The sequence below is a fragment of the Bradyrhizobium sp. CFUWI genome, from assembly GCF_056429085.1.
In genome coordinates this window covers 57,058-287,743 of sequence record NZ_JBWJZE010000003.1, presented here as the reverse complement: position 1 = coordinate 287,743, position 230,686 = coordinate 57,058, and the positions used below count along the sequence as shown (strand labels likewise).

General features: G+C 64.6%; 203 protein-coding genes and 1 tRNA gene (2 of these 204 running past the window's edge). 109 read left to right on the top strand and 95 right to left on the bottom strand.

Annotation, left to right across the window (positions count from 1 at the left end; genetic code table 11):
• The 6 genes from AC066S_RS08615 to AC066S_RS08590 all read left to right on the top strand — a co-directional run.
• Positions 1–564, top strand: partial view of a branched-chain amino acid ABC transporter permease gene (locus AC066S_RS08615; protein ID WP_126259593.1) — the 3' portion only. It extends 312 nt beyond the left edge of the window; 564 of the gene's 876 nt are visible here — the last part of the coding sequence; its start codon lies beyond the left edge, outside the window; its stop codon occupies positions 562–564.
• Positions 565–569: 5 nt separating this feature from the next.
• Positions 570–1,721, top strand: coding sequence for a branched-chain amino acid ABC transporter permease (locus tag AC066S_RS08610; protein ID WP_135171326.1), 1,152 nt, complete (start codon positions 570–572; stop codon positions 1,719–1,721).
• Positions 1,718–2,476 (top strand): ABC transporter ATP-binding protein, encoded by a 759-nt coding sequence (locus AC066S_RS08605; protein ID WP_126259595.1) that lies wholly within the window; start codon positions 1,718–1,720, stop codon positions 2,474–2,476. Before AC066S_RS08610 ends, AC066S_RS08605 begins: the two co-directional genes overlap by 4 nt.
• A 3-nt stretch (positions 2,477–2,479) precedes the next feature.
• Positions 2,480–3,268: an ABC transporter ATP-binding protein gene (locus AC066S_RS08600; RefSeq protein ID WP_126259596.1), complete on the top strand. Its 789-nt coding sequence runs from the start codon at positions 2,480–2,482 to the stop codon at positions 3,266–3,268.
• Between the two features lie 95 nt (positions 3,269–3,363).
• On the top strand, positions 3,364–5,202 hold the full coding sequence (locus tag AC066S_RS08595; protein WP_478269419.1) for an AMP-dependent synthetase/ligase: 1,839 nt from the start codon (positions 3,364–3,366) through the stop codon (positions 5,200–5,202).
• A gap of 81 nt (positions 5,203–5,283) precedes the next feature.
• Positions 5,284–6,483 (top strand): ABC transporter substrate-binding protein, encoded by a 1,200-nt coding sequence (locus AC066S_RS08590; RefSeq protein ID WP_126259598.1) that lies wholly within the window; start codon positions 5,284–5,286, stop codon positions 6,481–6,483.
• Positions 6,484–6,637: 154 nt separating this feature from the next.
• Here the strand turns inward: AC066S_RS08590 and AC066S_RS08585 are convergent, their stop codons facing one another.
• On the bottom strand, positions 6,638–7,762 hold the full coding sequence (locus AC066S_RS08585; RefSeq protein WP_126259599.1) for a lysozyme inhibitor LprI family protein: 1,125 nt from the start codon (positions 7,760–7,762) through the stop codon (positions 6,638–6,640).
• A 110-nt stretch (positions 7,763–7,872) separates the two neighbouring features.
• Positions 7,873–8,604, bottom strand: coding sequence for a transglutaminase-like cysteine peptidase (locus AC066S_RS08580; RefSeq protein ID WP_478269418.1), 732 nt, complete (start codon positions 8,602–8,604; stop codon positions 7,873–7,875).
• Between the two features lie 657 nt (positions 8,605–9,261).
• On the opposite strand from AC066S_RS08580, the gene AC066S_RS08575 reads away from it, so the two are divergent.
• Complete coding sequence (locus AC066S_RS08575) at positions 9,262–17,835, top strand: VCBS domain-containing protein (protein ID WP_478269417.1); 8,574 nt, start codon at positions 9,262–9,264, stop codon at positions 17,833–17,835.
• A gap of 143 nt (positions 17,836–17,978) precedes the next feature.
• Entirely contained in the window at positions 17,979–20,210 is a 2,232-nt protein-coding gene (locus AC066S_RS08570) for a CHASE2 domain-containing protein (RefSeq protein WP_478269416.1), read from the top strand.
• Between the two features lie 269 nt (positions 20,211–20,479).
• Here AC066S_RS08570 and AC066S_RS08565 read toward each other — a convergent pair whose 3' ends face one another.
• Entirely contained in the window at positions 20,480–22,075 is a 1,596-nt protein-coding gene (locus tag AC066S_RS08565) for an ABC transporter substrate-binding protein (RefSeq protein WP_478269415.1), read from the bottom strand.
• Positions 22,076–22,273: 198 nt separating this feature from the next.
• Here AC066S_RS08565 and AC066S_RS08560 point away from each other — a divergent pair, with 198 nt between their 5' ends.
• From AC066S_RS08560 to AC066S_RS08505, 12 genes are all read left to right on the top strand, one after another.
• Positions 22,274–23,932 (top strand): ABC transporter substrate-binding protein, encoded by a 1,659-nt coding sequence (locus AC066S_RS08560; RefSeq protein WP_126259604.1) that lies wholly within the window; start codon positions 22,274–22,276, stop codon positions 23,930–23,932.
• Between the two features lie 190 nt (positions 23,933–24,122).
• The gene (locus AC066S_RS08555; RefSeq protein WP_126259605.1) at positions 24,123–25,076 is read left to right on the top strand and encodes an ABC transporter permease; all 954 of its coding nucleotides are present in this window, start codon (positions 24,123–24,125) and stop codon (positions 25,074–25,076) included.
• 215 nt (positions 25,077–25,291) lie between these two features.
• On the top strand, positions 25,292–26,194 hold the full coding sequence (locus AC066S_RS08550; RefSeq protein WP_126259606.1) for an ABC transporter permease: 903 nt from the start codon (positions 25,292–25,294) through the stop codon (positions 26,192–26,194).
• Between the two features lie 196 nt (positions 26,195–26,390).
• On the top strand, positions 26,391–27,452 hold the full coding sequence (locus AC066S_RS08545) for an ABC transporter ATP-binding protein (protein ID WP_164718853.1): 1,062 nt from the start codon (positions 26,391–26,393) through the stop codon (positions 27,450–27,452).
• Positions 27,449–27,646 (top strand): hypothetical protein, encoded by a 198-nt coding sequence (locus tag AC066S_RS08540; protein WP_126259607.1) that lies wholly within the window; start codon positions 27,449–27,451, stop codon positions 27,644–27,646. The genes AC066S_RS08545 and AC066S_RS08540 overlap by 4 nt, the downstream gene beginning before the upstream one ends.
• Entirely contained in the window at positions 27,643–29,058 is a 1,416-nt protein-coding gene (locus AC066S_RS08535) for an amidase (protein ID WP_478269414.1), read from the top strand. Before AC066S_RS08540 ends, AC066S_RS08535 begins: the two co-directional genes overlap by 4 nt.
• Entirely contained in the window at positions 29,055–30,029 is a 975-nt protein-coding gene (locus AC066S_RS08530) for an ABC transporter ATP-binding protein (protein WP_478269413.1), read from the top strand. The genes AC066S_RS08535 and AC066S_RS08530 overlap by 4 nt, the downstream gene beginning before the upstream one ends.
• Before the next feature lie 225 nt (positions 30,030–30,254).
• The gene (locus AC066S_RS08525; RefSeq protein ID WP_126259610.1) at positions 30,255–30,524 is read left to right on the top strand and encodes a GlsB/YeaQ/YmgE family stress response membrane protein; all 270 of its coding nucleotides are present in this window, start codon (positions 30,255–30,257) and stop codon (positions 30,522–30,524) included.
• Positions 30,525–30,782: 258 nt separating this feature from the next.
• On the top strand, positions 30,783–32,531 hold the full coding sequence (locus AC066S_RS08520; RefSeq protein WP_135171319.1) for a type I secretion system permease/ATPase: 1,749 nt from the start codon (positions 30,783–30,785) through the stop codon (positions 32,529–32,531).
• A gap of 10 nt (positions 32,532–32,541) precedes the next feature.
• Positions 32,542–33,876 carry an HlyD family type I secretion periplasmic adaptor subunit gene (locus AC066S_RS08515; RefSeq protein WP_126259612.1) on the top strand — a complete coding sequence of 445 codons (1,335 nt, stop codon included), beginning with the start codon at positions 32,542–32,544 and terminating at the stop codon, positions 33,874–33,876.
• A gap of 161 nt (positions 33,877–34,037) precedes the next feature.
• Positions 34,038–35,507: an AMP nucleosidase gene (locus AC066S_RS08510; protein ID WP_126259613.1), complete on the top strand. Its 1,470-nt coding sequence runs from the start codon at positions 34,038–34,040 to the stop codon at positions 35,505–35,507.
• Between the two features lie 79 nt (positions 35,508–35,586).
• Positions 35,587–35,862, top strand: a complete 276-nt coding sequence (locus tag AC066S_RS08505; RefSeq protein WP_164718854.1) for a DUF1488 family protein — start codon at positions 35,587–35,589, stop codon at positions 35,860–35,862.
• Between the two features lie 198 nt (positions 35,863–36,060).
• Here the strand turns inward: AC066S_RS08505 and AC066S_RS08500 are convergent, their stop codons facing one another.
• Positions 36,061–36,543, bottom strand: coding sequence for a CinA family protein (locus AC066S_RS08500; protein WP_126259614.1), 483 nt, complete (start codon positions 36,541–36,543; stop codon positions 36,061–36,063).
• A gap of 144 nt (positions 36,544–36,687) precedes the next feature.
• Here AC066S_RS08500 and AC066S_RS08495 point away from each other — a divergent pair, with 144 nt between their 5' ends.
• The 3 genes from AC066S_RS08495 to AC066S_RS08485 are packed head-to-tail and all read left to right on the top strand — an operon-like array spanning position 36,688 to position 39,294.
• Entirely contained in the window at positions 36,688–37,746 is a 1,059-nt protein-coding gene (locus AC066S_RS08495; RefSeq protein ID WP_478269412.1) for an amidohydrolase family protein, read from the top strand.
• A 25-nt stretch (positions 37,747–37,771) separates the two neighbouring features.
• Positions 37,772–38,881: an amidohydrolase family protein gene (locus AC066S_RS08490; protein ID WP_126259616.1), complete on the top strand. Its 1,110-nt coding sequence runs from the start codon at positions 37,772–37,774 to the stop codon at positions 38,879–38,881.
• Complete coding sequence (locus tag AC066S_RS08485; protein WP_126259617.1) at positions 38,881–39,294, top strand: Rieske (2Fe-2S) protein; 414 nt, start codon at positions 38,881–38,883, stop codon at positions 39,292–39,294. The genes AC066S_RS08490 and AC066S_RS08485 overlap by 1 nt, the downstream gene beginning before the upstream one ends.
• 140 nt (positions 39,295–39,434) lie before the next feature.
• Here AC066S_RS08485 and AC066S_RS08480 read toward each other — a convergent pair whose 3' ends face one another.
• Complete coding sequence (locus AC066S_RS08480) at positions 39,435–40,334, bottom strand: transcriptional regulator GcvA (RefSeq protein ID WP_126259618.1); 900 nt, start codon at positions 40,332–40,334, stop codon at positions 39,435–39,437.
• A gap of 110 nt (positions 40,335–40,444) precedes the next feature.
• Here AC066S_RS08480 and AC066S_RS08475 point away from each other — a divergent pair, with 110 nt between their 5' ends.
• Positions 40,445–40,648: a DUF1127 domain-containing protein gene (locus AC066S_RS08475; protein ID WP_126259619.1), complete on the top strand. Its 204-nt coding sequence runs from the start codon at positions 40,445–40,447 to the stop codon at positions 40,646–40,648.
• Between the two features lie 68 nt (positions 40,649–40,716).
• A complete protein-coding gene (locus tag AC066S_RS08470; protein ID WP_478269411.1) occupies positions 40,717–41,340 on the top strand; it encodes an N-acetyltransferase family protein in 624 nt (207 codons plus the stop codon).
• Positions 41,341–41,531: 191 nt separating this feature from the next.
• On the opposite strand, the gene AC066S_RS08465 is transcribed toward AC066S_RS08470, so the two are convergent.
• Both AC066S_RS08465 and AC066S_RS08460 read right to left on the bottom strand, forming a co-directional pair.
• Positions 41,532–42,362: an enoyl-CoA hydratase gene (locus AC066S_RS08465; protein WP_126259621.1), complete on the bottom strand. Its 831-nt coding sequence runs from the start codon at positions 42,360–42,362 to the stop codon at positions 41,532–41,534.
• Positions 42,363–42,480: 118 nt separating this feature from the next.
• Positions 42,481–43,182 (bottom strand): SDR family NAD(P)-dependent oxidoreductase, encoded by a 702-nt coding sequence (locus tag AC066S_RS08460; protein ID WP_478269410.1) that lies wholly within the window; start codon positions 43,180–43,182, stop codon positions 42,481–42,483.
• Positions 43,183–43,413: 231 nt separating this feature from the next.
• Here AC066S_RS08460 and AC066S_RS08455 point away from each other — a divergent pair, with 231 nt between their 5' ends.
• Positions 43,414–45,198 (top strand): acyl-CoA dehydrogenase family protein, encoded by a 1,785-nt coding sequence (locus AC066S_RS08455; protein ID WP_478269409.1) that lies wholly within the window; start codon positions 43,414–43,416, stop codon positions 45,196–45,198.
• A 73-nt stretch (positions 45,199–45,271) separates the two neighbouring features.
• On the top strand, positions 45,272–46,360 hold the full coding sequence (locus AC066S_RS08450; protein WP_478269408.1) for a Zn-dependent alcohol dehydrogenase: 1,089 nt from the start codon (positions 45,272–45,274) through the stop codon (positions 46,358–46,360).
• A gap of 24 nt (positions 46,361–46,384) precedes the next feature.
• Here the strand turns inward: AC066S_RS08450 and AC066S_RS08445 are convergent, their stop codons facing one another.
• The 8 genes from AC066S_RS08445 to AC066S_RS08410 form a co-directional block, all read right to left on the bottom strand.
• On the bottom strand, positions 46,385–47,626 hold the full coding sequence (locus AC066S_RS08445) for a hypothetical protein (protein WP_478269407.1): 1,242 nt from the start codon (positions 47,624–47,626) through the stop codon (positions 46,385–46,387).
• A gap of 511 nt (positions 47,627–48,137) precedes the next feature.
• A complete protein-coding gene (locus tag AC066S_RS08440; RefSeq protein WP_478269406.1) occupies positions 48,138–49,610 on the bottom strand; it encodes an amidase in 1,473 nt (490 codons plus the stop codon).
• A 244-nt stretch (positions 49,611–49,854) separates the two neighbouring features.
• Complete coding sequence (gene mbfA, locus AC066S_RS08435; protein ID WP_126259627.1) at positions 49,855–50,826, bottom strand: iron exporter MbfA; 972 nt, start codon at positions 50,824–50,826, stop codon at positions 49,855–49,857.
• Positions 50,827–50,891: 65 nt separating this feature from the next.
• Positions 50,892–52,040, bottom strand: coding sequence for an alpha/beta hydrolase (locus AC066S_RS08430; RefSeq protein ID WP_478269405.1), 1,149 nt, complete (start codon positions 52,038–52,040; stop codon positions 50,892–50,894).
• 125 nt (positions 52,041–52,165) lie between these two features.
• On the bottom strand, positions 52,166–53,035 hold the full coding sequence (locus AC066S_RS08425; protein WP_478269404.1) for an MBL fold metallo-hydrolase: 870 nt from the start codon (positions 53,033–53,035) through the stop codon (positions 52,166–52,168).
• A 14-nt stretch (positions 53,036–53,049) separates the two neighbouring features.
• Positions 53,050–53,661: a glutathione S-transferase family protein gene (locus AC066S_RS08420; protein ID WP_126259630.1), complete on the bottom strand. Its 612-nt coding sequence runs from the start codon at positions 53,659–53,661 to the stop codon at positions 53,050–53,052.
• A gap of 136 nt (positions 53,662–53,797) precedes the next feature.
• Positions 53,798–54,640 carry a fumarylacetoacetate hydrolase family protein gene (locus tag AC066S_RS08415; RefSeq protein ID WP_128922277.1) on the bottom strand — a complete coding sequence of 281 codons (843 nt, stop codon included), beginning with the start codon at positions 54,638–54,640 and terminating at the stop codon, positions 53,798–53,800.
• A gap of 247 nt (positions 54,641–54,887) precedes the next feature.
• Positions 54,888–55,736, bottom strand: coding sequence for an MBL fold metallo-hydrolase (locus tag AC066S_RS08410; protein WP_478269403.1), 849 nt, complete (start codon positions 55,734–55,736; stop codon positions 54,888–54,890).
• Positions 55,737–55,949: 213 nt separating this feature from the next.
• Between AC066S_RS08410 and AC066S_RS08405 the strand changes: the two genes are divergently transcribed.
• Positions 55,950–56,426, top strand: a complete 477-nt coding sequence (locus AC066S_RS08405; RefSeq protein WP_126259633.1) for a DUF3775 domain-containing protein — start codon at positions 55,950–55,952, stop codon at positions 56,424–56,426.
• Positions 56,427–56,475: 49 nt separating this feature from the next.
• On the opposite strand, the gene AC066S_RS08400 is transcribed toward AC066S_RS08405, so the two are convergent.
• The 4 genes from AC066S_RS08400 to AC066S_RS08385 all read right to left on the bottom strand — a co-directional run bounded on the left by AC066S_RS08400 (position 56,476) and on the right by AC066S_RS08385 (position 61,299).
• A complete protein-coding gene (locus AC066S_RS08400; RefSeq protein ID WP_478269402.1) occupies positions 56,476–57,258 on the bottom strand; it encodes an SDR family oxidoreductase in 783 nt (260 codons plus the stop codon).
• Positions 57,259–57,382: 124 nt separating this feature from the next.
• A complete protein-coding gene (locus AC066S_RS08395) occupies positions 57,383–57,895 on the bottom strand; it encodes a CvpA family protein (RefSeq protein WP_135171305.1) in 513 nt (170 codons plus the stop codon).
• Between the two features lie 305 nt (positions 57,896–58,200).
• Positions 58,201–59,793 (bottom strand): GMC family oxidoreductase, encoded by a 1,593-nt coding sequence (locus AC066S_RS08390; RefSeq protein ID WP_478269401.1) that lies wholly within the window; start codon positions 59,791–59,793, stop codon positions 58,201–58,203.
• Between the two features lie 129 nt (positions 59,794–59,922).
• A complete protein-coding gene (locus AC066S_RS08385) occupies positions 59,923–61,299 on the bottom strand; it encodes a coniferyl aldehyde dehydrogenase (protein WP_478269597.1) in 1,377 nt (458 codons plus the stop codon).
• Between the two features lie 368 nt (positions 61,300–61,667).
• Here AC066S_RS08385 and AC066S_RS08380 point away from each other — a divergent pair.
• Positions 61,668–61,744, top strand: a tRNA-Met gene (locus AC066S_RS08380).
• Positions 61,745–61,924: 180 nt separating this feature from the next.
• Here the strand turns inward: AC066S_RS08380 and AC066S_RS08375 are convergent.
• The 3 genes from AC066S_RS08375 to AC066S_RS08365 all read right to left on the bottom strand — a co-directional run bounded on the left by AC066S_RS08375 (position 61,925) and on the right by AC066S_RS08365 (position 65,794).
• A complete protein-coding gene (locus AC066S_RS08375; RefSeq protein ID WP_135171050.1) occupies positions 61,925–63,496 on the bottom strand; it encodes an MDR family MFS transporter in 1,572 nt (523 codons plus the stop codon).
• Positions 63,493–64,659 carry an HlyD family secretion protein gene (locus tag AC066S_RS08370; protein ID WP_126259640.1) on the bottom strand — a complete coding sequence of 389 codons (1,167 nt, stop codon included), beginning with the start codon at positions 64,657–64,659 and terminating at the stop codon, positions 63,493–63,495. The genes AC066S_RS08375 and AC066S_RS08370 overlap by 4 nt, the downstream gene beginning before the upstream one ends.
• Before the next feature lie 193 nt (positions 64,660–64,852).
• Positions 64,853–65,794 carry an AraC family transcriptional regulator gene (locus AC066S_RS08365; RefSeq protein ID WP_164718856.1) on the bottom strand — a complete coding sequence of 314 codons (942 nt, stop codon included), beginning with the start codon at positions 65,792–65,794 and terminating at the stop codon, positions 64,853–64,855.
• A gap of 336 nt (positions 65,795–66,130) precedes the next feature.
• On the opposite strand from AC066S_RS08365, the gene AC066S_RS08360 reads away from it, so the two are divergent.
• Positions 66,131–68,995: an ATP-binding protein gene (locus tag AC066S_RS08360; RefSeq protein WP_478269400.1), complete on the top strand. Its 2,865-nt coding sequence runs from the start codon at positions 66,131–66,133 to the stop codon at positions 68,993–68,995.
• 143 nt (positions 68,996–69,138) lie between these two features.
• On the top strand, positions 69,139–69,891 hold the full coding sequence (locus AC066S_RS08355) for an SDR family NAD(P)-dependent oxidoreductase (protein WP_135171049.1): 753 nt from the start codon (positions 69,139–69,141) through the stop codon (positions 69,889–69,891).
• Positions 69,892–70,321: 430 nt separating this feature from the next.
• Here AC066S_RS08355 and AC066S_RS08350 read toward each other — a convergent pair whose 3' ends face one another.
• A complete protein-coding gene (locus tag AC066S_RS08350) occupies positions 70,322–70,813 on the bottom strand; it encodes a hypothetical protein (RefSeq protein ID WP_478269596.1) in 492 nt (163 codons plus the stop codon).
• Between the two features lie 285 nt (positions 70,814–71,098).
• Between AC066S_RS08350 and AC066S_RS08345 the strand changes: the two genes are divergently transcribed.
• Positions 71,099–74,152: an ATP-binding protein gene (locus tag AC066S_RS08345; RefSeq protein ID WP_478269595.1), complete on the top strand. Its 3,054-nt coding sequence runs from the start codon at positions 71,099–71,101 to the stop codon at positions 74,150–74,152.
• A gap of 138 nt (positions 74,153–74,290) precedes the next feature.
• On the opposite strand, the gene AC066S_RS08340 is transcribed toward AC066S_RS08345, so the two are convergent.
• From AC066S_RS08340 to AC066S_RS08325, 4 genes are all read right to left on the bottom strand, one after another.
• The gene (locus tag AC066S_RS08340) at positions 74,291–75,403 is read right to left on the bottom strand and encodes an ABC transporter permease (RefSeq protein ID WP_135171047.1); all 1,113 of its coding nucleotides are present in this window, start codon (positions 75,401–75,403) and stop codon (positions 74,291–74,293) included.
• Between the two features lie 2 nt (positions 75,404–75,405).
• Complete coding sequence (gene rbbA, locus AC066S_RS08335; RefSeq protein ID WP_478269399.1) at positions 75,406–78,180, bottom strand: ribosome-associated ATPase/putative transporter RbbA; 2,775 nt, start codon at positions 78,178–78,180, stop codon at positions 75,406–75,408.
• Positions 78,177–79,244 (bottom strand): HlyD family secretion protein, encoded by a 1,068-nt coding sequence (locus tag AC066S_RS08330; protein ID WP_126259646.1) that lies wholly within the window; start codon positions 79,242–79,244, stop codon positions 78,177–78,179. The genes rbbA and AC066S_RS08330 overlap by 4 nt, the downstream gene beginning before the upstream one ends.
• 260 nt (positions 79,245–79,504) lie before the next feature.
• Positions 79,505–80,710 (bottom strand): ABC transporter substrate-binding protein, encoded by a 1,206-nt coding sequence (locus AC066S_RS08325; protein ID WP_135171045.1) that lies wholly within the window; start codon positions 80,708–80,710, stop codon positions 79,505–79,507.
• Between the two features lie 155 nt (positions 80,711–80,865).
• Between AC066S_RS08325 and AC066S_RS08320 the strand changes: the two genes are divergently transcribed.
• Both AC066S_RS08320 and AC066S_RS08315 read left to right on the top strand, forming a co-directional pair.
• Positions 80,866–81,645, top strand: a complete 780-nt coding sequence (locus AC066S_RS08320; RefSeq protein WP_126259648.1) for a FadR/GntR family transcriptional regulator — start codon at positions 80,866–80,868, stop codon at positions 81,643–81,645.
• Positions 81,646–81,698: 53 nt separating this feature from the next.
• Positions 81,699–83,312: an acyl-CoA synthetase gene (locus tag AC066S_RS08315; RefSeq protein ID WP_478269398.1), complete on the top strand. Its 1,614-nt coding sequence runs from the start codon at positions 81,699–81,701 to the stop codon at positions 83,310–83,312.
• Between the two features lie 177 nt (positions 83,313–83,489).
• Here AC066S_RS08315 and AC066S_RS08310 read toward each other — a convergent pair whose 3' ends face one another.
• Together AC066S_RS08310 and AC066S_RS08305 are read right to left on the bottom strand one after the other, a co-directional pair.
• On the bottom strand, positions 83,490–84,440 hold the full coding sequence (locus AC066S_RS08310) for a helix-turn-helix transcriptional regulator (RefSeq protein ID WP_478269397.1): 951 nt from the start codon (positions 84,438–84,440) through the stop codon (positions 83,490–83,492).
• Positions 84,441–84,631: 191 nt separating this feature from the next.
• Positions 84,632–85,834 carry an MFS transporter gene (locus AC066S_RS08305; protein ID WP_478269396.1) on the bottom strand — a complete coding sequence of 401 codons (1,203 nt, stop codon included), beginning with the start codon at positions 85,832–85,834 and terminating at the stop codon, positions 84,632–84,634.
• Between the two features lie 173 nt (positions 85,835–86,007).
• Here AC066S_RS08305 and AC066S_RS08300 point away from each other — a divergent pair, with 173 nt between their 5' ends.
• The 3 genes from AC066S_RS08300 to AC066S_RS08290 all read left to right on the top strand — a co-directional run bounded on the left by AC066S_RS08300 (position 86,008) and on the right by AC066S_RS08290 (position 88,973).
• The gene (locus AC066S_RS08300) at positions 86,008–86,811 is read left to right on the top strand and encodes an MBL fold metallo-hydrolase (protein WP_478269395.1); all 804 of its coding nucleotides are present in this window, start codon (positions 86,008–86,010) and stop codon (positions 86,809–86,811) included.
• A 136-nt stretch (positions 86,812–86,947) separates the two neighbouring features.
• Positions 86,948–87,964, top strand: coding sequence for an alpha/beta fold hydrolase (locus AC066S_RS08295; protein WP_478269394.1), 1,017 nt, complete (start codon positions 86,948–86,950; stop codon positions 87,962–87,964).
• A 16-nt stretch (positions 87,965–87,980) separates the two neighbouring features.
• Positions 87,981–88,973, top strand: coding sequence for a fatty acid desaturase (locus tag AC066S_RS08290; protein ID WP_478269393.1), 993 nt, complete (start codon positions 87,981–87,983; stop codon positions 88,971–88,973).
• Positions 88,974–88,983: 10 nt separating this feature from the next.
• Here the strand turns inward: AC066S_RS08290 and AC066S_RS08285 are convergent, their stop codons facing one another.
• Together AC066S_RS08285 and AC066S_RS08280 are read right to left on the bottom strand one after the other, a co-directional pair.
• Positions 88,984–89,232 (bottom strand): hypothetical protein, encoded by a 249-nt coding sequence (locus AC066S_RS08285; protein ID WP_035997328.1) that lies wholly within the window; start codon positions 89,230–89,232, stop codon positions 88,984–88,986.
• Between the two features lie 137 nt (positions 89,233–89,369).
• On the bottom strand, positions 89,370–90,350 hold the full coding sequence (locus AC066S_RS08280; protein WP_478269392.1) for a helix-turn-helix transcriptional regulator: 981 nt from the start codon (positions 90,348–90,350) through the stop codon (positions 89,370–89,372).
• Between the two features lie 89 nt (positions 90,351–90,439).
• Here AC066S_RS08280 and AC066S_RS08275 point away from each other — a divergent pair, with 89 nt between their 5' ends.
• Positions 90,440–91,084 carry a glutathione S-transferase family protein gene (locus AC066S_RS08275; RefSeq protein WP_126259656.1) on the top strand — a complete coding sequence of 215 codons (645 nt, stop codon included), beginning with the start codon at positions 90,440–90,442 and terminating at the stop codon, positions 91,082–91,084.
• An 83-nt stretch (positions 91,085–91,167) separates the two neighbouring features.
• Here AC066S_RS08275 and AC066S_RS08270 read toward each other — a convergent pair whose 3' ends face one another.
• From AC066S_RS08270 to AC066S_RS08260, 3 genes are all read right to left on the bottom strand, one after another.
• Positions 91,168–91,953: an enoyl-CoA hydratase/isomerase family protein gene (locus AC066S_RS08270; protein WP_478269391.1), complete on the bottom strand. Its 786-nt coding sequence runs from the start codon at positions 91,951–91,953 to the stop codon at positions 91,168–91,170.
• Between the two features lie 13 nt (positions 91,954–91,966).
• On the bottom strand, positions 91,967–93,073 hold the full coding sequence (locus AC066S_RS08265; RefSeq protein ID WP_478269390.1) for a cyclic nucleotide-gated ion channel: 1,107 nt from the start codon (positions 93,071–93,073) through the stop codon (positions 91,967–91,969).
• A gap of 297 nt (positions 93,074–93,370) precedes the next feature.
• Entirely contained in the window at positions 93,371–94,816 is a 1,446-nt protein-coding gene (locus AC066S_RS08260; protein WP_478269389.1) for a TAXI family TRAP transporter solute-binding subunit, read from the bottom strand.
• A 415-nt stretch (positions 94,817–95,231) separates the two neighbouring features.
• Here AC066S_RS08260 and AC066S_RS08255 point away from each other — a divergent pair, with 415 nt between their 5' ends.
• Complete coding sequence (locus AC066S_RS08255; RefSeq protein WP_049820470.1) at positions 95,232–95,579, top strand: DUF3307 domain-containing protein; 348 nt, start codon at positions 95,232–95,234, stop codon at positions 95,577–95,579.
• 220 nt (positions 95,580–95,799) lie between these two features.
• The gene (locus tag AC066S_RS08250; RefSeq protein ID WP_164718860.1) at positions 95,800–96,198 is read left to right on the top strand and encodes a hypothetical protein; all 399 of its coding nucleotides are present in this window, start codon (positions 95,800–95,802) and stop codon (positions 96,196–96,198) included.
• On the opposite strand, the gene AC066S_RS08245 is transcribed toward AC066S_RS08250, so the two are convergent.
• The gene (locus AC066S_RS08245) at positions 96,195–96,518 is read right to left on the bottom strand and encodes a YkgJ family cysteine cluster protein (protein ID WP_164718861.1); all 324 of its coding nucleotides are present in this window, start codon (positions 96,516–96,518) and stop codon (positions 96,195–96,197) included. The genes AC066S_RS08250 and AC066S_RS08245 overlap by 4 nt on opposite strands.
• A gap of 5 nt (positions 96,519–96,523) precedes the next feature.
• Complete coding sequence (locus AC066S_RS08240; protein WP_126259662.1) at positions 96,524–97,222, bottom strand: helix-turn-helix transcriptional regulator; 699 nt, start codon at positions 97,220–97,222, stop codon at positions 96,524–96,526.
• 113 nt (positions 97,223–97,335) lie between these two features.
• Here AC066S_RS08240 and AC066S_RS08235 point away from each other — a divergent pair, with 113 nt between their 5' ends.
• Both AC066S_RS08235 and AC066S_RS08230 read left to right on the top strand, forming a co-directional pair.
• Entirely contained in the window at positions 97,336–97,596 is a 261-nt protein-coding gene (locus AC066S_RS08235) for a hypothetical protein (protein WP_126259663.1), read from the top strand.
• Positions 97,597–97,634: 38 nt separating this feature from the next.
• Positions 97,635–98,363, top strand: coding sequence for a glutathione S-transferase family protein (locus tag AC066S_RS08230; protein ID WP_126259664.1), 729 nt, complete (start codon positions 97,635–97,637; stop codon positions 98,361–98,363).
• A gap of 274 nt (positions 98,364–98,637) precedes the next feature.
• On the opposite strand, the gene AC066S_RS08225 is transcribed toward AC066S_RS08230, so the two are convergent.
• The 10 genes from AC066S_RS08225 to AC066S_RS08180 form a co-directional block, all read right to left on the bottom strand.
• A complete protein-coding gene (locus AC066S_RS08225) occupies positions 98,638–99,789 on the bottom strand; it encodes an ABC transporter substrate-binding protein (RefSeq protein WP_126259665.1) in 1,152 nt (383 codons plus the stop codon).
• A gap of 79 nt (positions 99,790–99,868) precedes the next feature.
• The gene (locus AC066S_RS08220; RefSeq protein WP_061029942.1) at positions 99,869–100,288 is read right to left on the bottom strand and encodes an acyl-CoA thioesterase; all 420 of its coding nucleotides are present in this window, start codon (positions 100,286–100,288) and stop codon (positions 99,869–99,871) included.
• 10 nt (positions 100,289–100,298) lie between these two features.
• Positions 100,299–101,060: an SDR family NAD(P)-dependent oxidoreductase gene (locus AC066S_RS08215; protein WP_126259666.1), complete on the bottom strand. Its 762-nt coding sequence runs from the start codon at positions 101,058–101,060 to the stop codon at positions 100,299–100,301.
• A gap of 234 nt (positions 101,061–101,294) precedes the next feature.
• Entirely contained in the window at positions 101,295–103,178 is a 1,884-nt protein-coding gene (locus AC066S_RS08210; protein ID WP_478269388.1) for a feruloyl-CoA synthase, read from the bottom strand.
• The gene (locus tag AC066S_RS08205; RefSeq protein ID WP_126259668.1) at positions 103,175–103,984 is read right to left on the bottom strand and encodes a crotonase/enoyl-CoA hydratase family protein; all 810 of its coding nucleotides are present in this window, start codon (positions 103,982–103,984) and stop codon (positions 103,175–103,177) included. Before AC066S_RS08205 ends, AC066S_RS08210 begins: the two co-directional genes overlap by 4 nt.
• Positions 103,985–104,112: 128 nt before the next feature.
• Positions 104,113–104,736, bottom strand: coding sequence for a DUF2270 domain-containing protein (locus AC066S_RS08200; protein WP_235884909.1), 624 nt, complete (start codon positions 104,734–104,736; stop codon positions 104,113–104,115).
• 280 nt (positions 104,737–105,016) lie between these two features.
• Positions 105,017–105,478 (bottom strand): DUF3237 domain-containing protein, encoded by a 462-nt coding sequence (locus AC066S_RS08195; RefSeq protein ID WP_126259670.1) that lies wholly within the window; start codon positions 105,476–105,478, stop codon positions 105,017–105,019.
• A 12-nt stretch (positions 105,479–105,490) separates the two neighbouring features.
• Positions 105,491–106,810, bottom strand: a complete 1,320-nt coding sequence (locus tag AC066S_RS08190; protein ID WP_126259671.1) for a TRAP transporter large permease — start codon at positions 106,808–106,810, stop codon at positions 105,491–105,493.
• A gap of 2 nt (positions 106,811–106,812) precedes the next feature.
• Positions 106,813–107,322 carry a TRAP transporter small permease gene (locus AC066S_RS08185; RefSeq protein ID WP_126259672.1) on the bottom strand — a complete coding sequence of 170 codons (510 nt, stop codon included), beginning with the start codon at positions 107,320–107,322 and terminating at the stop codon, positions 106,813–106,815.
• Positions 107,323–107,538: 216 nt separating this feature from the next.
• A complete protein-coding gene (locus tag AC066S_RS08180) occupies positions 107,539–108,555 on the bottom strand; it encodes a TRAP transporter substrate-binding protein (protein WP_126259673.1) in 1,017 nt (338 codons plus the stop codon).
• 257 nt (positions 108,556–108,812) lie between these two features.
• Here AC066S_RS08180 and pobA point away from each other — a divergent pair, with 257 nt between their 5' ends.
• Both pobA and AC066S_RS08170 read left to right on the top strand, forming a co-directional pair.
• On the top strand, positions 108,813–109,982 hold the full coding sequence (gene pobA / locus AC066S_RS08175) for a 4-hydroxybenzoate 3-monooxygenase (RefSeq protein ID WP_478269387.1): 1,170 nt from the start codon (positions 108,813–108,815) through the stop codon (positions 109,980–109,982).
• 225 nt (positions 109,983–110,207) lie between these two features.
• Positions 110,208–110,627 carry a PaaI family thioesterase gene (locus AC066S_RS08170; RefSeq protein ID WP_126259675.1) on the top strand — a complete coding sequence of 140 codons (420 nt, stop codon included), beginning with the start codon at positions 110,208–110,210 and terminating at the stop codon, positions 110,625–110,627.
• Between the two features lie 87 nt (positions 110,628–110,714).
• Here the strand turns inward: AC066S_RS08170 and AC066S_RS08165 are convergent, their stop codons facing one another.
• Positions 110,715–111,599 (bottom strand): LysR family transcriptional regulator, encoded by an 885-nt coding sequence (locus AC066S_RS08165; RefSeq protein ID WP_478269386.1) that lies wholly within the window; start codon positions 111,597–111,599, stop codon positions 110,715–110,717.
• 122 nt (positions 111,600–111,721) lie between these two features.
• Between AC066S_RS08165 and AC066S_RS08160 the strand changes: the two genes are divergently transcribed.
• Positions 111,722–112,345 (top strand): pyridoxamine 5'-phosphate oxidase family protein, encoded by a 624-nt coding sequence (locus AC066S_RS08160; RefSeq protein WP_478269385.1) that lies wholly within the window; start codon positions 111,722–111,724, stop codon positions 112,343–112,345.
• Between the two features lie 154 nt (positions 112,346–112,499).
• Here the strand turns inward: AC066S_RS08160 and AC066S_RS08155 are convergent, their stop codons facing one another.
• Genes AC066S_RS08155 through AC066S_RS08145 form a run of 3 tightly spaced genes read right to left on the bottom strand, consistent with a single transcriptional unit; the run spans position 112,500 to position 116,045 of the window.
• Positions 112,500–113,231 (bottom strand): ABC transporter ATP-binding protein, encoded by a 732-nt coding sequence (locus tag AC066S_RS08155; protein ID WP_478269384.1) that lies wholly within the window; start codon positions 113,229–113,231, stop codon positions 112,500–112,502.
• The gene (locus tag AC066S_RS08150; RefSeq protein WP_126259679.1) at positions 113,228–114,997 is read right to left on the bottom strand and encodes a branched-chain amino acid ABC transporter ATP-binding protein/permease; all 1,770 of its coding nucleotides are present in this window, start codon (positions 114,995–114,997) and stop codon (positions 113,228–113,230) included. Before AC066S_RS08150 ends, AC066S_RS08155 begins: the two co-directional genes overlap by 4 nt.
• Before the next feature lie 7 nt (positions 114,998–115,004).
• The gene (locus AC066S_RS08145) at positions 115,005–116,045 is read right to left on the bottom strand and encodes a branched-chain amino acid ABC transporter permease (protein WP_164718862.1); all 1,041 of its coding nucleotides are present in this window, start codon (positions 116,043–116,045) and stop codon (positions 115,005–115,007) included.
• A gap of 177 nt (positions 116,046–116,222) precedes the next feature.
• On the opposite strand from AC066S_RS08145, the gene AC066S_RS08140 reads away from it, so the two are divergent.
• From AC066S_RS08140 to AC066S_RS08105, 8 genes are all read left to right on the top strand, one after another.
• Entirely contained in the window at positions 116,223–116,768 is a 546-nt protein-coding gene (locus AC066S_RS08140; protein ID WP_126259680.1) for a MarR family winged helix-turn-helix transcriptional regulator, read from the top strand.
• Positions 116,769–117,070: 302 nt separating this feature from the next.
• Positions 117,071–117,343, top strand: a complete 273-nt coding sequence (locus AC066S_RS08135) for a helix-turn-helix domain-containing protein (protein WP_126259681.1) — start codon at positions 117,071–117,073, stop codon at positions 117,341–117,343.
• 13 nt (positions 117,344–117,356) lie between these two features.
• The gene (gene hyfB, locus AC066S_RS08130; RefSeq protein ID WP_126259682.1) at positions 117,357–119,357 is read left to right on the top strand and encodes a hydrogenase 4 subunit B; all 2,001 of its coding nucleotides are present in this window, start codon (positions 117,357–117,359) and stop codon (positions 119,355–119,357) included.
• Positions 119,354–120,310, top strand: coding sequence for a respiratory chain complex I subunit 1 family protein (locus AC066S_RS08125; RefSeq protein ID WP_126259683.1), 957 nt, complete (start codon positions 119,354–119,356; stop codon positions 120,308–120,310). The genes hyfB and AC066S_RS08125 overlap by 4 nt, the downstream gene beginning before the upstream one ends.
• 1 nt (position 120,311) lies before the next feature.
• Positions 120,312–120,974 carry a hydrogenase-4 component E gene (locus tag AC066S_RS08120; protein WP_028138582.1) on the top strand — a complete coding sequence of 221 codons (663 nt, stop codon included), beginning with the start codon at positions 120,312–120,314 and terminating at the stop codon, positions 120,972–120,974.
• Complete coding sequence (locus AC066S_RS08115) at positions 120,971–122,410, top strand: hydrogenase 4 subunit F (RefSeq protein WP_135171026.1); 1,440 nt, start codon at positions 120,971–120,973, stop codon at positions 122,408–122,410. Before AC066S_RS08120 ends, AC066S_RS08115 begins: the two co-directional genes overlap by 4 nt.
• 3 nt (positions 122,411–122,413) lie before the next feature.
• Complete coding sequence (locus AC066S_RS08110) at positions 122,414–123,928, top strand: hydrogenase large subunit (RefSeq protein ID WP_478269383.1); 1,515 nt, start codon at positions 122,414–122,416, stop codon at positions 123,926–123,928.
• A gap of 3 nt (positions 123,929–123,931) precedes the next feature.
• Positions 123,932–124,456 (top strand): NADH-quinone oxidoreductase subunit B family protein, encoded by a 525-nt coding sequence (locus tag AC066S_RS08105; protein ID WP_126259686.1) that lies wholly within the window; start codon positions 123,932–123,934, stop codon positions 124,454–124,456.
• Positions 124,457–124,512: 56 nt separating this feature from the next.
• Here the strand turns inward: AC066S_RS08105 and AC066S_RS08100 are convergent, their stop codons facing one another.
• From AC066S_RS08100 to AC066S_RS08085, 4 genes are all read right to left on the bottom strand, one after another.
• Positions 124,513–125,796: a glycerate kinase type-2 family protein gene (locus AC066S_RS08100; RefSeq protein WP_126259687.1), complete on the bottom strand. Its 1,284-nt coding sequence runs from the start codon at positions 125,794–125,796 to the stop codon at positions 124,513–124,515.
• Positions 125,797–126,087: 291 nt separating this feature from the next.
• Entirely contained in the window at positions 126,088–127,317 is a 1,230-nt protein-coding gene (locus tag AC066S_RS08095; RefSeq protein WP_135171023.1) for an ABC transporter substrate-binding protein, read from the bottom strand.
• A gap of 169 nt (positions 127,318–127,486) precedes the next feature.
• Positions 127,487–128,716 (bottom strand): ABC transporter substrate-binding protein, encoded by a 1,230-nt coding sequence (locus AC066S_RS08090; protein ID WP_126259689.1) that lies wholly within the window; start codon positions 128,714–128,716, stop codon positions 127,487–127,489.
• A 258-nt stretch (positions 128,717–128,974) separates the two neighbouring features.
• Positions 128,975–130,201 carry an ABC transporter substrate-binding protein gene (locus AC066S_RS08085; RefSeq protein ID WP_478269382.1) on the bottom strand — a complete coding sequence of 409 codons (1,227 nt, stop codon included), beginning with the start codon at positions 130,199–130,201 and terminating at the stop codon, positions 128,975–128,977.
• 50 nt (positions 130,202–130,251) lie between these two features.
• Between AC066S_RS08085 and AC066S_RS08080 the strand changes: the two genes are divergently transcribed.
• The gene (locus AC066S_RS08080) at positions 130,252–130,347 is read left to right on the top strand and encodes an MYXO-CTERM sorting domain-containing protein (RefSeq protein ID WP_430644599.1); all 96 of its coding nucleotides are present in this window, start codon (positions 130,252–130,254) and stop codon (positions 130,345–130,347) included.
• Here AC066S_RS08080 and AC066S_RS08075 read toward each other — a convergent pair.
• From AC066S_RS08075 to AC066S_RS08050, 6 genes are all read right to left on the bottom strand, one after another.
• Entirely contained in the window at positions 130,322–131,557 is a 1,236-nt protein-coding gene (locus AC066S_RS08075) for an ABC transporter substrate-binding protein (RefSeq protein WP_135171022.1), read from the bottom strand. The genes AC066S_RS08080 and AC066S_RS08075 overlap by 26 nt on opposite strands.
• Positions 131,558–131,595: 38 nt before the next feature.
• A complete protein-coding gene (locus AC066S_RS08070) occupies positions 131,596–132,615 on the bottom strand; it encodes a branched-chain amino acid ABC transporter permease (RefSeq protein ID WP_126259692.1) in 1,020 nt (339 codons plus the stop codon).
• Between the two features lie 2 nt (positions 132,616–132,617).
• On the bottom strand, positions 132,618–133,496 hold the full coding sequence (locus AC066S_RS08065; protein WP_126259693.1) for a branched-chain amino acid ABC transporter permease: 879 nt from the start codon (positions 133,494–133,496) through the stop codon (positions 132,618–132,620).
• Positions 133,497–133,509: 13 nt separating this feature from the next.
• Positions 133,510–134,223, bottom strand: a complete 714-nt coding sequence (locus tag AC066S_RS08060) for an ABC transporter ATP-binding protein (protein WP_035711291.1) — start codon at positions 134,221–134,223, stop codon at positions 133,510–133,512.
• Complete coding sequence (locus tag AC066S_RS08055; protein WP_478269381.1) at positions 134,220–135,017, bottom strand: ABC transporter ATP-binding protein; 798 nt, start codon at positions 135,015–135,017, stop codon at positions 134,220–134,222. Before AC066S_RS08055 ends, AC066S_RS08060 begins: the two co-directional genes overlap by 4 nt.
• Positions 135,018–135,083: 66 nt before the next feature.
• Positions 135,084–135,950, bottom strand: a complete 867-nt coding sequence (locus AC066S_RS08050; protein WP_164718863.1) for an IclR family transcriptional regulator — start codon at positions 135,948–135,950, stop codon at positions 135,084–135,086.
• Positions 135,951–136,080: 130 nt separating this feature from the next.
• On the opposite strand from AC066S_RS08050, the gene AC066S_RS08045 reads away from it, so the two are divergent.
• The 9 genes from AC066S_RS08045 (at position 136,081) to AC066S_RS08005 (ending at position 147,884) form a co-directional block, all read left to right on the top strand.
• Positions 136,081–138,177 (top strand): 3-hydroxyacyl-CoA dehydrogenase NAD-binding domain-containing protein, encoded by a 2,097-nt coding sequence (locus tag AC066S_RS08045; protein ID WP_478269380.1) that lies wholly within the window; start codon positions 136,081–136,083, stop codon positions 138,175–138,177.
• A gap of 166 nt (positions 138,178–138,343) precedes the next feature.
• Positions 138,344–140,026 (top strand): dicarboxylate--CoA ligase PimA, encoded by a 1,683-nt coding sequence (pimA, locus tag AC066S_RS08040; RefSeq protein ID WP_478269594.1) that lies wholly within the window; start codon positions 138,344–138,346, stop codon positions 140,024–140,026.
• A complete protein-coding gene (locus AC066S_RS08035; RefSeq protein ID WP_478269379.1) occupies positions 140,023–141,210 on the top strand; it encodes an acetyl-CoA C-acyltransferase in 1,188 nt (395 codons plus the stop codon). Before pimA ends, AC066S_RS08035 begins: the two co-directional genes overlap by 4 nt.
• Before the next feature lie 147 nt (positions 141,211–141,357).
• Entirely contained in the window at positions 141,358–142,548 is a 1,191-nt protein-coding gene (gene pimC / locus AC066S_RS08030; protein WP_126259698.1) for a pimeloyl-CoA dehydrogenase large subunit, read from the top strand.
• 168 nt (positions 142,549–142,716) lie between these two features.
• A complete protein-coding gene (gene pimD / locus AC066S_RS08025; RefSeq protein WP_135171016.1) occupies positions 142,717–143,859 on the top strand; it encodes a pimeloyl-CoA dehydrogenase small subunit in 1,143 nt (380 codons plus the stop codon).
• A gap of 146 nt (positions 143,860–144,005) precedes the next feature.
• Complete coding sequence (locus tag AC066S_RS08020) at positions 144,006–144,779, top strand: SDR family NAD(P)-dependent oxidoreductase (RefSeq protein ID WP_478269378.1); 774 nt, start codon at positions 144,006–144,008, stop codon at positions 144,777–144,779.
• 130 nt (positions 144,780–144,909) lie between these two features.
• Positions 144,910–145,317: an endonuclease domain-containing protein gene (locus AC066S_RS08015; RefSeq protein ID WP_135171014.1), complete on the top strand. Its 408-nt coding sequence runs from the start codon at positions 144,910–144,912 to the stop codon at positions 145,315–145,317.
• Between the two features lie 283 nt (positions 145,318–145,600).
• Positions 145,601–147,103 (top strand): glycerol kinase GlpK, encoded by a 1,503-nt coding sequence (gene glpK, locus AC066S_RS08010; RefSeq protein ID WP_478269377.1) that lies wholly within the window; start codon positions 145,601–145,603, stop codon positions 147,101–147,103.
• A gap of 187 nt (positions 147,104–147,290) precedes the next feature.
• Complete coding sequence (locus AC066S_RS08005; RefSeq protein WP_126259703.1) at positions 147,291–147,884, top strand: GNAT family N-acetyltransferase; 594 nt, start codon at positions 147,291–147,293, stop codon at positions 147,882–147,884.
• A gap of 90 nt (positions 147,885–147,974) precedes the next feature.
• Here AC066S_RS08005 and AC066S_RS08000 read toward each other — a convergent pair whose 3' ends face one another.
• Together AC066S_RS08000 and AC066S_RS07995 are read right to left on the bottom strand one after the other, a co-directional pair.
• Complete coding sequence (locus AC066S_RS08000) at positions 147,975–148,394, bottom strand: DUF6636 domain-containing protein (RefSeq protein WP_478269376.1); 420 nt, start codon at positions 148,392–148,394, stop codon at positions 147,975–147,977.
• Positions 148,395–148,405: 11 nt separating this feature from the next.
• On the bottom strand, positions 148,406–149,389 hold the full coding sequence (locus AC066S_RS07995; protein ID WP_478269375.1) for a threonine/serine dehydratase: 984 nt from the start codon (positions 149,387–149,389) through the stop codon (positions 148,406–148,408).
• Between the two features lie 27 nt (positions 149,390–149,416).
• Here AC066S_RS07995 and AC066S_RS07990 point away from each other — a divergent pair, with 27 nt between their 5' ends.
• Positions 149,417–149,719, top strand: coding sequence for an ArsR/SmtB family transcription factor (locus tag AC066S_RS07990; protein WP_247277858.1), 303 nt, complete (start codon positions 149,417–149,419; stop codon positions 149,717–149,719).
• 122 nt (positions 149,720–149,841) lie between these two features.
• Positions 149,842–150,471 carry a glutathione S-transferase family protein gene (locus AC066S_RS07985; protein WP_478269374.1) on the top strand — a complete coding sequence of 210 codons (630 nt, stop codon included), beginning with the start codon at positions 149,842–149,844 and terminating at the stop codon, positions 150,469–150,471.
• Between the two features lie 829 nt (positions 150,472–151,300).
• On the opposite strand, the gene metH is transcribed toward AC066S_RS07985, so the two are convergent.
• Positions 151,301–155,149, bottom strand: coding sequence for a methionine synthase (gene metH, locus AC066S_RS07980; protein WP_478269373.1), 3,849 nt, complete (start codon positions 155,147–155,149; stop codon positions 151,301–151,303).
• Between the two features lie 6 nt (positions 155,150–155,155).
• The gene (metF, locus tag AC066S_RS07975) at positions 155,156–156,067 is read right to left on the bottom strand and encodes a methylenetetrahydrofolate reductase [NAD(P)H] (RefSeq protein ID WP_478269372.1); all 912 of its coding nucleotides are present in this window, start codon (positions 156,065–156,067) and stop codon (positions 155,156–155,158) included.
• 375 nt (positions 156,068–156,442) lie between these two features.
• Between metF and AC066S_RS07970 the strand changes: the two genes are divergently transcribed.
• Entirely contained in the window at positions 156,443–157,459 is a 1,017-nt protein-coding gene (locus tag AC066S_RS07970; protein WP_478269371.1) for an LLM class flavin-dependent oxidoreductase, read from the top strand.
• A gap of 92 nt (positions 157,460–157,551) precedes the next feature.
• Here AC066S_RS07970 and AC066S_RS07965 read toward each other — a convergent pair whose 3' ends face one another.
• Positions 157,552–158,412, bottom strand: coding sequence for a prephenate dehydratase (locus AC066S_RS07965; protein ID WP_126259711.1), 861 nt, complete (start codon positions 158,410–158,412; stop codon positions 157,552–157,554).
• Positions 158,413–158,433: 21 nt separating this feature from the next.
• Positions 158,434–159,174, bottom strand: coding sequence for a 3-deoxy-manno-octulosonate cytidylyltransferase (locus AC066S_RS07960; protein WP_126259712.1), 741 nt, complete (start codon positions 159,172–159,174; stop codon positions 158,434–158,436).
• A gap of 233 nt (positions 159,175–159,407) precedes the next feature.
• On the opposite strand from AC066S_RS07960, the gene AC066S_RS07955 reads away from it, so the two are divergent.
• The 6 genes from AC066S_RS07955 to AC066S_RS07930 all read left to right on the top strand — a co-directional run bounded on the left by AC066S_RS07955 (position 159,408) and on the right by AC066S_RS07930 (position 167,919).
• Positions 159,408–159,959: a c-type cytochrome gene (locus tag AC066S_RS07955; RefSeq protein WP_135171005.1), complete on the top strand. Its 552-nt coding sequence runs from the start codon at positions 159,408–159,410 to the stop codon at positions 159,957–159,959.
• Between the two features lie 211 nt (positions 159,960–160,170).
• Entirely contained in the window at positions 160,171–162,087 is a 1,917-nt protein-coding gene (locus AC066S_RS07950; protein ID WP_478269370.1) for an extracellular solute-binding protein, read from the top strand.
• A 13-nt stretch (positions 162,088–162,100) separates the two neighbouring features.
• Complete coding sequence (locus AC066S_RS07945; RefSeq protein ID WP_478269369.1) at positions 162,101–163,987, top strand: extracellular solute-binding protein; 1,887 nt, start codon at positions 162,101–162,103, stop codon at positions 163,985–163,987.
• Positions 163,988–163,989: 2 nt separating this feature from the next.
• The gene (locus AC066S_RS07940) at positions 163,990–165,099 is read left to right on the top strand and encodes a microcin C ABC transporter permease YejB (RefSeq protein ID WP_126259716.1); all 1,110 of its coding nucleotides are present in this window, start codon (positions 163,990–163,992) and stop codon (positions 165,097–165,099) included.
• Complete coding sequence (locus tag AC066S_RS07935) at positions 165,099–166,277, top strand: ABC transporter permease (RefSeq protein WP_126259717.1); 1,179 nt, start codon at positions 165,099–165,101, stop codon at positions 166,275–166,277. Before AC066S_RS07940 ends, AC066S_RS07935 begins: the two co-directional genes overlap by 1 nt.
• Before the next feature lie 4 nt (positions 166,278–166,281).
• Entirely contained in the window at positions 166,282–167,919 is a 1,638-nt protein-coding gene (locus AC066S_RS07930) for an ABC transporter ATP-binding protein (protein WP_478269368.1), read from the top strand.
• Between the two features lie 6 nt (positions 167,920–167,925).
• Here the strand turns inward: AC066S_RS07930 and AC066S_RS07925 are convergent, their stop codons facing one another.
• Both AC066S_RS07925 and AC066S_RS07920 read right to left on the bottom strand, forming a co-directional pair.
• Entirely contained in the window at positions 167,926–168,768 is an 843-nt protein-coding gene (locus AC066S_RS07925; RefSeq protein WP_478269367.1) for a C40 family peptidase, read from the bottom strand.
• The gene (locus AC066S_RS07920) at positions 168,761–170,134 is read right to left on the bottom strand and encodes a leucyl aminopeptidase family protein (protein WP_478269366.1); all 1,374 of its coding nucleotides are present in this window, start codon (positions 170,132–170,134) and stop codon (positions 168,761–168,763) included. Before AC066S_RS07920 ends, AC066S_RS07925 begins: the two co-directional genes overlap by 8 nt.
• A 200-nt stretch (positions 170,135–170,334) precedes the next feature.
• Between AC066S_RS07920 and AC066S_RS07915 the strand changes: the two genes are divergently transcribed.
• Positions 170,335–170,538, top strand: a complete 204-nt coding sequence (locus tag AC066S_RS07915; RefSeq protein WP_126259720.1) for a hypothetical protein — start codon at positions 170,335–170,337, stop codon at positions 170,536–170,538.
• 189 nt (positions 170,539–170,727) lie between these two features.
• Positions 170,728–171,543 (top strand): tetratricopeptide repeat protein, encoded by an 816-nt coding sequence (locus AC066S_RS07910; RefSeq protein WP_135170999.1) that lies wholly within the window; start codon positions 170,728–170,730, stop codon positions 171,541–171,543.
• 62 nt (positions 171,544–171,605) lie between these two features.
• On the opposite strand, the gene AC066S_RS07905 is transcribed toward AC066S_RS07910, so the two are convergent.
• The 10 genes from AC066S_RS07905 to AC066S_RS07860 form a co-directional block, all read right to left on the bottom strand.
• Positions 171,606–172,580 (bottom strand): type II secretion system F family protein, encoded by a 975-nt coding sequence (locus AC066S_RS07905; RefSeq protein ID WP_126259722.1) that lies wholly within the window; start codon positions 172,578–172,580, stop codon positions 171,606–171,608.
• A 9-nt stretch (positions 172,581–172,589) separates the two neighbouring features.
• A complete protein-coding gene (locus AC066S_RS07900; RefSeq protein ID WP_135170998.1) occupies positions 172,590–173,567 on the bottom strand; it encodes a type II secretion system F family protein in 978 nt (325 codons plus the stop codon).
• A gap of 16 nt (positions 173,568–173,583) precedes the next feature.
• Entirely contained in the window at positions 173,584–175,053 is a 1,470-nt protein-coding gene (locus AC066S_RS07895) for a TadA family conjugal transfer-associated ATPase (RefSeq protein ID WP_126259724.1), read from the bottom strand.
• Positions 175,054–175,074: 21 nt separating this feature from the next.
• Positions 175,075–176,343 carry a CpaE/TadZ family protein gene (locus AC066S_RS07890; protein ID WP_126259725.1) on the bottom strand — a complete coding sequence of 423 codons (1,269 nt, stop codon included), beginning with the start codon at positions 176,341–176,343 and terminating at the stop codon, positions 175,075–175,077.
• Entirely contained in the window at positions 176,340–177,074 is a 735-nt protein-coding gene (locus tag AC066S_RS07885; protein WP_478269365.1) for a CpaD family pilus assembly protein, read from the bottom strand. The genes AC066S_RS07890 and AC066S_RS07885 overlap by 4 nt, the downstream gene beginning before the upstream one ends.
• Positions 177,075–177,094: 20 nt before the next feature.
• Complete coding sequence (locus AC066S_RS07880) at positions 177,095–178,570, bottom strand: type II and III secretion system protein family protein (protein ID WP_167767729.1); 1,476 nt, start codon at positions 178,568–178,570, stop codon at positions 177,095–177,097.
• A gap of 11 nt (positions 178,571–178,581) precedes the next feature.
• Positions 178,582–179,382 (bottom strand): Flp pilus assembly protein CpaB, encoded by an 801-nt coding sequence (gene cpaB / locus AC066S_RS07875; RefSeq protein ID WP_164718866.1) that lies wholly within the window; start codon positions 179,380–179,382, stop codon positions 178,582–178,584.
• Between the two features lie 128 nt (positions 179,383–179,510).
• Positions 179,511–180,035, bottom strand: a complete 525-nt coding sequence (locus tag AC066S_RS07870; protein WP_126259729.1) for an A24 family peptidase — start codon at positions 180,033–180,035, stop codon at positions 179,511–179,513.
• Positions 180,036–180,159: 124 nt separating this feature from the next.
• On the bottom strand, positions 180,160–180,300 hold the full coding sequence (locus AC066S_RS07865) for a hypothetical protein (protein WP_164718848.1): 141 nt from the start codon (positions 180,298–180,300) through the stop codon (positions 180,160–180,162).
• A 76-nt stretch (positions 180,301–180,376) separates the two neighbouring features.
• The gene (locus tag AC066S_RS07860) at positions 180,377–180,541 is read right to left on the bottom strand and encodes a Flp family type IVb pilin (RefSeq protein ID WP_126259730.1); all 165 of its coding nucleotides are present in this window, start codon (positions 180,539–180,541) and stop codon (positions 180,377–180,379) included.
• A 266-nt stretch (positions 180,542–180,807) separates the two neighbouring features.
• Between AC066S_RS07860 and AC066S_RS07855 the strand changes: the two genes are divergently transcribed.
• The 4 genes from AC066S_RS07855 to AC066S_RS07840 all read left to right on the top strand — a co-directional run bounded on the left by AC066S_RS07855 (position 180,808) and on the right by AC066S_RS07840 (position 183,702).
• Entirely contained in the window at positions 180,808–181,635 is an 828-nt protein-coding gene (locus tag AC066S_RS07855) for a sterol desaturase family protein (protein WP_126259731.1), read from the top strand.
• 146 nt (positions 181,636–181,781) lie between these two features.
• Entirely contained in the window at positions 181,782–182,279 is a 498-nt protein-coding gene (locus tag AC066S_RS07850) for a pilus assembly protein N-terminal domain-containing protein (RefSeq protein ID WP_135170994.1), read from the top strand.
• 207 nt (positions 182,280–182,486) lie between these two features.
• Positions 182,487–183,068, top strand: coding sequence for a TadE/TadG family type IV pilus assembly protein (locus AC066S_RS07845; protein WP_126259733.1), 582 nt, complete (start codon positions 182,487–182,489; stop codon positions 183,066–183,068).
• A gap of 28 nt (positions 183,069–183,096) precedes the next feature.
• A complete protein-coding gene (locus tag AC066S_RS07840) occupies positions 183,097–183,702 on the top strand; it encodes a TadE/TadG family type IV pilus assembly protein (RefSeq protein WP_245481458.1) in 606 nt (201 codons plus the stop codon).
• A gap of 90 nt (positions 183,703–183,792) precedes the next feature.
• Here the strand turns inward: AC066S_RS07840 and AC066S_RS07835 are convergent, their stop codons facing one another.
• The 3 genes from AC066S_RS07835 to AC066S_RS07825 form a co-directional block, all read right to left on the bottom strand.
• Complete coding sequence (locus AC066S_RS07835) at positions 183,793–184,005, bottom strand: cold-shock protein (protein WP_028138527.1); 213 nt, start codon at positions 184,003–184,005, stop codon at positions 183,793–183,795.
• Positions 184,006–184,273: 268 nt separating this feature from the next.
• A complete protein-coding gene (gene infA, locus AC066S_RS07830; RefSeq protein WP_024340539.1) occupies positions 184,274–184,561 on the bottom strand; it encodes a translation initiation factor IF-1 in 288 nt (95 codons plus the stop codon).
• 24 nt (positions 184,562–184,585) lie between these two features.
• Positions 184,586–186,172: a DEAD/DEAH box helicase gene (locus AC066S_RS07825; protein WP_478269364.1), complete on the bottom strand. Its 1,587-nt coding sequence runs from the start codon at positions 186,170–186,172 to the stop codon at positions 184,586–184,588.
• Between the two features lie 481 nt (positions 186,173–186,653).
• Here AC066S_RS07825 and urtA point away from each other — a divergent pair, with 481 nt between their 5' ends.
• The 15 genes from urtA (at position 186,654) to AC066S_RS07750 (ending at position 200,896) form a co-directional block, all read left to right on the top strand.
• A complete protein-coding gene (gene urtA, locus AC066S_RS07820; RefSeq protein ID WP_126259736.1) occupies positions 186,654–187,976 on the top strand; it encodes an urea ABC transporter substrate-binding protein in 1,323 nt (440 codons plus the stop codon).
• Positions 187,977–188,060: 84 nt separating this feature from the next.
• Positions 188,061–189,668: an urea ABC transporter permease subunit UrtB gene (urtB, locus tag AC066S_RS07815; RefSeq protein ID WP_126259737.1), complete on the top strand. Its 1,608-nt coding sequence runs from the start codon at positions 188,061–188,063 to the stop codon at positions 189,666–189,668.
• Positions 189,665–190,834 (top strand): urea ABC transporter permease subunit UrtC, encoded by a 1,170-nt coding sequence (gene urtC / locus AC066S_RS07810; protein ID WP_126259738.1) that lies wholly within the window; start codon positions 189,665–189,667, stop codon positions 190,832–190,834. Before urtB ends, urtC begins: the two co-directional genes overlap by 4 nt.
• A 4-nt stretch (positions 190,835–190,838) precedes the next feature.
• Positions 190,839–191,600, top strand: a complete 762-nt coding sequence (gene urtD / locus AC066S_RS07805) for an urea ABC transporter ATP-binding protein UrtD (RefSeq protein ID WP_126259739.1) — start codon at positions 190,839–190,841, stop codon at positions 191,598–191,600.
• Between the two features lie 3 nt (positions 191,601–191,603).
• Positions 191,604–192,299, top strand: coding sequence for an urea ABC transporter ATP-binding subunit UrtE (gene urtE, locus AC066S_RS07800; RefSeq protein WP_135170989.1), 696 nt, complete (start codon positions 191,604–191,606; stop codon positions 192,297–192,299).
• A 31-nt stretch (positions 192,300–192,330) separates the two neighbouring features.
• Positions 192,331–193,161, top strand: coding sequence for an urease accessory protein UreD (locus AC066S_RS07795; RefSeq protein ID WP_478269363.1), 831 nt, complete (start codon positions 192,331–192,333; stop codon positions 193,159–193,161).
• A gap of 37 nt (positions 193,162–193,198) precedes the next feature.
• On the top strand, positions 193,199–193,501 hold the full coding sequence (locus AC066S_RS07790; RefSeq protein ID WP_007605424.1) for an urease subunit gamma: 303 nt from the start codon (positions 193,199–193,201) through the stop codon (positions 193,499–193,501).
• A gap of 113 nt (positions 193,502–193,614) precedes the next feature.
• A complete protein-coding gene (locus tag AC066S_RS07785) occupies positions 193,615–193,920 on the top strand; it encodes an urease subunit beta (RefSeq protein WP_026202067.1) in 306 nt (101 codons plus the stop codon).
• 272 nt (positions 193,921–194,192) lie between these two features.
• The gene (locus AC066S_RS07780) at positions 194,193–194,732 is read left to right on the top strand and encodes an HD domain-containing protein (protein ID WP_478269362.1); all 540 of its coding nucleotides are present in this window, start codon (positions 194,193–194,195) and stop codon (positions 194,730–194,732) included.
• Between the two features lie 34 nt (positions 194,733–194,766).
• Positions 194,767–196,482, top strand: coding sequence for an urease subunit alpha (gene ureC, locus AC066S_RS07775; RefSeq protein WP_478269361.1), 1,716 nt, complete (start codon positions 194,767–194,769; stop codon positions 196,480–196,482).
• Positions 196,483–196,608: 126 nt separating this feature from the next.
• A complete protein-coding gene (locus tag AC066S_RS07770) occupies positions 196,609–196,908 on the top strand; it encodes a putative quinol monooxygenase (RefSeq protein WP_018318764.1) in 300 nt (99 codons plus the stop codon).
• A gap of 11 nt (positions 196,909–196,919) precedes the next feature.
• Complete coding sequence (locus AC066S_RS07765) at positions 196,920–197,564, top strand: urease accessory protein UreE (RefSeq protein WP_126259744.1); 645 nt, start codon at positions 196,920–196,922, stop codon at positions 197,562–197,564.
• A complete protein-coding gene (locus AC066S_RS07760; RefSeq protein WP_126259811.1) occupies positions 197,545–198,273 on the top strand; it encodes an urease accessory protein UreF in 729 nt (242 codons plus the stop codon). Before AC066S_RS07765 ends, AC066S_RS07760 begins: the two co-directional genes overlap by 20 nt.
• 42 nt (positions 198,274–198,315) lie before the next feature.
• Complete coding sequence (ureG, locus tag AC066S_RS07755) at positions 198,316–198,939, top strand: urease accessory protein UreG (protein WP_126259745.1); 624 nt, start codon at positions 198,316–198,318, stop codon at positions 198,937–198,939.
• Between the two features lie 295 nt (positions 198,940–199,234).
• Positions 199,235–200,896, top strand: coding sequence for a CHASE domain-containing protein (locus tag AC066S_RS07750; protein ID WP_135170984.1), 1,662 nt, complete (start codon positions 199,235–199,237; stop codon positions 200,894–200,896).
• Positions 200,897–200,993: 97 nt separating this feature from the next.
• Here AC066S_RS07750 and AC066S_RS07745 read toward each other — a convergent pair whose 3' ends face one another.
• From AC066S_RS07745 to AC066S_RS07725, 5 genes are all read right to left on the bottom strand, one after another.
• Positions 200,994–201,596, bottom strand: coding sequence for a TetR/AcrR family transcriptional regulator (locus tag AC066S_RS07745; RefSeq protein ID WP_478269360.1), 603 nt, complete (start codon positions 201,594–201,596; stop codon positions 200,994–200,996).
• A gap of 90 nt (positions 201,597–201,686) precedes the next feature.
• On the bottom strand, positions 201,687–202,829 hold the full coding sequence (locus AC066S_RS07740) for an OpgC domain-containing protein (protein WP_478269359.1): 1,143 nt from the start codon (positions 202,827–202,829) through the stop codon (positions 201,687–201,689).
• Positions 202,830–203,006: 177 nt separating this feature from the next.
• A complete protein-coding gene (locus AC066S_RS07735) occupies positions 203,007–203,462 on the bottom strand; it encodes a hypothetical protein (protein WP_135166576.1) in 456 nt (151 codons plus the stop codon).
• Positions 203,463–203,556: 94 nt separating this feature from the next.
• On the bottom strand, positions 203,557–203,928 hold the full coding sequence (locus AC066S_RS07730) for an ElaB/YgaM/YqjD family protein (RefSeq protein WP_135166575.1): 372 nt from the start codon (positions 203,926–203,928) through the stop codon (positions 203,557–203,559).
• A gap of 78 nt (positions 203,929–204,006) precedes the next feature.
• Positions 204,007–205,119, bottom strand: a complete 1,113-nt coding sequence (locus AC066S_RS07725) for an AI-2E family transporter (protein WP_126259751.1) — start codon at positions 205,117–205,119, stop codon at positions 204,007–204,009.
• A 208-nt stretch (positions 205,120–205,327) separates the two neighbouring features.
• Between AC066S_RS07725 and AC066S_RS07720 the strand changes: the two genes are divergently transcribed.
• The 3 genes from AC066S_RS07720 to AC066S_RS07710 all read left to right on the top strand — a co-directional run bounded on the left by AC066S_RS07720 (position 205,328) and on the right by AC066S_RS07710 (position 207,148).
• Complete coding sequence (locus AC066S_RS07720) at positions 205,328–206,110, top strand: L,D-transpeptidase (protein ID WP_478269358.1); 783 nt, start codon at positions 205,328–205,330, stop codon at positions 206,108–206,110.
• A 17-nt stretch (positions 206,111–206,127) separates the two neighbouring features.
• Positions 206,128–206,778 (top strand): DUF2865 domain-containing protein, encoded by a 651-nt coding sequence (locus AC066S_RS07715; protein WP_126259753.1) that lies wholly within the window; start codon positions 206,128–206,130, stop codon positions 206,776–206,778.
• A 214-nt stretch (positions 206,779–206,992) separates the two neighbouring features.
• The gene (locus tag AC066S_RS07710; protein WP_007599832.1) at positions 206,993–207,148 is read left to right on the top strand and encodes a Thivi_2564 family membrane protein; all 156 of its coding nucleotides are present in this window, start codon (positions 206,993–206,995) and stop codon (positions 207,146–207,148) included.
• A gap of 136 nt (positions 207,149–207,284) precedes the next feature.
• On the opposite strand, the gene AC066S_RS07705 is transcribed toward AC066S_RS07710, so the two are convergent.
• The 4 genes from AC066S_RS07705 to cysD all read right to left on the bottom strand — a co-directional run bounded on the left by AC066S_RS07705 (position 207,285) and on the right by cysD (position 212,964).
• Entirely contained in the window at positions 207,285–207,485 is a 201-nt protein-coding gene (locus tag AC066S_RS07705; protein WP_164718867.1) for a CsbD family protein, read from the bottom strand.
• Between the two features lie 178 nt (positions 207,486–207,663).
• Positions 207,664–209,829 (bottom strand): malate synthase G, encoded by a 2,166-nt coding sequence (locus AC066S_RS07700; RefSeq protein WP_126259755.1) that lies wholly within the window; start codon positions 209,827–209,829, stop codon positions 207,664–207,666.
• A 402-nt stretch (positions 209,830–210,231) separates the two neighbouring features.
• A complete protein-coding gene (gene cysC / locus AC066S_RS07695; RefSeq protein ID WP_478269357.1) occupies positions 210,232–212,148 on the bottom strand; it encodes an adenylyl-sulfate kinase in 1,917 nt (638 codons plus the stop codon).
• Between the two features lie 21 nt (positions 212,149–212,169).
• The gene (gene cysD / locus AC066S_RS07690) at positions 212,170–212,964 is read right to left on the bottom strand and encodes a sulfate adenylyltransferase subunit CysD (RefSeq protein WP_126259757.1); all 795 of its coding nucleotides are present in this window, start codon (positions 212,962–212,964) and stop codon (positions 212,170–212,172) included.
• A gap of 245 nt (positions 212,965–213,209) precedes the next feature.
• Between cysD and cysG the strand changes: the two genes are divergently transcribed.
• From cysG to AC066S_RS07630, 12 genes are all read left to right on the top strand, one after another.
• A complete protein-coding gene (gene cysG / locus AC066S_RS07685; RefSeq protein ID WP_478269356.1) occupies positions 213,210–214,634 on the top strand; it encodes a siroheme synthase CysG in 1,425 nt (474 codons plus the stop codon).
• The gene (locus AC066S_RS07680; RefSeq protein WP_126259759.1) at positions 214,631–214,948 is read left to right on the top strand and encodes a DUF2849 domain-containing protein; all 318 of its coding nucleotides are present in this window, start codon (positions 214,631–214,633) and stop codon (positions 214,946–214,948) included. The genes cysG and AC066S_RS07680 overlap by 4 nt, the downstream gene beginning before the upstream one ends.
• An 11-nt stretch (positions 214,949–214,959) precedes the next feature.
• Entirely contained in the window at positions 214,960–216,615 is a 1,656-nt protein-coding gene (locus AC066S_RS07675) for a nitrite/sulfite reductase (RefSeq protein WP_135171501.1), read from the top strand.
• A complete protein-coding gene (locus AC066S_RS07670) occupies positions 216,602–217,117 on the top strand; it encodes a DUF934 domain-containing protein (RefSeq protein WP_126259761.1) in 516 nt (171 codons plus the stop codon). The genes AC066S_RS07675 and AC066S_RS07670 overlap by 14 nt, the downstream gene beginning before the upstream one ends.
• On the top strand, positions 217,114–217,845 hold the full coding sequence (locus tag AC066S_RS07665) for a phosphoadenylyl-sulfate reductase (RefSeq protein ID WP_478269355.1): 732 nt from the start codon (positions 217,114–217,116) through the stop codon (positions 217,843–217,845). Before AC066S_RS07670 ends, AC066S_RS07665 begins: the two co-directional genes overlap by 4 nt.
• 120 nt (positions 217,846–217,965) lie before the next feature.
• A complete protein-coding gene (locus AC066S_RS07660) occupies positions 217,966–218,967 on the top strand; it encodes a sulfate ABC transporter substrate-binding protein (RefSeq protein WP_478269354.1) in 1,002 nt (333 codons plus the stop codon).
• 37 nt (positions 218,968–219,004) lie between these two features.
• Complete coding sequence (gene cysT / locus AC066S_RS07655; RefSeq protein ID WP_164718869.1) at positions 219,005–219,841, top strand: sulfate ABC transporter permease subunit CysT; 837 nt, start codon at positions 219,005–219,007, stop codon at positions 219,839–219,841.
• Between the two features lie 9 nt (positions 219,842–219,850).
• Positions 219,851–220,774, top strand: a complete 924-nt coding sequence (gene cysW / locus AC066S_RS07650) for a sulfate ABC transporter permease subunit CysW (protein WP_478269353.1) — start codon at positions 219,851–219,853, stop codon at positions 220,772–220,774.
• Positions 220,764–221,798, top strand: coding sequence for a sulfate/molybdate ABC transporter ATP-binding protein (locus tag AC066S_RS07645; protein ID WP_478269352.1), 1,035 nt, complete (start codon positions 220,764–220,766; stop codon positions 221,796–221,798). Before cysW ends, AC066S_RS07645 begins: the two co-directional genes overlap by 11 nt.
• A 199-nt stretch (positions 221,799–221,997) precedes the next feature.
• Positions 221,998–222,498, top strand: a complete 501-nt coding sequence (locus tag AC066S_RS07640) for a CAP domain-containing protein (RefSeq protein WP_126259767.1) — start codon at positions 221,998–222,000, stop codon at positions 222,496–222,498.
• A 78-nt stretch (positions 222,499–222,576) separates the two neighbouring features.
• Positions 222,577–223,761, top strand: coding sequence for a DUF3734 domain-containing protein (locus AC066S_RS07635; RefSeq protein WP_478269351.1), 1,185 nt, complete (start codon positions 222,577–222,579; stop codon positions 223,759–223,761).
• Positions 223,754–224,542 carry a 3-hydroxybutyrate dehydrogenase gene (locus AC066S_RS07630; RefSeq protein ID WP_478269350.1) on the top strand — a complete coding sequence of 263 codons (789 nt, stop codon included), beginning with the start codon at positions 223,754–223,756 and terminating at the stop codon, positions 224,540–224,542. Before AC066S_RS07635 ends, AC066S_RS07630 begins: the two co-directional genes overlap by 8 nt.
• 126 nt (positions 224,543–224,668) lie before the next feature.
• Here AC066S_RS07630 and AC066S_RS07625 read toward each other — a convergent pair whose 3' ends face one another.
• The 3 genes from AC066S_RS07625 to AC066S_RS07615 all read right to left on the bottom strand — a co-directional run bounded on the left by AC066S_RS07625 (position 224,669) and on the right by AC066S_RS07615 (position 228,173).
• Positions 224,669–225,493 carry a sulfite exporter TauE/SafE family protein gene (locus tag AC066S_RS07625; protein ID WP_478269349.1) on the bottom strand — a complete coding sequence of 275 codons (825 nt, stop codon included), beginning with the start codon at positions 225,491–225,493 and terminating at the stop codon, positions 224,669–224,671.
• A 196-nt stretch (positions 225,494–225,689) separates the two neighbouring features.
• The gene (locus AC066S_RS07620) at positions 225,690–227,057 is read right to left on the bottom strand and encodes an oligosaccharide flippase family protein (RefSeq protein ID WP_430644611.1); all 1,368 of its coding nucleotides are present in this window, start codon (positions 227,055–227,057) and stop codon (positions 225,690–225,692) included.
• Between the two features lie 276 nt (positions 227,058–227,333).
• Positions 227,334–228,173: a protein-disulfide reductase DsbD domain-containing protein gene (locus AC066S_RS07615; RefSeq protein ID WP_478269348.1), complete on the bottom strand. Its 840-nt coding sequence runs from the start codon at positions 228,171–228,173 to the stop codon at positions 227,334–227,336.
• Between the two features lie 142 nt (positions 228,174–228,315).
• On the opposite strand from AC066S_RS07615, the gene AC066S_RS07610 reads away from it, so the two are divergent.
• Positions 228,316–228,960 (top strand): YqgE/AlgH family protein, encoded by a 645-nt coding sequence (locus AC066S_RS07610; RefSeq protein WP_126259773.1) that lies wholly within the window; start codon positions 228,316–228,318, stop codon positions 228,958–228,960.
• Between the two features lie 159 nt (positions 228,961–229,119).
• On the opposite strand, the gene AC066S_RS07605 is transcribed toward AC066S_RS07610, so the two are convergent.
• Positions 229,120–230,007, bottom strand: a complete 888-nt coding sequence (locus AC066S_RS07605) for a TauD/TfdA dioxygenase family protein (RefSeq protein WP_478269347.1) — start codon at positions 230,005–230,007, stop codon at positions 229,120–229,122.
• A 98-nt stretch (positions 230,008–230,105) separates the two neighbouring features.
• Positions 230,106–230,686, bottom strand: the 3' portion of a protein-coding gene (locus AC066S_RS07600; protein WP_126259775.1) for an SDR family NAD(P)-dependent oxidoreductase. The gene runs 199 nt beyond the window's last position; 581 of the gene's 780 nt are visible here — the last part of the coding sequence; its start codon lies beyond the right edge, outside the window; its stop codon occupies positions 230,106–230,108.

Here is a 230,686-nt window from a genome sequence, read left to right as displayed (position 1 = left end):
TTCCTGCGCTCGATCGCCGGCATGATCTGGGGCACCGATGATCTGAAGATCGAGACCCCGTTCAGCCAGGGCGTGCTGCGGATCGGCTCGCTGGTGCTCGCCTACGACAAGCTGTCGGTGATCGCGGCGACGATGATCCTGTGCACGCTGCTGTGGCTGTTCTTCAACAAGACCACGCTCGGCACCGCGATGCGTGCCAGCTCCGAGAACATGCTCGCGGCCTACTACATGGGCATTCCGGTCAAGCGCGTGGTGTCGATCGTCTGGGCGATCAGCGCGGCGGTCGCGACCTGCGCCGGCGTGCTGCTGGCGCCGATCACCTTCATCCATTCCAATGTCGGCCTCGTGCTCGGCCTCAAGGCGTTTCCGGCCGCGGTGCTCGGCGGCTTCGGCTCGATCCCGGGCGCCGTGGTCGGCGGCGTCCTGATCGGCGTGATCGAGAGCATGGCCGGCTTCTACCTGCCCGAAGGCTGGAAGGACGTCGCGCCCTATGTCGTGCTGCTCGCGGTGCTGCTCCTGAAGCCCGAAGGCCTGTTCGGCCACCACGTCCGCAAGAAGGTCTGAACGCCATGCGCTTCCTGTTCAAGACCGACTACGAGGACGACATCAAGCTGTTCCCGCATTCGGGCTATTGGGTCTCGTACGGCGTCCTGCTCGCGCTGCTGCTGATCGCGCCCCATGTGCTCTCCAGCTATCTGATGAGCCAGCTGGTCTTCGTCTGCATCTACGCGATCGTCGGCGTCGCGCTTCTGATCCTGACTGGCTTCACCGGCCAGGCCTCGCTCGGCCACGCCGCGTTCCTCGCCATCGGGGCCTACACGGCCGCTTATTTGCAGACATACAACGTACCGTTCCCGGTCTACTTCCTCGCCGCCGGGCTCCTGACCGGCATCATCGGCGCGATGGTCGGGTTTCCCGCCCTGCGCCTGACCGGCATCTACCTCGTCATCGCCACCATCTCCTTTGCCCTGATCGTCGAGGAGATCCTGGCGCGCTGGGAAAGCGTCACCCACGGCAACGAGGGCATGCGGGTCAAGACGCTGTCGCTGCTCGGCGTCGCGGTGCCGCGCGACAGCCCGACCTTCTATTACCTCTGCCTTGCCGTGCTGGTGCTGACCATCGTCGGCACGCTCAACCTGCTGCGCTCGCCGACCGGCCGCGCCTTCGTCGCGATCCGCGACAGCGAGACCGCGGCGCGCAGCATGGGCGTCAATGTCGCGCTCTACAAGGTGAAGTCCTTTGCGATCTCGGCGGCGATCACCGGCTTTGCCGGCGTGCTGTTCGCGCACAAGCTCTCCTTCATCTCGCCGGAAATGTTCACGCTGCAGCTCTCGATCGAGTTCATCATCGTGATCCTGATCGGCGGCACCTTCAGCCTGCACGGCGCGGTGCTGGGCGCGATCTTCATCGTGATGATCGATCCGTTCCTGACTTACCTCAAGGACGACATGCCCGGCATGATCGCCGGGATCGCGGCGGCATTCGGCGCCGGCCCGGCCACCGCGGGAGATATCCAATCGAAGGTCGCGGCCTTCGCCTCGCTCAACGGCCTGAAAGGCGCGATCTACGGCATCATCATCGTGCTGTTCGTGTTGTTCGAGCCGCTCGGCCTCTACGGCCGCTGGCTGAAGATCAAGCTCTTCTTCCAGCTGTTCCCGCTCTACAAGCGCGCCACCTTCAAGCGGCAGAAGATCTACGTGAAGTCGGAGCGGAATCGATGAGCTATTTCCGCGCCGAGAACCTGTCGCTGCATTTCGGGGGCCTCAAGGCCGTCGATGCGGTATCCTTCGCGCTCGAGAAGGGCGAGATCCTGTCGATCATCGGGCCGAACGGCGCCGGCAAGAGCTCGATCTTCAACCTGATCTCGCGGATCTACCGGCCGACCTCGGGCCGGATCTTCTTCGAGGACCAGGACATCACGGAAGAGGCGCCCTACGACATCGCCAAGCTCGGCATCGCGCGCACCTTCCAGAACATCGAGCTGTTCGAGAATGCGACCGTGCTCTCCAACCTTCTGGTCGGCCGCCATCGGCACTCGACCACGCAGCTCTGGCAGGAGCTGCTGTTCCTGCCGAGCGTGCGGGCCAACGAGAAGGTTCACCGCCGCAGGGTCGAGCAGGTCATCGAATTCCTCGATCTCGAACCCTATCGCGACAAGCTGATCTCCGGCCTGCCTTACGGCGTGCGCAAGGTGATCGAGCTGGCGCGCGCCCTGTGCTCGGAGCCGAAGCTGATCCTGCTCGACGAGCCGTCCTCCGGTCTCAACGTCGAGGAGACCGACGACATGTCGTTCTGGATCCGCGACATGAAAAGCGAGCTCGGCATCACCGTGCTGATGGTCGAGCACGACATGTCGCTGGTCAATCGCGTCTCCGACCGGGTCATCGCGCTGAACTACGGCAGGGTGCTGGCGATGGGCTCGCCCGCCGAAGTGCAGCAGCACCCCGACGTCGTCGCCGCGTATCTGGGAGCCTGACGCATGGATGCTGCGGTGACACCCGATATCATCCTGAAGCTCTCCAACATCGAGAGCTATTACGGGCCGATCATGGCGATCCGCGGCATTTCGCTGGAGGTTCCGCGCGGTCGCATCGTCACGCTATTGGGGGCGAACGGCGCCGGCAAGACCACTGTACTGAAGACGATCTCGGGCATTCTCGATCCGCAGAAGGGCTCGATCGAATTCCTGGGCAAGCCGATCCAGCGCATGGAGGCCGACCGGATCGTGCGGCTCGGCCTCAGCCATGTGCCGGAGGGGCGGGAGGTGTTCCCATTCCTGTCGGTGCGCGAGAACCTGATGATGGGCGCCTATCCGCGCAAGGACCGTGACGGCGTGGCGGAGGACCTGGAGCGCGTCTACGGCTATTTCCCGCGCCTGAAGGAGCGCATCAACCAGCCGGCCGGCCAGCTCTCCGGCGGCGAGCAGCAGATGCTCGCGATCGGACGCGCCCTGATGAACCGGCCGACGCTGCTCTTGCTCGACGAGCCCTCGCTCGGCCTGTCCCCGCTGCTGGTGAAGGAGATCTTCACCATCATCCGGCGCGTCAACGAGGAGCAGGGCATGTCGATCCTGCTGGTCGAGCAGAACGCCAAGGTGGCGCTGGAGACGGCGCATTACGGCTACGTGCTGGAGATCGGCCGCATCGTGATGAACGACAGCTGCGACCGCTTGATGCATTCCCAGGACATCCAGGAGTTCTACCTTGGCGCCAAGGAAGCCGGCGCCCGCGGCGAGCGGCGCTGGAAGAAGAAGAAGACGTGGCGGTGAGGAAGAGCTGGCAGTAAGATGGGATTGCCCATCCGCAAGCAAAGACCGCCGGCAAGGCAGGCCGCGGAGGGGAGAGCGACAAGGAGGAGACGCGCATGGCCCGACCGGCGGTGCTGACGGTCGCTGATACGATCGCAAGGAGCTTTTTGCGCGCTGCGGAGACGCGGGGCGATCGGCCGGCTATCCGCGAGAAGAAGTTCGGAATCTGGCAGCCGACGAGCTGGCGCGAATGGCTGGAGATATCCAAGGACATTGCCTACGCGCTTCACGCGTCCGGCTTCAGGCCCGGTGACGTCGCCTCCATCATCGCCAACGCCGTCCCGGAGTGGGTTTATGTCGACATGGGCATCCTGTGCGCCGGCGGCGTCTCCTCGGGCATCTATCCGACCGACGCATCGTCCCAGGTCGAATACCTCGTCAACGATTCCGGGACGAAAGTCATCTTCGCCGAGGACGAGGAGCAGCTTGACAAGATTCTCGCCTGCCGTGCCCGCTGTCCGTCCCTGCAGAAGATCATCGTGTTCGACATGGAGGGTCTCAGCGGCTTCTCCGACGACATGGTGATGTCGCTCGACGAATTTCGCGCGCTCGGCCGCAATCACATGGTCGGGCGCGAGGCGCTGTGGCAGGAGATGATCGACAGCCGCAGCGTCGGCGACCTCGCCATCCTCGTTTACACGTCCGGCACGACCGGCCCGCCCAAGGGCGCGATGCACGCCAACCGCAGCGTCACGCACCAGATGCGCCACGCCAACGACTTCATCCCGGCGCGGGACGACGAGGACAGGCTGATCTTCCTGCCGCTCTGCCACGTCGCCGAGCGCATCGGCGGCTATTACATCTCGGTCGCGCTGGGCTCGGTGATGAATTTCGCGGAGAGCCCGGAGACGGTGCCGGACAATCTGCGCGAGGTGCAGCCGACCGTTTTCCTCGCGGTGCCGCGCATCTGGGAGAAATTCTACTCCGCCATCACCATCGCGCTGAAGGATGCGACGCCGCTGCAGCAATGGGTCTATCGCCGCGCCATCGGCCTCGGCTACCGCATGGTCGAGTACCGGCTCGAGGGCAAGCCGCCGCCGCTGTCGCTGCGGCTCGCAAACCGCATCGCCTACCGGGTCGCATTCCGCAACATCCGACGCATGATCGGGCTCGACCGCTGCCGCATCGCCTTCACCGGCGCAGCGCCGATCGCGCCGGAGCTGATCCGCTGGTATCTCGCGCTCGGCATCGACATGCACGAGGTCTACGGCCAGACCGAGAATTGCGGCGTCGCCACCATGATGCCGGCGGAGCGGGTCAAGCTCGGCTCGGTCGGCACCGCGGTGCCCTGGGGCGAGGTCGCGCTGTCGCCCGAGGGCGAGATCCTGATCAAGGGCGACTTCCTGTTCATGGGTTATTTGAACCAGCCGGAGAAGACCGCCGAGACCATCGATTCACGCGGCTGGCTGCATACCGGCGACGTCGGCACCATCGACAATGAAGGCTTCGTCCGGATCACCGACCGGATGAAGGACATCATCATCACCTCCGGCGGCAAGAACATCACGCCGTCCGAGATCGAGAACCAGCTCAAATTCTCGCCCTACATCTCCGATGCGGTCGTGATCGGCGACAAGCGGCCGTATCTCACTTGCCTCGTGATGATCGACCAGGAGAATGTCGAGAAGTTCGCCCAGGACCACGACATTCCCTTCACCAATTATGCCAGCCTGTGCCGGGCAGTGGAGATTCAGGACCTGATCTGGCGCGAGATCGAGCAGGTCAACGGCAATTTTGCCCGCGTCGAGACCATCAAGAGGTTCTACCTGATCGAGCGCCAGCTCACGCCCGAGGACGAGGAGCTGACGCCGACCATGAAGCTGAAGCGCGGCTTCGTGAACAAGCGCTATGCCGCCGAGATCGAAGCGATGTATCGCCAGCGCGCCGTGGCATGAGGCGCCGGACTATCTGAGAAAGCGAAGGAGCGATGGCCCCCGCCCTTCGCGTAATACGGGCCTTTAGGAGAGGAGACGTCAATGTCGAAATCGTTCAGCGCGTTCGGCCTTGCTGTGAGTGCCGTGGTGCTCACCTGTCTGCCGGCCGCGGCGCAGACCAAGGTCACCAACGAGGGCATCTCGGCAACCGAGATCGTCATCGGTACCCACCAGGACCTGTCGGGTCCGATCAAGGGCTGGGGCGTCCCGGTCGCAAACGGCATGAAGATGGCCGCCGAGGAGATCAATGCGTCCGGCGGGATCAACGGCCGCAAGATCCGGCTGGTCGTCGAGGACAGCGGCTATGACCCGAAAAAGGCCGTGCTGGCTTCGCAAAAGCTGATCGAGCGCGACAAGATCTTCGCGATGGTGGGACCGATGGGGTCGCCCACCGTGCTCGCCGCGCAGGACATCCTGTTCGACGCCGGCGTGCTGCAGCTGTTCCCGCTCACGGCGGCCGAGTTCACCTTCAAGTTCGATCCGGCCAAGCCGCAGGAGCGACTGAAGTTCAACAATCTGCTGCCCTACGTCGAGAGCACCCGAGCCGCGCTGAAATACATGATGGAATGGAAGGGCTTCAAGAAGGCCTGCATCATGCATCAGGACGACGAGTACGGTAAGAACGTGCTCGACGGCTTCAATCAGCAGCTCACCGCCATGAAGGCGCAGCCGGCTTCGATCACGAGCTACAAGCGCGGCGCCTCCGATTTCAGCGCGCAGATCGCCAAGATGAAGTCCGACGGCTGCGACCTCGTCGTGCTCGGTACCGTGCTCCGCGAGACCATCGGGGCAATGTCCGAGGCCAAGAAGCTCGGCTGGGACGTCACCTTCCTCGGTGCCACCCCCACCAACGTGATGGAGGTTCCTGCATTGGGCAAGGAAGCCGTCGAGGGTCTCTACGCCGCCAGCGGCTTCGAGATCCCTTATGAGGACACCGCCAAGGGCAAGGTGAAAGACTGGCTCGTCAACTACAAGAAGATGTTCGGCACCGACGCCAACACGCAGGCGATCATCGGCTACAATGCGATGATGACCTTCGCCTTCTACGCGCAGAAGGCGGGCAAGGATCTCACGGGCCAGAAGATGCTTGATGCACTGGAATCGGGTGAGAAATTCCTCGACATCTTCAACTCGCCGCCGACCAAGTTCTCCAAGACCGACCACCTCGCCAACACCATCACCCAGGTGCAGCAGGTCAAGGGCGGCCGCTGGGTGCTGGTGAAGGACAATCTGATGTTCTGATGCTTCTTGCTTCTCCCCGCGTGCGGGGAGAGGCCGCATCGCATTGGAGATGCGATGCGGGTGAGAGGGACTCTCCGCGAGTCCAACACTCACCGTGATCGCAGAGACAGCCCATCACCCCAACCCTCTCCCCGCGAAGAGCGGGGAGAGCAAGCTACGATCCCCCGCCCGCCGTTCCTGAATTCACCGGCGCCAGCTCATCCTCCCGGCACCGCCAGCCGTCGGCGGCTTTCACGAAAGCAAAGGTCCGCTGGATGCGCAGGCGGCGCGTCACGTTGAAGGATCCCGCCTGGCGCTCGTTGTTGGCGGCGCCTGCCTGCGGACGGCCCGTCCTTGCGTCCCAGCAGGTGCCGGTGCAGGTGGTCGCGACCTTGCTGCACATGGTGAAGGGCGCCAGCACGGCCATCTCGATCTCGCCCGTGACCTGCGCCTCCTGCTCGGTCACCTGGCTGTCGAGTGCGTAGACGCGGTTGATGCGCAGGAAGCTGCCGCAGGAATTGGCCGCATGGATCCGCGCCGCGCAGAAGTCGATCGCGTCGGTGTCGGGGAGGCGGGCCGCGACCTGCCGGCCGAACACCTTCCTGGGGTCTGCCTTCGCCGCGCGGATTTCCTCGGTCTTGCGCCTCAAATAATCGGCAAGACAGTCCTCGGCGGATTCAAGCTCCTGAAGCGGCACGTTCTCCTTGCCGACCAGATTGCATTTGCGGTCGCGCTCGCGGCTCCACCTGCCATATTCGGCGAAGGCAAAGCGCGCCGCGGTCGGGTCCAGCTTGCCGATCAGGCCGAGCACCTGGGCATTGAGCTCCGTTTCCGCCAGCGCCAGCGCTGGGTCCGCACAGATCAGCGCGCCCGCTGCGGTGTTGGCCGCCAGGCAGTCGAAGTCGGGATCGCGCACGATCGCGGCGCGCTCCTCGGTCACCTTGAGCAGGCACGCCTTCACCCGATCGAGATCGTCGGCGCGGACGGGGCTCTGCCCGACGATGCCGCAGCTGAGATTGCGCTGGCGGACCCAGATCGCATTCTCCTCGATCGCAGGCAGGCGATCGGGCAGGCGGGCGAGCCGCGCCTCGATCGCCGCGCTCAGCTTCTCGGCAGCCGCCGCAAGCGTGGCATCACCGCAGAACAATTGGTTGCCGGGGTCGCGAATCTGCTGGCAGTTGTTCTTGGCGAATAGCGGCAGCCGATCGGCGATGGAGCGGTCGGATGGCGCGGATTGCGCGAAGGCCGGGACGGCCGGCAATGCCAGTAGCGCAAGCACAGACAGCACGGTGATGCGCATTCTCGTCGTCCCCCAGCGTGGCCCCGGCCATGCTAGCGTTCCGCATGGCGCGGTGGAATGGCCTTGTGGGGAAGTCGCAGTGATGCGCAGCTATGAGGCTGCCGAACCGATCAACGTGCCTCGGCAGCGACCATCGAGAATCGCACGGGGTCGTCGACATATTTCAGCACGCCCGACTGGTAGAGTGCGAACAGCGGCTGGTAGCTCCGCGCAGCGTCGTCCTCGAGCATCGCCATGCGGCGGTTGTCGAGCATCAGCCAGTGGCCGTCGAGCTTTGCCGCGGCGACCGCATGATCTTCACCGGCCCTGACGTCGCGCACCACGACGATGCGAAGGTCTTCGGCGGCAATGCCTGCCAGCCGCAGCGCGGCCAGCTTGGCGATGGCGTAGTCCTCGCAATCGCCGGCGCCGTTCGCGAAGGTCGCAAGCGGCGAGCTCCAGACGTCGTCGATGCCGTCATTGGCGGCCCGGATGGCGAGGTTGACGGCGCGGTTGGTCTCGCCGAGCCGTGCGCGGCCGTCGCGAGTGCGGGCCTGGTCGACGATGGCGAGCAGCTTCAGGGCCGCAGGCGATGCGCAATTGTCCCGGTCGCCGTCGCACAGCGCAAGCTGCACCATGTCGTCGTCCAGCCTGTCCCTCAGCGCGAGCCATTTTTGCCGCAGGCTGCCGGACGAAATGGCGAAGGCGAACACGCCGAACGGCTCGGCGGATTTGCGCACGAGAAGGCCGGCTCCCGGCGACAGCAGCGAGCCGGCGCGAAGCTCGGCGGCCGATCCGAACAGGATCAATCCGCACAGGACAAGGATTGCGCGCCAGGCGCGCGAGCGAGCAGCGGTCTCCATCTGACATCCCCTTGCCTGGCTTCGCCGGGTCCCCCTCGACCTCGACGTGCCGGGCTTTGTTGCTTTCGGGGAGATAGTGCGAGACGGGCTGTTTTGTTCTGCTTAACGCGCCCGGCTGGGGTGGCAAAACCGGGCAACAGGCTGAAATAGACCTGCGCGAATTGCGTAAAATTTTACGATTCGCTAGCTAGAGGGTACCCGGCTGCCGCCAAACGGAGGGCAATTGCAGGTGCAGGTTGTAGGAAGGCCGAATCCGCGCGTCATGGCTAACACCCCCCAATTTCATGGGGTTCTGTTAGTTAGATCACAGATTTAACCCCGTATTTGCCGCAGGATGTGGCGGGACTTCGCGAAGGAAAGATGACGCAAGTATCTGCTCCGCAATTATACAGCAGATTACTTTGGATGACTTGAAATGAGCGCAAAAAGGCCGAATTCGACTTCGGAATATTTGATGGATTACTTCGGCTTCTCTCGCGTGGGCCGACCCGCGGGGGCTTCTGAAGCCCAAGTGATGCGAAATCACACAAGCAATAGATGGTATCGCTAAGGACTTGCTAATGCTATGCAAGCTTAGGCAATTGATACTTACTTAAATTTTAACCCTTTTACGGTGCCCGGTTGAATTACGCTGGCCAATTTGACGGCGCGATTTCCTTGGACGGCCAGGGTTCCCGCTCGCCCGGCAATGCCCATGTCGATTCCTTTACGGCGAAGGCACATGGTCACGTGCCCGAGGGCGCGTTCGTCGTTCCCGACCCCAACCTGATCTTCAACGGCGAGTTCAAGCGCACAGGCCTCGATCTCGTCTTGTCCCATGAGGGGCACGAGTTCGTCGTTCACGATTATTTCCGGGGCGACAAGCGCGCCGCGCTCGCCTCGCCCGATGGCGCCCACCTCACCGGTGAAATCGTCAGCGCGCTTACCGGCCATGTCCAGGTTGCGCAAGCCGCGCCCGGCGCTGCCGCGGCCCAGGTCATCGGGCACGTCACCAAGCTCGTGGGCAGCGCGACCGCGATCCGCAACGGCGTCTCGGTCATCCTGAACAACGGCGACAACGTCGAGAAGGGCGACGTGGTTTCGACCGGCGCCGACTCGACCCTCGGCATAACCTTCATCGACGGCACCGTGTTCGGCCTGTCCTCGAACGCGCGGATGGTGCTGAACGAAATGGTCTACGACCCCAACGGGTCGAGCAATTCCTCGTTGCTGAGCCTCGTCGCCGGCACCATCACCTTCGTCGCCGGCGAGACCGCCAAGCACGGCGACATGAAGATCGACACCCCGGTCGCCACCATGGGCATCCGCGGCACCGCGGTGCTCACCCAGATCAATTTCGTCGTTCCCGCCGGCGGCGGCGATCCGCAGCCGCAGGCGAGCTTCCAGGTGCTGGTCGAGCCGAACGGCACGACGGGCTCCTACATCCTGTTCGACAAAGTCACGCTGCTGCCGATCGCGACGGTCAACCAGGCCGGCCAGATGATCCAGATCAGCGGCGGCAACGTCTCGATCTCAAATGCGCTGATGTCGCCGGACGTGCAGAAGCTGATCACCGACGTGTTCACGCTGAAGTTCACCGACAACAACACCAACACCAAGCTGACCACGAACTTCACCGACACGCTCACGCCGATGAGCCTGGACGTGGTGTTCAAGTCGAGTTCAGGCCCCACCGCGGTCGCGACCTTCGTCAACCTCACTCCGCAGGGATCGGAAGGGCCCAGCACGCCCACGCCGCCCGTCGTGCGTATTCCCGGCCAGCCGATCGCGCAGAGCTTTGACGCCAGCGGCATTGTGAAGACGGCGTTCGCGTTGACCGAGCGTGCCGGCGCGACCGGCGACACGCATGCCGATACGATTACCGGCCTGATCAGATTCGTGGATCAAAACCTCGGCGACAAGCCGACGGTGAGCATCAGCCTCGCCGAAGCGCCGAACTATGTCTACAAGGACGCCGGCCAGCACGACGTCACCGGTTCGCTGACCGATCTGCAGAAGCACGCCATCGCAGCGACGCAGATCCAGATCAGCGTCGTCCCCGACCCCGGCAACAACAACAACGGCTCGGCGATCTGGACCTACACGCTCCCGGACCACGTCTTCGACTTCCTCGCTGCCGGCGAAACGGTGACCCTGACCTACATGGTCCGCGTCGACACCAATTTCGCTGTGAACCCCGAGTCGAAGTTCATCCCGATCACGATCACGATCACGGGGACCAACGACAAGCCGGCGATCACCACCGATGTCCCGGTCATCACCTTCGAGGGCGGCACCAGCGTGCCGGGTGGCCCGCTCACCAGCGATGTGCCGACGTCGGGTACGCTGAATTTCAACGACGTCGATCTCACCGACAAGCATACCGTGTCGGTGGCGCTGACCAGTGCGACTCTGCCTGATGGCAGCGTGCCGCCGGGTCCGCTTGCGGCGTTCCAGAGCGCGATGTCCGTCGCGATCGCGGCCGGCGCAGACAGCACCGGGGACGGCACCGGCACCATCAACTGGTCGCTGGCTGATCTGCCGGTCTATTTGGCCGATTTCATCCCCCAAGGCGCGGTGCTGACGCTGGTCTACACCGTGACGCTCACGGACTCGCAAGGCGCGGCCTCGCAGCAAACCATCACCGTCACGATCACGGGCACCGATGCGCCTGCCGTGGTGTGGATCGCGACCGACAAGCCCGGCGTTCCCTCCGGCGGGTTCTGGAAGGACGCGGGCAACTGGGCCACCGGCACGGTCCCGACCGACGAGGACGACGTCATCGTCATCACCGATCAGCTCCACGGCCTGACCCCGTCCTATCCGGTGACGATCGACGTGGCGGCCTTCGCCAAGTCGTTGACTCTCGACGACTACGACACCACGCCGGGCCACAAGGTGCCGGAGGTGATCAACGAGAGCACGCTGACCATCGGCGGCAAGCTCACCCTGAATGCCGACGCGAAGTTCACCAACTCGCTCGGAGGCCACGTCACCGTCGGCGGGGCGATCGACGTCGAAACCATCACCCGGACATCCGGCGTGGTCGTCACCAACACCAGCACGATCACGAATGAGGGCACGCTCACCCTGGAAGCAGGCGGCACGATCGATACGCTCACCGCCATCGCCAATTCCGGCCTGATCGACCTGTCCGGCGGAACGCTGGTGCTGAAGAGCGATGTCACCAATAGCGGCGGCACCATCCAGACCGATGCCGGTGCGACGCTGGTCGTCGACGGTGCGACGATCGACGGCGGCACCGTCGCCATTCTCGGCACGCTGGAATCGACCGGCATCAGCGCCATCGATGATGCCGAGATCACGATCGCCAGCACCGGCATGCTGTCCGTCACCAGCGGCACGCTGACGATCGACCCGGCTACGATCCACGCCATCACCAATCAAGGCCTGATCGAGGCGGTGACCGGCGGCACGCTGAAGCTGACGGCCGCCATCATCGCCAATACCGGCGGGACGATTTCGGTCGACAACGCCTCAAAGCTCTATCTGACCGGCGTCTCGATCAACGGCGGCAGCCTGAGCAATGCCGGCAATCTCTACAGCGTCTCGGGCTCCAACACGATCACGGCTGGTGTCACCAACACCGGCGGCACCATCAAAGTCCAGGCCGGCACGCTCAACCTCGCCGGCGGCATCATCGGCGCCGGTACGCTGATCATCGAGAATGGCGCGAAGCTCGAGCTCGGCGGTGCCGACGCGCAGAATGTCACGTTCGCCGGCGGCACCGGCACGCTGCAGCTCGACAAGGTCGCCGGCCAGAGCTTCACCGGCACCATCTCGGGCGAGCTCTCGGCCGACGGCATATTCACGATCACCGGCAACGCCGACATCACAACGTCGACGGGCGATGCGCTCGACTTTACGGTATCGCAGGCGGCGCAGGCCGGCGTCGTGCTGACGCCAACCGGCACGCTCACGGGCGCGATCAACGGCATCGACGTGACCCAGAACGGCGTCGGCGACATTACGCTGACCGCGACAGGCGACATCACCGGCCTCGCCGGCCACGGCATCTGGCTGAGCGATAGTGCGACCGGCTCCGGCGATATCACGGTCAACGATCTCACCGGCAAGGCGACCGGCACCGGCGCGAATTCGGTCGGCGTCCTCGTCGAGAATATCAACGCCGCCAATGCTGGTGACATCTCGATCACCCAGCTCGGCGGCGCCGTGGGTGGCGCATACGGTATCGACGCGCTCACGCAGGGCGACGGCGACATCACCATCGATGCCGGCGGCGCGATCACGGGCAGCTCGATCTATGGCATCCGCTCGCGCAGCTATGGCAGCGGGAACCAGACCGTCACGACAGAGGTGGGCAGCGCCATCACCTCGGGCAGTTCCGGCATCGTTGCCGTCAATCGTGCGAACTCGCTCGACGCGGCCGACCTGAGCACGATCACGGTCAACGCCTATGGCACGATCAATTCCGGCAGCAGCCTGAACCTGGCCGGCAATGCGCCGGCCGGCATCGAGGCTGGCTACACCGGTGCCACGACCGGCACCAGTGCGAACACGAGTGTCAATGCCACCGTGATCGTCAACAATCACGCCGCCATCACCGCGGTGGGCCACGGCATCAACGCCTTCAATTACGGAAATGGCGACGTCACGGTGAACAGCTTCGCCGGGACGGCGATATCGGTCTCGGGCGCCCAGAGCATCGGCATCAACGCCGCGGCCTTGAGCGGCGGCACGGGCGACGTGACGGTCACGCTCGGCGAGGATGTCACGATCTCGGGCGCGACGAGCTACGGCATAAGGGCCTACAGCCTCGATGCCGGTGACATCACGGTCACCCTTGCGGATGGCGACAATATTACCTCGGGCAGCTCGGGCATCGTCGCGGTCAACTACGCCGTCGCGATCGCGGCCGGCCTGGGCAGCACGATTTCGGTCGAGGCGCACGGCGCGATCCATTCCGGCGCGACACTGAACAACGACGGCACGACGCCGGGCGGGATCATCGCCGGCTACAAGCCGGGCGGCACCGGCACTTTCTCGAGCGCAGTCAACGGCGACGTCATCGTCGCCAGCGATGCGACGATCACAGCCGGCGCAGGTTACGGCATCGAGGCGTTCACCTGGGGCGCCGGGGACGTCACGGTCACGACCGGCGCGCTGTCGTCCATCACGGCCGCGGGCATTGCCATCGGCGCGTTCAACAATGGCGGCGGCGACGTCAGCGTCACCAACCAGGGCTCCGCCATTGGTTCGGTCGGCCTCGCCGCCGTCGCGAACGGCGCCGGCGATATCACCATCGTCAACGATGGCAGCATCACCAGCACGAATCTGGCCGGCATCAGCGTCACGCAGAACGCGGCCGGTGCGACCGGCTCGACACACATCACCAATACCGGATCGATCGCAGCTCCGACCGGCCACACCGCGATCTTCATCCAGGAGAACGCGACCGGGACGGCGACGATCGACAATTCCGGCACGATCGGTCCCGCCGTCGCTTCCAGCGTCACGTCGGCGACCTACGCCATCGTCGAGACCGGCGGCGCCGTCGAGATCAACAACACCGGCGACATCAACGGTAACATCTCGGTCGCGCGCGCCACGTTCAACAACAACGCGGGCGGCACCTGGACGGTCGCCGGGACCAGCGTCTTCGGCAACGCGTCGTCGATCATCAACCACGGCGATATCGATCTGCTCAACGGCGCGTCGATCTCCGGGACCGGGCTGAGCATCGAGAATGATGGCGATATCGACAGCTGGGGCACGGCGTCGATCTCGGGCACGATTACCAATACTGGCAACATCGAGGTCAATGGCGGGACCCTGACCCTGTTCGGCTCGCTGTCCGGCACGGGATCGGTCACCGTCGACGCCGGCGCGCTCCTGAAGCTCGAAGGCACGGTGGCGCAGACGATCACGCTCGAGGATGACGGCGCGGGCCTTCAGATCGATACCGCGACCTTTGGCGGTTCGATCGCAGGGCTGTCCGCGAACGATACGATCGACCTGTCAACCATCAATTACGGGCTCGGCACCAGCGCGGTTTATGTCGCCAATTCCGACCCCTCGACCGGCGGCGTGCTCACGGTCTCCGACTCCGACGGCCACCAGATCAGCCTGAACCTGACCGGCGCCGATTACAGCGATTTTCACTTTGCCGGAAGCAGCGATGGTCATGGCGGCACGCTGATTACGATCCACGCGAACGACGATGCGCCGACGTTCACCGCGACCGAAGCGTCTCCGACCTTGGCCTTCTCCGAGCTGGAAAATACCACGGGCTCCACGACGCTCGACCCGGTTTCGGGCGGGAGCGGTACGGTTCACTTCAAGGACATCGACCTGACCGACCGTCCGACGGCGACGATCACGCACCAGGCCACGACATGGCTGGCTGCCGATCACAGCACGGAACTGACCTTGACGTCTGGTCAGGCCGCCGCACTCGAGCAGGCCTTGGCGATCCTCGGGACCGGCAAGAACAACGGCGCGGTCGACTGGAGCTATTCGATCGTCGACAGCGCGCTGGATTTCCTTGGCGAGGGGCAGACCGCAACGGTGGTCTCGACCATCACCCTCGACGACCATCAAGGCCAGTGCACCACGGCCGATGTCACGGTGACGATCACCGGCAAGAACGACGCGCCGACGCTGAATGGCGCGACGCTCGGCGCGGTCAGCGAAGATGCCACTGCTCCCGCCGGGTCCAGCGTCGGGGCGCTCTTTGCCGCCGGATTCCACGATGCCGATGCGGGCGCGAGCTTCAAGGCCGTCGCCGTCACTGCCTCCCATGCAACCGCCGCGGAAGGCGTCTGGCAGTACCATGTTGCCGGTAGCAATCAGTGGATAGATATCGCGGGTGTCAGCGACAGCAGCGCGCTCCTGCTTGCCACCGACACGCTGGTCCGCTTCGTGCCGGCCGCGAATTTCAGCGGCGCGCCGGGTAGCCTCGACGTGCATGCCCTGGATGATACCTATGGCGGCAATGTCACGACGCCCGTCCTGATCGATATCACGTCGCCCTCGATCGGCTCCAGCGTCTCAGCGGCGGCGACGCTGAGCACGGAAGTGACCCCCGTGGCCGATGCGCCGGCGTTCAACATCGACCATACGCCGATCGCGGATGCGGGAGAGTTCCTGGTCAACACCACGACCGCGAACGACCAGACTTACAGCGCGATCGGCGCGCTCTCGGACGGCGGCTACGTTATCGCTTGGGTGTCGCAGGGGCAGGACGGCGACGGCGCCGGCATCTACGCTCAGCACTATGCCAGCTCCGGCGCAAAGATCGGGGGCGAGTTCCGTGTCAACACGGCGACCGCGGGCAGTCAGTCGAGCCCGTATGTCGTCGGGCTGGAGGGCGGAGGGTTCGTCGTGAGCTGGACCACCGGCAGCGACAACGGAGCGACCATCCACCTGCAGCGCTTTGATTCTTCGGGTTCGCCGGCAGGCGGCGAGGTCTCCGTCGCCGGATATGGCGAGAACGCGACGCTTGCCGCGCTGTCGAACGGCGGCTTCGTCATCACCTACGTCACGTCCGACGCCAGCGCGTCAGGCACTTACGGGATCGTCTACGATTCCAGCGGGGTCCCGACGTCCGGACCTTTCTTGATCAACACGACGACAGCCAGCCAGCAGCAGGGTGATTCCGTTGCCGGGACCGCCGATGGCGGCTTCGTGGCGTCTTGGCATTCCTATGGTCAGGACGAGGTATCGGGCAGCTGGGGCGTCTACTTCCAGCGGTTCGATGCGCAAGGTAACAAGCTCGGCGGAGAGGTGCAGGTCAACACCAACACCGCAGGCGATCAATATGGCGGCGAACTCGCCGTCCTGAAGGACGGGTCGATCGTCGTGTCGTACACCGACGCGAATACGCTCGTGCTGAGGCATTTCAGTTCGACCGGTGCGCCAATCGGCAACGAGGTGAGCATCTCGGATGCGACCACCGCTACCTTGCAAGCCCTGCCGGACGGCGGCTTCCTCGTCACCTATCAGGGCCATGACGCTCCCGGGAGCCTCGGACTTCTGGGTCAGCGCTTTGATGCATCGTTGCACTCGGTCGGCTCGTCGTTCGTCATCAACGAGACCACGAACGGCGACCAGCTGTTCCTGGCCGATCGCTCCAATCCGACTGCCGTGACTTCGGACGGCAAGATCGTCTCGACCTGGTTCTCCCCGGGCGACGGGGGCAACGACGTCGAAGCGCGCGTGTTCGCGCTGCCCGGATTTGGCTCCGACAGTCCGATCCAGCTGCCGGCCATCACTGCGGCGGCAGTCGATAGCGACGGGTCCGAAACGCTCCTGATCAAGCTCTCGGGCTATCCGGCTGGCGCGACCTTCTCGGTCGGTCATGCTGGAACCGGCGCTGATACCGGCCAGTGGCTGATCGGGGCGGCAGAAATCGCATCGCTGGCGACCTCGGGACTGACGATGACTGCCCCGGTCGGGTACCACGGCGAGTTCAACCTGCACGTCGGCGTCACCGTCATCGACTCCGCTAACGGCCTTGGCGGGCCGCTGACGGACACCTATACGATAACCGAGGATGTGGTCGTTAAAGCCGGCGGCGGGCCTGTCATCGATACCTCCGGCTTCCAGGTCGAGCACATCAACGAGAACAGCAACGACATCATCACCGACCTCGTCGTCATCGACACCGACCCCGGTGCTGCGACCGATACGTTCACGGTCACGCTGTCGACCGCAAATCCGGACGTTAGCCTCGCCAGCGTTTATCCGACGGCCGGCACGCTCGAGCAGATCAACGCCGGGCTCGCGGAGGGCGCGGGTATCGCCTACGATCCGATCGGCGCCGATCCCGACGCGACGCCGCCCGCGACCGACCGGATCACACTGACCGTTGCCGACTCGGCCGGCCATTACGACACCGTCAACTTCATCTTCGTCGAGGGCGCCGACAGCCAGGGCATCACTCTGGAAGGCACCAGCGGCAAGGACGTCATTTTCGCGACCGAGTCGAGCGACACCTTGACCGGTGGCGGCGCGAAAGACCAGTTCGTGTTCGCGCCGACGTCGTCGCTGGATCCGATCCAGCACGCTGTGACCGATTTCGAGACCGGGCTCGACAAAATCGACCTGCGGCAGTTCACCAACATCACGTCGTGGACGCAAGTGTCCGCGCTCGCGGAGCAGCAGGGCGCCGATACCCTGCTCACGCTCGATGCCAATGACAAGGTTCTCCTGAAGAATGTCGTTGTCGGCAATCTCCACGCCAGCGATTTCATCCTTCATGTGAGCTAGAGCGACGCCCCTGCCGGGACGCGGCTCTTCCTTGCGCCTCGACCGCGGCAAAAAATCCCTATCCTTGGCTGCCGAAGCGATGGCCATTTGCGTCCTGGCGATCCAAGATTGGGCTCCAGGCGGTTGCAGGAAGTCCGATCGAAATGAGACGTCTCAAGATCCTGCGGCGGTGGTTTGCGCGGAAGCTGGGCTTCGCGCGGCTGATGTGCCTTGCGCTGCTGGTGCTGTTCGCCGGCGCGCGGCTGTGGGATCCGCCGCCGATCCAGGAATTGCGGCTGCGCACCTTCGACATGTTCCAGCTGATCGATCCACGCCACAAGGCGGCGCGGCCGGTCGTCATCGTCGACATCGACGACAAGAGCCTCGCCAAGCTGGGCCAGTGGCCGTGGCCGCGCACGCGAATCGCCGACCTGATCCAGAACCTCACCAGCAGCGGTGCGGTCGCGATCGGCTTCGACGTGGTGTTTTCGGAGCCCGACCGGCTCAACCCGGATCTGGTTGCGGGCCAGATGCGCTATCTCGACGACGCCACGCGCGCCAAGCTGCGTGAGTTGCCGACCAACGACCAGATTCTCGCCGATGCCATCAAGCGCTCGCGTGTGGTGCTGGGCGAGACCGGGCTTCCAGAGGTCTTGTCCGAACTGGACAAATCGCTTCCGTTCACGGGGGTGGCGACGGTCGGGGAGGAGGGGGCCGAACGCTTCCTGTTCGAGTTTCCAGGCTTGCTGCGCAACGTGCCGGTGATCGAGAAGGTTGCAGCCGGCCGCGGCCTGTTTTCAATCAGGAAAGAGCGGGACGGATTCATCCGCCGCGTGCCGATGATCATGCGCGCGCAGGGCACCATCATGCCCTCGCTCAGCCTCGAGATCCTGCGCGTCGTCACGGGCACGCCGACGCTGTTGGTCCGGACCGACAAGACCGGTATCAGGTCGATCCGCATCAAGGGTGTCGAGATCCCCACCGACAAGAACGGCCAGTTCTGGGTGCACTACGCGCGTCGGGACCCCTCGATCTACGTCTCCGCCGCCGACGTGCTCGACAACAGCGCATCGCCGAGCAGGTTCGCCGGCAAGCTGGTGCTGGTCGGAACCTCTGCGGCCGGGCTCAACGACATCAAGACCACGCCGGTCTCTGCGACCATGCCGGGGGTCGAGATCCATGCCCAGGTGCTGGAGAGCGTGTTGAGCGGCGCGGTGATCTCGCAGCCGAACTACGCGCTCGGGGTCGAATTGCTCGCCGCGCTGATCATCGGCCTGCTTGTCATCATCTTCACGCCGAATCTCGGTCCCGTGCGCCTCGTGCTCGCCGGTGCGACGTTCGCGGCGATCCTGGTCGGCACGTCCTGGTTCTTCTACGCGCAGTACCGCTACCTCATCGACTTCACCTATCCGCTGCTCTCGACCACGGCGGTTTATCTGACGCTGATCTTCGCAAGCTTCGTGCGCGAGCAGCGCCAGCGCGTGCAGATCCGCGGGCAGTTCGCGCAATACATGTCGCCGGTCCTGGTCGAGCAGCTGGCGCAGTCGCCGGAAAAGCTCGTGCTCGGCGGCGAGGAGCGCGTGATGACGATCATGTTCTCGGACGTGCGCGGCTTCACCACGATCTCGGAGAGCTACAAGCACGACCCGCAAGGCCTGATCGCGCTGATGAACCGCTTCCTGACGCCGCTGACCGACGTCATCATCGAGCGGAAGGGATACATCGACAAATACATGGGCGACGCCATCATGGCGTTCTGGAACGCGCCGCTCGACGATGCCGAGCACGAGGTCAACGCCTGCGAAGCCGCGATCCGGATGCTGGAGCAGATCGACGCGGTCAACAAGGAGCGCGAGGAAGAGGCCGCCGAGGGCGGCCACGTCTACATTCCGCTCAATGTCGGCATCGGCCTCAACACCGGCATCGGCGTGGTCGGCAACATGGGCTCAGACCTGAAGAAGAACTATTCGGTGCTCGGCGACAGCGTGAACCTCGCCTCGCGCCTGGAGGGCCAGTCGAAGGAATACGGCTTTCCCATCATCGTCGGCTCCCGCACCGCGCTCGCCGCCAAGGAGAAGTTCGCGATCCTCGAGCTCGACTTCATCATGGTCAAGGGCAAGACCGAGCCTGAGGTGATCTACGCCATCGCCGGCCGCGAGGACGTGATGCATTCGGCCGCTTTCCAGCGCCTGCGCAACATCACCATCGAGATGCTCAGCTGCTATCGCGGCCGCGACTGGCAGGGCGCCCTGGATGCCATCGAGCGCGGCCGCAAGAGCGAGGACGCCGACACGCTGGAAAAGCTGTTCAGGCTCTACGAGGCGCGCATCAAGGATTTCCAGCTCAATCCGCCGCCGGAGAACTGGACCGGGGCATATGCGCTGCTGACGAAGTAGTCGACGCATCGGCGCTGCCGTAGGGTGGGCAAAGGCGCGTCAGCGCCGTGCCCACGATCTCGCGCCGCAATGTTGAAATGGTGGGCACGCTGCGCTTTGCCCACCCTACGGCAGCGGCGTTTGCCGCCCTCACTCCATCCCGATCATCGTCAGCTCTTGTAGGGTGGGCAAAGGCGCGTCAGCGCCGTGCCCACCATCTCGCGCCGCAATGTTGAAATGGTGGGCACTCTTGCGCTTTGCCCACCCTACGGCAGCTGCGTTTGCCGCCCTCACTCCGTCCCGATCGTCGTCAGATCCTGAAACCAGTGCTGGGCCTGCACGAACTGCTTCACCTTCGGCGACAGCGCGTGCGGGTTGGTGTCGTGGACGACCCAGACCAGCGTGGCGTCGTCCACGATCAGCGCGTGCGCCTGCGCCAGCAGCTCGTCCTGTTTGGTGGAATCGAACGTCTGCTTGGCCTCGTCGATCAGCGCGTCGACCTTCGGATTCTTGTAGCCGCCCCAGTTGACGCCCACCGGCGCGATCTGGCCCGAATGGAAGAAGCGGACGATGGCGTAGAGCGGGTCGGAGGTGACGTAGGCGATGTTGTTGGCGGTGATGCCTGCGTTCATCTCGTCGGCCGCGCCCTTGCGCCAATGCGTGTAGAGCGTCTCCAGCTCGACCACCTTGAAATCGATCTCGATGCCGATCTCCTTGAAGCTCTGCTGCAGGAATTCGTTCATCGGCAGCGACAGCATCTGCCCGGTGCCGCCTTGCGCGATGATGAAGGTGGCCTTCAGCGGCTTTGCCTTGGAGTAGCCGGCTTCCTCGACCAGCTTCCTGGCGGCGGCCGGATCGTATTTCAGCTCAAAGCCCGGCTTGCCGAACCACGGGCTGGACGGATCGACCTGGCCCTTGGCGGGTTTTGCGAGGCCGTTCATCAAGCCGACCACCGCGTCGCGATCGATCGCGAGGTTCAGCGCCTTGCGCAGGCGGATATCGGTCCAGGGCGAGCCCGGCAGCACGGACAGATGGTAATTCCAGACATGCGGCGTGACGTTGTCGACGAGCTTCATGCCGGCGGCCTTGAGCTGCGGCACCGCATCCGGCGCCGGCGTCTCGATCAGATCGACCTGGCCCGCGAGCAGCGCATTGGTGCGCGTCAGCGCCTCCGGCATCGGCACCAGCACGATCTTGTCGGCCTTCGGGATCCGCTTCTTGTTCCAGTAGTCGGGATTCTTGCTGAGTTCTGCGAGCTCGCGCGGCACCAGTTTCGTCAATTTGAACGGGCCGGTGCCGGAGGGCTGGCTGGCGAACTTGTCCCAATCCTTGCCGAGCTTGTCGTACTGCGCGGGGCTCGACACCAGAAACCACAGCATCTGATAGGGGAAGAAGGAATCGACCGTCTTGGTGGTGATCTCCACCGTGAAGTCGTCGATCCTGGCGTAGCTCGCGACCGAGGGCAGGCGGGTCTTCACCTGCGCGCTCTGCCGCTTGTCGAATTGCGGCGCCTTGTCGTTGAGCACCTTGTCCAGATTCCAGATCACCGCATCGGCATTGAACTCGCTGCCGTCGTGAAACTTGACGCCCTTGCGAAGCGTGAAGCGCCATTTGGTCTTGTCGGCGTCATCCACCTTCCACTCGGTCGCAAGCCCCGGCACCAGCTTGCCGGGACGATCGGCGACGTCCATCTCCCACGCCACCAGCGGATCGTAGATCGTGTAGGCCGTGAACTGGTAGGCGCCGGCGCCGCGATCGGGCTGCCCCGTGGTCAGCGGGATGTCCGCCATCGAGATGCCGTAGCGCAGCACGGTTTCGGCGCGCGCCGAGATTGCGGACGACGCCAGTGCAAGCACGGCGAGACAAATCGACAGACGAATACGCATGGTCCAGAGCTCCCAGGGATTTCGGGACCAAACTTGCAATCTTGATGCCAGAATAGGCAGCGCGACGCGCACACCGGCGTAGTGCCTACAAGGACTTGTCGTCGCAGGGCCAAATTGCAGAATAAGTTTCTCTTTGGCATAGCCATTGCATACGATTGCATCAAAAATAGTCATCGAAGCCGGAAAAGGATTGAGGCGATGCTTACTAAGAAGAACACACGCGCGGCATTGATCGCGATGCTCGCTCTAACGACGGCGGCCGCCTGGCCGCGCGTGGCCGGCGCGGAGACCGTGCTGCGCATCGGCATGACCGCTGCCGATATTCCGCGCACGCTGGGCCAGCCCGATCAGGGTTTTGAAGGCAATCGCTTCACCGGCCTCACCATGTACGACGCGCTCACCGGCTGGGACCTGTCTTCTGCCGACAAGGCAAGCGTGGTGATCCCCGGCCTTGCGACCGAGTGGAAGGTCGACGATGCCGACAAGACCAAGTGGACCTTCAAGCTGCGCCCCGGCGTGACCTTCCACGACGGCTCGCCGTTCAACGCGGACGCGGTGGTGTGGAACGTCGAGAAGGTGCTGAAGCAGGATGCGCCGCAATTCGATGCCAGCCAGGTCGGCGTCACGGCCTCGCGCATGCCGACGCTGGCGTCGGCGAAGAAGATCGACGACATGACGGTCGAGCTCACCACCAAGGAGCCCGACAGCTTCCTGCCCATCAACCTCACCAATCTGTTCATGGCGAGCCCGGCGAAGTGGCAGCACTTCTACGACAAGGCGGAAGGCGCCGATGCCAAGGCCAAATCGCAGGCGGCCTGGACCGCGTTTGCCAAGGACGCCGCGGGCACCGGTCCGTGGAAAATGGCGAGCTTCACGCCGCGCGAGCGGCTCGAGCTGGTGAAGAACGCGAGCTATTGGGACAAGGCACGCGTGCCCAAGGTCGACAAGATGGTGCTGCTGCCGATGCCGGAGGCGAACGCGCGCACCGCGGCGCTGCTCTCCGGGCAGGTCGATTGGGTCGAGGCGCCGGCGCCGGACGCGCTGCCCGAGCTCAAGCAGCGCGGCTTCAAGCTCTACGCCAACGAGCAGCCGCATGTCTGGCCGTGGCAGTTCTCGCGCGTCGAGGGCTCGCCCTGGAACGACATCCGCGTGCGCAAGGCGGCGAACCTCTGCGTCGATCGCGAAGGCCTCAAGGACGGCCTGCTCGCCGGACTGATGGTGCCGGCAACCGGCACCTTCGAGCCCGGCCATCCCTGGCGCGGCAAGCCGAGCTTCGAGATCAAATACGACAAGGCGGCCGCCCAGAAGCTGATGCAGGAAGCGGGCTTTGGCCCGAACAAGAAGCTGACGGTGAAGACGCAGACCTCGGCCTCCGGCTCCGGTCAGATGCAGCCGCTGGCGATGAACGAATATCTGCAGCAGGCGCTCGCCGAATGCTATTTCGACGTGAAGCTTGACGTCATCGAGTGGAATACGCTGTTCACCAACTGGCGCCGCGGTGCCAAGGATCCCAGCGCCAACGGCTCGAACGCCACCAACGTCACCTATGCCGCGATGGACCCGTTCTTCGCGCTGGTGCGCTTCCTGCAATCGGGCATGGCGCCGCCGGTCTCGAACAATTGGGGCTTCATCAACAATCCCAAGTTCGACGAGCTGGTGAAGAAGGCGCGGCAGACCTTCGATCCCGCCGCGCGCGACGCCGCGCTCGCCGAGCTGCACGCGGCCTCCGTCGACGACGCCGCCTTCCTCTACGTGGCCCACGACGTCGGCCCCCGCGCCATGAGCCCGAAGGTCACGGGCGTGGTGCAGCCGAAGAGCTGGTTCATCGACTTCTCGCTGGTGTCGATGAAGGAGTGAGGCGGGCACGCTGGTAGGGCTCCCCTCCCCCTTGCGGGGAGGGGTTGGGGAAGGGGGTCCACACGGGCGGTCCCTGTGTGGCCACCCCTCTCCCTAACCCTCCCCCGCAAGGGGGGAGGGAACCCTCGCATAGTGCGTCCCTTACTATCCCCAGCGCCATCAGTCGCCCGACATCACGTTAGGTAAATCAGTGCTCGCCTATATCGCCAGACGCATCGTCTATGTCGTCCCGATCGTCATCAGCGTCGCGCTGGTGTGTTTCCTGCTCGTGCATATCACGCCGGGCGATCCGCTCGTTGCCGTGCTGCCGGCCGACGCCTCGCAGGAGCTCGCCGCGCAACTGCGCACCGCCTATGGCTTTGACCGCCCGTTGCCGGTGCAGTTCGGGCTTTGGTTGCTCCGTGCCCTGCATGGCGATCTCGGCAATTCCATCGCGACGGGGCGTCCCGTGCTGGCCGAGGTCATGCGCGCGGTCGGCAACACCGTGACGCTGGCGATCGCCGCCGCCATCATCGGCTTCACCATGGGCATCCTGCTTGGCCTGATCGCCGGCTATTTCCGCGAGACCTGGATCGACAAGGTCGCGACCTCCTTCGCCATCGCCGGCGTGTCGGTGCCGCATTACTGGCTCGGCATGCTGCTCGTCATCATCTTCTCGGTGCAGCTGAACTGGTTGCCCGCCGTCGGCGCCGGGCCCAGCGGCTCCAATTCCTGGGCCTGGGACTGGGCGCATCTGAAATATCTGGTGCTCCCGGCGATCACGACGTCGGTGATTCCAATGGGTATCGTCACCCGCACCGTGCGCGCGCTCACCGGTGACATTCTCTCGCAGGATTTCGTCGAGGCCTTGCGCGCCAAGGGGCTGCACGAGCGCGGCGTATTCCGCCACGTCATCAAGAACGCCGCGCCGACCGCGCTGGCGGTCATGGGGCTTCAGCTCGGCTACATGCTCGGCGGCTCGATCCTGATCGAGACCGTGTTCTCCTGGCCGGGTTCGGGCTTCCTGCTCAACTCGGCGATCTTCCAGCGCGACCTGCCACTGCTGCAGGGCACGATCCTGATCCTGGCGCTGTTCTTCGTCTTCCTCAATCTCCTGGTCGATATCGCCCAAGCCGCGATCGACCCGCGCATCAAGCGGGGCTAGAAGATGGGATCGAACTCAGCTATCGCCGCGAAGGCAGTGCGCTCCCTCCCCCGCGAGCGGGGGAGGGTTGGGGAGAGGGTGTCTCCTCAATCGAGAGCCCCCAAGAGGAGAGAACCCTCACCCGGCGCTTCGCGCCGACCTCTCCCGCAAGCGGGAGAGGTGCGCTGCCGCCTTGGCGCGCGCCGGACACGCCAATACGCACCGGGAGCCAGCCGATGAGCGAGCTTCCGTTGTCCGCCACCGCCGATGCCGCGCTGCAGGCCGCGCCCGCGACCAAGGCGCGGGGCTATTGGGCGACCGTCGGCCGCCGCATCCGGCGCGACAAGGTCAGCATGGCCTGCGCGCTGGTGCTGCTGCTGATCTTTCTCTCGGCGATCCTCGCGCCCTGGCTTGGCCTTGAAGATCCCTACAAGGGCTCGATGATCCGCCGCCTTCGTCACATCGGCACGCCTGGCTATCCGCTCGGCACCGACGAGCTCGGCCGCGACATGCTGGCGCGCCTCATCTATGGCGGGCGGCTGTCGCTGGTGATCGGCATCCTGCCCGTGATCCTCGCCTTCGGCATCGGCACCTCGCTCGGCCTCATTGCCGGTTATGTCGGCGGCAAGCTCAACACCGCCATCATGCGCACGATCGACGTGTTCTATGCCTTTCCGTCGGTGCTGCTGGCGATCGCGATCTCCGGCGCTCTTGGGGCCGGCATCCTCAATTCCATCGTGTCGCTCACCGTCGTGTTCGTGCCGCAGATCACCCGCGTTGCCGAAAGCGTCACCACCGGCGTGCGCAACATGGACTTCGTCGAGGCGGCGCGTGCCTCCGGCGCCGGGCCCTTCACCATCATGCGCGTGCACATCCTCGGCAACGTGCTGGGCGCGATCTTCGTCTATGCCACCAGCCTCATCTCGGTCTCGATGATCCTGGCCGCCGGTCTGTCCTTCCTCGGCCTCGGCACCAAGCCGCCGGAGCCGGAATGGGGCCTGATGCTCAACACCTTGCGCACCGCGATCTACGTCAATCCCTGGGTTGCAGCCCTGCCCGGCGCCATGATCTTCGCGGTCTCGATCTGCTTCAACCTGCTTTCGGACGGCCTGCGCAGCGCCATGGACATCAGGAACTGACGATGGTGATGGAGATGCGCAATGGCGCCGTATGGACGGCCGTCATGCCCGGGCTTGTCCCGGGAATCCACGTTCTTCGTTCCGCGTGGCAAGGCGTGGATGGCCGGGACAAGCCCGGCCATGACGGCATGGAGGCTTTAGTACCAGCCATATGCGGTCGCCCTGTCTCGATGCGCAAAGGTGGGAGGCATGGGCCATGAGCGAAACTAACACCTCCGCCGCCATGCTGGAGCCGGTCGAGGACGTCGGCGGCCTCGCGCAGCCGCTGCTGCAGGTTAACGGGCTGACCAAGCATTTTCCCGTGCGGGGCGGGCTGTTCGCCGCCAAGCGCACCGTGCGTGCGGTCGACAACGTCACCTTTGCCGTCGCCAAGGGCGAGACCGTCGGCATTGTCGGCGAATCCGGCTGCGGCAAGTCGACCACCGCGCGGCTTTTGATGCATCTGATGCCGCGCGATACCGGCGACATCATCTATGACGGCATGACCGTGGGACAGTCGCTGAGCCTGCGCGAGCTGCGCCGCGGCATGCAGATGGTGTTCCAGGATTCCTACGCCTCGCTCAATCCGCGCCTGACCATCGAGGAATCGATCGCCTTCGGCCCCAAGGTCCACGGCATGGCCGATGGCGCGGCGCGCACCCTCGCGCGTGAGCTGCTCGGCAAGGTCGGACTGCGACCTGAGAACTTCGCCAACCGCTATCCGCACGAGATCTCCGGCGGCCAGCGCCAGCGGGTCAACATCGCGCGTGCCCTGGCGCTGTCGCCGCGCCTGGTGATCCTGGACGAAGCCGTCTCCGCGCTCGACAAATCCGTCGAGGCGCAGGTGCTCAATCTGCTTGTCGACCTCAAGCGCGAGTTCGGCCTGACCTATCTGTTCATCAGCCACGACCTCAACGTCGTCCGTTACATCTCGGACCGCGTCCTGGTGATGTATCTCGGCGAGGTGGTCGAGCTCGGTCCGGTCGATCAGGTCTGGGATAGCCCTGCGCATCCCTACACCCGCGCACTGCTTGCTGCGATGCCGTCCTCCGATCCCGACAGGCGCACCGAAACGCCGCCGATCACGGGCGATCCGCCCAACCCGATCGATCCGCCCTCGGGGTGCCGCTTCCACACCCGTTGCCCGTTTGCGGAGCCGCTCTGCGCAAATGCGACCCCAAAGCTCACCGCGCTCGATAGAATGGGCCACGAGGCCGCGTGTTACATGGCTATACCGGGTTCTGGCCATAGCCGCGCGCCCAGGGAGAAGACCGCATGACGAGACCGACGCCGAAAGAGATCAAGCCCATCGCGCAAATCGCCGGCGTGCCCGTGGATGACGAGATCGCGACCCGCATCTCCAGCTCCATCGGACCTGCCTTCGAAGGCTTTGCAACCATCGCCGGTACGCTGCCGTTCGATCTCGAGCCCGCGCTCTACCCGATCGTGCAGACGCAGAAGGTGTCGAAATGAGCCTTGAGCCTGCCTTGATGACGCTCACCGAGGTCGCGCGCGCGATCGCGATGAAGCAGCTGTCCTCGCATGAGGTGACGCGCGCGCTGCTCAGCCGCATCGCGCAATGGCAGCCGCATCTCAACGCCTTCATGTCGATTGAGGCAGAATCCGCGCTGAAGGCGGCCGAGGCCGCCGATGCCGAGCTCGCCGCGGGCAAGGTCCGCGGTCCGCTGCACGGCGTGCCGCTCGCGCACAAGGACATGTACTACGATGCCGGCCATGTCGCGACCTGCGGCTCGCTGATCCGCCGCGACTTCGTGCCAACCGTGACCTCCACCGCCTTGCAACGGCTCAAGGACGCCGGCCAGGTCCGCCTCGGCACGCTGCATCTGGCCGAATTCGCCTATGGCCCGACCGGCCACAACGCCCATTACGGCCCGGTCCGCAATCCCTGGAACGTCGCGCACATCACCGGCGGCTCGTCCTCGGGCTCCGGCTCGGCGGTCGCCGCGCGGCTGACCTATGCGGCGCTCGGTTCAGACACCGGCGGCTCGATCCGCATGCCCGCGCATTTCTGCGGTGTGACGGGGCTGAAGACCACGGTCGGCCGCGTCAGCCGCGCCGGTGCGATGCCGCTGTCGCAATCGCTCGACACGGTCGGCCCGCTGGCCCGCACCGCCGAGGACTGCGCGCTGCTGCTGGCACTGATGGCCGGCGCGGACCCGGCCGACTCGACCTGCAGCCACGAGCCGCTGTCGGACTACGTCGCCGCCACCAAGGGCTCGTTGAAAGGTCTCAAGATCGGCGTCCCCACCTCGTTCTACGTCGACGATCTCGACGCCGAGGTCGCGCGCGTGCTGGACGAGACCATCGCGGTGCTCAAGCGCGAGGGGGCCGACATCGTCAAGGTCGAGCTGCCGGATCAGCGGCAATTGTCCTCGGCGAGCCAGCTCGTGCTCGCCGCGGAAGCTGCCGCCTTCCACAAGCGCTGGATGATCGAGCGCCCGCAGGATTATGGCCCGCAGGTGCTGATGCGGCTTCAGAACGGCCTCGCCGTTCCCGCCATCACCTATCTGGAGGCCATGCGCTGGCGCGGGCCGGCGCTGGCCGCGCACAACGCCGCCACAGCCGGCGTCAATGCGGTGATCGCGCCGGCTTCGCCGGTGCCGGCACCGACGATCGAGGAGAGCGATGTCGGCGGCGGCCCGAACGCGCCGGCGCTGCTGCAACGGCTGACGCTGTTCACCCGCCCGGTGAACTTCCTTGGTCTGCCCTCGCTCACCGTGCCCTCGGGTTTCACCAGAAGCGGCCTGCCTGTCGGCATGCAGCTGATCGGCCGCTCCTTCGATGAAGCGACCCTGCTCACCATCGGCGCCGCCTTCCAGCGCGCCACCGACTATCACGATCGATTGCCGAAACTGCCGTCATGACCAAGCTCGTCGAGATCTCAGGCCTCAATATCCGCTTCACCGGTGAGCGCACGGTCTATGCCGTGAACGACCTCAGCCTGTCGCTGGGTGATGGCGAGGTGCTCGGCCTGCTCGGCGAGTCCGGCTCGGGCAAGAGCGTGACGCTGCGCGCGCTGATGCGGCTGTTGCCGAAGAAGCGCACGCAGATTTCGGGCAAGGTCAACGTCATGGGGCAGGACGTGCTCGCCATGAATGACGAGCAATTGTCGTCGTTCCGCGGTCAGACCGTCTCGATGATCTTCCAGGAGCCTGCGCTCGCGCTCGATCCGGTCTACACCATCGGCACGCAGATCGCGGAAAGCGTCGTGCGCCACGAAGGCAAAACCCATGCGGAGGGCAGGGCTCGTGCACTCGAGATGCTCGAGGTCGTGCGCATCCCCTCGGCGAAGCGGCGGCTGGATGCCTATCCGCACGAGATGTCGGGCGGCATGCGCCAGCGCGCAATGATCGCGCTGGCGCTGGCCTGCCGGCCCAAGATATTGCTGGCGGACGAGCCGACCACGGCGCTCGATGCCACCGTGCAGATCCAGATCCTGCTCTTGCTGCGCGAGCTGCAGCGCGAGTTCGGCATGTCCGTGATCTTCGTCACCCACGACATCGGCGTCGCCATCGAGATCTGCGACCGTGTCGCGGTGATGTATGCCGGCCAGATCGTCGAGCAGGGGACCTTGCGCGACATCGTTTGCTCGCCGGTGCATCCCTATGCCAAGGGCCTGCTTGCCTCCACCATCCACGGCGCCAGGCGGGGCCAGCGGCTGGAGACCATCCCCGGCACGCCGCCGTCGCTGGCCGAGAAGCCGCACAATTGCTCCTTTGCCCCCCGCTGCAAGCTCGCCGAGCCGCGCTGCCTGGAGCAACTGCCTGCGAATGTGGAGGTCGGTCCGGGGCGGGCGGCACGATGTGTGCTGGCAGAGCCGGTGGTCGCGACGTAGCCGATGCGGTCCTCGCCCCGCTCTTGCGGAGGAAGGTAAAGAGCCGCCGCACTCTTAACTTCAAACTTTCATCACCGACTTGTCACAGTTGAGCCGGTGCCGAGAAGCGGGCGCCCCTACCTGTGCATGGGGTTGTTTTCGAGTTTTTCATCGGCGCCCGGCATTCACACTGCATTCATCCCGGTTCCCGTTCCATGCGGCCGTTCATGGAGAGGGACCTCACCGATGCACATTTCCAACGAAGGCTTGCTCGTCATCCTGTTCGTCGGCCTGGTGGCCGGCTGGCTTGCCGGCAAGATCGTGCGGGGCGCCGGGTTCGGCCTGATCGGCGACATCGTGATCGGCATCTGCGGTGCGCTGGTGGCGAGCCTTCTGTTTCCAAAGCTCGGCATCCGCCTCGGCACGGGCCTGATCTCCGAGATCGTCTATTCCGCCATCGGCGCCGTCATCCTGCTGCTGGTGGTGCGGCTGGTGCGGGGCGGCGGCCGGCTCTAGCAGCCGCCCGGCTCGATCGATCGGAACTTGCCGCCTCTTCCAGACCTGGGGAGAGGCGGCGACGTCTGCACTAAAAAGCCGCAAAGACTGTGAAATACCGGACTTGCGTGCTCGGCCGCCAGGAGTAGATGTGGCCGATCGGGGCTCTGAATGAACCGGCCCGCGTTGGACGCCACGCCAACATGATGTTAATTCGGGGCACGTATCCTGAATTGCCCGTGAAATCAGGGGCTTTGGCCCCGCCAGAAAGAGATCAGACTGATGGCAGCCCCTGGCGCCCGCCGTTCAGAGCTCGGTGACGCCTTGCGCGCCTGTCGCACGGCGTTCGTCGGCGTCGGCCTGATGAGCTGCATGATCAACCTGCTCTATCTGACCGGGTCGATCTTCATGCTGGAGGTCTACGACCGGGTGCTGCCGAGCCGCAGCATTCCGACCCTGGTCGGCCTGATCATCCTCGCCGGCTTCCTCTACATGGCGCAAGGCGTGCTCGACATGATCCGCAACCGGATCCTGGGGCGGATCGGCACCGCGCTGGACGAGGCGCTCAACAAGCGCGTGTTCGACACCATCGTGCGCCTGCCGCTGCTGGTCGGCAGCCGCAACGAAGGTCTCCAGCCGCTGCGTGATCTCGACAACGTCCGCTCCTTCCTCGGCGGCATGGGCCCGAGCGCGTTCTTCGATCTGCCCTGGCTGCCGCTCTACCTCGCCATCTGCTTCGCCTTCCACGTCATGATCGGCGTCACCGCGTTGATCGGCGCCGTCATCCTGGTCGGCCTGACGCTGGTCACCGAATTCATGTCCCGCCAGCCGGCGAAGGAGGCGATGGGCCTTGCCGCCCAGCGCAACGATCTCGCCCAGGCCAGCCGCCGCAACGCCGAAGTCATGGTGTCGATGGGCATGGCCGGCCGGATGAACCAGCGCTGGAGCGAGGCCAACGAAAAATATCTCGCCGGCAACCAGCGCGCCAGCGATGTCGCCGGCGGTCTCGGCGCGGTCGCAAAGGTGCTGCGCATGATGCTGCAATCGGCCGTGCTCGCGGTCGGCGCCTATCTCGTCATCCACCAGGAGGCGACCGCGGGCATCATCATCGCCGGCTCGATCCTCTCCGCCCGCGCGCTCGCGCCGGTCGATCTCGCCATCGCGCACTGGAAATCCTTCGCCGCGGCGCGCCAGAGCTGGCACCGCCTCACCCGCCTGCTGGAGCAGATGCCGGCGCAGGCGACGCCGACCCAATTGCAGGCGCCCACCAGCCGGCTCTCCGTCGAAGGCGTCGCCATGGTGCCGCCCGGCGACCAGCGCCTCATCGTGCAGGACATCACCTTCACGCTCAGTGCGGGCAACGGCCTCGGCGTGATCGGCCCGAGCGGCTCCGGCAAGTCGTCGCTGATCCGCGCGCTGGTCGGGGTCTGGCAGCCGGTGCGCGGCAAGGTGCGGCTCGACGGCGCGGCGCTCGATCAATGGTCGTCCGACATGCTCGGCCGGCACATCGGCTATCTGCCGCAGGACGTCGAATTGTTCGGCGGCACCATCGCCCAGAACATCAGCCGGTTCGATCCCGAGGCGACGTCCGACGCCATCATCGCGGCGGCGAAAGAAGCCGGCGTGCACGAGATGATCATCAAGATGCGCGAGGGCTACAACACGCAAGTCGGCGAGCAGGGCACCGCACTCTCGGCAGGCCAGGCGCAGCGCGTGGCGCTGGCGCGCGCGCTCTACGGCAATCCGTTCCTGATCGTGCTGGACGAGCCCAACTCCAACCTCGACACCGAAGGCGATGAGGCGCTGACCCGCGCCGTCCGCGCTGCCCGCGAGCGCGGCGCCATCGTGGTCGTGGTGGCGCACCGCCCGATCGGCGTCGAGGCGGTCGACCAGATTCTGGTGCTGCGCGACGGCCGTATGCAGGCGTTCGGCCCGAAGGAACAGGTGCTGGCCCAGGTGCTGCAGCCGCGGGCGACGCCGCCAGCGCCGATCAAGATCGTCAGCGAAGGCGGAGTGGCCAAACCATGAGCACAAAGCCATGAGCACGATGGCCATCGGCGGCCCTAAGCCAGGCGCGAAGAAGACCGTTCGGGACTCGATCAAGTTTCACCTCCTGCTCGGACTTGGCATCGTGCTGGTGCTGGTCGTCGGTCTCGGCGGCTGGGCGTCGACCGTGCTGATCTCGGGCGCGCTGATCGCGCCGGGCCAGATCGTGGTCGAATCCAACGTCAAGAAGGTGCAGCATCCGACCGGCGGCGTGGTCGGCGAGGTGCGCGCCCGCGACGGCGATCTGGTCAAGGCCGGCGACATCGTGGTGCGGCTCGACGACACCGTCACCAAGGCGAACCTCGCCATCGTCACCAAGAATCTCGATGCCGCGCAGGCGCGCGGGGCGCGGTTGCAGGCCGAGCAGCGCGGCGTCGACAGAATCGAATTTCCGCAAACCCTGCTCGAACGCGCCAACGATCCCGACGTCAGGCTGCTGCTCTCCGCCGAAACCAAACTGTTCGACGTCCGCGTCAACGGCCGCGCCGGACAGAAGGCGCAGCTGCGCGAGCGCATCACCCAGCTCAACGAGGAGATCGCCGGTCTCAGCGCCCAGGAGAAGGCCAAGGACCAGGAGATCGCGCTGGTGCAGAACGAGCTCACCGGCGTACGCGATCTCTACGACAAGCGTCTGGTGCAGCTCTCGCGCCTGACCCAGCTCGAACGCGACTCGGCGCGTCTCAACGGCGAGCGCGCGCAGTACATCGCCGCGCGCGCCCAGGCCAAGGGCAAGATCACCGAGACCGAGTTGCAGATCATCCAGGTCGACAAGGACGTGGTGAGCGAAGTCTCCAAGGATCTGCGCGAGACCAACGACAAGATCGGCGAGCTGATCGAGCGCAAGGTCGCCGCCGAAGACCAGCTTCGCCGCATCGACATCCGCGCGCCGCAGGACGGCATGGTGCTGCAATCCAACGTGCACACGATCGGCGGCGTCGTCACCGCCGGCGACGCTCTCATGCTGATCGTGCCGCAGGCCGACGACCTCCAGGTCGAGGCCAAGGTCAATCCGGTCGACATCGACAAGCTCCAGATCGGCCAGAAGACGCTGCTGCGCCTCTCCGCGTTCAACCAGCGCACCACGCCCGAGCTCAACGGCCTCGTCAGCCGCGTCTCGCCCGACGTCACCACCGACCAGCGCACCGGCCAGAGCTACTACACCATCCGCGTCTCGATGCCGGCCGAAGAGATTGCCCGCCTCGGGGACGTCAAGATGATTCCCGGCATGCCCGTGGAAGCCTTCGTCCAGACCGGCGACCGCACCATGCTGTCCTATCTAATGAAGCCGCTGCACGACCAGCTGATGCGCGCGTTCAGGGAGAAGTGACGCGCGAAAGCGTGTCATTTTCACCCGTCATTGCGAGCGTAGCGAAGCAATCCAGTCTGTTCCCGCGGAGGGTCTCCTGGATTGCTTCGCTACGCTCGCAATGACGACTTGGCTACCAGTTTGCTATACTGCGATTGCAACAGCAACCCGGCGGTCGAACAATGCAATCTCCTCCATCTGTCGCCACCGAATCCTTCTCCGACGCGTCCCTCGCCGTCGCTCGCCTCGAAGAGATCTACGAGCGCAACACAAAGTTCCTGCGCGAGCGGTTCGAGGCCTATGTCGGCGGCGAGGCCGTCACCACGCGGGTGCGGGCCTACTATCCCTTCGTACGCATCACCACCGCGACGCATGCGCGGCTGGATTCGCGTCTCGCCTACGGCTTCGTCGCCGGGCCCGGCGTGCATGAAACCAGCGTGACGCGGCCGGATCTGTTCCGCAGCTATCTCGTCGAGCAGATCGGATTGCTGATCCAGAATCACGGCGTGCCCGTCGAGATCGGCGAATCGGCCGAGCCGATCCCGATCCATTTCGCCTATCGCCGCGACATCAATATCGAGGCCGCCATCACCACCAGCGAGAATTCGTCCGTCGCGCGATCGCTGCGCGATGCGTTCGACGTGCCTGATCTCGCCGCCATCGACGATTCCATCGCCGACGGCACGTTTGAGCTCCGGCCCGGTGCGCCCGAGCCGCTGTCGCTGTTCCGCGCCGCCCGCGTCGATTACTCGCTGCGCCGGCTCTATCACTACACCGGCACCGATCCCGAATATTTCCAGAACTTCGTGATCTTCACCAATTACCAGTTCTACGTCGACGCTTTCGCGCAGCTCTGTCAGCAGCGGCTTCAATCGGGTGAGGCCGGCCTCGATGCCTTTGTCGCGCCGGGCAATCTCATCACGCAGAGCGGCGGCGCGATCAGCGGCACCGCGCCGGCGCGAATGCCGCAGATGCCGGCCTTCCATCTGGTCGTATCGGGCTATCGCGGCATCACCCTGATCAATATCGGCACCGGCCCGTCCAATGCGCGCAACGTTACCGACCACGTTGCCGTGCTGCGCCCGCATGCCTGGCTGATGCTCGGCCATTGCGCAGGCCTGCGCAACACGCAGCGGCTCGGCGATTACGTGCTCGCGCACGGCTATGTGCGCGAGGATCACGTGCTCGACCGCGAGCTGCCGCCGTGGGTGCCGATTCCGGCGCTGGCCGAGATGCAGGTCGCGCTCGAAGAGGCGGTCGAGGACGTCACCGGCCTCGAAGGTTTCGAGCTCAAGCGCCTGATGCGCACGGGGACGGTGGCGAGCGTCGACAACCGCAATTGGGAGATCTCCGGGCCCGGGGTGATCCGCCGCCTGTCGCAATCGCGCGCCGTTGCGCTCGACATGGAATCGGCCGCGATCGCCGCCAACGGCTACCGCTTCCGCGTGCCCTACGGCACCTTGCTGTGCGTCTCCGACAAGCCGCTGCACGGCGAGATCAAGCTCGCCGGTATGGCCAGCGAATTCTACCGCCGCCGCGTCGGCCAACATCTCGAGATCGGCCTGAAGGCGCTGGAGCGGCTCAAGCAGCAGGAATCGGAGCGGCTGCATTCGCGGAAGCTTCGCAGTTTTGCCGAGGTGGCGTTCCAGTAGGGCGAAGCTGCTCTTTGCTGCTGACAATCGGAGCGATTTTCAGCATTGTCCGTCGCGGGGGCTCGACCGGGACGACTTGATGCCACTGACGCGGGACAGGATCATCGGCCACGACCGTGAACGGCTGGCCTTTCGCTTCACCATGCTGAACGACGGCGAGGTCGTGCATTGCCAGATCAGCGATGCCGCGATGGACGAGCTCGCGGGCATGCAGGGCACCGAGAGCAGCGCGCGGCAGGCGCAGTTCCTGTCGCTGCGCGAGTCCATCGAGCGGATCGCGTCGGATGTCTATGACGAAGCGCCGCGGGTGCAGGGATATGTGGTGCGGATCTTCATGCGGCATTTGGGACGGTGACGTTGAACTCGAGCAACGGTTCCTCACCGTCATCCTGAGGTGCGAGACACGAGGCGCAACGCGCCTCGTGCGGAGCCTCGAAGGATGAGCGGCCGAGGTGCAGCCGGGCCGTCGTCCTTCGAGGCTCCCCTTGCGATGCAAGGGAAGCACCTCAGGATGACGGTTCTGAAATCGTGATTGCTGCGAGCGGCACCAGCGTCACCCCTCCAGCTTCCCCAGCAACAGCTTCAGCGCGGTCGCCGCGAACATCTGCATGTTGCCGAGCCGGTCGTTGCTGCCCGTCTCCAGCGTCATCACCTCCGACACAGGCCCCGCAATCGCCATGCAGCTGTGGCCGGCGGCGTCGCCGTAGCGGTTGCCGGTGGGGCCGGCTGCGCCGGTCTCGGACAGGCCCCAGTCGCTGTTGAAGCGCGTTCGCATCTGCCCGGCCAGCAGCTGCGCGTAGGGCTCCGACGAGGAGCGAAAGCCCTTCATTCCTTCGTCCGAAATATCCATCAGCACGCGCCTGGCATCCCGGGTGTAGACCACCGCGCCGCCGAGGAAATAGGCGGACGCGCCGGGTACCGCGAGCAGGCTGGCGGCGATCAGGCCGCCGGTGGAGGATTCGGCGACGGCAATGGTCTGTTTGCGCGCGATCAGTTTGGCGGCGATCTGTTCCGCAATGCCGACGAGCTCTTTCATTCCCTGAACCTCTCGTTTCCCGCAACCGAGCTGCGCCTTCCTAGCATATGCCGGAAGCCTTGGCCGAGTTGCGGGCGACGGGCAGGCCTGCTTGAATGGCGGGGACAAAAAAGACATGCGAGGAAACGTGAGAAGGGAGACGTGATGGCGTCCCTGATCGCCGGCGGCATCGATTGCGACGTGCATCCGGCCGTGCCGCATCTGACCAGCCTGCTGCCGTACCTGAACGAATATTGGCGCGATCAGGTGACGACGCGCGGCATGGTCGACCTCATCTCGCAATCCTATCCGCAGAACTCGCCGATCACGGCGCGTCCCGACTGGCGTCCCGAGACAGGCAAACCCGGCGAGAGCCTGGAGGACATGCAGCGTCATGTGCTCGATCCCTTCAAGCTCAAGCATGCCATCTGCAATCCGCTCTACGGCGTGCAGATGGTGTTCTCCGAGGACATGCAGGCGGCCTTCTGCCGTGCGCTGAACGACTGGCTCGTGAAGCAATGGCTCGACCGCGATCCGCGGCTGCGCGGCTCGATCGTGATCCCCACGCAGAGCGTCGAGAAGGCCGTGGCCGAGATCGAGCGCTGTGCGCAGGACAAGCGCTTCGTGCAGGTGCTGATGCTGGTCATGGGCGACACGCCGCTCGGCAAGCGCGCGCTGTGGCCGATCTACGAAGCCGCGGAACGGCTGGAACTGCCCGTCGGCGTGCATGCGGGTTCCGCCTATCACAATCCGCCGACCGCCGTGGGATGGGGGTCCTACCACATCGAGGATTATGTCGGTCAGGCCCAGGCGTTCCAGACCCAGCTCACCAGCCTGATCGTCGAGGGCGTGTTCGCCAAATATCCGCGCCTGAAAATGGTGCTGCTGGAATCGGGCATCTCCTGGATCTCGCCCTATCTCTGGCGATTGCACAAGTTCTGGCGCGGGGTGCGGATGGAGACGCCGTGGGTCGATCGCGCGCCGCTCGACATTGTGCGAAGCAACATCCGCTTCTCGTTACAGCCATTTGATGCACCGCCGGACGAGGCGACATTAAATCGCCTGTTTGAGCATATGCAGTCCGACGAATTGGTCCTATTCTCCACGGACTATCCGCACTGGCAATTCGACGGCCAGGACGCGCTGCCCGAAGGGCTGTCCCCCGATCTCGTGCGCAAGATCATGATCGACAATCCGCATGCAACCTATCCCCGCCTGACGTGAGCCCGCTGCCAAAGGAGGCAAGGCGATGAATATCCAGTTCCGCGAGAAACAAGAAGCCGCTTCCCCGCTGACCGTCAAAACCGCGATTGCGGACTGCGACATCCATCCGGCACGCGCCACCCGCACCGAGCTCTATCCCTACCTCGCCAAACGCTGGCAGCATCATCTCGAGGTCTACGGCGTGCACGCCTATCAGGGCATGATGGAAGGCCCGCCTTACCCAAAGGCGCAGCCCAACGCCTCGCGTCGTGACGCCTATCCGCCGGAAGGCGGGCCGCAGGGCTCCTCGCTCTCTTTCATGCAGAAGCAGCTGCTCGATCCCAACAACGTGCAGCTGGGCGTGCTCAATCCGCTCAACACCGGGCAGGGCATCCGCAATCACGAGCTGTCGGCCGCGCTGTGCTCGGCGATCAACGACTGGCAGATCGACAAATGGACCAGCAAGGACAAGCGGCTGAAGGCCTCGATCGTCGTCGGCAATGAGGACGGCCTCTCGGCCGCCGCCGAGATCCGCGAGCGCGCCGGCGACAAGAACTTCGTGCAGGTGCTGCTGCTCAGCCGCAATGTCGAGCCGCTCGGCCAGCGCCGCTATTGGCCGATCTATCAGGCCGCGGAGGAAGCGGGGCTCCCTGTCGGCGTTCACGCCTTCGGCTTCGGCGGCAACCCGATCACGCCATCGGGCTGGCCATCCTATTACATCGAGGAGATGGTCGGGCATTCGCAGTGCCAGCAATCGGCGTTGGCGAGCCTCGTGCTGGAAGGCGTGTTCGAGCGCTTCCCGAAGCTGAAGATGGTGATGATCGAGGCCGGTTTCGGCTGGGCACCGTCGCTGGCCTGGCGGCTCGACAAGGCCTGGCAACGCCTGCGCAGCGAGGTGCCGCATGTGAAGCGGCCGCCGTCGGAATATATCCGCGAGCAGGTGTGGTGGACGACGCAGCCGATGGAAGATCCCGAAAGCCGCGAGGATCTGCTCGACGTCATCAACTGGATCGGCTGGGACCGGCTCTTGTTCGCGACCGACTATCCGCATTGGGACTATGACGAGCCCTCGCGCGTCCTGCCGGCCGGCGTCAGCGAAGCCAATCGCGAGGCGTTCTATCTCGGCAATGCGAAGAAGCTCTATGGACTAGCTTGATGGCGCGTCATGTGATTGCCGCGGTCGACGAGCTTCCGCCGGGCACGCGAAAATTCCTCGAGATCGACGGGCGGCCGATCGCGGTCTTCAACATCAAGGGCGAATATTTCGGCCTGATGAACCGCTGCCCGCATCAGGGCGCGGCGCTGTGCGAGGGCCCGCTGATCGGGCTCGCGCAGTCAAAGGACCCTGGTGAGATCGAATACACCAGGCTCGGCGAGATCATCCGCTGCCCGTGGCACGGCTGGGAGTTCGACATCCGCACCGGCCAATCCTATTGCGACCCGCGCCGCTTCCGCGTGAAGGCCTATCCGGCCCATGTCGAGCCGGGTGCCAGCGTGGTGAAGGGGCCGTATGTCGCCGAGACGATTCCGGTGAGCGTCGAGAGCGACTACGTGGTGGTGGAGCTGTAAGCCCCACTGTCATTCCGGGGCGCGCGTAGCGCGAGCCCGGAATCCATCGCGCAACAAAAGTGCTGGGAGAAATGGATTCCGGGCTCGCCTCTTCGAGGCGCCCCGGAATGACATCCCAGGGGGAAGAAGCCGCCGATTTTTCAGGCTTTATTTTGGGTGGCAGCAAGCATCCATTGGCGGAACGCGGTGAGCTTCGGCGACTCGCGGCGGCCCTCCGGGGCGACCAGGTAGAAACCGGCATCGGCCGGCAGCGCGATCTTGAAGGGCACCACGAGCCGGCCCTTGGCGATGTCGTCTTGCACATAGGAGGTCCGCCCCATCGCCACGCCAATGCCGTCGATCGCGGCCTGGATGGTCATGAAGATCATGTCGAAGGTGATGCCCGGCTGCCTTGCGATGTCCGCCGGCAGTCCCGCCGCGGTCAGCCATAGCCGCCAGTCATCGCTGTTGGCGTTCGAGGTGTGCAGCAGCGGATGGTTGCGCAGATCCTCCGGCCGGCGCAGCGGCTTGTCGCCGCGCAGCAGCGAAGGGCTGCACACCGGAAACAGCTCATCCGCCATCAGCCAGTCGGCGCGCAGGCCCGGCCACTGGCCGCGGCCGTAGCGGATCGCCGCATCGACATTGTCGCGCTGGAAGTCGACGAGGCTGGTCGAGGTGGTGATGCGGACGTCGATGCCGGGATGCTGCTCCTGGAAATCGCTCAGCCGCGGCAGCAGCCATTTCGCGGCGAGCGAAGCCAGCGTCGACACCGTCAGCACCTTGTCGTCGTCCTTGCGCAGCAACCGGTCGGTCGCAAGCCGCAGGTCGTTGAAGGCCGCGCGGACGCCAGGGAGATAGTCGCGCGCTTCCGGCGTCAGGGCCAGCGCGCGGTTCTGCCGGATGAACAGGCGGATGCCGAGCTCCTCCTCGAGCCGTCGGATCTGATGGCTGATCGCGGTCTGCGTCACGTTCAGCTCGGCGGCCGCCAACGTGAAGCTGAGATGGCGCGCGGCGGCCTCGAATGCCCGCAATCCGTTCAGGGACGGCAATCTGGCAGTCATTTGGCAGCAGGATACATGACGTTATTTCATGCGAATGGGTACAAATTGTCGTTTGTCGCAGTGCACTAGGAAGCAGATATTAGCACTCAAGTTAGCTCTAGGAGCTCAAAATGTCTACGTTGACCCACACCTCGATGACAAATCATCATGCGCCTGGCTTGATCGAGCAGATCGGCGAGACGCTTCACGTCTGGTATGAGCGCTACCGGACCAGGCGTGAGCTCACCCACTGGACCGCACGCGATCTCCAGGATGTCGGACTGTCCTGGTCCGATATCGCCTATGAGGCCGAGAAACCCTTCTGGCGGGCCTGATTGGCCGCCAGGCCGGCGCCGCCTGAGCACAGGGGCGCCGGCGGTCCCTTTCCCGGATGGCCTGTGTCATGAGCACCCTTCGCCTGGAAGAGCTGAAGCAATATTCGGACACGTTGCGCACCCGGCATGGCGAGGCGCTCAACGTCCGCTTCGTCGAGCCGCGCGACACCGAGGAGCTCCAGCACTACTTCCGCTCGCTTTCGACCCGCTCGCGATACAACCGCTTCTTCGGCGCCATCAGCGAATTGCCGGAAGGGTTGCTGCACGACTTTCTCCAGATCGGCGATCGCGAGCGCTTCACGATCGTCGCAACCGTGATGGTCGACGGCTTCGAGACGATCGTCGCCGAGGCGCGCTACGCGCTGCATCCCGAGGCCGCGACGCTCGAGTTCGGCCTGTCGGTCCACGACCGCTGGCAGGGCCACGGCATCGCCACCGTACTCATGAAGAACCTCGAATGCCGCGCCGCCGCCCTTGGCGCCGAGCACATCTTCGGCGAGACGCTGCGCTCCAACGAGACCATGGTCTCGCTCGCGCGCAAATCCGGCTTCACGTTCGTCAATCATCCCGACGATTGGAAGCTGGTGCGCTTCGACAAGGAGATCCAGGTCGCATCGAAAGACATCCCCTGCGCGAGCTGGCGCCTCGCCGCCCTTTCCCGTCAGGCCGAACGCCCCTCAGCCTCGGCCTGACATCACTGAGAAGCCCGGCCTGGTGAAGCCAGCCGGGCTTTTTTTTGCCCTCGCGATCTCTCTCCAGCGTCATTCCGGGGCGCGCGCAGCGCGAACCCGGAATCCATTTCACCGCGCGTTTCGCGGCCCGATGGATTCCGGGTTCGATGCTGCCGCATCGCCCCGGAATGACGCCGTGGACGTCGAGGCGCCTACTTCCCCGTGAACACCGCTTTCCTCTTCTCGATGAACGCCTGCACCGCCTCCTTGTGATCGGCGGTCGTGGTCAGGCGGACCAGCCGCTCGGCTTCATGGTCGCGCGCGGTCTCGAAGTCGAACAGCACGGCCTCGTCGAGATTGTCCTTCATGTAGCGCAGCGCGAGGCGCGGTCCTTCGGCGAGCGACTTTGCCAGCGCGAAGGCCTCGGTCTGCAATTTGTCGTCGGGCACGACGCGGTTGACGAGCCCGATCGCTTCGGCCCGCGCGGCATCGACGCGGTCGCCGGTGAACATCAATTCTCGCGCCCGCGCGGTGCCGACCAGCCGCGTCAGCAGCCAGGCGATGCCGTAATCGCCTGACAGCGCGATGCGGGCATAGCCGGTGGCGACGAAGGCGGATTGCGCGGCGATGCGGATGTCGCAGGCCATGGCGATGGCAAGACCAGCGCCGACCGCGGGGCCGGGCAGGGCGGCGATGGTCGGCTTGCGCACCGACACCAGCGCGCCGGTCAGCAGCCGCTGCCGCTCCTGCAGATCGGCGATCCGCTCCTCGATCGACATGTCCAGCTTCTTGGGGTCGCGATGCGCACCCATGCCCTTGACGTTGCCGCCGGCGCAGAACGCCTCGCCCGCGCCGGTGAGCAGCAGCGCGCCGACGTCGCGATCCTCGCCACAGGTCCGGATCATCGTGCGCAGCGCCGGCGTCAGCGCGTCCGACAGCGAATTGCGCGCCTCCGGCCGGTTCAGCGTGATGACAGCGACGCGGTCGCGAATGACGCAGAGCAGCTCGTTGGTGCCGGTGTCGATGGTGGTTTCGGTGGTCATTGATCCTCCCTTTCTTTCGTCATTGCGAGCGAAGCGAAGCAATCCAGTCTGCTTCCGTGGAGACATCTCTGGATTGCTTCGCTTCGCTCGCAATGACGGTTGTTGTGATGTTATCGCCTCAGAATGTCTCCACCCAGGGCCGCAGCTCGAGCTCCCAGCTCCAGGCGCTGCGCGGCTGCTGCAATACGTTCCAATAGCTCTGCGCGATCGCATCGGGATCGAGCATCGAATCCGGTCTGTCCGCCGCTTCCGTCCGCGCCGCGCTGCGGATCCCGCCGTCGATCACGAAATGGGCGACGTGAATGCCCTGCGGCGACAGCTCGCGCGCCAGGCTCTGTGCCAGTCCACGCAGCGCGAACTTGCCCATCGCGAACGAGGCCGATTGCGCATAGCCCTTGACGCTGGCCGAGGCGCCCGTGAACAGGATCGCGCCGTGCTTGTTCGGCAGCATGCGCTTTGCGGCCTGCTGCGCCACCAGGAAACCGCCATAGGCGCTGACCGCGATCGCGTTGGCGACGTCGGCCGGAACGAGGTCGACGAACGGCCCGCGCGTGCGGCCGCTGGCGTTGTAGACCACGAGGTCGGGCGTACCGATCTCGCGCTCGACGAGGCCGAACAGCCGCTCGACCTCCTCCGGATCCGCCGCGTTGCAGGCATAGGCCCTTGCGCCGGTCTCGCTGCAGAGCGCGCCAAGCTTCTCGATCTTGCGGGCGGCCAGCGCCACGCGAATATTCTGGGCGGAGAGCAGCCGCGCCAGCGAGGCGCTGAGGCCTTCGCCGGCGCCGACGATGAGGGCGATCTTGTATTTCGGATGTTCCATGGCGTGGTCTCTCAGGATGGGGAGCCGTTGATCTATGCATGCCTACGCGAACAACCAGCCGGGACGGTCACAATTCCGCAGAGCGAATTGCTCCATCATTGCGATCATGCCTCCCTGACAATTTGCGGCTTTATCGCTCTCCGCCGCTGGAGCATGATCGCCATCATCCCAAGCGGCAAGCGCCAAGTCAGCACAAAATGCCCGCACGGCGGAAACGATAGAGGAACGATCATGCACAAGCCGGCCCCAGCACAGCCGAACGACGCCGCGGCCGAGCCATCCGGCCTGCTGGCGCCCGATACCACAGGCATGAATTTCTACCGCGCCGATCCCGCGCTGACGGATCTCTTGCGCATCCATCTGCCGGAGCTCTTGTTTCGCCACATCGAGCCGCATCTCGACCGCCTCGGCGAGCTCGCCGGCGGCCGGCTCGACGAATGCGCGCGGCTCGCCGACCGGCACACGCCGGTGCTGCACCAGCGCGACAAGTTCGGCCGCGACGTGCAGTCGATCGAGTATCACCCGGCCTATCGCGAGCTGGAGAATGCCGCATTCGGCGAGTTCGGCATTCATGCCCTCTCGATCCGCAAGGGCATCATGGGCTGGCCGGACAAATACCCCGTGGTGGCCAAGCACGCCTTCACCTTCCTGTTCAACCAGACTGAATTCGGCATGGGCTGCCCGATCAACGTCACCGACGGCTGCGCCAAGCTCCTGGCAAATTTCGGCAGCGAGGCGCTCAAGTCGAAATATCTCGACGGCCTGACCACGACCGACATGAGCAAGCTGACGCAAGGCGGCCAGTTCATGACCGAGAAGGAGGGCGGCTCCGACGTCGGCACGCTGACCACCCGCGCGGTGCAGGAGGGCGATCATTGGCGGCTCTACGGCGAAAAATGGTTCTGCTCGAATGCGGATGCCAAGGTGGTGATGCTGCTGGCGCGCCCCGAAGGCGCCGGCCCCGGCACGCGCGGCGTCGGCCTGTTCCTGATGCCGCGCCTCCTCGACGACGGCGCGCAGAACCATTACCGGATCGTGCGCCTGAAGGACAAGCTCGGCACGCGTTCGATGGCCTCGGGCGAGATCAAGCTCGAAGGCGCGATTGCGTACGCGGTCGGCAAGCTCGACCGCGGCTTCGTGCAGATGGCCGAGATGGTCAACTCGTCGCGGCTCTCCAACGGCGTCAAATCCACCGCGCTGATGCGCCGCGCCTATCACGATGCCATGACGGTCGCGAAGAACCGCGTGGTGTTCGGCAGCCGCATCATCGACCTGCCGCTCGGCCGCCGGCAGATGCTGAAGATCATGCTGCCGGTCGAGCAGGCGCTGTCGATGAGCTTCCTCACCGCGGACGCGCTCGACCGCGCCGAAGCCGGCAGCCAGGATGCGGCGGCGCTGCTGCGCATCCTCACCCCGACCTTGAAATTCCGCGCCACCCGCGACGCCCGAAAGGTCTGTGGCGATGCGCTCGAGATGCGCGGCGGCATCGGCTATATCGAGGAGTTCGCCACCGCGCGCCTCTTGCGCGATGCGCATCTCGGCTCGGTCTGGGAAGGTACCGGCAACATCGTCGCGATCGACGCGCTCCGGCGCGCGGTCGGCCGCCATGGCGCCGAATCCGCGCTCGCGGCCGATCTGCATGCCCGGCTCGATGACAGCGCGTCGGTGCCGCAGGCCTGGCGCGACAAGCTGCGCGGCCTCACCGATCGCGCCGTGGATTTTGCGCGCGAGGTTGCGGGCAAGTCGGAAAACGAAGCCGACGCGCGGCGCGCCACCAGTCTGCTCTATCATGTTGCCAGCGCGGTGGCGCTCGCCTGGGAAGCGCACCGCATTCATGCCATGCGCGGCGACGCGCGCCGGCTGCTGCTGTCGCGGCTCGTCGTCGACCACAGGGTGTCGCCGAGCGATCCGTTCCGGCTGACGGAAAATGCCGCGCAAGCGAAGATCGCCGCGTTGCTGCTCGGCGATCGCGATGCCGGCATGAGCGAGGTTGGCGAACTGGTTCTGGCGGCGTAGGCTGCCTTCACCTCTTCCAAGGGGAGAGGTGAAGTCTGCGCGCAACGAGAATCATAACAACGGGGAAACACCGATGAAGGCCGCCGTCCTCCATGAAGTCAACCAGCCGCTCGTCATCGAGGATGTCAGCCTGCCGAAGCCGGGTCCGCGCGAGGTCCTGATCCGCACGGCGGTCGCCGGCCTCTGCCATTCCGATCTGCACTTCATGGAGGGGCTCTATCCGCATCCGCTGCCCGCAGTGCTCGGGCATGAATCCGCCGGTGTCGTCGAGCAGGTCGGCTCCGACGTCACCTACGTCAAGCCGGGCGATCACGTCGTCACCTGCCTGTCCGTGTTCTGCGGCACCTGCGACAATTGCACCACCGGCCGCACCGTGCTCTGCACCGACACCACGGTGAAGATGCTGCCTGGTGTCTCCAACCGGATGCAATGGTCGAAGCCCGAGAAGCTGCACCAGTTTCTCAACCTGTCCTCGTTTGCCGAGCAGATGCTGGTGCACGAGAATGCCATCGTCAAAATCCGCAAAGAAATGCCGCTCCATCTCGCCGCGCTGATCGGCTGCGGCGTCATCACCGGCTACGGCGCGGTCGTGAACACGGCGAAGGTGACGGCCGGCGAGACCGTCGCCGTGATCGGCTGCGGCGGCGTCGGCATGGCCGCGATCAACGGCGCGCAGATCGCCGGCGCCGGCCGCATCATCGCCATCGACACCAACCCGGCCAAGCTCCAGCTCGCGACCAAGCTGGGCGCCACCGATATCATCAACCCGGCGGACGGCGACGTCGTGAAGCAGGTGCGCGACCTCACCAATGGCGGCGTGCATCATTCCTTCGAGGTGCTCGGCCGCAAGGAGACCGCCGAGCAGGCGTTCGGCATGCTCGCCTCGGGCGGCACCGCGACCATCGTCGGCATGATTCCGTTCGGCCAGAAGATCGAGCTGCACGGCTTCGACTTCCTGCGCGAGCGCAGGATCCAGGGCTCGTCGATGGGCTCGAACCATTTTCGCGTCGACATGCCCCGCCTGGTGGACTTCTACCTGCGCGGCCGGCTGCACCTGGAAGACTGGATCTCGGCGAAATTGAAGCTGAACGAGATCAACGAAGGCTTTGCCAACATGAAGGCCGGCAAGACGCTGCGCAGCGTGATCGTGTTCGACAGCTAGAACGGCCGATGCCGGCGCGCCCGATCAGGCGCGCGACTCCTTTATGAGCAGCAGCGTCATGAGCGCGGCAAGGCCCGCGGCGAGCATATAGGCAGGGGATATGTTCAAGCCGGCACCTGCGAAGAGCAAATAGGAGAACAATCCTGCCGTCGACGCAATGAAGCCAAGCCAGGCCAATCTTGGAAGGCGAAATCCACGTTCGCCCTGGCGGAGATCGAGCACGAGGTAGAACACCAAAAAGGTGTTGCAGAGCGCCGCCGGCAACAGGCCCATGACGATCTCGCTCTCGAATGCAAGATAGGATAACACGCCGTCGACCTGGGCAATCACCGCGAACGGCAGATAGCGCAGGTTGAGGCAGGCTAGGGCGATGCTCGCAAGTTCGAACCCGTAGAAGTAGCGCTCGTGCATCTTGGGAAGCAGGTACGGCATCAGAATGAGCGACGCGCATGCGGCGAGCAGGACGAACTCCGGCCCGGTCCGCCTGGACTGCGCGATGAAGATCGATAGGGCAAGCCCGCTCGCTGCCGCGAGCAGGAGGCCAAGGGCGACTCCGACTGTGTAGGGCGTTCCTCCTGCGAATACCCAGACGTTCGCTGCATTCATGGTCAGGTGATGAAACGTGGCGGCTTGGCCGAGATAGATGCCGAGCACGGAGACCAGAGATCGGCCTGCAACGAGAACCGGAATGGCGAGGATCGCATAGACTCCCGGAATGGCGGCAAGCCACGCCAGGTGAATCTTGCGGCGCAAGATCATGCCGAGCACGAACGGTCCCAGGAACACGCCCTGCGCTTTCACCGAACAGCCTACGGCGAAAGGCAGAACGCCATTTCGGTTGCGCATGAACATCGATACGGACAGCAGCGTGAAGAAGGTCCAGATCGAATCGGCCTGCCCCCACATTGCTCCATTGAAGAGCACCGTCGGTGCAAGCCAAACCGAGCAGAAGGCCATGGACGCGCGCAATGGCACCTTCGTTGTACGCCAGACGATCTGTGCGACAACGATCGCGCAACCGAGCTCGAATATCGCCGAGATTGTCTTCACGAGCGAAAGTGGCTGGCCGAGCCAATCAAAAGGGGCGGCGATCAGCAGGAGGTAGCTGTAAAACGGGGCGTAGTTGGTGAAAGGCTCGGCCAGCGCACCGATGCCATGATCCCGGGCAAAGACATACCAGGGGATCAGGAACTGGAAGGCGTCGCTGTTGGTGTGCCCCCGGGCGAGGTAACGGAGTGCAAGGCCCGCAAATCCACACGTCAGCATGAGGACGATCGGAATGCGCCATCTCTTGGGCAGCGATTGGTCTGCATTGACGCGATGATAGGGCTCGCGGAGCGCGCCTATCTCGATTGTGTCATCTGTCACGCAATCACTCTTGGCTTCGAGCGGTACCCTTCGCCAGGTTCACAAGCACTTCGAACTTCGCAGCGCATTGTCGTGACGCCCGCGAGGTCCAAGCCTCCTGACGATCCTTTCGTGACTTGCAGTCTTGACGGGAGAACAATTGCTAGTTGTATAAATCTCAGATGTGCAGTTTGCACATTGCTTGGGAAAAGATTGTTTGGTTAGCGATTTCTTTACAGGCGGCCGTCGATCTCTTCCGCTGTCATTCCGGGGCGCGCGGAGCGCGAACCCGGAATCTCGACATTGTTTTACGCCGTCATCGCGAGCGACTTGTCCGCCGTCGCAAGGCGGAACCGAGCAATCCGATCTCCCAGCGCGGACGGATTTCCGGATTGCTTGGTCGCAAAGAGCGACTCGCAATGACGGGCGACTAATCGTCGAACATCTTCGGCGGCACGAACCCGCCGAACTCGCGCTCGATCAGCTCGGCAAGCTTGAGCGGCGTGCGATCCTCCAGCCACGGGCCGACGATCTGCACGCCGACAGGCAGGCCGTCCTTCGACAGGCCCAGCGGAACGGCCGTCGAAGGCAGGCCCGGCAACGTCGCGATACCCGGCCAGGCGAGCTGATCGGAATAGGGGTAATCCCTGCCGTCGATGCTGATACGCCGCAGGCTCTGGTCCGGCAAATGGTCATGCGGAAAGGCCGGCGTCGGCATGATCGGGCAGATCACCGCGTCGAAGCTCTTGAACAGCGCGCGCCATTGCGCACGCAGGCCAGCGCGGCTGCCTGCGTCGAGCACCCAGGCGCGGTGGCTTGCGGTGATGCCGCGCAGTCGCTCCGCACCGAGGCTGCGATCCTCGGGCGAAAGCTGGCTCGCCCCGGCTTGCGCATCCGCAAGCTCATCCGGCAGGAAGAACGCGCCGAGAAAGCTCAGGAGCATGCGCATGTAGAGCCGCGACGTCTCCGCGAAGTCCGGGAGCTGGCCGCTCTCGCGCGCGATCCGCGTGCCGGCCTTCGACAGATCGGTTGCGAGCCTGTCGATTGCGCCGCGGACGTTCGCGTCGGTCGGCAACAGCGGGTGGCTGTCGATCACCAGGACGCGAAAGTCCCGCAACGAATGATGCCGTGCAGCGGGCAGGTCGAGCCTGTAGGCGACACCGGCGTCCAGCGGATCCGGCCCGGCCATGACGTCGAGCAGCAGGGTGAGATCTGCTGCCGTGCGCGCCATCGGCCCGATGACGGCGAGGTCGCCCTCGCGCGGAATCGCCGGAAACGGCGGCGGGGTCTCGCCGCGGGCCGGGCAGAGATTGAGAGTCGGCTTATGCGCGAAGATGCCGCAATGAAAGGCCGGCACCCGCAGCGAGCCGCCGATGTCGGAGCCGGTGGCGAGCGCGCAATAGCCTGCGGCGAGGGCTGCCGACGATCCTCCGGACGATCCACCCGGCGTGCGGCCGAGATCATAGGGGTTGTTCGTGGTGCCGTAGATGTCGTTGTAGCTCTGCCAGTCGCCGAGGCCCACCGGCACGTTGGTCTTGCCGAGGATCACGCCGCCGGCCTGCTTGATGCGTGCCACCGGCAAGGCGTCTTCGGTAGGCTTGAAATCCCTCTGCGGCAGGAATCCCCAGGTGGTCGGCAGGCCGGCGATGTTGAAGGATTCCTTCACCGTCACGGGCAGGCCGAGCAGAGGCTTGCGCTCGCCGCGTGCCAGGGCGGCGTCCGCATCGCGGGCGGCAGCAAGGGCGCGATCGAAATCCCGGACGCAGATCGCGTTGATCTTGCCGTCGTGACGCTCGATACGGGCGATCGCGTCCTGGGTGAGCTCGACCGCGGAGACCTTCTTCGCGCTCAATGCGGCCGACAGCTCGACCGCGCTCTTGAAACTCCATTCCGATTTGGCCACCGCGCGTCTCCTGTTCCTGTTGTCGGACGATGATGTGCAGTTTGGCCGAATGCCGCAACGGCTGCTTGATCGCGATTGATGTTCGAAATCGCGGGAAGGCGGCGTCCGCCGGTGTCATCGCCCGCCTTGTGCGCACTTGCGCACTGGGGCGGGCGATCCAGTACGCCGCGGCTTCTCGGTCCGATCACAAGCTTCTCTGGAATACTGGATTCCCCGCCTTCGCGGGGAATGACACTCGGAGCGTCTACGCCGCCCCGATCAATATCCCGACCGCGAGCACGATCGCGCCGCCGAGCACGATCTGGAACACGGCCTGGAGGAACGGGGTGTCCATGTAGCGCGAGCGGATGAAGGCGATCGCCCACAATTCGAAGAACACCACGACGCAGGCGATCGCCGTTGCGATCCAGAACGCGTTGGCCCAGCTGTCGGGCACGAGATAGGGCGCGGTGTGGCCGAGCCCGCCGAGCGTGGTCATCGCGCCGCAGGTGACGCCGCGCAGCCAGGGCGAGCCGCGCCCCGTCAGCGAGCCGTCATCGGACAGCGCTTCGGCAAAGCCCATGCTGATGCCGGCGCCGATCGAGGCGGCAAGGCCGACGAGAAACGTCTGCCAGTTCTGGTGGGTGGCGAAGGCGGCGGCGAACAGCGGCGCCAGCGTCGAGACCGAGCCGTCCATCAGGCCGGCGAGGCCCGGCTGCACATATTGCAGCACGAACATCCGCCGCCGCGTGCGATCTTCCTCGGCGCGCACGTCGGGACTGAGGATCTCGTCGGTCAGTCTGGCGGCGGTGTGCTCGTGAGCCTTCTCGGCTTCGGCGAGGTCGCCGAGCAGTCGGCGCACGTTGACGTCCTCGGCCTGCTCGGCGGCCTTCGCATAGAAGCGCTCCGCCTCGAGCTCCATGGTCTCGACTTCCTTTCGGATCGTGTCGAGCGGCAGGTTCTTGGTCAGCCAGATCGGGCGACGGCGCAGAAAGCCCTTGACGTCCTCGCGGCGGATCGGCGGCAGATGCTGGCCGAAGCGCTGCTCGTACAATTCCAGCAGCATGTGGCGATGGCCGCGCTCTTCCTCGGCCATCTGCTCGAATAGCTTGGCCGAGTCCGGATAGCGTTCCTTCAGGTCCTCGGCGAAGGCCATGTAGATGCGGCTGTCTTCCTCTTCCGAGGAAATCGCGACCGCCAGCACCTCGCGCTCGGTCAGATCGGCAAAAGTCTTCACGCTGTCCTGCTTCAGTAGTTTAGAATTATTCTAAACTATATAGGAGCCATTGTTCCCGGGTCAAATCAGGCCGTGCCGGCTTTGGCGAGGAAGTCGAGCAACAGGCGGCCGACCTCGGCCGGCTGCTCCTGCTGCACCCAATGGCCGGCACCGTCGACGAGATGGCAGCCGAGCATCTGCGTGCAGGCGCGCGCCTGCATCGCCTCGAACACGCCGGGACGCTGGTAAGTGCCCCAATCCTGCTTGCCCGAGATGAAGCAGGAGGGCACGTCGATGCTGCGGCCGGAGAACAATTGCAGCTCGTTGTTCAGCATGCCTGACGTGCCGTAGCGATACCATTGCAGCCCGCCCTGGAATCCGGTGCGGCCATATTCGGCGGCGTAATAGGCGAGCTCGCTGTCCGGCAGCCATTGGTTGGCGGCGATCGCCGCGTGCGAAGGCATCTCCTTGGCAACCGTCTCCGCCATGGTCTCGTTCAGATCCATCACGTAATAGGTCGGCAGCTTTGCCAGCTCGTTCGCCGACCACGATGTCAGCGGAGCGGGCTTGTTGCCGGCCCAGTCCGCGCTCTTGTGATGGTAATAGGCGCGCAGGAAATCGTGCAGGCCCTGTGGCGCGCGGTGCATGTCAGCGTTGGCCTCACGCGTCGAGTAGTACCACTGATAATGCTTGCGTGGACGCGGCAGCGCGGCGAGCTCGCGATGAACGGGGTCATCGATCGGCGGCCTTGCCGATGTGTCGATCGTGTCGAACGGCAGCGGCGGCGCTCCGCCGAACGGCGCGCTCATCAGCGTCACCGAACGAAACACGTCGGGCCTGATCAGCGCGCACCAGGCTGCGACCGGGCTGCCGAAATCATGTCCGACCACGTCGACCTGCCTGTAGCCGAACGCCGACACCAGGGCGAGCGCGTCGCGCAGCAGGTTGAGCAGCGAGAACGGCGCGAGATCGCCGTCGTAGTCAGTGCTCCATCCCGTGGTGCGGCCATAGCCGCGCTGGTCCGGCGCGATCACGTGATAGCCGGCCGCGGCAAGCGCCGGCATCACCTTGCGCCAGGAGAAGGCGAGTTCAGGAAAGCCGTGCAACAAGAGAATACAGCGCCGCCCCCTGGTCTCGAAGCCCGCTTCCAGCACATGCATGCGCAGGCCGTTGACGTCGTCGATGGTGCGCGAGCGGATGCCGGTGGGGAGCGGGATTTCGGGGAGATCGGCCATGATGTTTCCTCGTCATGGCCGGGCTTGTCCCGGCCATCCACGTTCTTCGTTAATGTCGGATTGTAAGAGCGTGGATGCCCGGGACAAGCCCGGGCATGACGGAGCTGGAAGTCTACGGAACGTCCTTACACCGCCGTGCACACGAACGCGTTGCCCTTGCGCCGGATCTTTCCCGCCGATGGTGACGGAAAGTGCGCGGTGCAGCACAGCGTGTCGGTGTCGCAATAACGTTCGAGAAAGCCCCGGCGCGTCGTTGCCGCCTTGGCCGGATCGACGTCGAACTTGATCGACAGCTCCGGATATAGCGTTTGCAGCGGCGAGTGCATGAGATCGCCGGAGAACACCGCATCGTCCCTGCCGCGGCCCATGGTGATGGCGATATGACCCGGCGTGTGGCCGGGGGTCGGCAGGATGCGGACGTGGTCGCCGATCTCGTGGTCGTTGCCGACGAGCTCGTGCCTGTTGGCCTCGACCACCGGCAGCACGCTGTCGGCGAAGGGCGGGACTTCCGCCTTCGCGTTCTGCTCCGACCAGTGCTCGAATTCCTGCCTGGCGAAGACGTAGCGTGCCTTCGGGAAGGTCGGCACCCAGCGGCCGTTCTCCAGCCGCGTATTCCAGCCGACGTGATCGACATGCAGATGCGTGCACATCACGACGTCGATGTCGTCGACCGAGAACCCCGCGGCATCGAGTCCGCGCAGGTAGGTATCGTCCGTCTTCATGTTCCATTTCGGACGATTGGGCCGCGGCTTGTCGTTACCGATGCAGCTGTCGATCAGGATGGTATGATGCGGCGTCTTCACCACGTAGGACTGGAAGCACAGCAGCAGCACGTCCTCTTCGTCTAGCGCCTTGGCCTGCCGCATCCAGGCCCGGTTCTCGGCCAGCAGTTGCGGCGTCAGCCCAGGCAGCATCTCCAGCGCCGGGACGAACGAGGTCTCCTGCTCGATGATGCGATGGATGGTGAGATCGCCGACCGAGAATTTCAGGCTCATGAGAACTCCAGCTGTTATGCGGCCGGCGGCACCGAGATCTTCACGGAAGGGCGCTCCAGCATCTTCTGGTGGAAGGCGTCGAGCTTCGGATAGGCCTTGCGCCAGCCGCAATCGGCGAAGCGGAAATCGGCATAGCCGAGCACGCAAACGAGACCGATCTGCGAGATGTCGAACGGACCGTTCAGGACGTCGGGCATGTTCTCGAAGCGCGCCATGCCGGTCCAGGCCCTGTTCCAATGATCGTCCGACCACGCCTGCCATTGCAGGCCCTGCGGCCGCACCATCTTCTCGTAGCGGCACAGCAGCATGGAATCGAGCATGCCGTTGATCAGCGAGTGGTTGGTCTTGGCCTTCCAGCGCCGCGGGCCGTAATCCGGGATCAGGCTGCCGCCGGCCATCTCGTTGAGATATTCGACGATGACGTAGGAGTCCAAAATGACGTCGCCGTCATTGGTGATCAGCACCGGCAGCTTCTTCAGCGGCGTGATCTTCGAATAATCCTCGTTGGCCGTGCCCGGCGCGACGCTCGCCGGCGTCAGCTCGATCTTGTCGATCAGCCCGAGCTCGATCGCGGCGATGCGCACCTTGCGGGCGAAGGGCGAGGCGGGGGAGAAGGTGAGCTTCACGGGAAATGTCCTAAGCAGTATTCGGCGGTTGTTTTCGTCATTGCGAGCGAAGCGAAGCAATCCAGTCTGTCTCTGCGGAAATAGTCTGGATTGCTTCGTCGCTTCGCTCCTCGCAATGACGACGGGAGGGCACGGCTTACGCCGCGATGATCTCCTGGCGCTGCTCGCCGAGGCCTTCGATGCCGAGCGTGACGACGTCGCCGACATTGAGGAAGGTCGGCGGCTTCATGCCGAGGCCGACGCCGGGCGGGGTCCCTGTCGTGATGACGTCACCGGGCAGCAGCGTCATGAACTGCGAGACGTAGGAAATGCACTTTGCCATGGAGAAGATCATGGTCTTGGTCGAACCGGTCTGGCGGCGCTGACCGTTGACGTCGAGCCACATCGACAGGTTCTGCACGTCCTTGATCTCGTCCTTGGTCGCGAGCCAGGGGCCGAGCGGGCCGAACGTGTCGTGCGACTTGCCCTTGGTCCACTGTCCCAGGCGCTCGATCTGGAAGGCGCGCTCGGAGACGTCGTTGCAGACGCAATAGCCGGCGACATGGTTCAGCGCGTCGGCTTCCGAGACGTACTTGGCGCGGGTGCCGATGATGGCGGCGATCTCGACCTCCCAGTCGAGCTTGGTCGAGCCGCGCGGCTTCTCCACCGGATCGTTCGGGCCGGACAGCGAGGTGTTGGCCTTCATGAAGATGATCGGCTCGCTCGGGATGTCGGCGCCGGTCTCCTTGGCATGGTCGGAATAATTGAGGCCGATCGCGACGAATTTCGAGATACCGGTGACGGGGGCGCCGAACCGCGGCTTGCCGGAGACGGCGGGCAGCGAAGCGGGATCGAGGCCTGCCAGCTTCTTCAGGCTCTCCGGCGAATAGGCCTCGCCCGTGAGGTCCTTCACATGCGCCGACAGGTCGCGCAACTGGCCGGATTTGTCGATCAGGCCGGGCTTTTCCGCACCCTTCTCGCCGTAACGAACAAGCTTCATTCTCGTTTCTCCCTGGAGATTGGACCGATCGGTTAACAGCTTCATGGAACAGGGCGGCGGGAAATTCAACCGCTCAAAGCGCACCGCATTGCAGGCTTCTGGATTCGGTGGGAGCGGCAAGGTGTCGTGCCCCGGACGCTGCGCAGCGCGAAGCGGTGCGCTGCTGAGCCGGGGCCCATCCCGCGGCATCTGGGTCCCGGCTCGGCGGAGCAGCGTTGCACGCTGCACCGCGTCCGGGGCACGAGACCTAGCCCAGCGCCACGAACCGGAACGCGTCTCCGTCCCGCCTGATATGCCCAGCCGAGAAATGGCCGCCGATCACCAATGTCGGCGTGTCGGCAAAGCGGCCGAACAATTCGCGTCGTGTCCTGGCCGATTTCGCCGGGTCGGAATCGGCGGTCGAGGACCAGTCGAGGTGCGCCATCTGGCAAGGGTGATGGGCGACGTCGCCGGTGAGCAGACCCTGTTCGCCGTCCGACCGGATCAGAATGCTCATATGGCCGGGACTGTGGCCCGGCGTCGGAATCATGCTGATCTCCTCGCAGAGCCGGTGGTCGCTCGCGATCAGCTCGGCCCGGCCGGCATCGACGATCGGCTGCACGGAATCATTGAACACCGCCGCCTTGTCCGGCTCGGTGGAGTGGTCACGCCAATGCTCGTATTCGATCCTGCCGAAGACGTAGCGCGCTTTGGGAAATGTCGGCACCCATTTGCCGCCAGCCAGCTTCGTATTCCAGCCGACATGATCGACATGAAGATGCGTGCACAGCACGGTGTCGATGCTCTCGGGCGCAAAGCCGGCCGCGCTCATCGTCTCCAGAAACGGCGTCGTGCGGTTGTTCCAGGTCGGAACATTGCGGCCCTGCTTGTCGTTGCCGAGCCCGGTGTCGACCACAATGCGGCGCGAAGGCGTCTCAACCACCAGCGAATGGATCGACATCTTCAGCCGGCCTTCGACAGTGGCGAAATGCGGGATCAGCCAAGGCAGCTTCTGGATCTCCGCGTGACCGGCCAGCGGCAGGATGAAGCGGGTCGAGCCGACCGTCTCCAATTCCACCACCTTGGTGATCTTGACCCGACCGACCTTCCACTGCATCCGGCAGCTCCCCATTTCTTTTTTTGCTTCACTTCCCGTCATTCCGGGGCGATGCGCAAGCATCGAACCCGGAATCTCGAGATTCCGGGCTCGCGACTTCGTCGCGCCCCGGAATGACGGGGAAAGACGGTGGAAACATGCGCACTTCCGCATCTTGGCGCAATGGATCATCTGACGCGATACGGCGTTATCGCGGGAACCGGAGGAGGAGCCATGCCAGAGCTTGCGATTTCCGCTGACAAAGTCGCCTTCATCATCGAGAAGGCGCGCGAATTTGACGTCAAGGAGGGCGATTCCGATCCGGATTCCGGATCGAACCCGAGCGATGACGATGCGCTCGATGTCCTCGAGGACGACGGCTCCGATCCTGTCGTCCAAGAACTCGGCAGCTTCATGATCGCCCTGAACGAGGACGAGCAGCTCGATCTCGTCGCGCTGACCTGGCTCGGTCGCGGCGACGGCACGATCGACGATTGGGACGATCTGCGCGCACGCGCGGCGGAGGCCCGCACCGAATATCGCAGCCCGCGCCGCGAAACGGTGCATTATCTGCTTGGCGAGCCCATGCTCGGCGATCTGCTCGCCGACGGGCTCGACGCATTCGGCATCGACTGGAGCGACGAGCGTACGACAGCCGATTCCTCCGCTCCAAGCCAGCAGGACGAAGACGAGCCGACGAAACAACGGTGATCTTGCAAAACGCACTCTCCCCGCAGGGCGGGGAGAGTGCGAAGCAACGTTACAGCGTCCCCGGGAACGCGCCGCCGTCCAGCAGAATGTTCTGGCCGGTGATGAAGCCGGCCTTGGCGCCGCACAGGAAGGCGCAGGCATAGCCGAACTCGTCGGGCTGGCCGAAGCGGCCGGCGGGGTTGAGCTTGGCGCGCTCGGCCAGGATCTGCTGCGGCGTGACGCCTCGCTTGTCGGCTTCGCCCTTCGCGGTGCTGGTCAAGCGATCGGTCTCAAACGGGCCCGGTAGCAAGCCGTTGATGGTGACGTTGTTGATCACGGTCTTGCGCGACAGGCCGGCGATGAAGCCGGTGAGGCCGGCGCGCGCACCGTTGGAGAGGCCGAGGATGTCGATCGGCGCCTTCACCGCGGCCGAGGTGATGTTGACGATACGGCCGAACTTGCGCGCCATCATGCCGTCCACGGTCGCCTTGATCAGCTCGATCGGGGTCAGCATGTTGGCGTCGATCGCCTTGATCCAGTCGTCGCGGGTCCAGTTGCGGAAATCGCCGGGCGGCGGGCCGCCGGCATTGTTGATCAGAATGTCGGGCTCCGGGCATGCCTTCAGCACGGCCTCGCGGCCCGCCGGCGTCGTGATGTCGCCGACGATCTCGGTCACCGTCACGTCGGGATAGGCCTTCCGGACCTCGTCGGCCGTCTTCTTCAGCGCCTCGGCGCCGCGTGCGGTCAGCGTGACGTGAACGCCGGCGTCCGCCAGCGCGATGGCGCAGGCACGGCCGAGACCCTTGCTGGATGCGCAGACGATGGCGCGGCGACCTTTGATCCCAAGATCCACTGTTTCACTCCCGTAATGTCAGGCAGGTTTGGACGGCGGGCACTTTAGCCAAGTGCGGCGCCGCTGATAAGGGATGGGCTCGCACCAAAATGCATGCGCCGGGCGCTAGCGATGCAAATGCGCTCTAGATCCGCCGTTCCTGCTTGAGGCGGTCGATCGCGGAGGCCGCTTCCGGCGGCAGCGACTTGAAGCCCATCTGCCCCGCCATCGAGAACAGCGGCCGCAGATGCGAGCCGACGAGAAACGGCGGCTGGCGGTTGGCCGGCACGATCTGGTCGAACACCAGGACCAGCGTGGTGGCGACGAGGCCGACCCTGATGGCGCCGAGCGCGGCGCCGCCGAGCCGGTCGCCGATGCCGGCCTCGCCGATGGTGTCGTTCAACGCGATGCGGCCGACATGCCCGAACAGCATGCCGACCACGACGAAGATGCCGAAGAACCAGATCCAGTTCTGCAGCAGCGGTGAATTCGGGTTACCTGCAATTTGCGGCGCAATCAGCGGCAGCAGCGCGACCGCAATCGGCGCGGCGAGGAGATAGGCGAGGATGGTCATAGCGCTGCGCAGCAGGCCGGTCCTGAAACCGAAGCCGACCGCGACGGCGAGCGCGGCGTAGACGGCCAGATCGAAACTGTTCATGAGCACAACCTTGCCTTGATGGGGCAAGTCAACGCAAGTCCGGTCATTCCGGTTTCAGATCGCTAAAATCGTCTGTATTGGATGGCCCCGAAACTCCAGGGCTACCCGCAGGAAGCGTCGAGGAGGCGCCGGGGGTACATGACGGGGAGCGCTTCGCCTCTCCCCGCGTGCGGGGAGAGGCCGGAATTTGCGCGAGCAGATTCCGGGTGAGGGGGACTCTCCGCGAGTCCAGCTCCCCGCGTCCCCGCGGAGACTCCCCCTCACCCCAACCCTCTCCCCGCAAGCGGGGAGAGGGAGAAGAGATCCTACCGCAGCTCCCCCCGGATCATATCCGCCGCCTTCTCCCCGATCATGATGGTCGGCGCGTTGGTGTTGCCGCCGATCAGGGTCGGCATGATCGAGGCGTCGACCACGCGCAAGGCGTCGACGCCGTGCACCTTCAGCGCCGGATCGACCACGGCCATCGCATCCGTTCCCATCTTGCAGGTGCCGACCGGGTGATAGACGGTGTCGACGCGCTCGCGCAGGATGGCGCGGATATCGTCGTCGGTCTTCACGTTCGCCGTGAACATGTCGTGCTTCTGCAGCGCGCGCAGCGCCGGCGTTTCCATCAGCCGCCGCGTGGTCTTGAAGCCCGCGACCAGGGCCTCGAGATCGTCGTCCTCGCCGAGAAAGTTCGGATCGATCATCGGCGCGGCGAGCGGGTCGGCGCTTTTCAGCCAGACGCTGCCGCGGCTCTTCGGCCTGAGCAGGCAGACATGGCATGAGAAGCCCGCCTGCTTGTGCTTCTTGCGGCCGTGGTCGTCCAGCATCGCGATGACGAAGTGCAACTGGATGTCCGGTACGTCGAGGTCGGGCCGGGTCTTCAGGAAGCCGCCACACTCGGCGAAATTGGTGGTCATCAGGCCGCGCCGTTCGCGGCGGTATTGCTGGATGGCGCGGAGCAGGGACGGCAGCCGGCCGAGCGAGGCGTGAACGAAGTGCGGATAGTCGGAGGCGTAGACGAACACGAAATCCGGATGGTCCTGCAGGTTGTGCCCGACGCCCGGCAGATGATGCACGACGCCAATGCCGTGCGCACGGAGCGCATCGCCGTCGCCGATACCCGACAGCATCAGCAATTGCGGGGACTGGAAGGCGCCGGAGGCGAGGATCACCTCGCGGCGGGCGCGCAGCTGCCTGGTCTGCTTGCCCTGCACATATTCGATGCCGACCGCGCGGCTGCCTTCGAACAGGATTTTCGTGGCGTGCGCGCCGGTCTCGACGCGCAGATTGGCGCGCTTGTCCAGGTGGGGCTGCACATAGGCGCGCGCCGCGCTCCAGCGCTCGCCATTGTGCTGCGTCGCCTGGTAGCTGCCGAGGCCTTCATGGTCCTCGCCATTGAAGTCCTCGCAGATGCGAAACTGCGCCTCGCGCGCGGCCTGATGGAAGACGTCATGGATCGGATTGTCCGTGCGCAGCCTGTTGACATGCAGCGGGCCGCCCTTGCCGTGATATTCGCCGTCGAAATCGGTGTTGTTCTCCGAGCGCTTGAAATAGGGCAGCACGTCGGCATACGACCAGCCGACGTTGCCGAGCGAGGCCCAGTGGTCGTAGTCCCGTTTGTGGCCGCGGATGTAGACCATGGCGTTGATCGCCGAGGAGCCGCCGAGCCCCTTGCCGCGCGGCTGATAGCCGATACGGCCGTTCAATCCCTTCTGCGGCACGGTATCGAAGGCCCAGTTGGCTGCACTGTATGGCAGGGCGAGCCCGAACGGCGTGGTGATCCGCCAAGTGTCGTTGCGTCCGCCGGCATCGAGCAGAGCGACCGATGTCCCCGCATCCTCCGACAGCCGCCCCGCCACGCTGCAGCCGCCCGAGCCCGCGCCCACGACGACGAAATCGAATGTGTCGGTCAATTTAGTTCCCCCCATTGTCGTCATTCCGGGGCGATGCGGAGCATCGAACCCGGAATCCATTTGGCCGCATTGTGATTGTGAGATGGATTCCGGGCTCGCCTCTTCGAGGCGCCCCGGAATGACTGTGAGCTACGACATGAACCGCATCAATTTCTCCAGCCGCGCGACCTTGCCGCCATAGGGCGGATAGAGGTCGGCGAGGCGGTTGAACTTGGAGCGATAGAACACCGGCTTCAGCTTGCTGAAGGTGCGAAAGCCCCATTCGCCGTGATAGGCGCCGGTGCCGGACGCGCCGACGCCGCCCATCGGCTGGTTGATCTGCGTGAAGTGAAACAGGCAGTCGTTGATGGTGACGCCGCCGGAGACGGTGCGCGCCAGCACCTCGTCGCGCGCGGCACCGTCCTTGCCGAACCAGTACAGCGCCAGCGGCCGGTCGCGATGGTTGATGAAGGCGATGGCATCAGTGCGGTCGTGCGTGCCGAGAAGAGGGAGCACCGGCCCAAAAATCTCCTCCTGCATCACCGCCATCGCTGCGGTCGCGCCGACGACCAGCGTCGGCGGGAATTTGCGGTGTGCCTTCCAGTTCGGATCGTCCGCCTTCGCCGGCTGCAGGATTGTCGCGCCGCGCTGCGCCGCATCGGCGACCAGGGCTTCGAGCCGCGCATAATGCCGGTCCGAGATGATCGAGGTGTAGTCCTTGTTGGAAGGATCGGTGCCGAACATCCGCCGCATCTGGGCCCGCACCTTCTCGGCAAAGGCCTGCAGGGATGGCTCCGGCACCAGCGCGTAATCCGGCGCGATGCAGGTCTGCCCGGCATTGAGCAGCTTGCCGTAGGCGATGCGCTCGGCCGCTTCATCGAGGTCGGCCGAGGCGTCGATGATCGCCGGCGACTTGCCGCCGAGCTCGAGCGTGACCGGCGTCAGGTTGCGTCCCGCGGCCTCCGCGATCAGCCGCCCGACCCGGGTCGAGCCGGTGAAGACGAGGTGATCGAACGGCAGGCGCGCAAAGGCCTCGGCGATCTCGCCCTCGATGCCGGTGACGAGCAATTCGGTCGCATCGAACCTTGCGGCGATTGTCTGCTTCAGCAGGGCTGCGAAATGCGGCGTCAGCTCGCTCGGCTTGATGAGGACGCGGTTGCCGGCAGCGAGCGCGCCGATCGCGGGCGCGAGCGTGAGCTGGAGCGGATAATTCCACGGCGCGATGATGCCGACGACGCCGAGCGGCTGCGGCATCAGCCGGTTGCGGGCGGGGAGGAATTGCAGCGCGGTCGCCACCCGCTGCGGCGCCATCCAGCTCTTCAGGTGCTTTGTGGCATGCCGGATCTCGGAGAACAGCAGCATGGTCTCGGCGATGGTGGTCTCGACCGCCGAGCGGTGGCCGAAATCGGCCGAGATCGCCTGCCGGAAGCGCTCCTCGTTGTCGGCGACGACGCTGCGCAGCCGCGCCAGCCGGTCGAGCCGCTCGGCAAGGCCGGGTGCCGGCTCGTCCCGCGACCGCGCGACCATGGCGTGGAAGGCCTCCTCCAGCGCTCCGACCGGGTCGCCCGTCAGGGATTTGTCCACGGCGTTCCTCCCTCGAGGGCGCGTTTCAGCTTAATCTTGTTGCCGCAAGCTGACCCTTTGTGGAACTTCTGGCAAGAGCGCAGGGAATGCAGCGGAAATCGGTCGATTCCCCTGTCATAAAGTCGAAAAAAACGTCCCCGCAGCCCTTTCCAAAGCCAGCCCGCCTTGATACATACGCCCCGCACCCGATGGGCACTGCCCCGGGGTTGCCTTCCAAGGAAGCCTTTGGGACGGACTGGAAAAGCCACGCGAACAGCGCCGGCCTCAACCGACCGTCCCCGAGATTTAACCGAAGGCATGCAAGTGTTTAACGCGGGGTGGAGCAGCCCGGTAGCTCGTCAGGCTCATAACCTGAAGGTCATAGGTTCAAATCCTATCCCCGCAACCAAATAGGCCTCTGATTTGACGAGGTTTTAGAAAGCCGCCCTTCGGGGCGGCTTTCTTGCTTTTGGGGGGCTTCGAGTGCCCGACGTACGGAAGATCATCGCTTTTCGCAATCTGCTGATCCACGGCCATGCGGTGATCGACGACGGACGGGTGTGCCATAGTTTCAAATCCTATCCCCCGCTCATCCGGCAGAAGCCCGCTTGTTCATCGGCGATCTTGTGAGCGCTACGGCAAGCACTGCAGTTAGCAGCACTACCGCTATCGAATAGAACGCGTCTGAATAGGCCATGATCGTTGCCTGTTGCTTGACGAGTTCGCCGAGCAAGATCTCGGCTTGCTGATAGGAGCGCGCCGGATCTGGCACGCCATGGGGCAAGAAGTATTGTTGCATCCGGGTCAGGAAAGACTGGTCGATCGGATTGAACGAAGTCACCGCTTGTCCGATGATGTTGGAGTGGAACTGCTCGCGTTTCGTGATGACTGTGGCCAGCGCGGCCGTTCCGATCGCGCCGCCCAGACTGCGAAGCATATTGAACAGGCCAGACGCCGCCGCCGATTCATCCTGCTTTATGTGCGCCATCGCGATGCTTGATAAGGGTGCGACGAGGAGCGACTGGCCGACCGCGCGCACCAGGTTGGTCAACATCAACTGCGGCCCGGAGTCGTTGAAGCTCAGATGGGTGTTCATGACGCAGCTCGCTGCGAACACGATCAGTCCGGCGCAGACGACCACGCGCACATCGAAATACTTGAGGAGCAGCGGGACAAAAGGAATGATGACGAGCTGCGGGAAGCCTGACCAGGCGAGCACAAGCCCGATCTGTTCGGCATTATAGCCTTGGACGGAATCGAGATAGGCCGGCAACACATAGACCGATCCGAACAAGCCGAATCCGACGAGTGTGTTGGCGAGTGTGCCGAGGCCAAAATTGCGATTCGCAAGCAGGCGAAGCTGCACGGCGGGCTTGTCGCTTCTCAGCTCGATGACCGCGAACGCCGTCAACATCACGGCCGCGACGACGGCGAGATGCGTGATGTAGGGAGAGCCGAACCAGTCGTCCTTGTTGCCCTCGTCGAGCACGGTCTGAAAGCAGGCAAGCCCTATTGCCAACGAGCCTATGCCGTACCAGTCGCCGTCCTTGAGAAGGTGCAACTGCATCGGCGTGCGGTCAAGGCTCGGAAATAGCAGGGCGAGCATCACGGCGCCGGGGACAAGATTGATGAAGAAGATGTACTGCCAGCCAAAGTGCTCGGTGAGATAGCCCCCGATGGTCGGCCCAATGGCAGGACCGAAGGTGGCGGTGACCGCGAATATCGCCAGCCCGATCGGGCGTTGTCCGGAAGGGAGTTTGGTAAGCAGGATGGTAAATGCCATCGGAATCATGACGCCACCCGTGAAGCCCTGCAGCGCGCGGGTGACGATCATGGTGCCGAGGCTGTCGGCAAAGGCACAGCTGACCGAGAAAGTCAGGAACAGCGTCACGTTGGTCAGCAGGAATCGGCGGAAGCCGAACACGCGACTGAGATAGTCGGTCAGCGGAATCATGATGATCTCGCCGATCAGGTAAGACGTCGATATCCACGCGCCGTTGTCGATTCCCGTGCCGATTCCTCCTTCGATCTCCGCAAGCGATGAATTGACGATCTGGATGTCCAGCACGGCGATCAGCGCCCCGAGCATGCAGCCATAGACGGCGACCCAGGTCCGCAGTGACGCGCGCTCGGTGTTTCGATCATCGATCGCGCCGCTCATCGCTGCGATCCCTGAGGCGTGGCGCCGCGCCTTGTGTCGATCGTGGCAGTCACCGACATGCCGGGACGCAGCATGCCGGCGAGCGGGTCGCTCGGGTCAACGGCGATCTTGACCGGAATGCGTTGAACAATCTTCGTGAAATTGCCGGTGGCATTGTCGGGCGGCAGCAGAGCGAACTCCTGCCCGCTGGCAGGCGCCAGGCTGTCGACGCGGCCGCGAACTCGTTTCCCAGGAAACGCGTCGACCTCCAGCACGACGGGCTGCCCGGCGCGCACCTCGGCCAGTTGGGTTTCCTTGTAATTCGCCACAACGTAGATCTTCGCGAGCGGGACGATGGCGAGAAGCTGGGTGCCTGGCTGAACGTACTGGCCAAGCCGCAGCGTGCGATCGCCGATGACGCCATCAATCGGCGAGGTGATCGTGGTGTATCCGAGATTGATCCGTGCCTGCCGCAATGCCGCTTCGTTTCGCTCGAGCGTCGCCTTGGCCTGCGCCAGTTGAGCATTCAGGGTTTCGATCTGCTTTTTGGCGGCATCAAGCGCGGCCTGGTCCTTGGCGACGACCGCCGTCGCGGTATCGATCTGCGAGGCCGCCTGCTGTGCGTCCTGGACCGAGCCATAGCCGTCGTCTGCAAGCTTGCCGTAGCGTTGACTGTTCTCCTTCGCGAACAGCTCCTGTGCTTTGTCCGCATCGATCGTCGCCTCGACTTGGCGGATCACGGCCCGCTGCTGGGCGATCTCGGCCTCGATGGTCGCGATCCCGGCGGTGGCCTGCTCGACGCCAGCGGCCGCCTGTTCGACAACTGCCTCGTAGTCGCGTTGGTCGATGACGGCCAGAACCTGTCCGATCTTCACATGCTGGTTGTCGTCAACGAACAATGATGCGATGTTCCCGGCAACCTGTGGTGCGATCGAAACGACATCGGCTTGCACATAGGCATCGTCTGTGGCCGCTTCGAAGCGCCAATGCGCCCAATACCCCCAACCAGCATAGGTCCCGCCGCAAACCACCGCGATCGCCAGCATCACTGGCACCAAGTGTCTCGGCAACACACGCGCCCGCTCCGTTGCCGCCCTGCCCAGATGTTCGGATGCCCCAGTTGCAGCGTCTGCGGGAGGCGGGGCGCGCCCTTCCGTTTCAATGCTCGTCGCGGTGGAGGTCATTGCTCCCGAGCCCTTTCAGGATGATTCAGGCATCATTGTTCAGAGCGCCGGTGTTGCGTCCTTCTTGAGTGCGCGACCTATTGCGAGATCGCATGACGAATTCGCCGCATATCGGCCAGGTCGAATTGCGCGAGGCGCGGTCACAGCGGCGTTCGGCATTTTGGGTCACTCTCCGCTGTCGTACGGAAGTGCGCTACACGGGTCCGGAAGCGGCCCTGCTACTCGACCGCGCTCGCCAATCAGCCGGGGTCTCACCGGTGATCCCTTTGAACACGGTCGAGAAATGTGCCTGAGTGCAAAATCCGACCGCGAGCGCGACTTGGACCAGAGGCGCCTCTGTATTCAGCAGCGTCTTCGCGTGTTCGACCCGTTGAGCCAGCAGATATTCGTGGGGGCGGTATCCCGTCGCGGCCCGGAACTGTGCGGCAAAATGCATACGGGAAAGTCCGGCAACTCGAGCCAGCTCCGGAAGCCTTATCGACCGACGAAAATTCTGTTTGACGTGGTCTTGGACGCGCCGAAGCCGCCAATTTGCCAGCGCTCCGACCTTGGTGCGTGGAAATTCGAGGCGCGCGAGCCGCATCGCCAGCGTTTGTCCGATGCAGCGGGCGAACGTCTCGTCGATCGGTTCGCCGCGTCCGAGCAGCGGTCGAGTGAGCTGTCCTGCGAACATGTCGCGAAGCAGAATAAGGTCATTCAGATGCTGAGTTGGGCGATGCTGCGCAATTGGTAGCCGATCTGTGAAATATGAGTCCGGAACGTGGAAATGCAGGAAGTCGCAGGGTGCATCGAAGCGTGCGACGAGCCGCTTTGAGGGAGCGCTGACATACAGCGTGCTTTCCGGCATGACGCCCTCGAAGATTGTTCGCTGTTCTCCTGTCAACTTGATGCGCGTCGTCCTCGATGCCACGCCAATGAAGTAGCGATCACTCGGGGTGACCGCCTCCTCGGTACGAGACGCGGTTCGGAGATCGAGCCAGCGCGAAATGGTGATTTCCTGGGCCAGGGACGCACCGTTTTGTTCCGGCCTGCGCCACGCCCGCTCCTCCAGAGGATATGCTCGCGGATGCCTCTTGTCGCTCAACGCGGGATGATGACCGTGTTCGGGGGGGACCGCATGCATGTCGTCGCGCATCCTGGCTCTCCTCTGTTGGCTTGTGCTTGCGATACCGAGTGGATTTAGCCTGCACTCCTTCGGAAGGCGCGTTAGCTCCTCTTAAGAAACGTTGGATTTTGCTAAATCGAACGCTGCGATCGCCCGCCGCAGCCGTGACGTTAGGTCGCTCACGCAGAACCGCTCTTTCCAATATCCGAGTTCAATCAGCCACTTGCGACGAGTGGAACGCGCGTGATGTCGCGAAAGCATGGAACGCGAAGACGCTACCCGGCAGGCCGGTTCGCACGTACATTTGCGAAGCCGGTAACTGCGTCCGGCCGCTCAGGTTGGAGACGCACCTTCAGGTGAAGCGGGATGATGTCGAGCAATACTCAGGCGTCGATGAGTTCCGATGCGATAATTTGCTTTGGCGACTTCCAGCTCGATCGCAGGCGTCGCTTGCTTCTCAAGGACGGAAATCCCGTACGAATTGGGTCGCGCGGCCTCGACATTCTGATCGCGCTGACCGATCGCGTGGGCGAAGTTGTCAGCAAGCGTGATCTCCTCGAGTCGGTGTGGAATGGTGTTGTGACCGACGAGGCGGGACTGAGGGTGCATATGTCGACGCTTCGCCGAGCTTTGGGCGATGGCCGGGATGATGCGCGCTACATCGTCAACGTCGCAGGCCGCGGATACAGTTTCGTTGCCGCAATCAAGCGGTCTCACACGAGCCTGGCGTACTCGTCGGATTCCAACTCGGTTGATCGGCTGAGTCGTCAATTCCTGTCGCATCGGGGGCTTTTCGTCGGCCGCGACGAGGTCGTTCTTGGTATAAGCAGGCTTCTCGCGAGTCGACGGTTTGTCAGTATTGTGGGCGCCGGCGGCATCGGCAAGACGGCGGTCGCGGTTGCCTTGATCGCGCGGCTGCGAGCCGAATTTGGCGACGAGAACGTCGCCTTCGTCGATTTTGGCGCGGTGCTCGAGCCTGGCTTGGTTCCTGGCAGCGTGATTTCGGCGGTTGGCTGCACCTTGGGGGGATCCGATCCCGTCGCCGAACTGTCGAGCTTCCTTGCAGATAAGCGCATGCTGGTTGTCTTCGACAGTTGCGAGCACCTCCTCGATCCGATCTCGCTGCTGGCGGACCGGCTATTCCGTGAGGCCCCCTTCGTCCATTTGCTGACCACCTCGAGGGAGCCGTTGCATGTCGAGGGTGAGACGGTGCATCTGCTCGGTCCGCTCGCCTATCCAGCGGAGGAAGCCCCGACGGCGGTGGATGCCTTGGCAACGCCGGCCGTGCGTCTGTTCATGGATAGGGCGGCGTTCAGCGGATTCACCGAAGATCTGACTGACGCCGATGCGCCGATCGTTTCGGATATATGCCGGCGGACTGACGGAATTGCGCTGGCGATAGAGCTGGCCGCCAGCCGCGTCGGGAGTTATGGGATCCGCGGCGTTGCAGGCCTCTTGGCGCAAAATGCGGAGATGGCATTACCCATCAGACGCAATGTTTCTCCTCGACATCGAACGCTTCAAGCGATGCTTGACTGGAGTTACGATCTGCTCGCAGAAGACGAAAGGCGAACGCTTTCGCGCCTGTCCGCCTTCGTCGGTCTGTTCACAATGGAGGCGGCCTGCTCCGTCGCGGGCGAAGAAGAGAGCGACCGGCCAGCTATCGCTTCGACTCTGGAGAGACTGGTCGATAAGTCTCTGGTCTGGGTAAGACCGACCGATGAAGCGGTATTTTACCGCCTCCCCGATACCACGCGCGCCTATGCTGCGGCGAAGCTCAGCCAATCCGAAGACGGCGAGCCGATTGCCAGTCGCCATGCTCGCTACTTTGCTTCCTTGTTCAAATCACTTGCTCTCGAGCACGGCGCGTATGCCGAGATCGGGCGCCATGCACCACACCTCGGGAATGTACGAAAGGCACTCGAGTGGAGTTTTTCCAGCGAGGAGAATCGCAAGATCGGGGTTGAATTGGCGGCCGATGCTGCGCCTTTGTTTCTTGGTCTTTGGCTGCTTGCGGACTGCAGCCACTGGTCGCGCCTTGCCTTGACCGCGATCCAGCACATGAGCGAGATGTCGCACCGGGAGGCGCGCTTGCTGGAGGCGTTCGCTGTCGCCTCCATGCATATGTGGGGCAATACGCAGGAGGTGAAACATGCGATCCAGCGTGGGCTGGACCTGTACGAAGCGGGCGAGCAAGGATTGGCACAACTTCGCCTTCTGGCCGGCCTCAACCTCTTCCTGACGAGGATTGGCGACTTCGATGGCGGGCTGGCGGCCGCCGAGAGATGCAAAGCCGTGGCGGACCGGAGCGGATCGATCAGCGATCGGGTCATCTCCGAATGGATGCTTGCCGCCGCCTTGCATCTTGCCGGTCATCAAGCCGATGCCATCGCCCATTGCGAACTGGGGTTTGAGCTCGAGGCCACCAATAGCCGCCTCGACCTCAATTTGTTCGGCTACGATCACCGCCTCCGCGCGGAGCTCGCGTTGGCACGATCGCTTTGGCTCAGAGGGGCGGCAACGCGCGCGTGCGGGTTGGCTGTGGCGGCTCTCCATGAGGCCGAACGGTTGTCACCGCCGAGCAACTATTGCATGGCTGTAGTCCATGCTGTCCCTATCCTGCTCTGGAATGGCGCCACCGAAGTTTGCGCCGAACATATAGATCGCGCAATCGTGCAGGCTGAAAGGCACTCTCTCAAGGCGCTCGCAGCCGCTGCCCTGGCGTTGAAGGGGGAGTGGCTCACGATGACGGCAAAACCTGCAGCCGGCGTGGAAACGTTGCGCCGAGCCTTGAAGCTGCTGTACCGCGAACAATTTCGCATGCTTACGTGCGCCGCCGCGCAGGCTCTGGCAGATGGATTGGCACAGAGCGGAAGGTTGGTCGAGGCACGAATGACGATCCAGACGGCGATCTCTTCAGCACAAAAAATGGGTCAGAAGTTTTCAATGCCCGGCCTCCTGCGCACGCAAGCGCAAATAGTCATGAGAGGTGCGGATGCCCAGCCCGACAAGGCAGAGTCATTGCTGCGAGAGTCGATCAACTACGCAAGGAGCCAAGGCGCGTTGGCATGGGAGTTGAGGGCTGCGCTCGCATTGGCGCAGCTGTTGATCGTGCATGGGCGGGTAGCAGAGACGCGCGCACTCCTCGAGCCGGTCTTGGCGGCTCACGAGGAAGATTCCGGCTCGTCGGATCTCCTGGGCGCGGCGGATCTTCTGGCGCGCTTGGCGTGATCGGGAAGAATCCGGCATGAGCGGTCAGGGGAGCCGCGGCGGCTTTTCACTTCCTTGCAGTTCATAACTCCTTGGCTGGCCAAGTCTGGTCCATATTCCTCCTCTCCGCAAGACCGCTTGAAAAAGCAACGGCAGGAGCAGCGATGGAACAGGACCGGAGAATCGCCATTGTGACGGGCGGCAGCCGCGGCATCGGGCGGAGTACGGTTCTCGGTCTGGCAAGGCGAGGTGTCGACAGCATCTTCACATTCAAAGCCGCTTTTGTTGAGGCCGATGCGGTTGCGACGGCCGTTGAGGAGATCGGCCGGAGAGCCATTCCTTTGCAGCTTGATCTCGCGGAAGCGAGCAGCTTCGACGGTTTCGTACTGCGATTCCGCGAAGCACTTGGAGTTCTTGGCGCCACCCGTTTCGATTATCTGGTCAACAATGCCGGGATCTCGCATCATGGCAGGTTGGAAAGCACGACCGAGGCAGAACTCGATGCGATCTACCGGGTTAATTTCAAAGCAGTGTTCTTTCTCACTCAAAAATTGCTGCCTCTCATCAAGGACGGCGGCCGTATCGTCAACATGTCGAGCGGGCTCGCCCGAATCATCGTGCCCGGCAGCGGCCCGTACGGTGCATTCAAGGCCGCGATCGAGGTGTTGACGCGATACCAGGCAAAAGAACTCGGCGCGCGAGGCATAGCGGTCAACGCAGTCGCCCCCGGGGCGATCCGAGCTGATTTCAGTGACGCCCTGGTGTGGGAAGATCCCAAAATCACCGCTCAGGTCGCCAGCTTGAGGGCGCTCGGCCGACCGGAGGGGCCGGAAGATATCGGGGCAATGATCGCCTCTCTGCTGTCCGATGAAAATCGCTGGATCAACGCGCAACTTATCGAGGTCTCGGCGGGATGAGAATCCAGACGCGAACTCGTCGCCTCCGTGGGCGTGGAGGTCCGGGAACCGTCTCTTGCATTGGAAAAGATCCTGGCGAGATGCGTCCACACCGGCAGCTTCCTGGTGCGCGCGGCCTTGGCGATGGCAAGGAGGGCCCTGATCTCGTCCTCGTTAACCGAGGAGTAAAGCGTCGGATAGGCAAAGCCCTGTTCGACCAGCCAGTGGTCGATGTCGACCGTTTCGCCCGCGACGGTCACCTCGATGCGACGACCGCCGTCTGGGCCGACTCGCGCGCGCACCGAAGCGCAGCGGATCATCTTCGTGCGACAGGCCGGTGGCGGAATGTGAGACGGGCGAGACCACGTCACGGTGCCCGCGAACAAAACGCCCGCGCGTCTGGAGCGCGCGGGCGACGATGATTTTCGCCAACAGGGTAGAATCTTTCCAATCAGGATCTGTACGGGCAGACCATCGTCAGATTCAGCAGCGTCGGCGTGTTCGAGCCCTTCTTGTATTCCCACTCCAACCGGATCTCATGCCGGTGGGCATAGGCGTCGTTCGGCCCGTGGACGATGATGTTGGTCTTCATCGGGATCGGCGGCTCGGAGTTGAAGCACTTCCGCACGCAGGCATCGAGCAGGTCGCACCGGGTCAGCGGGATGACGCCGGGCTCATCTTTGGATAGCGGGACCGTATTGGGCTGGGTGCTGAGGTCGAGACGCGCCCGTCCCTTCTCCTTATGCCAGTACTTGGCGCTGCCCTGCGGCCACCTCGATGGCGGGTTCAGGATCAGGTGGTACTGGCCGTATTCCAAGGTCGGCAGGTCGATGTCTTCGGATGCCTTGAGCTTGGCGACGCTCTTCTTCATGTTTCCCAGAGGGTAGTAATTGCTGTTCATCAAGTCTCGAAATGCCTTGCCGCTATATGTCCTGCCGCCCATCGCCTTGTCCTTCGATATGATCCAACTAATCAGGGTGACCTGCAGCCCAGAAAAGCTCGTTGGCTGAACGAAAGCCCTCGGCGCCCCCAGAACGCGCGGCCCCATGTTCGCGCGCGTAAACGCTACCATCTGAAATTGTGCTTCGTCCAGAGAGAGGCCTGCTGGTGATGCAGCCATGCTTGCGTGCAAGTTCGATTGCCATGAATCTTCCGATAGGTAATCTTGCGTCAGGCTCCTCGCGAGCGCCGATCGAAGGACGGTGCTGCGACTTTTGAAGGCACGGAAATGCATTGTGCCGCGTGTCAGTCGGCGATCGACCCAGGCGACAGCTGGTGCTCCAAGTGCGGGGTGGCCGTGCGGCGCTCCGAACCGGAGAGCGAACGGCGGTTCGTGACGATTCTCCGTGCCGATGTCGTGGATTCGACCGGGCTCGTTGCCGATCTCGATCCGGAGGAGGCGGTCTCGCGCCTTGAGCCGGCGTTGGCTGCGATGAGAGGCGCGGTACGTCAGTTCGGAGGCATCGTCAGCAAGGAGTTGGGCGACGGGCTCTCTGCGGTGTTCGGTGCTCCGATCGCTGACGACAATCATGCGCCGCTGGCCTGCCACGCGGCGATCGAGTTGGTCCGGCGTGTTGCCGGTCTCGGTGACCCCGGCCTTCAGGTTCGGGTGGGTCTCCACTCCGGCCATGTCGTTGCCTATATGGTCGCCAGCGAGTTTTCCAAGGTCTACGAGATTGGCGGGGCGGCCCAGCACCTGACCGCCCGGCTGGAGGCGGCGGCCGAGGCGAATCAGATCTACGTGTCGAAGGCCTGCCAGGAGCTTGCCGAAGGGCACGTCCGATTCGAGTTTCTGGGTAACAAGCCGCTGCGCGGCTTCAATCAGTCCGTGCCGGTCTATCGGATCGTTGGGGCCAGCGATCTGTCGAGTTGGCGGGTGCGGCGTGCGCGCAGCGTCTCGCGATTCGTCGATCGGACGACCGAGCGCGCGTTGCTGGCCCGTGCGGTCGAGAGCGCCGGAACGGGCCGGCAGACGGTTCTGCTGCTGGGCGATGCCGGTATCGGCAAATCGCGGCTCGCGCACGAATTTGTCCAGGAGCTCAGGCCCCACGGTTGGCGCCTGATCGACGCCGAGTGCAGCCCGAACCTCCAGGGGGCGCCGTTCAGCACGCTCAAGCGGCTCCTGCTCTCGGCGCTGGAGGCGGTCGCCAAGGAGCCCGGCAGCCCCCCAGATCCCCGGAACGATCTGGTAGAGATTCAGCGTTGCGCCCTTGACGCGGTGCTCGATCTGCCGATTGCGGATCCGCAATGGAATCAGCTCGAGCCTCACGCCCGGGGACGTGCGATTTCCGAGGTCAGCTGCGCCATCGTCGAGGGTATAGCCCGTCGCCAGCCAACGGTTCTCCTAATCGAGGACCTGCACTGGATCGACCGGGCCAGCGATACGATCATGGCGACGATCGCTTCGCTTCAGGTGCCGGGCCTTCTCGTCCTCCTCACATCCAGGCCAAACGGCATGCCGGTCTGGATTGCGCGCTGCCGCGCCGAAATCGTTGCGATGCAGCCTCTCGACGATGATTCGGGGCTGGCGATGCTGGCCGACATGCTCGGCCCCTCCACGGCGAACGACGACCTGAAGAGCCGGATCATTTCGCACACGGCCAATGTCCCTCTGTTCATCGAGGAAGTCTGCCGCGGGCTTCGGGATAGCGGAACACTCCATGGCCAATGGGGCGATCTCGCGCTGATGCGTCCGATCGAGGAGCTCGGCATTCCCTCGAGTATTCAGGGCGTCATTGCCGCGCGGCTCGATCGGGTGTCGCGGCAGGAGCGGTCGGTCCTACAGGTTGCGGCTGCGCTCGGCCCGCGATCGAGCGTGGCGATGCTGCGCACGCTCCTCGAGCTGCGCGAGGATACGCTGCAGGATTGTCTCGCGTCGCTCGATCGCGCCGAACTGCTGGTGAGGACCGACAGCGAGTTGGGCGATGTACTCGAGTTTCGGCACGAGATGGTCCGTCAGGTGACCTATGATTCCATGGTCGAAAAGGTGCGCGAAGGCATTCACGCGCGCATTCTTGCGAGGCTCGAGAGCGACGGGGCGGGCGCGGATGAGCCCGACGCGCTGTGCTATCACGCGGTGCGCGCCCGCGATTGGCTCAAGGCCTTCAGCCACGGCAGGAGCGCGGGTCGAAAATGCTTGAGCCGCTCGGCATTTTCGGACGCGGCCAGCTACTTCGAGATCGCGATGGGCTCGCTCGACAAGACGCCGATGACGCCTTTGCGGGAGACGGATGCCATCGATTTGCGGATGGAAGCCCGTGCGGCATTCATCGCGTCCGGCCAGGTGACCGAGTGGCTGGATCTCGGAAGGGAGGCCGAACGGCGGGCGGGAGCGATCGATGACATCGGACGCAAGGTCGCCGCCATGACGGTCAGGGCCGGCGCACAGAACTTCTTCGGAGCGCCGGTCGAAGCCGTCGTGGTTTCCGAGGAAGTGGTGCGGCTCGCCGAAGAGTGGGGCAATGCGGGGTGGCTTAACCTCGCGCGATACGGTCTCGGACAGGCCTATTTCCTCGCCGGCCGCTATCGCGAAGCAGGGCAAATGTTGGCCGTCGCTCACGCCCAATTGGAGGGACCGCAAGCGAGCGCCCCGATCGGCACGACCCCGCGATCCCTCCTCCTCCTCTGCTGCATGATGAACAGCTTCACCCACACGGTCATGGGTGAGCTCGAGGCCGCCGAGCAGCTCCAGCAACAGGCCGCCGAGATCGCCGAGGAGACCGGCCGTCCCTACGACCGCGTCGCCGCCGCCTATAGCGGCGGCTGGCTCATGCTCGGCCGGGGCGAGCCGGCGGCGGCTGCCGCCATCCTCGAAGACGGTTTTGTGCTGGCGCAGAAGCACGGCATCCGGCTGTTCGTGCCGGTGATGGCCTGCCACCTCGGCATCGCCTATCTGGAGCAGGGGCTGTTCGACCGGGCGCGCGGCATGCTGACCGAGGCGCGCGAGGAGGCGAAGGCGGTCGGCTATACTTCGGCGGTGCTGCGCAGCTCGATCTACCTGGCGCTCGCGACCTGGCGTCTCGGCGATGTTCAGGCGGCGCAGAACATGCTGCGCGAGGCGCGCAACACCGCCCGCCAGCAGGGGTTTTCAGGTCTCGAGGCCGAGGCCCTGTTCGGCGAGGCCGTGGTGACGCCTGTCGCCAGCGAGAACAGCAAGGCGGCCGTCCTCGCGTCCTTGCGCGGGGCCATCGCGATCGCGTCCGAAAGCGGCGCGCTGCCGCTGCAGCGCAAGGCCGAGGCGATGCTGGCCGGGATGCTCGCCCGGGGCAGTGAGCTGAGCTGACTCCGCCCCCCGCCCGGACCAGCCCGCGCAACGCGTCTTACTGCTCGACGGGCAAAATAAATTCTGTAGGCGAAGCAAGGGTTTGGCTACTGTGCATGGGGTTGTTTTCGCGCTTTTTGCAGCGGAGCCCCTCGCGCCTCACGCCAGAAACGCGCGAAACCTCCGCAGCGCGATCACGAAGAAGACGCCGCCGATCACGGCGAGCGCGGCGAGCTGCGGCCACACCGCCTCGAGGCCGGCGCCGCGGAACAGGATCGCCTGCGCCAGCATCACGAAATGGGTGTTGGGCGCCGCCAGCATGATGTCCTGGACGAATTGCGGCATGCTTTCCCGCGGCGTCATGCTGCCCGACAGGGTCTGCAGCGGCAGCAGGATCATGATCAGCAGCATGCCGAACTGCGGCATCGATCCGGCGACGGTCGCAAGAAAGATGCCCATGCTGGTGGTGGCAAACAGCTGTAGCGCGGCGCCGACGAGAAACAGCGCCAGCGAGCCGTCGATCGTGACTTGCAGCCATCCCTTCACGACGAAGGCGATCGACAGCGCCGAGGCGACCAGCACCACCGCGCCCATCGACCAGACCTTGCTCACCATGATCTCCAGCGGCGTGACCGGCATCACCAGGAGGTGCTCGATCGTGCCGTGCTCGCGCTCGCGGATCAGCGCCGCGCCGGTCAGGATGATCGAGAGCATGGTGATCGAGGTGATCACATGGTCGATGGCGCCGAACCAGGATTTCTTCAGCTCCGGATTGAACCGTGCCCGCAGCGTCAGCTCGATCGGCACGGTCTGGGCATCGCGCGTGCGCGCCAGGAATTCGGCGATTTCCGCGCTGACGATCTGCTCGATATAGCCGCCGCCGTTAAACGCCTGCGAGATCCGCGTCGCATCGACGTTGAGCTGGATGCTGGGCGATTTGCGCGCCAAGAGGTCGCGCTGGAAGTCGGGCGGAATGTCGAGGGCGAAGGTGTCGAGGCCGGCGTCCATCCTGCGGTCCATCTCGTATTGCGAGATCAGGCGCGGCTCGGAGAAATAGGGCGGCGTGAACGCCATCCCGATCCTGGTCGAGACCGGCGAATGGTCCTCGTCGACGATGGCGATCGCGGCGTGGTTCAGCGTTTCCGGCAGCGCCTTGGCGCCGGCATAGACCGCCAGCGTGAAAGAATAGACGATCAGCACGAGCAGCATGGGATCGCGGACGAGGCCGCGCAATTCCTTGATGCCGAGCTGGAGCACGTTGTCGATGCGCATGGTCAGCGGGCCTGTTTCTTCAGCAGCATCGTGCCGGCGATCACCAGGACCGGGACCATGATGGCGAGCGCCAGGAGATCGTTGTGGAGGGTGTCGAACGCCAGGCCCTTGGAGAAGGTGCCGCGCGAGATCGTGACGAAATAGGTGGTGGGATAAAGCCGTCCGATCAGCGCGCCCGCGCCCTGAAGGGATGAAACCGGGTCGATCAGCCCGGAATATTGGATGGCCGGAATCAGCGTGATCAGCACCGTGCCGAACAGGGCCGCGATCTGGCTGTTCATGAAGGCCGAGATCACCATCCCCATCCCGGTCGTCGCCGTGACGTAGAGCAGCGCGGCCAGCGCGTAGGTCGGAAAGCTCCCGGTGAACGGCACCCGGAAGACTACGAGGGCAAAGCCGACGAGGAGCAGGAAATTGCCGAAGGCCAGCACGACATAGGGCAGCTGCGTGCCGAGCAGGAATTCCAGCCGCGTCACCGGCGTCACATAGAAATTGACGATCGATCCGAGCTCCTTCTCGCGCACCACCGCCAGCGCGGCGAGCACTGCCGGAATCATCACCAGCAGCAGCGGGATGATGCCCGGCGCCATGGCGACGACGCTGATGACGTCCGGATTGTAGCGGTAGCGCACCTGGAGCTGGTAGGTGCCGGCGACCGCCGCCTCGCCGTAGAGCTCGCGGCCCTTCTGCGCCAGCCAGCTGGCGTGGATCGCCTGGGCGTAGGAGCGCAGCGTCTCGGCCCGCGTCGGATTGGCCCCGTCGACCCAGGCGCCGATCTCGACATGGCGGCCGCGGCTGACGTCGCGGCCGAAGCCCGGCGGCAGCTCGATGGCGAGGCCGATCTCGCCGGCGCGCATGCGGCGGTCGAGATCGGCATAGTCGATGATCGGCGGCTTCTCGGTGAAATAGCGCGAGCCGGCGATCTGGAGGCTGTAGTCGCGGCTGATCGTGCTGTCGTCGCGATCGAGCACGGCGAAGGTCAGGTTCTCGACGTCCATGCTGATGCCGTAGCCGAGCACGAACAATAGCAGCACGCTGCCGAGGATCGCGAGCGTGGCGCGGATCGGATCGCGCCGCAGCTCGAGCGCCTCGCGCCGGGAATAGGCGAGCATGCGCGTCGCATTGAATGCGGCTTTGCGCCGGACGGGCGGCGCGGCGGTTGCCGGTGCGGGCGCCGGCAAGGCGACCGCCGGCCGGCTGGCCGGCTCCGTCGTGTCCGCGATCGCCTCTTCCAGGCAGGCGATGAAGGCCTGCTCCAGCGTCGCGGTCCCGCGCGCGGCGACGATCGCCGCAGGCGTGTCCGACGTCAGCACCTTGCCGGCATGCATCAGCGAGATCCGATCGCAGCGCTCGGCCTCGTTCATGAAATGGGTCGAGACGAAGATGGTGACGTTGTCCTTGCGGGACAGCTCGGCGAGGATCTGCCAGAAGCGGTCGCGGGCGACCGGATCGACGCCCGAGGTCGGCTCGTCGAGGATGAGGATGTCGGGCGCATGGATCATCGCGACCGCCAGCGACAGCCGCTGCCGCAGCCCGAGCGGCAACGCATCGGGCAGAGAATCGGCGACCTCGGCGAGATCGAACCGGGCGATCATCTCGTCGATGCGCGGGGCGATGGTCTCCGCCGGCAGCTTGAACAGCCGCGCATGCAGATCGAGATTCTGCGCGACCGTGAGCTCGGAATAGAGCGAGAAGCCCTGCGACATGTAGCCGATGCGCCGCCGCACCGACATGTCGCCGGCATCGATGGTGTTGCCGAACAGCCGCGCGGTGCCTTCGCTGACCGGCAGGAGGCCGGTGAGCATCTTCATGGTCGTGGTCTTGCCGCATCCGTTCGAGCCGAGAAAGCCGAAGATCTCGCCCTTCCTGATGCGGAAGCTGACGTCGTCGACGGCCACGAAGCCGTTGAACCGCCGGGTCAGGTGGTCGGCCTCGATCGCGATCTCGTCATGGTCCTCGCCGCGCGGCGGGATGACGACACCGGCATGATCGCCGCGATCGGCTTCGGGCAAGAGACGGATGAAGGCCTCATCGAGCGTATCGGCGCCGGTCTGCCGCTTGAGCGCGGCGGGCGTTGCGGTCGCCAGCACGCGGCCGGCATTCATCGCGACCAGAAAATCGAACTGAGCGGCCTCTTCCATGTAGGCGGTCGAGACGATCACGCTCATGCCGGGCCGGCTTTGGCGGATCGAGGCGATCAATTCCCAGAACTGGCGGCGCGACAGCGGATCGACGCCGGTGGTCGGTTCGTCCAGGATCAGGAGCTCGGGATCGTGGATCAGGGCGCAGCACAGGCCGACCTTCTGCTTCATGCCGCCGGAGAGTTTTGCGGCCGGCCGGTCGGCGAAGGCCGTCAGCCCGGTGTCGCGCAGCAGGCCGGCGATCCGTCTGTTTCGCTCCGCCTTGTCGTGTCCAAACAGGCGGCCGAAGAAGTCGATGTTCTCGAACACCGATAGCGTCGGATACAGGTTCTTGCCGAGCCCCTGCGGCATGTAGGCGATGTCGGGGCATACGTTGCGGCGGTGGCGCCCGCTCGCCATGTCGCCGCCGAGCACGTGGACATGCCCCTGCTGGATCGCGCGGGCGCCGGCGATCAGCGAGAGCAGGCTGGATTTGCCGACACCGTCGGGGCCAATCAGTCCGACCATGCAGCCGGATGGAAGGTCGAGGGTGATGGCTTCCAGTGCGCGGGTCTTGCCGTAGCTCAAGCCCACGTCGTCGAGATGCACCACGCTGCCGCGCCCGGCAGGCAGCTCGGCTGCGGCCCTCGTGCTCATCTCGTCAGCTTGATGTTGAGATTGCCTGGCCATTGCGCGGCCGGATCGAGCTGCACATAGGCCATTCCCGGCAGGCCGGTCTTCACCTGCTCGATGTGCTGGCGCAGCAGCTCGGGCGCGATATGCGCCTTGATGCGGAACATCAGCTTCTGGCGTTCCTCCTCGGTCTCGACGGTCTTCGGCGTGAATTGCGCGACGTCGGCGACGAAAGTCGCCTTGGCGGGGATCACGTATTGCGGAATGGCGTCGAGCACGAGACGGACGTCGGCGCCGATCGCGACCCGGCCGGCAGCGGCCGTCGGCAGGAAGAACGTCATGTAGACGTCGCCGAGATCGACCATGTTGAGGACGCGGCCGCCGGCGGCGAGCACCTCGCCGGGCTGCGACACGCGATATTGCACGCGGCCGTCGCGCGGCGCCTTCAGCACGCTGTCATTGAGGTCGGCATTGATGCTTTCGATCGCGGCCTTTGCCGCGTCGACGGCGGCGCCGGCATCGATCACCATGGCGCGGGCGGAGCTGATCGCAGCCTCGGATGCCGCGACCTGAGCGTGGGACGCGGCGAGCGCCGCCTTCGCCGTGGCGTTGGCGGAGCGGTCGTCGTCCAGGACCTGCTGCGCCACCGCACTCGTCTTGATCAATTGTTCGGAGCGGTCGAGCTTGCGGCTCGTGGTGTCGAGCTGGGCGACGCGCTGGTCGACCACGGCCTCCGCGGCCTTGCGTTCGGCCTCGCGCTGGTTCACCAGGCTCTTCGCGGTCTCGACATTGATCGCGGCGCGCTGCAGCTGCGCCTCGGCCTGGCGGCGCTGCGCCTGCAATTGCTCGGTATCCATGCGCGCCAGCACCTGGCCCGCGCGGACGAAGTCGCCTTCGCCAACCAGGATCTCGCGGATCCGGCCCGGCGTCTTGGTCGCGATGTCGATTTCGACCGCTTCGATGCGGCCGTTGCCGCGGGCGAAGCCTGCCGGCAGGGTGTTGGTATCGCGGTGCTGCCAATAATAGTAGGCGCCACCTGCAACGAGGACGGCGATCGCGGCGATGACGCGACCCGGAGTGAAGTTCATCTGTTCAAAACGCCGTGCGGCGGCGCCCATTGTTGAGAGACATGCGCCCGGCCGCTGATCGCGCGAAGGGCGGCCTCAACATTGCAGCGAATTTTGCACCGCAACTTGATGCAGATCAGATGGCGGCGCGAGGCGTCCTTGCCTCTATCGTCCTTGCCTCTATTTTGGGCTGCGCGGCGTCGTTGCCGCTCGTCCGCCCAGATGGATCAAGCGGTCGAGCGGAGTTTGCTGAGCGGATTGCGATCGGCTCGCTCGCCGCCTCACTTCACCAGCGGGCAGCCGCCATCCTTCAGCGGGCGGAACGCCTGGTCGGCAGGAACCTCGGCGAGCAGCTTGTAATAATCCCACGGCCCCTTCGATTCCTCCGGCTTCTTCACCTGGAACAGGTACATGCTGTGCACCATGCGGCCGTCCTCGCGCAGCACGCCGTTGTCGGTGAAGGCATCCTTCACCGGCAGCTCGCGCATCTTCGCCATCACCGTCTTGGTGTCCCTGGTGCCGGCCGCCTGGACGGCTTTGAGATAATGCAACGTCGCGCTGTAGGTCGCCGCCTGGTTCATCGTCGGCATGCGCTTGATGCGTTCCAGGAAGCGTTTGCCGAAGGCGCGGGTCTTGTCGTTGAGATCCCAGTAATAGGCCTCGGTGACGATCAGCCCTTGCGCCAGCTTGAGCCCGAGGCTGTGCACGTCGGAGATGAACATCACGATCGCAGCCAGGTTCTGGCCCCCGGCAACGATCCCGAACTCGCCGGCCTGCTTGATCGCGTTGATGGTGTCGCCGCCGCCGTTCGCGAGGCCGATGATCTTGGCCTTGGACGCCTGGGCCTGGAGCAGGAACGAGGAGAAATCCGCCGTATTGAGCGGATGCTTGACGCTGCCCAGCACCTTGCCGCCGGCGGCCTTCACGACATCGCCGGTATCGCGCTCGACCGAATGGCCGAACAGGTAGTCGGCGGTGAGGAAGAACCAGGTGTCGCCGCCGTTCTTGACGATGGCGCTGCCGACGGTGTGCGCGTTGGCGTAAGTGTCGTAGGTCCAATGCGCGGTATAGGGCGAGCAGGATTTTCCCGTGATGTCGGAGCTCGCCGCGTCCGTCACGATCATGATCTTCTCGTATTGCTTCGACAGCTCCATCACCGCGAGCGCGGTCGCCGAGGTCGGCAGGTCGATGATCATGTCGACGCCCTCGGTCTCCCACCATTTGCGGGCGATGGTGGAGGCGACATCGGGCTTGTTGAGCACGTCGGCCGAGACCATGTCGATCGGCTTGCCGAACATCTGGCCGCCGAAATCCTCGATCGCCATCTTGGTCGCCTCGACATTCCCCATGCCGCCGATGTCGGAATAGACCGAGGAGAAGTCGGAGAGCACTCCGATCTTGAGCGGCGCCTGCTGGGCCGAGGTTGGGGCGATCAAGGCAGCCGACAGCAATCCGGCCGCAGACACGAGTGCCGCGATAGGTCTCATTGGATACGTTTCCTCTTATATGGGGCTATTCTGTCCCTTTGTCCGACAAAGCTAGAGCCAGGATCCGGCAGTGTCAATTTTCTTGCGCCAGAGGCTTGAATACCGGAGTTTGACGCATTCTCCGGTAAGGGATAAAGCTTGTCGGACAATCGCCAATGGAGTTTGATTTGCCGGTCGCTCCGCTGTTTCGTCCGATCGATGTCGCGCCCGCCTATCAGAAGGTTGCTGACGCCATCGAGCGCGAGATCGTCAATGGCCGCATCAAGCCGGGCGATCCCATCGGCACCGAGCACGACCTGGTCCGCCAATTCGGCGTCAATCGCTCGACCATTCGCGAGGGCATCCGCGTGCTGGAGGAAGGCGGGCTGATCAGGCGCGATTCCTCGCGCCGCCTGCACGCCTGCCTGCCGCGCTACAGCAAGCTCGCGAGCCGTCTCAGCCGCGCGCTGGTCCTCCACGAGGTCACCTTCCGTGAGCTCTACGAGGCCTCGATGACGCTGGAAGTCGCCAGCATCGAGGGCGCGGTGGAACGGGCGACGGAGGAGAACATTGCCGAGCTCGCCGGCAATCTCGCGCGTAGCGAGGCCGTAGTCGGCGACGCCGCGATGCTTGCCGAATGCGATGCCGAATTCCATGTTCTGGTCGCCAAGGCCTCGCAGAACCGCGTGCTCCAGCTCGCGCGGGAGCCGGCAGCGCAGTTGTTCTATCCGACCACTGAGATGATCGTGACAGGTGTCGCCGAAGGCGGCCCGCGTCTCGTCGCGGCGCACCGCCATCTCATCGATGCGATCCGCCGCCGCGACCGCGAAGCCGGCGTGCTATGGACGCGCCGGCACCTGCAGGACTGGCGGCGCGGCTTCGAGAAAATCGCGTCGCTCGATCGCTCGGTCGAACACATGTACATGGAGCACGCGCTGGCGGCCCGCCGCAGATAGCGCCTTTGGAATTCGTGCAGCACAACAAACAAAGATATCACACGGAGGAACACATGACCGGCGACACCGCAGCCACCATCGCGAAAGCACGCGAGCATTCCATCGGCGATCTGCTGCGCCGCTCGGCGGGACGCGAGCCGGACAAGCTCGCGGTGAGCTGCGGCGACGTGAGCTGGAGCTTTGCCGAGATGGATGCGATCTGCAACCGGCTCGGCCGCGGCTTGCTCGGCCTCGGCGCCGGGAAGGGCGATCGCATCGCGGTGCTGTCGCGCAATTCGCACGCCTTCGCCGTGCTGCGCTTTGCGGCGGCGCGGATCGGCGCCGTGCTGGTGCCGATCAATTTCATGCTCAATCCGGACGAGATCAATTTCATCTTGAAGAGCTCCGGCGCGAAGCTGCTCGCGACCGGACCGGATTTCGTCGAGTCCGCGCGCGCAGCCAGCGCCAAGGGTTGCGCGGTCGAGAACATGATCTGGCTGCCGGGCGAGGATCCCGCGTCGGCGCCCGCGGGTCTTACCACCTTCGACGATCTGCTTGATGCCGACGGCTCGTTCCTCGAAGCGTCGGTCGACAGCCGCGATCTCGCCCAGATCGTCTACACCTCAGGCACGGAATCCCTGCCCAAGGGCGCGATGCTGACCCATGAAGCCGTGATGTGGCAGTATGTCAGCTGCATCATCGACGGTGGCATGAGCGTGGAGGACAGGTTCCTGCACGCGCTGCCGCTCTATCACTGCGCCCAGCTTGACGTGTTCCTGGGACCGCAAGTCTATCTCGGCGCCTCCGGCGTGATCACGGGCAAGCCGACGGCCGACAACATTCTGGCGCTGATCCAGGCGCACAAGATCACGTCCTTCTTCGCGCCGCCGACGATCTGGATCGCGATGCTGCGCTCGCCGAACTTCGACAAGACCGATCTGTCGACCCTGCAGAAGGGCTATTACGGCGCCTCGATCATGCCGGTGGAAGTCCTGCTCGAGCTTCAGCGTCGCCTGCCTGCCGTAAAATTCTGGAACTTCTACGGGCAGACCGAGATCGCGCCGCTCGCGACCGTGCTGCGGCCGGAAGATCAGCTCCGGAAAGCGGGTTCGGCCGGCAAGCCCGTGCTCAATGTCGAGACGCGCGTGGTCAACAATGCGATGGAGGACGTCAAGGTCGGCGAGGTCGGCGAGATCGTGCACCGCTCGCCGCATCTGCTGTCCGGCTATTACAATGATCCCGTGAAGACCGCGGCGGCGTTTGCCGGAGGCTGGTTTCACTCCGGCGATCTCGCCACTGTCGACGACGAGGGCCACATCACCGTGGTCGATCGCGTCAAGGACATGATCAAGACCGGTGGCGAGAACGTCGCAAGCCGCGAGGTCGAGGAGATGGTCTATCGCATTCCCGCCGTGTCGGAGGTCGCCGTGGTCGGCCTGCCAGATCCGCGCTGGATCGAGGCGGTGACGGCCATCATCGTGGTCAAGAGCGGCGAAAAGCTCGACGAAGAAACCGTCATCAAGCATTGCGCCGCCCAGATGGCGCATTTCAAGGTGCCCAAGCGCGTCATCTTCGTCGATGCCTTGCCGAAGAATCCGAGCGGCAAGCTGCTCAAGCGCGAGCTGCGCCAGCGCTTCGTCGGCGGCGAGACGCTCGACAAGGCGGTGCAGAAGAGCTTTGGCACCTGAGCGGCAGCGCTTCCCCGGACGCGCTGCGCCTGATGCAGCAGGGCGGCCATTTCGGCAAGATCGTGCTCGAGTTCGCCTAAAGCGTGATGCGATTAGGATGGATCGTCATCGCGCTTTAGGTTGTTGTTCAAGCATGATCTTTTCGGAAAACCGCTGCGCACTTTTCCGGATCATGCTTTAGCCGGCCTCGCCGGAAAGCTTCCGGACGTCGTCCGGGGTCTGTCCGAAGCGGCGGCGAAACGCGCGATGAAAATAGGAGACGTCGTGGAAACCCGCGAGCTGCGCGATCTCGATGATCTTGCGGGTGCGCATGGCGGGATTTCGAAGTAGGCGCTCGGCGCGCAGCAAGCGTTGCTCCAGCACGAAGCCGCTATAGGTGATGCCGGCCTGCTCGAACAGCAGCTGGATCGTACGTGGGCTGATTCGATGAGCGGCCGAAAGACCGGTGAGCGACAGCCCGGGGCTGTCGAGCTGCGCCAGGATATCTGACTTGAGGGTTTCGAAGCGCGCCGCTGCAAGGCCGCGCAGGCGTGCCTCCTCGGCGGCATCGCCGCGTGCTCCGATCATCAGCACGGCGAGGTCGAACAGGTGCTGCGAGACCGCGTCGAGCTCGGCCGGGGCGAGCTTGTCCGAATGCGAATGCGCCAGGTCATAATATCGCAGGAACATCGATGTGATCGGCCTGGTGCCGGGGATCGGCTGCGCGATCAGGTCCTCGGCATTCGGGCACGCGCGCAGCAGCGCCTTGCGGGGCAACAGTGCGGTCTGAAAGTTGCCATAGGCCATTTGACTGACCCTGGCCCCCCTGATCGACGGATCTCCGATCGTGAGGTCGCCGGCCGCGACGTTCAGCGGGCGCCTGCCCATGGTTCCGCTCAGCGCCGAATTCGGTGACATGACGACAACCAATTCGTCGTTGGTGCCCGTGGACACGAAGCTCATCGGCGTACCGTAGGAGGCGGACAGCCTCAGGCGCGGAAGGATGGCCGGCGTGATTGTCCGGTGCACTGGGCCGTTCCCGATCGGAACGAAATCGGTGCCCATCACCTTCCGGCAGAACTGCTCGCGCCACCCCTCATAGGCCGGCCCCGTCGGATCGCCGCTGAATGAGAGTTGTGGCTGTGTCATCGATCGGAAGCGCAGGTTTGTCGGTGATCTGGAGGAAGGTTGTACCGTCAGGCCGGTGCACCGCAACGGCAAAAGCGCGGGATTGCGTGATAAACCACTCGCGATGACGCGCGCAGACCGCGACCCGGTGCCGCAGTTCGGCAGGCCGGGATCGCACGAGCGCTTCTGCGGCGTTCGCGCGATGGCGAAGCTCAGTACTTCTTCACCACCGCCCCGAACGCGAACCACAGCACCATCGACGCGACGCCAAAGCCGCCAAGCAGCAGGAAGGTCGGCCCGTAGCCGATCCATTGCGCGACCCAGCCGCCGAGCGCGGGACTGAGGCTGGCGCCGACGCCCTGCACCGTGATCACGGCGCCCTGGCCGAGATTGATGCGACCGGTGCCGTTGAGTGCGCGCGCGACCATGCCGGGAACGGCGACCGTCTGCAGGCCGGTGCCGATGCCGTCGAGCACCTGCATCGGCACCACGCCCCACCATCCCGTGACGAAGAACGCCAGCACGCCGCGGATCGGCAGGAACATGAAGGATATCAGGATGACCGGCCAGTAATTGCGCTTGCTCGCGGCCTTCATCGCGATCAGCGAGGTCACGATCATCACGCCCTGTGCGATCACCACGGTGGTTGCGACGAAGCTCGGGCCGTTGGCCTGCCCTTCGGCCACCGCGGCTAGTCCGTAGAGCGGGACGATGGCGGCGTTGCCGAGATGAAAGAGCGCGAGGGTGAGAGCCAGCACGAGCAGAGCCCGGTGCTTGAGCAGCATCGTCATCGCATCCGGCGGAGCCTTGGAGTCGTCCTCCTTGCTGCCGCGCGCGGCGCGGTCGTCGATTGCCCTTGCGGGGATCATCAGGACGCAGGCGATGGCGATCGCGCCGAATACGGCCGCCAGCGCGAAGACGGCGACATAGCCGAACTTGTAGCCGAGATAGCCCGACAATGCCGCGCCGACCATGTTGCCGGCGTGGTTGAACGCCTGGTTGCGGCCGTTGAGCGCGTTGAAGCCCTTTTGCTTGGCGATGCCGAGCGTGATGCCCGTCACTGCCGGCACGATCGCGGCGCTCGCCAGCGATTGCGCGACCTGGGAGAACGTCACCGCCCAGAAATTCTGCGAGATCAGGATGATGGCGGAGGCGAGAACGACGCAGATGCCGGGAATGACGACCCACAGGCGCTTGTTGCGGCTGGAATCGATGAAGCCGCCGATCGGCGTCGTGACCAGCATGCCGGCGACGTTTCCGATCGTCATCGCGGTGCCGATCAGCCCGGTCGCCCAGCCGCGCTCCTGGAGGAAGACGCCGACGAACGGCCCGATGCCCGACTGCATGTCGGCCATGAAGAAGTTGAGCGCGAACAGAGGCCAGATACGGGACGGGGAGGGAGGCCGCGATGTCATCGATACCCAAGCATGCTGTTCGTCTGTCGTGATCCTCTTGGCCAATCGATCTGGCGTTGGTCTGAACGTAACGGGCGCTCGCCGCGTTGGTTCCCGTCACTCCTGATGCTCATCGACCTTGCTGAAAGCTTGTTCGCAATGTCATCCTGCGATCTTCCCACGGAGCTCGAACCATGCCTCTCTGGACCTGCGAAACCTGCGGCGCGCAATTCCCGAACGGCGGAAATCCGCCCGCCTCCTGCGTGATCTGTGAGGACGAGCGGCAGTTCGTGAACTGGAAAGGACAGACCTTTCTCACGCGCGAGGAACTGGCGCGGGAGCACCGAGTGGTGGGCCGCGACGATCTTGGCCTCACCGGCATCGGCCTGGAGCCGAGCTTCGCCATCGGGCAGCGCGCGCTGCTGGTGCCTCAAGGCGACGGCTGCGTGATGTGGGATTGCATTCCGCTCGCAGCCGATGAAGCCATCCAGTACGTCGCAGCCCTCGGCGGACTGAAGGCAATCGCGATCTCGCATCCGCACTATTACGGCGCGGTCGCCGACTGGAGCGACGCCTTTGGCGGCGTGCCGGTCTATCTGCATGCGGACGATCGCGCATTCGTCACGCGACCGCATTCTTCGATCGTGCACTGGACGGGCGAAAGCCATCGGATCTTCGACGATTTGCTGCTGCTGCGAACCGGCGGTCATTTCGCCGGCGCCACCATGCTGCACTCGGCGCGCAGTGCGGACGGCAGGGGCGCGCTGCTCACCGGCGACATCGCCCAGGTGACGATGGACCGTCGCTTCGTCAGCTTCATGTACTCCTACCCCAACTACATGCCGCTCAATGCAGCCGCGGTGCGGCGGATCGCGGCAGCCGTCGAGCCGCTCGCCTTCGATCGCATCTATGGCGCGTGGTGGGGACGCAACATCGCCAGCGGCGCCAAGGCCGCCTTCGCGGCGTCGGTTGCGCGCTATCTGGCAGCCATCGCCTGAGCCGGATTTATCTTGCTCGTCTTAAATAACTGTACTATAAGTACAGTATAAACGATGACGCAGATACGAGCCCGGCATGATCGATGCATCGTGGAAGCCGCGGCACCCTGCGGCCGCGTGAGCGGGAGTTGGACGCATGACGGGGCAGCAGGACTACGAGATTTTCGACGCCGGCGACGTCGTGCTGCAATCCGGGGCCGTCTTCCCCTCGCTGAAGCTCGCCTACAAGACCTATGGCACGCTGACCCCGGCCAGGGACAACGTCATCCTTTATCCGACCTCGTTCGGCGCGCAGCACGTCGACACCGAATGGCTGATCGGGCCCGACGGCGTGCTCGACCCCACGCGCTACTTCGTCATCATCCCGAACCTTTTGGGCAACGGCCTGTCATCTTCGCCGTCGAATACCCCCGCGCCATTTCCCGAGGTGACCTATCACGATGCGATCGCGGTCCAGCACCGCCTCCTCACCGAGCGCCTTGGCATTTCGAAGCTGGCCATGGTCTATGGCTGGTCGATGGGCGGCATGCAGGCCTATCACTGGGCGGCGCTGCATCCCGAGATGGTTGAGCGCGCGGCCGTGGTCTGTGGCAGTGCGCGTTGCGCGCCCTACAATTACGTCTTCCTGGAAAGCGTGAAGGCCGCGCTCACCGCCGATCCCGCCTTCCGCGACGGTCGCTTCGCCGAGAAGCCGGTCGCCGGCTATCGCGCCATGGGGCGGGTCTATGCCGGCTGGGCGATGTCGCACGGCTTCTATCGCGACGAGCTCTGGCGCGAGGCCGGCTTCACCTCGCTGGAGGATTATCTCGTCCGCACCTGGGACGCGACATTTGCCCGGCGCGACGCCAATGATCTCCTGGCGCAGGTCGGCATCTGGCAGAACGGCGATATCAGCCGCTGCGCGACGTTCGCAGGCGATTTCGATCGCGCGCTGGCGGCAATCAAGGCCCACATGCTGCTGATGCCGGGCGCGACCGATCGCTATTTCGACCTGCGCGACAACGAGGACGAGCTCGGCCGGCTGGTGAACGCGAAATCGGCCGTGCTGCGTCCGATCCCGTCGCTGCATGGCCATCGCGCCGGCAACCCAGTCAACAATCCGCGCGACCAGGCCTTCCTCAAGGCCGAGGTCGCGGCGCTTCTCGGCAAGTAGGACAGGCATTTCGATCATGACCGATGCGACCGTTTCAGAGACTGGCAACCGCCTGAAGCCGCTGACGCCGGCGATGCTGCGCGAATTGTCGGTCCGCTCCGATCTCAGGGGCGCCATGCAGACCCTTGGCCATTATGGCGCGATCGTGCTGGTGGGCGCGCTGATCTCTATGGTTTCGTCGAGATGGGGCGTGCTCTGGGCGCTGCCATTGATGGCGGTGCAGGGCTATGTCGTCGCCTTCCTTTTCATGGCGGTGCACGAGACCGCGCACAAGACCGCGTTCAGGAGCCGCGGCCTCAATCTCGCCGTGGGCCACGTCTCGGCCTTCATCATCGGATTGCCTTACGAATATTACTGCCAGTTTCACTGGGATCATCACCGCTACACCCAGGATCCTGACAAGGATCCCGAGCTGATCGTCGGGGTGAAACCGACATCCGACACGCAGCTCGCGATCGCCTATAGCGGCCTGCTCCAAGTCGCCGGCCGTCTCAGGCTGATGCTCGGCCATGCCATCACCGGCAGGGTCACCGTGCCCTGGATCCCCGAGGGCAAACGCGCCGTCATCGTGACAGAGGCGCGAGCCTATGTCGCGCTCTATGCTCTGCTGCTCGCGCTCTCGCTGTGGTTCACGTCAGCGCTGCTGCTCTGGGTCTGGATCGTCCCGCTCATCATCGGGCAGTTCTTCCTGCGGCCCTATCTCTATGCCGAGCATACCGGCTGCGAGCGCACCCGCAGCGCTTTTGAGAACACGCGCACCACCTATACCGCCGCGTTCGTCAAATGGTTCGCGTGGAACATGCCCTACCATGTCGAGCACCATGCCTACCCCTCGATCCCCTTTCATGCGCTGCCGAAGCTGAACGCGATCGTCGACGGCGAAATCGTCCATCGCGGCCACGGCTACATCACAACGACGCGCGAGACCTGGGCCTGGTTTCGCCGGCAGCGGCAGGCTGCTTCATCGACGCAAAACTCCGGCCGCGATGCGACCGGAGCTTTGTCGTGAAATCGAGATATCAGTAGATTCCGTAGGCGCAGACGTTCACGACGCGCACGCGCAGGCCGTGACGGGTCCGGACCAGGCGCTCCTGGTAGCAGTTGCTGACGCCGGTGTTGAGGTAGATGCCGCCGAAGCCCCAGCCGGGACCCCAGTGGTGATGACCATGATGGTGATGGAAGCCGCCGGCCGAAGCGGCGGTGGGGGCCAGAGCGGCAACGCCGAGCGTACCGGCGGCGATCAGACCAAGAGCAAGCTTACGAAACATCTTCATTCTCCATTTGGCGCTAGGGCCGTTGTTGTGTCCCTGCATCTCGGTCGGGCCGAGATGCGATCGCGTTCACGCGGGATGAGGAGAATCGTGTTTCAGGATTGTTTCGTGGCCTGCGGCGAAATGTGCCGGCGTCATGTTTTCCGCGCCGCGCGATAGCGCGCGGCCATCGCCTGTGTCAGTTCCGTCATCCTGTCGCGAAGATCGGCGGGCTCCAGCACTTCGGCCTCGGGGCCCAGCCGCAACAATTCGGCTGCGGCGTGCCAGGATGTCTTGCCGACAGGCACGCGCGCAATGCGCCAGCCGTCGGCATCACTGGTCTCTGCGAGCTGCGTGCGTGCCTTGACGTAAGGCTGGCTCAGTGCGTCGAGCAGCTTGACGCCTAACGGAGAGAGCCGCACCACCGCGACATTGGGATGCATCTCGGCCTCGAGGCGAAGCGTCGCGGCCTGCCAATAGGCGGCAAGATCGAAATCGGCGGGGCGCTCGAAGTTTTCGTCGAGCGCCGTGCAGTCGAGCACGCGCGCGACGCGATAGGTGCGCACGGTGGCATCGACCTGACCCGCGAGGTACCAGTTCCCGCCCTTCAGCACGAGGCCGAGCGGCGCAAGGCGGCGCTGCTTCTCGGAACGCCAGCTCTGGTAGCGGATTTTCATCAATGTCCCGCGCAGCACCGCGCCGGCGATGGTGCGCAGATGTTTTGGTTCTTCCGCCTCGCCAAACCAGCCCGGCGCATCCAGGTGAAAGCGCTCCTGCATCCGGCTGGCGTCCTCGCGCAGATGGGCAGGCAGCGCCGCCATCAGCTTATTCTGCGCGGCGATCATCGCCGCATCGAGGCCGAGGGCGGCCGCAGGGCCAGGCAATCCGGTCAGGAACAGTGCGCCGGCCTCGCTCTGCGACAGGCCGTTCAGTCGCACGCGATAGCCGTCGAGCAGGCGATAGCCGCCCTCTGCGCCGCGGTCGGCGTAGACGGGGACGCCCGAGGCCGCGAGCGCGTCGATGTCGCGATAGATCGTGCGCACCGAGACCTCGCAGGCCTCCGCAAGCTCGGGCGCGGTGACCTGCCCCCTGGCCTGGAGGGTGGTGAGGATCGACAGCATCCGGCTCGCGCGCATGATTTCCTTAAACCATACCTGACAGAGGATGTCAGGTATGAGCCTCTACAAGATGCGCCTCGCCAGAGAGCGCCCCAGGAGAACCTGCCATGACCGATCCGAACCGCATCACGCTGTATTACTCGCCGCAAAGCCGCGCCACCGGCACGCGGGTGCTGCTGGAGGAACTGGGCGCGCCCTATGATCTCCACGTCCTCAACATGAAGGCCGGCGAGCAGCGGAAGCCGGCCTATCTCGCCATCAATCCGCTCGGCAAGGTCCCGGCGATCCGCCACGGTGAGGCGCTCGTGACCGAGCAGGTCGCGATCACCATCTATCTCGCCGATCTCTTCCCGCAGGCGGGTCTGACGCCCGCGCTGAACGATCCCCTGCGCGGCCCATATCTGCGCTGGATCGCCTATTACGGCTCATCCTTCGAGCCGGCGCTGATCGACAAGTTCATGCAGCGCGAGCCGGCGCCCATTACCCAGTCTCCCTATGCCGACTACGACACCATGCTCGGCGCGCTTGAAGGGCAATTGTCGAGGGGGCCGTATCTGCTCGGCGAGCGCATGACGGCTGCCGATGTGTTGTGGGGCGTGGCGTTCAGCTGGACCATGATGTTCGGCATCGTGCCGAAGAAGGACGTCTTCGTCCGCTATGCCGAGCGCATGACCTCGCGACCGGCATTCCAGCGCATCAATGCGGCGGATGAGGAGATGGCCGCGCAGCATGCCAAGGCGATTCCGAGCTAAGCTGTCACGCCAACCTCCGCCGTCGTCCCGGATCTGCGCGCGCCTGAGGCGCGCTTGTCCGGGAAGCGGTGGGTTTGGCTCCCTCAAAACCTCGGCGCTCTCTTCTCCGCGAACGCCTTGATGCCTTCCTTGATCTCCTCGCCGCGCATGCTGTCGCGGTGGCGCTGGTCGGCGGCGCGATCATCGAGCTCGCCGCGGGCGAATTCGTTGATCGCGCGCTTCATGCCGCGCATCGCCTGCGGCGCGTTGCCGGCGAGAACCGTGGCGAGCTGGTCGACCTCCTCGTCCAGGAACTCCACCGGCACCATGGCGGTGAGATAGCCGATGCGCAGCATCTCCGGGGCGGTGATCTTTTGCGCGGTCAGGAACAGTCGTTTCGCGTTGTCGACGCCGAGGCGGGTGACGTAGCGCTTGATGCCGCTCCGGTAATAATGCAGCCCGAGCCGCGCCGCCGGCATGAACATCTCGGCGGTGTCGACACCGATGCGGAAATCGCAGGCGAGCGCGAGATCGGTCGAGCCGCCATAGACGCCGCCGTTGAGCCGGCAGATCGTCGGCACGCCGAGATCCTCCAGCCGGTTGACGACGAGTTCGAAGGCAGAGCCCGCGCTCTGCTGCTCGTTTGCGCTGACGGCGCGCTCGGCGACTGAGTTGAGGTCATACCCGGCGGAGAAGGCGCGGCCGGTGCCGGTCAGCACCAGCACCCGGATATCAGGATCGGCCTCGATCAGGTCGAACAGCCGGACGAGCTCCTCGAGGTCTTCCGCCTGGAGCCGGTTGAGATGCTTCGGCCGGTTGAGGCGGATGGTGGCGCGCGCGCCGTTGCGTTCGAGCAGGGGGCCAGTCGCTGCGTCGGTGATGTCCGACATTCTTGTCTCCATCTTACTTGTTTTCGAGCGCGCGGCGTTTCGCCTCGGCGTCGATGGTCTCGGCGAGATCGGGGTGCCGTGCCATCAGCACCCGGAAGTCGACGAGGTCGAGCACCAGCAGCCGCGACACTTTCGTGGTCGAAACGTTGGCGCCACGCTTGTTGTTGCCGAGCAGCGCCATCTCGCCGAAGAAGGCGCCGTCGCCGAGCTGAACTTTCTTGCCGGGCAGCTCGACCTCGACCTCGCCGGCGGCGATGAAATACATGCAATCGCCCTGCGTCCCCTTGCGGATGATCGTGGTGCGCGCCGGCAGCTCAATGGTCCGCAGCATATGGGTAACGTCGGCGATTGCAGCGGGTCCCAGAGTTGCGAAGAACGGCACCTTGCTGACGGATTCCCAGGTCTTGAGGAAGTTGTCGCGCCGCGTCTCGGCGGCAAATCCGGTCGCCAGGATACCGGTCCAGAGGCCGAACACACCGAGGCCGGAGATCATCACCGCGGCCGCCACCAGGCGCCCGAGCGGCGTGACCGGCACGACGTCGCCGTAGCCCGTCGTGGTCAGCGTCACCACCGCCCACCACAGCGCGGCCGGCACGCTGCCGAACGTCTGCGGCTGCACGTCCCGCTCCAGGAAATATTCGGCGACGGAGGCGAGGAAAACCACCATCAGGAAGATCACGAGCACGCTGGCCAGAGGTCCGGATTCCAGCACCAGCACGCGGCGAAGCTGCCGCAGGCCCGGAATGCCCGGCACCACCTTGAGCACCCAGAGCACGCCGAGCAGCCAGGCCGTCCGGGGCTCGACGCCGAGAACCAGCGCGACCGGCACCGCCAGAGCCCCGATCGCGTCGACCAGCCCGGCGGAAGAGGACATGTACAGCGAAAGCCGCCCATGCTGCGTCATGTGGCGCAGCCGGACCAGCCATTCGAATATGAAATAGGCGAGGCAGGTCCAGAGCAGAGCGCTGATCCAGCCGTGCGCCTCGTGGGCCCGCTTGTCCGACAGCAACACCATGCTGAGCACGCCGACGGTGACCGCGACATAGGCCGCCTTGGTCATGTTGCGGCCGGCCGTGGCGGCCGCAAACTGGGCCAGAGCGGAAATCAGCGGCTTGGACATGCGGGAGGGCGGCTCGGTCTCTGGACAAATCTTCGGAATCCCGGCTGGGACGTCGGCGCCAAAGTGCCCGCCCCGGCGGGGGCCGTCAACGACGGGCGGGGGTATGATAAGGGGGAAGCCACAACCCCAGCCCCGTGCCCCGGACGCAGCGCAGCACGTAGTGATGCGCTGCAGAGCCGGGGCCCAGCAGCAGCGCATCCCGATCCCGCGGCTCCTGGGTCCCGGCTCTGCGCGGCAGCGCCTTTGGCGTTGCGGCTTGTCCGGGACAAGAATGGCGGCCCCAAACGACCCGGCTTCTCAGGCGCTCTGGGCGGTCTTCACCATCACGACATTGCTGTCGTCGTGCGGGGCGGGGCCGGCACCCGGCGCCGGCTTCCCGGTCTCGTTGGCATGGCGTTTCAGATAGTCGCGCCGCATGCCGATCTCGTCGCGGACGAACTCGTAGCCGAGCTTGAAGGTGTCGAGCCCATCGGTACTGATCGTGCCGTCTCGTAGTCCGATGACGGCGCCGCGCAGGATGCCCTCGAGCTCGTCCTGAAGACATTCGAGCTGATCCAGCGAGTGGGCGTGCTCGATCCGCTCGCCGATGTCGAGGATGGCGGTGGAGAGTTCGCTGGCCTTCTCCGGCGCGATGCGGGTGATCTTGGCGTAGATCGCGGCGAAGATCGAGCCGATGACGCTGAGCGCGGCGGCGCCCACATACATCAGATCGCTGTACTTATCCATGAACGACTTGGTGTCGTCGTTGATGTAATCGGCCGCGCCCTGGTGCGCGATCACGAAGGCGTCCTTCTCGACAGAGGCCGGCTCGATCCTGGTGGCAAAGCCGTTGTCGAGCCCGAGCGCGGCTTTGTTCTCGTAGACGATGCGGGCGAGCTCGCCTGCCGCGGTCGGGGACATCCTGGATTGTGCGACCAGCAGCCATTCCAGCCCGATCGTGTCGAGGTCGTCATCGGGAATTTTCGGGGATGTCGATAGCGTGCCTGCCGTCAGCGTCTCGCTGGAAATGCCGGGAAGCTTGCGCGCCAGCGCCTTGGCCTCGTCGATCGCGTTGAGCGTGAAGCCGCCGCGCCTGGCGACCTGCTCATAGGCCTTGTCCCGCACCGCCCCGGAGGCATGGACGATGGCGATGACCGCGCCAAAGCCGTTTGCCGGTGCGAACAGCTTGTCGAGCGTTGCGCCCTGCGGCGCCATCTGGATCTTCGCCGCGTCCGGACCGTCGGGGATATCGAGAATGCTGCGGACGAAGGCGAGGGAGGATTCGCTCTCGGCGAAAACGGCGACCTTCTTCTTCTTCAATTCGGCGATCGATTTGATCTTCTTGTTGCCGGGACCGAGCAGAAGCACGAGATCGTGCTCGAGGATGGCAAGCGTGCGCGCCCGCAGCGGGACCTTGGCGTCGGTGCGCAGGACGGCAAGGTCGGCCTGCTTGCGGTCGAACTGTGCGAGCGCCTTGGCGTTGTCGGCGTTGTTGACGATCTTGATCCGGAAGCGCGAGGCGTTGGACGTCAGCACCGTGGCGAGCTTGGCCGCGAACAGCGCTTCGTCGCTGTTGGGAGCGCCGACGGCAAAGGTCAGCGTTTCCGAATTGTGCAGCATCGCGCGGCCGCCCCAGACGGTGGCCAGCGACAACAGCAGGGTCAGCACGACGTAGAGGAAGACCTGCTGCTGATTGGTCTTGATCACCTTGGGGCGCCGGGGCGGCGGTTCGGTGAGCGACGAGGTCGGGCCTTCAGTACTCATGGCAGCACTCTGGCCTTATTGTTTCGGTGGCGGGCGGCTCGCCGATGCGATCGCGGGGAGCGCCCTTAATTCGTAAACGCCTGAAAAAAGAAAGATATTCTCTATCCGCGATGATAGCGCGAAGGTCACGGAAAGCAAATTTCGAGCCGAAGGTAACCTTACGCGAGGCTTCCACGGCGATGGGGCGTCCTATGCCCGGTTAGCCACACTTGGCGAATTTCCGGTTCCCCCGGCTGCATTCCGCCGCGGGAGATGGCATAAATCGCGCCTCCCGGCGATTTGACCGGTCCAGAACTGGGTCCAAGAATAAGTTGCGCTGAACGCTCCAATCTTTCTTGTCACGTCAATGAGGGCGTCAGCCTTGTCGTTTCCACCCCTGTCATCGGCGATTCCGGTCGAAGCGCTCATTGGCTGGATGTTGCTGCTCACCTTCAAGCACATCATCGCCGACTTCGTCCTCCAGACCGCCTGGATGGCGCACGGCAAGGACCAGAAGCACGGCTGGGCCCTGCCGCTTCTGGTGCACTGCCTCGTTCACCTTGCGGTTGCGCTGCCGCTGATCCTGATCGTGGCGCCGAAATTCTGGTTCGTGGCCTTCATCGACTTCGTGATCCACATCACGATCGACCGTGCCAAGGGATTCGTCTCGGCGAATTTCGGGGTCGACCTGGCGCATCCCTGGTTCTGGACCCTGATCGGCGTCGATCAGGCGCTGCATCATCTGACCGGCTTCGGCCTTTCCATCTTCATGGCGGCGAACTGACGGCTGCGAAGTCATTCCGGGGCGGTCCGCAGGACCGAACCCGGAATCTCGAGATTCCGGGTTCTCGCTTCGCGAGCCCCGGAATGACGGCAAGCAGCAATTCCCGCCGCCCCACCAATTCGCGGCGCACGCGCGAGCACCCCGGGTGACTACCGGCCAGCGTGGTTAACCTTTCATTAGAGAATTGCGCTGCATCTTCCTCACACGAGGGAGAACTGCAATGTTTTCAAGCCGCGACGCCTTTGAAAGCGATTTCTGCCCGGTTCGCGACGAGCTCCTTGGCGAGATGTACCGCGCCAGCGAGAGTGGCCTGCCGAGGTTGGTTGAGAGTGTTTCCCCTGACGCGCGCGCCAGGCTGGCGCTGTTCTGCTATCGCCGCAACCATCTGCATTCGCTCGCGGTCGTGATCGCAGCGAGCTGCAGCGAGCGCGACCTGATCGAGAACGGCGGCCGTGTCGGCTCGACGCTCTATGCGCTATCGCGGGAAGGCGCGGCGAAAGCCTCGCCGTCGCTGTCGGGCGGCCGCAAGCCGATCACGCTGTCGACCAAGCCGCTCTCGGTGCTCGCACCGCTCGAGGACGAGCTCGACGACGAGATCGGCGAAGCAGTTCCGGCCTAAACGATAGCGATAGAAGGCAACCCGAACTTCCGCCGCGCCATCGCGCATTCGGCATCGCCCGGCATGCAGGTGCGGCACACCTCCGGCCGCATCGCATAGATGCCGCACGCCGTGGCTTTCCCGATGTCCCCCTGCAGGGCCGAGCAGCGATCGCCCTCGCAACGCATGCCGGACTGGCGTTCGTTGACCAGCGTCTCCGGAATCGCAGCAAGCTCCTCCTCGCTCTCGATCGAGAAGCGCGGCCAGTTGGCCGAATAGCCGCAGCACGCGCCGCAACTCTGGCAGCAGCTCGACGGATCGATGGGGGAGCTCTCTTGCATCTTCGTCACGTGTCCTTTGGCGGGCCCCAGACCAGGCTCTGACGCCATCTTGCGCGCAGCACGTCGCGTCGTTCCGGATATTTCTCGTCGAGATAGTTCGCCTCCACGACGCGGTCGGTGCGGAAGCTGCGGAAGTCGCCGCGCAGCTCGCACCAGGCGGCGAGCAGGCGCACCGCTTCGAGATAGCCGACCGAGATCGGCCAGATCGTGCGCTCGCTGGCGCGGCCCTGCTCGTCGCGATAGCGCAGCATGATCTTCTTGCCTTCGTGGATCTGGGTGCGGGTGCGCACCATGTCCAGGCGGTCCGGCTCCCTGTTCCAGCTTGGGCGTGCGCGGCTCGCCGGCTCCAGCACGAAGGGGCGCAGTCGCTCAGGCACGGTGTCGGCGATCTTGGCCATCAGATCTTCGGCCGCGCGCGCCAGCGCCGAATCGGCATGGCCGGCGACCCATTGTGCGCCCAGTACGGCCGCCTCGATCTCGTCGGGTGTCAGCATCAAGGGCGGCAGGTCAAATCCCTTCTCCAGGATGTAGCCCATGCCGGCTTCCCCGCGGATCGGCACGCGCTGGCCGATCAGCGTTGCGATGTCGCGATAGATCGTGCGCTTCGAGGTCTCGAGCTCGGCCGCGATGGCGTCCGCCGTCAGCGGCTTCCGCGTCCGCCGCAGCACCTGGATGATCTGAAACAGCCGGTCGGCGCGTCTCATGACAATTCTCTTATCGGTGGTCTTTTCAGAAGGCGGCGCGCGGCTGCTGACAGGATGTTGGCAGCAGGGGGGTTCTATACCGGGACAACACATCGACTGAAGGGGATTTGTCCATGATCATTCCAACCCATTTCGGCCCGGGGATTCCGATGCTGCGGGCACAGGCGTGGTCCGTATCGGCATTCGGGCGCCTCGTTTCGCTCGATCTCATGGCCTTCGACCTCCGGTTTGCCCTCGCAAGCGTCGTGGCACGCTTGCTGACCCAGGCCGCGGACGCGCTGGTCCGCCACGTGATGGGCCGCGCCTGGCGCGGGGCTCGCTTTGCAGAAGATATCACGGCTGCTGCCACCATGGTGGCAGCAGCCGGTCGCTAGGTTCCGCCAACTTTCGAGAGAGGTTCAGGAGAGCTCGCATGATCACGCTTTACGGCTTTGGCACCGGCTTCGGCCTGCCGGAAATCAGCCCCTTCGTCACCAAGACGGAGGTGCAGCTCAAGATGGCGGGGCTGCCCTATCGAAAGGAGCGGGCGATGCCGCCGGCCTCTCCCAAGGGGCAATTGCCGTTCATCGACGACGGCGGTGAGGCGGTGGCTGATTCCACCTTCATCCGCGCCCATATCGAGCGCCGCTACGGCTTCGATTTCGATGCCGGCCTGTCGCTGGCCGAGCGTGCGCAGGCCTGGGCGTTCGAACGGATGATCGAGCACCATATTTATTGGGGACTGGTCGGGGCACGCTGGGTCGATCCGGTGAATTTTGCCAAAGGACCCGCGCATTTCTTCGATGGCGCACCGGAGCACAACCGCGAGAAGCTGCGCGAGGATGCGCAGTTCCGCGTCGCCGAGAACTATCTGCTGTCCGGCCTCGGCCGCCACGCGCCCGATGACGACGTCGACCTCGCCGTGCGCTCGCTGTTTGCACTCTCGGTGCAGCTCGGCGACAAGGCGTACCTGATGGGCAACAAGCCCTGCGGCGTCGATGCTACCGCCTTCGGTATGCTCGCCGGCATCCTGACGCCGTTCTTCGAATCGGCCTTGCGCGAGCGCACCGAGGCATTTCCGAACCTCACCGCCTTTGTCGACCGCATGATGGACGACTACTATCCCGAGTTCGCCTGGACCCCGTTGCGGCAGGCGGCGTGAGGCGGATATTGTTTCCGCATGCACGGTGCACCTCTCCCGCTTGCGGGAGAGGTCGACGCGCTCGCAGAGCGCGGCGGGTGAGGGCTCTCTCGGCTGGGAGACTTTCTCGGCAAGCCTCGGGCAATCCCAACGCGGAAGCACCCTCTCCCCGACCCTCTCCCGCAAGCGGGAGAGGGAGCACATACCGCCGCCGGGGTTTCGGGCTATCTTCAAACGCAAGACAAAAGAGCCGGCCCATTGGGCCGGCTCTCGTCGTCTCAACTGCTGGCTGGGCCTACTTCACCATCGAGTACTTGCCGTCCTTCACCGTGAGCAGGATGCGCGAGCGCTCGTCGAGGCCGTAGCGGTCCTTTTCGGTGAAGTTGTAGACGCCCTGGCTGGCGGCCAATTCCTTCTCCGTCAGCAGCGCCTGGCGGATGGCTTCGCGGAATTCAGGCGTGCCGGGCTTGGCCGTCTTCAACGCAGCCGGAATGACGCGCTTGAGGATCTCGAACGCATCATAGGAATGGCCGGCGAACTGGCTGCGGCTGTTCGGACCGTACTTGGCCTCATAGGCCGAGTTGAGCGCGAGGCCCGGCTTCTTGGTCAGGGCGCTGTCCGGCTGTTCCTCGGGGGCCATGACGGGACCCGAAGCCATCAGCACGCCTTCGGCCGCTTTGCCGGCGATGCGGATGAAGTCCATGCTGGCGGCGCCATGAGTCTGGTAGATCAGGCCCTTGTAGCCGCGTTCGCGCAGCTCGGTCTGTGGCAGCGCGGCCGCGGTGCCGGACGCGCCGACCAGGATCGCGTCGGGATTAGCGGCAACGAGCTTCAGCACCTGTCCCGTCACGGACGTGTCGGGACGGGCGAAGCGCTCCTCGTCGACGATCGTCATGCCCATCGGCACGGCCTGCGCCTTGAGGTCGTTGAACCAGAGGTCGCCATAGGAGTCGGAATAGCCGATATAGCCGAGCGTCTTCACGCCCTTGGCCTTCATGTGGTCGTACAGCACCTTGCCGACGATCGGGATCGGCTGCGGCATCGCCACCGACCACTTCATGCGCTCCGGCGTGATCGGGAACGGCGCCAGGCCGAAATGCGGAATGCCGGCTTCGTTGGCGACGTTGGAGACGGCGATGGTCGGCGGCGTCAGCGCCGAGCCCATGATGATGTCGGCCTTGGATTCGGTCACGAAGCGGCGGGCGTTGGTGGTTGCAGTGGTGGGATCGCCGCCGTCGTCGAGCACGATCACCTTCAGCGGCACGCCGCCGATCTCCTTCGGCACAAACTCCAGCGCATTGCGCTCGGGAATACCCAACGCGGCACCGGGGCCGGTCGTGGTGGTGGTGATGCCGATCGTGACTTCGCTGGTCTGGGCCAATGCGGGCAGCGCCGGCAGGGCAAGCGCCGCCGCGGTGATGGCGGCAGTCAGGTAAAAGCGTTTCATCTATTTCCTCCCTTTACGTGTTTCTTTGAAAGCAGAAATCGGGGGGTAATTCAGCCCCCTCTTTTGGTGATGCGGCGATTTAGCTTCCCGTGAATTTGGCTACCATTTCCGCCGGGAATGGTGCCGATTTCAATTTGTCTGGGTTAACGGGATCGCGGCCGACCAGAACGCGGGTCTCGAACCCTTCGATCGCCAGCGCCTCGCCCTTGTAGACGTTGTGCTTCACCTCGAAGCTCGAGCGTTTGATGCTCTCGATTTTGGTTTCGATGGTGATCCAGTCGCCATAGGTCGAGGGGATGTAGAACTTGGCCCGCGTGTCGACCATGGGGATGCCCACCAGGCCGTATTTGCGGACCAGATCCTGCTTGGAGAAGCCGGCGACCTCGAACAGGGTCGAGGTCGAATCGTCGAACATCGCGAAATAGCGCGGGTAGTAGACGATGTTGGCGGGGTCGCAATCACCCCACTGGATCTGGACCTCGCGCCGGTTCACGAACATGGGCGGCGCCTTACTTCGGCGCCATACGCAGCGAGCCGTCGAGGCGCACCACTTCGCCGTTCAGATAGGCGTTCTCGACCATGTGCAGTGCGAGCGCGGCGAATTCGTCGGCTTGGCCGAGCCGCCGCGGAAAGGGGATGGCGGCGGCGAGCGAGTCCTGGGCTTCCTGCGGCAGGTTGGCGAGCAGCGGCGTCAGGAACAGGCCGGGTGCGATGGTCAGCACGCGGACGCCGAACTGCGCCAGTTCGCGCGCGATCGGCAGGGTCATGCCGACGATGCCGCCCTTGGACGCCGAATAGGCTGATTGCCCGATCTGGCCGTCATAGGCGGCAACGGACGCGGTGTTGATGATGACGCCGCGCTCGCCGGTCGCCTGCGGCTCGAGCTTGGACATCTCGGTCGCGGCAAGGCGCAGCATGTTGAACGTGCCGATCAGGTTGACCTTGATCACCTTGTCGAAATCGGCGAGCGCCATCGGGCCGTCGCGGCCGACCACGCGCTTGGCAACGCCGATGCCGGCGCAATTGACCAGCACGCGGGCCGGGCCGTGGGCCTTCGTCGCCTGCGCGATCGCGGCTTCAGCGGAGGCGGCATCGGAGACGTCGCAGGTCACGGCGACGCCCTTGATCTCGGCGGCGACCGTTTCGGCGAGCTTGGCATTGAGATCGAACACCGCGACCTTCGCGCCCTGCGCCGCCAGCTTTCGCGCGGTGGCCGCGCCCAGTCCCGATGCGCCGCCGGTGACGATGGCTGCCTGATCCTTCAACAACATGGCGTTTCTCCTTCGATTCTAATTCAGACGCGATCGTATCCAAGCGCTCGATGCGCTCCCTCGCCCCGCTTGCGGGGAGAGGGTTGGGGTGAGGGGGACTCTCCGCGGAGACGGCGAGAGTGAGACTCGCGGAGAGTCCCCCTCACCCGAATTTGCGCGTTGCGCAAATTCGACCTCTCCCCGCAAGCGGGGCGAGGTGAAGGAGCAGCCGATCGGTTCATTCCAATTGTCATGTTATCCGACCGATATCACACGGTTGGATGGATTGGCAGCGTAGAGCTCCTCGATCAATTCGGTGCGGTGCTCCAGCACGGCGCGCTGGTTGATCGAACCCTTGTCGGTGACCTCGCCCTTGTCGATCGAGAGCGGCGTGTCCATCAGGATCGCGCGCGTGATCCGCGTCGAGGATCCGGTGGCTTGGCTGAGGAAACGGGTCAGGCGCTCGCGAAAAGCCTCGCGTACCAGGCGGTCGCGCGTCGCGACGACGAGATCGTCGGCCGGCAGCGTCGGGTTGATCAGCCGGCAACCGTCGAGGTCGAGCACGACCAGCGCCGAGATCTCGTCGCGGTTGATGCCGGCGATGACGACGTCGCGCACCAGCGGGGCGCAGGCGGCCGTGAGGCGCGCGCGTAACGGGCCGACGCTGACCCAGGTGCCGCTGGCGAGCTTGAAGTCTTCGCCGACACGGCCGTCGAAATCGAAGCCGGCGTTGAGATCGTCGGGATCGGCAGGCTTGAGCGCATCGCCCATCTTGTAAAATCCTTCCTCGTCGAAGGATTTCGCGCTGATGTCGGGCTGGCGCCAGTAGCCGGGCATGACGTTCGGCCCCTTGGCCCGCACCTCCAGCTTGCCGTTGTTCGGCACCAGCTTGGCGTCGTTGCCCGAAACGGGCAGGCCGACATGGCCGGAGCGGCTGGTGCGCGGATTGACCGACATGAAGAACGGCGCGGTCTCGGTCGCGCCCAGCCCGGTCAGCATCGGCACGCGATAACCTTTTTCCTTCACCGCGAGCTCGTCGAGGCTGTCCCAGATGAACGGCGAGAGCGCGGCGCCCGAGAAGAACATCGCGTGCAGGCGGTCGAAGAATTTTGCACGCAGGCCCTGGTCCTCGCGCAAATAGGGCAGCAGCGATTCATAGCCTTTGGGCACGTTGAAATAGACCGTCGGCGAGATTTCCTGGAGATTGCGCACGGTCTCCTCGATGCCGCCGGGCATCGGCTTGCCGGCGTCCAGATACATCGAGCCGCCGTTGTAGAGCGTCAGCCCGATATTGTGGTTGCCGCCGAAAGTGTGATTCCAGGGCAGCCAATCGACGATGACGGGCGGCTCGTCCTTCAGGAAAGCGAGCGTCTCGCGCAGCATCACCTGGTTGGCGCAGATCATGCGCTGGGTGTTGATGACGGCCTTCGGATTGCCGGTCGAGCCCGAGGTCAGCAGGAATTTCGCGATCGTGTCGGGACCGATCCTGCCATGGACGTCGTCGAGATCGCTGCGGATCGGTGTCCCCATGAGGTCGGCGAGCAGCGTGACGTCACGGCCCGGCACGCCGCCATACGAGGCGGCGATCTCGGTGCCGAGCGAGACATTGGCGGCGAGCGCATCGGCGAACTTGTCGGCATCCTCGGCGAAGACAAGGCCGGGCGTCAGCAGCTTCATCAGATAGGACAGCTTGCCGTAGTCCTTCGACACCAGCGAATAGGCCGGCGACACCGGGCAGAACGGAATGCCGGCATAGAACGCGCCGAACGCGAGCAGGGCGTGGTCGATCGAGTTGCCGGAGAGGATGACGACCGGCCGCTCCGCCGACAGGCCGCGCGCAATCAGGCTTGACGCGATGTGCCGTGCCGCGACGAGCAGCTCGGCGTAAGTGATCTTGCGCCAGCCGCGGCCGCCTTCGCGCTCCGCCATGAAGACGCGATCCGGCGTGGTCGTCGCCCAATGATGCAGGCGGTCGGTGATGCGGACCGGATAATCGCCGAGCGGCTGCTTGGGCCGGAGGTAGATCGTGCCGTCGTCGCGCCGTTCGATGTTGACGGCGGGATCGCCGAACGAGATGGGCCGCAGCGGGAAAGTGCTCGCGCCGCGCTCCGTGCTGGAAGAGGACGGCTGTGCGCTCATGGCTTCGGCTTTACCTTTGCGGTCTTGTGCTCGAGGAATTCACGGATCCGGCGTTTTGCCTCTTTGTCGCTCTGGGCCACGGTCGCCATCAGCGATTCCATCAACAGACCGGTCTGCGGATTGGCCTCCGCGATCATCGGCAGGGCCTGGAGCACGGCGAAATTGGTCAGGGGCGCGTTGGAGGCGACTTTGGTCGCAAGCTCCATCGCCTTGCCGAGCGCGTTGCCAGCTTCCGTCACATATTGCGCGAAGCCGTAGGACGCGCCTTCGGTCGCGCTATAGACGCGGCCCGTCAGCATCATGTCCATCATCCGGGCGACGCCGATCAGCCGCGGCAGCCGCACCGAGCCGCCGCCGCCGACGAAGATGCCGCGTTGTCCCTCCGGCAGCGCGAAATAGGTCGAGGGCTCGGCGACGCGGATATGCGCCGAGCAGGCAAGTTCCAGCCCGCCGCCGATCACGGCGCCCTTCAGCGCGGCGATCACGGGCACGCGGCTGTACTGGATGCGGTCGAACACCCGGTGCCACATCTGGGAATGCAGCAGGCCGCCTGTCGCGTCGTGCTCGGTCAGCTCGGAGAGGTCGAGGCCTGAGGAGAAATGGTCGCCGACGCCGTGGATGACGACCGCGCCGATGTCCTCGGGCAGGGACGCAAAACACTCGCCGATTTCCAGGATGATGCCGTCGTTGAGCGCATTGCGCTTGGCCGGCCGGTTCAGACCCACGGTCAGAACCCGGTCCACCCTCTCGATCCGGAGTAGCCCGGAGGCGCCCGCGGCAGCGGGCTCGGCGTTTCCCTGTGTCATTTGCGTCCTTGTCAGAATAGTTATGTTGTATAACGAATTCTGGTGGAGTCAAGGAGGGGCGCGTTCCCGATCCACTCCCTAGGGGCGGGCGGGGGACCCCGGGGCTCGGCCGGACTTCCCCTCGCTAGCTAGCCCATTGCAACGCCATCGCCCTTGGTCCCGTGCTCGCGCTGGTCGAGCCAAAGCGTGCCGAACGCGAACGCCAGCCAGCCCAAATCGTAGGCGACCCCCATGAGCAGAATGATCCAGCCGGGAAGCGGTCCGACCGCCGCGCGATCGACAAATTCCGCCAAGCTCGCTGCGGGCGTCGGATGGATTGCAATCTTGCCGTAGTAGGCCACGGCCTGGATGGCGAGGATCCAAACGTAGTTGCGTCGCAGCCGCCGCCCCGCAGCGCGGACGAACGAAATGTGATGGCGGGGCGCGGTGTAATCACGCGCAAGAACCGTCTGCCAGCCGTCATCGTGCGCTTCGCCCGTGAACATCGGCGCGTAAAAATTCTTCTCGATCCAGCGGGCGCGGGCGCGCCAGACGTTGAAATAGCGATAGCGCCGCGCCTCCATCGCGAGGAACGCAGCAAGCAGCAGCCCGACGAGCACGAGCGGCAGCGGAGATGCTTGCGGGCTCGAAAAGGTCGTCGACAGCGCGATGCCCATCGTGACAATGGCCCAATTGGTCGTGTTATCGAGTCGCGTTCGCCAGATCGTCGAGCGATAGACCTCGCCCCGATAGAGATGGGCGATGGCGCCCATCTCGGCAGGATCGAAGCTGTGTCGTGGATTTGAGTCGCTGGAAGCCATGAGGGACATGGTGGCACTCCCGTGGTCTGCGCAATCTTGCGCAAGTCGTATCCTGAACCAGCTCAGAGCCGCGTCATAGGCGGATTCAGCTCTCACCTTCAATGAGCTCAGGCACGCCGCCACACTCTCGCGGCAGGATCTGCCCGAGCTTTGCGCCCGCCGCGCTCCCGAATTGGCTCAGAAGGCGCAGGGAAGGCCGGGCACGGGTTGGTACCCGTGAGTTCCCAAAGAGTCACATCACCTGATGCACGTCGATCACGACGCGATCGGCATGGCGCGCGGCCGAGCCCACAAAAATGTGCTCCATCAGCCAGCGATATTTCTCGTGCCCCGTCTCGAATTTCGGGACGGTGCGAAAATAGATCAGCTTGGGATCGACCGGCTCGCCACGCTTGAGCTTTTGCAAGAGCTCGACAGGGCCAAAGCGCATGCCTTTGTTCTCGACATAGACGACGGCGCCGTCGTCGGTCTCGAAGGCGTATTTCGCCTCGAGGTCGATCAACTCGTTGGGTCGGATGGTCTGGAAGTCTGCGCCGAACGGCAATACCTTGCCTGTTATCGCGCCCGTCACCTCGCCGCCGATGATCGGGATGATGCGGCGAACGCCGATGCCGGTCTCACCGGCGGTGACGACGTCGCCAATCTTCGCCGTGATGGTGAAGACGTATTTGGTCTCGAGCGTCGGGGTGGTCATCGCTCCTCCTCGTCAATTCGCCATCATCCGGGTCGGCAGCCAGGTCGCCAGCAGCGGGAAGGCGATCAGGATCACGAGGCGGATCAGGTCCGTGACCACGAACGGAATCACGCCCTTGAAGATGGTGGAGAAGGAGACGTCCTTCACCACGCTCTTGATGACGAAGACGTTCATGCCGACCGGCGGGTGAATCAGGCCAAGCTCGACCGTCATGACGATGATGACGCCGAACCAGATCGGGTCGAAGCCGAGATGGGTGATGACCGGGAAGATGATCGGCACGGTGAGGATGATCATCGCCATGGCGTCCATCAGGCAGCCGAGCACGAGATACATCACCATGATCAGCGCCAGCACGCCGTAGCTGCCGAGGCCGAGGCCGGTGAGGAATTCGGTCACTTTCTGCGGCGTCTGCGTCACCGTGAGGAAATAGCCGAAGATCAGCGCGCCGATCAGCACGGTGAAGACCGCGGCCGCGGTACGGGTCGCCTGCAGCAGCGAGGCCAGGATCTTCTCGCGGTCGAGGCGGCCCGTCAGCACGCCGATGATGAAGGCGCCGGCGGCGCCAACGCCGCCGGCTTCCGTCGGCGTGAAGCGCGGCAGGAAGGGCAGGCCATAGAGGCCGCCGATCACGAACACGAACAGCAGCACCGGCGCCCAGATCTCCTTCAACCCCGCAAAGCGTTCCCGCCACGGCGTCACCTTGCCCTTGGGCAGGAAGTCGGGACGGAAATAGCCGATCAGGAAGATCGTGATCATGTACATGGTCATCGCCAGCAGGCCCGGGATGATGCCGGCGATGAAGAGCTTGCCGATGTCCTGCTCGGTGATGATGCCGTAGACGGCGAGCACCGTGGAGGGCGGCAGCATCGCGCCCAGCGTCCCGCCCGCGGCAATCACACCGGTGGCGAACGACTGCGGATAGCCGAAGCGGCGCATCTCGGGGTAGGCGACGGCGGAGAAGGTCGCGGCGGTCGCGACCGAGGAGCCGCAGATCGCGGCGAAGCCGCCGCAGGCGCCGACGGTGGCAATGCCGAGCCCGCCGCGCAAGTGGCCGACGAAACCGTTGGCGGCGCGGAACAGCTCCCGGCTCATGCCGGAATTGCTGACGAACGAGCCCATCAGCAGGAACATCGGGATGACGCCGAAGGTGTAGTCGGTGACCGTGCGCATCGAGGTCTGGCCGACCAGCTTCAGCGCGGCATTGCCGTTGACGAGGTAGGCGAAGCCGGAGACGCCGACGAGACCCATCGCCATGCCGACGGGCACGCGCAGCAGCATCAGGACAAACAGGGAAACGAAGCCGATTAAGGCGACGGCATCGGTGCTCATGATTACTCCGTCGCCTTCAATTTGGGATCGTGCATGTCTTCGGGATGGAAGATCAGGCGGTAGGTGCGGATCGCGATCAGCAGTACGGCGGAAACGTCGCCGATCCAGGCGACAAGGAAGAACGGCCATGTCGGCATGTGCAAGTCGAAGGTCTGGACGTTGTCGTTGTAGGTGCCGCGCACCTTGTCGAACAAAGTCCAGGTCTGCACGGTCACGACGAACAGCAGCACCAGGGTGGCGAACACGTCGATCCAGCGCTGGTAGCGCGGCCCGACATTGCCCCAGACCAGATCCACCGTGATGTGGGTGCCGCGATAGGAGGTCGCGGCGATGCCCCAGAAGATGAGGATGCCGAGCAGCATGCGGCCGATGTCGAAGCTGTCGGGGATCGAATAGTTCAGCGTATTGCGCAGCAGCACCGACAGGAAGATGTCGAGCGCGACGATGCCGACGAAGCCGGCCGCGATCCATTCGATCGAGTCGATGATGCGGTCCATCCAGGAGCGCTTCATGGGTGTGTCCTGTGTGATGTCATTCTTGTGCTCGACCCGGCTGCAGCCCTTCGCCTCTCCCCGCTTGCGGGGAGAGGCCGACACGCGAAGCGTGGCAGGTGAGGGGGACTCTCCGCGAGTCCATCCGTCACCATCTTTGCGGAAGCAGCCCCTCACCCCAACCCTCTCCCCGTAAGGACGGGGAGAGGGGGAAGAAGGACCGATCGCGTTCCGGCGCTACTCCGCCAGCGCGTTGTACTTCTTCAGCGAGGCCTTGAGGTCCGCGAGCGCGGCATCAGGATTGGCGCCGGCCTTCTTGGCATTGTCGCTCCAGGTTTTCACCAGCGGCTCGGCGGCCTTCTTCCAGGCGGCGGTCTGCTCGGCCGTCAGCTTGTAGACCTCGTGGCCGGACTCCGCCTTCACCTTGTCGATGCCGGCATCCTCGAACTTGCCCCAGTGCTCGCCGACCATGCCCGCCATCTCGACCGAGCAGTTCTTGTCGATCGCGGCCTTCTGCTTGTCGGACATCGCATTGTACTTGTCCTTATTGATGACGAACACGAAGGTCGTGGTGTAGAGCGGCGCCTCCATGTCGTACTTGGTCACCTTGTCGATGCCGAACAGCACCAGGGAGCCCCAGGGGAAGGTGACGCCGTCGGCGACGCCGCGCTCGATGATGTCACGCACTTCCGGCGCCGAGGACTGCACGTTGGTGCCGCCGAGCGAAGTGACGAAGTTCGCCATGGTGGCGTGCGCCGGGCGGATCTTCATGCCCTTCACGTCTTCGGGCATCACGATCTTCTTGGTCTTGGAATGGAAGGACGAGGGCGAGTGGACGAAGGCGAGACAGTATTTGACGTCCTTCATCTCCTTCTCGGCATATTTGCGATACCAGGCGTCCAGGCCCATCGAGCCGCCCTTGGCGTCCGAGATCAGGAACGGCAGCTCGCCGGCGCCGACGATCGGGAAGCGGCCGGGCTGATAGCCGGGATTGACGTAGGTGACATCGGCGATGCCGTCGCGCGCCATGTCGTAATGGTCGAACGCCTTGCCGAGCTGCTGGGCCGGAAACACCTTGCCCTTGATGGTGCCGCCGGAATCCTTCTCGACCGCCGCGGCCCAGTCTTCCAGCGACTTCTGCAACGGATGCGAAGCCGGCACCCAGTGCGAGATCTTCAAATCGAAGGTCTTGTCCTGCGCGAAGGCAGGCGTCACGCTCGCGGCCAGCAGCAATGCCAGACAGGCTCTTCTCATCACGCGTCTCTCCCTGTTGTCGACGGGCTTCGCTGGCCCGGTCTCATTAATTAACATGTTATCTAAATGGCGGACGGGTTCAAGCCAGAACTGGCGCACCTCTCGCATCCTCCGTCAGCCCCGTGCATGGATTTGTCGCCCTTCGCAGCGACCCGCGCGCCCCTTTTGCCCAACGATTATATGGTATAATTATCCCGAGCGTCTTGAAGCGACAAGCGAGCCGCCACGAAAGCCTACAGGATCGGAAGGAGCAAGTATTGCGGACAAAGGTCGCAATCATCGGGGCCGGGCCGGCCGGATTGTTGCTTGGGCAACTGCTGCATTCTTATGGCATCGACAACGTCATTCTGGAGCGGCAGAGCCCGGACTACGTGCTCGGCCGTATCCGTGCCGGCCTGCTGGAGGAGGGAACCGTCGCGCTACTCGACCAGATCGGCGCGGGGACCCGGGCGCATGCCGAAGGTCTGGTGCACGAAGGCATCGAGCTCGCTTTTTCCGGGCGTCGTCATCGCATCGACATGAAGGGTGCGACCGGCAAGACGGTCATGATCTACGGGCAGACCGAGGTCACGCTCGACCTGATGAATGCGCGCAAGGCCGCCGGTCTCGTCTCGGTCTACGAGGCCAAGGACGTCCAGCCGCACCATTTCGACGGCAGTCACCCGCGTGTAACTTACGTCAAGGACGGCGTCACCCACACGCTCGATTGCGACTTCATCGCCGGCTGCGACGGTTTTCACGGCGTCAGCCGCGCCAGCGTTCCGGCCTCGGCGATCGAGGAGTTCGAGCGGATCTATCCGTTCGGCTGGCTCGGCATTTTGTCGGACACCCCGCCGGTCAGCCACGAGCTGATTTACTCCAACCACGCCCGCGGCTTTGCGCTCTGCACCATGCGCTCGACCAGGCGTAGCCGCTACTACGTGCAGTGCACGCTCGACGATCATGTCGACCAATGGCCGGACGATCGCTTTTGGGACGAATTGAAGCGCCGGCTCGATCAGGAGGCCGCCGACAGCCTCGTCACCGGCCCCTCGATCGAAAAGAGCATCGCGCCCCTGCGCAGCTTCGTCGCCGAGCCGATGCGCTTCGGCAGGATGTTCCTGTGCGGCGATGCCGCCCACATCGTGCCGCCGACCGGCGCCAAGGGCCTCAACCTCGCCGCCAGCGACGCGCATTATCTGTCGAGCGCGCTGCGCGAATTCTACGACGAGAAGTCCAGCGCCGGTATCGACGCCTATTCCGCCAAAGCGCTGGCACGCGTCTGGAAAGCGGTGCGCTTCTCCTGGTGGATGACCTCGATGCTGCACAAATTCCCCGACACCGGCAGCATCGGCGCCCGCATCCAGCTCGCCGAGCTCGACTACGTCACGCAGTCGCAAGCGGCGATGACGTCGCTGTCGGAGAATTACGTCGGGCTGCCGTTTTAAGGACGGTGCCGTAGGGTGGGCAAAGCGTAAGCGTGCCCACCAATTTTCTCAATTGTGCAGAGATCGTGGGCACGGCGCTACGCGCCTTTGCCCACCCTACGGCTCTGTCATTGCGGCACCGGGCGTTTCAAACACCCGCGCAAATCCCGTTTGAAACTTTGTAATTGATGCGCTCGTCGCGTCCGTCGTGTTCAATGCCGGCGACCTCAGCAACGCGAGACAGCCATGACCCTCACCGACATCCCCGCCGGCTTCGAGCCGCATTTCCGCAAGGCGCCGCTCACCGATCCCTGGGAGCCGCTCTACTCCAAGAAGACCGACAAGGGGGTCACCGTGGGATTGCGGCTGGCGACGCCGCACACCAACGCGCGCGGGCTGATCCATGGCGGGTTGATTGCGGCGCTGGCCGATGCCGCCATGGGCTATAGCTGTGCCCAGGCGACGGGCTGGTCGACCTCGTTGGTCACGATCTCGCTGTCGGTCGACTATGCCGGTGCCGCCGAAATCGGCCAGTGGCTCGCGGTCGAGGGTGAGGCGATCAAGACCGGCTCCACGATCTGTTTCGCGCAATGCCTGGCGAAGGCCGACGACGCCGTGATCGCGCGGGCGAGCGGGACGTTCCGCGTGGTGCCGAAGAAGGGGTGATGTTGTCGTTCCGGGGCGGCGCGGAGCGCCGAACCCGGAACCTCGAGATTCCGGGTTCTCGCTTCGCGAGCCCCGGAATGACGATGGTCACCCGAACCTCCACTCCGCCGTCTCCACCACGAGATCGATGAACGCGCGCACCTTGGCCGAGAGCAGGCGCGAGGTGGGATAGACGATGTGGATCGGCAGCGCCGGCTGCTCGTATTTCGCCAGCACGATCTTCAGCCGCCCGCGCTTCAGCCCCTCGGCGGCCTGATAGGCCAGCACCCGCGTCACGCCGCCGCCGGCCTCGGCATATTGCAGGGCGGCGTCGGCGCTGTTGCTGGTGAAGCGCGGAGCTACAATCACCTCGATGTCGCGGCCGTCCTGGACGAAATGCCAGCTGGCGGATGGGCCGAACTGGATGGTCTGGTGCTCGCGCAGCGCCGCCGGCGTCTTCGGCTCGCCATGTCGCTTGAGATAGCCGGGTGCGGCCACGACGATCCGCCGCATCTCCCCGACCTGGCGCGCCACCAGCGAGGAATCGGCGAGGTGGCCGATCCGCACCGCGGCATCGACGGCGTCCTCCACCAGGTTGACGAGATGGTCGGAGAGCCGCAATTCGCAGGCGACCTCGGGATAGCGCTTGAGATAGGCGGTCATGACCGGCCCGACATGCAGGCGGCCGAAGCCGACCGGGGCCGAGACCACCAGCCGTCCGCTCGGCCGGTTGCGCTCCTCGCGTGCGGAGCCGTCGGCCTCCTCGACATCGGCGAGGATCCGCCGCGCCCGCTCCAGATAGCGAGTCCCGACGTCGGTCAGCGTCACCTGCCGCGTGGTCCGCTGCAACAGCCGCGCGCCGAGATGCTCCTCCAGCGCCGCGATCTGCCGCGTCACCGCCGAGGGCGACAGCCGCAGCTTGCGCGCCGCCGGCGCAAAGCCGCGCAGATCGGCGACGGTGACGAAGACATGCATGGCTTCAAGGCGGTCCATGGTAATTATTGCATATATAGCAATGATGAAGTGTCAAGTGGATCGATTGTTTTAGCCTCCGGAAGGTCCATTTTGACCCCTGACAGATGTAGCAATGCGCCGGAATTCCAGGAGTTATTCCGATGACGGCAACTCACACCTACGCCAGCGACGTCGCCTTTTCGCCGGCGGTGAAATCGATCCAGACGCGAAAGGGATCGCGCGAGGGCTATGCCCATGCCGAGCAGCGAGGATGGCGCACCGAGGTCGATGACAACCTCGCCGCCTTCCTCGCTGACGCTAACAGCTTCTATTTCGCCACCGCATCAGCCGATGGCCAGCCCTATATCCAGCACCGGGGCGGCCCGAAGGGCTTCTTGAAGGTCTTGGACAAGCAGACGCTGGCCTTCACCGACTACGCCGGCAACCGGCAATACATCACGCAAGGAAACCTCTCGGAGAATCCCAAGGCGTACATCTTCGTGATGGACTACGCCCATCGCCGCCGCGTGAAGATCTGGGGCGAGGCGCACGTCGTCGAGGACGACGAGGCGCTGACGGCGTCGCTGATGCCGAAGGGTTACCGCGCCCGGCCGGAGCAGGTGATCCTGTTCAAGATCGCAGCCTGGGACACCAACTGCCCGCAGCACATTCCGCAGAAGTTCGACGCGGCGGATGTCGCGGCGGCACTGGCGGCGAGGGATGCGAGGATCGCGGAGCTGGAGGCCGAGGTGGCGGCGTTGAAGGGGGAGAAGGGGACGGGTTGAGGCTGACCTCTGCAGTTTTCACGCTCCGGTGTCATGCCCCGCGAAGGCGGGGCATCCAGTACGCCGAGGCCTATCGGTCAATCACTAACGCCGCCGAGTACTGGATCGCCCGCCTTCGCGGGCGATGACAGTGAGTGTGTCGGGGCGCCTTGACCTAAATCGTACTCGCGCCTTCGTGCTGGAAGCCGAGATAGCTCGCCGCCACCCGCTCGTTCGCGGCGATGTCGCTGGCCTTGCCGCTGAGCACGAACTCGCCGAGCTCCATCACGTAAGCCTGGTCCGCGATCTTCAGCGCCGCCTGTGCATTCTGCTCGACCAGCAGCACAGAGACGCCGGCGGCGCGGAGCTCGGTGACGATGCGGAAGATGTCGGCGACGATGATCGGGGCGAGGCCGAGGCTCGGCTCGTCCAGCATCAGCAGCTTCGGCTCGCCCATCAGCGCACGGCCCATTGCGAGCATCTGCTGCTCGCCGCCCGAGAGCGTGCCGGCGAGCTGCTTGCGCCGCTCCTTCAGCCGCGGAAACAGCGTGTAGACGCGCTCCATCGAGGCCCTCGCCTTGAACCTCTCGATACGGAAGGCGCCAAGCTCGAGATTGTCCTCGACATTCATGGTCACGAACAATTCGCGGTGCTCCGGGACGAGGCCGAGGCCCATCGCGACGCGGTCCTCGATGTCGAGCCGGGCGAGATCCTGCCCGGCAAAGACGACGCGGCCCTTCAGCGGCAGGATGCCCATGATGGCGGACAGCAGCGTGGTCTTGCCGGCACCGTTGGCACCGACGATGGTGACGATTTCATTCGTGCCGACCTCGAGCGAGACCGAGCGCACCGCCTCGACCTTGCCATAGGCGACATGGGCATCGGTGACGGACAACAGCGCGCTCATGCCGCCACTCCGAGATAGGCCTTGATCACTTCGGGATTGGTCTTGATCGTGGCGGGGGTGCCTTCGGCGATCTTGGTGCCGAAATCGAGCACCACGATGCGGTCGGCGAGGTTCATGACGAAGCCCATGTCGTGCTCGACCAGGAGCACGCTCATGCCGCCGTCGCGCAAGTCACGCAGCAGCGTCGCCAGCCGCTGCTTCTCCATGTGGCGCAGGCCCGCGGCGGGCTCGTCGAGCAGCAGCAGCATCGGATCGACGCAGAGCGCCCGCGCGATCTCGACGATGCGCTGCTGTCCCAGCGAGAGCGAGCCTGCGAGCTGGTGCATCTGCTCGGTGAGGCCGACACGCTCGATCTGGCGGGCGGCCTCCGCAAGCAGCTTTGCCTCGTCGGCGCGATCGAGCCGCAGCATCGAGGAGATCGGCCCGGAATGGCCGCGCAGATGCGCGCCGATCGCGACGTTCTCCAGCACGGTCATGTCGGGGACCAGCTTCACGTGCTGGAAGGTCCTGCTGATGCCGAGCTTGACGATCTCCTGCGGCGGCGCGTTGTCGACCTTCTTGCCCAGCACCGAGACCGAGCCCGACGTCGCGGACAGCACGCCGGTGATCAGGTTGAAGGTCGTGCTCTTGCCGGCGCCGTTCGGGCCGATCAGCGCGACGATCTCGCGGGCCTGGACGTCGAAGGAGACGTTGTTGACCGCGACCACGCCGCCGAACTGTTTTCGCGCCTTGTCGACTTGGAGCAGGACGCCGGACTCGCCGACCGCACGGGCGCGATGTTCCAGCCTCTGCGAGGTGTCGGGCTTCTTGCCACTGGTGCGCTCCGGCAGGAAGGACATCAGCCAGGGCCAGAGGCCGCCGGGCGCAAGCTGCAGCAGCGCGACCAGCATGATGCCGAACACGATGGTCTCGACCTGTCCCGAGCCGGGCAGGATCAGCGGCAGATAGCTTTGCAGCACCTCTTTCAGGACCACGACGATCGCCGCGCCCAGGACGCCGCCCCAGACATAGCCGGCGCCGCCGACCACGGCGATGAAGAGATATTCGATGCCCATATGCGCGCCGAACGGGGTCGGGTTCACCGCGCGCTGGAGATGGGCGTAGAGCCACCCCGAAAGACCGGCGAGCACGGCGGCATGGATGAACACCAGCAGCTTGGCGCGCGGCGTATGCACGCCGAAGGCTTCCGCCGCGACATGGCCGCGCCTGAGCGCGCGGATGGCGCGGCCGGTGCGGGAGTCCAGCAGGTTCATCGTCAGCAGGGCCGAAACGATCACGGCGATCCAGATCGCGTAATAGATCGAGCCGGGCGAGAGCATCTTGAACGTGCCGATCGACAGCGGCGGGATCGCCGAGATGCCGTCGTTTCTCCCCAGGAATTCCAGCTTGCTGAATAGATAGAACAGGCCGAGCCCCCAGGCGAGCGTGCCGAGCGGCAGATAATGGCCGGAGAGGCGGACGGTGATCAGACCGAGCAGCACCGCCAGCGATCCGCTGACCGCCAGCGACAGCGGCAGCGTCAGCCAGGGCGACAGGCCATAGGCCGTCGACAGCACCGCCGTGGTATAGGCGCCGAAGCCGACGAACGCGGCTTGTCCGAAAGAGGTCAGGCCGCCGACGCCGGTCAGCAGCACGAGGCCCATCGCGACCAGGGCCGCGAGGCCGATATTGTCGAGCAGCACGATCCAGAACGGGGGCATCCCCGGGACAAACGGGATCGCCGCCATCACGAGTGCGAAGACAATGATAGGAAGCCGGCTCTGCATCTTGGCCTCAGTCCTTCTCTTCTTCGACGGCGGGCGCGGCGAGCGAGCGCAGCAGCAGCACGGGGATCAAGAGCATGAAGACGATCACCTCCTTGTAGTTGGAGGCATAGAAGGACGAGAACGCCTCGACGATGCCGACCACCAGCGCCGCGACGGCGGTCAAGGGGTAGCTGACGAGGCCGCCGATGATCGCGGCGACGAAGCCCTTCAGGCCGATCAGGAAGCCGGAGTCGTAATAGAGCGTCGTGATCGGCACGATCATGATGCCCGACAGCGCGCCGATGACCGAGGCCAGCAGGAAAGCGATCTGCCCCGACAGCGTGGTGCGGATGCCCGCGAGCCGCGCCCCGAGACGGTTCACGGCGGTCGCGCGCAGCGCCTTGCCGTAGAGCGTCAGGCCGAAGAACAGCCAGAGCCCGACGATGAAGGCGACGGTGATGGCGTAGACGGTGATGCTCTGGCCGGTGAAGCGCAGCGCGCCGGCGGTGAAGGCGCCGGACAGCACGGCAGGCCCGCGCTGGCCTTCGGCGCCGAAGAACAGCAGGCCGAGGCCCTGCAGCGCGAGGTGGACGCCCACTGAAGCGATCAGCAGCACCAGCACCGAGGTGTGCGCCAGCGGCTGGAACGCGATGCGATAGAGATAGAGGCCGATCATCGAGACGATCACCAGCGACAGCGCGATGCAGATCGCGACCGGCGGCTTCTGGGCGGCGAAGTACACGGTCACCGCCAGCACGATGGCGGGCAGCACGATGTTCGTGATGAAGCTGCGCACGACCAGCCGCCCGTGCAGCGCCTTGCGCGCCACGAACAGGTCGAAGGCGAAGGCGCCGATGCCCAGCGCCAGCGCCAGCTTTGCCGTCCCCGGCATCTGACCCGCGGCCAGCGAGGCATAGGTCAGCGCGCCGTAGGTGACGAACTCGCCCTGGGGAATGAGGATCACGCGGGTGACGGCGAACACCAGCACCAGCGCCAGGCCGAGCAGCGCATAGATCGCGCCATTGGTGATGCCGTCCTGCACCAGGAACAGCATGATGGTGGTATTCAAGACCGGACGCTCCCCCTCAATATTACGAACCGGTCCCCTCGATTGCGGTGGACGGTCCGCTCACAGCCATTGATACACGCATGCGATATTTGATATGGTCCATAACAATTATCAAATATAACATCAAGGGTGGGGAACGACCCGTCCCGAATTTAACGGCATTACGAGCACGAGGCGATGACCGTTTCCAAGGCTGCTGAAAAGACCGCTGAAAAGACCTCCGAAAAGCCGGCCGACCCGGCCAAGGGCCGCAAGGACGCGGCCGAATCGCAGGGGCAGGGGGCTGCCGAGGCGCTCCAGCTCGGCGGGCTTTCCGAACAGCTCGGCTATGTCTTGAAGCGGGCGCAACTCAAGGTGTTCGAGAATTTCTTGCGCTGCATGGCCTCGCTCCAGCTCACGCCGGCGCAGTTCTCCGTGCTACTGCTGGTCGAGAAGAATCCAGGCCGTAACCAGACCGAGATCGCCTCCACCCTTGGCATCCTGAGGCCGAACTTCGTGGCGATGCTCGACAACCTCGAGAGCCGCGACCTCTGCGCGCGGATCCGCTCCACCAACGACCGCCGCTCGCACATCCTGGTGCTGACCGACAAGGGCAAGGCCGTGCTGGCCCGCGCCAAGAAGCTCGTCGCCACCAAGCACGAGGCCCGGCTGAACGATCTGCTCGGGCAAAGCAACCGCGAAGCCCTGATTGCAATGCTTTCGAAGATCGCCAACGAGTTTTGAGGCGGGCAGTCACTCCCCGAGTGCGCGAGCGCGCCCCGGCCTGATTGGCTTCTGTCGCGGTGTCCGCGTCTCTCCTCTCGCTCTGTCGTTCCTGGACGGTCCGCCAGACAGCTGCACGATAACGCTCGGGGCGCGTCAGGCGCGCCTTGAATAGGGACGAGCCTGCTGGTGCGAGCGCGTGAGTTCCGAGGACGTCGACCGGATATGACGCGCTGCATATATAAAATGATGCTTGAAACATCATTTTATGCGCCCTAAGCTTGGCAAATCAATCATTGTAATCGCCACGGACATCCTGCACCGTGATCACAGCCGCGCAGCTTCGAGCCGCCCGTGCCTTGCTCAGGATCGATCAGCGCGAACTCGCGCAGCGCTGTTCGCTGTCGCTGCCGACGATCCAGCGCATGGAGGCCTCCGAAGGGGTGATCCGCGGCAATGTCGATTCCCTGGTGAAGCTGGTTGAGGCGCTGTCGGTTGCCGGCATCGAGTTGATCGCCGAGGGGGCGGTGTCAAGCGCCGGGGGCCGCGGGGTGCGGCTGAAATCTCCACCTCCGAGCGCGGACGACAAACCATGATCGAGGACCGGCCATGATCGCCGTCGCGCTATGGTCGGTGGCCGCTCTGCTGGCGCTGGCTCCTGCCGGAATCGTGCTGTCGACGCGCCCGCGCGGCTCGATCATCCTTTACGGCGGATGCCTGATCGCCACATCGACGCTCTGTGTTACGGCGCTGTCCGGTCTGCTCTATCCCCCTCAGCCGGCGCCGAGCGCGATATTGCCGATCGGACTGCCCTGGCTCGGTGCTCATTTCCGCCTCGATGCGCTGTCCGCCTTCTTCCTCGTCGTCGTTAATCTCGGCGGCGTCGCCGCCAGCCTGTTCGCGCTCGGTTACGGCCGGCACGAGGATTCCCCCGGCCGCGTGCTGCCGTTCTATCCCGCCTACCTCGCAGCGATGAACGTCGTCGTGCTGGCAAACGACGCCTTCAGCTTCCTGGTCGCCTGGGAATTCATGTCGCTGACCTCCTGGGCGATGGTCGTGTCGCATCACCGGGACCCGGAGAATGTCCGCGCCGGCTATGTCTATATTCTGATGGCAAGTTTCGGCACGCTGGCGCTGCTGCTCGCCTTCGGCCTGCTCGCGAGCGACGCCGGTTACGATTTCGATGCGATCCGAGCCTCGCATCCTTCCGCTGAGCTGACCGGCACGGTGGTCATCCTCGTGCTGCTGGGTGCCGGCTCCAAGGCCGGCCTGGTGCCGCTGCACGCCTGGCTGCCGCTCGCCCATCCCGCCGCGCCCAGCCACGTCTCCGCACTGATGAGCGGCGTCATGACCAAGGTCGCCGTCTACGGCTTCGTGCGCATCGTCTTTGATCTCGTGCCCGAACCGGTGTGGTGGTGGAGCATGGTGGTGCTGCTGGTCGGCGGTCCGACGGCGACGCTGGGCGTGCTCTATGCGCTGATGCAGCGCGATATCAAGCGCGTGCTCGCCTATTCAACGATTGAGAACATCGGCATCATCTTCACCGGCCTCGGGCTGGCGCTGGCTTTCAAGGCGGAAGGGCTCGACTGGGTGGCGGCGCTCGCCTTCACCGCGGCGATGCTGCACGTCTTCAATCACGCGCTGTTCAAGAGCCTGTTGTTCTTCGGCGCCGGCGCGGTGCTGGGAGCGACCGGCGAGCGCGACATGGAGAAGCTCGGCGGCCTGATCCATCGCATGCCGAAGACGGCGTTCGCGATGCTGGTCGGCTGCGTCGCGATCTCGGCCTTGCCGCCGTTCAACGGCTTCGTTTCGGAATGGCTGACCTTCCAGGCGATCCTGCTGTCACCGCAACTGCCCTCTTGGGGCCTCAAGCTGGTCATTCCGGCGGTCGGCGGATTGCTGGCGCTCGCGGCCGCCTTTGCCGCGGCCTGCTTCGTCAAGCTCTACGGCATCAGCTTCCTCGGTCGGCCGCGTTCGGATGTGGCGGCGTCAGCGCGCGAGACTGACGGCTTCTCGCTGACCGCAATGTTCGCGCTTGCCGCCTTCTGTCTCATTGCCGGGATCCTCCCCGGGTTGTTCATCGACGCACTGGCGCCGGTGAGCAAGGACATGGTCGGCAACATCATGCCGCATCAGGTCGGATTGCAGTGGCTCACGATCGTACCGATTGCGGAAAGCCGCAGCTCCTATAACGGCCTTCTGGTGTTCCTGTTCGCGGCACTCTGCGGCACGGCCGCGGCGTCAGCCATTCACCGTCTCGCCTCCGACCGCTTGCGCCGCGCGCCGGCCTGGGATTGCGGCTATCCCGACGCGGACCCGGCGATCCAGTACTCGGCCTCCAGCTTCTCGCAGCCGATCCGCCGCGTGTTCGGCAGCGTCATCTTTGGCGCACGCGAGATCGGCGAGATGCCGCCGCCGTCCTCGGCGCTTCCCGCGCGGCTCAAGGTCGAACTGCACGATCTGATCTGGGACGGGCTGTACGCGCCGATCGCGAAGGCCATCGGCTTTGCGACGGAGCGCATCAATGTCCTGCAGTTCTTCAGCATCCGCCGCTACCTAACGCTGGTGTTCGTGGCGCTGGTCGTGCTGCTGCTGGTGGTGGCGCTATGAACGAGCTGCGCGACATCCTCTCCCAGGGCGCGCAGATGTCGCTGGTGCTGGGGCTCGCGCCGCTGCTGACGGGTTTCGTGCGGAAGGTGAAGGCTCGGCTGCTACGCCGGCGCGGGCCGCCGCTGCTCCAACCTTATCGCGACCTCATCCGCCTGATGCGCAAGGACGTGGTGCTCGCGGACAACGCCTCCTGGCTGTTCCGCGTCATTCCCTATCTGATCTTCGCGGGCACCTGGGTCGCCGCCTCGCTGGTGCCGACCTTCGGCAATGGTCTGTTGTTCTCCTGGACCGCCGATCTCATCGCCATCACTGCGCTGCTCGGCAGCGCCCGTTTCTTCCAGGCGCTCGCCGGCATGGACGTCGGAACCGCCTTCGGCGGCATCGGCTCCAGCCGTGAGGTGATGATCGCCTCCCTCGCCGAGCCCGCGATGCTGATCACCGCGTTCTCGGTTGCAATGATCGCCGGCTCGACGCAGCTCCCCACGGTGGCCGAGTTCATGGGCTCGGACGCGGTCGGCCTGCGCGTGTCGTTGGGGATGGCGTTCGTGGCGCTGACCATCGTGGCGCTGGCGGAGAATGCCCGTATCCCCATCGATAACCCCGCCACCCATCTCGAGCTCACGATGGTGCACGAGGCCATGGTGCTGGAATATTCAGGGCGGCATCTCGCGCTGATCGACTTGTCGTCGCAGCTCAAGCTTCTGCTCTATGTCTCGCTGATCGCCTGCGTGTTTCTGCCATGGGGCACGGCGACCGCGGATGCGAGCGTTGCAAGGCTCGCTCTTGGCGCGCTGGTCTATCTCGGCAAGCTGACGGTCCTCGGATTCCTGCTTGCCGTGTTCGAGACCGCAATCGCCAAGATGCGCGTGTTCAGGATTCCGGAGTTCTTGGGCGCGGCGCTGATGCTGGCATTGCTTGCCACGCTGTTGCGCTTCGTGTCGGGGAGCCTGTGAGATGAGCAGCCTGCAATTCGACATCGCCCATCTGCTCGCCGGCTCCCTCGTGCTGGCGAGCTTCATGATGCTGTATCAGGATCGGCTCTATGCGCTGCTCAACGTCTATGCGCTGCATGCCGGCGTGCTGGCGCTGTCGGTCGGCTGGCAGGCCTATGTGCAGCAGGCGCCGCATCTCTATATCACGGCGCTGATCGCGCTGGTCTTCAAGGCCATCATCATCCCCGTGGCGCTGCACCGGATCATCAAGCGGCTCGGTATCCACCGCGAGATCGAGAACGTGATCGGCATCGGGTTGACGATGATGGCCGGGATAGGTCTCGTCGCGCTGTCGATGGTGGTGATGTTGCGGGTGACGCCGGGCGCCGATGCCCTCGCGCGCGAGGACCTCGCCTTCGCGCTGTCGGTGGTGCTGCTGGGACTCCTGATCATGGTTACGCGACGCAACGCCGTGAGCCAGGTCGTCGGCTTCATGTCGCTGGAGAACGGGCTGGTGCTGGCGGCAACCGGAGCCAAGGGCATGCCGCTGGTGGTCGAGATCAGCGTAGCCTTCTCGGTGCTGATCGCTTTCATCGTGATCGGGATATTCCTGTTCCGCATCCGCGAGCGCTTTGACAGCGTGGACGTGCAGGCGCTCGATCGCTTCCGGGGAGAGCGGCGATGACGATCGATGCGCTCGGTGCGATCCTGCTGATCCCGTCCGTCTCGGCCGCTCTGCTCGCGATCCTGCCTGGCTACATGCTGGCGGCAAAGCTCAACATCGTCGCGGCGCTCGCCACCTTCCTCACCTCGCTGTCCTTCTTCGTGATCGAGCCGGCGTCGGGGCAATATCTGCTGCTCGACGACCTCAACAAGGTCTTCATAATTCTGACCACCTTCATCGGCTTCACGACCTCGGTCTTCAGCGCGAGCTACATCCAACACGAAATCGAGATCGGGCGGCTGACGCCGGCCTTCCTGCGTTTCTATCACGCGATGTACCAGATGCTGATGTTCGCGATGAACCTCGCGCTCGTCGCCAACAATATCGGCCTGATGTGGGTCGCGGTCGAGGTGGCGACGCTGACGACCGTGCTGATGGTCGGTATCTACCGCACCCATGAGGCGCTGGAAGCCGCATGGAAATACTTCATCCTCGGTAGCGTCGGCATCGCGCTCGCGCTGTTCGGCACCATCCTGGTCTATATGGCGGCGCGCCCCGCGGTGGGCGAGGGGCTGGACGGCATGGTCTGGACGGTGCTGGTGCAGCACGCCGCACAGTTCGACCCGGCATTGCTCAACGTCGCCTTCGTCTTCCTCTTGCTGGGCTACGGCACCAAGGTCGGCCTCGCGCCGTTGCACGCCTGGCTGCCGGATGCGCATGCCGAGGGCCCGACGCCGATCTCGGCCGTGCTGTCCGGTCTGTTGCTCAATGTCGCGCTCTATGCGCTGCTGCGCTTCAAGATGATGCTCGCGGTCAACTCCGAGGCGATCGCGCCGGGTCCGCTGATGGTGACCATGGGCCTGATCTCGGTGATCTTCGCCGCGCTGATGCTGTACCGGCGCCGCGACATCAAGCGGATGTTCGCCTATTCCTCGATCGAGCATATGGGCATCATCGTCTTCGCCTTCGGCATGGGCGGCCCGCTCGCCAATTTCGCGGCTTTGTTGCACATGGCCATGCATTCGCTGACCAAGTCGGCAATCTTCTTCGCTGTCGGCCATATCGCCCAGGTCAAGGGCACACAGAAGATCGCCGATATCGGCGGCCTCACGACGACCAACCCCGTGCTCGGCTGGGGCCTGATGCTGGGCGTCATCGCCATCGTCGGGCTGCCGCCGTTCGGCATCTTCATGAGCGAGTTTCTGGTGGTGAGCTCGACGTTCGCCCGCGCGCCCTGGCTGACGGTGATCCTGGTGCTCGGCATCATCATCGCGCTCGGCGGGCTTTTCCTGCGGGTCGGCGTGGTGATGTTCGGCGAGCCCAAAGGCAGGACCGCACCCGCCGAAGCCTCCTACGTGCCGATGTTCATACACCTCGGATTGGTGCTGATGGCCGGCATCTATCTGCCGCCGGTGCTGGTCACTGGCTTCCAGAACGTCGCCAAGCTCCTGGGATAAGCGATGGGCATCCTCGACAGCATCCCCCATGTCAAAGCGGTGTCGTCGCACCGGCCCTGGCCGCGCGCCGTCGTGACGGAAGCGGGCTGGCAGGTGGCGATCGATCGGCTGGTCGAGGGGGGCCTCACACTGCTCGGCTTCTGGGGCGAGCCGAGCGCGGTGCATATGGCGATGCTCGATGCAGGCTCGGCCGCGGTCGCGGTCGTCACCTACGAGTGTACGGCCGCCACATTTCCAAGCGTCGCCAACCGTCATCCGCCGGCGCTTCGGCTGGAGCGGACCATCCATGATCTGTTCGGGCTTGTTCCGACAGCTGCGCACGATCTGCGGCCGTGGCTCGATCACGACGCCTGGGGCCAATCCTATCCGCTGTCCGGCCGCAACGCATTGCGCGAGGTGCGGCCGTACCAATTCCTGCCGGCGGAGGGCGAGGCGTTGCACCAGGTGGCGGTCGGCCCGGTCCATGCCGGGATCATCGAGCCCGGCCATTTCCGCTTCACCGCCAATGGCGAACATGTGGTGCGGCTGGAGCAGCGGCTCGGCTACACCCACAAGGGCATCGAGTCGCTGATGCAGGGTGCGAGCCTCGAGGCCGCGGCAAAGCTCGCCGGCCGCGCCTCCGGCGACAGCGCCGTCGCCTATGCCTTCGCTTTTGCGTGTGCCGTGGAAGCAGCACTGCAGATCGAGGCGCCGAGGCGAGCGACCCTCTTGCGGGCGCTGATGGCGGAGTTGGAGCGGCTCGCCAACCATCTGGGCGACATCGGTGCCATCTGCAACGACGCTTCGTTCGCGCTGATGCATGCCCAGACCGGCGTTTTGCGTGAGCGTTGCCTGCGCGCTGCGAACGTCGCGTTCGGCCATCGCCTGATGATGGACGTCATCGTGCCCGGTGGCGTGAGGCGTGACATTGCGCCGGACGGCGTTTCCGCGCTACGCGCGCTGCTCGCGGAGTTACGCAAGGTCTTTCCGCGCTTGATCGAGCTCTATGACAACACGGCGTCCTTGCAGGACCGCACCGTCACCACGGGCATCGTGAAGGCGGAATATGCGCGCCAGTTTGGCGCCGGCGGTTATGTCGGCCGCGCCTCGGGCCGCGATTTCGATGCGCGGCGGGCGCTGGCCTACATGCCTTACGACGCGTTGTCGTTCGAAGTGCCGGTCCTGCAGGCCGGCGACGTGAATGCGCGGGTCTGGATCCGAATTCGCGAGGTCGAGCAGAGCGTCGCGTTGATCGAGCAGATTCTTGACCGGCTTGGCCCTGGCGAACTCGAAACCGCGCTGCCAGCCCGGAGCGGCGGCGGTGGCTGTGAAGGCATGGCGCTCACCGAGGCCTTCCGCGGCGACGTTCTGGTGTGGCTGCGGCTCGATGGCGAGTTGCGCGTCGAACGCTGCCACCTGCGCGACGCGTCGTGGTTCCAGTGGCCGCTGCTGGAAACCGCGATCGACGGCAACATCATTGCCGACTTCCCGCTTTGCAACAAATCGTTCAACTGTTCCTATTCGGGCGTGGACCTCTAAGCCATGCGCAAGACCCTGCTCGAAAGCCTCACCCATGGTTCGCTGACGGAGCCCGCTCCGGCGCCGGACGGTTCGGCGCTGGCCGAGCTTGCAGCCAAGGTCGACCGTGCTGCCCAGGCCCGGCTCGGGCGTTCTCTTGCCATTCGCGAGGTCGATGCCGGATCCTGTAACGGCTGCGAACTGGAGATCCACGCGCTTTCCAACGCCTTCTACGACATCGAACGTTTCGGCCTGCGCTTCGTCGCCTCGCCACGCCATGCCGACGTGCTGCTGGTCACGGGTCCCGTGACGAAGAACATGCGGGAAGCGCTGGAGCGGACCTACAACGCGACGCCAGATCCGAAATGGGTCGTCGCGGTCGGCGCTTGTGCGGTCGATGGCGGTATGTTCAGAGACAGCTACGCCTGCGTCGGCGGCGTATCCGAGACTGTCCCGGTGGATCTGCACATCAGGGGCTGCCCGCCGTCACCGACGGACTTGCTGAAGGGTCTCCTCGCGCTGCTGGAGCACGTCGGCGGCAAACGCTAAGCCGCCCACGCGCCGTCGCTGCGAATGTCCTGGATTCGCTTCCGCACGGGACGAGCCTAATCCACCAGGATGACCCTGATGTCATTGACGTTGGTCAGCGTCGGACCCGGCAGCAGCAGGTCGCCGGTGGCCTCGAAGAACGCGGTGGCGTCGTTGTTGTCCAGATATTCCTGCGGCTTCAGCCCCTGCGCCTTCATCTTGGCGAATGTCGCCGCGTCGACCAGCGCCCCGGCGGGGTCGGTGGGGTGACCGGCACCGCCGTCGGCGCCGTCGGTATCCCCTGCCAGCGCCGAAACGTCCGGCGTGTCTTTGAGCAGGTTGGCCAGCGCCAGCGCGTATTCCTGGTTCGGCCCGCCGCGCCCCTGGCCGCGCACGGTCACCGTGAGCTCGCCGCCGGAGAGGATCGCAAGGCGCCTGCCTTGCGCGCGCGCGTCCAGCGCCAGTCTGGCGTGCGCGGCGGCAACCTCGCGCGCCTCGCCCTCGAGGTCGGCGCCGAGGTCGATGGTCTCGTAGCCGGAATCGCGCGCGAGCTTCACCGCGGCGTCGAGCGACTGCTTGGGCCGCGCGATCAGTTCGAAACGCGCGCGCGCGAAGGCGGCATCGTCGGGCTTGCAGCTTTCGTTGGCGGGATCGTCGAGCGCGCGGCGGACGGCATCGTCGATGCCGAGCTTGTATTTCGCGACGATGGCGCGTGCGTCCGCCAGTGTGGTCGGATCGGGCACGGTCGGGCCGGAGGCGATTGCGGAAGGATCGTCATGCGGCACGTCCGAGATCGCGAGCGTCACGATCTCGGCGGCATTCTTGCCGGCGCGCGCCAGCCGGCCGCCCTTGATCCGCGACAGATGTTTCCGGACAATATTCATCTCGCCGATCGGCGCGCCCGAGCGCAGCAGCGCCTTGTTGACCGCCTGCTTCTGCGCGAAGCTGATGCCGTCCACCGGCGCGATCCAGTTGGCGGAGCCGCCGCCGGTGAGCAGCACCAGGAGCAGATCGTCCGGCCCGGCCTCGCCTGCGAGCGCGAGCGTGTCGGCGGCGCCCTTCAGGCCGGCTTCGTCCGGCACGGGATGACCGGCTTCGACCACGCGGATGCGGCGCGTCGGCACGCCGTAGCCGTGGCGCGTGGTGGCGATGCCGACGAGGCGTTCGGGCGCGAGCTGGAGCGTGTCGAGATAGTGCCGCTCGGCCGCCGCGGCCATGGCGCCAGCGCCCTTGCCGGCGGCGAGGCAGACCACGCGTCCTTGGGGCGCGGGCGGCAAGTGCGGCGCCAGCACCACATTAGGATGGGCGGCGGCGACGGCGGCGTCATAGAGTGCGCGGAGCAGGGGGCGTCGATCGGTCATCACGAAAGGCCTTGAGCAGACGGAACAAGCTGGCGGTCACGCCGCTCACATGCCTATCGCATCAGGCGCAAAAGCGTAAGCGGCCACTGCCATTATTCGATTGTGCAATCGCGTCATCATGATCGGCGCGCAAGCAAAAGCCCCCTGCGCGGTCGGCGCAGGGGGCGTGGCATTGGCAAGTCGCGCGGGGCTAAAGCATGATCCGGAAAAGTGCGCAGCGGTTTTCCGAAAAGATCATGCTTAAACAACAACCTAAAGCGCGATGACGATTCATCCTAATCGCATCGCGCTTTAGCCGCCGGCGTCGGCGCTGATCACGTCGCCGAACAGGTCCCACTTCTCGCCCTTGAACTTCATGAGCTGAAGCGAGCTGATCGGTGCGAAGTCGTTCGGGCCGGTGTTGATCTTGATGCCGGGCAGCAGCACTTCGGTGCGGAAGTCCTTCAGGCTCGCCGCCTGCTTCATGACGTTCGCGCGCGTGAGGTCGTCGCCGCACTTCTTCAACACTTCCACCAGGGTCTGCGCCACGCCGTAGCCGACGATGGTGCCGCCGTCGAGCTTGTCGCCTTCAGGGAAGTACTTCGCCATGAACTCCAGGAAGGCCTTCATGCCGGCGTCGTCCTTCCACTGCGGGTCGGATACGTCCTTCAGATAGGCGGCCGAGATGATGTCTTGCGAATTCTCGAAGCCGGCGGGCTTGATCACGCTGCCGACCGAGGCCGAGACGTTGTTGAGGAAGTGGGTCGGCTTCCAGCCGATTTCGGAGATCTTCTTGATCGCCTGCGCCGCGAACTTGGGCGTGGTGATGTTGATGAAGACGTCGGCGCCGGTCGCCTTCAGCTTGACGATGTGATTGTCGATCGTCGGCTCCGACGTCTCGTAGCTTTCCTCGAGCACGATCATGCTCGCGGCCTTGGCGCCGAGGCCGTCCTTCAAACCCTTCAGGTAGTCCTTGCCGTAGTCGTCGTTCTGGTAGAGCACGCCGATCTTGGCGTTCGGCATGGCCTTCATGATGTACTTCGCGTAGATCTGCGTCTCGCTCTGGTAGTTGGGTTGCCAGCCCATCGTCCAGGGGAAATTCTGCGGATCGTTCCACTTGGTGGCGCCGGTCGCGACGAACAGCTGCGGCACCTTCTTCGAGTTCATGTATTTCTGGATCGCCGAGTTCGGCGGCGTACCGAGCGAGTTGAAAACGAGCAGCACTTCATCGCTCTCGACCAGCTTGCGCGCCTGCTCCACCGTCTTCGGCGGCGAATAGGCGTCGTCGTAGGAGACGAAATTGATCTTGCGGCCGTTGATGCCGCCCTCGTCATTGACCTTCTTGAAATAGGCGGCTTCGGTCCGCCCGATGACGCCGTAGGCGGAGGCCGGTCCGCTGTAGGGCATGATGTTGCCGATCTTGATCTCGGTATCGGTCGCGCCGGTATCGTATTTTTTCTGGGCTGACGCGGTGGATGTCGTAGCCGCAAAGAGCGCAAGCGCCAGTGACGCAGCAGCAATTTTGCCGGTGACAGCAGGCATTCCAATCTCCCTGTTTTTTCTTGGTGTGTGCGTCCTTGTTCTTGGCTTGATGGTTCTTGGTGACGCGGTCGCAATTCAATACGATTTGCTCGAAAGCTTCAAGGAAAAGCCCCGCGGGCAGGGCCGCGGGGCTTGCTTCTTTAGTAGCCATTGGTGCCGGCCGGCCTCTTCAACCGCCGGCGTCGCTGCTAATGACGTCGCCGAACAGTTCCCATGTCTCGCCCTTCAATCGCTGCAGCTGCAATTGGGAGATCGGGGCGAAGTCGCTGGCACTGGTGTTAACCTTCACGCCCGGCAGCAGGCCAACAGGTTCGAAGTCCCTGAGGCTGGCCGCCTGCTTCATGACATTCTCACGTGACAGATTGTCGCCGCATGCTTTGAGTACCTGCACCATGCCCTGAGACACGATGAAGCCGTACATCACCGCCCCGTCGGCCCGGTTGGCCTCGGGATAGTATTTGTCCAGGAATTCGTTCCACGCCTTCATCGCAGCATCATTCTTCCATTGCGGATCGGTCGGATCCTTGAAGTACGCAGAGGAGATGATGTCCTGCGCGGCCTCGAAGCCGGCCGGCTTGATGACGCTCCCGATATTGGCCGAGACGTTGTTGAGGAAATGCAGCGGCTTCCAGCCGAGTTCGGCGTTCTTCTTGATCGCCTGCGCCGCGAATTTCGGCGTGGTGATGTTGATGAAGACGTCGGCGCCCGTGGCCTTCAATCTCACGATGTGCGAATCGATGGTCGGTTCGGAGACTTCATAGCTGTCCTCGATGACAATCATCGAGGCCGCCTTGGCGCCGAGTCCGTCCTTGAAGCCCTTCAGATAGTCCTTGCCGTAATCGTCGTTCTGATACAGCACCGCGATCTTGGCGTCGGGTTTGTTCTTCAGGATATACTTCGCGTAGATGATCGTCTCGCTCTGGTAGTTCGGCTGCCATCCCATCGTCCAGGGGAAGTTCTGCGGGTCGTTCCACTTGGTGGCGCCAGTGGCGACAAACAGCTGAGGCACCTTCTTCTGGTTCAGGTATTTCTGGATCGCCGTGTTCGGCGGCGTACCGAGCGAATTGAAGATCAGCAGCACCTCGTCGCTCTCGACCAGCTTGCGCGCCTGCTCCACGGTTTTGGGCGGCGAGTAGCCGTCGTCATAGCTGACGAAGTTGATCTTGCGGCCGTTGATGCCGCCTTCGGCGTTGATCTTGCGGAAATACGCCTCCTCGGTCTTGCCGATTACGCCGTAGGCGGAGGCCGGCCCGCTGTAGGGCATGATATTGCCGATCTTGATTTCGGTGTCGGATGCGCCGGTGTCGTATTTCTTCTGCGCGAACGCTGTCGTGGACAGGGTGGCAGTCAGCACGAGGGCGGCCGAGAAGGCCCCCAATCGCACATGCATTGCAGGCATCTTGCTCTCCCTAGTTCGGTTTGAATGTGTCGATTGTTCTTGTTGGGAGCGATCATTGTGCGCCGCTCTGACACGCATTGAATACCCTTCTCAGGCGCCCAGCAAGGACGACACCCGCCGCCGGCGTCGCGGCGAGGTGCTTCTTTTTCGAGGGGATGCGGAATATTCCGGCGGGCGAGATGAAGCGGGTCGTTGCTCAGCTGCGCAGAGGTTGTGCTGTAAAATATGAACTATTTTAAACTGTTCCCTTGTAGGGCTTCAATGTCCCATCTCGCTGGAGATGACGTCGCCGAACAGCTCCCATTTCCGGCCCTTGAAGCGCATCATCTGCAACTGCTCGATCGGGGCGAAATTGTCCGGCGCGGTGTTGATCTTGATGCCGGGCAGCAGCGTGTCGGGTTCGAAATCCTTCAAGGAAGCCGCCTGCTTCATGACGTTCTCGCGGGTGAGATCGTCGCCGCACATCTGCAGCACCTTCACCATGGTCTGCGCGGCGGCATAGCCGAACACGACGCCGGCATCGAGCTTGTTGGCTCTGGGATCGTACTTCGCGAGGAAGTTATAGAACCTCTTCATGCCGTCATCGGCATTCCACTGCGGATCGGAGCCGTCCTTCATGTAGGTCGCCGACAGGACGCCTTGGGATATCTCGAGGCCGGCCGGTTCGATCACGCCGCCGACGGAGGCCGAGACGTTGGAGATGATGTGGACCGGATGCCAGTTGATCTCCGCCGCCTTCTTGATCGCCTGCGCGGCGAATTTCGGGGTGGTGATGCTGATGAAGACGTCGGCGCCCGAGGCCTTCAGCTTCACGACGTGCTCGTCGATCGTGGGCTCGGAGGTATCGTAGGACTCCTGCAGCACGATCATCGAGGCTTTGGCGCCGAGGCCGTCCTTCAACCCCTTCAGATAGTCCTTGCCGAAATCATCGTTCTGGTAGAGCACGCCGATCTTTCCGTCCGGCTTCTCCTTCATGATGTACTTGGCGTAGATGCGCGCCTCGCTGGCGTAGCTCGGCTGCCAGCCCATGGTCCAGGGATATTGCTTCGGGTCGTTCCACTTCGAGGCGCCGCTCGCGACGAACAATTGCGGCACCTTCTTCTCGTTCATGTATTTGCGGATGGCGCTGTTGGTGGAGGTGCCGAGCGAGCCGAAGATCAGGAGCACCCCGTCGCTCTCGACCAGCTTGCGCGCCTGCTCCACCGTCTTCGGCGGCGAATAGGCGTCGTCGTAGGAGATGAGCCTGATCTTGCGGCCGTTGACGCCGCCCTCGGCATTGATCTTGTTGAAATAGGCTTCCTCGACCTTGCCGATCGCGGCATAGGCCGAAGCAGGGCCGCTATAGGGCATGATGTTGCCGATCTTGATCTCGGTATCGGAGGCGCCGGTGTCGTAATTGTTCCGCGCCAGTGCCGGGCTGCCCATTGCAGTGCACAATGCGACTGCGACCAGAAGCGCCACAACCTGACATCGAACGGCAGTCATCATTCTCCCACCCCGAGTTGGATCGGCGCCGCATTGAACAAGATTGACGCGTGACGTCAACAAAAAGCCCCCGCGATCGCTCGTGGGGGCTTCTTGGGCTCGGACTATTAGGTCAGCGTGTCACTCGGAGGCGACGTCGCCGCTGATGATCTCACCGAACAGTTCCCACTTCTCACCCTTGAACCGCTGCATCTGGAGCTGCGAAATCGGGGCGAAGTCGGTGGGGCCGGTGTTGATCTTGACGCCGGGCAGGAGCGTGTCCGGCGCAAAATCCTTCAACGAAGCCGCCTGCTTCATCAGATTGGCGCGGGTCAGATCGTCGCCGCACATTTCCAGGACCTTGGCCAGGGTCGAGGCTGCACCGTAGCCGTAGACCATGGCGGTGTCGGTCTTGTCGGCGCCGGGCATGTACTTGTCGACGAACTCATTCCACTTCTTCATGCCGGGATCGTTGGCCCATTGCGGGTCGGTGGAGTCCTTGGCATAGGCCGCCGACAGCACGCCCTGCGCGGCATCAAATCCGGCCGGCTTCATCACGCTGCCGACCGAGATCGACACGTTGGTGAGGATCTGCAGCGGCTTCCAGGTGAGCTCGGCCGTCTTCTTGATGGTCTGGGCCGCGAACTTCGGCGTCGCATAGATCAGGAGCACGTCGGGATTGGCGGCCTTGATCTTGACGATGTGGCCGTCGACCGACGGCTCCGACACCTCATAGCTCTCTTCCATGACGATCATGGACGAGGCCTTTGCGCCGAGGCCGTCCTTGGTGCCCTTGAGGTAGTCTTTGCCGAAATCGTCGTTCTGATAGAGGATCGCGACCTTGGCGTCGGGCTTTTCCTTCATCAGCCATTTGGCATAGATCTGGGCTTCGCTCTGGTAGGAGGGCTGCCAGCCGATGGTCCAGGGGAAGTTCTTCGGATCGTTCCACTTGGTGGCGCCGGTGGCGACGAACAGCTGCGGAATCTTCTTGGCGTTGAGATATTTCTGGATCGCGCTGTTCGAGGGCGTGCCGAGCGGGTTGAACACGGCCAGCACCTCGTCGCTCTCGACGAGCTTGCGCACCTGCTCGACCGCCTTCGGCGGCGAATAGGCGTCGTCATAGGTGACGAAGTTGATCTTGCGGCCGTTGATGCCGCCCTTGTCGTTGATCATCCGGAAATAGGCTTCCTCGGTCTTGCCGATGATGCCGTAGGCCGATGCCGGACCGCTGTACGGCATGATGTTGCCGATCTTGATCTCGGTATCGGACGCGCCGGTGTCGTATTTCTTTTGGGCGAGTGCAGCGCCGGAGGTGAGGGCAATGGCCGCCGTTGCCGTGACCAGCGCGGCGGCTCGCAGTGTTCTTCCAAATCGCAATTCGGTCTCCTTGGTTTAAACAACAGTCTTCGAGTGTTTCAGTTTCTTCTGAGCTTGCCGGCGAATTGCTGGCCCAGGATCGCGATCTGCCTTGCGCCATGCGGCACGAGGTAGATGACCAGGAACAGCAGCACGCCGAACACCGCGCCGGAAAGGCCCTTGGAGATGCTTTCCGCCATGTTCGGCACGAAGATGATGAAGGCCGCGCCGACGAACGAGCCGGGCAGCCAGCCGACGCCGCCGACCACCATGCCGAGGAACAGCGAGATCGCCAGCGTGATGGTGTAGCTGTCGGGCGCCACGAACTGCACCGCGATGGCGCCGAGCGAGCCGGCGACGCCGGTGATGCCGGCGGACACGCCGAAGGCCAGCGTCTTGTACAGGGCGACGTTGACACCCATCGAGGAGGCCGCGATCTCGTTGTCGCGGATCGCCATGAAGGCGCGGCCGGAGCGGGAGCGCAGCAGGTTGACCGAGAAGACGTAGATCGCGACCGTCACGATCAGCGTGAAATAGTACAGCCACATGTCCTGCGACATCGGCAGGCCGAACGGCGCGTCCGGCTTGGTGACGACGAGGCCCTGCACGCCGCCGGTCCAGTGCTCGAGGAAATTCAGCTTCAGCAGCTGCGGCATCGCGGTGGCGAGCGCGAAGGTCGCGAGCGCGAGATAGACGCCCGACAGTCTCAGCGCCGGCTTGCCGAACAGGTAACCGAATCCGAAGCAGACCGCCGCGGAAACCGGAATTGTCAGCGCGTAATTGACGTTGAAGTACTCCATCAGCACCGCCGACGTATAGGCGCCGACGGCGTAGAACGCGCTCTGGCCGAGCGAGAACTGGCCGGAGCCGCCGGTCAGGATGTTCAGCGCCAGCACGGCCAGCCCGTAGATCAGGAGCATCGTCATCTGGAAGATGATGAAGTTCTTGACGAACACCGGCACGAGCAACAGCACCGCCAGCACCAGCAGCGAGGTGCCGGTGCCCAGCGTCATCGCCCGCTTCGGAACGGCCTCGACCGCCTGGTGGCCTTCTGCAACGACTTCTTCTGCAGCGCTCATGATCAAACTCGCTTGACGATGTGCCGGCCGAACAGGCCAGCGGGTTTGACGACCAGGACGGAGATGATCAGCGCGAGCGCGATCGGGAGTTTCAGCTCGTTGCCCACGCCGGGGATGTAGGTTCCGGCGAGGTTCTCGAAGACGCCGACCAGGAAGCCGCCGACCACGGCGCCGAACGGGCTCGACAATCCGCCGAGCACCGCGGCGGCGAAGCCGTAGATCAGCACGCCGCCCATCATGTTGGGCTCCAGGAACACCACCGGTGCGATCAGCATGCCGGCGATCGAGCCGATCGCGGTCGCCATGCCCCAGCCGAGCGCGATCATCCAGCTCGTGTTGATGCCGACGAGGCGGGCCGATTCAGGCACCGAGGCCGCCGCGCGCATCGCCAGACCGATCCGCGTGTACTGGAAGAAGAAGTAGAGGCCGAGCAGCAGCAGCACGGTGACGCCGATCATGCCGGCCTGGTGGGTCGAGATCAGCTGGCTGCCCAGGAACGGCGAGGAGCCGAACGGGGTCGGGTATTGCTTGATGGTGAAGTCCCAGATCAGGCCGGCCGAGGAGTTGATGATCGCGAACAGCGCGATGAAGCCGGCAACGTTGGTCAGCACCGGCGCTTTCGCCAGCGGCTTGAACAGGATGCGCTCGATCGCAATTCCGGCGACGAAGGAGAATGCCAGCGTGATCAGGAAGGCGGCCCAATAGGACAGGCCCCATTGCATCAGCTGCCAGGAGATGAAGGTCGAGAACATCGCCATCTCGCCTTGCGCGAAGTTGAGATGGTCGATGGCCTGGTAGATCATCACCACGGCCAGCGCCATGCAGGCGTAGATCGCGCCCGTGGCGATGCCGGCCAGGACCTGGTTGGTAAACAGTTCCATTGTCCCGGCTCCCTCAGTAACCCAGATAGGATTTGCGGATTTCTTCGTTGTTCGCGATGTCCTTGGCCTTGCCTGACATCACGATGCGGCCGGTCTCGATCACATAGGCCTGGTCGGCGAGCTCGAGCGCGAGCTGGGCGTTCTGCTCGACCACCAGGATCGAGACCTTGTCCTCGCGATTGATCTTGCCGAGAATGCCGAACAGGTCGCGCACCACCAGCGGCGCGAGGCCGAAGGACGGCTCGTCCAGCAGCATCAGCCGCGGCCGCAGCATCAGGGCGCGGGCGACCGCAAGCATCTGCTGCTCGCCGCCGGAGAGCGTGCCGGCCTGCTGGGTGTGGCGCTGCTTCAGCACCGGGAAATGCGCATACATGCGCTCGATGTCGGAGACGATGCCGGCGCTGTCCTTGCGGGTGATGGCCCCGAGCTGGAGGTTCTCCTCCACCGTCATGGTGGTGAAGGTGCCGCGGCCCTGCGGCACATGGGCGATGCCGAACCGCACGATGCTCTCGGTGGAGCGGTTGTTCAGCGGCTTGCCGTCGAACTCGATGCCGCCGGTCGAGCGCACCATGTTGCAGATCGCGCGCAGCGTGGTGGTCTTGCCGGCGCCGTTGGCGCCCAAGAGCGTCGTCAGCGAGCCTTCGTTGAGCGAGAAGGACAGGCCGTGGAGCGCCTGGACCTGGCCGTAATAGGCGCGCAGGTCCTTGACGTTGAGCAGTGTCGTCATTGGTCCTTGCTCCCGAGATAGGCCTTGATGACGTCGGGGTCTGCCTGCACCTGGGCGGGCGTGCCTTCCGCGAGCTTCTTGCCGAAGTTCAGTGCAACCACGTGGTCGGCGATCGACATCACGAGGCCCATGTGGTGCTCGACCAGCAGCACGGTCATGTGGCGCTCGTCGCGGATGCGGCGGATCAGGTCGCCGAGCACATGGACTTCCTCGTGATTGAGGCCGCCGGCGGGCTCGTCGAGCAGCAGGATCTTCGGATCGGCCGCGAGCGCGCGCGCCAGCTCGACGCGCTTCTGCGTGCCGAAGGGCAGGCCGGAGACGACGGTGTGGGCGACGTCCTCGAGGTCGAGATAGGCGAGGATCTCGTGCACCTTCTTGTTGACGTCGGTTTCGCTGCGGCGAATCCAGGCCAGGCGCAGCGAGTCGCTGATGATGTCGCTGGAGGTCCGGGCGTGCGTTCCGACGCGAACGTTGTCCATCACCGAGAGGTTCGGAAACAGCGCCACGTTCTGGAAGGTGCGGCCGATGCCGATCTCGGCGATCCGGTGCGGCGGCCGCGACAGGATGCTTACGCCATCCATCAGGATATCGCCGGACGAGGGCTGATACAGCCGGGACAGACAGTTGAACAGCGTGGTCTTGCCGGCACCGTTGGGGCCGATCAAGCCGAGGATCTGGCCCTTGTGCATGTCAAAGGACACGCCGTTGAGCGCGATGATACCGCCGAACACGACGCTGACGTCGCGAACCGCGAGCAGGGGCGATGTCCCCTGCGCGAGCTGTGCCTGCGTCATCTCGTCTCGCTCACGTCGTTCGGTGAGCGAAGGGGCGATGCGAACCGCTCCCGCCGATGAAAAAGGCTATCTGATCCCCTCGGGCACACGCGCAACTTTCCCTCCTGATTTCAGCTTTTTGCTGACGTCTTTTTTGGAATGCGGCATCAGACCCCCGAGCGCCGCTTCGATGTTCCTTACCATCGCCAAGAGGCGCGGTCCAATGTCGTTGATCAAACGCTCTTCCGTGAAGCGGAATGCGGGGGCGCCGCAATTGAATGCGTAAGGTCCGGTTCCGTCGTTGAGCTTGAGCGCAACGCCGGCGGCGCCGATGTCGTCGTGCCAGTCGCCGACCGAAATCGCAAAGCCGTATTTCGCGACGGTTTCGCCGGAGCGTTCCAGCCCGTCGCGCATCTTTGCCCAGCGGCTGCCGTAGTGTTCGCGCAACAGACGCGACAACTCCGCGCGGTCGGCGTCGTCGAGCGCCCAGAAATAGGCACGGCCCATCGCACTGGTTGCGATCGGCACGCGGGAGCCGACGTCAAGTTGAACGCCGACCGTCTCGCTGCCGCGGCTTTGCCCGAAATAGATCATGCTGTGACGGTCGCGGCCGCCGACCGCGACGGCGCCGCCGGTCGCGCGCATCACTTCCTCGCGGAACGGCTCGGACAAATGCCGAACGCCGAGATTGGCGAGCGCGGCGTAGCCGAGCGACATCGCGGCGGGTGTGAGCTGGTACTTCTCGAAGCGGGGAACCGGCGCGAGATAACCCAGCTTGGTCAGCGTGTAAGTCAGCCGCGACACCGTCGGCTTCGGCAAATTGGTGCGCGCCGCGATCTCCTGATTGCCGAGAAGGCCGTCGTTCGGGTGGAATGCTCGCAATACGTCCAGTCCGCGGGAAAGCGCGACGACGAAATTCCGATCGGTCGCTGTCTTCTTTCCTGTACGCTTCATCCCTGATCTGCTTCTTGCGCGGAGTCGTTGACAACGTCCGTGCTTCAAAATAACCCTGCCGTCAAGATGCGGAATTAAATTCCGCACCGCGAAATCGAACAAAAGCAATCCCCACCAAGGAGGGAACACCGTGAGCGAAGTGGTCAAGCTTGAGCGTCATGACGAGATCGGCATCGTCACGGTCGACAGCCCGCCGGTCAACGCGCTGAGTGCCGCGGTCCGCGGTGGCATCCTGGAGTGCATCAAGGCGGCAATCGCCGATCCCGCCATCAAGGGCATCGTGCTGACCTGCGCCGGCCGCACCTTCATCGCCGGCGCCGACATCACCGAGTTCGGCAAGCCGCCGAAGCCGCCCGCCCTCAACGACGTGCTGTCCGAGATCGAGAACTCGCCGAAGCCGGTGGTCGCTGCGATCCACGGCACGGCGCTCGGCGGTGGCCTCGAGGTCGCGCTCGCCTGTCATTTCCGCGTCGCGGTGAAAGAAGCCAAGCTCGGCCTGCCCGAGGTGAAGCTGGGTCTGCTGCCGGGCGCCGGCGGCACCCAGCGCCTGCCACGCGCGGTGGGTCCTGAGCTCGCGGTCAAGATGATCGTCGGCGGCGATCCCATCGGTGCCGCGGAAGCGCTCAAGAACGGCCTGATCGAGGAGATCATCGAGGGACCGGCATCGGGCGGCGAAGCTTTCGTGCGCAAGCTCATCGCGGAGAAGCGTCCGCTGCGGCGTCTGCGCGACGACGATTCCAAGATCGCGGCCGCCAAGGCCGACCGCTCGATCTTCACCAATGCGGTCGCCGCCATGACCAAGAAGTCGCGCGGCCTGGAGGCGCCGTTCGCCGCCGCCGACGCCGTGGGCTACGCCATTGACCTACCCTTCGACGAAGGTCTGAAGAAGGAGCGCGAGGGCTTCCTGAAGCTCGTCGCCAGCGACCAGTCCAAGGCGCAGCGCTACGCCTTCTTCGCCGAGCGCGAAGCCGCCAAGATCGCCGGCGTTCCTGAAGGCACCAAGCCGCGTCCCGTGAACCGCGTCGCCATCCTCGGCGCCGGCACCATGGGCGGCGGCATCGCGATGTCCTTTGCCAATGCCGGCATCCCCGTCACCCTGATCGAGACCGCCGAGGAGCAGCTCAAGCGCGGCATGGGCATCATGCAGAAGAACTGGGAAGCGACCGCGGCGCGCGGCGGCATCCCGGCAGACGCGCCCGCCAAGCGCATGGCGCTGATCAACGGCGTCGTCGGCATCGAGAATGTCGGCGATGCCGACCTCGTCATCGAAGCCGTGTTCGAGACCATGGCGGTGAAGAAGGAGGTGTTCGGCAAGCTCGACCAGTACGCCAAGCCGGGCGCGGTGCTCGCCTCCAACACCTCGTACCTGAACATCGACGAGATCGCGAAGTCGACCAAGCGTCCGCAGGACGTGCTCGGCATGCACTTCTTCTCGCCGGCCAACGTCATGAAGCTGTGCGAGATCGTGCGTGCCGACAAGACCGCGCCGGACGCGCTCGTGACGGCCGTCAACATCGCGCGCAAGATCGCAAAGGTGCCGGCCGTGGTCGGCGTCTGCGACGGCTTCGTCGGCAACCGCATGCTGGCCCAGCGCGGCAAGCAGTCCGAGAAGCTCTTGTTCGAGGGAGCCTTGCCGCAGCAGGTCGATGCCGTCGTGACAAAATTCGGCATGCCGATGGGACCGTTCGCGATGGGTGACCTCGCCGGCCTCGACATCGGCTGGCGCTCGCGCAAGGACCGCGGCATCAAGTCGGAGATCGCGGATGCGCTGTGCGAAGCCGGCCGCTTCGGCCAGAAGACCGGCAAGGGCTACTACAAGTATGAAGCCGGCTCCCGCGCGCCGCTGCCCGATCCCGAGGTCGAGAAGCTGATCGACGAAACGCTTGCCCGCCTCGGCCGCAAGAAGCGCGTCGTCAGCGACGAGGAGATCCTCGAGCGCATGATGTATCCGATGATCAACGAGGGCGCGAAGATCCTTGAAGAGGGCATCGCGGCACGTCCCTCCGACATCGACGTGGTCTGGCTCTACGGCTATGGCTGGCCGATCTACCGCGGCGGCCCGATGTTCTGGGCCGACAGCGTCGGCCTCAAGCACATCGCCGATCGTCTGGCCTTCTACGCCAAGGAGACCAACGATCCGAGCCTCGAGCCCGCGCCGCTGCTGAAGAAGCTCGCGGCGGAAGGCAAGACCTTCGCCTCGCTCGCCGCGGCGTCGAAAGCGGCGTGATGGGGGCTTGCACTCTCGGCGTCATTCTCCGTTGCGCAATTGCGCAACGTAGATGGCCCGCAGGGCCAGGCCCGGAATCCATTTCGCCTTCGAGTGTGTTGCCCGATGGATTCCGGGTTCGATGCTTCGCATCGCCCCGGAATGACGACCGAGTGTGATGCAGACAATGACCCATCCCGGCGAACAGTTTTACCCCGAGGGCGTGCGGTGGGACGATCCGATCGTCCAGGGCACGTTGCCCGACCTGCTGTCGAAGGCTGCCGCCGATTACGGCCCGCGCACCGCGTTGGAGTTCCGGGACCGTCCGATCACCTACACTCAGCTCGCAGCCCAGGCCGAGCGGGCGGCTGCGGCGTTCCTGCGCGCCGGCTGCGGCAGGAACTCTTCCGTCGCGCTGTTCCTCGGCAACACGCCGGACCATCCCGTCAATTTCTTCGGTGCGCTGAAGGCGGGTGCCCGTGTCGCGCACCTCTCGCCGCTCGACGGCGAGATCGCGCTGACGCACAAGGTCTCCGACTCCGGCTCGCGCCTGCTCGTCACGTCGAACCTGGCCGCGCTGCTGCCGACCGCGCTGAAATTCCTGGAGAAGGGGCTGATCGACCGCCTGGTCGTCTGCGAGGACGACGCTTGGGGCAAGGTCGGCACGCCGCAGGCGGCGATCCCCGATGATCCCCGCATCGTCACCTTCAAGGCCTTCGTCGAGGGCGCGACAGCGCCCGCGCAATGGCCGTCCTTGACGGCCGATGACGTCGCGCTGCTGCAATATACCGGCGGCACCACCGGCCTGCCCAAGGGCGCCATGCTGACCCACGGCAACCTCACCTCCGCCGTGTCGATTTACGACGTCTGGGGCAAGCCGGGGCGCGCCGCGCGCGGCGACGTGATCGAGCGCGTGATCTGCGTGCTGCCGCTGTTCCACATCTACGCGCTCACCGTGGTGCTGTTGTCCTCGCTCAGCCGCGGCAACCTGATCTCGCTCCATCAGCGTTTCGACGTCGAAGCCGTGATGCGCGACATCGAGGTCAAGCGCGCGACGTACTTTCCGGGCGTGCCGACGATGTGGATCGCGATCGCGGCGCTTCCCGACCTCGACAAGCGCGACTTCTCCTCGCTCGTCACCATCGGCTCCGGCGGCGCGCCGCTGCCGGTGGAGATCGCGAGCTTCTTCGAGCGCAAGGTCGGCAAGAAGCTGAAGAGCGGCTGGGGCATGACCGAGACCTGCTCGCCCGGCACCGGCCATCCGCCCACCGGGCCGGAGAAGCCCGGCTCGATCGGCCTGATGCTGCCCGGCATCGAGCTCGACGTCGTCGCGCTGGACGATCCCAGGCGCGTGCTTCCGCCCGGCGAGGTCGGCGAGATCCGCATCAAGGGCCCGAACGTCACCAAGGGCTATTGGAACAAGCCGGACGGATCCACCGACGCCTTCGTCGATGGCCGCTTTCTCACCGGCGACATCGGCTATGTCGACGCCGACGGCTATTTCTTCCTGGTCGACCGCAAGAAGGACATGATCATCTCCGGCGGCTTCAACGTCTACCCGCAGATGATCGAGCAGGCGATCTACACCATATCAGGCGTGCACGAGGTCATCGTGCTCGGCATTCCCGACCCCTATCGGGGCGAAGGGGCCAAAGCCTTCATCAAGCTGAAGCCGGGCGCAAAGCCGTTCTCGCTCGACGAGCTGCGCACCCAGCTCACTGGCAAGCTCGGCAAGCACGAATTGCCGGCCGCGGTCGAGTTCGTCGACGATCTGCCGCGCACGCCGGTCGGAAAATTGTCGCGCCACGAATTGCGCCAGCAGCAGAAACCGTCACAATCCACGAAAGCAGCATCAGGAGGTCGTTCTTGACCGACGCCGTCATCGTTTCCACCGCCCGCACCCCGATCGGCAAGGCCTATCGCGGCGCGCTCAACGCCACCGAGGGCGCCACGCTGCTCGGCCACGCCATCGGCGCAGCCGTCGCGCGCGCGAAAGTCGATCCGAAGGAGATCGAGGACGTCGTGATGGGCGCGGCGCTGCAGCAGGGCGCGACCGGCGGCAATATCGCGCGCAAGGCGCTGCTGCGCGCCGGCCTTCCCGTCACCGTCGCCGGCACCACCATCGACCGTCAATGCGCCTCGGGCCTGCAGGCGATTGCGCTCGCCGCGCGTTCGGTGCTCTTCGACGGCGTCGAGATCGCGGTCGGCGGCGGCGGCGAGTCGATCAGCCTCGTGCAGAACGACAAGATGAACGGCTTCCACGCCCAGGACCCGGCGCTGCTCAAGATCAAGGGCGAGGTCTACATGCCCATGATCGACACGGCGGAGGTCGTCGCCAAGCGTTATGGCATCTCGCGCGAGAAGCAGGACGAGTATTCGCTGGAGAGCCAGCGCCGCACCGCGGCTGCCCAGCAGGGCGGCAAGTTCAAGGAGGAGATCGCGCCGATCACGACGCAGATGGCGGTCACCGACAAGGCGACCGGCGCGGTGTCGATGAAGGACGTCACGCTGTCGCAGGACGAGGGCCCGCGTCCCGAAACCACGCTCGAAGGCCTTGCCGGCCTCAAGCCCGTGCGCGGCGAGGGTTTCTCGATCACCGCCGGCAATGCCAGCCAGCTCTCCGACGGCGCCAGCGCCTCGGTGATCATGAGCGACAGGGAAGCTTCCAAGCGCGGCCTCAAACCGCTCGGCATCTTCCGCGGCTTCGTCTCCGCCGGCTGCGAGCCGGACGAGATGGGCATCGGCCCGGTCTTCGCCGTGCCGCGCCTGCTCAAGCGCCACGGCCTCACCGTCGACGACATCGGCCTGTGGGAGCTCAACGAAGCCTTCGCGGTGCAGGTGCTGTATTGCCGCGACAAGCTCGGCATCGACCCCGACAAGATCAACGTCGACGGCGGCGCTATCGCGGTCGGCCATCCCTACGGCATGTCGGGCGCGCGCCTCACCGGTCACGCCCTGATCGAGGGCCGCCGCCGCAAGGCAAAATACGCCGTCGTCACCATGTGCGTCGGCGGCGGCATGGGCGCGGCGGGCTTGTTCGAGGTGCTGCAGTAAATGTTTCTGTCATTCCGGGGCGCCGCGAAGCGGCGAGCCCGGAATCCATAACCACCAGTCGGGGATATGGATTCCGGGCCTGCGCCTTACGGCGCGTCCCGGAATGATGGCGGGTTTGGTAAGAAAAAACGTTCACAGGAGGATCCGATGGATCTCGCATTCACGAAGGAAGAGCAGGCGTTTCGCGAGGAAGTGCGGCAGTTCTTCCGCGACAACGTGCCGCCGGATACGCGGCGCAAGATGGTCGAGGGCCGTCATCTCTCGAAGGACGAGATGGTGACGTGGTGGCGCATCCTCAACAAGAAGGGCTGGGGCGTCAGCCACTGGCCGAAGGAATATGGCGGCACCGGGTGGACGCCCGTGCAGCATTATATCTTCAATGAGGAGCTGCAGGCGCATCCCGCGCCGCAGCCGCTCGCCTTCGGCGTCAGCATGGTCGGTCCGGTCATCTACACCTTCGGCAACGAGGAGCAGAAGAAGAAGTACCTGCCGCGCATCGCCAATGTCGACGATTGGTGGTGCCAGGGCTTCTCCGAGCCCGGCTCCGGCTCCGACCTCGCCTCGCTGAAGACCAAGGCCGAGCGCAAGGGCGACAAGTGGATCATCAACGGCCAGAAGACCTGGACCACGCTCGCCCAGCACGCCGACATGATCTTCTGCCTCTGCCGCACCGACAACAACGCCAAGAAGCAGATGGGCATCTCCTTCATCGTGTTCTCGATGAAGTCGAAGGGCGTCACCGTGCGCCCGATCCAGACCATCGACGGCGGTGCCGAGGTCAACGAGGTGTTCTTCGACGACGTCGAGGTGCCCATTGAAAATCTGATCGGCGAGGAGAACAAGGGCTGGGACTACGCCAAGTTCCTGCTCGGCAACGAACGCACGGGCATCGCGCGCGTCGGCGTCTCCAAGGAGCGACTGCGCCGTATCCGCGATCTCGCCGGCAAGGTCGAATCCGGCGGCAAGCCGATCATCCAGGACGCCGCGTTCCGCGAGAAGCTGGCGGCGTGCGAGATCGAGCTGAAGGCGCTCGAGCTGACCCAGCTCCGTGTCGTCGCCGACGAGGGCAAGCACGGCAAGGGCAAGCCCAATCCGGCCTCCTCGGTGCTGAAGATCAAGGGCTCCGAGATCCAGCAGACCACCACCGAGCTGCTCATGGAAGTGATCGGCCCGTTCGCCGCACCCTACGACGTGCACGGCGATGACGGCTCGAACGAAGCCATGGACTGGACCGCCCAGATCGCGCCGAGCTACTTCAACAACCGCAAGGTCTCGATCTACGGCGGCTCCAACGAGATCCAGCGCAACATCATCGCCAAGGCGGTGCTGGGGCTGTGATTGATTGAATACAGAACGCTGTCGTCCCCCGCGAAGGCGGGGGACCCAGTACGCCGCGGCGATCGTGAGTCCCGCCAGCGCCTGCGTTTACTGGATCCCCGCCTTCGCGGGGATGACATCCGAGGGTGAGGCGACGGCAGGGCAATTCCCGCCGATTTGGAGAGAGACATGGATTTTGATCTGTCCGAGGAGCAGCGGCTTCTCAAGGAAAGCGTCGACGGCCTGCTGACCGATTCCTACGATTTCGAGCAGCGCAAGAAGTACATGGCGGAGAAGGGCGGCTGGAGCAAAACGGTCTGGCTCAAGCTCGCCGAGCAAGGCCTGCTCGGCTTGCCCTTCGCAGAGGCCGACGGCGGCTTCGGCGGCGGCGGCGTCGAGACCATGATCGTGATGGAAGCGCTCGGCAAGGCGCTGGTGCTCGAGCCGTATCTGGCGACCGTGGTGATCGGCGGCGGCTTCCTGCGCCATGCCGGCACCGATGCGCAGAAGGCCGCGCATGTCCCGTCGATCATCGACGGCAGCAAGACGCTGGCGTTTGCCCAGCTCGAGAAGAATTCGCGCTACGATCTGTTCGACGTCTCGACCACGGCGAAGAAGAAGGGCGATGGTTGGGTCATCGACGGCGAGAAGTTCGTCGTGCTCAACGGCGAGAATGCCGACACGCTCGTCGTCACGGCGCGCACCAAGGGCGAGCGCCGCGACCCGTCCGGCATCGGCGTGTTCCTGGTGCCGGCGAATGCCAAGGGCGTCGCCAGGAAGGGCTATCCGACCCAGGACGGCCTGCACGCCGCCGACATCACCTTCACCGGTGTCGAGGTCGGCCCGGACGCCGTGCTCGGCAATCCCGAGGATTCGCTGGCGCTGATCGAGCGCGTGGTGGACGAAGCCCGCGTCGCGCTCTGCGCCGAGGCGGTCGGGCTGATGGACGAATCGCTCAAGACCACGGTCGAGTACATCAAGACGCGCAAGCAGTTCGGCGTCGCGATCGGCTCGTTCCAGTCGCTGCAGCACCGCGCCTCCGACATGTTCGTCGCCGCTGAACAGGCGCGCTCGATGTCGATGTTCGCCACCATGGCGAACGATTTCGAGAATGCCAAGGAGCGCAGCAACGCGATCGCCGCGGCCAAGGTGCAGATCGGCAAGTCGCTGAAGTTCGTCGGCCAGCAGTCGATCCAGCTTCACGGCGGCATCGGCATGACCATGGAGGCCAAGATCGGCCATTACTTCAAGCGCCTCACCATGATCGAGAACACCTTCGGCGACACCGACTACCACCAGCGCCGCGTCGCCGATGCGGGCGGGTTGGTTTGAGTTGAGCCGAACCACACGACTGTCATCCCGGGGCGCGCGTAGCGCGAACCCGGGATCCATCGGGCGGCATCACGCGCGGTGAAATGGATTCCGGGCTCGCGCCAAGTGGCGCGCCCCGGAATGACGAAAGAGAGAGGGAGCCCCCAATGAAAAACACCCCGTTCGATCTCACCGGCAAGGTCGCGGTCGTCACCGGCTCCAGCCGCGGCATCGGCCGCTCCTCTGCCGAATTGCTGGCAAAGTTAGGAGCCAAGGTCGTGGTGTCCTCGCGCAAGGCCGAGGCCTGCAAGGAGGTCGCCGACGGCATCATCGCGTCCGGCGGTGACGCCATCGTCATCCCCTGCAACATCGCCCGCAAGGCCGAGGTCGAGGCGCTGATCGCGGGTGCCACGAAGCATTACGGCAAGATCGACATCCTGGTCTGCAACGCCGCGGTGAATCCGTATTACGGCCCGCTGCTCGACATCACGGATGAGGCCTTCGATAAGATCATGGGCTCGAACGTCAAGAGCAACATCTGGCTCTCCGCGCTCGCGATCCCGCAGATGGCGCAGCGCGGCAACGGCTCCGTCATCATCATCTCCTCGATCGGCGGCCTGCGCGGCTCCACCGTGATCGGAGCCTACGGCATCTCCAAGGCCGCCGATTTCGCGCTGTGCCGCTCGCTCGCCGGCGAATGGGGCCCGAAAGGCGTTCGCGTCAATTGCATCGCGCCGGGCCTCGTCAAGACCGACTTCGCCCGCGCACTATGGGAAGACGAAGCCAATCTGAAGCGCCGCACCGCCACCACCCCGCTCCGCCGCATCGGCGAGCCCGACGAAATCGCCGGCGCCGTCGCCTACCTCGCCTCGGACGCATCGAGCTTCATGACCGGCCAGACCATCGTCATCGACGGCGGCGTCACGACGGCGGCGGTGTAGCCCTCTCACGACTTTTAATTGCACCGACGCTGCGCTTCCCTTACCCTCCCCTGAGGGGTCCGGGACGAGCGTAGCTCGCCCGTGGGTCGCTCGCGCAAACGCGCGAGCGGGGTGGGGTGAAGCCGCAGCAATGGTCTCAACGTCAATCCGACGCGCCGCCGCAAGGAAGCTGAGAGCGAATACGACGCCTCACGAGCGCATCCTGTGGCGTGCCCTCAAGGAGCTCCCGCTCGAAGGCTCGCACTTCCGCCGGCAGGCGCCGATCGGTCGCTATGTCGTCGACTTCTGCTGCCCAGCCAAACGCCTCATCATCGAGCTCGATGGTGGCCACCACAACGAGGACGACACGGCCAAACGTGATCTCGAACGCCAACGCTGGCTCGAAAACGAAGGCTATCGCGTTGTCCGGTTCTGGAACTCGGAGATCATGGCCGATCTGACCGCCGTGCTCGAACGCATCTATATCGAACTGTACGGATCGCGCGAGGCAGAAACCATGCATCTCGCGCACCGGCGCAAGCGAAAAACGTCAACCTGAGCTGGGCTCTGCCGTTTCTTACCCTCCCCTGGAGGGGGAGGGTCGATCGCGCGTAGCGCGAACGGGGTGGGGTGATCTCTCCGCACGGGCACTATGCGATGTCGAGAGACCGTCACCCCACCCCGTCTCACATTTCGCTGCGCTCAATGTGAGTCGACCCTCCCCCTCCAGGGGAGGGTAAGAGGAGAGCCGCCTTGACCTTCCGCCTCCAATCCGCTCCCTTTGGCGCGACACAATGATCCCCCCATGGGAAACGCCAAGAAAAATGCCAAGGTAAGCCGCCATGTCTTTCGTCCTCGCCATCGACCAGGGCACCACCTCCTCGCGCGCGATCGTGTTTCGCGGCGATATTTCCATCGCCGCCAAGGCGCAACAGGAGTTTCCGCAGCATTTCCCGGCCTCGGGCTGGGTCGAGCACGAGCCGGAGGACATCTGGACCTCGACCGTGATGGTCTGCCGCGAGGCGATCGAGCAGGCCGGCATCAGTGCGAAGGACATCGCCGCGATCGGCATCACCAACCAGCGCGAGACCACGGTGGTGTGGGACCGCGCCACTGGCCAGGCCGTGCATCGTGCCATCGTCTGGCAGGACCGCCGCACCGCCGACATCTGCGCGAAACTCAAGGCAGAGGGCCGCGAGCCGGTGATCTCCAGGAAGACCGGCCTGATCATCGATCCCTATTTCTCCGGCACCAAGGTTGCCTGGATCCTCGACCACGTCCCCGGCGCCCGCGCCCGCGCGGCGCGCGGCGAATTGATGTTCGGCACCATCGATTGCTATCTGCTCTGGCGCCTCACCGGCGGCAAGGTGCACGCCACCGACGCCACCAACGCCTCGCGCACGCTGCTGTTCAACATCCACACCGGCCAGTGGGACGACGAGCTGTTGGAGATCATCGGCGTACCGCGCTCGATGCTGCCCGAGGTGAAGGATTCCTCCGCCCGCTTCGGCGAGAGTACGCCCGATCTGTTCGGCGGCGCGATCGCGATCTCGGGCATCGCCGGCGACCAGCAGGCCGCCACCATCGGCCAGGCCTGCTTCCGCCCGGGCATGATGAAGTCCACCTACGGCACCGGCTGCTTTGCCCTGCTCAACACCGGCACCACGCCCGTCGTCTCCAAGAACAAGCTGCTCACCACCGTCGCCTACCAGCTCGACGGCAAGCGCACCTATGCGCTCGAAGGCTCGATCTTCGTCGCCGGCAGCGCGGTGCAATGGCTGCGCGACGGTCTCGGCATCATCAAGCACGCCGCCGAGACCGGACCTCTTGCCGACCAGTCCGACTCCATGCAGAGCGTCTATCTCGTCCCCGCCTTCGTCGGCATGGGCGCGCCCTACTGGAATCCGCGCGTGCGCGGCGCGCTGTTCGGCCTCACCCGCAACACCGGCCCCGCCGAACTCGCCCACGCCGCGCTGGAGAGCGTCTGCTACCAGACTTTCGACCTCTGGGCCGCGATGCGCGCGGACTGGCCGAGCTCGGAGACCGCAAGCGTCGTGCTCCGCGTCGACGGCGGCATGACGGCGTCGGACTGGACCATGCAGCGCCTCTCCGATCTGCTCGATGCACCAGTAGACCGTCCGGTGATCCAGGAAACCACGGCACTGGGCGCCGCCTACCTCGCCGGCCTCAACGCCGGCGTCTATCCCGAGCCGACCAAGTTCGCCGACAATTGGCGCCTCGAGCACCGCTTCAAGCCGAACATGAGCCAGGCGACGCGCGAGCGGAAGCTCGCGGGCTGGGCGCGCGCGGTGAAGGGCGTGCTGGCGAGCGACGAGGGGGAGTAAAGCACGATGGGTTACGCTGCTGCCTCCACAGTGTCATTGCGAGGAGCCCTTGCGACGAAGCAATCCAGAAGCCATCTGCGGAGGCGCTCTGGATTGCTTCGCTCCGCTCGCAATGACGGCGCGGAGGCGTCCCCCGTTGCCGTTCGATCTCCATATAGCGCGCCGTGAAACGGGAATAAGAACAAGAATGATCCTCCCCGACGGCTATTCCGACGTCCCCGCTGGCAAGATCGCCGCCGTCGTCACCCATCTGGAGATGACAGCGCCTCCGACACGCCGCGACGATCCGCCCGGCAACTGGACCTTGCGCAAGGTCGATAGGCCCGCGATCCTCTGGTACCGCGACATCTTCCGCCGCGTCGGCGAGGACTGGCTCTGGTTCTCGCGGGCCCGCATGAGCGACGCCGAGCTCGCCGCAATCATCCACGCACCCGGCATTGAAGTCTACGCACTCGTCGCGGATGGCCGCGACGAAGGCCTGCTCGAGCTCGACTTCCGCGAGCCCGGCCAGTGCGAGCTGACCTATTTCGGCGTCACCGCACCCTTGATCGGCACCGGCGCCGCCCGCTTCCTGATGAACCGCGCGCTGGAGCGCGCCTGGTCGCGCGACGTCCGCCGCGTCTGGGTCCACACCTGCACGCTCGATCATCCCTCCGCCGTCGCGTTCTACCAGCGCTCCGGCTTCCGCGCCTTCCGCCGTCAGATCGAGATCGCCGACGATCCGCGCCTCGACGGCACCGCGCCGCGCGATGCGGCGCCGCATGTGCCGATCATCGAGTAGTGCGCGGCCGTAGCCCGGATGAGCGAAGCGACATCCGGGGAAGCGCTCAAAAAAATCCCCGCATGTCGCTCCGCTCATGCGGGCTACTCCTCAAAACACCTCCTGCTTTCCGCGCGCCAGCGAAAACCCCCGCTGCATCGCATTGAAACACGTCAGCCCCGTCTGCTCTGACCGGCACGTGAACCCTCCGCGCTGCCACACCTCGCCATAAGCGAGCACCGGCAGCGAGGCATCCATCACGGTGTCGCCGGCGCAGATACGTCCCGCGGCGCCCTTCGCGCTCATCTCGAAGGCGTGGCCCCAGTCGAGCTCGCAATCGGCGGGCCGCCGCGGCCGGCTCTCCATGTTCATGATGTCGCAACGGAGCACGCCCTGACCGTTGTCGGTGAAGAACTGGCAGGCGATGTTCTTCGAGGGCGTGAGAAAGCCGATCGGGCGGTCCTGGGCATGGGCGGCACCGATCATCGGCAGCAGGATCGATATCAGGATCAGTCCGCGCGGTCCCGTCATGTCATTCCCGCTCAGCTGTCGAACTTTACCGCATTGGTGTTGGCGCCACAGACCAGAATGGCGACGCGCTCGCTCGGTGACGGACGATAGCGGCCGGAGAGCACCGCGGCAAAGGCGGCCGCGCCGCCGGGCTCGGCGACGAGGCGCAAGTGCGACCACAGCGCGGCCTGGGCTTGCCGGATCGCATCGTCGCTGACCAGGACGACGCGCTCGACGTGAGCGCGCGCGACCGGAAACATCAGCTCGCCGACGCGCCGCGGCGCAAGGCTGTCGGCGGCGATGCCGCCAGCGGGCGCATCGACTGGCGCGCCCGCCTCGAACGCGGTGTGCAGGGTTGGCGATTGCTCCGGCTCGACCGCGACGATGCGCGTCCTGCCGGCATACCAGGCCGCAATGCCGCCGATCAGTCCGCCGCCGCCGACCGCCACCAGCAGCGTGTCGATGCCGGGAGCATCCTGCTCCAGCTCCAGTCCGACGCTGCCCTGGCCGAGCAGGGTTTCGGCCTGATCGTAGGCATGGACCGCCAGCGCGCCGCTCTGCGCGACATGCGCCTCGCTCGCGGCGAGCGCATCGGCGTAGCGGCTGCCCGCGATCACGAGCTTGGCGCCATAATTCCTGATCCGCTCGGCCTTGGCCGGCGAGGTGATGTCGGGCACGAAGATCGTGGCGGGAAGGCCGAGCCGCTGCGCCGCATAGGCGACCGCCGCGCCGTGATTGCCGCCGGATGCGGCGACGACACCGGCCTGCGGCACCTGCCGCAGCAACAGATTGGCGAAGGCGCCGCGCGCCTTGAACGATCCGGAATGCTGCAGCATCTCGAGCTTGAACGTGACGGGCGCGGCCGCCAGGCCGAAATCGGCAAGATCGGCCTGAACCAGGGGCGTGCGCCTGATATGCGGACGGATGACCGCCTCGGTCGCCGCAATCCGCTCCCGCGTGATGTCCATTGTCGCTGTCATGATGTCGTCCAGAATAGCGCATCCGAGAGTTGACATCAATTAGGTAATTAGCAAAATGGCTAAATGAAATTTGCCGTCGCCTTGCGCGCGCTCGCCAACGAACGCCGGCTGCAGATCCTGGAATGGCTGCGGGATCCGCGGAAGCATTTTCGTGAGCAGGCCGATGGCGATCTGGTCGAGGACGGCGTCTGCGGCCTGCTGATCGCCGAGAAGCTCGGCGTCAGCGCGCCGACATTGAGCGAGCACATGCGGGTGCTGACGGCAGCCAAGCTGGTGCGCGCCAAGCGGATCAAGCAGTGGACGATGTACAAGCGCAACGAGACCGCCATCGCCGCGATCAAGCGCTCGATCCAGGACGGCCTTTGACGGGTTGCGCGTGATGGCATTGCGGGCGTGCGCCGTTTCCGAGATAATTGTTGCGCCGCACCGAGCTGGTCGTGGAGACTGGTCGGCCCTGCCGTGTTCAACGATTGAGAAGAGCGAGAACCATGTTTCTGATCGGCCAATATGATTCCCCCTTCGTCCGCCGCGTCGCGATTGCGCTGAAGCTTTACGGCCTGCCCTTCGAGCACAGGCCGTGGTCGACCTTCGGCGACGCCGACAAGATCGCGCCCTACAATCCGCTGCGCCGCGTGCCGACCCTGGTGCTCGATGACGGCGAGGCGCTGATCGAGAGCACGATCATCCTCGATTATCTCGACGAGCGCGTCGGCGAGGCGAAGGCGATGCTGCCGCGCAGCGGCCCTGAGCGGCGCGGGCATCTGCGCATCTGCGCGCTCGCCTCCGGCCTCGGCGACAAGGCGGTGAGCCTGCTCTACGAGCGCGTGCTGCGGAAGGAGCAGCTCGTGCTCTGGGTCGAGCGCTGCCAGGCGCAGATCGGCGACGTGCTCAAGGTGCTCGAGGCCGAGCGGGCCAAGGTGACAACGCCGTACTGGCTGGGCGATCGGATCGGCCACGCCGACGTCGCGGTGGCCTGCGTCGTCCGCTTCACCCGCGAAGCGCATCCGCAGCTGTTTGACGCGGGGCGCTATCCGGGGCTGGCAGCTCATGCCGAGCGCTGCGAGGCCTTGGCACCGTTCAAGGAGATCGTGCAGCCGCTGGCGCCGCCGAAGGGTTAGGGCCCCGTGCTCGGCCCCAAGCTACCAGATCGTGGGGTGCCTGACGGGCAAAACACACGAGGGCTGGGTCAATCGACGCTGGCTGAAATATTCCGCTTTACCGAAATTCGGTTTCGGCGTATGTGTCGCTCATCCTGATCCGGCGAAAGGGGCGGTCGTACGTCGTTTCGAACCGCGGATCGGGGAGCGGTGGACGCGGCAGCGTCGTGCACGAGGGGCGGGAGCAGGGCGGGATCAACCCCGTGAGGTCCTGGCGGCGTGCGGACGAACGGCACTGAAGCGTACGGCCAAATCGTGTGGTCCTGGCTGTCGTTGCTACAGCCAAGCCTTGCGGAGGCGCGACGAGCCCGACCGGGCGAGGTGCGCCGCCAATCCGCGAGGTGACGGAGGCAAGCAGGAACTCGTCTCCGGGGAGAGCGCGCCATACGCCGTCAAACATCGCGCAGGGAAGGCCGGACGTTTCCGGCTTCACCTGTCATCCGTTGTGCATTGCGTGTGCATTCTCATCGCACGACGGACAAGCGGGTGCCAGCCGGCGCCCGGCCTTCCCTGCGCCCTTTCATGGAGGGCGTGACGAGAAGAGCAAAGCTCGGGCGGAAGCGCCGCGAGGATGCGAAGGCGTGTCTGCAAGTCGGGGGAGAGCGATGGAGTCACGCCGGTCTCGTGCCCCGGACGCAGCGCGGCGCCGCGGTGATGCGAAGCATCATCCGGGGTGGTGCGCTGCAGAGCCGGGACCCATCTCGCTGCCGGCCGTGTCGTCTCTGGGTCCCGGCTCTGCGCCGCAACGCGAAGAGGCGTTGCGCCGCGTCCGGGACACGAGCGTGCGCGACTACACCGCGCCCGCGCGCTTCTTCTGCCAGACGAGGTGCACCGCGCAGGTGCAGCCGGGCGGATGCGAGGCGAGATCCTTTGGGGTCTCGTCGTTCGCCGGTTTGGCCGCAAAGGCCTTGTCACTCTGCTGCGACGGGATGTAGTTCAGCACCGGCGCGAGCCAGCGCTCGGTCTCTGCCACCGTCATGCCCTTGCGCGCGGCGTAATCCTCGACCTGGTCGCGCTCGATCTTGCCGACGCCGAAATAATAGCTCGCGGGGTTTGCGAAATAGAGCCCGGACACGCTGGAGCCCGGCCACATCGCAAAGCTCTCGGTCAGCTTCACGCCCGCCGTGTTCTCGGCGTCGAGCAGCTCGAACAGCGTCGCCTTCTCGGTGTGGTCAGGCTGCGCGGGATAGCCGGGCGCGGGGCGGATGCCCTGGTACTTCTCGAGGATCAGATCGTCGGGCGAGAGCGTTTCGCCAGGTGCATAGGCCCAGAACTCGCGGCGCACGCGGGCATGCATGCGCTCGGCAAAGGCCTCGGCGAGGCGGTCGGCCAGCGCCTTGCACAGGATCGAGGAGTAATCGTCGTTCGCCATCTTGAAGCGGTCGGCGACCGCATCCTCGCCGATCCCGGAGGTAACGACGAAGCCGCCGACATAGTCGGGAACGCCCGCGGGCGCGACGAAGTCGGCAAGGGCGGCGTTGAAACGGCCCTCGCGCTTCTCGAGCTGCTGGCGCAGCGTGTGCAGGGTCGCGATCTTCTTGGTCCGGCTCTCGTCGGCAAAGAGCGCGATGTCGTCGCCTTCGGCGTTCGCGGGCCAGAAGCCGATCGTCGCGCGTGCCCGGAACCATTTTTCCTTGACGATGGTGTCGAGCATCTTGCGCGCGTCGTCGTAGAGCGAGCGCGCGACCTCGCCGACCTTGGCATCGTCGAGAATGGCAGGGAAGCGTCCCGCGAGCTCCCAGGTCTGGAAGAACGGCGTCCAGTCGATGTAAGGCACGAGCTCGGCGAGATCGTATTCGTCGAAGCTGCGGATGCCGAGGAAGGTCGGCTTCACCGGCCTGTTCGCAGCGAAATCAACCGGCACGCGGTTGGCACGGGCATCAGTCAGCTTCAGGCGCTTCTTGTCGGACTGCGCGCGCAGATGCGCTTCCGAGATCTTGGCGTATTCGGCGCGCACCTCGGCGGCATAGGCCTCGCGCTTCTCGGGCGAGATCAGCGAGGAGGCGACGCCGACCGCGCGGCTGGCATCGTTGACATGGACCACCGGACCGGCGCGATAGCTCGGGTCGATCTTGACCGCCGTGTGCACGCGGCTGGTGGTGGCGCCGCCGATCAGGAGCGGCAGCTTGAGGCCTTCGCGCTGCAATTCGCTGGCGAAGAACGCCATCTCGTCGAGCGAGGGCGTGATCAGGCCGGAGAGGCCGACGATGTCGGCCTTCTCGGCCTTAACGGTCTCGACGATCCTGGCGGCGGGCACCATCACGCCGAGGTCGATGACCTCGAAATTGTTGCACTGGAGCACGATGCCGACGATGTTTTTGCCGATGTCGTGGACGTCGCCCTTGACGGTCGCGAGCACGATCTTGCCGGCGGACGAAGAGCCCTCGGTGCCGATGCCGTTGGCGAGGTTGCGGGCCTTCTCTTCCTCCATGAACGGCATCAGCCAGGCCACCGCCTGCTTCATCACGCGCGCGGACTTGACGACTTGCGGCAGGAACATCTTGCCGTCGCCGAAGAGGTCGCCGACCACGTTCATGCCGGCCATCAGCGGCCCCTCGATCACGTCGAGCGGGCGCGAGGACTTCTTGCGGGCTTCCTCGGTGTCCTGCTCGATGAATTCGGTGATGCCGTGCACCAGCGAATGCGACAGCCGCTTCTCCACCGGCCATTCGCGCCAGGCGAGATCGGCTTCCTTGCTTTCCGTCTTCTTGCCGCGGAATTTCTCGGCCAGCGCCAGCAGGCGCTCGGAGGCGCCGGGATCGCGGTTGAGGACGACGTCCTCGCAGGTCTGGCGCAGCTCCGGATCGATGTCGTCATAGACGATCATCTGCCCGGCATTGACAATGCCCATGTCCATGCCGGCCTTGATGGCGTGATACAGGAACACCGAGTGCATGGCCTCGCGCACCGGCTCGTTGCCGCGGAACGAGAACGAGAGGTTCGAGACGCCGCCCGAGATATGCGCGCCCGGCAGGTTCTGCCGGATCCAGCGCGTCGCCTCGATGAAGTCGACGCCGTAATTGTTGTGCTCCTCGATGCCGGTCGCGATCGCGAAGACGTTCGGATCGAAGATGATGTCCTCAGGCGGGAAGCCGACCTTGTTCACCAGGATGTCGTAGGCGCGCTTGCAGATCTCGGTCTTGCGCGCGAAAGTGTCGGCCTGGCCGGCCTCGTCGAACGCCATCACCACCACGGCCGCGCCATGGCGGCGGGCGATCCTGGCTTCGTGGATGAACTTCTCCTCGCCCTCCTTCATCGAGATCGAGTTGACGACCGGCTTGCCCTGCACGCATTTCAGGCCGGCCTCGATCACCGAGAATTTCGAGGAATCGACCATCACAGGCACGCGGGCGATGTCGGGCTCCGCGGCGACGAGGTTGAGGAAGGTCACCATCGCGGCTTCCGAGTCCAGAAGCCCCTCGTCCATGTTGACGTCGATGATCTGCGCGCCGTTCTCGACCTGGTCGCGCGCGACCTGGAGCGCGGCGGTGTAGTCGCCGGCGGTGATCAGCTTGCGGAAGCGGGCCGATCCCGTGACGTTGGTGCGCTCGCCGACGTTGACGAAGGGAATCGCGTCCGTCAGCACGAACGGCTCGAGGCCGGACAGCCGCAGGCGCGGTTCGATCTCGGGCACGATCCGGGGCTTGTGCGGGGCGACGGCCGCCGCAATCGCCGCGATATGGTCCGGCGTGGTGCCGCAGCAGCCGCCGACGATGTTGACGAGGCCGTCGCGGGCGAATTCGCCGATCAGCCGCGCCATGTAGTCCGGGCTCTCGTCATACTGGCCGAACTCGTTGGGCAGGCCGGCGTTGGGATAGGCGCAGACCAGCGTGTCGGCGACGCGGCCGATGTCCGCGATATGCGCGCGCAAATCTTCGGCGCCGAGCGCGCAGTTGAAGCCGATGGTGATGGGCTTGGCGTGCCGCACCGAATTCCAGAACGCCTCCGGCATCTGGCCCGAGAGCAGGCGGCCGGACTTGTCGGTGATGGTGCCCGACACCATTACGGGCATGTCGATGCCACGCGCCTCGGTGATCTCGGCGATGGCATAGAGCGCCGCCTTGGCATTCAGCGTGTCGAAGATGGTCTCGACCAGCAGGAGGTCGACGCCGCCATCGAGCATGCCACGGATCTGCTCGCCATAGGATTTGCGCAAATCGTCGAGGGTGACGGCGCGGTAGCCGGGATTGGACACGTCCGGCGAGATCGAGGCGGTGCGGTTGGTCGGGCCGATAGCGCCCGCGACGAAGCGCGGCTTGCCGTCTTCGGCCTCAACGCGGCGCGCGGCGTTGCCGGCGAGGCGGGCGCCTTCACGCGCCATCTCGTAGACGATGTCGGTGAGGTCGTAGTCGGCCTGCGCGATCGAGGTGGTGGAGAAGGTATTGGTCGCGACGATGTCGGCGCCGGCGCGCAAATAGGCGGCGTGGATGTCCTCGATCGCCTGCGGCTGGGTCAGGATCAAGAGGTCGTTGTTACCGCGCAGGTCGCGGTGAAAATTCTTGAAGCGCTCGCCGCGGAAGGCTTTCTCGTCGAGCTGGAGATTCTGGATCATCGTGCCCATGGCGCCGTCGAGCACCAGGATACGCTCGCGCGCGGCGTTGAGCAGGGCGGTTCGCTTGGCGGAAACGGGGACTGTCATCTTCTCTCACGCAGCCTTCTGGACGCTCTTGGCCCGGATGCCGAGCAAATGGCTGATCGCGAACACGAGATCGGCGCGGTTCATGGTGTAGAAATGGAAGGTGTCGACGCCGTGCTTCGCGAGCTTCTGCACCTGGCCGGCTGCCACGGTCGCGGCCACCAGCTTGCGGGTCTCGGCGTCCTCGTCGAGGCCCTCGAATTTCGCGGCGAACCAGTCCGGCACCGTGGTGCCGGCGCGGGTGACGAAATTGCGGGCCTGCTTGAAATTGTGCATGGGCATGATGCCCGGCACGATCGGAATGTCGATGCCGCGGGCGCGGACGCGGTCGCGATAGCGGAAGTAGAGGTCGTTGTCGAAGAACACCTGGGTGATCGCGCGCGTCGCCCCGGCATCGACCTTGGCCTTGAGCGTGTCGATGTCGGCGTCGAAGTCGCGTGCCTCGGGATGCTTCTCGGGATAGGCCGACACGCTGACTTCGATGTCGCCGTGCCGCTTCTTGATTCCGGCGACGAGGTCGGCCGAGCTCTGGTAGCCGTCGGGATGGCTCGCATAGGGCGTGCCGATGCCGCCGACGGGATCGCCGCGCAAGGCCACGATGTGGCGGACGCCGACCTCGTGATAGCGGTCGACGATCTCGTCGATCTCGCCGCGCGAGGCGCCGACGCAGGTCAGATGCGCCGCCGGCAGCAGCGCGGTCTCCTTGAGGATGCGGGCGATGGTGGAATGGGTGCGCTCGCGGGTCGAGCCGCCGGCGCCGTAGGTCACCGAGACGAATTTCGGGTCGAGCGGGGCGAGCCGGTTAATGGTGTCCCAGAGATTGCGCTCCATCTCCTCGGTCTTGGGCGGAAAGAACTCGAAGGAGATCGCAGGCCGCTTCAGGTGCCCGTCGGCTGTCGCAGGCGTCGTCACGTCAGTCATGGCACCACTCACTCCAATTTCCGCCGGCCGTGGGGTCTAGCTTGGGAGTGCCTAAGATAAGGCAAAGGCGGTTCGGTCGACAGCCCATCGATGATGGGAAGTAGCCCACTAATGCATGGAAAGCATGAAATTTGATGCTGGATGGCATTGTCGTGGGAAGGAAAGCGGATTGGACTAATGCATTGTAATATAACGGATTTATGTGATTCAGGCGCATTCACAAGATCAATTCTATCGGTGGGCAGGATGAAGTTTCTATGCTGCGGATGTAATCCGTCCCAACTGCCGTCTTCCGCGACGACCCGTCCCTCCGTACCCCCTGACCTGCGCAGCCTGCCATTGCCGCCGCACGGCCCTTCGTTAGGTTAAGGCACCATGATCCCGCTCTCAATTCTCGACCTCTCCGTCGTCACCACCGGCACCAAGCCCGCCGCGGCGCTGCGCAACAGCATCGACCTCGCGCGCCATGTCGATGACCTCGGCTATGTCCGCTATTGGCTCGCCGAGCACCACAACCTCGCTTCCGTCGCGAGTCCTGCGCCCGACGTCATGATCGGCCAGATCGCTGCGGTAACGAAGCACATCCGCGTCGGCTCCGGCGGGGTGATGCTGCCCAACCACGCCCCGCTGGTGGTGGCCGAGCGCTTCAAGATGCTGGAGGCGCTGTTTCCCGGCCGCATTGACCTTGGCCTTGGTCGCGCTCCCGGCACCGATGGTGCGACGGCCTACGCGCTGCGCAGCCGGCTCGATCGGCGCGAGGGCGACGATTTCCTGGAGCGCCTGCACGAGTTGATTCTGTGGCAGACCCGCGAATTCCCTGCCGGACACCCCTACAACAACGTCGTCGCCATGCCCGACGACACGGCCCTGCCGCCGATCTGGCTGCTCGGCTCCAGCGATTATTCCTCGGAGCTGGCCGCGCAGATCGGCATGGGCTTCGCCTTCGCCCATCACTTCGCGTCCCACGATGCGATCGATGCGATGGTGCATTACCGCAACCGCTTCCAGCCCTCGGCCTGGCGTGCGGACCCGCATGCGATCCTCGCGGTTGCCGTCATCGCGGCCGATAGCGATGCGGAGGCCGAACGGCTCGCCAGCTCGTTCGACCTCAACCGGCTGCGCCGCGACCGCGGCCAATACCTGCCGTTGCCGAGCGTCGAGGAGGCGCTGGCCTATCCCTACTCCGACGCCGAGCGCACCTCGATCCTGCGCAACCGTTCCCGCCTGTTCGTCGGCAGCCCCGCGACCGTGCAGAGGAAGCTGCAGCCGTTGATCGACGCGAGCAAGCCGGACGAACTGATGGTCATCACCGCCGTGTACGATCACGAGGCGCGGAAGAAGTCCTATTCGCTGCTGGCGGAGGCGTTCGGGTTGGTGAAGAGGGCAGCTTAGTCATTGATTGTCATTCCGGGGCGATGCGAAGCATCGAACCCGGAATCTCGAGGTTCCGGGTTCACGCTTTCGCGTGCCCCGGAACGACGCCATCAACCCTGCTGCGATTCGCTGAACGTCGCGCGGAACGGATGTCCCGGATATACGCCGACGATGCGGAATTCGCGCGAGAAGAATTTCAGCTCCTCGATGGCGAAGGCGAGGCCCTTGTCCTCGGGGTGGCCGTCGACGTCGGCATAGAACTGCGTGGCGAAGAAGTTGCCGTCGATCATGTAGCTTTCGAGCTTGGTCATGTTGACGCCGTTGGTGGCAAAGCCGCCGAGCGCCTTGTAGAGCGCGGCCGGCAAATTGCGCACCCGGAAAACGAACGTCGTGACCAGCGGGCCGGAGCCCTGCGCGGCCCATCTCGGCTCGCGTGCCAGCACCACGAATCGCGTGGTGTTGTGGGCCTCGTCCTCGATGTCATCGGCGAGGATGTCGAGGCCGTAGATCTTTGCGGCGAGGCGCGAGGCGATCGCCGCGACGGTCTTGTCCTTGCGTTCCGAGATGTCGCGGGCGCTGCCGGCGGTATCGGCGTGCACGATCGGCTTGATGCCGAGCTTGCGGATGATGCGGCGGCACTGGCCGAGCGCATGCACATGGCTCTCGACGCTCCTGATGTCTTCGAGCCTGGTCCCCTTCACCGCCATCAGCTGATGCCGAACGGGGAGAAACCACTCACCGATGATGAAGAGGCCGGAGGCCGGCAGGAGATGATGGATGTCGGCGACGCGGCCGGCCACCGAATTCTCGATCGGGATCATGCCGAGATCGGCCTCGCCCGACGAGATCGCCGACAGCGCGTCCTCGAAGGTAGCGCAGGGCATCGGCTCGGCCTCGGGATAGGCCTCGACGATGGCGATGTGGGAATTGGCTCCGGGTTCGCCCTGGAATGCGATCTTCATCTTGCTCATGATCGGCCTTGTAACAGCGGCTCAGGATTTGGAAAGGATGCTGCGGGCGGTTTCCAGGTCCGCCGGCGTATCAACTCCGCGGGGCACTGTATCCACGATGGTGAAGTCGATGCGCATTCCGGCCTCCAGCGCGCGGAGCTGCTCGAGCTTCTCCTGCAATTCCAGCGGAGACGGCGGAAGCGAGACGTAGCGCTCCAGAGCGGCGCGGCGGTAGGCATAGAGCCCGATATGGTGGTAACGCGGTCCGTCGCCGTAAGGGGCGGTCGCGCGGGTAAAATAAAGCGCGCGCATCCGCCTGCCGCCAAGCGAGGTTCCGATCGCCTTCACCACGCTCGGCGCGAGGTCCTCTTCCTCGGTATGAATCTGCGAGGCCAGGGTCGCGATGTCCACGGCCGGGTCTTGCAGGGGAGGCAGCACCTCGCGGATGTTGTCGATCGTGATGGTTGGGAAATCTCCCTGGAGATTGACCACGATCTCGGCCTTGCCCTCGGGATCGAGCTTCTGCATGGCCTCATGGATGCGGTCGGAGCCGGATGGGTGATCGGGGCGGGTCATCACCGCCTCGCCGCCATGGGCGGCCACGACCGAGGCGATCTCCGGCGTGTCGGTTGCAACCGCGACCCGGCCGATGGCGGCGGCCTCGGCGCGGCGCAGCACGTGGACGATCATCGGCAGGCCCGCGATATCGGCGAGCGGCTTGCCGGGCAGGCGGGTGGCGGCCATGCGGGCCGGGATCAGCACCAGGAAGCGAGGGTCGATCATGGATTCAAGTTCTTGGGGTCAAGGGCCTGGAAACGGGGCGTTTTTCGCGCCCAGAAAGGGAGTGGGGACGGGCCTGAAGCCGGCTCGCTTATACGGGTTGCCAGACCCCGGGCAAACCGATATCTCAATGGCAAAACTCGGGGAAACGATAGGGAACGGTTGATTCTCCCGAGGCTCGTCCTGGCGGCCGCCCGGCCGCTCGATCCTTCTTGCGGTGTGGGGCCTGGCCGGAAATGGACTCTTTCGAACTCAATAAAATTCTCGGTGCCGTGCTCGGCACCTGTCTCTTCCTGCTGGTGACGAGCTTCACCGCGAATGCGCTGTTCTCCCCCAAGATGCCGGAAAAGCCGGGCTTCGAGATCGCGGTCAAGGAAGATGCCGGCCATGGCAAGGGAGGCGCCGCGGCCGCACCGTCCGAGCCGATCGAAAAGCTGCTCCAGACCGCTTCCATCGAGAAGGGCGCGGCGGCCGCCAAGAAGTGCGGCGCCTGCCACACCTTCGAGAAGGGTGGCCCGAATCGGGTCGGCCCGAACCTCTATGGCGTCGTCGGCGAGCCGAAGGGCCAGGGTCGTGGTGGCTTCAACTTCTCGGCCGCCATCAAGGCCAAGGGCGGCAACTGGACGTTCGACGACCTCAACAAGTTCATCGCCAATCCGAAGGGCTTCATCCCGGGCACCGCGATGGGCTTCGCCGGCATCCAGAAGGATTCCGAGCGCGCCGATGTCATCGCCTATCTGAATTCGCTGTCGGAGCATCCCCAGCCGCTGCCGACCGCGTCGAAGTAAGGCCTCAACAACCTGTCTTGGAATAGGCGGCCAGGCTGAGAAGCCTGGCCGTTTTCGTATCCGGGCCTCCCGGTGAATTTATCGGGGCGTTTGGCCGCATCTGACGGGCCGTCCGGCCTTTCAAGATGAGGAAAAAGCAACATATTCCGTCGAAACCTCGCCTATATTGGGAACTTAAAGGAGTAGTCTCCTTCAAGACAGGGATGTTGATTTGGCCATTACCCGACGCGATCTCCTGCTCACCGGCACTGCGGCCGCAGCGCTTCCCGTCCTCGGTTCCGTGGCGGGCGTTGCCGCCATCGGCACAGCGCAGGCGCAATCCGCCACTGAGCTGGCTTCCAGCAAATTGCCTTGGCGTCATGCCCTGTCGCTGTTCGGGAAGGTCAAGTACCCCGCGGATTTCAAGCGCTTCGACTACGTCAATCCGGAAGCGCCCAAGGGCGGCGTCGCCCGCCAGATTGCCGTCGGCACCTTCGACAATTTCAACATCGTCGTGTCGGGCGTGAAGGGGCAGGTCGCAGGCGCGGTCGCATTCATCTACGAATCCCTGATGACGGCCTCGCTCGACGAGGTCTCGACCGAGTACGGCGCGCTGGCCGAGGCCGTCAGCCATCCCGATGATTTCTCCTTCGTCACCTACCGCTTGCGGCCGGAGGCCAAATGGCACGACGGCAAGCCGGTCACCGCCGATGACGTGATCTTCTCGCTCGATTCCTTCAAGAAGCACCACCCGATGTACTCGGCCTATTACAGCCATGTGGTCCGGGCTGAGAAGGTTGGCGAACGCGAGGTGAAATTCGTATTCGATGCGCCGGGCAACCGCGAGCTGCCGCAGATCGTGGGCCAGCTCACGGTCCTGCCGAAGCATTGGTGGGAGGGGACGGACGCGCAGGGCCGCAAGCGGGATGTTTCGGCGACCACGCTCGAAGTGCCGCTCGGCTCCGGTCCCTACAGGATCAAGGACTTCGTGGCGGGACGATCGATCGCGCTGGAGCGCGTCAAGGATTATTGGGGCCGCGACCTGCCTGCCAATGTCGGCCGCAACAATTTCGACGAGCTGCGCTACGAATATTTCCGCGACGCCACCGTGGCGATCGAGGCTTTCAAGGCCGACCAGGTCGATTGGCGCACCGAGAACAGCGCGAAGAACTGGGCGACCGCCTACGATTTCCCGGCCGTGACCGAAAAGCGCGTGATCCTCGAGGAATTCGCCAATCGCAGCTCGGGCGTGATGCAGGCCTTCGTGCCGAACCTGCGCCGCGGCAAGTTCAGCGATCCGCGCGTGCGGCGTGCGCTCAACTATGCGTTCGACTTCGAGGAGATGAACAAGCAGATATTCTTCGGCCAGTACAAGCGCGTCAGCAGCTATTTCGACGGCATCGACGAGCTCATGGCAACCGGCGTGCCGCAGGGCAAGGAGCTCGAGATCCTCGAGACCGTCCGCGCCCAGGTCCCGCCCGAAGTCTTCACCACGGCCTACACCAATCCGGTCGGCGGCAATCCGGAAGCCGTGCGCGACAATCTGCGCGAGGCGCTGCGCCTGTTCAAGGAGGCCGGCTACGAGGTGCGCGACCGCAAGCTGGTCGACGTCAAGACCGGCGCCCAGTTCACTCTCGAATTGCTGAATTCGGATCCCAGCTTCGAGCGGATCACGCTGTTCTATAAGCCGTCGCTGGAGCGGCTCGGCATTGCCGTCAGCGTTCGGACGGTCGATCCGACCCAGTACGAGAACAGGACACGCGAGTGGGATTTCGACATCGTCACCAACTCGTGGGGCGAGTCGCAGTCGCCGGGCAACGAGCAGCGCGAGTTCTGGTCGTCCAAATCGGCTGATATCGCCGGCTCCCGCAACATTGCCGGCATCAAGAACCCGGCGATCGACAAGCTGATCGAACGGGTGATCTACGCCACCGATCGTGATGATCTCGTCGCGGCTACCAAGGCGCTTGACCGCGTGCTGCTGTGGAATCACTACGTCGTGCCGCAGTGGACCTACAACAAGGTCCGCACCGCCCGCTGGGATCGCTTTGGGCGGCCCTCGGAACTGCCCAAATACGGCCAATCCGGCTTCCCGTTCATCTGGTGGTACGACGCAGACAAGGCGGCACGGATCGCAAAGAAGTCGTGAAGGATATTCCCGCATGACGCAGATGTCACGCCGCCATGTGCTGACCATTGGTGTCGGCGGCGCCCTCGGGGTGTCGCTGGGTGCGCGGCCGATCCGTCGCGCGCATGCATCGGAAGCCGGGGTTGAAGCTCACGGCATCTCGGCGTTTGGCGATCTCAAATATCCCGCCGACTTCCACCATTTCGACTACGTCAACGTCGATGCGCCGAAGGGCGGTACGTTCTCGCTCATCCCGTCAACGAAATCGCACAACCAGTCCTACCAGACCTTCAACTCGCTCAACTCCTTCATTCTCAAGGGCGATGGCGCGCAAGGCATGGACATGACGTTTTCGCCGCTGATGGTCCGCGCGAACGACGAACCGGACGCGATGTACGGACTTGCCGCCAAATCCGTGCAGATATCGCCGGACAGGCTGGTCTATCGCTTCACGATACGGCCGGAGGCAAAATTCCACGACGGCACCAAGCTCACCGCGCACGACGCGGCGTTCTCGCTGACGACGCTGAAGGCCAAGGGCCACCCGCTGATCACCGTGCAGATGCGCGACGTGGTGAGCGTGGAAGCGATCGACGATGCGACGCTCGTCGTCACCTTTGCCAAGGGACGCGCGCGCGACGTGCCGCTCTATGTCGCCGGACTGCCGATCTTTTCGAAAGCGTATTACACGTCGCGGCCGTTCGATGAATCGACGCTGGATGTTCCGCTCGGCTCCGGTCCGTACAAGGTCGGCCGGTTCGAGGTCAATCGCTACATCGAGTTCGAGCGGGTCAAGGACTGGTGGGCGGCCGATCTGCCGCCCTGCCGCGGCAGCTACAATTTCGACGTCGTGCGCTATGAATTCTACCGCGACCGCGACGTCGCCTTCGAGGGTTTCACCGGCAAGAACTATCTCTACCGAGAGGAATTCACCTCGCGCATCTGGGCGACGCGCTATGATTTCCCGGCCGTCAAGGACGGTCGTGTCAAGATGGAGGTTGTGCCCGACGATACGCCCTCCGGTGCGCAAGGCTGGTTCATCAATACCCGGCGCGACAAGTTCAAAGACCCGCGCGTGCGCGAGGCCCTGATCGATGCCTTCGATTTTGAATGGACCAACAAGACCATCATGTACGGCGCCTATGCCCGTACGGTGTCGCCGTTCCAGAACTCGGACCTCATGGCGGGCAATGCGCCGCCTTCGCCGGAAGAGCTGAAGCTGCTCGAGCCATTCCGCGGTCAGGTTCCTGACGACGTCTTCACCGCTCCGTTCACGCCTCCGGTCACGGACGGCTCCGGACAAGACCGCAGCTTGTTGCGCAGGGCCCAGCAATTGCTGACCGAAGCCGGCGTGCCAATCAAGGACGGCAAGCGCGTCCTGCCGAACGGCGAGGTCTTCAGAATCGAGTTCCTGCTGGATGAGCCCTCCTTCCAGCCCCACCATGCGCCCTACATCAAGAATCTCGCGACGCTCGGTATCGAAGCGAATGTGCGCGTCGTCGATCCGGTGCAGCACAGGGCGCGCCAGGATGACTTCGACTTCGATATGACGATCCAGCGCTTCAGCATGTCGGCGACGCCTGGCGATGCCATGCGCGCGTTCTTCTCCTCGCAGGTCGCGAACACCAAGGGCTCGTACAATCTCGCTGGCGTCGCCAGCCCGGCGATCGACGCCATGATCGAGAAGATCATGGCGGCCGACAGCCGCGAAGAGCTGACCGTCGCCTGCCGCGCCTTCGACCGCCTGTTCCGCGCCGGCCGCTATTGGGTGCCGCAATGGTACAACAAGACGCACCGGCTGGCTTATTGGGACCAGTTCGGCCATCCACCGAGGCTGCCGCGTTATGCCAACGGCGTCGGCGCCCCCGACATCTGGTGGCATGAACCCGCCAAGGCCGCCAAGCTCGAGCAGGCGAAATAATCATGAGCGCCTATATCGCCCGCCGTATCCTCCTGATGATTCCGACCCTGCTCGGAATCCTCTTCGTCTCCTTCGTCGTCGTGCAGTTCGCGCCGGGCGGCCCGGTCGAGCGCGTGATCGCACAACTCTCGGGGGCCGATACCGGCGGCACCTCGCGCATTTCGGGCGGCAGTGACTTTGCGCAGCGCGCGCCGGGGCAGGTCGGCGCCGGCGGCGATGCCATCAACTCGAAATATCGCGGCGCGCAGGGTCTCGATCCTGATTTCATCAAGAAGCTCGAGGCACAGTTCGGCTTCGACAAGCCGGCGCCGGAACGCTTCGCGCTGATGGTTTGGAATTTCGCCCGCTTCGATTTCGGCAAGAGCTATTTCCGCGACGTCAGCGTGCTCCAGCTCATCAAGGAAAAGCTGCCGGTCTCGATCTCGCTGGGGATCTGGCTGACACTTCTGACCTACCTGATCTCGATCCCACTCGGCATTCGCAAGGCCGTGAATGACGGGGCGCGGTTCGACACCTGGACCTCGACCGTGCTCGTGCTCGGCTATGCAATCCCCGGCTTTCTGTTCGCGATCCTGCTGATCATCCTGTTTGCCGGCGGCTCGTTCTTCAACTGGTTCCCGCTGCGTGGGCTGACCTCGGACGGCTGGTCGCAATTTCCGTGGTACTGGAAGATCGTCGATTATTTCTGGCATCTGACGCTGCCGCTGATTGCCATGGGCCTCGGCGCGTTCACCACCATGGCGTTCCTGACCAAGAACTCGTTCCTGGACGAGATCCGCAAGCAATACGTCATGACCGCGCGCGCCAAAGGCTGCAGCGAGAATCAGGTGCTCTATGGTCACGTCTTTCGCAACGCGATGCTGATTGTCATCGCGGGCTTTCCCAGCACCTTCATCCACGCCTTCTTCTCCGGCTCGCTTCTGATCGAGACTATCTTCTCGCTGGACGGGCTGGGGCTGCTCAGCTTCGAGAGCGTGCTCAACCGCGACTATCCCGTGGTGTTCGGCACACTCTACATCTTTTCGCTGGTCGGCCTCGTGATCAACCTGATCTCCGACCTGACCTATATGTGGATCGACCCCCGGATCGATTTCGAGGCACGGGAGGTCTGATGACGATCACCGCGCCGACGCCGATCGAGACCACAGCGAAGTCGCCGCTCGGCGATGCCGTTCCGATCACGCGCAAGCCGTTCGCGCCTTCGCCGCTCAACAGGCGGCGCTGGCAGAACTTCAAGGCCAACCGCCGCGGCTACTGGTCGTTCTGGATCTTCATCGCCCTGTTCGTGGTCTCGCTGTTCGCCGAGCTGATCGCCAACGACCGGCCCTTCCTGATCAAGTTCGACGGCCGTCTCTATTGGCCCGCTTTCGTGACCTATTCCGAAACCACCTTCGGCGGCGATTTCGAGACGGCGGCCGACTATCGCGACCCCTATTTGCAGAAGCTGATCAAGGACAAGAACGGCATCATCGTCTGGCCGCTGATCCGCTATTCCTACGACACCCACAATCTCGACCTGCCGACGCCGGCGCCGTCGCCGCCGACCTGGATGCTGACCGAAAAGCAGTGCCAGCCGGTGGTGGAGAAGAAAGGGCTGAGGAGCTGCCGCGACCTCGAATACAACTGGCTCGGCACGGACGATCAGGGCCGCGACGTCGTCGCGCGGCTGATCTATGGCTTCCGCATCTCGGTGCTGTTCGGCCTCTGCCTCACCATCATCTCGTCCGTCATCGGTATCGCCGCGGGCGCGGTGCAGGGCTATTTCGGCGGTCGGGTCGACCTGATCTTTCAGCGCTTCATCGAGATCTGGACGGCGATTCCCTCGCTCTATCTTCTCCTGATCCTGTCCTCGGTGCTTGTGCCCGGCTTCTTCGTGCTGCTCGGTATCCTGCTGCTGTTCTCCTGGGTCTCGCTGGTCGGTCTCGTGCGGGCAGAATTCCTGCGCGGGCGCAACTTCGAATATATCCAGGCGGCGCGGGCGCTCGGCGTGTCCAACCCGGTCATCATGTTCCGCCACCTGCTGCCGAATGCGATGGTTGCGACCATGACGTTCCTGCCCTTCATCGTGTCGAGCTCGGTGATGACGTTGACAGCGCTCGATTTCCTGGGCTTCGGCCTGCCGCCGGGATCGCCTTCGCTGGGCGAATTGCTGTCGCAGGCCAAATCCAACGTGCAGGCGCCCTGGCTCGGCTTCTCCGGCTTCTTCTCGGTCGCGATCATGCTGTCGCTGCTGATCTTCATCGGCGAAGCGGTGCGCGACGCCTTCGATCCGCGCAAGACGTTCAGGTAAGGTCATGGACGCGATCAACCAGCCCCTGCTTGCCGTTCGCGACCTCTCGGTGGCTTTCCACCAGGGCGGCGCCACCACGCTCGCGGTCGACAAGGTCTCGTTCCAGATCAAGCGCGGCGAATGCCTGGCGCTGGTCGGCGAATCCGGCTCCGGCAAGTCGGTCAGCGCGCTCTCGATCCTCAAGCTGCTGCCCTATCCGAACGCCTCGCACCCCTCGGGCAGCATCCGCTTCAAGGGGCAGGAGCTGATCGACCGCTCCGAGCAGAAGATGCGGGAGGTCAGAGGCAGCGATATCTCCATCATCTTCCAGGAGCCGATGACCTCGCTCAATCCGTTGCACACGATCGAGGCGCAGATCGGCGAGATCATCCAGCTGCACAATCCGACCGGCAATGCCGAGGTGCGCAGACGAACGCTGGAACTGCTGACGCAGGTCGGCATTCCCGAGCCCGAGACGCGGCTGAGGAGCTATCCGCATCAGCTTTCCGGCGGTCAGCGCCAGCGTGTGATGATCGCGATGGCGCTCGCCAACGAGCCGGATCTGTTGATCGCGGACGAGCCGACCACGGCGCTCGACGTCACCGTGCAGGCGCAGATCCTGGCGCTGCTCGCCGAGATCCGCTCGCGGCTCGGCATGAGCCTGCTCTTCATCACCCACGATCTCGGCATCGTGCGCCGCATCGCCGACACCGTCTGCGTCATGAAGAACGGCGAGATCGTCGAGCAGGGGCCGGTCGAGCAGGTCTTCAGGACGCCGAAGCATCCCTATACGCGCGACCTGCTCGCGGCGGAGCCGAAGCCGGATCCGGCGCCGCCGCAGCCGGACGCGCCGGTGGTGATGTCGGCCAGCGATCTGAAGGTGTGGTTTCCGATCAAGCGCGGCCTGATGCGCAAGACGGTCGGCCACATCAAGGCGGTCGACGGGGTCAGCCTCGCCGTGCGCAAGGGCGAGACGCTCGGTGTGGTCGGCGAATCCGGCTCGGGCAAGACCACGCTGGGGTTGGCATTGTTGCGCCTGATCTCCTCGAACGGACGCATCGTGTTCTTAGGGAAAGACATCCAGGGCCTGCGCTTCAAGGAGATGCGCCCGTTCCGGCGCGACATGCAGATCGTGTTTCAGGATCCGTTCGGCTCGCTCTCACCGCGCATGTCGATCGCCGATATCATCGCCGAAGGCCTCACCGTGCATCAGCCGAAGCTGTCGCGGGAGGAGCGTGACGCGCGCGTCGTCAAGGCGCTGGAAGACGTCGGGCTGAAGCCCGATACCCGCTTCCGCTATCCCCACGAATTCTCCGGCGGCCAGCGCCAGCGCATCAGCATCGCGCGCGCGGCGGTGCTGGAGCCGGATTTCGTCGTGCTGGACGAGCCGACCAGCGCGCTCGACATGCTGTTCCAGGCGCAGATGGTCGATCTGTTGCGCGAGCTCCAGCGCAAGCGCGAGCTCACCTACATGTTCATCTCGCACGATCTACGCGTCGTCGCCTCGCTTGCGAGCCATTTGATCGTGATGCGCGGCGGCAAGGTGGTCGAAGAGGGCCAGGCCGCCGAGCTGTTCAAGCATCCGAAGAGCGATTATACGCGTGCGCTGTTCGCGGCGGCGTTCCGGCTGGAGACGGCGGGGAACGGCTCGGTGGCGACGTAAGCCCCGTTAGAGCCGCTTGATCGCAGCGACCTCGCTGCCGGCCGCCTTGATCCGCGCGATGGCCGGCTCGATCGGCTCGATCACGGTCGCCATGTGATGCGCGTTGGCGTGAACCATGGTGCTGCCGTCGCGGACGATGGCGACGTGGCCCTTCCAGAAGATCAGATCGCCGCGCTGCAAGCTGCTTCGCTCATGCGGCTCCAGTGCGCGGCCGAGACCGGCCAGCTGCATGTCGCTGTCGCGCGGGCAGCCGATCCCTGCTGCCGTCAGAGAGACTTGGACGAGGCCGGAGCAATCGATGCCAAGACTGCTCTTGCCGCCCCAGAGATAGGGCGTGCCGACGAAGCGCTCGGCGATTGCGACGAAGTCCGGCTCGCGTTGATCGAGCGGGGCGAGATGCGTTTTCGGCAGATATCTGCCGTCGCGCGTCACGGCGAAGCTGCCGTCCTCGCGTGCCACGGCGAGCCTGGATCCCATCACCAGCGTCTCGGCTGGCGGCAGCTTGATCGAGGGGCCGGGGAAGGCAAACGTCCGCAATGCGCTGACCACGTGAGTCGGGGCGGCCGATGGCGTCACGAGCGCCGCATCCGGCAGCCAGCCGACATAGCCATCGCCGTTGAGCTGGCCCCACGCCCAACCCTCGCCGTTGCGGTCGTAGACCGTGACGCGTTCGCCGCGCAGGGCTTCCGTCATCAGCATTGCGCTCGAGGACGGCTGCTCGCGCACCGGCGCGACCGGCTCGACCACCTCGAACTCCCGGCCCTCGACGAAGCGATCGGCCTGCACCTTGCCTTCGAGATATTTCGCGGCAAGGTCGCCCCGCGCCGGCGTTATTCGCGGATCATGCATAGCGCTCGCTCAGCAAGGTGTAGATGGCGCGCGCGGCCTGGCACTCGCCGCCTTCGGGGCGTGCGGGCTTGGCCGACGGTGTCCAGCCGTAGATGTCGACATGCAGCCAGCTCCCGGCGTGTTCGACGAAGCGCTGCAGGAACAGCGCGCAGGTGATCGAGCCGGCAAAGCCGCCCGACGGCGCGTTGGTGATCGTGGCCGTCTTGGAGTCCAGCCACTTGTCGTAAGGCGGCCACAGCGGCATGCGCCACAACGGATCGTTCTCCTTCACCGCGCAACGCGCAAGGTCGGCGGCAAGGGTCTCATCATTGGTGTAGAAGGGCGGCAGATCCGGTCCCAGCGCGACACGCGCCGCGCCGGTCAGCGTGCCCAGGTCGACCAGCAGGTCGGGCTTCTCCTCGTCGGCCAGCGCCAGCGCGTCGGCGAGCACCAGGCGTCCTTCCGCGTCGGTGTTGCCGATCTCGACGGTGATGCCCTTGCGCGAGGTGAAGATGTCGAGCGGGCGGAAGGCATTGCCGGCGACGGCATTCTCCACCGCCGGAATCAGCACGCGCAGCCGCACCTTCAGCTTCGCGTCCATCACCATGCGCGCCAGCGCCAGCACGTTGGCAGCGCCGCCCATGTCCTTCTTCATGATCAGCATGCCGCTCGACGGTTTCAGGTCGAGCCCGCCGGTGTCGAAGCAGACGCCCTTGCCGACCAGCGTCACCTTGGGATGATCGGGATCGCCCCAGCCGATGTCGATCAGCCGCGGCGCGCGGCTCGACGCCATGCCGACGGCATGGATCAGCGGGAAGTGCTTCTCCAGCTCCTCGCCGATGGTGCAGGAAAAGCTCGCGCCGAACTCCACGGCGAGGTCTTGCGCGGCGGCCGCGAGCTCTTCCGGCCCCATGTCGTTGGAGGGCGTGTTGATGAGGTCGCGCGCCAGCATCGCCGCATTGGCGATCCGCTCGATCTCGGCCGGATCGACGCCATCAGGCGGCACCAGCCGGACCTCAGGCCTGTCAGCCTTGCGGTAGCGCGCAAAACGGTAGGTGCCGAGCGCGAAAGCGAGCGCCGCCAGCCGTGTATCGTGTGGCGCATTGGCAAAGCGATAAGTGCCCGGCGGCAGCAGGCCGGGCAGGGCGCCGGGCCGGAACAGGTCGCGCGATCTTGCAGTGTCGTCGTCCAGGCCGAACAGCACCTGGGCGATCGCGCCATCGGGCGCGGGCAGCGCGAGATAACCGCCGGGCTTGGCAGCAAAGGCGCATGAAGTGGCGAACTGGCGCTGCGCCGGCGGCAGCGCCTCGGCGACCTGATCCCAGCTCGATTTCGTGACGAACGTGATCGGGATGGCGGTGGATGACGTCTCGAAGACAGCAGGCATTGGCGGGTCCGGATCGTCGGATCAAACGGGTCATGCGAACGGACGAGACTTCGCAGAGTTTCGCCGCGGCTGCAATCGGCTTTGCTGTCACCGTTTCGGCGAACCGCTACTCGCGGCAAGGGGGCCATGCTAGGTTCCGGCAATGGTCGCCAGGGCTGGAGATCGGGCGGCCGACGACAAACGCGCCGGGAGGACATGCAATGGAATTCGTGTGGAGCGTGGTCACGTTCATCGGCCATGCCGTCGAGGCGATCTTTGGCTATGTCGAGCACCACCACTGGATCTTCGCGCTCCTTGCCGGCGGTTACGTCTTCTATCTCCACGACCGCTCGGTCCACGCGCGGTTCGATGCGCTCGACAAGCGCGTCGACGAAATCCGCAAGCGGCTCGCGATCGAATATTGAGGCGGCAATGCTGAGGCATCTAACGGGCAGATGAGGGCGCTCGGCCCCGATCTCGACCTCGGCGGAGGCACCCCCGCAGACGTCGCCGTGAGAGGTACGGGCCGGGAAGCGGCGTTAACCGGCCGTTAGGGTTAACAGCCTATTGCTGGCGCGTTCGGCTCGATCAATCGGCTCGAGAGTCAAGGCGTCATGCGTCAACGGTTCAGTCTCGCCCGGCTTCTTGCGTCCACCTCGCTGGTCGCGGCGGTCGCCATGGGCCTCGGCGGCTGCACGGGCATGTCGAAACTCTCCGACGTGACGGGCTCGCTCGGCGGACCACGGGCAGAGGCGGCTCCCACCGATCCCGCGCGCGCCGTCGAGGTCTATGGCGAGCGCTACCGGGCCAATCCCAGGGATGCCGAGGCCGCGCTGGCCTATGGCCAGGCCTTGCGCGCCAACGGCCAACGCGCCCAGGCCGCCGCCGTGCTCGAGCAGGCGACCATCGCCAATCCCGGCAACAAGGCGCTGCTCGCGCAGTATGGCCGCGCGCTCGCCGACAACGGCAATTTCCAGCAGGCCTACGACGTCCTGTCGAAGGCGCATTCGCCTGATAATCCGGACTGGCGCCTGCTCTCGGTGCAGGGCACCGCGCTGGACCAGATGGGCCGTCACGAGGAGGCGCGCTCCTATTATACGAGCGCGCTCAAGATCGCGCCGGGTGATCCTGGCGTGCTTTCCAATCTCGGCCTGTCATACATGCTGTCGAAGGATCTGCCCAAGGCCGAAGAGGCGTTGCGGCAAGCCCACGCCTCGCCGCGCGCCAGCAGCCGGGTGCGGCAAAATCTCGGCCTCGTCGTCGGTCTCCAGGGCCGCTTCGCGGAGGCCGAGACCATCGTGAAGGCGGATCTGCCGCCGGATCAGGCCGCGGCCAATGTCACTTATCTCAAGGAAATGCTGAGCCGCAGCGACAATCATCGCGGCGGGCCGAAGCGGACCCCGGTGGCCTCGCTCAACCAGCCCGACTGATCAAGATCTGATCTTCAGCAATCGAAGCCGTCCCACGGACCGCACTCGGTCGGTGGCTTGTGTCACTGCATCTCGGTGAGCTTGATGCCGGTCGGTCCGAGAATGACGACGAACAGCACTGGCAGGAAGAACAGGATCATCGGCACCGTCAGTTTCGGCGGCAACGCGGCCGCCTTCTTCTCGGCCTCGGTCATTCGCATGTCGCGGTTTTCCTGTGCCATGACGCGCAAGGATTGGCCGAGCGGGGTGCCGTAGCGCTCCGCCTGCTGAAGCGCGAGACAGACCGACTTGACGCCCTCGAGCCCGGTGCGTCGCGCCAAATTCTCATAGGCGACCTTGCGGTCCTGCAGGTAGGACAATTCGGCCGTGGTCAGCGTGAACTCCTCCGACAGCGCAATCGACTGTCCCACGATTTCGGTGGCGACCTTCCGGAACGCCATTTCGACCGACATGCCGGATTCGATACAGATCAGGAGCAGATCGAGTGCATCGGGAAAGGCGCGCTTGATCGAGAGCTGGCGCTTGGAGATCGCATTCTTGAGGAACAGCATCGGCGCCTGGAGGCCGAGATAGGCCGCGCCGATGCAGATGCCGATCTTGATCGGCATCGGCCTGTCCATGTGCGCGATCACGAAAACGTAGAGGAGCGAGCCGACGAAGAGCACGATCGGGGTGACCAAGCGGGCAAACAGGAAGGTGATGTAGGGCGCCTGGCCGCGGTAGCCGGCCATGATGAGCTTGTCCCGCGCCGCCTCCTGTGCGAGCCATTTGGTGAGGTTGAAGTCCTCCACGACCTTGGAGACGAGTTGCTTCGGTGTCTGGCGCAGCGAGACCTTTTCGTTCTTGTGAAGGCGCTCGCGCTCGCGCTGCCGAATGCGCTCACGCTCGCTCGCGACCGCCTTCATGCGCTTGGAGAGTCCCTCGCCGGCGAACAGCGGCATCACCAGCGTATAGACGGTGGCGCTGGCGGCGATGGCCGCCAGCAACATGGTCATGAAACGGACGTCATGCAGTTTCGAAACGAGGAACTCGACCATGCGGCACCGTCAGAAGTCGAAATTGATCATCTTTTTCATCACCATGATGCCGATCGACATCCAGACGACGCAGCCGACCAGCATCAGCTGGCCGGTGGGATGAGTCCAAAGCAGCGAGATGTAGTGCGGCGTCGTGAGATAGACGAGGAACATCACGATCGGCGGCAACGAGCCGATGATGCCGGCCGAGGCCTTGGCTTCCATCGACATCGCCTGGATCTTCTCTTTCATCTTCTTGCGGTCGCGCAGCACCTTGGAGAGGTTGCCCAGCGCCTCGGAGAGGTTGCCGCCCGATTTCTGCTGGATCGAGATGACGATGCCGAAAAAGTTGGCTTCGGGCAGCGGCATGCGCTCATAGAGCCGGGAGCAAGCCTCGCCCAGCGGCATGCCGATCGCCTGCGTCTCGATGATGGCGAGGAATTCGCTGCGCAGCGGCTCGGGCGAATCGGCCGCGACGACCTTGATCGATTCGAACAACGGCAGGCCGGCCTTGATGCCGCGGACGATGACGTCGACCGCGTCGGGCAGTGCCTTCAGGAACTTGTCTTCCCGGCGCTTCTTCAGGAAGCCGAGGGCCCAGCGCGGCAGGCCAAAACCTCCGGCAAAGGCGAGACCGGCGGCGCCGAGCAGGCCGCCGCCGATGAACAGGGCCGCCGCGAACAGCACGCCCGCCACGACGGCGGACACGATCCAGAATTTCTGCGGCGTCCAGTCCAGACCGGCCTGGGAGAGGCGGACGTTGAGCGGAACGCTCTTCTCCTGCTGACGCCGTGCCTCGAGATCCTTCAGCGACGTTTCGACCTGCTCGCGGCGCGATCGCTGGCTCTTTTCGCTCTGCTTGGCCATCGGCGCGTCGGCACGCGAGATCGAGGCGCGCCGGTTCTCCGCCTTCCGTTCCCCGGAGAGCAGCGGATAGAGGAAGACCCAGGCGATGCCGCCGACCGCTGCGGTGGCGAGAAATGCGAGGGCGAGGACCTGTATGTTCATGGCGTCGCTGACCTGCTCACGTCGTCGGCGCCACTTCCGCGGCATCGAGCGCGGCGGCAAGGCGCTTCTCCTCGCCGTAATAGCGGGCGCGTTCCCAGAACTTCGGACGGCCGATACCGGTCGAGCGGTGCCGGCCGATGATCTTGCCGTTGGCATCCTCGCCGATCATGTCGTAGAGGAAGATGTCCTGGGTGATGATGGTATCGCCTTCCATGCCCATCACCTCGGTGATGTGGGTGATGCGGCGCGAGCCGTCGCGCAGGCGCGCGGCCTGGACGATGACGTCGATCGAGGCGCAGATCATCTCGCGGATCGTTCGCGAGGGCAGGGAAAAGCCGCCCATCGTGATCATGGATTCGCAGCGCGACAGCGCTTCGCGCGGGTTGTTGGCATGCAGCGTGCCCATCGACCCGTCATGGCCGGTGTTCATGGCCTGGAGCAGGTCGAACGCCTCGGGTCCGCGGACTTCGCCGACGATGATGCGTTCGGGACGCATACGCAGGCAGTTGCGCACCAATTCGCGCATGGTGACCTGGCCCTCCCCCTCGATATTGGGCGGACGGGTCTCCAGACGCACCACATGGGGCTGCTGGAGCTGGAGCTCGGCAGCGTCTTCGCAGGTGATGACGCGCTCGTCGTGCTCGATGTAATTGGTCAGACAGTTGAGCAGCGTCGTCTTGCCCGAGCCTGTACCGCCGGAGATGAGCACGTTGCAGCGGACGCGACCGATGATCTGGAGGATCTCGGCGCCTTCCGGCGAGATCGCGCCGAACTTGACGAGCTGATCCAGCGTCAGCTTGTCCTTCTTGAACTTGCGGATGGTGAGCGTCGGGCCGTCGATCGACAGCGGCGGCACGATGGCGTTGACGCGGGAGCCGTCGGCGAGGCGCGCGTCGCAGATCGGCGAGGATTCGTCGACGCGCCGGCCGACCTGGCTGACGATGCGCTGGCAGATGTTGAGGAGCTGCTGGTTGTCGCGAAAGCGGATGCCGGTGCGCTGGATCTTGCCGGCGACCTCGATGTAGACGGTGTTGGCGCCGTTGACCATGATGTCGGCGATATCGTCGCGCGACAGCAGCGGCTCGAGCGGACCGTAGCCGAGAACGTCGTTGCAGATGTCGTCGAGCAGCTCCTCCTGCTCGGCGATCGACATCACGATGTTCTTGATCGCGATGATCTCGTTGACGATGTCGCGGATTTCCTCGCGGGCGGATTCCGAATCCAGCTTGGCCAGCTGGGCGAGATCGATCGCCTCGATCAGCGCGCCGAAGATCGTCGCTTTGACCTCGTAATAATTGTCCGAACGCCGGCTCTCCATGGCCGGGGGCGGCGGAGCCTTCGCGGGAGCAAGCGGCGGCGAGGCGACGGCCGGCGGAGGCGGGGCGCGCGACACCGTCGGCGCCGGAGCCGGGGCAGGCTCGAGCGACACGGCGCCGGGCCTGGGCGCCCGAAGGTCGGTGTCTGTTCCGCTACGCTTACCGAACACTTAACAACTCCATGCGGCGGCTTATTTTCCCCGCAACTTGTCAATCAGGGGTGAAAACAGGGACGACTTTTGTTTCTTGGTTTCGGAGCGGCCGGTCAGGCGCTGGGCGATCTGAAGGAACATCTCGATCGACTTGTGGTTGGCGGAGATCTCCGCGATCATCTGGCCGTTGTTGGCCGCCGAGCCGAAGATCTGCGGCTCGAACGGGATCGAAACGATCGGCTGGCTCTCGATCGCCTTGGCGAACTCCGTGGCGGCGATTTCGGGCCGTTTCGGCACGCCGACCTGATTCAGGCAGTAGAGCGGCGGCCGATCGTTGGGGCGCGCGGCCTTCAACAGATCGAACAGGTTCTTGGTATTGCGCAGATTGGCGAGGTCAGGGGCGGCCACGATCAAAATGTCGTCCGCTCCGATCAAGGCGCGCTTGGTCCAGCCCGCCCATTGGTGCGGAATGTCGAGCACGATGCACGGCATGGTGGAGCGCAGCGTGTCGAACACGGAGTCGAAGGCCTCGGTGCCGAAATCATAGACCCGGTCGAGCGTCGCCGGCGCCGCCAGCAGGCTGAGATGGTCGGTACATTTCGACAGCAGGCGGTCGATGAAGGCGGTGTCGACGCGATCGGGCGAGAACACGGCGTCGGCAATGCCCTGCGGCGGATCCTGGTTGTAGTCGAGCCCGGCGGTACCGAAGGCCAGGTCGAGATCGGCGACGACGGCGTCCATAGCGAGGTCGCGCGCGATCGCCCAGGCGACGTTGTGCGAGATGGTGGAAGCTCCGACGCCCCCCTTGGCGCCGACCACGGCGATGATGCGGCCGACCGCCTTGGCTTCCGGCGCCGAGAACAGGTTGCAGATCGAGCGTACGACGTCGATCGCGCCGACCGGCGCGAGCACATAGTCGCTGACGCCGCGGCGCACCAGCTCGCGGTAGAGCATGACGTCGTTGATGCGGCCGATCACGACCACGCGGGTGCCGGCGTCGCAGACGGTGGCGAGCTGGTCGAGCCCGCCCAGGAGGTCGTTGCGGCCGTCGCTCTCGAGCACGATCACGTTCGGCGTGGGAGCCGAGCGGTAGGCTTCGATCGCGGCCGCCATGCCGCCCATCTGGATCTTCAGATGGGCCTTGCCGAGGCGGCGATCCTCGCCGGCCGACTGGACCGCGGCGGCGGTCTCGACGGTCTCGCAGAAGGCCTGGACCGAGACGCGCGGCGCGGGCGCAATATGCTCCTCGACCGGCGGAGGGGGTGCGTCCGGCTGCTCTTCGTGTGTCTGGCGAGCGTAGCTGATCATTTGCCGGTGTCGCTGAGTTTGGCCTTGTCGGCTTCGGGGTACGTGGTCGCGCTCGTGAGTCCCTTGCGATACTTCTCGAGACCGGTGATGCGCCGGGGGGTGTAGGACGGCGTTTCAGGCCGCGGCTGCTCGAGGTCCGAGGGATTGTCGACCATCGCTGCGAGGTTGCGCTGATAGGCGCAGCCGTAATTGTAGTAGTCCTTGTTCTCGAACCAGCTCTTGTTCTTCATCGAAGGGCCGATGTCGTCCGGCCACAGGCCGCAGGGACCTGCGATCGCTGCGATCTTGGAATAGGTGAGACGGATCGGCGGCAGGAAGCGCTTGTCCTGGGGCTGGTAGGGGTGAACGTTGACGCCCCGCGGCGGAACGCCCGCCGCGGCCAGCATCGCCTGGATTTCGCGCATCGTGTCCGCGACCGGACGCGCATTGGGCGTGCCGGACGGCACGTCGATGCGGATGGCGCCCGTGCCTTCGTGCATCCATGCCGATGCGACGCCCATCACGTCGGCGCGCTGGGCAGCGGTCAATCCGCCGCGGGCATGGCCGACGAAGACGACGATCGAGCGATTCTGCTCCTCGATCGCGATCGGGTGGCGCTGCTTGTAGTCGTCGGGAATCGAGGCGGTAACGACCTCGTCGTGCCGGCAGCCGCCGAGCGCGAGCGTCATTGCGACCAGCGCGCCACCGAGACGGATGGCGCGCTTGGGAAGCTGGGGTGGTCTTGTGATCATCGTGAAGTCCCCGTTCCGCCTCAGTCGGTAATGAAGCCGTAGGTGCCGCGGTAGTTCTTGGCCGGTTCGGTCCGGCCGGGCACGCCGTAGATGCGGTTGATGTTGCCGAGCAGCTGGACCTGTGGATCCGCAGGCGGCGTGAAGCCGTCATCCGGCCGCGACAGGTCCTTTGGCGCCACCGCGCGAACGACATAGGGCGTCACGATCACGACCAGCTCGGTCGCGTTGTTGACGAAGTCCCGGCTGCGGAACAGCGTGCCGAGGATCGGGAGCTGCATGATCCCCGGCAGTCCGCTGATCGCCTGTTTGGTCTGCTGCTGGATCAGGCCGGCCATCGCCATCGCGCCGCCGGAGGGAATTTCCAGCGAGGTCTCCGCGCGGCGGGTCCTGATCGAGGGCACCGTCAGCGAGTTCACCGAGGTCGAGGTCACGGCCTGCGACAGCGTGATCGCGTTTTCGTTCGAGAGCTCCGAGACCTCGGTCATCACGCGCAGGCTGATCTTGCCTTCGCTCAGCACCACGGGGGTAAAGTTGAGCGAGATACCGAACTTCTTGAAGCTGATCTGGGTGGTGCAGACGTGCGTGGTGGGGTCGCACGCATAGCCTGCCGGGACCGGGAATTCGCCGCCCGCGATGAACGTTGCCGATTCACCGGAGATTGCGGTCAGGTTCGGTTCGGCCAGCGTGCGGATCACGCCCGCGTTTTCCATCGCGCGCAGGGTGGCCTGCACCGACGACGAGCCGCCGAACTTCGTCGTCAGATTGTTGCCGTCCACGAGGTTCTTGCCGAGTGCCGTGAACGGATTGGAGTTGCTGAAGCTCACCACCGAGGTGCCGTAGTTGAGGCTGGCGCTCAGGTCGATGCCGAGCTGCTTGACGATGGTGCGCTGGACCTCCGCCACCGTCACCTTGAGCATGACCTGGTCGCGGCCGCGCACCACGATCGAGTTCACCACCTTGTCGGCGCCGCCGGCCAGGCGCGCGGCGAGCTCGTTGGCCTGCTGCGCTTCCATCGGATTTGCCGCCGTGCCGGTCAGGACAATGCCGTCGCCGAGTCCGTCGATCTGAATGTCCGAATTGGGCAGAACCTGCTTCAGCGCGGCCCGCACGCCGTTGAGGTCGCGCTTGACCGCGATGTCATAGGCCGCAATCTGCTGACCGGCGGAATCGAAGAACACGATATTGGTCTGGCCGACCGCGGCACCGATGATGTAGGCGCGCTGCGCCGAGCGGACCACCGCGTTGGCGATCTTGGGATCGGCGACCAGCACGTCCTTGATGTCGCGCGGCAGGTCGATCACGACGGATTTGCCGACGCCGAGCGAGAGGAAGCGCGCGTTCATCTGGCCATCCGCCGCGGCCATCGCCCCGGGACGGTAATCGGCGGCGACCACGGGGGTCAGCACCGGGTTGAGCGCCAGCGCCAGAGCGGCCGAAAACGACAGGGCGCGAACCGCTGAGGTTCGCATCGTCGCCAAATCCACCCTGCGTTTCATATCGACTGTCTTCATCGTGCTTTCGCCGTCTGACTTGGAATGCCGTAGCGAATGATCGAAACACCGTCCCGCTTCTGCGCGGAATCATCGAGCGTGATTTCGCTCATCTTGACGTCGACGATGCTGCGCAGCGCCAGCGACAGCGTGCCGCTCTGGCGGGCTGCGGAGAGCGTCGCGGTCTGCGCGGGATTGAGCTCGAGGGTGACGGTCTTGCCGATCACCGCGTTCTGGCCGTCCTTTTCCTTTGGCGCCTGGTCGATGGCGAGGACCCGGATATTGGCCAGGATGATCTCGGAGGTGATGATGTCGGGCGCGCCGTTGTTCTGGTCCGGATTCTTCAGTCGGCGGGTCAGCAGGACGTCGACGCGATCGTTGGGCAGGATGAAGCCGCCTGCGCCGGTCTCCGGCGAGATCTCGGTCGAGATCGCCCGCATGCCGGTGGGCAGGATTGCAGCCATGAAGCCGGAGCCTTCGGCCTTGACCAGCTTCTGGTCGCGGATCGGCTCACCTTGAATGAAAGGGGCGCGCGCGATCGAACCGGTGACCTGGGTCGCGCCCTCGGGACGCTCGTTGCGGCGGATGAAGGTGGCGCTGGCGGTCGCGGCCGGCCAGGTCTGCCATTGCACGTCTTCCGGCTTCACGGTCTGGCCGAGGCCGATGTCGTTCTTGGCAACGAGGACGTCGACGGTCGGAAGCTGTGCGACCGGAGCCGCGGGAGGTGGCGCAGATTGGTCCGAGCCGCTCGCCAGGTACGCGGCGACGCCGCCGGCGCTGATGGCGACCGCCAGGACGACAATGCGTGCCCTATTCATACGCTTCACTTTCCAACAAGACGCCGCGACGCTGCCGCCGCCGTGATCGGCAGTTGACCAGCTATTCGTCAAAGCATGGTTAATGAGGCGTATCTAAATCGCCTTAACGCCGGGTTTACCCGGTGCGTTCAGCGCAGCGCGAGGTGAGCGAGGTCGATCGACTTCACCCATTCGGTCTCCGGGTAGACCATCAGCGCGCTCAGCGCGAGCGCGATGCCGTAGGGGATGCCGCTCTCCTTGGCGTGCAGCCGTGCCAGCCAGGCCTGACCCGCCAGCCCGTAAGGCAGCGGCCATTGCCGGAACTGGAGCAGGAGCAGCGTCAGCGCGCCGCCGAACAGCGAGGCGTAGAGCAGGAAGTTCATCAGCTGTGCGAACCCGAACCAGAGCGCGACGGAGGCCGCGACCTTGGCATCGCCGCCACCGACCCAGCCCATCGCAAAGCAGGTGAAGGCCACGACGAGCAGAAGCGCGCCGGCGCCGACATGGCTCAGCATCTCATAAGGTGCCATGCCACCGGCGAGGGCGAGCGCGAAGAAGCCTGCGACCAGCGCCAGCGACACGCGATTCGAGATCGTCATCGTAAACAGATCGCTCGCGGCGGCGAACGCCATCAGGGCAGGGAAGAGCAGAAGGCGCGCAAGGTCGAGGATCATGGCGTGCGTCTTGAGGCCTGGGTTTGCCGCGGAAGCTGGCGTCGCCGGATTCTATCCGGCAGTGCTAAACAAACCGACAACGGCTGCGAGGGTCACGCAAGGCCGAAGCTGAGGAGCGCGTGCTTTACCAGAGGCTGGCAATGCGCGCGGCGAGTGCGACCGTCGCAAGCAGCAGCGCAAGGCAGACCCAAAAGACCGGCGAGCCGGCCTGCGCCGCAGCTGCCTCGTTCGCCGCGACCGCGGCACCGGTTCTGTACTCACGCAACGCCACTGGAACTCGCCGTCTTCAGAAAAACAAAGGCCCCGGAGATCCGGGGCTTTTGCCGTCGTTGATCTGTTGCTTACTTCAGCCCGGTGCTGATCGAGGTGAACTTGGTGTTCAGCGTGCTGCCGAGGCTGTTGACGACGGTGATGATGGCCAGCGCGATGCCGGCGGCAATCAGACCGTATTCGATGGCAGTCGCGCCGGATTCGTCCTTCGCGAAACGCGCAATCAAGTTCTTCATGAACAAAACTCCATTCGGGTGGGATCGCCTCGTTCGGCGCTGTCTTTGACCCGATGACCATGAGAGCCGAGCTCTTTCGGTAGAGTTAATCCGATCGCGTAAACCCGCGTCCGGCGCGATGCTTTCGTCCAGAGTGAATTTCGCCTTAAAGCCGCGGCTTCAATTTCAGTTCCAGATACATCGCCGGCGCGCGGCCCGCTTCACCCTCCCTTAAATTTCACGGAGTAGGCGTAAGAGAGGACCGGAATTCGCGGAGAGAGGCGATGATGTCGAGCCTGCCCATGCAAGTCGCCTTGATGCTCGGCGAGACCATCGCGAAGCTGCTCCCCATCACCTTCGTGCTCGCGGCGGTTTTCACCGTGCTCGAGCATTTCTGGGCCTGCAACCCCGGCGCCCCGTGGTGGCGCAAGCGGGAGATCATCACCGACATCTGCTATTGGATCTTCGTTCCGGTGTTCGCCCGCACCATGCGGATCGGACTCCTGATCGTCGGCGCCGCAGCCGTCTTCAACATTCACGACGCCGACGAGCTCATCGCCTTCTACGATAACGGCCATGGGCCGCTGGCGCAGCTGCCTCTGTGGGTGCAGGCCCTGCTGTTCCTGGTGCTGTCCGACTTCATGCTGTATTGGATCCACCGGACCTTCCATGACGGCGGCTTCTGGAAGTACCACGCCATCCATCATTCCTCCGAGGAGATCGGATGGATTTCGGCGGCTCGCTTCCATCCCATCAATCTCTTGCTCGGGACGATCAGCGTCGACGTCGTGTTGCTGATGGCCGGCATTTCCCCGAACATCATGCTCTGGGTCGGTCCGTTCACCACCTTCCATTCGGCGTTCGTGCACGCCAATCTGAACTGGACCTTCGGACCGTTCAAATATCTGCTGGCAACGCCGGTGTTCCACCGCTGGCACCACACTTCGCTCGAAGAGGGCGGCAACACCAATTTCGCCGGCACGTTTCCGGTCTGGGACGTGCTGTTCGGCACTTTCCGCATGCCGGAGGGGCGGCTGCCGCAGGATTACGGCAAGGACGAAGCGGCCATACCGAAGGAGATCGGGGGCCAACTGGCCTATCCGTTCCGCCGCTAGCGGCCGTAAACATTCAGGTAGGTTCAAACAATCGTCGGCGAGTTTGCGGAACGTTCACAAATTAAGGGCAGGTTAGCCGGGTCGGGCACCGGCTCCGCTGTTATCTGTTCGCTTCTGCCGGTTTGTGACGTCCCGGGAGTATGAGTATGCGTAAGGAATTGCTGCGCCGTCATGCGCGGGTCTGTGTTCTGGTTGCTGCCGCAGTGCTGGCATCGCCGGCTGCCGGCCTCGCCGAACCGACGGCCGACACCATCGCCGTCAACGTCGACCAGGCCAAGCTGGTGCGGCTGCCCGGCAAGGTGGCGACCATCGTGGTCGGCAATCCCCTGATCGCCGACGTCACGCTCCAGCCCGGCGGCATGATCGTCGTGACCGGCAAGGGCTACGGTGCCACCAATTTCATTGCCCTCGACCGGAACGGCGAGATTCTGGTCGACCGCCAGATCCAGGTCGAAGGCCCGAGCGACCGGCTCGTCACCGTCTATCGCGGGATCGAGCGCGAGTCCTACAGCTGCATGCCGATTTGCCAGCGTCGGGTGACGCTCGGCGACAGCGACACCTACTTCAACAACACCATGAGCCAGGCCGGCTCGCTGAGCAGCAGTGCCAGCGGCAACGCCGGCGCGGCCACCAAGTCCAACTAGCCGGATCGATTGGCGGCTTCGCGCCGGCGTGGATCGCTTGCCAGGCGACGTGGCTCTGCGCGCGCCGTCCTTGGCTGCGGCCGCCGTGCGGGTTAACGCATCCCTAACCGAGCGGTTCGCGCAGCGTGAATCGCCTGCAACACTTAAACAATCAGTTTTAGCTATTGAACGAAGCAGATGATCGCCGCTGCCGGGGAATTTGACGCGATGCCATCGCTTCCGCCTACGAGATTCACGCTCCGGAAGGCGCTATGCCGGTTTCGTGGCAGCCGCCGCGGTTCCGCGGCGGTCGAGTTCGCGCTGGTTGCTCCGATCTTCTTCGGGCTGCTGTTCGCCATCATCGAGACAGCCTTGGTGTTCTTCGCAGGCCAGGTGCTCGAGACCATCACCCAGAATTCGGCGCGTGCGATTCTGACCGGTCAGGCGCAAGCGCAGGGCGGCTCGGTGGCGGCCTGTCAGACGGTGCCCAACGTGGTCTCGGCGTGCGATCAGACCACGTTCAAGGCCTATGTCTGCACCCAGATCCCGGCGCTGTTCGATTGCAGCAAGCTTTACGTCGACGTGGTCAGCACAAGCTCCTTCACGGCGCTGAGCCTCACCAATTACGGCGATTCCTGCACCTTCAATCCGGCCGGCGTGCAATACAATCCCGGCAGCTCCAGCCAGGTCGTCGTGGTGCGGCTGTTCTATCAATGGCCGCTCTTCGTCACCGGCCTCGGCTACAACATCGGCTGCAGCAGCAAGCGGCTGCTGGTGGCGACCGCAGCCTTCAAGAACGAACCCTTCTGAGGCGATGGATCTGGGCGGACCACAGGCGATGGCGAACTTCTTGAACAATGCCCGCTGCTGGGCGCGTGACTTCGTCGCCGACACGCGTGCGCTCGCGGCGACCGAATTCGCGGTCATCGTCCCGCTGATGCTGGTGATGTTCTTCGGGACCGTCGAATTCTCGTCGGCGATTGCGATCGATCGCAAAGTCACGTTGATTGCACGGACGCTGTCCGATCTGACATCGCAGTCGACGACGCTTGCCGATGCCGACATGCAGAACACCTTCACGGCGAGCATCTCGATCGTCATGCCTTACGACGCTACTCTCGTGAAAGGCTCGATTTCCCAGATCTATATCGATGCGAACAGCATTGCCACGGTCCAGTGGAGCAAGGCCGGAACCATCGCGAGCGGCGCGACGCAAGCGACGCTGGCGACCTCGGGCCGCAAGGCTGGCGACAAGGTGACCAACGAGATTCCGTCGACGCTGCTGATTCCTTCGACCTACCTCATCCTCAGCGAGGCGAGCTACACTTACACACCGTCGGTGGGCTACGTGTTGAAGTCGAGCATCCCGCTGAGAGATCTGTCCTACACACGGCCGCGCCAGGCGACTTGCGTTCAATACAACAACGTGCCGTCCTCGTGCTGACGCCCGAGCAGGGTCTGCAAATGAAAAAGGCCGTGCGTAGCGCACGGCCTTCTTGCTTCTTGCGAGCCGATCGGGCGAGGCCCGGCGGGTTCAGCCTGCGGCGCGGAGGTTGTCTGCTGCCGACTTGCCGGAACGACGGTCGGCCACGATCTCGTAGGAGATCTTCTGACCTTCACGCAGCGTGCCGAGGCCCGCACGTTCCACAGCGCTGATGTGGACGAACACGTCCTGGCCGCCGTCGTCCGGCTGAATGAAGCCGAAGCCTTTGGTCGCGTTAAACCACTTCACGGTTCCCATGCTCACGGGGGTAGTCCCTTCTCAGATAACACAATGTGAGAGCCTGCTCGCGCAGGCCAGTTAGATCGAATTTTGGAAGGGTCGTCAGCGTGTCTGAACCGGCTGTACCGGTGGATGCTAATGTCGTCCGGCCGAAAATCGATAAATTCCTTTTATCGGAATTCCAGTGTCAAAACAATCCAGTCGCGCGCGATTTTTTGATCCGCCGTGATGTTCACGGCGGACCAACAGGAAGGTCGGAATTTTACTGCCGCGCTCGCGCGCCGGCGCTCGACTAGCGACGGCGGAACTGGCCGCCGCGCTGTCCGGGGCGGGGAGGTCCGCCGGCCGTGCTGGGACGCTCGTCCTTGTGGCGGAAAATCAGCCGGCCCTTCTCGAGGTCATAGGGCGACATCTCCACCGTCACGCGGTCGCCCGCCAGAGTCTTGATGCGGTTCTTCTTCATCTTGCCGGCGGTATAGGCGACGATCTCGTGTCCGGCATCGAGCTGCACGCGGTAGCGGGCGTCGGGGAGGATTTCGGTGACCAGTCCTTCGAACTGGATCAGCTCTTCCTTAGCCATGTGGGTGTCTCCAGTCGTAGACTGTTAGTTCGAATGAGGATTGCGGTTCGGTCGGCCGTTGGGGCGACTCTCGCGACGCAAAAAGGCAACGCCTTGTATTCCATCAGGCTTGCCGGCGCTATGCGCGGGACGCTGTTCCGACCGATCGGCTGGTGAGGCGTTCATCTTACCACCGAGACCACGCCGGCGGCGAGACCCCTTGGAGGCCTTGTGGCCCTCTCCCGGCCTGCCATCAACAGGTCTGCCCTCGCTATGACGTCCTTCGCCGGGCCGTCCGTCGCCGGGCCTGCCGGCGCTGTGATGACGTCCGTCGGCATGCCGTTCGTCGCCACGCCGTCCGTCGCCGTGCCGGGCGCCCTGCGGACGCTGGCCCGGGCGGCCACCCGGTCGGCCCTGCCGTTGCTGTGCCGGGGGAGGACCGGCGTCGCGGCGGCCCGCATCGGTGCGATGGTCTTCGCGCGGCAGCGCCACGCGGATCAGCCGCTCGATGTCGCGGAGATAGCTGAGCTCCTCACCGCCAGCCACCAGCGAGATCGCGGTGCCGTCGGCGCCGGCGCGCGCGGTGCGGCCGATGCGGTGGACGTAGGTTTCCGGCACGTTGGGCAGGTCGAAATTGATGACGTGGCTGATGCCGTCGACGTCGATGCCGCGGGCGGCGATGTCGGTGGCGACCAGGGTGCGGATCTCGCCCGAGCGGAACTGGGCGAGCGTGCGCTCGCGATGGTTCTGCGACTTGTTGCCGTGAATGGCGCTGGCGGGGATGCCGGCCTTCTCGAGCGACTTCACCACCTTGTCGGCGCCGTGCTTGGTGCGGGTGAAGACCAGTGCGCGGTTGACCGGCTCATCTTTCAGAAGCTTGGTCAGGAAGGCCGGCTTGGCGGAGAAGTCGACCTGGACGATGCGCTGGTTGATTCGCTCGGCGGTCGAGGACACCGGGGTTACCGCGACGCGGGCGGGGTCACGCAGCATGGCGTCGGCGAGCTCGGCGATGTCCTTCGGCATGGTGGCCGAGAAGAACAGCGTCTGCCGCTTGATCGGCAGCTTGGCGACGATTTTGCGGATATCGTTGATGAAGCCCATGTCGAGCATGCGGTCGGCCTCGTCGAGCACGAGGAACTCGACGCTCGAGAGCTTCAATCCGTTGCTCTGCACGAGGTCGAGCAGGCGGCCGGGGGTGGCGACCAGCACATCGACGCCCTGCATCAGGGCGCGGACCTGGCGGCCCATCGGCACGCCGCCGATGGCCAGCGTCGAGGCCAGGCGCAGGTGGCGGCCATAGGCGTTGAAGCTGTCGAGGATCTGGCCGGACAGCTCGCGGGTGGGCGACAACACCAACACCCGGCAGGTCTTGGGCTGCGGCTTGATGCGATGCTCGAGCAGGCGGTGCAGGATCGGCAGCGCGAACGACGCGGTCTTGCCGGTGCCGGTCTGGGCGATGCCGACGACGTCGCGCCCGGTCAGCGCGATCGGGATGGTCTGGGCCTGGATGGGGGTGGGAGTGACGTAGTTCTCTTCGGCGAGAGCACGCGCGATCGGTTCGGCGAGGCCGAAATCCTGAAACGAAGTCAAAAGATGGGTTCTTTCCATGTCAAAAGCGGGCGCCCGGCGCATTCGGCGCGGCGCGCGCAAAAGGGTGTCGAGAAGACACCTGCGTGTTTAGGGTGTCGGATGGCTTGGGAGATATGGGGCAAGCCAGAGGCCCGGAGGGGCTTAAGAACACGCGGCTCGCAACGACCTCTTGATTCGCAAGAGGTCTCGGCCGCTCATATGGAACATCGAAGGGGCGCTTTCAAGGCAGGCTCGCGCGAAATGGCGATTGCGGTGCAGAAATAGTTATGCCGGAAATTTAGCCAGAGCTGACATTTTGCTCAAAAAATAACCAGACTGCCGCTTTGGCATACATTTCAGTTGCTCAAGTTTTGAGCGATCGCTTCGTTGCGAGACTTGGTTTTCAGGCAATTATTTTAGTAGAATCAATAAGTTGATTGGTGTTCAGCCCATGGCATGGTTCTTGCGAATCCGTTAATCGCAGGCGGCCGTGGGGCCGTTTCGCAGCGTTTTTCACGTCTGCGTCAGGGAGATGAAGACACTCATGCTTAACAAATCAACTCACGATATAGCGGCGTCATTTAGCCGCCGCGGCGTGCTCGCCGCGACCGCCGGACTGGTGCTCGGTCTGGCTTCATTGACTGGCGCGAAGGCCGCGGACGACACCATCAAGGTCGGCGTGCTGCACTCTCTGTCCGGCACCATGGCCATCAGCGAAACCACGCTGAAGGACACCATCCTCTTCCTGATCGACGAGCAGAACAAGAAGGGCGGCGTTCTCGGCAAGAAGCTCGAAGCCGTCGTCGTCGACCCCGCGTCGAACTGGCCGCTGTTCGCCGAAAAGGCGCGCGAGCTGATCACCAAGGACAAGGTCTCGGTCGTGTTCGGCTGCTGGACCTCGGTGTCGCGCAAGTCGGTGCTTCCGGTGTTCAAGGAGCTCAACAGCATCCTGTTCTACCCCGTGCAATACGAGGGTGAGGAGAGCGAGCGCAACGTGTTCTACACGGGGGCCGCGCCGAACCAGCAGGCGATTCCCGCCGTCGACTACCTCATGAAGGAAGAGAAGGTGAAGCGCTGGGTGCTCGCGGGCACCGACTACGTCTATCCGCGTACCACTAACAAGATCCTGGAAGCCTATCTGAAGTCGAAGGGTGTCGCCCAGGAAGACATCATGATCAACTATACGCCGTTCGGTCACTCCGACTGGCAGACGATCGTGGCCGATATCAAGAAGTTCGGCTCGGCCGGCAAGAAGACCGCGGTGGTCTCGACCATCAACGGCGACGCCAACGTTCCCTTCTACAAGGAGCTCGGCAACCAGGGCATCAAGGCCAAGGACATCCCGGTGGTGGCGTTCTCGGTGGGTGAGGAAGAGCTCGCCGGCATCGACACCAAGCCGCTGGTCGGTCATCTCGCCGCCTGGAATTACTTCCAGTCGATCAAGTCGCCGGAGAACGAGAAGTTCATCAAGGCGTGGCAGGCCTACACCAAGAATCCGAAGCGCGTGACCAACGATCCGATGGAAGCGCACGTGATCGGCTTCGACATGTGGGTCAAGGCGGTCGAGAAGGCGAAGTCGACCGATCCCGACAAGGTGATCGACGCTCTCCCAGGCATCGAAGCCAAGAACCTGACCGGCGGCACCTCCAAGATGCTCCCGAACCACCATATCACCAAGCCGGTGTTCATCGGCGAGATCAAGGGCAACGGCCAGTTCGACGTGGTCTGGAAGACGCCGAGCCTCGTCGCGGGCGATGCCTGGTCGAAGGAGCTCGACGGCTCCAAGGACCTGATCGGCGACTGGGTCGGCAAGAAGTGCGGCAATTTCAACACCAAGACCAACAAGTGCCTCGGCTCGGGCTCCTGATCCCGATCTGACACTGCATTGCACGATCGGAGAAGGCGGCGATCCCGCCGCCTTCTCCACCCATTTGTGCCGGGGTCATTCACAGTGCCAGCCTATTTGTCCGCGCGCCTCTGCTCGCTTGCGCTCTCATTGTTGCTGATTGCGTTTGCGCTGCCGGCCTTCGCCGGTCCGTTCGAGGACGGAGTCGCCAAATTCGCCAATGACGATTTCTCCGACACCGAAGAGGCGATCGGCGCAGTTGCGAGCAGCGGCAACAAGCTGGCCTTTCCCATCATCAGCGCGCTCCAGGACGGCCGGTTGATGGCCGATCCGGACAGCAAGAAGGTTTACGTCACCGGCACCGACGGCAAGTCGATCGATGCCGCGACCGGCGAGGCGGTGGCCAGCGTTCCCGATAGTGCGAGCGCGGTGCGCCTCAACAACCGTCTGCGCCGCAGCGTCGATGCCGCGCTCGGCGGCCTGACGCTGCAGTCGCCGGATGTCGGAACGCGCCTGCAGGCTGCGCAATCGGTCTTCAAGTCGCATGAGGAGACGGCGCTCGATGCGGTCGATGCCGCGCTCGCCAAGGAAAGCAACAGAGCCGTCAAGACGGCCCTCGGCGAGGCTCGCGCGGCCATCCTGCTGTTCAAGTCCGATGCGACCGAGGTCGAGAAGCTCGAGGCCGTGACCACGCTGAAGGCGCGCGGCGACCAGGAAGCGCTGGCGCTGCTCACCGGCATGGGCGACCAGCCGGCGTCGGTAACGAAGGCCGCCGCGAGCGCGATCGGCTCGATCCAGAGCTCGCTGGCGGTCTGGTCCATGGTGCAGAACGCCTGGTACGGCCTCTCGCTCGGCTCGGTGTTGCTGCTCGCCGCGATCGGGCTCGCCATCACGTTCGGCGTGATGGGCGTGATCAACATGGCGCATGGCGAGATGGTGATGCTCGGGGCCTACACCACCTTCGTGGTGCAGGAGGTGATCCGCACCCGCTATCCCGGCCTGTTCGACTATTCGCTGTTGATCGCCGTGCCGCTCGCCTTCCTCGTCGCCGGCGCGATCGGCGTCTTGATCGAGCGCAGCATCATCCGCTTCCTCTACGGCCGTCCGCTGGAGACGCTGCTGGCGACCTGGGGCCTGTCGCTGGTGCTGCAGCAGGCGGTGCGAACGATGTTCGGCCCGACCAACCGCGAGGTCGGCAACCCCTCCTGGATGAGCGGCGCGTTCGAGCTCGGCCAGATCACCATCACCTATAACCGGCTCTGGATCCTCGTCTTCACGCTCGCCGTGTTCGCGATCCTGCTCGCGATGCTGCGCTACACCGCGCTCGGCCTCGAGATGCGCGCAGTGACGCAGAATCGCCGCATGGCGGCCTCGATGGGCATTGCGACATCGCGCGTCGATGCGCTGACCTTCGGCCTCGGTTCGGGCATCGCCGGCATCGCCGGCGTGGCGCTGTCGCAGATCGACAATGTCAGCCCCAATCTCGGCCAGAGCTACATCATCGACAGCTTCATGGTCGTGGTGTTCGGCGGGGTCGGCAATCTCTGGGGCACGCTGGTCGGCGCCTTCACGCTCGGCATCGCCAACAAGTTCCTGGAGCCGGTCGCCGGCGCCGTGCTCGGCAAGATCGCCATCCTGGTTCTGATCATCCTGTTCATTCAAAAGCGCCCGCGCGGCTTGTTCGCGCTCAAGGGCCGCGCGGTGGAAGCATGACCCCTCACATGCTGACGCGATCGCTGGACCGCAGCGCGACGATCTTCCTCGCCGTCGTCGCGGCCTGCGGCATCCTCATCCCGCTCTCCAACCTGCTGCTGCCCGCGGGCTCGTTCCTGCAGGTGCCGACCTATCTCGTCGCGCTCTGGGGAAAATATGTCTGCTACGCCATTCTGGCGCTCTCGATCGACCTGATCTGGGGCTATTGCGGCATCCTCTCGCTCGGTCACGGCGCCTTCTTCGCGCTCGGTGGCTACGCCATGGGCATGTACCTGATGCGGCAGATCGGCACCCGCGGTGTCTACGGCAATCCGGTCCTGCCCGATTTCATGGTGTTCCTGAACTGGGAGAAGCTGCCGTGGTACTGGTACGGCTTTGACATGTTCTGGTTCGCGGCGCTGATGGTGCTGGTGGTGCCGGGGCTGCTCGCCTTCTGCTTCGGCTGGCTCGCGTTCCGCTCCCGCGTCACCGGCGTGTACCTGTCGATCATCACGCAGGCGATGACCTATGCGCTGCTGCTCGCCTTCTTCCGCAACGATTTCGGCTTCGGCGGCAATAACGGCCTGACCGATTTCAAGGACATCCTCGGCTTCAACGTGCAGGCCGAAGGGACGCGTGCCGCCTTGTTTGCCTTGAGCTGCCTGGCGTTGATCGCCGGCTTCCTGATCTGCCGCGCCATCGTCTCGTCGAAGCTCGGCAAGGTGCTGATCGCGGTGCGCGATGCGGAATCGCGCACGCGCTTCCTCGGCTACCGGGTCGAATCCTACAAGCTGTTCGTGTTCACGGTGTCGGCCTGCATGGCCGGCGTCGCCGGCGCGCTCTACGTGCCGCAGGTCGGCATCATCAATCCATCCGAGTTCGCGCCGGGCAATTCGATCGAGGCGGTGATCTGGGTCGCGGTCGGCGGCCGCGGCACGCTGGTCGGCGCCGCGCTCGGCGCCGTCGTCGTCAACTATGCAAAAACGTTCTTCACCTCCGGCATGCTGGCGCCGTACTGGCTGTTCATGCTGGGGGCGCTGTTCATCCTGGTGACGCTGCTGCTGCCGAAGGGCATCGTCGGCACCTTCAACGCCTGGTGGGCCCAGTCCAAGGAAAAGCGCACCGCCGCGACCTCCGTGAGTGCTGCGGCCGAGGACGGCGTCACCGAACCCAAGATGGCGGAGTAGCGCGATGAACGTCATGGACAACCGCGCCACGTCCGCGATGCTCTATCTCGACGGCGTGCACGTCTCGTTCGACGGCTTCCACGCCATCAACAATCTGTCGCTGACGCTCGAGCCCGGCGAGATGCGCGCCATCATCGGCCCGAACGGCGCCGGCAAGACCACGATGATGGACATCATCACCGGCAAGACCAAGCCCGACGAGGGCACCGTGCTGTTCGACGGCGTCACCGACCTGACCCGGCTCGACGAGACGCGCATTGCCGAGCTCGGCATCGGCCGGAAATTCCAGAAGCCGACCGTGTTCGAGAGCCAGACCGTGCAGGACAATCTCCTGCTCGCGCTCAACGTCGACCACAGCGTCAAGGCCACGCTGTTCTGGCGCGGCAGCAAGGCGGAAGCCGAGCGCATCGACAAGGTGCTGGAGACGATCCGCCTCACCGAGGCCCGCAACCGCCTTGCCGGCAGCCTCAGCCACGGCCAGAAGCAGTGGCTCGAGATCGGCATGCTGCTGGCGCAGGATCCGAAGCTGCTTCTCGTCGACGAGCCCGTCGCGGGGATGACCGACGTCGAGACGCATCTGACCGCCGAGCTGCTGAAAGAGATCAACAAGACCCATACCGTGATGGTCGTCGAGCACGACATGACGTTCGTGCGCGAACTCGGCGTCAAGGTCACCTGCCTGCATGAAGGCACCGTGCTGGCGGAGGGAACCATCGACCAGGTTTCGTCCAACGAGCGGGTCATCGAAGTCTATCTGGGACGCTGAGCGATGCTTGAGGTCAAGGACATCAACCTGTTCTACGGCGCCGCGCAGGCGCTGCGCGGCGTCTCCATCTCGGCCGAGCCGGGCAAGGTGACCTGCGTGCTCGGGCGCAACGGCGTCGGCAAGACCTCGCTGCTGCGCGCCATGGTCGGGCAATATCCGATCTCCTCGGGTGCGATCGTGTTTGACGGCAGCGACATCACGGCTCTGAAACCCTACGAGCGCGCCCGCAAGGGCATCGGCTTCGTGCCGCAGGGCCGCGAGATCTTCCCGCTGCTGACGGTCGAGGAAAACCTCAAGACCGGTTTCGGCCCGCTCAAGCGCGAGGACAAGCACATTCCGGACGACGTGTTCTCGCTGTTTCCGGTGCTGCAATCGATGCTGGGCCGGCGCGGCGGCGATCTCTCCGGCGGCCAGCAGCAGCAGCTCGCGATCGGCCGTGCGCTGGTGATGCGGCCAAAACTGTTGCTGCTCGACGAGCCGACCGAGGGCATCCAGCCCTCGATCATCAAGGATATCGGCCGCGCCATCTCCTACCTGCGCAACCTCGGCAACATCGCCATCGTGCTGGTCGAACAATATCTCGACTTTGCCTGCGAACTCGGCGACAGTTTCGCGGTGATGGATCGCGGCGCGGTGAAATTCACCTGCGACCGCGCCAATCTCGACGCGAGCGAGATCAGCCGCCAGATGGCGCTGTAGACCAACCTGCCGCGACCGGCTGGGGAGACGGATGCGCAGCGACGCTTTGGCGACATCTTCTGTGTTCGAGGCCAACCGCGCCCGCGGCGCCGTGCGCTTCGAGGTACACGCCCGCGAGGGCGTGACGCGGCGCGGCACCTTGCATGAATCGGGCTCGCTCCGCGTCCGCTTTCCCTCGCCGGAAGATCAGGGGCTGTCCGGCGTGTTCGTCAACACGGCCGGCGGCGTTGCCGGCGGCGACAATTTCGATATCGACGTCACGGCGGGCCAAGGCTCGCGCCTGACCTTGACCACCGCGGCCGCCGAAAAGGTCTATCGCGCACCGGGCCCGGCAGCGCAGCTCAACATCGCTTTGCAGGTCGGTGCGGAGGCGCATTTGTCCTGGCTGCCGCAGGAAACCATCCTCTTCGACCGGGCCCGGGTGCAGCGCCGTTTCGACATCGCGCTCGACGAGGCCGCCTCGCTCCTGCTCTGCGAGATCGTCGTGTTCGGCCGCACCGCCATGGGCGAGCGGATGGAGCAGGGCGAGTTCGTCGACCGCTGGCGGCTGAGGCGTGGCGGCCGGCTGGTGTTCGCCGAGACGGTCCGGCTCGACGGCAACATCGGCGCAAAGCTCGCACGATCGGCAATTGCCAAAGGCGGCGCCGCGATCGGTACGGCCCTGATCGTGCCCGGCGACGAGGCCCTGGTCGAGCGCATTCGCGAAGCGTCGGAATCTTTCGCCGGCGAGGTTGGAATCTCGGCCTGGAATGGCGTTGCAATGGCGCGGTTCTGTGCCCAAGATGCGGCGCGTTTGCGCGCCGATATGATGGCTGTGTTGGCGCGCACCGGCGCGGCCCTGCCGCGGCTCTGGCTGAATTGACTGGCCGAATTGACGAATTGAACGGAAGAGATTCTGCATGAACCTGTCTCCCCGCGAAAAGGACAAGCTTCTGATCTCGATGGCGGCGATCGTGGCGCGCCGCAGGCTGGATCGCGGCGTCAAGCTCAACCATCCCGAGGCGATCGCCATCATCTCCGATTTCATCCTCGAAGGCGCGCGCGACGGCCGCACCGTGGCCGAGCTGATGCAATCCGGCGCGCAGGTTTTGACCCGCGACCAGGTAATGCCGGGCATTCCGGAGATGATCCACGACATCCAGGTCGAGGCGACCTTTCCTGACGGCACCAAGCTCGTCACCGTGCACGAGCCGATCCGGTAGTTTTGAATTCGTCATTCCGGGGCGCCCGAAGGGGCGAACCCGGAATCCAGAGGTTTTGGTTTCGAGATTCCGGGTTCTCGCTGCGCGAGCCCCGGAATGACCAGGAGGATAGAATGATTCCCGGCGAACTCTTCATCCAGGACGGCGAGATCGAGCTCAATGCCGGCCGCAAGACAGTCACGCTGACGGTGGCCAATACCGGCGACCGCCCGATCCAGGTCGGCTCGCACTACCATTTCTTCGAGACCAACCCGGCGCTGAAATTCGACCGCAAGAAGGCCCGCGGCATGCGCCTCGACATTGCCGCCGGCACCGCCGTCCGCTTCGAGCCCGGCCAGACCCGCGACGTGCAACTCGTCGCCATGGCCGGCAAGAAGACGATCTACGGCTTCCGCGGCGACGTCATGGGGAAGCTGTGACCTCCACAGGAACGAGCGCGGCGCGGCACGGTTGAGGCGAGTGCAGTGATCGACAGGAGCACGCCGGTCAGGCTCCCTCCCCCCTTGCGGGGGAGGGTTGGGGAGAGGGGTATGCCACACGACGAGGTCCCTCAGTTCCAGAGAATCCGCGCCAAACGACTGAGGCGTGGGATGACTCGCGCCGAGACGCGCAAGGGGGGAGGGAACCCGTCCAGCGATGCGTCCCTCACGTACCGTGAGAACGGGTCCAACGGTGTCGAGGAGGCCTGATCATGCTGTCCCCCATCCGCCTCGTCTCCGAAGCTGCCGACCTCGCCGCGCAGCGCCACAACGGCATGGCGCGCAAGGGGCGCGGCAACGAGCCTTACGTCAATCATCTCGCGGAGGTCGCGAACCTGCTCACGATCGCGACGGATGGCACCGATGCCGAGCTGGTTGCCGCCGGATGGCTGCATGACACGATCGAGGACACCGACACCACGCGCAAGGAGCTTGCGCAGAAATTCTCGGAGCGGGTCGCGTCGCTCGTCGCCGAGTGCACCGATGACATGAGCCTGCCCAAGGCCGAGCGGCGGCGGCTTCAGGTGCTCGAAGCACCGAAGAAATCCTCCGGCGCCAAGCTGATCAAGATCGCCGACAAGATCAGCAATATCGGTGCGCGCATTCAAACCGATCCGAGTGCCGAGGAGCGCGAGGATCTCGCCGACTACGTCGCGTGGGCCACGCAGGTCGTGGCGGGTTGCCGCGGCGGCAATGCGTGGCTCGACGAAAGATTCGATGATGCCGTGAAGGCAGCGAAGGCGCTGCTATGACCCACCAGACATTCCAACGCAAACGGGGCTCGTGATGTCCGTCAAAATCAAACGTTCCGTCTATGCCGACATGTTCGGCCCGACCACCGGCGACAGGGTGTGGCTGGCCGACACCGACCTCATCATCGAGGTCGAGAAGGATTTCACCACCTATGGCGAGGAGGTGAAGTTCGGCGGCGGCAAGGTGATCCGCGACGGCATGGGCCAGTCGCAGGTGACCAACAAGCAGGGCGCGGCCGACACGGTCATCACCAATGCGCTGATCGTCGACCATTGGGGCATCGTGAAGGCCGACGTCGCCATCAAGGACGGCATGATCGCAGGCATCGGCAAGGCCGGCAATCCCGACATCCAGCCGGGCGTCACCATCATCATTGGTCCCGGGACCGACGTGATCGCGGGTGAAGGCAAGATCCTCACGGCCGGCGGCTTCGACAGCCACATCCATTTCATCTGCCCGCAGCAGATCGAGCACGCGCTGATGTCGGGCGTCACCTCGATGCTGGGCGGCGGCACCGGTCCCTCGCACGGCACCTTCGCCACCACCTGCACGCCGGGGCCCTGGCACATCGCGCGGATGATCCAGTCGTTCGACGCCTTCCCGGTCAATCTCGGCATTTCCGGCAAGGGTAACGCCTCGCGGCCCGCAGCCCTGGTCGAGATGATCAAGGCCGGCGCATGCGCGCTGAAGCTGCACGAGGACTGGGGCACGACGCCGGCTGCGATCGACAATTGCCTGTCGGTCGCCGACGCTCACGACATCCAGGTGATGATCCACACCGACACGCTGAACGAGTCCGGCTTCGTCGAGGACACCATCAAGGCGTTCAAGGGCCGCACCATCCACGCGTTCCACACCGAAGGCGCCGGCGGCGGTCACGCCCCCGATATCATCAAGGTCGCCGGCCTGAAGAACGTGCTGCCGTCCTCGACCAACCCGACGCGCCCCTTCACCCGCAACACCATCGACGAGCATCTCGATATGCTGATGGTGTGCCACCATCTCGATCCCTCGATCGCGGAAGACCTGGCATTTGCCGAAAGCCGCATCCGCAAGGAGACCATCGCCGCGGAGGACATCCTGCACGATCTCGGCGCGCTCTCGATGATGTCCTCGGACTCGCAGGCGATGGGCCGTCTCGGCGAGGTCATCATCCGGACCTGGCAGACCGCCGACAAGATGAAGAAGCAGCGCGGCTCCCTGCCGCAGGACAAGGGCAAGGACAACGACAACTTTCGCGTCAAGCGCTACATCGCCAAATACACGATCAATCCCGCCATCGCCCACGGCGTGTCGAAGCTGATCGGCTCGGTGGAGAAGGGCAAGCTCGCCGACCTCGTGCTGTGGTCGCCGGCTTTCTTCGGCGTCAAGCCGGACTGCATCGTCAAGGGCGGCACGATCGTCGCGGCTCCCATGGGCGATCCCAACGCATCGATCCCGACGCCGCAGCCGGTGCACTACCAGCCGATGTTCGGCGCCTTCGGCAAGGCGCGTACGGTGTCATCGGTGGTATTCACCTCGAAAGCCGCGATCACCGGTGGTCTGGCGCGAAGGCTCGGCATCGAAAAGAAGCTCTATGCCGTCCAGAACACCCGCGGCAAGATCTCGAAAAAGAGCATGATCCACAACGACGCCACGCCCAACATCGAGGTCGATCCGGAGACCTACGAGGTGCGTGCCGACGGCGAGCTGCTCACCTGTGCACCCGCCGAGGTGCTGCCCATGGCACAGCGTTATTTCATGTACTGAAATAGCGCCTCAACGCATGTCCCCGGCGGGTGTCCGGGGACGGCTTTTGCCGTTTTGCGTTCGATCCCGCCTGGTCTAATGTCCGCCCGGTATTGAACCCTAGAAGAAAAGCCGGGAGGATTCCTCGTGATCTACGTCGTTGCCACCCTGACCATCAAGCCCGAAACGCGCGCCGAATTCATTGCAGCCGCCACCGCCTGCATCAAGGAGACGCGGAAGGAGCCCGGCAATATCGCCTACGATCTGCACGAGAGCGTCACCGATCCTGCCAAGATGGTGTTCGTCGAGCAGTGGGAGAACGCCGAGGCGCTGGTGCCGCACCGTGGCATGGAGCATATGAAGACGTTCGGCCGCGTCGCGGTGAAATGCTTCACGGCGCCGCCGAAGATCGAGGTGATCACGCCCGAGAAGGTCGAGACACGGTAACGAGGTAGAGCATGATCCGGGCGACGCAGGTTAAGGGGCAGCACCGCTTCACGGAAGCGCCGGCGGACACGGTCGTGCTCGATTTCGACGATCGGCACCGCCGCCGCATGGCGATGACAGGCACGCGGGGGCTCGAATTCCTGCTCGACCTCGAGCACGCCACGGCGCTGCGCGGCGGCGACGCGCTGGTGCTCGAGGACGGCCGGTTGGTCGAAGTGGTCGCGGCGCCCGAGCCGCTGCTGGAAATCCGCGGCCGCGATCCGCATCACCTCATTCGGGTCGGCTGGCATCTCGGCAATCGCCATCTGCCGACCCAGATCATGGCGAAAGCCTTGCGCATTCGCCGCGATCACGTCATCGAGGCCATGGTGAAGGGCCTCGGCGCGCGCGTGATCGAGATCGAAGCCCCGTTCGATCCCGAAGGCGGCGCCTATGCAGATGCCGGTCATGCGCATGGACACGACGACCACGCGCATCACGATCACGGGCACCATCATGATCATGGCCACGATCACCATGATCACCACGGCCATGATCACCCCGACCATCGTGGTCATGCCGCACATGACCACGGTCACGATCATCATCACCATGACGAGCATTGCGACCATCCCGACCATCATCACGGCCACAAGCATGCTCATGACCACAAATGAGCCGATCAGCGCCGGTGGCCTCGACGAGGGCGAGGCGGCGGCGCTGTATCGGCTGATGACCTGGCTGTCGCCGGCATTCCCGGTCGGCGGCTTTTCCTATTCCAGCGGCATCGAATGGGCGGTGGAGGCGGGCGATATCGTCGATATTGCAACGCTGGCCGACTGGCTCGACGCGATGCTCGGTGACGGTTCCGGCTTTTGCGACGCGACGTTTCTGGTCCACGCCTATCGCGCGGCGGAGGCGGGCGACCAGGCCGTTTTGAACGATATCGCCGAGCTTGCCGCGGCCTTCGTGCCCTCGCGTGAGCGGCAGCTGGAGACGAGCTCGCAAGGCCGTGCCTTCATCGACATCACCCGTGCCGCGTGGAATGCCGACGGGCTGGATGCCATGGTTGCAGCATGCCGCACGCCGATGGTCTATCCTGTCGCCGTCGGCGTCGTCGCAGCTCAGCACGGCGTTCCGCTGGCGCCGACGCTGCACGCGTTCCTGCATGCGCTGGTCTCGAACTGGATTTCTGCGGCCAGCCGGCTCATTCCGCTCGGCCAGACCGACAGCCAGCGCGTGCTGGTGAGGCTGGAAGCCGCCGTGACCGCGACTGCCGATCGCGCGCTGAACGCGACATTGGACGATCTTGGCAGCGCGACCTTCCGCGCCGATCTCGCCAGCCTGCGCCACGAGACACAATATACGCGGCTGTTCCGGTCGTGAGAGCGCGGCGTCTTTAACCCCCATCGAGAGAGAGCGAGTTGCATGTCGAAATCTCACGGCCCCTTGCGTGTCGGCGTCGGCGGTCCGGTCGGATCGGGCAAGACCCAGCTGATGGACCTGCTCTGCAAGGCCATGCGCGAGCGCTATGACATCGCCGCGATCACCAACGACATCTACACCAAATGGGATGCGGAATTCCTGGTGCGTTCGGGCTCGCTGACGCCGGACCGCATCGCCGGTGTCGAGACCGGCGGCTGTCCGCACACCGCGATTCGCGAAGATGCCTCGATGAATCTGGCTGCTGTCGCGGACATGCGCGCCAAATTTCCCGGGCTCGATCTCGTGCTGATCGAGTCCGGCGGCGACAATCTCGCTGCCACTTTTTCCCCGGAGCTGGCCGACCTCACCATTTATGTGATCGACGTCGCCGCCGGGGACAAGATCCCCTCCAAGGGCGGCCCCGGCATCACCCGGTCCGATCTTCTGGTCATCAACAAGATCGACCTCGCCCCCCATGTCGGCGCCTCCCTGGAGAAGATGGACACGGACGCCAGGCGCATGCGCGGCGAGCGTCCTTTCGTCATGACCAACCTGAAGAAGAGCCAGGGGCTCGAGCGCATCGTCGACTTCATTGAAGCCAAGGGCGGCTTGAACCGGGCTGGCTGACGGCGCGACCACTTGGCGCACGCGTTTTTCGCCGTTAACCTTGGGGTCGAGCCGCAACTACGGAACAAATTTCGGACACGGCGATTGGTTACCTCCGGCGCCCCGGGCAATCCATCCTGGCCGGACCATCGGCCGGGCCGATTAAGCTTGTCAGGCGACCTACGTTGCGTACCGATGTCTCCTCCTTCATTATCTCTGCCACTGGGGTCCACCCTGTTTCGGCACATGGCCGTTCGAGCGGCGTTCATATGCTCCCTGTTCGTTGCCGACCTCCCGCTTTGGCCTGAGTAGTCGCGTGGTCCGGCTGGGTTTCATCATCGGTTTCATCGCACTGCTTGGAGCCCTGCTCTCCGGGCTTGCAGCCTATCGCGTCCACGACCAGGAACTGGCGCTGGACCGGATCGCGCTCGCGCGCGCGATCGACGTTCATGCCAGCCTGGTCCAGGACCGGCTCACCGAGCGCGAACTGCTCGCGCGCGTCGCCTCAGGCCTGTTCCGCAGGCCGTCCGTGATCAAGCCGAACATGCTGGAGCCGCTGCGCTCGGCCATCTACGCCTTCAAGACGGATTTCGTGGTGGCCGGCTGGATCGGCCGGCTGAAGCCGGACGAGCTGACCGCGGCGCAGGAGGCCATTGAGGGCGCCGGCTTCCCGAATCCGAAAATCCGCAGCTATGACGACAAGCCGATCAATCCGGCCGAGATCACCGCGCCGATCGACGTGCTGCTGGATCTCGAGCCGCGCAGCGACGAGACCAAGGCTCTGCCGGGCCGCAGTTACGACCAGGATCCGGTTCACAGCGCCATGCTGACGCGCGCCCGGACCGAGAAAAAGTCGGTGGCTTCGGACCCGCTTCCGCTGCTGCACGGACACGGGCCCGTCGGCGTCATCGTGGCTGCGCCCGTCATTCCCGAAGGGGCGACCGAGCCGGCCGGTTTCATCACGTTCTCCTACGAGCTGGCCTCGCTGATGTTGACCAACGACGACATGTCGTTGTTCTCGGTCGCGCTCAGGGATCCACGCAAGGAAGGCGGCGAGCTGATCGCCAACGACCAAGGCGTGGTCTCGACGCGCAGCGTGGCGGCGGACGGACCGGCGCCGTCGGCGATGCGCACGGTGAGCTTCGGTGGCCGTGATTGGCAGCTCGGCTATTACGCCAAGACCAACTCGGTGCGCCGTGCCGAGCAGACCGCGATCATCGTGGCGGCCATCGGCTTTGCGATCACTGCGATGGTGTGCGGCCTGTTCGGCTATGTTGCCTACAACAATCTGCGGCTCAGTCGGGAAATCCAGGTCAGAATCGGCTTCGAGCGCCGGCTGACCGCGGTGATCGACGAGCTCAACCACCGGGTCAAGAACATCCTGGCGGTGATCCAGTCGATCGTGACGCGCACCTTGCGCCATGGCGCGGACATCGACGTCGCCCGCGAGCTCCTGATCGGGCGCATCCACGCCATGTCGAACGTGGTCTCGCTGCTCAGCGAGAGCCAGTGGCAGGGCGTGAAGCTGAAGGGCCTGTTCGAGGCGCGTGCCATCCCGCATGCCGACCGCATCGCCGTCACCGGTCCCGATATCGCGGTCAGCGCGCGCGCGGCGCAGAGCCTGTCGCTGCTGTTCTTCGAGCTCGCCTCGCATTCCGACGAAGGCCTGTCGCTGGTTGGAAAGCATCCGCACATCACCGCGAACTGGACGGTGACGGGCGAGGGGAGCGAGGAGATCTTCCATTTTCGCTGGGAGGAGTTCAACACCAGCGAGGCGACCCGCCGCCCCGATTCCGATTTCGGCCTGATCCTGCTCGACCGTGTCGCCCCCGAGGCGCTCGGCGGCACCGCCAAGCGCTATTTCACCGACGTCTCCTACGTCTATGAGCTGACCGCGCCGATGGAGACGGTGGTCGACATGTCCGAACGCGATCGCACGGACAAGATCTCGGCTCCGGTGCGGCCTGCCCGCGGCTAAAGCATGATCCGGAAAAGTGCGCAGCGGTTTTCCGAAAAGATCATGCTTAAACAACAACCTAAAGCGCGATGACGATTCATCCTAATCGCATCGCGCTTTAGGCTTTCGGCCGCAAGACCAGATCGACCAGATTGCGCGCGTAGTCAGGTGTGATCGGCGCGATGCCGAAGACGTAGCGGTAGAACAGGCTGCCGTAGATCGCGTCGTAGAGATCCTCGGCCGGGCCTTCGGCCAGGATGCTGCCGTCGTTCTGGCCCGCCGCGATCATCTCCACCAGCGCGTCGCGACGGAATTGCAGATAGCGGGCGTAGAACAGTTCGGCCGAGCCGGTCTTGGAAATGCATTCGGAGATGACGGCGAGTTGCACCTTGCCGAACTCGCCCTGGAGCGCCTCGGCATAGGCCGCGGCATGACGGCGCGCGCGCGCCGCGGGGCTGCCGGAGCTCGCCGGGGGCAGCGGCAGCATCTGCGCGGCATGTCGAAGAAAGGCGTCGATCAAGAGCGCCTCGCGCGACGGCCACCATTTGTAGATCGTCATCTTGGAGACGCCGGAGTGGCGGGCGACGGCGTCGATGGTGGTGGCCGCAAGGCCGGTGGACGCCATCAGCGCATAGGCGCTTTCGAGAATGGCGTTGCTGGTCTCGATCGATCGCGGTCGGCCGCGCCGGGGGGCGCTGTCGGCCCCGTCACCCCCCGCCATTCGCCGTCACCACGCCCGGTCTCCTCGCGCACCCGCTCCAGCTTCGGGATAGCGCAGCCGCGGCGGCCGGCCTAGGAAAATCGCGTCGCGCTAGGCCTGCTGCCGCAAGGCCTTGGGCAGATCCTGCCACTTCGACCAGGCGACGTAATAGGCCACCGCGGTCATCGCGGCGAATCCGGCGAGGCTCACCAAGATCTGCATCGCGACCAGATTGGCGCTGGTGATCAGGATGAGATGCCCGGCAAAGGACAGGAACACTCCGACGCAGAACACGGCAAGCCATTCCTCGCCGCATCTGATGACCGCCTGGAGCGGCTTCAAATTCAGGCCGGGGTGATCGGCCGGAACGAGATGAGTCGCGAGGAAGGCGAGTGCGAGGAAGTGAACCACGCGATAGGGCGCGAGGTTTTCCTTGTCGGTCGGCGCGATGCTGTTGAGGAGAAGGTCCGGCAAGTAATGGGACAATTGCGGCGAATGGCGCAGCAAGGTGACGGCCATCGCGAATACCAGATAGGTCCCGGCGAGTATCCGTAGCCAAGGCATGTCGCGTAGCGCGCGCCCCGATGCGCCTGTCACGGCGAACCAGCCTCCGAGCACCATCAGCATCTGCCAGCAGAGCGGATTGAAGGTCCATTCCTGATCCGGATAGACCCGAAAATTCCAGTCGAACCAGCGCGCGGCAAGATACAGCGCGATCGATGCCGCCAGCGTCACGTTCGGCCGCCGCAACAGGCCCCACAGGGCGAAGGGAAAGAAAGCCATCAGCGGGATCATCAATTGCAGGAGGTCGAGGTTCAGCGGCTCCTCCTGGAGCACGAGGCCGCGGACCAGGATGCGCAGCGGGTGATCGAGGATCCCCGAGATGTTGTATTCGTGGATGATTTCCGGCGCCATCGACTGCTTGGCGACGTAGGCGATGGTATCGATGTAAAGCACGAACAGCACGACATAGGCGGCATAGAGCCGCCAGACGCGATGGAAGATGCGCGTTGCGGCGACGAGATAGCCGCGCTCCAGTGCCATCCGGCCGTGGGTGACCGCGACGCCATAACCGACCACGAATACGAACAGGTCGGCGGCGCCGCTGAAGCCGAAGTTGCGCAGCGTCAGCAGGTTGATGATGTTGTTCGGGATGTGGTCGACGAAAATCGACCAGTTGGCGATGCCGAGCGTCAAATACAGCCTGGCGTCATGACGGAATGCGGCAAGGTTTGCCTGGACGGACGGTTTCATTGAGTAAATTAGCTTTGAGAATCAGGTTGACGCTTTTAGCGGCAACCGGCTGCCCATCCGAGTAGCGTTTGCGTGAGTGATGGTCGGGCGCTCAAAATCATGCAAAATCGGGCGAACAAATGCCGCCGCGGGCCCGCGCGCGTCTTGCGACGAAACTTTCTTGACGTGGTCCCGTGCTTACTCGGCCGGTTCGGCCGATACCTCGTCGGGCATGCCGGCGCGGCTCGCGAGGATGCCGAGGGCGACACCGCCGATCGCCAGGATCGGCAACAGCCGCTTGACGCCGATGGCGCGAACGATCTGGAGCCCGGTGGCGAGCAGCATGGGATCCGCGAGCATGCTCGAGGCCGCCGACTTCGCGGCGCGCTCGGCCGCGATCTGGGCTTGCTTGCGCAGCTCGCGCTTGTAGGCCCAGTAGCTCACTGCTGCGGCCAGGGTCAGGAGGAAGAAAACGCCGGCCCCCGCGAGGCAGGCTTGCACCGGACCATATGTGTTGAGCACGGAGATGAATGCCGCCGCGCACAGGAAGCACGTGGTGATGAACAGCGCGAACGCCGCGCCTGCGGCCAGGGAGGTCAGCCGCACAGTCGTGCCCGTGGATGCGCTGATCCCGTCGATGATGCGCTGAAACATGGCCCTTGCTCCTCAAATCCCCACAAGCCTATCCGTCCACAAGCCGGCATCGGCGGCGCGGTCGCGCCGCCGTTCCAATGCCCCCTCGCGCATTCTACCGGCGCCAGGCGGCGCCGATCAGGAAGCCGATCCCGAGCGCGAGTCCGACGGTCACGAGCGGCCGCTGCGTGATCGCGTCTTCGAGCGTCTCTTCGATCGATCCGTAGGCCTCCTGGGCCGCGTCCATCATTGCACTGCCGCGCTCCGACATGTCGTCCATCGCGGTGTCGACATTCTCGCGCGCCTGGCGGTAACCGCGGCGGGCCTGCTTGCTGGTGGAATTGGCAAAGGTGTTGAGCGCGTCGGTGATCTGGTCGGTAAGGGCGGCGATATCGCTTTTCACGGCTGCTACATCCTTTTCGAGGCGTTCTCTGGTGGCTTTGTCGGTCCAGTCTTTCATCCCGGCTTCGGCACTGGTCGTGGACATCGGGAGCTCCGAACTGTTGACGGCTGCGATAGCCGGAAAACGTTTCGTCACCGGGGAAGTTCCGTTCGCGGAAACCGGTCAGTCCTGCGGCAGCTGCGGCGAATCCGCCGGCAGCAGGTGCTCCTTGAGGATCAGCGCGACGATCAGGAGCGGCGACGACAGGAACGCGCCCATCGGGCCCCACATCCAGGTCCAGAATGCCAGCGCGAGCAGGACTGCAAGTGCATTCAGCGCGAGCCGCCTGCCGATGATGGTCGGGGTGATGAAGTGCCCTTCCAGAAAGGTAAGCCCGCCGAAGGCCAGTGCCGCCATCAGGCCGCCGCCGATGGTCGGGAAGGCAACCAACCCGACCAGGACCAGCACCACGAACATCGCCACCGGCCCGATGATCGGGATGAAGTTGAGCGTTGCTGCGAGCGCACCGAGCCCGGCTGGATTGGGCATGCCGGTGAGCGCGCAGATGAGACCGGTGGCGACGCCGACGCCGACGTTGATGAGGGTCACGGTCAGGAGATAATTGCCGAGATGCTCCTCGATCTCGTTGAGAATCCGGAGCGTGCGAAGCCGCGCGTCATGATCTCCGAAGTTCATGATCATGGCGCGCCGCAGGTCGCGCCAGCTGGCGATGAACAGGATCAGGGTGACGAAGAAAAGCAGGAATTCGGTGAAGGTCGGTGACAGGAATTCCAGCGTCGGCTGCACCCACTCGACCTTCGGCATATGGAAGCTCGGCAACCCTTCGGAGCCGCCGAGCATGGCTTGCATCTCTCGCCACAGCGAAAGCGGCCGGTCGAACACGTGCAGCTTGTCCTTCAGTCGCGCGCCGAGCTCCGGCAGGCGCGTGCTCCACTCGAATACCGGCGAGGCGATCAGCGCCACGACGAAGGCGACCACTGCGGTCCCGACGACCACGATCAGAACGGCACCAACCGCGCGCGGGACCTTGTACCGCTCCAGGAAGCCCGCCGCGGGCGACAGCATGGTGCCGGTGACGAACGCCATCACCACAGGCAGGAAGAATGCCCTTCCGACGTAGAGCACGGTGACGACGGCAATCAGCAGCAGGCCTGCGAGCGCAAAGGCGACGAACTCGGTGCGGCGGATCACCGGCGGCAGCTCGACACGGCTGTCGGGAAGCGGGTCGCCTGCGCTGTTGCCGGGAATCAAACTTTCACTCGGAAGGACGCGCACAATCTCTCTCCCGCACGGAAGCCTCGCACCGCGCGCCCATTAGTGTCGAATAATGCGCGAGCCGTACGCCGGTTCCATCGCGGCTTCGTGAAGCGGTGCTCGCTTGACTGTGACAAGGATGCCGCGCGCCGCGCTGGAACTTGCGCCGCCCCCGCGGAGTTCAAGGGAAGGCGCATCACCCTGGTGCACACATCCCACGGGGCAGCACATGACAAAGCTCTCTGCAGTCCGTCGCAGCTCTTCGCCGCGCGTCGTCACCGCATTCGCCATCGCAACCGTTCTGCTCGGGGTGCCGTTCGGCGGCGCGAGCGCACAGACGTTCGGTTATAGCCCGATGCAGCTGCAATCGTACCCGCAGGATCAAGGCTACTCGCAGGGTTACGTCAACGAGGCGCCGCAGGCGGCCGACGACGAAGATGCCCAGCTGCCCGATCGCCTGCGCAGGCAGATCGTCGGCTTCGACCGCAGCGAGCCGGCCGGCACCATCGTGATCGACACCAATAATACCTATCTCTACTACGTGCTCGGCAACGGCCGCGCCATTCGCTATGGCGTCGGCGTCGGCCGCGAAGGCTTTACCTGGTCCGGCGTGCAGAACGTCAGCCGCAAGGCGGAGTGGCCGGACTGGCATCCGCCGGCCGAGATGATCGCGCGTCAGCCTTATCTGCCGCGCTTCGTCGCCGGCGGCCCCGGTAACCCGCTCGGGGCACGTGCGATGTATCTCGGCTCCAGCCAATACCGCATCCACGGCACCAACGATCCCTCCACGATCGGCAAGTTCGTCTCCTCCGGCTGCATCCGCATGACCAACGAGGACGTCATCGACCTGTTCAGCCGCGTCAATGTCGGCGCCAAGGTCGTGGTGCTGCCGAAGAATGCGCCGCTGATGGCCAGGGGCGGCGACCCCGTGCGCAAGCGTCCGGCCGCGACGACGACGCTGCCTTCGGGCAGGCACGCGCTGAATATCTCGGCGTCCTCGGCGGTGAATTAGGGCTTGAGCGAGGTGACATGAGCAGAGGTATGAACGGCAAGCTGGCTGCCGGTCTGGCAATCCTGGTGATTGCCGCCGCCGGCGTGGCTCAGACACCGTCGGCGCATGCGGAAGATTTCTTCTCGGCCCTGTTCGGCGGCTTCCGGATGCGGCCGCCGCCCGAGATCCGGATGCCGTTCCCGAACGACGACATGCCGCGCTATGACGCACCGCGCCAGCGCGCCTTCTATGGTGGCGGCACAGCCTATTGCGTGCGCGCTTGCGATGGCCGCTACTTCCCGGCGCAAGGCAATGATGCCGAGAGCAAGGCGCAATCCTGCAAGAGCTTCTGCCCGGCGTCCGAGACCTCGCTGGTCTATGGCGGCAACATCGACGACGCCACCACCGACAAGGGAAAATCCTATTCCGAGTTGCCCAATGCGTACCGCTATCGCAACGAGATCGTCTCCGGCTGCACCTGCAACGGCAAGGATTCCGTCGGGCTGGCGCAGGTCAAGGTCGAGGACGATCCGACGCTGCGCAAGGGCGACATCGTCGCCGGCGCCGATGGTCTCGTGGTCGCCAGCCGCAACGCCAACGACCGCCGCGGCGTCGCGATGAACTTCTCGCCGCTGCCGGACTCGGTGCGCGCCAGATTTCGCCAGGTGCCGGTTGTGGCGAAGGAGTAGGCGGGACGGTGGCGCGCCGAAGCCTGGCGCCGCTCCAGCACGGTGGCGATCGGCGCGGCGATTTCGTTGACCTCGCCGATGATGCGGTGGATCGCGCCGAAGCTAGCGGGGATGTGCATATTTTCTAGAAATTACAACGGGTTGCACAGATGGAACCAGCGCAAGGGTCAGGCGTTAGGATACTGGTCGCAATTTGCCTGAAGGGGGTCTCGCGATGCTGGTGGGCGTGCTCGTCACTTTTCTCGTCGTCATTCTCGTCCTTTATCTCATCAACATGCTGCCGATGGATGGTCGCGCCAAGCAGATTGCGCGCGTGGTCGTCATCATCATCGGCATCGTGTCCTTGTTGAAATATCTCGCGGTATTCTAGCCAAGGTATCGTAGCCCGGATGAGCGGAGCGATATCCGGGAAGGCGCAACAAAGGTCCCGGATATCGCTTCGCTCATCCGGGCTACACCTCAAAACAAAAGCCCCGGCGTGAGCCGGGGCTTCGTTTGCGTCCGCTTCAGTGCAGCGATTTGAGCCAGTCGTCGACGTCCTGCCGAACCTGGTCCTTGGCCTTGCCGTAGCGTTCCTGGAGCCGGCCCTCGAGCTGCTCGCGGCGGCCCTCGATCAAGCTGAGGTCGTCGTCAGTGAGCTTGCCCCATTTCTCCTTGGCCGAGCCCTTGAACTGCTTCCAGTTTCCTTCGATCCGATTCCAGTCCATGACCATCTCCCGTGGGGTTGATGGCCTGACAACGCGGGCGCCGCGCGGCCTGTTCCGCGGCCCGCCGCGACGTTTCGCCCGACAAAAAAGCCCCGGCGAGGCCGGGGCTTTTGACGCTTCTGTGACTTCGCTCAGCCGCGCGCCTTGTTATCCAAGAGCCTTTTATCCAAGAGCCTTGTTATCCAAGCGCCTTGGCCTCGCGGCGGCGCGCGGTGAGGATGTATTCGGTGTAGCCGTTCGGCTGCTCGCGCCCCTTGAAGATGAGGTCGCATGCGGCTTTGAAGGCGACGCCGTCGAAGGCGGGCGCCATCGGCCTGTAGATCGGATCGCCGGCGTTCTGCTTGTCGACGACGACTGCCATGCGCTTCAGCGATTCCATCACCTGCGCCTCGGTGATCACGCCCTGGTGCAGCCAGTTGGCGAGATGCTGGCTGGAGATGCGCAAGGTGGCGCGGTCCTCCATCAGCCCGACATCGTGGATGTCGGGGACCTTGGAGCAGCCGACGCCCTGATCGATCCAGCGCACGACATAACCGAGAATGCCCTGGCAGTTGTTGTCGATCTCCTGCTTGACGTCGTCGGGTGCCCAGTTCGACTTCGACACCGGAATGGTGAGGATGTCCGAGAGCTTTGCGCGCGGCCCGCCCTTGGTGAGCTCCTCCTGCCGCGCGGTCACGTTGACCTGGTGGTAGTGCAGCGCGTGCAGCGTCGCAGCGGTCGGCGAGGGTACCCAGGCGGTGGTGGCGCCGGCCTGCGGATGGCCAAGCTTCTGCGCCAGCATGTCCGCCATCTTATCGGGCGCGGCCCACATGCCCTTGCCGATCTGGGCATGGCCGGGCAGGCCGCAGGTCAGGCCCATGTCGACGTTCCAGTCCTCATAGGCCTTGATCCAGGCCTGCGCCTTCATCTCGTTCTTGCGGATCATCGGGCCCGCTTCCATCGAGGTGTGGATCTCGTCGCCGGTGCGGTCGAGGAAGCCGGTGTTGATGAACATGATGCGCTTGGAGGCGCGCTGGATGCAGGCCTTGAGGTTGACGGTGGTGCGCCGCTCCTCGTCCATGATGCCGACCTTGAGCGTGTTCTCGGGCAGGCCCAGCATCTTCTCGACGCGGTCGAAGATCTCGCAGGTCAGCGACACCTCGTCCGGGCCGTGCATCTTCGGCTTGACGATATAGGCCGAGCCGGTGCGGCTGTTCTTGACCTTGGAATTGCCCTTGAGGTCGTGGATGGCGAGCAGGCCGGAGACGGCGGCATCGAGCAGGCCTTCCGGAATCTCCTCGCCCTTCTCGTCCAGCACCGCGTCGGTGAACATGTGGTGACCGCAATTGCGCATCAACAGCAGGCTGCGGCCGTGCAGCTTGAGCTCACCCTTGCCGTCGGGCGTCTTGTACAGGCGGTCGGCGTTGAGCGAGCGCGTCAGCGTCTTGCCGCCCTTCTCGAAGTCGGCCGACAGCGTGCCGTTCATCAGGCCCAGCGTGTTGCGGTAGACCAGCACCTTGTCCTCGGCGTCGACAGCAGCAACTGAGTCCTCCATGTCGAGGATGGTGGAGACCGCAGCCTCCATGATCATGTCGGCGACGCCGGCCGGATCGTCCTTGCCGATCGCGCTGCTGCGGTCGATCCTGACCTCGACATGCAGGCCGTTGTTGACGAGCAGCACCGCGCTCGGGGAAGCCGCATCGCCCTGGAAGCCGGCGAACTGCGCGGCGTTCTTCAGCGCGGTGGCGTTGCCGCTCTTCAGCTTCACCGCGAGCTGGCCCGCGACGACGCTGTAGGCGGTGACGTCGGTGTGGCTGCCGGTCGCTAGCGGCACGGCGGTGTCGAGGAACGCCTTGGCCTTGGCGATCACCTTGTCGCCGCGCGCCTTGTTGTAGCCTTTGCCGCCTTCGGACGGATCGTGCGGGATCGCGTCGGTGCCGTAGAAGGCGTCATAGAGCGAGCCCCAGCGCGCATTTGCAGCGTTCAGCGCATAGCGTGCATTGGTCAGCGGCACGACGAGCTGCGGGCCGCAGATCTTGCCGATCTCCTCGTCGACATTCGCGGTCTCGACCGTCTGGGTCGCCGGCTCCGGGACGAGATAGCCGATCTCCTTCAGGAAGGCGGTATAGGCGTTGAGGTCGAAAGCCTTGCCCTTGTTGGCGCGGTGCCAGTCGTCGATCTTGGCCTGCAGCGTGTCGCGGACCGCGAGCAGCGCACGGTTCTTCGGCCCCAGGTCCCTGACGATGGCGGCAAGTCCGGCCCAGAACGCATCCGGTGCGATCCCCGTTTTCGGGGCCGCTTCCTTGGCGATGAAATCAAACAGGACAGGGGCGATCTTCAATCCGTGGGCATCGACGCGTTTCATGATGGGCTTTCTTGTTGGAAATGGCTGTTTTTGGCTGCTTTTGACCCGACAGCAGCAAAATGCGCCCACCAGGGGCGGCTTTCGGGGCCCTATTAGCCCCAAAACCGGGGCGGTGAGAAGACCCCAAGGGGTTTGTCAAAATGTCAAGAAGGTCGGTGGTATGCCGCGTTTGACGAACCGATCGAGCCCCGCTTCACGCCGCGCGCGCAACTGCGCTCCCTCCCCCCTTGCGGGGGAGGGCGGGGGAGAGGGGTGGCCCAGGAAAAGGTGTGTGGGAATGACGTTGGAATCAGCGGGAGAGAGTGCCCGTGTGAACCCCTCTCCCTAACCCTCCCCCGCAAGGGGGGAGGGAATGCACTGTCTGCGTGGTGACAGGGAGCGCGCCAACAAACAGCTTACGCTTCAAATATTCGCGGCGAGGTCTAGGGCCTCGTCGAACAGCACGCCTGTCCTCTTCAGCATCTGCTCGATCTCATCCGCCGCTTCCGCAACCGTCCGCTTCGAGGTGTCAATCACCAGCTCGGCCGCTTGCGGCGCCTCGTAGTCGTTGCCGATGCCGGTGAACGAGGCCAGCGCGCCGGCGCGCGCCTTCTTGTAATGGCCCTTGGGATCGCGCTCCTCGCATACTTGGGCAGGCGTCGCGACGTGGATCTCGCGGAAGACGGTGTCGGCGATGCGGCGCGCGGTCGCGCGGTCCTCGCGGGCCGGCGAGACCGCGGCGACGATGGCGATATGGCCGTTACGCGCCAGATGCGTCGCGACTTCCGCGAGGCGGCGGATGTTCTCGCTGCGGTCCGCGACAGAGAAGCCGAGATCGCTGTTGAGGCCGGCGCGCAGCGTGTCGCCGTCGAGCAGGATCGGCGAGCCGCCATTGCTGAACAGCCGCCGCTCCAGTGCCTTGGCGAGCGTCGACTTGCCGGAAGCGGGCAGGCCGGTGAGCCAGACCACGGCACCATTGTGCTGATAGCGCGCGGAGCGTTCGTCGGGACGCAGGGCCGATTCCACCGGCACGATGTCGACCGGCACGGCGCGCTGGCCGGCATCGACCGACAGCACCAGGCCGCCGCCGGCGATGCGTCCGGAGATCTCGATCACGAGCCGCCCGGTGCGCGGATTCTCGGTGTAGGGATCGGTGGCAATCGAATTCGATAGAGAAATATCGATCTCGCCGACATGGTTGCGGCCGATCGCCTTGTTCTCGGTGCTCGACAGCTCGCCCGGATCGACCGCCTTCTCGATCGCCACCACGGTGGCGCGGCTTTCCTTGGGCCCGCAGCGAACCAGCAGCTGGTCGCCCTTGGCGAGCGGCTTGTCGTGCAGCCAGAAGATGCGCGCGCGCAGCCGCCGCGTCTCGCGCGGGGCGCTGCCGGCATGCGCGACGATGTCGCCGCGCTCGATGAACAATTCGCGGTCGAGCGTGATGCCGACCGAACGGCCGGCGCCTTGCCGGCCGGTGACCGGCGTCACCGGCCAGCTCTCGACCGTCCTGATCTTGGCGATCTTGCCGGCCGGCATGATCACGATCTCGTCGCCGGCCTTGAGGCTGCCGGACTCGATGCGGCCGGCCACGATGCGGCGGTCGTCGAACTTGTAGATCGCCTGCACCGGCAGGCGCAGCGCCAGCGCTTCCAGCGCCCGCGCCGGCTCGAGCCTGTCAAGCGCCTCGACCACGGTCGGGCCCTTGTACCAGCCGATCCGGTCGGTCCGCTCGGCGACGCCGTCGCCGTCGCGGGCGGAAATCGGAATCACCGCGGTAGGCGTCACGCCGAGGCCGCTCAGATGCGCGGAAATCTCGTCGCTGATCTCCTTGAAGCGATCGGCGGAAAAGTCGACGCGGTCCATCTTGTTGACGACGATCGCGACCTGCTTCACGCCGAGCAGATGCAGCAGATAACCGTGCCGTCGCGTCTGGTCGCGCACGCCTTCCAGCGCGTCGATGATCAGCACCGCGCCGTCGGCCTGCGAGGCGCCGGTGATCATGTTGCGCAGGAATTCGGCGTGGCCGGGCGCGTCGATCAGCACGATGTCGCGCGAATTGGTGCGGAAGCGAATCTGCGTGGTGTCGATGGTGATGCCCTGGTCGCGCTCCGTCTGCAGCGCATCGAGCAGGAACGACCATTCGAACGGCATGCCGCGCCGCGCGCTGACGGCTTTCAGCATGTCCAGCTTGCCGTCGGGCAGGCTGCCGGTCTCGTGCAAGAGGCGGCCGACCAGCGTCGACTTGCCGTGGTCGACATGGCCGACGATGACGATGCGCACTTGCGGACGGGTGGTGCCGTTCGGGGTCGCAGGCGAAGCGGGGGTGACGAGCATGTTCATGACCGCGATGCGTCCTTGAGGTCAGAGATAGCCGGCGACACGAAGGCGCTCGAAGGCGTCCTCGGTCTCGTGGTCGAGCGCGCGCCCCGAGCGCTCCGGGACCTTGGTCTGCTCGAGCTCGATCAGGATCTCGTCGATGGTCGACGCCGTCGAGTTCACGGGGTTGGTGATGTCCTGATCGCCCAGCGAGCGGTAGCGCTTGCCGTCTTTCGACAGATAGAGCGGGATGATCGGGATGTTCTCACGCTTGGTGTAGGCCCAGATATCGGCCTCGGTCCAATGCAGGATCGGATGGATGCGCAAATGCGCGCCTTGCGGCGGCGAGGCGTTGAAATGATCCCAGAACTCCGGCGGCTGGTCGCGCACGTCCCAATTGCCTTCAAGGCCGCGCGGCGAGAACACGCGCTCCTTGGCGCGGGTCGCTTCCTCGTCGCGGCGGATGCCGGCGATCAGGCCGTCGAAGCCATACTTGGCGAGCGCCATCTTGAGGCCTTCGGTCTTGCGCGCGGCGGAGCGGGCGGCCGGCGGCAACGTCGGATCGACGGCATCGATCGGCGGGCAGGGCTCGACGCGCAGATCGAGATCCCACTCTTTGCCGTAATGATCGCGGAAGCGGTACATCTCCGGAAACTTCTTGCCGGTGTCGACATGAAGGGCCGGGAACGGCATCTTGCCGAAGAACGCCTTCCGCGCCAGCCAGATCATGACGTTGGAGTCCTTGCCGAGCGACCACAGCAGCGCGATCTTCTTCAGCCGGGCGAAGGCCTCGCGGAAGATGTAGATGCTCTGCGCCTCGAGCTGGTCGAGATGGTCCATGCTCGGCGCGACATCGGCAGAAAATTCTTGCGAGCCCGCGCGTGCGAGGGGGGCTTTGCTGCTTACTCCGACAGAAGCGGAATCGTCCTTGAGAAGATGCATCTCTGCCACTTTGCGTTTGGAGGCGAAAATTCTATAGTTGCGATGCAGAAGAGAAGAAAAAATTTTCTCTTTGCGCGCTCGAAACGACACATATATAGAAAATAATTCCAGTCAACCCCGGATGTGGGGGAAGCGGGTATCGTATGCGGTTCTTGCCGGTATTCCTCGATCTCAAGGCCGGTCCGGTGGTTCTCATCGGCGCGGGCGAGCTTTTGCGCGCCAAGCTGCGCGTGCTCGCCGCGGCCGGCGCGCGCATCCGCGTGCACGCGATCGACGGCAATCAGGATCTCGGCCTCGGCGCGGAAGATGCGGCGCGTATCGAAATCCTGACGGGCGATGCGCTTACCGCCGATCTCTCGGGCGTCATCGCCGTCGTCTGCGCGGGCGCCGGCGACGTCGGCGTGGCGATGTCGGTTCGCGCCAAGGCGCTCGGCCTGCCCGTCAACGTCATGGACGATCTCGAACATTCGAGCTTCATCTTCCCGGCGATCGTCGATCGCGGCGATGTCGTGGTCGCGGTCGGCACCGGCGGCACCTCGCCAGTGGTGGCGCGGCGCGTGCGCGAGAAGATCGAGGCGCTGCTTCCGGCGCGCATTGGCGAACTCGCCGAGTTCATCGGCAGCTTCCGCAAATCCATCAACGAACGTATCGCCGAGTTTCCACTGCGTCGCCGCTTCTGGGAGCGGGTGATCGACGGTCCGATCGGTGCCGCCGTGCTCGCCGGCCGCAAGGGCGAAGCGGATGCATCGCTCAAGGCTATCTCCGACCCCTCCGAATTCGCGCGCGCCGACAAGCCGGAAGGCTCGGTGGCGCTGGTTGGCGCCGGTCCCGGCGATCCCGATCTTCTCACCATCAAGGCGCTGCGCGCGTTGCAGGACGCCGACATCGTCTTCCATGACGAGCTGGTCTCGCGCGAAATTCTCGATCGCATCCGCCGCGACACCACGCGCGTTGCCGTTGGCCGCCGCGTCGGCAAGCCCGGCATCGGCCAGGACGCCATCAACCAGCGCATGATCGAGGCCGCGCAAGCCGGCCAGCGGGTGGTGCGGCTGAAGGGCGGCGATCCCTTCGTGTTCGGGCGCGGCGGCGAAGAGATCGAAGCGCTGCGCGCCGCAGGTGTTCCCTATTCGATCATTCCCGGCATCACTGCAGGCCTCGGCGGCGCCGCCGATTTCGAGGTGCCGCTCACCTACCGTCATGAAGCGACCCGCATCACCTTCCTCACCGCGCACAAGGCGCGCGACGCGGAAGCCGTCGACTGGTCGACGCTGACCGACACCAGGATGACCGTCGTCGTCTACATGGGCGTGTCCGCGGCACCCGCCGTGCGCGCGGGCCTGCTCGGTGCGGGCCGTTCGCCGGAGACGCCGGTCGGCGTGTTCGCCCGCGTCACGCGACCCGATGCGCAAGGCGCGATCGGCACGCTTCGCGAACTTCCCGAGCTCGCACGGCGGGCCAATGGCGGTCCGGCCGTTCTCATCATCGGCGAGGTGGTCCGGCATGCCGGTTCGCTTCGCCGCCAGACACCCAACCAAATTATCTCTGACCTATTGGATGCAGCCGAATGACCTCCCCGCTCGAACAGAAGAAGATCAAGATTGCCGGCCCCTCGATCGTGACCGCCAACCGCACCTGGGACGGCATCGTGGTCTACCGCACCGCCGCCAAGAGCTGGTCCGCGGACCTCTCGGAAGCCGCGATCGTGCGCAACTCCGACGAGGCCAAGGCGTTGCTTGCGGAGTCCATCGCCGATGACGTCGGCGCGATCGGCCCCTATATCGCCCCGGTGCAGGTCGGCGCGGACGGCAAGATCGAACCCGGCAATCTGCGCGAACAGATTCGCCGCACCGGTGTGACCATCGGACAGTCGGCCCAGGCTTAAGGCATCTTCTTATGTATGCTTACGACGAAATCGACCGCACGCTCGTCAACGAGCGCGTCTCGGAGTTCCGCGACCAGGTGAAGCGGCGCCTCTCCGGCGAGCTCACCGAGGACGAGTTCAAGATCCTGCGGCTTCAGAACGGCGTCTATCTGCAACTGCACGCCTACATGTTCCGCGTCGCCATCCCCTACGGCACGCTGGCGACCAACCAGCTGCGGGCGCTGGCGCATGTCGCGCGGAAATACGACCGCGGCTACGGCCATTTCACGACGCGGCAGAACATCCAGTTCAACTGGATCAAGCTCGCCGAATTGCCGGACGCGCTGGAAGATCTCGCCAAGGTCGGCATCCATGCGATGCAGACCTCGGGCAACAACATGCGCAACGTCACCTCGGACCAGTGGGCCGGCGTCGCGCCCGGTGAGATCGAGGATCCCCGCATCTGGTCGGAGCTGATCCGCCAGCACACCACGCTGCATCCGGAATTCTCGTTCCTGCCGCGCAAGTTCAAGATCGCGATCACCGCCTCGGACCACGACCGCGCCGCGATCAAGATCCACGACATCGGCCTGCGCCTGATCAAGAACGAGAAGGGCGAGACCGGCTTCGAGGTGCTGGTCGGCGGCGGTCTCGGCCGCACGCCGTTCATCGCCAAGACCATCAAGCACTTCGTGCACGGCCGCGACATCCTCAGCTACATCGAGGCGATCCTGCGCGTCTACAATCAGTACGGCCGCCGCGACAACATCTACAAGGCGCGCATCAAGATCCTGGTGCACGAGCTCGGCATCGAGAAGTTCTCGCGCGAGGTCGAGGACGAGTGGCAGCACATCCGCAATTCCTCGCTCCAGATCGACGACGAGGTGATCGAGGACATCCGCTCGCGCTTCACCTATCCGGCGTACGAGAAGCTGCCGCACATGCCGGACGAGCTGCGCCAGGCCGCGGCCGATCCCGACTTCGAGGCGTGGCGCAAGAACTCGGTGGCCCCGCACAAGGTGCAGGGCTATTCCATCGTCACGATCTCGCTGAAGCCCACTGGCGGGCCTCCGGGCGATGCCACCGCCGAGCAGATGGACGCGCTCGCCGATCTCGCCGACAAATATTCCTTCGGCGAGATCCGCGTCGGCCATGAGCAGAACCTGGCGCTGCCGCATGTCGCCAAGCGCGACCTGCCGGCGCTGTGGAAGGCGCTCGACAAGCTCGGGCTCGCAACGCCGAACGTCAATCTGATCACCGACATCATCGCCTGCCCCGGGCTCGATTATTGCTCGCTGGCGAATGCGCGCTCGATCCCGATCGCGCAGGAATTGACCCGGCGCTTCGCCAATCACGAGCTCGCCAATCTGATCGGCCGGCTCCACATCAACATCTCCGGCTGCATCAATGCCTGCGGCCATCACCATGTCGGCCATATCGGCATTCTCGGCGTCGAGAAGAACGGCGAGGAAGTCTACCAGATCACCATCGGCGGCCGTGCCGACGAGAACGCCGCGCTTGGCACTTTGATCGGTCCGGGCGTCAAGTTCGACGAGGTCGCCGACGTCGTCGAGGACATCGTGGAAGCCTATCTGGCGCTGCGCGAGCGGCCCGAAGAGCTGTTCATGGACACCGTGAAGCGCCTCGGCGTCGAACCCTTCAAGGAGCGCGTCTATGCCACTCGTTAAAGGCGGAAAGATCACGGGCGACAGCTTCGTCAAGCTCGCCGTCGACACGCCGCTGCCCGAGGGCGGCGACATCCTGGTGCCGGCCGAGCGCTTCCTGGGCGAGGCCGACAACCTGCTCAATCGTTCGGGCAAGGTCGGCGTGATCTGGCCCAACAACCGCGACATCGGCGAGCTCGTGCCCTATCTCGGCAAGATCGCCGCCGTCGCGCTGGTGTTCCCGACCTTCCGGGACGGACGCGCCTACAGCCAGGCCCGCCTGCTGCGCGAGCGCTATAATTATCGCGGCGAACTGCGTGCCACCGGCCAAGTGCTGCGCGACCAGTTCGTGTTCATGCTGCGCGCCGGCTTCGATGCCTTCGAGGTCAAGAAGCAGGCCGACGCGGAAGCCTTCATGCAGACCGCCAAGCGCTACTCGGTGTTTTACCAGCCGACCGGCGATGGCCGTATCACCGCGCTGCACCGGCGCATGCAGCTGCGTCATTCCGAGGGGGTCGGCACGTGAACGTCGTTGCGTCTCAGCTCGCTCAGGCCTCCGTTTCTGCGCTGCCTTCCGCGGAGGAGCTCGATCGTGCCCTGCGCGATGCCTCGCCCGCGGAGATCGTCGCTGCGGCGCTGAAGACGGTCGGGCGCGAGAAGCTGGCGCTGGTGTCGTCCTTCGGCACGGGATCGGCCACGCTGCTGAAGGTCATGGCGGATGTCGACCCGGCGATCCCCGTGATCTTCCTCGACACCGGCTGGCTGTTCGAGGAGACGCTGGCCTATCGCGACACGCTGATCGCGGCGCTGGGTCTGAAGGATGTCCGCTCGATCAAGCCGGCCGAGGAGACCCTGTCGCGCGAGGATCCCGACCGCGACCTCTGGTTCTCCGATCCGGACGCCTGCTGCCGCATCCGCAAGGTGGAGCCGCTGGCGCGTGCGCTGAAGCCCTTTGATGCCTGGCTCAACGGCCGCAAGCGCTTCCAGGGCGATGCACGCACCGATATTCCGGTCGTCGAGGACGACGGTGTGCGGTTGAAGTTCAATCCGTTCGCCAACGTCTCGCGCGAGGAACTCGAGGCGATTTTCGTCCGCGCCAAATTGCCGCGTCATCCCCTGGTCTCCTCCGGTTTCCGGTCGGTTGGGTGTATGCCTTGCACGAGCAGAACGGCCGAAGGCGAGGATGAACGCGCCGGTCGCTGGCGCGGCCGAGCCAAGACAGAATGCGGCATCCACACGATGAAGACTTCGTAGCACAGCCACGTCGTCACGCTGCGAACAAGAAAATCCGGTTTCGTTGACTTAAGCGCTTTTCGCCGCGAGTTTCGCCTGCCTTCGCCGACATCGACGTCAGTGAAGTGAATGGAGATGGACATGATGCGCCGTATCGTTCCGCTCGCTGCAGGCCTCGTCTTGACGGGTTTCTTGGCAAGCTCGGCTCTCGCCGCTGACATCAACCTGTTGAACGTGTCGTACGATCCGACGCGCGAGCTCTATGCCGAGTTCAACAAGGCATTTGCGACTGCCTATCAGAAGGAGGCCGGCAAGAGCGTCGAGATCAAGCAGTCGCATGGCGGCAGCGGCTCGCAGGCCCGCGCCGTGATCGACGGCTTGCAAGCCGACGTGGTGACGCTCGCGCTTGCCTACGACATCGATGCGATCGCGGCCAAAGGCCTTACTGCGGCCGACTGGCAGAAGCGGCTGCCGCAGAATTCATCACCGTATACCTCGACCATCGTGTTCCTGGTGCGCAAGGGCAATCCCAAGGCCGTCAAGGACTGGGACGATCTGGTCAAGCCGGGCGTCGCCGTGATCACGCCGAACCCGAAGACATCGGGCGGTGCGCGCTGGAATTATCTTGCGGCATGGGGTTTTGCGCAGAAGAAATACGGCTCGGCCGACAAGGCCAAGGATTTCATCGGAAAGCTCTACCAGCAGGTGCCGGTGCTCGATACCGGAGCGCGCGGCGCGACCGTGACCTTCGTCGAGCGCGGCGTCGGCGACGTGCTGCTCGCCTGGGAGAACGAGGCGTTCCTCGCGCTGAAGGAGTTCGGCGTCAACAAGTTCGAGATCGTCGCGCCGCCGCAATCCATCCTCGCCGAACCGCCGGTCGCCATCGTCGACAAGGTTGCCGATAAAAAAGGCACCCGAAACGCCGCCGACGCCTATCTCCAGTACTGGTACACCAAGGAGGGGCAGGAGATCGCGGCGCGCAACTTCTACCGTCCACGCGATGCCGAGATCGCCAAAAAATACGAAAACGCTTTCGCCAAGGTCGAACTATTTACGATCGACGACGTTTTTGGTGGTTGGACCAAGGCGCAGAAGGAACATTTCGCCGACGGCGGCATCTTCGACCAGATCTACAAGAACTGATCGGGCGCCGTCTTAAGACGCTTTAGCAGGGGGCCTGGTGAGCGCAATCGCAGCACGACGCCGGACATTGCCGGGCTTCGGTCTCACGATGGGACTGACGCTGTCCTGGTTGTCCGTCATTATCCTCATTCCGCTCGCCGGCCTGTTCCTGAAGTCGCTCGAGCTCAGTCCCGAGCAGTTCTGGAATATCCTCTCCAGCCGCCGCACCCTGAATGCCCTGCGCGTCTCCTTCGGCCTCGCCTTCGCGGCGGCCTGCGTCAATCTCGTCATGGGCAGCATCATCGTCTGGGCGCTGGTGCGCTACCGCTTTCCCGGCCGCCGGCTGTTCGACGCCATCGTCGACGTGCCCTTCGCGCTGCCGACCGCGGTCGCGGGCGTCGCGCTGACGGCGCTGTTCGCCGAGAAGGGCTGGCTGGGGGCGCCGCTCGCCGCGCTCGGCATCAAGGTGGCGTTCACGCCGGTCGGCATCTTCGTCGCCATGATCTTCATCGGAATTCCTTTCGTGGTGCGCACGGTGCAGCCGGTGCTGCAGGATCTCGATCCCGAGATCGAGGAAGCCGCGGGCAGCCTGGGAGCCAACCGCTGGCAGACCATCATCCGCGTGATCCTGCCCTCGCTCGCGCCGGCTCTGCTCACCGGGCTTGCGCTCGCCTTCGCCCGCGCCGTCGGCGAATATGGCTCGGTGATCTTCATCGCCGGCAATCTGCCCAACGTGTCCGAGATCGCGCCGCTCTTGATCGTGATCCGGCTGTCCGAGTACCGCTATGCCGACGCGACCGCCATCGCGGTGGTCATGCTCGTGGTGTCCTTTGTCGTCATCTTGGCCGTCAACCGGCTCCAGCGCTGGGCGCAGAGCCGGATGCCGGCGCGTTGAGGGCGAACCATGACGATGCAGATGGCAGATTCCGTTTCGCTCGCGGCCCCCGACGCCGAGGCCCGGGCAAAGGCACGGGCGCATGCGGAAGCCGCGCGGGACAACCTGCGCACCGAACCGCGACCGGTGCGCATCATCATCATCGCGCTGGCGATGATCTTTCTTTCAATCTTCGTCGTGCTGCCGCTGGTGGTCGTGTTCGCGCAGGCCTTCTCCAAGGGGATCGCCGCCTATTTCGCCGCACTCGCCGAGCCGGAAGCGCTGGCCGCCATCAAGCTGACCTTGATCGTCGCGGCGATCTCGGTCGGCCTCAACCTCGTCTTCGGTCTCGTCGCGGCCTGGGCAATTGCAAAGTTCGATTTCCCCGGCAAGACCTTTCTGATCACGTTGATCGACCTGCCGTTCTCGGTGAGCCCGGTGATCTCCGGCCTCGTCTTCGTGCTGCTGTTCGGCGCGCAGGGCTATTTCGGCAGCTGGCTGAGGGATCACGATATCCAGATCCTGTTCGCGGTGCCCGGCATCGCGCTTGCCACCACCTTCGTGACCTTCCCGTTCGTGGCGCGCGCGCTGATCCCCCTGATGCAGGAGCAGGGCACGCAGGAGGAGGAGGCCGCGATCTCGCTCGGCGCCTCGGGCTTGCAGACCTTCTTCCGCGTCACGCTGCCCAACATCAAATGGGGCGTGCTCTACGGCGTCCTGCTCTGCAACGCGCGCGCGATGGGCGAGTTCGGCGCGGTCTCGGTCGTCTCCGGCCATATCCGCGGCGAGACCAACACCATGCCGCTCCTTGTCGAGATCCTCTACAACGAGTACCAGTTCGTCGCCGCCTTCGCGATCGCCTCGCTGCTGGCGATGCTGGCGCTGATCACGCTGGTCGCCAAGACCGTTCTCGAACGCCATCTGGACGAAGGACAAGACCCAAGTGACCATTGAAGTCAGGAATCTCGTCAAGACGTTCGGCAGCTTCAAAGCCCTCGACGGCGTCGACCTCAAGGTCAATGACGGCGAGCTGCTGGCGCTGCTCGGCCCATCCGGATCCGGCAAGACCACGCTGCTGCGGATCATCGCCGGGCTCGACTGGCCGGACTCGGGCGAGCTCTTGTTCAACGGCGAGGATGCGCTGGCGCAGGGCGCGCGCGAGCGGCATGTCGGCTTCGTGTTCCAGCATTACGCGCTGTTCCGCCACATGACGGTGTTCGAGAACGTCGCCTTCGGCCTGCGCGTGCAGCCGCGCGCAATCCGCAAGGACGAAGCGACCATCCGCGCGCGCGTCAAGGAGCTGCTGGATCTCGTGCAGCTCGACTGGCTTTCCGGCCGCTATCCGAGCCAGCTCTCCGGCGGCCAGCGCCAGCGCATCGCGCTCGCCCGCGCGCTCGCGATCGAGCCGCGGATCCTGCTGCTCGACGAGCCGTTCGGCGCGCTCGATGCCAAGGTGCGCAAGGAGCTGCGCAGGTGGTTGCGCTCGCTGCACCACGAGATCAACGTTACCTCGATCTTCGTCACCCACGACCAGGAGGAGGCGCTGGAAGTCGCCAACCGCGTCGTTGTCATGGACAAGGGCAGGATCGAGCAGATCGGCTCGCCCGACGACGTCTATGAAAGCCCGGCAAGCGCCTTCGTTCACGGTTTCATCGGCGAATCCATCGAGCTCCCGGTTCAGGTCGAGGGCGGCGTCGTCAGGCTCGGCGATCGGCCGCTCGCCCTTGCGGCGGACGGGCTCGCGCCTGGCGCGTCAAGACTGTTCGTGCGGCGACACGACATGCTGGTCGGCCCGGCCGGCAGCGGCACCTTCGAGGGCGCCGTGCAGCATGTCCGCAATTTCGGTCCCGTGCAGAGGGCCGAAGTCGCATTGTCAGGCGGCAAGACCATCGAGATTGACGCCCCCCGCGACAAGGAACTGCGTGCCGGTGATACGATCGGCCTCGAGCCACGCCGTTACCGGATATTTGCGGGCTAGAAACCCCCCGTCATTCCGGGGCGATGCGAAGCATCGAACCCGGAATCCCGAGATTGTAGCGCGAGATTCTCAGGTGCGCGATTGCGCACCATAGTTCGCGCTGACGCGCGCCCCGGAATGACAGCTACGATTTTCCTCAAAATTCACCTTTCAGCCATTGTTGATATGCAACAACGGCCCCTCATTCGGGGGCACCTTCATGCGCGCTGCGGCCGCAATTCTCATCACTTTGCTGCTCGCCGGCTGTGCCGGCAACGAGACACCGGTCCAGCAGCCGTCGATGTATGCCGACATGGCGGTCCCGGGCTCCAAGCTCGATGCGCAGGCGGCCGCGATCATGATCTCGCAATACCGCCAGAACAACATGCTCGGCACGGTCGTGGTCGACCCCGATCTGATGCGGCTTGCGGAATCCCAATCCCAGGCCATGGCCGCCGCCAACAAGATGGACCATGACGTCCGCGCGCCCTTGGCCAAGCGCCTCGCCACCGGCGGCTACCCCGCGACCGTGGCCGTCGAGAACGTCTCGGCCGGCTATCACACGCTGGCGGAAGCCTTTTCCGGCTGGCGCGACTCGCCTCCGCACCGCGCCAACATGCTCAAGAGCGGTGTCACAAAATTGGGCATCGCGGCGAGCTATGCTCCCGGCACCAAGTACAAGGTGTTCTGGACCATGATCCTGGCCTCGACGGAGCGATAAGCCAGACTTGATCCCGGCATGCATTGACGCCGTCGTGGAGTGTCGCCACGGTGGCGCGCCATTGCTATTGTTCCCCCCATGACAGATCGTAGCCCGGAATCCACCTGCATCCCCGCGAATGCGCAACGCGTCCTGGTTCTGCAGGGCGGCGGCGCGCTCGGCTCCTACCAGGCCGGTGCCTATCAGGCGCTGTGCGGCGCCGGCTTCGAGCCGGAATGGGTCGCCGGCATCTCGATCGGCGCCGTCAACGCCGCCATCATCGCCGGCAACGAGGGGCAGACCCGCGTCAAACGGCTCAAGGAATTCTGGGAGATGGTTTCCGCGCCGGTGCCGTGGAAGCCGATCGGCAAGAGCGACCACAGCCGCGAGCTGTTCAACTCGACCAGTGCCGCGCTGATCGCCACCTTCGGCGTGCCCGGCTTCTTCGTCCCGCGCGTCCCGCCGGCGCCGCTGTGGCCGCCGGGGCATCCCGAAGCCGAGAGCTATTACGACACATCGCCGCTGAAGAAGACGCTGGAGCGTCTCGTCGATTTCGACCGCATCAACGACCTGAAGACCCGTCTGTCGGTCGGCGCGGTCGGCGTCACCTCCGGCAACTTCAAATATTTCGACAATTACGAGTTGAAGAAGCTCGGCAAGAGAATCGGCCCGGAGCACATCATGGCCTCCGGCGCGCTGCCGCCCGGCTTTCCCTCCGTGATCATCGACGGCGAGCATTATTGGGACGGCGGCATCGCTTCCAACACCCCGCTCGACTACGTGCTCGACGCCGAGGTCGAGCGCGACATGCTGATCTTCCAGGTCGACTTGTTTTCCGCGCGCGGCGATCTGCCGACCTCGCTGCTGGAGGCCGCCGAGCGCGAGAAGGACATCCGCTATTCCAGCCGTACGCGGATGAACACCGACAAGAACAAGCAGCTGCACAACGCCCGCAAGGCCGTGCGCGACCTGATCGGCAAGTTGCCGGATTATCTGAAGACCGATCCTTCCGTCGAATTCCTCACGAAGGTGTCGCGCGAAAGCACCGTCACCGTGGTGCATCTGATCTACCGCAGCAAGAACTACGAGTCCTCGTCGAAGGACTACGATTTCTCTCACGTCGCCATGGTCGAGCATTGGGATGCCGGCGTGAACGACGTGCATCTGTCGATGCGCCACAAGGACTGGCTCGAGCGGCCGCAGTCCGGCGAGACCATGGTGACCTACGATCTCACGGGGGACGTCTCCGCGCCCCCGGCAAAAAGGAGTGAATCAAATGGGTAGTCTGTCAGGCAAGAACGCCGTCGTGACCGGGTCCACCAGCGGCATCGGGCTCGCTTATGCGCGTGCCTTCGCCGGCGCCGGCGCCAACGTCGTCATCAACGGCTTCGGCACGCCGGAAGACATCGAGAAAGAGCGCGCCAAGATCGAACAGGAGTTCAAGGTCAAGGCGATCTATTCGCCGGCCGACATGACCAAGCCCGCCGAGATCGCCGGCATGATCGCGCTCGGCGAGACAACGTTCGGCTCGGTCGATATCCTCGTCAACAATGCCGGCATCCAGTTCGTGTCGCCGATCGAGGAGTTTCCGATCGAGAAGTGGGACCAGATCATCGCGATCAACCTGTCCTCGGCCTTCCATGCCATCCGTGCCGCCGTCCCCGGCATGAAGAAGAAGGGCTGGGGCCGCATCATCAACACGGCGTCCGCCCACTCGCTGGTGGCCTCGCCCTTCAAGTCGGCCTACGTCTCGGCCAAGCACGGCATCGCCGGTCTCACCAAGACCGTGGCGCTGGAGGTTGCGACCCACAAGATCACCTGCAACTGCATCAGCCCCGGCTACGTCTGGACGCCGCTGGTCGAGAAGCAGATCCCCGACACGATGAAGGCGCGCAATTTGACGCGCGAGCAGGTCATCAACGACGTGCTGCTCGACGCGCAGCCGACCAAGGAGTTCGTCACGTCCGAGCAGGTCGCCGCACTGGCGCTGTTCCTGTGCGGCGACGACGCCGCCCAGATCACCGGCACCAATCTCTCGATCGACGGCGGCTGGACGGCGGCGTAGAGCGCTCAGTGTTGTGGGGTGGGCAAGGGCGCGTCAGCGCCGTGCCCACCATCTTTCTGTGATTGAGACAAGTGGTGGGCACGCTATCGCTTTGCCCACCCTACGATTCTGTCGCCCCGGCCGGGCCTAATGCGTCCACGCCAACGCCGTTACGAACGCCGAGGACAGGTGCAGCTCCGCAAACATGATCTTGCCGGCGACGACGAACAGCACGCTGGCAAGCGTCAGCCGCAACACCGTCTCGGGCACGCGCGTCGCGCTGTAGCTGCCGACGATGATGCCGGGCAGCGAGCCCACCAGCAGCACGCCCATCAAGGCCCAATCCACGTCGCCGAGCGCCCAGTGCCCCATGCCGGCGACCAGCGTCAGCGGCACTGCATGGGCGATATCGGAGCCGACGATGGTCACCATCGGCAGGCGCGGATAAAGCAGCAGCAGCACGGTGACGCCGACTGCACCCGCGCCGACCGACGAGATCGAAACCAGCACGCCGAGGACGATGCCGGTCACGACGGTCGCGATCGCGGTGGTGCGATCGTCGACGCGCTCCAGCCGGCTGCGATAACGCTCCATGATCGACTTGCGGAAGATCAGCGAGGTCGCGGTCAGCAGCAGCGCGAAGCACAGCACCAGATTGACCAGGCTGCGCTCGGAATCGCTTTTGAGGTCGAGCTTCCACAGCACCAGCAGCGTCAGCGCGCTCGCTGGAATGCTGCCGCAGGCGAGCCGCAGCACCGCCGGCCAGTGCACGCTGCGCGACCAGCCATGCACCAAGCTGCCGCCGGTCTTGGTCGCGGCGGCATAGAGCAGGTCGGTTCCGACCGCCGTGGCGGGATGAACACCGAACAGCAGGATCAAGAGCGGCGTCATCAACGAGCCGCCGCCGACGCCGGTCATCCCGACAAGCAGGCCGACGCCGAATCCAGAGGCGACGTAGAGTGGATCGAACATGTCAGGGGAATCTTAGGTTGATCTCGTTGGTTAGGCAACACGACGTAGAATAAAGTTTCCCCAACGCGCAACCGTCTGGGTAGAATAAGAAGAATTTTGCATCAGGTTGAAGAAGCGGAGGCGTTTTGCCTCGTTTGCGCGCGTGCGCTGACAGTGCCGTTCCCCCAAAAGCGCGGAACATTGAGGCGCGCAGCGCCTATTTGCCGAACGCCAGCACGTGCAGGCCAAGGCGTTGCCGTACGATCCAGAACAACAGCACCGTCTCGAAGGTGAGGGAGATCGAGGTCGCGGCGGCGGCGCCGTGGCCGCCATAGCGCGGTACCAGCGCGATGCAGAGCACGAGGTTCATCACGAAGGCCAGCGCGTAAGCGAGCGCGCAGATCTTCTGCTGACCGAGCATGTTGAGCAGCCGCTCGACCGGCCCGATCGCAGCGCGCACCACGAGCCCGATCGCGGCGACGAACATGATGTCGTAGCCGACCACGAATTGCGGCCCGAACAACCAGAGCAGCGGCTTGCCGAGCGCGAGCAGCACGATGGTCGCCGCCAGCGACGGCCAGAACGTCCAGTTGATCGCATGCGCCACATAGGCCGACAGCCGCGCCTTGTCGCCGCTTGCGTTGTATTCGGCGAAGCGATGCGCCGTCGTCGCCGACATCGCGTAGTGGATGAACGAGACCAGCGCCAGCGTCTTCACCACCGCAAAGTAGACGCCGACCTCGTCGGAGGGACGGAACTGCTGCAGCACCAGCACGTCGGTATAGGACAGCAGCAAATAGAAGCTCTCGACCAGGAGGATCGGCAACGAGACGGCGAGCCAGCCGCGGATGTCGTAAGCGCTGGGACCGGGCTCGATGTGATCGGCGAGCTTGCGGTTCAGCACCAGCATCTGTCCGGTCATCGCGATCCACACCGCCCCTGCGCTTGCGGCCATCGCGGCGACGGCGCCGAGATGGTAGCCGAGCAGGAAGGCCGCGCCCGTGAAGCCGATGATCAGCGCCTGGCGGATGATGAATTGCGGCATCAGGCCGAGCTGCATCCAGTCATGCGAGCGCGCGATGCCGTCCTGGGTGTTGGCGACCACGAAGGCGGGGAGAGTCATGCAGCCGATATAGAGCGGCAGCTCCTCCGCCGGCTCGATCCAGGGCGACAGCAGCCTGACGATGCCGGCGAGGCCGAGCGACACCAGCGTCGAGACCGCAAAAGTCAGCCAGCGGCTGCCGGAGAGAAAGCCGCGGAGCAGCGCCTGCTCACCGCTGGCGCGATATTCCGGAATGATCTTCTGTGCCGAGGCCGAGATGCCGAAATCCATCATGCTGCCGAGCAGCAGCACCCAGGTCCAGACATAGACATAGACGCCGTAATCGGACGTGCCCATCCAGCGCGCCAGCAGCACCTGCGAGACATAAGCGAGCCCGGCGCTGATGACGCGGATGACGAAGATGGTGCCGGCAAGCCGCCGCGTCAGCGAGGCCTCGCTGGGCCCGCCCGTCAGCCTGGCCCGCAGCCGCGCGATCAGCCCGGCCGGTCCGGTCGTTGCGGGTTCTGCATCCATCACGGCCAATTCGAAGATCCCTCAGGTCGCCCGGCATGCTGTGGCAGGTGAGGGATTAGCAACCATTCGTTAAGATTGGGTTGGGTGGCGTTCCATCCTCGGTGTCATCCCGGACAAGCGCGCCTCAAGCGCGCGCAGATCCGGGATCCATAGCCCCAGGGAGAAGTTTCGACGCGCGCTGGCAACGACGAGCCTTCGCCAAACCACTCCCTGGGGCTATGGGTCGCGACTCTGCGCTTCGCTTGTCCGGGACGACAGCTGAATGTGGAGCGTCGGCAGCGCAACTCACTCCAAGTTCGTATTGAACTCGTACGATTTCTCCGGCCCGACCAGCGTGAATTTCAGCGCCGCACCCTCCGGCTTGGCGCCCGGCGGCAGGCCGTCGAGCTCGAAGGAAAACCGCATCACCCCGGGCGGGCTGTGCTGCAACGGGGCCGGAATCGGCAGCGCCCAATCCGGCGTCGGGCCTTCCACGAACAGATTGACGTTGCGGCTGTCAGGCGTGACCACGTCGACGACCACGTTCTTCGGCCCGTCGCGCTTGACGTCGCGGATGGTGAGCGGATTGGGATCGCCGATATTGGCGGGCTTGGGCACGGTGTCGAGCGCGGCACGCAAATTAGCGTCCTCGGTCGAGGCGACGCTGTTGAAGCCGAGCTCGGCCTTGGCCTCGACCGGAATGCAGAGCTTCTCGCACACGGCGTAATTGATCTCGGCACGCAAGGTCACGGGCTTGTCCGCCGCCTTGGCGACAATGCGCAAGGGCAGCACGATCTGGTCACGATAGCCGATGGAATGGCCGCCGGCGCCGTCATCGAATTTCAGCGGCGCCGGCCACATCACGGTCACCGCCTCGACATTGTCCGATTTCGAGAAGTCGAACCGCGGCGGAACGCCGGAATCGCCGGGGGTACGCCAGTAGGTCTTCCACCCATGCTGGAGCTGGAAGGCGATACCGCCGAGCAGGACGGCGCCGCTGCGTGATCCCGCCAACAGCCGCACCGCGGAATGTCCGTCGCGCTGCCACGGCGAAGCGTCATCGGCGCGGGCTGCGATGGCGAGCGACGACGCAAGCAGGGTTGTCGCGACGCCAATCGCCGCACGCAGGGGAACTCTTGTGAGCATGGCACGTCTTTACAGGGTCGCCCAGGGGCAAACCATTGAATTGCTTGTGATGGATGCATCTGTATCGCGTCTGCGCAAGCCTTGATTTGACAGCGGCCCGGGCCGACATCAGGATAGGAATTGAAACCGGAGTGCTTTACCGATGGCTCCCACAGGAAAGAGAACGGGCGAAAGCACCCGCGGCGCGGGTCCGGCGCTTCCCAATTCGGCCGGTTACCTCGACGGCCGGCTGCTGATCGCGATGCCCGTGATGGGCGATTCCCGTTTCGAGCGCTCGGTGATCTATCTCTGCGCCCATTCGGCGGAGGGGGCGATGGGCATCATCGTGAACCACCCGGCCGGCAGCATCGACTTCCCCGAGCTGTTGCAGCAGCTCGGCATCATCAAGAAGGGCGAGCACATCAAGCTGCCGGAGAATGCCGAAAGCATGAAGGTGCTGCGTGGCGGCCCGGTCGATACCGGCCGCGGCTTCGTGCTGCATTCCAGCGACTTCTACATCGAGAACGCGACGCTGCGGATCGACGACGGCGTCTGCCTCACGGCGACCGTCGACATCCTGCGCGCCATCGCCAGCGGCTCCGGCCCCAAGCACGCCATTCTCGCGCTCGGCTATGCCGGCTGGGCGCCGGGCCAGCTCGAGACCGAGATCCAGAGCAACGGCTGGCTGCATTGCGATGCGGATGCGGATTTGATCTTCGGCGACGACGTCGACGACAAATACAACCGCGCCCTGCAGAAGATCGGCATCGATCCCGGGATGCTCTCGAACGAGGCGGGACACGCGTAGCTGGCGCCGTCGTCCCACCTCCGCTGTCATGCCCCGGCTTGACCGGGGCATCCAGTACGCCGCGGCGGATGTGGTGAGAACGATTCCTCAAATGCAGGCCTCTGGAATACTGGATCGCCCGGTCGAGCCGGGCGATGACACCCGTTGCTGAGCAAACGCCTACTCCGCCGCCTGCTGCTGCACCGTCGGCTCCGTCCCCGCCACCGTCGCACGGCGCATGTCGCGGGGCTGCGACTGGTCGTAGCGGCGGACGCGATGCATGGTCTGGCGGTTGTCCCACATCACGAGGTCATGCAGCTTCCATTTGTGGACGTAGACGAATTCTGCTTGCGTCGCGTGCTCGTTGAGATCGCGCAGCAGCAAGCGGCCTTCAGGCACGCTCATACCGACGATCTTGCCGGCGTGCGACGACAGATACAGCGACTTGCGCCGATGCACGGGATGGGTCCGCACCAGCCGTTGCAGCACCGGCTTGAACATCTCCTTCTCCTCGTCGGTGTATTCGGTGAAGCCGAGCGATCCCCGTGAATACATCAGCGAATGCTCGCAGACGAGGTCTTCGATCTCCGCCTTGGTCTCGTCGTCGAGCGCGTCATAGGCGGCGCGCATGTCGGCGAACTCGGTGTTGCCGCCCTTCGGGTTCACCACGCGCGCCGACAGCAGCGAGAACTTTGCCGGGATCGGGCGGAACGAGCTGTCGGAGTGCCACAGGCAATTGCCGAGATTGAACAGATTGGCGCGGCTGTCCTTCGGCAGCGGCTTGCCGTCCTTGCCGAGGTTGGACACGTCGTTCAGGCCCGAGGTGAGGCGGTATTCATCGGCCTTGGTGATGTTGCCGCCGCGGGCGTCCTCGCGCTGACCGAAGTTCAGGGCGAAGGCCATCTGCTGCTCGTCGGTGATGTCCTGGTCGTGGAACACCAGCACCGCGTATTTGTCCATGGCGGCCTCGACCTTGCGCGCCTCATCCGGTGTGAGCGGCTTGCGCAGATCGAGGCCGGACACCTCGCCGACAAAATGCTTCTGAAGCTGCCGGATGGCGATCGTCATGACGTTCTCTCCCGCGTGTCGCGAGCGGTTGGTCCCGCTCTGTCGACGAAAAAGCTACTCCCGCGCTAGCACTTGTCAACGCGCGGCGCGCATGCCTCTCACGCGTTCCGTGCCATCAGCCCGCCGTCGACCGGGATCACCGCGCCGGTGAGAAAGGACGCCGCCGGCAGGCACAGGCTCAAGGTCATATGCGCGACCTCCTCGGGGTCGCCGTAACGGCCGAGTGCGGTGCGGCGCCTGGCGTAGATCGTCTTGTGCTCCTCCGAGATGCGGTCGGTGATCCCAGTGCGGATCGGGCCCGGGCAGATGCAATTGACGGTGATGCCCTCGCGGCCGAGCTCCACGGCGAGCGAGCGGGTTAGGCTGGCGACGCCGCCCTTCGCCGCCGAATAGGGGCTGTGCAATGCGGTGGCGCCGAGCGCCTCGGTCGAGGCGATGTTGACGATGCGCGGGCACCTCGACTTGCGCAAATGCGGCAGCGCGGCGCGGATGATGCGCGGATGCGCCGTCAGCATCACGGCGATGCCCTTGGCCCAGGCGTCCTCATAGCCCTCGTCGTCGATCGCAACGCGCACGGAGATGCCGGCGTTGTTGACGATGATGTCGAGCCCGCCGAAATGCGCCGCGACCTCATTCACCACACGCTTGATCTCGCCACCGTCGGCAACGTCGAGATTCC

Excerpts from the sequence above, each read along its gene's own strand:
- AC066S_RS08610 (WP_135171326.1), top strand. The coding sequence starts at position 570 with ATGCGCTTCCTGTTCAAGACCGACTACGAGGACGACATCAAGCTGTTC.
- AC066S_RS08605 (WP_126259595.1), top strand. The coding sequence starts at position 1,718 with ATGAGCTATTTCCGCGCCGAGAACCTGTCGCTGCATTTCGGGGGCCTC.
- AC066S_RS08600 (WP_126259596.1), top strand. The coding sequence starts at position 2,480 with ATGGATGCTGCGGTGACACCCGATATCATCCTGAAGCTCTCCAACATC.
- AC066S_RS08595 (WP_478269419.1), top strand. The coding sequence starts at position 3,364 with ATGGCCCGACCGGCGGTGCTGACGGTCGCTGATACGATCGCAAGGAGC.
- AC066S_RS08590 (WP_126259598.1), top strand. The coding sequence starts at position 5,284 with ATGTCGAAATCGTTCAGCGCGTTCGGCCTTGCTGTGAGTGCCGTGGTG.
- AC066S_RS08585 (WP_126259599.1), bottom strand. The coding sequence starts at position 7,762 with ATGCGCATCACCGTGCTGTCTGTGCTTGCGCTACTGGCATTGCCGGCC.
- AC066S_RS08580 (WP_478269418.1), bottom strand. The coding sequence starts at position 8,604 with ATGGAGACCGCTGCTCGCTCGCGCGCCTGGCGCGCAATCCTTGTCCTG.
- AC066S_RS08570 (WP_478269416.1), top strand. The coding sequence starts at position 17,979 with ATGAGACGTCTCAAGATCCTGCGGCGGTGGTTTGCGCGGAAGCTGGGC.
- AC066S_RS08565 (WP_478269415.1), bottom strand. The coding sequence starts at position 22,075 with ATGCGTATTCGTCTGTCGATTTGTCTCGCCGTGCTTGCACTGGCGTCG.
- AC066S_RS08560 (WP_126259604.1), top strand. The coding sequence starts at position 22,274 with ATGCTTACTAAGAAGAACACACGCGCGGCATTGATCGCGATGCTCGCT.
- AC066S_RS08550 (WP_126259606.1), top strand. The coding sequence starts at position 25,292 with ATGAGCGAGCTTCCGTTGTCCGCCACCGCCGATGCCGCGCTGCAGGCC.
- AC066S_RS08545 (WP_164718853.1), top strand. The coding sequence starts at position 26,391 with ATGAGCGAAACTAACACCTCCGCCGCCATGCTGGAGCCGGTCGAGGAC.
- AC066S_RS08540 (WP_126259607.1), top strand. The coding sequence starts at position 27,449 with ATGACGAGACCGACGCCGAAAGAGATCAAGCCCATCGCGCAAATCGCC.
- AC066S_RS08535 (WP_478269414.1), top strand. The coding sequence starts at position 27,643 with ATGAGCCTTGAGCCTGCCTTGATGACGCTCACCGAGGTCGCGCGCGCG.
- AC066S_RS08530 (WP_478269413.1), top strand. The coding sequence starts at position 29,055 with ATGACCAAGCTCGTCGAGATCTCAGGCCTCAATATCCGCTTCACCGGT.
- AC066S_RS08525 (WP_126259610.1), top strand. The coding sequence starts at position 30,255 with ATGCACATTTCCAACGAAGGCTTGCTCGTCATCCTGTTCGTCGGCCTG.
- AC066S_RS08515 (WP_126259612.1), top strand. The coding sequence starts at position 32,542 with ATGAGCACGATGGCCATCGGCGGCCCTAAGCCAGGCGCGAAGAAGACC.
- AC066S_RS08510 (WP_126259613.1), top strand. The coding sequence starts at position 34,038 with ATGCAATCTCCTCCATCTGTCGCCACCGAATCCTTCTCCGACGCGTCC.
- AC066S_RS08505 (WP_164718854.1), top strand. The coding sequence starts at position 35,587 with ATGCCACTGACGCGGGACAGGATCATCGGCCACGACCGTGAACGGCTG.
- AC066S_RS08500 (WP_126259614.1), bottom strand. The coding sequence starts at position 36,543 with ATGAAAGAGCTCGTCGGCATTGCGGAACAGATCGCCGCCAAACTGATC.
- AC066S_RS08495 (WP_478269412.1), top strand. The coding sequence starts at position 36,688 with ATGGCGTCCCTGATCGCCGGCGGCATCGATTGCGACGTGCATCCGGCC.
- AC066S_RS08490 (WP_126259616.1), top strand. The coding sequence starts at position 37,772 with ATGAATATCCAGTTCCGCGAGAAACAAGAAGCCGCTTCCCCGCTGACC.
- AC066S_RS08485 (WP_126259617.1), top strand. The coding sequence starts at position 38,881 with ATGGCGCGTCATGTGATTGCCGCGGTCGACGAGCTTCCGCCGGGCACG.
- AC066S_RS08480 (WP_126259618.1), bottom strand. The coding sequence starts at position 40,334 with ATGACTGCCAGATTGCCGTCCCTGAACGGATTGCGGGCATTCGAGGCC.
- AC066S_RS08475 (WP_126259619.1), top strand. The coding sequence starts at position 40,445 with ATGTCTACGTTGACCCACACCTCGATGACAAATCATCATGCGCCTGGC.
- AC066S_RS08470 (WP_478269411.1), top strand. The coding sequence starts at position 40,717 with ATGAGCACCCTTCGCCTGGAAGAGCTGAAGCAATATTCGGACACGTTG.
- AC066S_RS08465 (WP_126259621.1), bottom strand. The coding sequence starts at position 42,362 with ATGACCACCGAAACCACCATCGACACCGGCACCAACGAGCTGCTCTGC.
- AC066S_RS08460 (WP_478269410.1), bottom strand. The coding sequence starts at position 43,182 with ATGGAACATCCGAAATACAAGATCGCCCTCATCGTCGGCGCCGGCGAA.
- AC066S_RS08455 (WP_478269409.1), top strand. The coding sequence starts at position 43,414 with ATGCACAAGCCGGCCCCAGCACAGCCGAACGACGCCGCGGCCGAGCCA.
- AC066S_RS08450 (WP_478269408.1), top strand. The coding sequence starts at position 45,272 with ATGAAGGCCGCCGTCCTCCATGAAGTCAACCAGCCGCTCGTCATCGAG.
- AC066S_RS08445 (WP_478269407.1), bottom strand. The coding sequence starts at position 47,626 with ATGCTGACGTGTGGATTTGCGGGCCTTGCACTCCGTTACCTCGCCCGG.
- AC066S_RS08430 (WP_478269405.1), bottom strand. The coding sequence starts at position 52,040 with ATGGCCGATCTCCCCGAAATCCCGCTCCCCACCGGCATCCGCTCGCGC.
- AC066S_RS08425 (WP_478269404.1), bottom strand. The coding sequence starts at position 53,035 with ATGAGCCTGAAATTCTCGGTCGGCGATCTCACCATCCATCGCATCATC.
- AC066S_RS08415 (WP_128922277.1), bottom strand. The coding sequence starts at position 54,640 with ATGAAGCTTGTTCGTTACGGCGAGAAGGGTGCGGAAAAGCCCGGCCTG.
- AC066S_RS08410 (WP_478269403.1), bottom strand. The coding sequence starts at position 55,736 with ATGCAGTGGAAGGTCGGTCGGGTCAAGATCACCAAGGTGGTGGAATTG.
- AC066S_RS08405 (WP_126259633.1), top strand. The coding sequence starts at position 55,950 with ATGCCAGAGCTTGCGATTTCCGCTGACAAAGTCGCCTTCATCATCGAG.
- AC066S_RS08395 (WP_135171305.1), bottom strand. The coding sequence starts at position 57,895 with ATGAACAGTTTCGATCTGGCCGTCTACGCCGCGCTCGCCGTCGCGGTC.
- AC066S_RS08385 (WP_478269597.1), bottom strand. The coding sequence starts at position 61,299 with ATGGTCGCGCGGTCGCGGGACGAGCCGGCACCCGGCCTTGCCGAGCGG.
- AC066S_RS08375 (WP_135171050.1), bottom strand. The coding sequence starts at position 63,496 with ATGAGCGGCGCGATCGATGATCGAAACACCGAGCGCGCGTCACTGCGG.
- AC066S_RS08370 (WP_126259640.1), bottom strand. The coding sequence starts at position 64,659 with ATGACCTCCACCGCGACGAGCATTGAAACGGAAGGGCGCGCCCCGCCT.
- AC066S_RS08365 (WP_164718856.1), bottom strand. The coding sequence starts at position 65,794 with ATGCGCGACGACATGCATGCGGTCCCCCCCGAACACGGTCATCATCCC.
- AC066S_RS08360 (WP_478269400.1), top strand. The coding sequence starts at position 66,131 with ATGATGTCGAGCAATACTCAGGCGTCGATGAGTTCCGATGCGATAATT.
- AC066S_RS08355 (WP_135171049.1), top strand. The coding sequence starts at position 69,139 with ATGGAACAGGACCGGAGAATCGCCATTGTGACGGGCGGCAGCCGCGGC.
- AC066S_RS08350 (WP_478269596.1), bottom strand. The coding sequence starts at position 70,813 with ATGGGCGGCAGGACATATAGCGGCAAGGCATTTCGAGACTTGATGAAC.
- AC066S_RS08345 (WP_478269595.1), top strand. The coding sequence starts at position 71,099 with ATGCATTGTGCCGCGTGTCAGTCGGCGATCGACCCAGGCGACAGCTGG.
- AC066S_RS08340 (WP_135171047.1), bottom strand. The coding sequence starts at position 75,403 with ATGCGCATCGACAACGTGCTCCAGCTCGGCATCAAGGAATTGCGCGGC.
- rbbA (WP_478269399.1), bottom strand. The coding sequence starts at position 78,180 with ATGAGCACGAGGGCCGCAGCCGAGCTGCCTGCCGGGCGCGGCAGCGTG.
- AC066S_RS08330 (WP_126259646.1), bottom strand. The coding sequence starts at position 79,244 with ATGAACTTCACTCCGGGTCGCGTCATCGCCGCGATCGCCGTCCTCGTT.
- AC066S_RS08325 (WP_135171045.1), bottom strand. The coding sequence starts at position 80,710 with ATGAGACCTATCGCGGCACTCGTGTCTGCGGCCGGATTGCTGTCGGCT.
- AC066S_RS08320 (WP_126259648.1), top strand. The coding sequence starts at position 80,866 with ATGGAGTTTGATTTGCCGGTCGCTCCGCTGTTTCGTCCGATCGATGTC.
- AC066S_RS08315 (WP_478269398.1), top strand. The coding sequence starts at position 81,699 with ATGACCGGCGACACCGCAGCCACCATCGCGAAAGCACGCGAGCATTCC.
- AC066S_RS08310 (WP_478269397.1), bottom strand. The coding sequence starts at position 84,440 with ATGACACAGCCACAACTCTCATTCAGCGGCGATCCGACGGGGCCGGCC.
- AC066S_RS08305 (WP_478269396.1), bottom strand. The coding sequence starts at position 85,834 with ATGACATCGCGGCCTCCCTCCCCGTCCCGTATCTGGCCTCTGTTCGCG.
- AC066S_RS08300 (WP_478269395.1), top strand. The coding sequence starts at position 86,008 with ATGCCTCTCTGGACCTGCGAAACCTGCGGCGCGCAATTCCCGAACGGC.
- AC066S_RS08295 (WP_478269394.1), top strand. The coding sequence starts at position 86,948 with ATGACGGGGCAGCAGGACTACGAGATTTTCGACGCCGGCGACGTCGTG.
- AC066S_RS08290 (WP_478269393.1), top strand. The coding sequence starts at position 87,981 with ATGACCGATGCGACCGTTTCAGAGACTGGCAACCGCCTGAAGCCGCTG.
- AC066S_RS08285 (WP_035997328.1), bottom strand. The coding sequence starts at position 89,232 with ATGTTTCGTAAGCTTGCTCTTGGTCTGATCGCCGCCGGTACGCTCGGC.
- AC066S_RS08280 (WP_478269392.1), bottom strand. The coding sequence starts at position 90,350 with ATGCGCGCGAGCCGGATGCTGTCGATCCTCACCACCCTCCAGGCCAGG.
- AC066S_RS08275 (WP_126259656.1), top strand. The coding sequence starts at position 90,440 with ATGACCGATCCGAACCGCATCACGCTGTATTACTCGCCGCAAAGCCGC.
- AC066S_RS08270 (WP_478269391.1), bottom strand. The coding sequence starts at position 91,953 with ATGTCGGACATCACCGACGCAGCGACTGGCCCCCTGCTCGAACGCAAC.
- AC066S_RS08265 (WP_478269390.1), bottom strand. The coding sequence starts at position 93,073 with ATGTCCAAGCCGCTGATTTCCGCTCTGGCCCAGTTTGCGGCCGCCACG.
- AC066S_RS08260 (WP_478269389.1), bottom strand. The coding sequence starts at position 94,816 with ATGAGTACTGAAGGCCCGACCTCGTCGCTCACCGAACCGCCGCCCCGG.
- AC066S_RS08255 (WP_049820470.1), top strand. The coding sequence starts at position 95,232 with ATGTTGCTGCTCACCTTCAAGCACATCATCGCCGACTTCGTCCTCCAG.
- AC066S_RS08250 (WP_164718860.1), top strand. The coding sequence starts at position 95,800 with ATGTTTTCAAGCCGCGACGCCTTTGAAAGCGATTTCTGCCCGGTTCGC.
- AC066S_RS08245 (WP_164718861.1), bottom strand. The coding sequence starts at position 96,518 with ATGCAAGAGAGCTCCCCCATCGATCCGTCGAGCTGCTGCCAGAGTTGC.
- AC066S_RS08240 (WP_126259662.1), bottom strand. The coding sequence starts at position 97,222 with ATGAGACGCGCCGACCGGCTGTTTCAGATCATCCAGGTGCTGCGGCGG.
- AC066S_RS08235 (WP_126259663.1), top strand. The coding sequence starts at position 97,336 with ATGATCATTCCAACCCATTTCGGCCCGGGGATTCCGATGCTGCGGGCA.
- AC066S_RS08230 (WP_126259664.1), top strand. The coding sequence starts at position 97,635 with ATGATCACGCTTTACGGCTTTGGCACCGGCTTCGGCCTGCCGGAAATC.
- AC066S_RS08225 (WP_126259665.1), bottom strand. The coding sequence starts at position 99,789 with ATGAAACGCTTTTACCTGACTGCCGCCATCACCGCGGCGGCGCTTGCC.
- AC066S_RS08220 (WP_061029942.1), bottom strand. The coding sequence starts at position 100,288 with ATGTTCGTGAACCGGCGCGAGGTCCAGATCCAGTGGGGTGATTGCGAC.
- AC066S_RS08215 (WP_126259666.1), bottom strand. The coding sequence starts at position 101,060 with ATGTTGTTGAAGGATCAGGCAGCCATCGTCACCGGCGGCGCATCGGGA.
- AC066S_RS08210 (WP_478269388.1), bottom strand. The coding sequence starts at position 103,178 with ATGAGCGCACAGCCGTCCTCTTCCAGCACGGAGCGCGGCGCGAGCACT.
- AC066S_RS08205 (WP_126259668.1), bottom strand. The coding sequence starts at position 103,984 with ATGACACAGGGAAACGCCGAGCCCGCTGCCGCGGGCGCCTCCGGGCTA.
- AC066S_RS08200 (WP_235884909.1), bottom strand. The coding sequence starts at position 104,736 with ATGGGCGCCATCGCCCATCTCTATCGGGGCGAGGTCTATCGCTCGACG.
- AC066S_RS08195 (WP_126259670.1), bottom strand. The coding sequence starts at position 105,478 with ATGACCACCCCGACGCTCGAGACCAAATACGTCTTCACCATCACGGCG.
- AC066S_RS08190 (WP_126259671.1), bottom strand. The coding sequence starts at position 106,810 with ATGAGCACCGATGCCGTCGCCTTAATCGGCTTCGTTTCCCTGTTTGTC.
- AC066S_RS08185 (WP_126259672.1), bottom strand. The coding sequence starts at position 107,322 with ATGAAGCGCTCCTGGATGGACCGCATCATCGACTCGATCGAATGGATC.
- AC066S_RS08180 (WP_126259673.1), bottom strand. The coding sequence starts at position 108,555 with ATGAGAAGAGCCTGTCTGGCATTGCTGCTGGCCGCGAGCGTGACGCCT.
- AC066S_RS08170 (WP_126259675.1), top strand. The coding sequence starts at position 110,208 with ATGACCCTCACCGACATCCCCGCCGGCTTCGAGCCGCATTTCCGCAAG.
- AC066S_RS08165 (WP_478269386.1), bottom strand. The coding sequence starts at position 111,599 with ATGGACCGCCTTGAAGCCATGCATGTCTTCGTCACCGTCGCCGATCTG.
- AC066S_RS08160 (WP_478269385.1), top strand. The coding sequence starts at position 111,722 with ATGACGGCAACTCACACCTACGCCAGCGACGTCGCCTTTTCGCCGGCG.
- AC066S_RS08155 (WP_478269384.1), bottom strand. The coding sequence starts at position 113,231 with ATGAGCGCGCTGTTGTCCGTCACCGATGCCCATGTCGCCTATGGCAAG.
- AC066S_RS08150 (WP_126259679.1), bottom strand. The coding sequence starts at position 114,997 with ATGCAGAGCCGGCTTCCTATCATTGTCTTCGCACTCGTGATGGCGGCG.
- AC066S_RS08140 (WP_126259680.1), top strand. The coding sequence starts at position 116,223 with ATGACCGTTTCCAAGGCTGCTGAAAAGACCGCTGAAAAGACCTCCGAA.
- hyfB (WP_126259682.1), top strand. The coding sequence starts at position 117,357 with ATGATCGCCGTCGCGCTATGGTCGGTGGCCGCTCTGCTGGCGCTGGCT.
- AC066S_RS08125 (WP_126259683.1), top strand. The coding sequence starts at position 119,354 with ATGAACGAGCTGCGCGACATCCTCTCCCAGGGCGCGCAGATGTCGCTG.
- AC066S_RS08120 (WP_028138582.1), top strand. The coding sequence starts at position 120,312 with ATGAGCAGCCTGCAATTCGACATCGCCCATCTGCTCGCCGGCTCCCTC.
- AC066S_RS08115 (WP_135171026.1), top strand. The coding sequence starts at position 120,971 with ATGACGATCGATGCGCTCGGTGCGATCCTGCTGATCCCGTCCGTCTCG.
- AC066S_RS08110 (WP_478269383.1), top strand. The coding sequence starts at position 122,414 with ATGGGCATCCTCGACAGCATCCCCCATGTCAAAGCGGTGTCGTCGCAC.
- AC066S_RS08105 (WP_126259686.1), top strand. The coding sequence starts at position 123,932 with ATGCGCAAGACCCTGCTCGAAAGCCTCACCCATGGTTCGCTGACGGAG.
- AC066S_RS08100 (WP_126259687.1), bottom strand. The coding sequence starts at position 125,796 with ATGACCGATCGACGCCCCCTGCTCCGCGCACTCTATGACGCCGCCGTC.
- AC066S_RS08095 (WP_135171023.1), bottom strand. The coding sequence starts at position 127,317 with ATGCCTGCTGTCACCGGCAAAATTGCTGCTGCGTCACTGGCGCTTGCG.
- AC066S_RS08090 (WP_126259689.1), bottom strand. The coding sequence starts at position 128,716 with ATGCCTGCAATGCATGTGCGATTGGGGGCCTTCTCGGCCGCCCTCGTG.
- AC066S_RS08085 (WP_478269382.1), bottom strand. The coding sequence starts at position 130,201 with ATGACTGCCGTTCGATGTCAGGTTGTGGCGCTTCTGGTCGCAGTCGCA.
- AC066S_RS08070 (WP_126259692.1), bottom strand. The coding sequence starts at position 132,615 with ATGAGCGCTGCAGAAGAAGTCGTTGCAGAAGGCCACCAGGCGGTCGAG.
- AC066S_RS08065 (WP_126259693.1), bottom strand. The coding sequence starts at position 133,496 with ATGGAACTGTTTACCAACCAGGTCCTGGCCGGCATCGCCACGGGCGCG.
- AC066S_RS08060 (WP_035711291.1), bottom strand. The coding sequence starts at position 134,223 with ATGACGACACTGCTCAACGTCAAGGACCTGCGCGCCTATTACGGCCAG.
- AC066S_RS08055 (WP_478269381.1), bottom strand. The coding sequence starts at position 135,017 with ATGACGCAGGCACAGCTCGCGCAGGGGACATCGCCCCTGCTCGCGGTT.
- AC066S_RS08050 (WP_164718863.1), bottom strand. The coding sequence starts at position 135,950 with ATGAAGCGTACAGGAAAGAAGACAGCGACCGATCGGAATTTCGTCGTC.
- pimA (WP_478269594.1), top strand. The coding sequence starts at position 138,344 with ATGACCCATCCCGGCGAACAGTTTTACCCCGAGGGCGTGCGGTGGGAC.
- pimC (WP_126259698.1), top strand. The coding sequence starts at position 141,358 with ATGGATCTCGCATTCACGAAGGAAGAGCAGGCGTTTCGCGAGGAAGTG.
- pimD (WP_135171016.1), top strand. The coding sequence starts at position 142,717 with ATGGATTTTGATCTGTCCGAGGAGCAGCGGCTTCTCAAGGAAAGCGTC.
- AC066S_RS08020 (WP_478269378.1), top strand. The coding sequence starts at position 144,006 with ATGAAAAACACCCCGTTCGATCTCACCGGCAAGGTCGCGGTCGTCACC.
- AC066S_RS08015 (WP_135171014.1), top strand. The coding sequence starts at position 144,910 with ATGGTCTCAACGTCAATCCGACGCGCCGCCGCAAGGAAGCTGAGAGCG.
- glpK (WP_478269377.1), top strand. The coding sequence starts at position 145,601 with ATGTCTTTCGTCCTCGCCATCGACCAGGGCACCACCTCCTCGCGCGCG.
- AC066S_RS08005 (WP_126259703.1), top strand. The coding sequence starts at position 147,291 with ATGATCCTCCCCGACGGCTATTCCGACGTCCCCGCTGGCAAGATCGCC.
- AC066S_RS08000 (WP_478269376.1), bottom strand. The coding sequence starts at position 148,394 with ATGACGGGACCGCGCGGACTGATCCTGATATCGATCCTGCTGCCGATG.
- AC066S_RS07995 (WP_478269375.1), bottom strand. The coding sequence starts at position 149,389 with ATGTCAACTCTCGGATGCGCTATTCTGGACGACATCATGACAGCGACA.
- AC066S_RS07990 (WP_247277858.1), top strand. The coding sequence starts at position 149,417 with ATGAAATTTGCCGTCGCCTTGCGCGCGCTCGCCAACGAACGCCGGCTG.
- AC066S_RS07985 (WP_478269374.1), top strand. The coding sequence starts at position 149,842 with ATGTTTCTGATCGGCCAATATGATTCCCCCTTCGTCCGCCGCGTCGCG.
- metH (WP_478269373.1), bottom strand. The coding sequence starts at position 155,149 with ATGACAGTCCCCGTTTCCGCCAAGCGAACCGCCCTGCTCAACGCCGCG.
- metF (WP_478269372.1), bottom strand. The coding sequence starts at position 156,067 with ATGACTGACGTGACGACGCCTGCGACAGCCGACGGGCACCTGAAGCGG.
- AC066S_RS07970 (WP_478269371.1), top strand. The coding sequence starts at position 156,443 with ATGATCCCGCTCTCAATTCTCGACCTCTCCGTCGTCACCACCGGCACC.
- AC066S_RS07965 (WP_126259711.1), bottom strand. The coding sequence starts at position 158,412 with ATGAGCAAGATGAAGATCGCATTCCAGGGCGAACCCGGAGCCAATTCC.
- AC066S_RS07960 (WP_126259712.1), bottom strand. The coding sequence starts at position 159,174 with ATGATCGACCCTCGCTTCCTGGTGCTGATCCCGGCCCGCATGGCCGCC.
- AC066S_RS07955 (WP_135171005.1), top strand. The coding sequence starts at position 159,408 with ATGGACTCTTTCGAACTCAATAAAATTCTCGGTGCCGTGCTCGGCACC.
- AC066S_RS07945 (WP_478269369.1), top strand. The coding sequence starts at position 162,101 with ATGACGCAGATGTCACGCCGCCATGTGCTGACCATTGGTGTCGGCGGC.
- AC066S_RS07940 (WP_126259716.1), top strand. The coding sequence starts at position 163,990 with ATGAGCGCCTATATCGCCCGCCGTATCCTCCTGATGATTCCGACCCTG.
- AC066S_RS07935 (WP_126259717.1), top strand. The coding sequence starts at position 165,099 with ATGACGATCACCGCGCCGACGCCGATCGAGACCACAGCGAAGTCGCCG.
- AC066S_RS07930 (WP_478269368.1), top strand. The coding sequence starts at position 166,282 with ATGGACGCGATCAACCAGCCCCTGCTTGCCGTTCGCGACCTCTCGGTG.
- AC066S_RS07925 (WP_478269367.1), bottom strand. The coding sequence starts at position 168,768 with ATGCATGATCCGCGAATAACGCCGGCGCGGGGCGACCTTGCCGCGAAA.
- AC066S_RS07920 (WP_478269366.1), bottom strand. The coding sequence starts at position 170,134 with ATGCCTGCTGTCTTCGAGACGTCATCCACCGCCATCCCGATCACGTTC.
- AC066S_RS07915 (WP_126259720.1), top strand. The coding sequence starts at position 170,335 with ATGGAATTCGTGTGGAGCGTGGTCACGTTCATCGGCCATGCCGTCGAG.
- AC066S_RS07910 (WP_135170999.1), top strand. The coding sequence starts at position 170,728 with ATGCGTCAACGGTTCAGTCTCGCCCGGCTTCTTGCGTCCACCTCGCTG.
- AC066S_RS07905 (WP_126259722.1), bottom strand. The coding sequence starts at position 172,580 with ATGGTCGAGTTCCTCGTTTCGAAACTGCATGACGTCCGTTTCATGACC.
- AC066S_RS07900 (WP_135170998.1), bottom strand. The coding sequence starts at position 173,567 with ATGAACATACAGGTCCTCGCCCTCGCATTTCTCGCCACCGCAGCGGTC.
- AC066S_RS07890 (WP_126259725.1), bottom strand. The coding sequence starts at position 176,343 with ATGATCAGCTACGCTCGCCAGACACACGAAGAGCAGCCGGACGCACCC.
- AC066S_RS07885 (WP_478269365.1), bottom strand. The coding sequence starts at position 177,074 with ATGATCACAAGACCACCCCAGCTTCCCAAGCGCGCCATCCGTCTCGGT.
- AC066S_RS07880 (WP_167767729.1), bottom strand. The coding sequence starts at position 178,570 with ATGAAACGCAGGGTGGATTTGGCGACGATGCGAACCTCAGCGGTTCGC.
- cpaB (WP_164718866.1), bottom strand. The coding sequence starts at position 179,382 with ATGAATAGGGCACGCATTGTCGTCCTGGCGGTCGCCATCAGCGCCGGC.
- AC066S_RS07870 (WP_126259729.1), bottom strand. The coding sequence starts at position 180,035 with ATGATCCTCGACCTTGCGCGCCTTCTGCTCTTCCCTGCCCTGATGGCG.
- AC066S_RS07860 (WP_126259730.1), bottom strand. The coding sequence starts at position 180,541 with ATGAAGAACTTGATTGCGCGTTTCGCGAAGGACGAATCCGGCGCGACT.
- AC066S_RS07855 (WP_126259731.1), top strand. The coding sequence starts at position 180,808 with ATGTCGAGCCTGCCCATGCAAGTCGCCTTGATGCTCGGCGAGACCATC.
- AC066S_RS07850 (WP_135170994.1), top strand. The coding sequence starts at position 181,782 with ATGCGTAAGGAATTGCTGCGCCGTCATGCGCGGGTCTGTGTTCTGGTT.
- AC066S_RS07845 (WP_126259733.1), top strand. The coding sequence starts at position 182,487 with ATGCCATCGCTTCCGCCTACGAGATTCACGCTCCGGAAGGCGCTATGC.
- AC066S_RS07840 (WP_245481458.1), top strand. The coding sequence starts at position 183,097 with ATGGCGAACTTCTTGAACAATGCCCGCTGCTGGGCGCGTGACTTCGTC.
- infA (WP_024340539.1), bottom strand. The coding sequence starts at position 184,561 with ATGGCTAAGGAAGAGCTGATCCAGTTCGAAGGACTGGTCACCGAAATC.
- AC066S_RS07825 (WP_478269364.1), bottom strand. The coding sequence starts at position 186,172 with ATGCGCCGGGCGCCCGCTTTTGACATGGAAAGAACCCATCTTTTGACT.
- urtA (WP_126259736.1), top strand. The coding sequence starts at position 186,654 with ATGCTTAACAAATCAACTCACGATATAGCGGCGTCATTTAGCCGCCGC.
- urtC (WP_126259738.1), top strand. The coding sequence starts at position 189,665 with ATGACCCCTCACATGCTGACGCGATCGCTGGACCGCAGCGCGACGATC.
- urtD (WP_126259739.1), top strand. The coding sequence starts at position 190,839 with ATGAACGTCATGGACAACCGCGCCACGTCCGCGATGCTCTATCTCGAC.
- urtE (WP_135170989.1), top strand. The coding sequence starts at position 191,604 with ATGCTTGAGGTCAAGGACATCAACCTGTTCTACGGCGCCGCGCAGGCG.
- AC066S_RS07795 (WP_478269363.1), top strand. The coding sequence starts at position 192,331 with ATGCGCAGCGACGCTTTGGCGACATCTTCTGTGTTCGAGGCCAACCGC.
- AC066S_RS07790 (WP_007605424.1), top strand. The coding sequence starts at position 193,199 with ATGAACCTGTCTCCCCGCGAAAAGGACAAGCTTCTGATCTCGATGGCG.
- AC066S_RS07785 (WP_026202067.1), top strand. The coding sequence starts at position 193,615 with ATGATTCCCGGCGAACTCTTCATCCAGGACGGCGAGATCGAGCTCAAT.
- AC066S_RS07780 (WP_478269362.1), top strand. The coding sequence starts at position 194,193 with ATGCTGTCCCCCATCCGCCTCGTCTCCGAAGCTGCCGACCTCGCCGCG.
- ureC (WP_478269361.1), top strand. The coding sequence starts at position 194,767 with ATGTCCGTCAAAATCAAACGTTCCGTCTATGCCGACATGTTCGGCCCG.
- AC066S_RS07765 (WP_126259744.1), top strand. The coding sequence starts at position 196,920 with ATGATCCGGGCGACGCAGGTTAAGGGGCAGCACCGCTTCACGGAAGCG.
- AC066S_RS07760 (WP_126259811.1), top strand. The coding sequence starts at position 197,545 with ATGCTCATGACCACAAATGAGCCGATCAGCGCCGGTGGCCTCGACGAG.
- ureG (WP_126259745.1), top strand. The coding sequence starts at position 198,316 with ATGTCGAAATCTCACGGCCCCTTGCGTGTCGGCGTCGGCGGTCCGGTC.
- AC066S_RS07745 (WP_478269360.1), bottom strand. The coding sequence starts at position 201,596 with ATGGCGGGGGGTGACGGGGCCGACAGCGCCCCCCGGCGCGGCCGACCG.
- AC066S_RS07740 (WP_478269359.1), bottom strand. The coding sequence starts at position 202,829 with ATGAAACCGTCCGTCCAGGCAAACCTTGCCGCATTCCGTCATGACGCC.
- AC066S_RS07735 (WP_135166576.1), bottom strand. The coding sequence starts at position 203,462 with ATGTTTCAGCGCATCATCGACGGGATCAGCGCATCCACGGGCACGACT.
- AC066S_RS07730 (WP_135166575.1), bottom strand. The coding sequence starts at position 203,928 with ATGTCCACGACCAGTGCCGAAGCCGGGATGAAAGACTGGACCGACAAA.
- AC066S_RS07720 (WP_478269358.1), top strand. The coding sequence starts at position 205,328 with ATGACAAAGCTCTCTGCAGTCCGTCGCAGCTCTTCGCCGCGCGTCGTC.
- AC066S_RS07715 (WP_126259753.1), top strand. The coding sequence starts at position 206,128 with ATGAGCAGAGGTATGAACGGCAAGCTGGCTGCCGGTCTGGCAATCCTG.
- AC066S_RS07710 (WP_007599832.1), top strand. The coding sequence starts at position 206,993 with ATGCTGGTGGGCGTGCTCGTCACTTTTCTCGTCGTCATTCTCGTCCTT.
- AC066S_RS07705 (WP_164718867.1), bottom strand. The coding sequence starts at position 207,485 with ATGGACTGGAATCGGATCGAAGGAAACTGGAAGCAGTTCAAGGGCTCG.
- AC066S_RS07700 (WP_126259755.1), bottom strand. The coding sequence starts at position 209,829 with ATGAAACGCGTCGATGCCCACGGATTGAAGATCGCCCCTGTCCTGTTT.
- cysC (WP_478269357.1), bottom strand. The coding sequence starts at position 212,148 with ATGAACATGCTCGTCACCCCCGCTTCGCCTGCGACCCCGAACGGCACC.
- cysD (WP_126259757.1), bottom strand. The coding sequence starts at position 212,964 with ATGGACCATCTCGACCAGCTCGAGGCGCAGAGCATCTACATCTTCCGC.
- cysG (WP_478269356.1), top strand. The coding sequence starts at position 213,210 with ATGCGGTTCTTGCCGGTATTCCTCGATCTCAAGGCCGGTCCGGTGGTT.
- AC066S_RS07680 (WP_126259759.1), top strand. The coding sequence starts at position 214,631 with ATGACCTCCCCGCTCGAACAGAAGAAGATCAAGATTGCCGGCCCCTCG.
- AC066S_RS07675 (WP_135171501.1), top strand. The coding sequence starts at position 214,960 with ATGTATGCTTACGACGAAATCGACCGCACGCTCGTCAACGAGCGCGTC.
- AC066S_RS07670 (WP_126259761.1), top strand. The coding sequence starts at position 216,602 with ATGCCACTCGTTAAAGGCGGAAAGATCACGGGCGACAGCTTCGTCAAG.
- AC066S_RS07660 (WP_478269354.1), top strand. The coding sequence starts at position 217,966 with ATGATGCGCCGTATCGTTCCGCTCGCTGCAGGCCTCGTCTTGACGGGT.
- cysW (WP_478269353.1), top strand. The coding sequence starts at position 219,851 with ATGACGATGCAGATGGCAGATTCCGTTTCGCTCGCGGCCCCCGACGCC.
- AC066S_RS07640 (WP_126259767.1), top strand. The coding sequence starts at position 221,998 with ATGCGCGCTGCGGCCGCAATTCTCATCACTTTGCTGCTCGCCGGCTGT.
- AC066S_RS07635 (WP_478269351.1), top strand. The coding sequence starts at position 222,577 with ATGACAGATCGTAGCCCGGAATCCACCTGCATCCCCGCGAATGCGCAA.
- AC066S_RS07630 (WP_478269350.1), top strand. The coding sequence starts at position 223,754 with ATGGGTAGTCTGTCAGGCAAGAACGCCGTCGTGACCGGGTCCACCAGC.
- AC066S_RS07625 (WP_478269349.1), bottom strand. The coding sequence starts at position 225,493 with ATGTTCGATCCACTCTACGTCGCCTCTGGATTCGGCGTCGGCCTGCTT.
- AC066S_RS07615 (WP_478269348.1), bottom strand. The coding sequence starts at position 228,173 with ATGCTCACAAGAGTTCCCCTGCGTGCGGCGATTGGCGTCGCGACAACC.
- AC066S_RS07610 (WP_126259773.1), top strand. The coding sequence starts at position 228,316 with ATGGCTCCCACAGGAAAGAGAACGGGCGAAAGCACCCGCGGCGCGGGT.
- AC066S_RS07605 (WP_478269347.1), bottom strand. The coding sequence starts at position 230,007 with ATGACGATCGCCATCCGGCAGCTTCAGAAGCATTTTGTCGGCGAGGTG.